Raw genomic sequence first — 230686 nt, 5'->3', positions numbered from 1 at the left:
CTGCTGAAGAAACGGAATTCTTAGTGAACAATATGCAGGTCAACTGGTTTGGTGATGTCAAAAATTATCCTGAATTATCAGAAAAACTGAATCGCAAGATCATGGGCGTACGTTCAAAGGTCCAACGAATGCGAAATGATGGGGACTTACCGCCAATAAAGACAGATGAAGAATTCTTAGAATGGATAAAAGAGAATGCTTTGTTTGCTGAAACCAACCAGATTCTAAACGTTAAAGAGTTAATTCGAAAAACGAGTTTAAGCGAATCATGTCTTGAACTCAAATTCACCGAGTGGAGGAAAGCCGGAATCCTCCCTAAAACAGATCGATCTTGTCAATTCGATTTACACGGAAGATGGTATTCAGAAGCAGAAGACAACAAAATTATTAATCTGAAAAAGCGTGATTTTTCAAATGAAGAAATAGGTCATCTGTTGGGGCGAACTAGTAAATCAATTAAGAGCCGAACTGATTACTTAAAAAAAGATGGAAAAATAGAATCTGTCTATTATTGGGAAGGCTGGGAAATAGAAGCAATTCTTGAAAATGTGACTTTTGATAAATATGGATTTGTAAATAATTATCAAAAGTTAATCCATTTGCTACAAGGTAGAAGAAATTACCAAGCTATTCATTTAAAGATCGTTGAGCTTCGTAAGCAGGATAAGATCACAGTAAAACCAATACCGGGAAAAGTAAGTGTTGCAGCTATAAAAGCACATCGAGAATTCAAAGATATAACTTTTGCTCGATTTAAGAGAAAAAAAGCAAGTCAGATTATTTATACACATTCACAAAAAAAGCCTACCTCGGTAGCCGCCGAAGTAAGCAAATAAAAAACGTTTATCTATTCGAAAGTATAACACGAAAGTGAGGAAAAACAATGAATCCCATTCAGGAGTATTTCTTTAAAAATAATATAGCTATTTGGTCAGTTAAAACTGTAGGCGAAAAGACCTATTACAACACATCAGAAGGCGAGTTTGTTACTCGAAATTATGTTGAGTTAATCAAAGTGGGTGAAGGCAGCACACCTAATCAGAAAGTATTGGGCTGATGTCTGGACCAGAAAAGAAAGTTGAAAACAGAATTAAAAAGTACCTTGATTCGCTAGGTGCCTACTATTTGAAAGTTCATGGGTCCATGTACCAGCCTTCGGGCACTCCGGACATATTGGCATGTGTTAATGGTCGGTTCATTGGAATTGAGGTGAAAAAGGCAAGTGGTGGCGTAGTAAGTGAATTACAAAAGTCAAAGCTAAGAAAAATTGAAGCTGCAGGCGGAATTGCACTTGTAGCGAGAAGTGTTGAGGAGGTAAAAAATGAACTCGAACGGCAAAATATCTTCTCATGAGGCATGGAAAGACATTCATGGTTTTGAAGGTATCTATCAGGTTAGTAATTTTGGAAAAGTAAAATCTTTGAAACGAGCAACTAAAAATCAACATGGTAAGCAAGAAATAATTTTAAAGCAACGAACTCATCGAGATGGATATTTAAGAGTGAATTTGAAGAAAGAAGGAAAGATGAAAGTTCAGACAGTCCATCGATTAGTTGCGTCAGCCTTTTTAGATAATGAAAATAATCTAGCTGCTGTAAATCACATTGATGGTGATAAAACTAATAACAAATTGGCCAATTTGGAGTGGTGCTCGATTAGAGAGAATACAAAACATGCCTACAACAAAGGGTTGGCAAACGCAGCGAAGGGGCAAAGTAGTTCAAGGTCAAAATTAAGAGAACGGGATGTTGAAAAGATATATTTTTTATATTTCCAAAAACAAATAAGGCCAGTTGAAATCGCTAAGAAATTTGAAGTTAGTAGACGATGTATAGAAAAAATCGTGAATTTTGAGACATGGACTGATTTTGCTAAGAAATGTGGTGTTCTAGTTGTTTAACATGTTTCCGCAATGCTCAAACAGAGAAATGTTATATGACTTTCAAAAGAAGTTAGTAGATTATGCAGACCCAAGTTTTATGTATGCAGCTGATACTGGAACCGGAAAAACGATCATGGCCATTCATCACTATTTAAAATATGGGAACGGCGAACCGATTTTGATTGTAGCTCCGCCACAGAAGATTAAAGAAGGCGGATGGCGTAGAGATATTCAAGCGGTCTGTGATTTCTACAAAATTGAAATCTCGTTTACCGAAATGAGTTATGGCAAGTTGGCCAACATGTACAAGCTTTACAAAGGATGGTTCACGATCTTTGATGAAGCCCATTATGTTAAAAATCCAACTAGTCAACGCGGTAAGGCCGCATTGAAACTTTCGAAGGTATCCAGTCATTTTGTCCTGTTGACTGCAACGCCAGCAAGTAATGGCTGGGAAGACACGTACAACTACTTCATCATGTTTGGTTACTTCAAATCTAAAAAGGAAATGAACGATCGATATGCCAAATGGGGAACGATTTATTTGGGCAATCGACGTATTCCTAAAATTGAGGGATGGATCAATGAGGATCAGTTACATGACAAATACAATTCTTTCACAGTGTCTATATCGAAGGACGAAGCACTAGATTTACCGCCGCTGGTAATCGAGGATATTCACTTTAAGAAAAGTAAAGACTATGCAACAGTTTCGAGACATCGCGTGCTTGATGATGAAGACTTCGACACACCATCTAAGTTGGCTCATGGGTTGCGCTATCACACGAATCAAAAAGACAAGTTGGATTATACTGAAATGATTTGCGAAGGTACAAAGAATAATGTGGTTATTTTCTACTACTATCAAAAAGAAGTGGATGCTTTAAAAGCGAAACTTAAGAATAAGAAAATTTTTGAAGTGAGCGGAAAGCACTCTAATTTGCCGCAGAAAGAGACTTGGAAAGATTTGGATAATAGTGTGACCTTCGTCCAATACATGGCTGGTAGTGCAGGAATTGAGTTGCAGTACGCAAATACAGTGATTTTCTACACGCCGACTTATTCTTATCAAGATTATAGTCAGGCGTTGGGTCGTGCCTATCGGAATGGTCAAGAAAAGAAAGTAACAGTTTATCGCTTCATTACTAAGCAAACGATTGAAGAAGCTGTTTATGAAGCATTGGAAAACAAGCAAGATTTTTCGGAAGAACTTTATATGAATACACGAATGGAGGGTGGTCAATAAAATGTTCGGACTACAAAAACAAGACCCAAACGTTACTGAAAATCGAGATCAATATGTGGGTGGATCTGATGTGCCAGTCATTTTAGGACTATCTAAATACAAAACTCAATATGAACTGGCCAGAGAAAAGGCCGGGATCGTTAGGTCGGAACAAATCAGTAATCCGTATATTCAGTTTGGGAACCGTATGGAGCCAGTGATTCGGGAATATATCAATACAATGAATAGTTTGAAATTCACACCAGCGACATTTCTTGATCCAGATGATTTCATTCGATCCAACGTTGATGGTTACGATGTCGAAAATAAGATTGTACTGGAAATAAAAACGCATGGAGCAAATCCAACAGAGAAGGTTTATGAGGCACAGATGCAGCTTTATTTCTATCAGACCGGATGTAACTACGGATGGCTTGCAATGTATAAACGTCCAAAAGATTTTGACCTAGAATTTGATGTTGCGAATTTGCAAGTAAAAGAGATCGAACGTGATGAAACAGCAATTGAAAAAATTCTTGACGCCATAGAAACGTTTTGGATCCGTGTGGAATATCTGAAAGAGAAACCAGATATGACTGAAAATGAATACTATTCAATTGGAAACGACGTTGATAAATTGGTCGCCCGTGTTGAACGGTTCGAACTCCAGATGATCGAGTTTCAAGAAAAAGCTGCACTATTGAAAGAGCAGCAAAAAGAATTCCGCGAACAGCTTTATCAGAAGATGGAAGAGAATGATATTAAAAAAATTGATACTGGTGATTTGGTAATCACTCGTGTTCTTCCAACAACTAAGAAAACAGTTGATTCTAAAACTTTGAAGGTAGAAGAACCAGATATTTATAAGAAATATTTGAAGGAATCGAAAGTAAAAGGATCCATCCGTATCAAAGCGAAAGGTAAGTGATAGACGGGTATCAAGGAGGAAATTTTATGAATAAAACATTAGCAGTCTATTTTGAAAATGGAAGAACGGCTTATTTTGAGAAAGTCGAGAATTTCAAGTATGACAATGTACATGATATCACGATTGAGTTTGATTATTTTGGCATTAAATCGCAAGTCAAACGTCATGCAGTATTTAATTTTGATGCTATCGCAGGCTATGCTTTGCAGGAGGACGGCGAATGAAAGATTTAATAACGTTCCTACTAGCGATTATGATTTTCGGTCCAAGTATCAACGTGACCGATAAAGATGGTCAATTAAGATTCACTTATACAGGAGTCATAGGTGAAATCTTTCGATATATCTACTGGATTATTGAGAAGTTTACAAAAAAGGTTAGTAGTTAGTTCCGCTAACCACGCCTATAACAGTGAAAAAATAAATTAAAAATAAGAGGAGAATTCAATTATGAAACAAAGTACAGGAATTAAAGCAGCAGTTGCAGTAGTAGCGATTTTAGTAATCGGGGTAGTTGGAGCATTTAAGTTTTTAGAAAAAATCGATAATGGATATGTCGGTGTTCGCTATTCAATGAATGGCGGTATTAAGGATGAGGCGTTGACTCAAGGAGTGAAATTTGTCGGCATTGATAAAGTGATTCAATATCCGATTCGTCTGCAAACTATACAAGCCAAAAATGTTTCTGTTTCTACCAGCGACGGCAAGAAAACAACGATCAATATCAAATATGATTATAAAGTTGATCCAACCAAAGCCGCGAAAATGTACAAGGAGTTTGGGAATATTACCAGCGAAGACATTGAGTCAGGATGGTTAAAATCTAAACTTCAAAAAGTAGCTCGTGAAGTTTATGCAAAATACAGTTTGCTTGATGTTCTGTCTGGCGACTCTTCAAAAGTTGAAGCAGCGGTATTAGAAAGCTTTTCTAAATCAGTTGAATCAAAAGGATTTTTAGTGGAGGACGTGACTCTGGGTGTTCCTGATGTCGATGCTGAAACACAAAAATCCATTGATGCGATCATTCGTGCTGGGCAAGAAAACGAGAAAGCAAAGCTGGATGCTGAGACTGCTAAAACACAAGCGGACAGCGAAGCTTATAAGAAAACAAAAGCTGCAGAAGCCGAAGCAGATTCAAATAAAAAAGTTGCTGACTCAGTGACTGATGAATTGATCCGATACACAGAAGCACAAGCTCGTGAGAAACATGGATGGGTAACTGTGAATGGGGCCAATACTGTTGTAACTGATCAAGGTAAATAGTATGTCGTATTTCTTAATAAAGATTTTCATTGCTCTTGGATTGATAAGTTTGGCGGGAATAGTTCTCGCCATCTTAAAGTCTAATAATTCAGAAGAAGACAAGGAAGACAAGGACGATGATGACTGGAAACAGTTTTAATTTTCTAACTTAACTATTAAATAAAAAAGGAGAAATGAAAATGATTAGACAATTGCAAACAACAACTAAGTTTTACGCTCATACCCGTGATGAAGCAGAAGAAGAAATTACCAAGATGATTAATGAATCTGAGGGTACGGTTGTTAAGCAAAACATTGTTTCTAAAAATCACAAGGACTTTGGTGATTATTATGAAGCACAAGTAACAGAAGAATTTGCTAGATCAAAAGAAATTGTAGAAGCTGGATTTTTAGCATAGGAGGGAAAGAAACATGTCAATTTTACCACCAAACAAACCACAGACACCTAAAGACACACCGCGGAACTTTTTCATTTGGGGTCCGACTATGGGCGGAAAGTCGTTCTTGGCCTCGCAGTTTCCTAATCCATTAGTTTTCAATACTGATGGCAACGCCGAAGCGAATACCGTTCCATCAGTTCAATTGCGAAATGTCAAGGATCAGAACGGCAAGATTAAGCGTTCAGTTATTGACCAATTGGATAAGCTGATCACTGCTTTACAAACCGAAAAACACACCTATGAAACAGTGGTGTTGGATGTAATCGATGATATCGTGGTCATGATCGAACAATACATTTGTGATCGAGAAGACGTGGAAACATTAGGTGATATTCCTTACGGAAAAGGTTATGCAGCTTTCACTAATATTTTTCAGTCATTAGTTATTGAGTTGAAATCATTACCTATGAATGTGATTTACATTTCAAGAAACTCAACAAAAATGGAAGGTCAAACGGAAATCGATATTCCTTCTTTAAAAGAAAAACATCAAAATATCGTAAACGGAAATTGTGACCTTTCTATTCAATGTAAGAAAGTTGGCAAGAATTATATCCGAGTGGCTAAGGCACGTCGCAAGGACTACATGCGCGACCAAGTGGACGATAAGGCAATCCTTAAATTATTGGATAGTGTGACTGGTGTCTTCGGTAAGTCTCCAAAAACAACTAAAAAGCAGCAAGATGAAATTGTGAAAGAGATCCAAAAGAAAGAGGATATTTTACAAGCGTCAGAAGAAACACCCAGTGATTCGAGTGGCAAAGAAACTGTTGAGTCAAAGCAAACTAAGCCAAAAACAAAAGAGGCAGCTCCAATTAATCAAACGGCATCTAAACCAACAGAAGCTACAAACACAAGTGCCGGAAAAAGAATCAAACCACAAATCTAAGAAAAGAAAAAACATAAGAGAAAGAGGAATGACAAATGGGATTACGTGATTTAGCAAATGAAGTATTGGCAGGTTTTAACCCGAAGACAGACGATCCAAATGCAGGAGGGTTTGACGGATTGCCAGATGGTGAATACGATGTAGCGCTTGAAAAGGTAGAACATAAGATTTTTCAAAGCGGCTGGGAAGCATTGTCCTTCTCAAACGAAGTAACTACTGGCGAAGCATCTGGTAGAAAAGAAATGATTAACCTTGGATTCGATGAAAATGCAGTACCAGCATTTGTTCTACAAAAGAACATTAAGTTAGTCGGAAAATTAGCCAGTGTGGTTGGTCTCCAGTTAACCGAAGAGGATTGGGACGATGAAGAGACACTTGCAGCTGCTTTTCAAGATGCAATTGGCAGTCAATTTGTTCTAACGATCACTTCAACACCGAACAAAAAGGACCCATCGAAACCATACAAAAATTATGATTTCATCCCGTATGATGATCCGGCAGCCACTGCTGATATTCCAGACGACGAATTGCCATACTAAGAAGGTGATGGCCAATGTTCACTTTCTACTGGTTATACCAAAGCTCAGAAGATTGGCTAGCTGTTTTCAAAACAGATGAAAGTTATATGATAGCGAATGATCGAGAGAGACTTAAAACGGCTCTTTCTAGTGTTCGTTGTCTTGTTAGTTACAGTAATTACAAAGCATCTGATAAGTTCCTGGCCAAGATTTTGAGTAATGGAAAAAGCAATTTTCTCCAAGAATATTTATCCATCGATTTAAGTCAAGAAGAAAGACTTTGTGCTATAGAAGAGATTGGTTTTAACCTACGCTTTGATATGAGAGCTTCGACAGCGGAAGACTACTGTAAAAGAAGAATTGACATTTGCGAAAAAGTGTTTGATGAACGCGAGGAATATCTTGAAACTAAATTTGAAATCGTAAAAGAATTCAATCTTCCTAGTCGATCCATCACAAAGACACGTGCGAACCTAGCGGCTGAGATATTGCAAGCTAAGAAGATCCCAAAGCGCCCAAATATTTTGATGTATGAATTTGATAAATATGTGCCGCAAGCGGAGCTACCAAAAAGACTGGTGAATTTTTACCAGTCCATAAAATCAAACTATCAAAACACCTTAGAAGAAAAGTTGAAAGCGGAAAAGTTTAAAATGACTTTGGCAGGATTAACTCATGTTTTTGGATTTGGTGGTGTACATGCTGCAAAACCAAAGTACAAGGGTGAAGGCATTTTTTTACTGATCGATGTGAATCAGTTCTTTCCATCACTTATTATCAATAACAATTTCATAAGCACAGGCGTTAAGAATGTTTCAGCCTTTGCTGACCTTTACCAGAAGAAGGTAGAATCTGGAAAATTATCTTACAAAGTTTTAATCAATGCAGTGAATGGATCCATGAATAATCCGTATTCAAATTTTTATGATCCGAGACAATTCTATTCGGTAACTGTTAGCGGACAGCTAATCATTACACACTTAATCTTGGTATTAGGAAATTTTTATGAAGATTTGATCCAAACAAACACCGACGGGGTTCTAGTTAAGATAGATCCAGTGATGGAAAACACAATTCGTGAACTTTTAGAATTGTGGTGCAAGCAACTTCATTTACAAGTGAGTATAACAAGAATAAAAAAAGTTTGGCAAAAAGATGTTAGTAATTTCGTTTTAGAAAAAGATGATGGTGGATATATCAGAAAAGGCATATTTAAGGAACCAAATTGTTTTTCGAATAGTCTTGAAGTGGTTAGTGCCGGAACATTTGAGGCAGTAGTTAATGGCGTTAAACCACAGAATTTTGTTGTCAATCGATTCAAGGATGGCAGGATAGAAGAATTCTATTACATCAATAAGCTGCAAGGAGATTTTCAATCAATTGAACAAGAAATGACTGATGGTTATCGAAAGCTAAACAATACAGTTTGTGGTGTGGCCACGAATGATAAACGATGTGGTGGTGTTTATCAAGTCAAAAAAGGCTTGCACTCCAAGCTACCAGGATCACCTGATCATTTCTTGGATTATTCGCAAGCCTCAAAAAAGATTATTGATGTGAACTGGTATGTTGGACAAATAGAGAGACTAACCTTCTAAGGAAGCGGTAATTTATCTGGATTTGTTAAAGCCCAAGTAATGGCTTTTCCGACAGAATTTAGTAGAAGTGGATGTTTTTCTAGAAAAGTTTCAAACTTTTCAAAGACTCCAGGTTTGTAAACTTGTGATTCAATAATTTCAATGATTTCATTTGCTTGTGCTTGGTCTTCTTCTGGTAATTCAGAAGCAACTTTTTTCAATTCTGCAAGCTCCTCATGAAAATGATTGGTAATTTGATTATTTGAACCAAACGCGGATCCGTTTATATTCCCATAATTGTGGATATTGACAGTAGTGCCACTTGGTGAACCGAAATTAACTTCTTTTTGGTTGTCATTATCGGGCATTTTTGAACCTCCATGATTTTTAAAAAAATCGTATCCTTCTTTAGTTAGTGATACTGGACTTGATGTTTTTGGGATTGCATAGTACCGTAACTCGTTAACTGCAATAAATGGTTCTAAATCAAAATCTGTGACTAAGTTCATTGACCTAGCCAACTGCATTATTTGAACCTCATCTTTTCCATAATCGTAATCACCAAGTGAATGGCCGCTTAATACAAGGTTAAGAAATACCATAATGCGTTCGTCAATATCGCGATCCAAATGTAAAACCTCCGTTCATAATATTTTATCTAATAATACCACAATTAAAGGCGGTGAAATGATAGTGTGCTAAAGTATATCAAATTAAATCCAGGAGAAAAAAGACCAGATCAAAAAAGTCTAGATGATTTCTATACGGACCTTTCTAAACTGGATAACGCCGCCATTCTGTTAAACAAAGAAACTGTAGTTGTTGATTTTGACGACTTTCCAGAAATCGGGTTTCAATTGTTAGAAAAATATCCAACACTTGCTTTTGAAACCAAACGTGGTCTTCACCTTTATTATAAAAGGCCGGCTCAAATTAATGGCCACAAAGTATTACTTCGGAACTGGACCGGCAAGCTAACGGTGTCAGGAGCTGCAGTTGATTACAAAACCGGGAATAAATCGACCGGAACAATCAAACAAAATGGCAAACTCAGAAAAATGCACGGAACGTTTGAGATGTTCGAGGATCTGCCCACTTTACCATTTGAATTGTTGCCACTTAAAATCAAAAATGTTTTGGCTGGAATGAAAGAAGGTTCGCGAAATAGTTCATTATATTCGCATCTTCTAACCGTACGGGAAATGTACGAACTAGATTATGATACATTGACGCAAATAGCTAAATTTATTAATGAATCGATCTATGCCGAGCCATTACCCGAAAAAGATATTGCATCGCTTGTCAATTCAGTAAGTGAAAAAGAGATCCGTGAAAAGTTGTATCTGGATCCAAAAGACATGATCGTCACTAGTGAAGCGTTAGCCCAGGAGTTGGAAATAAAATTTTTCAATGGATCCATTTTCCACAAGCAAGACAACTATTGGATTAATGATAGAAACAAATTGCTTCGAATCGTGGATGATCGAATAAAGCTTTTGCCGCCAAAGTGGAAGCAACTCCTGGACCTTTTTCCAGTCAAAGGTGAATTGATCGAAGTGAATGATTTTCCTATTCAATTCAGAAACAATTTCATGCTGGATGGTGGCGAAGTGATCCCGATGGCTAGTAAAGAATTTACACCATTCTTTCTTGATGTGGATTATGATCCAGATGCTTATGATAAAACCGTTGATGATTTCCTAAATTTCTTGTGTAGTGATAAAAAGGATTTGAGAGTAATTGTGGAAGAATTGCTTGGCCACATTTTAATGACTGCAGGTTTTCCGCATAAAGTATTTTTCTTGGTTGGATCTAGTGGGGCAAATGGGAAATCGACATTTCTTGAAATGCTCAATGCGTTCATTGGCGATCTTGGTTTAAATCTTGCATTAGAACAATTTAATGACCAAACATCTGTAATGGAATTAGAAGGTAAGCTGGTAAATGTTGGAGACGATATTGATGCTGGTTATATGGAGAAATCCATGAATTTCAAAACATTGGCTTCCGGAAATACCATTATGGTCCGGCCAATTTATTCAAAGCCATATAAACTAAAAAATAAAGCGACTCTTATATTCACTGCCAATGAGATGCCGACGTTTAAAGATAAATCGGGTGGGATCGGTCGTCGAATAGTGGTGATTCCTTGTGATAACAAAGTTAAGAAGGCTGATCCTAAGATTGATGAAAAACTTTCAACGGATGTGGCCAAGTCGTACCTTTTGAACATCGCTTTGAAAGCAATGGAACGAATCAACAGCAACGGCGGCCAACTTTCCTCCTCCGAAACAGTCGCTAAGGTGACAGAAGAATATTTTGTGGAAAGTGATTCGATACTTAGCTTTTTACATCAAAATGGCATCGATGAAAATATGACAACAAAAGGCGTATATGACGATTATCTTAAATGTTGTGATGAACTTGGAGCTAAGCCGTATTCTCAACCTAAATTCACGCAACGTCTAAAATCATTAGGTTATGAGAAAGCAAGACGGATGATGATGGGGAAAAGATACTTCTACTATAAGAAGACAGAAGCGAACGAAGAATAATTGCCACACTTTCATAAATTTGCCACACCTTTGCCACACTTATTTTTAAAAAGTGTGCCACCTCTCAACTATTGGTATAAAGAGGTTTATAGACTATTTACCATACTTACCATACTTTTTTTTATTACTTAAAAGAAAAAAGGGGATAAATAGTAAATATATTATATATATAAAGGGGCCAAAAAAAGTGTGGCAACTATGGCAATGAAGATCAAACCCTTGATAGAGTAAGGGAAATTGGTGGCACACTTTGATTTAGAAGGTATGGCAAAGGTATGGCATTGCCACACTTTTTACAAAATAATCGAAAAGAAGGTGATTCATCATTTATGAATGGGTAAACTCAATAATTTCTATTGATGAAGAATTAATTCAACTGAATTTTTCTCTTAAATTGAATAAACGAGAACTTTCAAGATGGCGTAATTATTCATGGGGTGATGATGGCGACCTTGCAAAGAATCAGAAGTTTTTGACTGCTTTGCAAAAACAAGCACATTTGAAGGAAGTGATTTGTGATTTGAACGAACGAATAAAAAAGCTAGAAGAAGAACGCCAGGAGATCGTTCAAACAATTGATAAATTCACTGGCTTAAATCAAAGAATTCTAAAAATGAAATACGTCGATGGATTAACTTTGGAATCAATTGCAGTTGAGACAGGATACAGCTATTCATACATCAAAAGCAAACATGCTGAATTGATTCGTATGATTAAGTTCACTAAAAAATGAAAGAGATCAATTAGTATCTCTTTCATTTTTAGATATTTATAGTATTGAATTTTTTATTTCTACTAAAAGAGAAGCCATCATTCTATCTGTAATGTGTATTGCGTTTGCAAACACTATTTTGTTTATTTCTGAAATAAATCTTATATACTTTGTTTCATTCTCTTTCATGTCTTTAATGCTATTAGGAATTTCGCTTGGATCCCATCCAATAGTGAAGTGCTTGATAATTTCAGATTTGGAAATTGGTTCAGGAGATGTTGAAAAATTTACTGAATTTCTGTTAATTCTCACCTTATCATGGAGGTTTTTATCTTGCAATATAGTTCTATCTTCAATATGTGATATTTTCGCTAAGATAATCTCTAACATTTGAGATTGTTCAATGTTTTGTTCTCCAATTCCTTTGACCTTAATATGTTGGAAATGTTGTAAAAAGGGTGAGTATTTACTATCATCAATTGATTTTTTGTAAGTCTTGACGACTTTTTCGACAAGCTTTTTCTTAAAAATTTCAATTTCATTGTGTCTAAGATCAGAAGGATAGTTGATATGTTCAATCATTGATATATCAAACATATAGTCAGTTTTATCATCCTTAATAATTACTAATGGTTTATCAAAAGCCAACCTTAACCCTAATTCGAGCATTACATTACCATTTTTTCCACTGATATCGACAACTACAATTTGATCGTCATAAATATTATTTACAATACTTTTGTGAATAATATCTACCTCTCCTTTTGAATCGCTCACTAATCTAGGCTTGAAATTATAATCCTTTATAGATTCTATTGCATCAACTAAAATTGATTTTACATCATTAAATTGATTACTTGTGTAGCCAGGCATCGGTGCAATGGGCATTATTAAACCACAGTTGATTATCTCAATTTCTTTTGATTGCTCTAAAGTATCAGCTTTCTCCTTTTTTGACAATATAATACACCTCGTTTTTTTGTTAATTGTACCACATAAACAGTATAGTACGTACAGTACCATGATAGTACCGACATCTTGTTTTTCATGTGCTATTCTAATATTGTCAAAAAAATATGCAGCAATAAGGCAGGCCATTTAGGTGCTGTCTTTTTTTGTGTGCAAGGAGGTCATTCTATTTGAAAGATTTTCATGAAGCTGTTCTGACGTGTGAAGTTGAACCTGGATTTGGTAATGTGTACAAAAAAGCAATTGAATCAGAAAATAGCCCGAACGGGTTAAGAGATCAATGGAATGGAAACTATGCTGTTGTGCAGGTTATTGGTGATGGAACTCGCTTCCCTTGTGATTCATTAGTAATCACTCTAATTTCTCACACACTTCCGAATCTAAAAGAAGCAGTCAACTGGTATGAGTCAATGGGATGCGAAGTTATTTCTACAAATTACAAAGGAGGGAACCATAATGGCCAAAGCTAAAGAAGAAGTAAAAGAAGAAAAGAAAACAAAGGCTGCGGGTAAGAATGCAGATCTAGTTGTGATCGATGAAGTTGCAGGCATGGACCTAACGGATGGTGAAGATCAGACCGTGGAGACCTACAGCCGAGCAACGCCATTCGGGATTGAGGTATGGGATCCGGAAACTAAGTCCACATCCTTCAAAGCCAATGGCTAAGTATTGCCGGCAAGAAGGCTGCCGCAATCTAATAGAGCGTGGTCAGTATTGTGAAGAACACAAGCGAAAGAAGAAAGTTGCTAAACGTTATTATTCAAAGAACAGATCGTTTTATAAATCTGATGATTGGAAATCGTTGGCTGATTATGTTCGGTTTCGAGATGGTTATAAATGTACTGTTTGTGGCAAACCTGTCTTTGGTCGTGATAGTCAGGTTGATCATAAGTTACCAATCTGGTTAAGACCTGAATTGAGATTGGACGAAGAGAATTGTCGTTTAGTCTGTTCATCTTGTCATCCCAAAGTCGAATATCAACCAAAAGACGAAAAAGAAAAAAGTTTGCGGTGCAGTTATGATCCGGCAAATTATTTTTAAGCCCCCCTCTCCTTTTTATTTTTAAAAATAATTATGGGGATAGGGTAGGGGCACACTTCCAGACACCTCCGGAACATTTTCAAAAAACAGAAAGGGGGATGAACGTGGCTGGTAGGAAATCGAAAAAGCAAAAAATACTTGATGATGCCTTGGTACAAAAGGACTTTGAGAGGGAACGTGTTATTGAAATCTTGAAAAATCTCAATCGTTATACACCAGTGCTTCATCCCTTAATTGAACTCTATCTGGATGCGTGTGAAGTCTATTACATCAAGTATTCCGAATGGAAAGATACTGGTTTTAGATCGACGAAGCAGCACACGAACAAAAACGGATCCAGAAACGAAATGAAGCATCCGTTAGCACAGCAAGTTGAAGTGTGGAGCGAGAAGAAAGCCAAGCTTTTGAATGCATTAGGATTGGATATGAAACATGGCGAGTTGGCCACGGCAGATCCATTAAACGCTGAACATAAACGAGATCAAGAAAAGAAGAATGACGAGCCAGAAGAACAAAGTGGCCGTTTGATTCAATTCAAAAAAATGGCAGGTGGATCTAAATGATTGATATGAATGTCAATTATGCGGATAAATTTGCTAAATCGGTTAGAAGGCATAAAGAGAGATATCCTCACACAATTCATTTGGCGGTGAAACGTTATAACAAATGGAAAAAGCGGAAGGATATCTTTTTTGATTTGGAAAAAGCCAATCTCATGCTGTTGTTTACCGAAACCTTTTACAAGCATTCGACTGGTGAATGGGCTGGACAACCTTTGATTTTAGAAGATTGGCAAAAGTTCTATTTCTCAAACATGTATGGTTGGCAAAAATGGAGTGATCAATGGCAGAGGAATGTTCGCGTGATCAGAAAAACTTATTTGCAGGTTCCAAAGAAAAATGGAAAAAGTTTGATGGAAGGCGCGCCCGTTTTATACGGAATGTACGGAGAAGGTGTTAAAGGCGCACAATTCTATTGTGTAGCTGCAGACTTTGACCAAGCTCAAAATGTAGCGCATCCGCTGGCAACCGTTATCGAAAACGACAAAGAACTGATTAATGGTACTTATGTCTATCGTAAAGAAAAGAAAGTTACGACAATCAACTATGCTTTCTTTGAAAACGATTCTAAATTTAGCAACACTTTCCGTGCACTTTCAAAACGTGAAAAGACAGATGGTAAAAACACTTATATCGTTGTTGCTGATGAAGTTCATGAATGGGCAGACACCGAAAGATACGATAGTTTGAAATCAGGTCAGGCTTCACAACCGGAACCATTCTTAAATATTTGTTCTACTGCAGGTAAAAATAGCGGAGCACTCGGTGTTCAAATTCATACCGACAGCATCGATATCTTAGAAAACGATAATGATGATGATTGGTTAATCATGATCTATGAACCAAACAAAGGATACAACTGGGAGGATCCGGATGTATGGAATATGGTTAATCCGAATCTTGGAATCTCTTTGACGATGGATTTCTTGAAAGGTGAGTACAAAGATGCCAAACGAAACCCATTTCGAAAAGCCGAATTTCTAAGTAAGCATTTGGATGTATTCGTAAATTATGCTGAAACCTATTTCGATAAACAACAAATAGAAAATTGTTTGGTTGATAATTTGGCCGATATCTCTGGACATCAGGCATTCATTGGAATCGATTTGTCACGTACGACAGATTTGACGTGTGTTTCTGTAAATGTACCAACTTATGATGAAGAAGGAAATAATATTCTTTTGGTCAAACAAATGTATTTTATACCTTCACATGGTGTTGAAGAAAAGGAACGGCTGCGTAATGTTCCTTATCAGCATTATGCGGAACTTGGATTTGTCACCTTATGCGATGGCCGTACGATCGACCAGGATGCTGTTTATGAATACGTCATGATGGTGTATGAAGAATATGATTTGGATATTATGCAAATCAATTATGATCCAGCGATGGCTGAAAAGTTAGTTGAACGGTTTGAGTTGAATGGATTTGTTTGCGTGGAAGTTCCACAATATCCAGCTGTCATGAATGAACCATTTGATGATTTTGAATCGTTAGTGGATCAAGGCAGAGTAAAAACAGATAATCCGCTATTTATATTTTGTACCAACAATGCAAAAGTAGTAACCAATATCAACAATCAAAAGGCACCTTCGAAGAGAAAGTCACCGGAACATATAGATGGTTTCGTGGCTTTTTTAATTGGCCATAAAGAAAGTATGACGCTAATGGATGATGTTGGAAGCGAAGAAGATTATTCGGATTATCTTAAAAATCTATACAAGAGAAAATAGAAAGGCGGTGTGTTAATGGGAATTCGTTCATGGTTCCGAAAAATGAAAAAAAGTTCTACTAAAGCGGATCTAGGGAGCGCCATTCTATCTGGACAAGTTGCATTAGCAGATGACAACATCTTGTCTTCAAGCGATATCTATCATTATATGACGGCAATCAGTAACATGTTTGCTTGTGGTAAATGGGAAATCGAAGACGACAATGGAGCAAATATAAAGGATCCTGATGTATTAAAAGTATTGAATCGGCCAAATGGATATTTGACCGGTTTCGAATTTAAACGACTGATGGCGAATGTCTATTTACTGAATGGCGAAACCTTTGTGGTTAAGGACCTTAATCAGCTGCACATAATGAAAGATATTCAGCCAGAAATTACGGAACAAGCAATTAAACGTTTCAGATACAACGGCTACACTCTTTATCAAAATGAAGTGTGCCAGATAAAAAATATTGGAGTTTCCAACAATCAGGGTGTAGGTATTCTTGATTTAGCAAAAAATACACTTGAAGGTGTTATGAATGCTGAAAAGGCATTGACTGACAAATATAAAAAAGGCGGTCTCCTTGCCTATCTGCTGCAATTGGAAACACATTTGTCTCCTAAGAATACGCTGCAGAATACAATGGTGGAATCCATTACTTGTTTGCTAGAAGAAATTCAAGACGAAGGAAAGACTTTGATAATTCCTTTATCTAAAGGTTATTCGATTGAAGGTTTTGAAAGTCCTGTACAAGATGACAAGATCCTTCAATATTTGAATGTTTACAAGCCGGAACTGGCCAAGTTTCTTGGGTTCGATCCTGATGCTTATAATGCACTTTTGAAGAACGACTTGGAAAAGGCAGCAATATATTTGAAGTCTTTTGTAGTGGATCCATTTGTACAAAATGTTTGCGAACATCTGACTTTCCTTTTTTATGGAGCCGATAGCAGCAAACGAATCAATTTGAATATTGATATCAAAAAATACTTAACCATGTCACAAAAGATCACTAATGTTTCTAGTTTGATCCGAACAATGGCATATACTCCTGATGATGGTCGAGTAGATATGGGATTAGAAAGATTAAATACCGAAGAATCAACGAAGCTTTATGCTTCAAAAGACTTGGTAGGACTAGATGAGTTAGCTGACTTGAATCAATCGAAAATGAAAGAAGGTGATTCAACTGGTTAAATTGGAAAGACGAAGTTTTAATATTCAAAATATGCAGACGCGAACCTTAAATGATGGCAGTGAAGCAACTGTGATCGAAGGTTATGCGTCTGTTTTTAATTCACGAACTAACATTGATGGTTGGTATGAAGAAGAAATCGCACCAGGTGCATTCAACGAATCGTTATCACAGAACAAAGATGTACGATGTCTATTCAATCATGACTGGAATTATGTGCTGGGTCGCACGAGCGCAAATACATTGTTTCTTGAAGAAGATTCAAAAGGTTTGCGATTTGAAGTTACCTTGCCAAATACCACTTTTGCGAATGATCTGAAAGAGTCGATGTCACGTGGTGACATTAATCAATGTAGTTTTGGTTTTTGGGTAACCGGCCAGGAAGAAGATTTTACTGGTGATATTCCATTGATCAGGATTACGAATGTTGAGTTGTGGGAAGTAAGCATTGTGCCGCTTCCGGCCTATGATGACACCGAAGCAGCTCTTAGAAGTAAGTTCCAGGAACAGAATATCGAAACATTGAAATTACGAAAAAAAATATTGGATAAGATTGGAGAATACACACATGAATAAAAAGTACTTATTGAAACGTCAAAAGGATTTGAAAGCTCGCTTGAAGGATTTAGAAGCACGTGCGAAAGAAGAAAATGTTACTCGTGATGCTCTTTCAGACATCGAAGAACAGGTTGAAGAGGTAACTGCTGAACTCGAAGAAATCGACGAAGCTATTGCAGAATTGCCAGAAGAAGATGTGACTGAACTGGAAGATGTTGTTGAAGATTTGGGTGCTGCTACAGATGATGTTGTTGAAGATGTAGAACCTGAACCATCTGATGAAGGCGGCGATGGTGCTGACGAAAAAGAACGTAGTCGTGTATTAGGAATTATCGGCCGCGGATTATCTAGTAGAGGGGAAGAAGCAGTGAAGAAATTAACGAAACGTAGTGCATTCTTACGATACTTAGCTGGTCGAATTGATGGGCCACAAGCACGATCTTTCGGTGTTGCATTTAACAATGGGAAAGTATTGGTACCGGAAGAACTAAATAAGGAAATTATTTCTTACCTGCAAGAAGAAAATCCGTTACGTCGTTTGGCTACCGTGCATCCTACAAAAGGTACGCAAGGATTCCCTGTACAAGTTAAGAAGGCGGAAGCTAACGAAGTTACAACTGAACGTGATGAGAATAATTTGATTCCGTTCACTGATATTGAATTCGATGATGTTTATTTAGACCCTATCGAGTTTGATGCAATTATTAAAGTTACAAAGAAATTGACTCACATGTCAGATTTTGATATTGAGGCAATTGTGATCGAAGAGTTGAAAAAAGCATACTTACGCAAAGAAACATTCTGGTACTTCTCAAATCCTACAAATAGTGGATGTCTAGCGAAGAAAGCAGTGGCGTTTACGTCTACAGCTACAAATCCATACTTGAAATTAGTTCAGTTGAAAAATAACCTGCCAACTGCTATGCGTTCAGGCGCACGTTGGATGATCAACCGTGCAGCACAAACAGAATTAGAATCAATGCTGGATACAACTGGAAATCCTATTTTGAAGGATTCTGGTAACGATGATTTTGACTTTAAACTATTCACTTATCCGGTAGAAGTAACTGACTATGCAGACAAGTATGATGAAACTGGAAAAAAATTTGATCCATCAGTACCAATGATCTATTTTGGTAACTTCTCATATTTCCATATTCAAGACGTAATTGGTTCTATGGAAATTGAGAAATTGACAGAATTATTCTCACGAGAAAACAAAATTGGATTCAAAATCTATCACATCAATGATGGCCAGTTGATCTATGGACCATTTGAAACACCTGTTTATAGTCTTGATATTAAAGCACAGTAGGTGATCTCATGGAAGTAACTGAGGATGAATTCAAAAAACATCTACAATTTGAAGAAGGTATGGATGATACTTTGCTTCCCTTTTACCTGGATATGGGAAAAAAATATGCCAAAAGAGCCACTGATGATGAAAATTCGCCAGTGGCTTATTATCTTGGTGGTATTTTTTGGCTCTATAAAATTCCTGAACAAGAAATGGAATCCGCTTTTAATGCTTTGACTCCATTGATTTTACAAGAAGGACTGGTGATTGACGATGCCGAAACTGATGCAAAACAGGATGAAGTGGAAGGCTGATCTTTTAGATATTGAAAACGGCGTAGATGAAGATGATCGGCCAAAAGTTGTTTATTTAAAAAAAAGAGAAATCTTTTACGAAGAGCTGGGTGTGACAGCACAAGAAAAGTATCTATCAAAACAAGCAAAAACCGATGTTGTCAGACGGATTAAAGTTCGGTGGGATAAATCTATCACTGAGAAGTTAAACGCCGTGAGAATTGATTCTGTGACGTATAACATCACTCGAATTTACACAAATATGGATAAACGGGAAATGGAGTTGAGTTTAGCTTATGTCGATTAATTTAGAAAAGCTTCGAGAGTTGCTGAAGGCAACAAAGTATCCTGTGTTTCGAGATAAAGCACCGAAATATCAAGAATATCCATACATTGTCTACTCGTTTATCTCTGAGGATATGAAAATGGCAAGCGGTCGAGTATTTAAATATATGCCGCTTTATCAAGTCTCTTTGTTTACAACAGGGACCGAAAAAGAATTTCGGCCTATTATGAAAGTTTTAGATGTAAAACAGGTGACAACTAGCGGTGTAATGTCAATTGTCGGAGACGAAAATGACGATACAGTAACTAATTTCTTTATTCAAGTGAGGACGATTGAAGATGGCTAGTAGTAACAATGGATTTCAAGATATGGCTGATTATCTAGGGACGCTTGCAAAAGTAGATGTCAAAAAGATATCTATTGAGTCTCTAGAAAAAGCTGCCAATTTCTATATGAAACAGTTGATTCCTAATGTGCCGAAGTCTTTGATGAAAAAAAAGCATATGGCGGATCAGATTAAAGTATCTATTGAAGAAGATCGTGTCACCGTTTCTTTTGAAGGAACAGCTTTTTATTGGCGTTTTGCTGAAAACGGGACAACAAGTCAACGTGCGCAACATTTTGCAAGCGGCACATACGAACAAAACAAAAACGAAATTGAAAATATTATGACGCAAAAAATAATTGAATTATGGGAAGGATGATTTCCTTGGGAAAACAAGATGTTTATTATTTTGAAGGATTAGACGACATTTTAATCGCAATGATGAAAACTCCGGATATGGTTGGAACTGCACCGACTTATGCAGAAATCGTACGTTTGCCGATCGCCACAAAACTAGCTGTAAAAGGTAATGGATCGGCTTTGGAGAAATGGGCTTCTAGTAAGATGTTTCGTCGGGTAAGTCGAGAAACTAAACATGAACTAGGACTGGATCATGTTGGTATTCCGATCGAGGTTATGGACGAACTGAAAGGATTAATAGCAGAAAGCGGTGTGACATTCGCAACAAACAAGGCGCGTGAATATCCTTACTTTGCGTTTGGTTTTATTGGGAACATTGAAAATGGTGGAAAAAAAGCAGTGTGGTATCCAAACACTCAACTCTCCAATGTAATTGATGAAGAATATGCTACTGCCGAAGACGAGACAAAAATTGATGATGTGACTGCCAATTTGGTTGCCACAGGATTGAAATACAATAATGTCATGTATGCCAGTTTTGATTCAAATCGGGATGGCGCTTCGTTAGGTTTGTTTGAAAAATTTATTAAGCAACCGATTTATGGTGAAGATCAGTGGAAAACGTTAGCTGCAGTAACACCTCCCGTTGAAGGCGGTGACCAGTAATGGCAAGACTAGCCGATTATGGAATTCATGTTGAAGATTTAACTAATTCACGCGAGATCATGATCCAAGGGCATAAGTTCCCCGTAGTTTTTACGATGGAAACGATGGAATATATCGCAGACATTTATGGTGGTGATTATTCTGTTTTCGAAAAAGATATGAATGATATGATCAAGCGAAGCGGTGGTCGCATTGCAGCGAACAGTTTAAAAGCTACTGATCTAAAAATCATGCGTGCATTAATCTATGGCATGCTGCGAACAGGCGGTTTGGAAGAATCGCCAGAAGTTATCTTCCAATTTCTCGGCATGAATGGTGACGTACTGACTGCCTATGCTGCATGCATGGAAATCTTTTCTGATCAAACATTTCAGGTGGAAGACATAAAAAAATCGAAGAAGCCACAAGACTTTCAAAAAGCGCAACCAAAAAGAAACAAAAACAAAAAGAATCAGAAGAGATAGGAACCCCTTGGAGCTTCTATCTTTATGTAGCCCTTACTCTATTGAATTGGAGTGAGGGTTTCTTTTTGAAGTCTACACCTAACTTGTGGCTTAAATCTTATATTCATTGGCTAAAAAACAATACCGACTTTGATCCACCCGAATCAATCACGATGGATAAAAGTCCTTGGTGGTAGGAAAGGAGCGCTAAGATGAGCAAAAAAGAATCAGATGTAATTTTGAACTTTGAAACCAACGGTGAAGTTTCCTATGCCAAAACGGTCAAAGAAATCAATAAAGAAATGAACTTAGCAGCTACCGAGTACAAAAACCAGGTATCTGCAATGGATAAAGACGCAACACAAACTGAAAAACTAGCTGCAGCGAAACGAAAACTTGAAAAACAAGTCCAACTTGCAAGTCAAAGAACTGAGCAATTAAGAGAGGCTTATCAGAAATCAGTAGATGAAACAGGAAAATACTCTGCTGAATCTGAGAAGCTGTACAAAAAATTGCTTGAATCTCAAACTGGAGAAAATAAATTAAAAGATGCTCTTGATGACACAAATGAAGCGCTAAAAAAACAGGGCGACGTTTCAATTGATACAGCAAATAAACTACAAAAAATTGAAGAAGCCGGCGATAAAATCAAAGGTGTTGGCGAAAAAATGACAGTAGGTGTTACGGCACCGATCGTTGCGGCCGGAGCTGCGTCACTTGCTACATTCGGCGAAGTGGATGAAGCGTTAGATACTATTATCACTAAGACCGGCGCAACTGGTAAAACAGCAGATTCATTAGGTGAATCGTTTAAGAAAGTAGGGGCTAATACTCATTTACCCTTGCAAACGGTTGGCGAAGCGATCGGTGAGGTAAACACTCAGTTTGGATTCATGGATAAAAAGTTGGAAGATTCAACAAATTATCTTCTCAAATATGCTGAAATTAATGACACTGATGTATCACAATCGGCCGTCATGGCTCGCCAGGCAATTGAGGCATATGGGCTTGAATATGACGACCTAAATTCTGTATTGGATGTCACAACTAGAACGTCTCAAAATACTGGTCAATCCGTCGATGATTTAATGCAAAAAGCAATTGACGGTGCACCACAGATCAAGCAATTAGGTCTAAGTTTTAACGAAGGCGTCACTCTAATGGGGCAATTCGAACAAGCCGGAGTCGATTCTGGTGCAGCGTTAAGCAGTCTATCGAAAGCTACTGTTGCTTATGCAAAAGATGGAAAAACACTTTCTCAAGGAATGGGTGAGCTTCAAGACAAAATCAAAAATGCGAGCTCTGAGACAGATGCAATCAATGCAGCTTCAGAAGTATTTGGCACCAAGGGTGGTCCACGAATGGCTGATGCTATTCGTCGAGGGACTTTGAACTTGGAAGAATTGGCAAAAACAGCAAGTGAAAGTGGAGGAGCGGTTGGTGATACTTATGAAGCAACTTTAGATCCAATTGATAAAGCAAACATGGCAATGAATAACGCTAAATTGGCAATGGCAGATGTAGGTGAAAGTATTCAAATAGCGTTATTACCGTTCTTTGAAATGGCAATTGATGCCCTTCAAAGATTCAAATCTTGGTTTGATTCACTAGATGAAGGCCAAAAAAACATGATTATAACTATTGCACTAGTTGCTGCTGCCATTGGCCCGTTCTTAGTTGTACTTGGTACGTTAATGGGATCAGTCACCAAAGTCGCCAGCGGCATTCGAACACTGCAGTCGGTTTTTTCAGCAATGAGAATAGCATTTGCAACAAACCCGTTCTTGCTAGTAATAGCAGGTATTGTTTTGCTAATCGGTGGATTGATTTTGGCTTACAACAAAGTCAAATGGTTCCATGATGGCGTGAATGCCTTTTTCCGTGGGGTACGAGATGTTGGCGTTCAGGCGCTTAGGTTTATAGGTGGATATGTCGGAAATGTATTTGGGGGTATTATCGCGAATTTCAACAACTTTAAGAATGCCGGAATGCGTATTCTCAACGGAATAGTCGACTTTATTACAGGAGTCTTCACTGGAAACTGGTCACGAGCATGGCAAGGCGTGACAAATATATTTGGCGGTATCTTTGAAGGTATTGCTGCAATGGCCAAAGCACCTATTAACGCAATGATCGGTTTGATAAATGGTTTTCTAGGTGGGCTGAATCGGATCAAGATTCCTAAGTGGGTGCCTAAAGTTGGCGGCCGTGGTTTCAACATTTCACAGATTCCCTACCTTGCTAAAGGCGGCCATTTAATTAATGGTCAAGCAGTTGTCGGAGAAGCTGGCCCTGAACTAATGACTGTTAAAAACGGTAAAACGACTGTTACACCATTGTCAGATTCGGAAAAGAAAAACACACCTAGTCCAAGAGAAGTAAGAGTTGAGCAGCATGTTCATATTGATAAGGTTGACGCAAACAACCCTTCGGAGCTTAATCGGATGAACCGAAAATTAGAACAAGCCAGCCGGCAGGCAATCTATGATCTTGGAGGTGTTCCAGGTTAATGAGTTTATACGAATTTACTAAGTCAGACGAACCAAACTTCATATGGAACAGCTATAATGCAGCTCGCGATATGGGCTGTATTATCGAATCTGAGATACAAGAAGTATCCCCGAACATGAGATATGAAGTTTCAGAGATTGTTGGGAGATCCGGAGAACTCAATGAAACTTTCGGAGATTATGAAGCATATGATTTACCAATTAAAGATATTACAATTCCATACGATAAATTACATGATGTGAAAAAGTGGTTACGTGGCAGTGGCCGCTTAATCACCCACAACGATTTAGACAAGTACCGCGAGTGTATTTGCATGATGGGTAAGCCAATTGATTTTCAAAATGAGTGGGGCTTTTTTTACACCTTCGACATTGTGTTTAGGTGCCAACCGTTCAGACGAAAAGTAAATGAGACGCCGATTCCTATTGTTTCAGGATCGAATTTCTTTCATGATCCTGGTCAGGAGAAGAGCAAGCCTTATCTTGAAATCACGAGCAAAGGTGGAACGATTGAACTGCAAATTGCAGATAAGAAACTGACAGTTTTAAATACTCTGGCAGGTTTAGTAACGGTAGACAATGAAAAAGGTAAGGTCATGCAGGCCGGGGCGCCCCTTTTTACCAAAGGTGATTGGCTCGAAAACGATTCAGAGCAATCGAGCATTAGTATTAAAGGAAATTTTTCAGATGCAAAATTATTTGTTAGGAGTGTGTGGCTGTGATCGGTACAGAATTTATTTATGGTTACACCTCTATTCCTGATGATTTGTCTATCAATGGTGTAGCACTAACTGATTGGGATGATTTACCAGAAGTAAATAGAGCAATAAATGGGGCTTACACTTTTTACGGGAATTATCGTCGTAAAGGACAATTTAGAAGTTATTTAAAAAAAGGAAACTTTGTCAAAGCCGTAGTTGAAGATGGGTCTTGGCAGTACTTTGAAATATCGAAAGTTAAAAAAAACCTGACTAGCGTTTCGGTTACTGGTCGGCATGTTAGCTATATGGCTAATAGAAACTTTATTGATTTGTCGTTTACTGCTTCCGGAAACGGGCAGCAGATTATGAGTAGTCTGCAAAATAATCTAGCTTTTAAACAAAAATTTATGTACACCTCTAATGTAGGAACCACGCACCAGTTTACAGCTAAGCAAGTGAAACCTATAGAAGCGTTGATTGGATCAAACAATGGAAATCAAAACTTAGTTGGTGTAACTGGTGCAGAACTTGATATGGACAATTTCAATTTGAAACTTGTCAAAAGAATCGGTGCGGACAATGGTTTTCGTATAGATCTTGGTGTGAACCTAGAAGCTATCGATTCGGAAGTAGATGAAGAATCCGTAGTGAATTCTCTTTATTTAGTCGGAGGTGTTCCTGATAACGACTACGATGCTGATAAGGAACCAATAACGTTCAAGTACTTAGAAATCGCAGGGGTAAATGATAGCAATCGAAGAATTGCCAAGCGTGAAAATTCTGAGTGTAAGACAATCAATGACTTAAAAGCTTGGGGAAATACATTATTTACAAATGATCGTATCCAGGATCCAAAAGCTACACACGAAATTTCAATGGTAGCTTTGGAACATACGATTGAATACGGTGATTTGTATGAAGGCTTAGCCACACTACATTTTGGCGATACTGCACACGTAAAAGTGATTGATCGTGATGAAGAGATAGAAGAACGAATGATTGAATACACCTGGTTCCCTACTTTGAGAAAATTCAAAAATATCGTTCTTGGTAATGATCTTTCGCTATATACATCACGAGTCGAGACTCAAGCTCAAGAGATAAAGAAAAAAATTGATAATAGGACTGAAACATTAGTAACGAACGTTCTAAACGCAACGGCATGGATCACTGGTAATTCCGGTGGACATGTCGTTTTTCGTCCAGAAAAAGCGCCAGAAGAAATCCTAATTATGGACACAGCAAAGGTATCTACAGCAAAAAAAGTTTGGCGCTGGAATCTAAGAGGACTAGCCTATTCTTCCAATGGCGTTAATGGCCCATTCGAGGTTGCTATTACCAGCAAAGGAGAGATTGTAGCTAACTTCATCAAGGTGGGGATTATCCAGGCAGATGTTCTAGAAAACTCAATTAATGACTTAGGCGACATCTTGAAAATTGTCAAAGGAACTTTGCAAATTTGGAACAATAAAAAGAAAATTATGGAACTGACAAAAAAAGGACTGCAGTTTTGGAGTGGCGATAAAGAAATCGGAACGATTGGTACGACTGATTCAACGGGAGATCCATTCCCAGATGCAACAACACCAACTCCGATTCCTGACAATGCCTTAGTCATTCGAACTGAAGGAGATGGGAAATATATTCTCATTTCACCAAATAAGGGCAAAGGTTTTGCCATGCTGTCAAATGGAACAACTATCCATTTTGGAGATATGAACATCCAAGGTAAAGTACAAATTTACAAAGATGTTGATATTAAAGGAAAGCTGACTCTAAGTGGTCGTGAAGTCTTCCCAGGACAAGGCGGAGGTTCTAGCGGATCGCCTGGCGGTCAAGGAAATGGTTGGAATGGTCAATACCCTCCAGAAGTGCAAACAAGTGCTGAGAAGTTTGCGTGGCAAGCTTGGGTGACGTTACTAAGTCTAGGATATTCCCCTGCAGCAGCAGCCGGTATTCTAGGGAATATTAACGGTGAAGCAGGACCTAGCATGAATCCTGACATTGATCAAATTGGTGGCCCAGCATATGGAGCAATTCAGTTTGATGGCTCGGCATATCCTATTGCTGGTGTGCCGGCGACTTCTAACGGACGTAACTATGTTCAAAGTTTATTCAGGGTTTCTGGAATTGCTGGAAACTATCGTGAAATGGCACCTCAAATGAGATTAGTTGATTGGGCCAACTCAAATGGTCAATGGATTGGTGCGGTAGCTCCAACTACTGTTGCAGGCTTTAAAGCCATAACTGATCCGAGTCAAGCGGCTTTTGTGTTTGAAAAGAATTTCGAGCGACCAAGAGATTCACATCCCGACAGACAAGGATATGCGGTCTATTGGTATAACAAGTTCAAAGATTTGAAAATACCGCAAGCAAATAGCGATATTGTATCGATCGCGAAAAGCTTATTAGGCTACTTCACCTATCAATTGTCTCACGGGGAAAGTCTTATTGGTTCAGTTGCTAATCCAGACCGAAACGGTGTTACCGACTGTTCTGGGTTCGTTTGGTTAGTTCTGGCTATGGCTGGATATCGAGTACCAGCAAACATGCAATGGTTTACAGGTAGTATGGCTAGTGATGCAAGAAGTACTCATAGCTGGTTTCAAGAGATTTCGCCAGAACAGACACGAGCCGGAGATGTAGTTATCTATAACGTCGGTGGAGGTGCCGGTTCAAGCGGGCACACTGCTATTTTATTAGAGCAATATCATGGTAATGATACGCAAATCATTCAAATGGGAGGAGATAGTCGTTTTAGCGGCGTAAATACCTCAACGATTGGTTACTCATTTGGATCTCTTCTAGGCGGAGATAGATGTCTAGCCAGAGCAGTGAAATAGGAGGAAAGTAATGGCTATTTATGATAAAGGGTTAAATCATTTGAAAAGCAAGATTAATTCATCAATCGGTAACTATCAATGCTACGCAGTAGCTGCTGAGTTTAGCGGAATTATGTGTGGACCTGATTTAGGTGCTGGAACTTATTATGATCAACTCGATCCCGTAAACGACGAATTGATCTATTCAGCATCAGATATCGGTATTGCTTACAAGTGGCACGAGTTTGGTTGGTCAGTAATTATGAATCCAAAGTATGAGGATTTAAAAGTTGGCTCGATTCTTTGTTTTGAAAGAGGCGTTCAGATTAGTGATAGTTTTACCACACACGAGGAATACGGGCATTGTGCTGTAATCTGGGGATTAGAAAACGAAATGATTCAAACATACGAACAAAAAGGGGAACTAGGTGAGTTTGTAGCTGAATATGATCGTGAATATATGGGACGCGAAACAATCGCCTCTGTGATTATTCCTCCGGATTTTAGCGGAGAGCCAACAGATTTTATTCATGGTCAAGCGCCTGTAGAAGAGGAAGTGACAGATTAATGGCTAAATGGAATGTCGTTTTAAGCACAACTGAACCATATAACTATATTGGAATGGCCAACGTTAGGCAAGGTAATAAAAACTCAGAAGTGATGGAAGCCACCATCACTCAGAATGGATTGCCAGTCGATTTATCACAGTGCAAGGGTTATTTAGAGGCGATTCTTACCAATGGTGCAGCAATTCAACGTGCAGCGAAAATTATTGATGCAAAAGCCGGGAAAATTCAATATACATTTGATGAATACTCTTTACAGGCTATTCACGAACAAACGGCTAATTTCATATTTTATAAAGGGGAAGATTTGATCGCAACTACACAAGATTTCTCCTATTTTGTTGTTCGTGCGGTTAGTAAAACTCCTGGTGAAATGGGTTCTTATTGGCAGACGGTTGAGGACCTAATCGCAGACATGGTGGCCTTTTTGAATGCAAACAAAGGTGATTTTACTGACTGGATGAATGCTCGTAAAAAAGAATTCGAAGAATGGCGAAAGCATCAACAAGATACTTTTGAGGCTTGGCGTGAAGGTCAAGAATCAGATTATTTGACGTGGTTCGAATCAATAAAAGATATTCTTAGATCCATCGATCCTGGCGGTGTGATGTTAGCTGAACTTATGGATGCACGTGTCGATTTGCAAGGAGTTCGTCATGAGTCCATCAAAGATAGATTGATTGCAGATTTAGAATATATTTATCAAAAGATTAAGTATCAACTAGATTTGATTGTATATAAACATATTGCAGTCGGGAATAAGGTCACGATTGAACATGATTCTGAATATCAACCCGAAGTAAAAGTAACCTATTATCAGGATGCGCTAGGTACCGAATTAGGTGGTTTGGATTCTTCCGGTAACTTAGGTGGAGGAACGATCTATAATGTTCCCTCTCAACTTAGCTTTGATCGAAAGAAAACTCATGTAGAAATGCCGCTTTATTATGCTCTAAATGGATCATTCATTATTTATGATAAGCATACATTGCTGATCGTTGAAGGAAATAAAACACTTCATTTTACTATGCCAGAAGCAAATATAACTAAGGCCTATATTAATGATGACAAAACATCTTTAGATAAAGTAGCTGATAAATTAGAGCTGCTTATTAACGATGATTACACAGTAGAATTAAAGAAAAAATGAGGAGGTACTTAACAAATGGCATTAAAACAAATTTATCGCGGAATGCAAAATGGCGCTGAAGCTATTCAAGAAAATTTTTCATCATTGGAAAAAATGGTTTCGAATGGAAAAGTCATTTTTGATGGTCAACAGTATTTTACAGATAATCATAGTCACTCATACTCTCAAACAGATCTGACAACGGGTATAGCACTTATTTTTGAGCGTTATAACCCAGAAGGTGGAGTTCGGTTGGGTTATGGACAAACAACAGTCTATTATCCTAAAGCGGTGTTAGAGACAATTTATACAATTTCTCAAGATGCTCCTTTAGTAAACACCTCAAAAACATTCACAATCAATAAAACAACGATCGTCGGACATGCTGAAAACGAGAAAAACGATCGTCGAAATATGTGCTTGCGTCGTATCGTAGTAATGTAATTGGAGGAGAAAACATGAAAGCATTTGTAGAAATTAATAACGATTATGTGGATTCTTGGTCAAATGTGGAGAATGACTCGTACACCGAGATAGACACGGAAGAACAATTATTTGGTTTAATTGGTTGTGTGAAGATAGAAAACGACAAGGCGGTGCTTGATGATGAAAAATACAAGCAACAGATTGAGGAACTGAATGGACCTACGGAATTGGAAAAATTGAAATCAGAAAACGAAGAGCTTCGTCAGCGTGTAGATATGTCTGATGAAGCTCTTTTAGAATTAGCGGATATGGTTTTATCTGCTACCGCTGCAATGAAAGGAGGAGAGTGATATGTATTCAGCATTAGCTATGCTTTACGCAACTCACGTAATTGATGGAAAGCGCAAAATTGAAACAGTACCTGCATCAATTTTAGATCAAGTGACTGAAATCGTGAATGATGCAAAAAAGCAAGAAGAAACAAAATAACTAGATATGTAGTAGTTGGAGCGATCGGCTTTTTAGCCGGTCGTTTTCTATTTTGATTGGAAGGTGGAAAGGCATGTGCATTTTTTCGACGAGTTACTAGAACTCAATGGGCTTTTGATGTCTTTGGGAATTGGAGGAATCGTAGGCGTCTTAGGTTGGGTAGGAAAACAGATACTGAAGAATAAAAATATAGCAGAGCAAAATAAACAACTAACGGAACAGCGGTTTAAAATGCTCGAAGCTGCAAATATTGCTATCTTGCACAATGAGATTTACAAGCAATGTTCTTATTTTATCGAACAAGGAGAGGTTGAAGTCGATGATCTCGACAACCTTGAATACTTATGGCGTGGCTATCACGGATTAGGTGGAAACGGCACAGGCGAGCTTCTATACAACCGTGTGAGAGAGCTTCCTTTGAAGGGAGGTGAATCGCATGCAAAATAAAACGTTTGAGACGCTTAAATGGATCGCTTTGATTGTCATACCCGCATTGGCCACTTTTGTTGGCTTAGTAGGAAAGGCAGTCAACTGGGAATATACCGATGTTGTAGTAATTATCATTACTGGATTAGGCGCTTTTCTGGGAACAGTTTTAGGGGTGTCAAACCGGACATACAAGATGTTTCCCAATGATGAAGAAGAATAGTAGGAGGACTAGAATGAAAAAGAAATTCTTGATGGGAGCTGTTGTAGCTCTTTTTTTATTGCCAATTTTCCCAATGAATGTGGATGCGGCTAAAGGAGATCAAGGGGTCGACTGGGCAGTTTACCAAGGCGCACAAGGTCAATTTGGCTACGCACATGATAAATTCAGTATTAGCCAGATCGGTGGATACAACGCTGGTGGACTCTACAATCAGTGGACGTATGAGAGCCAAGTGAATTCAGCTTTAGCTCAAGGAAAACGTGCGCATACGTATATTTGGTACGATACGTGGGGGAGCATGAGTATTGCAAAAACTACGATGGATTACTTCTTGCCAAAGGTGAAGACACCACGAGGATCAATTGTTGCGTTAGACTTTGAACACGGAGCTAGTGGGAACAAGCAGGCGAATACGGATACTATTTTATACGGTATGCGAAGAATTCGAGATGCTGGGTATACGCCAATGTATTACTCGTACAAACCGTTTACCCTTCAAAATGTTTATTACCAACAGATCCTAGCAGAATTCCCAGATTCACTTTGGATGGCTGCGTATCCGAATTACAACGTTACTCCTTATCCAGTGTGGTTTGTATTTCCTAGTATGGATGGTGTGGGCATCTATCAATTCACATCCACATATGTTGGCGGTGGATTAGATGGTAATATTGACTTAACAGGAATCACGGACAATGGATATACAACGCTTCCTGATCCGAATCCAAGTGAAACAACAGATATCTACCGTGCTGGACAAAACTATTCAGTCATGGAAGTCAAAAATGATAAGGGCCACGTGGATGGTTTTGGTGCAATGGCAGGCAAGATTAAGGCGGAAGGATGGAGTACTCGTACTCATAAGTATCAGTATGCCTTCGCTTTAGATCGCACGACAGGTAAAGAACTGAAGCGTATCAAACTAAAAGATCTACCGCGCGCGGATGCAGCGAAGGTATACAACCGTAGTGATACTGCAGGGTTCCAAATCGAGTTCAACCAAAAAGATGTTGCAGGCCACTCGATCATTATCATGATCCGGAGCACCAATGATCCAAAAGGTGACACGAAAGACGGATTTAATGATCTAACCGAAACACGTTGGTATTTAGACGTGTAAGCTCAAACACCCTCTACAGCCTTAGTTGGTTGTGGAGGGTGTTTTTTGCGTTATTTATATATTCTTATGCCCAGGGCATATTATTAAACCTTACCCAAAAACCTTACCCAAAATAAAAAAATGCCACATCAAGCGTCTTTTTCTAAACTACCGAAGTAGCCAAAAACGCTTATGTGGCGTGGGTTTGGCACCCAATGGGCCGTGAGGGGCTCGAACCCGCGACCCGCTGATTAAGAGTCAGCTGCTCTACCAACTGAGCTAACGGCCCAAACAAAGTACTTTCATATGTTAGCACTGAGAAAATAAAAAAGCAAGAATAAACTTAAAAAAAATTCACCAAAAGCGCTTCAATTATCTAGTTTTTGAAACTATGTTGTATAATTACCATAATTTTGATAAACTACCCTTAAAGGGAGTGTGTTCAATGGAAGATACAAAGCTCAGAACCTGGGCAGAAGGCTTAAAAGATTTACGACTGCCTCGCTGGGAAGAGTTACCCGAACTAGAGCTATACATGGATCAAGTAATCACCCTTGTTGACCGTTATTTATCCCCTTTGATAGAAGATGACAAGCATCAGCTTCTATCCAGTGCTATGGTCAATAATTATGTTAAACATAAATTAGTTCCACCACCTGTGAAGAAGAGATATAACCGTAATCATTTGGCCTATTTGATTGCTATTACGCTGCTGAAGCAAGTTTTTGCGATTCCTGATATCAATGAATTGATTCGGATGCAATTGGCGATCAATGAACCAAAGGACGCGTACAATAGTTTTTGTACCGTGCAAGAAGAAGCACTGCTGCAACTGGCAAAAATAGTTTTAGGTGAAGAAATCGAATTTAACAGCTACAAAAAAGATTTCTACTATTTAGCAATGGAAAGTGCGATAGCTTCTTTTACACAAAAAATGTTAACTGAAAAAATCATTCAATTGGAGAAAGAGAAAGAAGGCGAAACGGATGAGTGAAAAAATCGCAATCCTAGTTGATTCTGGGACAGACGTCCCAAAGGAAGTAGTGAACAGCGGCCCTTTTTTTATGGTGCCATTGCGTATTATTTTTAGTGATAAAGAATATAGAGATGGGAACGATATTAGCTCCGATACTATTTTTCCTTTAATCAAGAAAGAGTTGCCAAGCACTTCTTTACCAGATGGCGAATTGATCCATCAGGTTTTTGATGAGATCAAAGAACAAGGCTATACACATGTGATTATTGTGACGATTTCAAGCGGGTTAAGCGGGACTTACAATGCGCTGCGCGTACTCGGCGAGCATTACGAAGGGTTAACTTTCCAATCGATTGATACGAAAAATGTGGGGATCGGAGCAGGGATTCTAGCTATTTACGCCGGCGACTTGGTGAAACAAGGCAAATCCTTCTCAGAAGTGATTGAAGAAGTAGAAAGCAAAATCCCCTACACAAAAATCTTCTTCAATGTAGACACGTTGGAGTATTTACAAAAGGGCGGACGTATTGGTTTGGTCTCTTCTTTATTGGGGAGTGCCTTGAAGTTAAAACCGATCATCTCTTGTAATTCTGAAGGCATCTACTATACAGTTGCCAAAGTTCGTGGACTAAACAAGAGTATCGATAAGACTTTACAGCTAGTAAAGGACCATGTTGGCAATCACAAGCGCTTTAATTTGGCTGTAACACACGCCGACGCATTGGAAACTGCGGAAAAAATCCGATTACGGCTACAAGAGATGTTTCCGACTGCTGAAAATATCTATTTTGGAAAAGTTTCTCCTGCATTATCCGTTCATACTGGACCAGGTTCCTTAGGCGTGGTTTGTCAAGTATTGGATTAGTGACAAAGTCACTTTACTGCTTTCGCTTATTTCATTAAAAGCAATAAAAAAATATTTAAAACAGAAGAAATCAAATTACCGAGAAGGAGATGAGCAAATGCTTGTCTCTTTTTTATTATTCAATTAAATTCTTCTATTTTTTCTTAAGTAATCGTTGTAAAAAATCGTCATCTGTTTGAAAAGATGAAACAGTATTGAAATTATTGTATAATGGTAGGGCGTACATACAATCTTATAAAGGTATGAGGTGACTCTTAGTGAAAAAAATTCTAGTAGTTGACGATGAAAAGCCGATTTCGGACATCGTAAAATTCAATTTAACCAAAGAAGGCTATGAAGTCTTCACTGCATATGATGGTGAAGAAGCCTTAGAAAAAGTCGAAGAGGTCAATCCAGATTTGATTTTATTAGATTTAATGTTGCCAAAAAAAGACGGTTTAGAAGTGGCTCGTGAAGTACGCAAGACCCATGAAATGCCGATCATTATGGTTACGGCGAAGGATTCTGAGATCGATAAAGTATTGGGCTTAGAATTAGGAGCGGACGATTATGTGACTAAACCATTTTCTAATCGTGAATTAGTTGCCCGCGTAAAGGCAAATTTACGTCGAGGTGGACAAGCGCCCAAAGAAGAAGAAAATACGACACAAAGTGATTTAACGATCGGAGATTTGACGATTCATCCAGATGCTTACATGGTAACCAAGCACGGAGATACGATCGAACTAACGCATCGTGAGTTTGAATTGCTACACTATTTGGCAAAACATATCGGACAAGTGATGACGCGAGAGCATTTACTGCAAACCGTTTGGGGATACGATTATTTTGGCGATGTGCGAACAGTGGATGTGACTGTCCGTCGTTTACGTGAAAAGATCGAGGATAACCCCAGTCATCCTACCTATTTAGTAACAAGACGTGGCGTAGGGTATTACCTACGTAACCCTGAACAGGAGTAAGTATGGAAAAGAGAATCCGTTTTTACCGATCGGTCAATTTCAAGATTGCGTTTTCGTTTATCTTGATTTTACTGATTTCGATCGAGATCATCGGTGCTTACTTTATTCGGGGACTTGAAAAATCAACAATCGATAGTTTTACCAAGGATATGAATCAGCGGGTCTCTTTGCTAAGTACGACCCTCGGAGCCACCATGTCAGAAGATGCCGGCAATGAGGCAGATCAGCTTCAGCGAATCCTTGAAAATAATGGAACGGCTGACAATATCACTGAGATGTGGGTGGTAGACGATAAAGGGATCGTCATCGCTACAAATGACGTGGGTCAGAAAGATTCGATCATCGGAAAGAAAAATGAATACAGCGACATCGATGATTTTTCAATGAAGCAATATGTAACACTAGATGATAATAATAGACGGGTATATATCAATGTCCAACCCATTCAGTCCCCGACCGGCGATTCGGCTGTGATCGGGGCTCTTTATGTTAAAAGTGACATTGAGCAAAAATATACCGAAATCAGCAACACAGCTTTGATTTTCTTTACTGCCTCCTTGATCGCGGGATTGATCTCGATCATTGTCGCGTTATTGGTGGCACGATCGATCACAAAGCCTATTAAAGAAATGCAAAAGCAAGCAGTTCGTATTGCGCAAGGAGACTATTCTGAGAAGGTCGATGTTCAAGGGCATGACGAGTTGAGTCAACTTGCAGAAACATTCAATAAATTATCTGACCGTATTGAAGATGCTCAGGATACGATGGAAGCTGAAAGAAATCGTTTGGACAGCGTGTTGACGCACATGACTGACGGGGTTATAGCAACAGACCGCCGAGGAAAAGTCATCACGATCAATGAAATGGCCTTGTCTTTGCTTAATACAACGAATGAACAGGCGATTGGTCAGTCGATTTTGACTCTGCTTGATTTAGAGGAAGAGTACACGCTGCGTAAATTGCTGGAAACGCCAGAAGAGATTTTAATCAATCGTTCAAAATCTGATTCAGAAGAAGATCGTATGACGCTACGATCAGATTTTGCTATGATTCGTCGTGAATCTGGCTTTATCAGTGGATTAGTAGTTGTTATCCATGACGTAACAGAACAAGAAAAGACGGCTGAAGAGCGTCGTCAGTTTGTTTCCAATGTGTCACACGAGTTGCGTACGCCGTTGACAAGTGTCCGCAGCTATTTAGAAGCGTTAGAAGAAGGTGCTTGGGAAGACAAAGCAGTAGCTCCAGACTTTATTCACGTGACTTTGGGCGAGACCGATCGAATGATTCGAATGATCAATGATTTATTGAATCTTTCTCGAATGGATTCAGGTGCGCAGCAAATGGACCTTGAACTTGTCAATTTCAATGAACTAGTGGACTATATTTTGGATCGCTTTGACATGATGGTGAACAGCCAAGAAAAAACGTATCGGATCATTCGTGAGTTTACCGAACGTGATTTATGGGTAGAAATCGATACGGATAAAATCATGCAGGTGATTGATAATATCATGAACAATGCCATCAAGTATTCACCTGACGGCGGAAAGATCGAAGTTCACTTGATGGAGACTCATAACAATGTTGTCTTAAGTATCTCTGATGAAGGACTAGGAATTCCTAAGAAGGATCTGGAAAAAGTCTTCGAACGCTTTTATCGCGTCGATAAGGCTCGTGCCCGTCAACAAGGCGGAACAGGACTTGGGCTAGCCATTTCTAAAGAAGTCATGAAGGCGCATCAAGGACAAATCTGGGTTGAGAGTGTCGAAGGAAAAGGCTCGACCTTCTATATTTCTTTACCATATGAACCCTATGAGGAGGATATTTGGGAATGAAATTATCAGAAAAAATCATTCGTGTCGCACTTATGGCTCTGATTTTTCTGAGCCTCATCTTAACCTATGCCATTTGGCTTAGTCCTACCTCAAAGATATCCGATGTCACTACAAGCAAGCAGGCAGTGAAGAGCGATCAGAACTACACAAAGGCAACAGACGCTTTTCTGCCGATTCGCGGGACATGGAATTTGTCGAATGGGAAGTTTCAAACAAGCAGCGAAAATCTGCTGGCTACCACACAGGCGCGCTTAACAGAAAGTACCTATGGTCAGTTGCAAGAAATAGCCCATGGAGAAGACATTGAAAGTTACTACAATTTATCCAACGGGATTGAAATGAATTATGAAGGCGAGTTTTCTTTGGCTGAATATATCAAGGTTTTTGATATGCCGGTCAATTTGAATTCAATGAAAGATTCGGATAAAATCATGTTTTCAAAGATTCAGATTGATTTTTCCAAAAAGAAGATTCGCTTTCTGAACTATAATAAGGACATCGTGTATGAAGCGACGATTTCCGCGGATTTTTCTGGTTTGGAGACCATTTACGAAAAAAATCAAGGACGCTATTTGCCAATGGCTGAGGGAAATCCTTTGGTTCCTCGTCTGTCACGCACAAAAGATCGTGTTCGGCTTAAAAAATACAGTTATATTTTAACGACCCAATCGTATTCACTTTTTCGAAATGCATTTTTCCAAAACCCCGATCAAGCAAAAGGGGAGGAAGAAGAAAGCGGCTCTCGTTCATTTGTCAGCGGCCATGAAGAGCTTATAATGGATGAACAGAAGCGTTTGGTGACCTTTAATGGTGAGCTGCCTTCCGATTTAGCGAAGGAAAGTATGTACAGCCAAAGTTTTAATTACGTAAGCCGGTTGGGAACTTCTGTTGGAAATCTACGGTATTTTGATCATCATGACGGACAAATCAATTATCGAATATTTGTCGAAGGGTACCCGATCTTCAGTCAATCTTCTAAAGGAAAGATGACTGTCAAAATTCAGCACGCGCCTAATACACCCACACCGCAAGTCAAAATCGAGACGAGTATGGACACGGTCCAAGTACCGATACCTTCTGATGAAGAAGTTGAGCTGCCAAGCACGCTGGAGGTAGAAAACAGTCTAGCTGCGGCAGGAATCGAACTTGATAAGATCCAAAGTTTTATCATTGGCTATACTTGGCAGGATATTGATGGTGTAAATAAATTAGTTGCCTTAACGCCAGAATGGTTTGTTAAATATGAGGACACTTGGTACTCCGCTAACCAGCTGATGCAAGGAAATCTAGAAACGGAGGCGAGCTAATTGGATTTTAGAAAAATCGAATGGATCTTTTTTCTCGTCTTCATCGGTCTGAATATATTTCTCTTCAGTATTTATTGGAATAATCAGCACGAACAAAGTTTAGTGACTAATTCAAATCAGCGGGAAGATATTGTGCAGCGCCTAGAAAATGATGATATAAAAATCAAAGATGAAGTTACTGACGACCACCAAGAGGGGTATTATTTGAGTGCTGAGCAGGATACGTTCGATTCACTAGTAAACGAAGGAACGAACGCACCAATCAATGGGAATTGGACCATTTCTACCCGAGTACTGACAAGTATCCCAAATGGAGAAATAAAATTTGATCTAAAAAAGGCGACGAGTAGTTTTAATCGTTTGATGAAGGAGTCCACTTTTATCACGAATGGCACAGAATATACGTACCTTCCTGATGTTTCTAAGAAAGATGAGGATTTAGGAAAAGTCGTCGGAGCGCAAACCTATGAAGGGATTCCTTTTATTGATGAAACGTCCCGCGTGACGTTAGACATCATGAAGGAGGATGACCAGGAGCGGGTCTCTAAATATACTCAAACCCGGTTGAAGGACATTGAGCCTTTGCGAGAAAAAATGTCGCTTTATTCCGAAAAAGAAATCTTGAACACGCTATATATCAACAATAATATTCCGAGCAAATCGACGATTACCAACATTTATTTAGGCTATTTCCGCACACTTGAAGTACGTGAGAAAAATGTGTATGTGCCTGTTTGGTTCGTCAAGATACGGACGTCAGATAAGACGACGCAGATTGAAAAAGTCAACGCCCTGAATAATCAGGTGATCACGAATAATTTAGTTCCAAAGGTGGAAAATCCATAAAAAGGGTTGTATACTGAGGACAGTTTTAAAAGAGAGGACCAATTGCTCATGTTAGAAATGAATAACGCCTTCAATATCAGCATTTTAGCTAGCGGAAGTACAGGAAATTCTTTGTACTTAGAAAGTCCGCAAAAAAGAATTTTGGTCGATGCTGGGTTGAGCGGGAAAAAAATCACTTCGTTATTAGCAGAGGTCGATCGAAAACCTGAAGATTTAGATGCGATCTTAGTGACTCATGAACACCGAGATCATATCCATGGTGTCGGAGTTCTTGCAAGAAAATATAAATTACCTGTTTATGCGAATGAGAAAACGTGGGAAGCGATGTCTCCGCTGATCGGAAAGGTTGATGTTGAACAACAGCATATCTTCGAGATGGGGAAGGTGCTGACTTTCGGTGATTTGGATATCGAAAGTTTCGGTGTTTCTCATGATGCGGCAGCACCTCAATTTTATCGCTTCTATAAAGATGGTCATTCATTTGTCATGTTGACAGATACAGGTTATGCTAGTGAACATGTCCGAGGGACGATTCGCGATGCAGACGCATACTTGGTCGAAAGCAATCATGATTTAGAGATGTTGCGTATGGGTGCCTATCCATGGAGTTTAAAACAACGAATCCTTGGCGATCGCGGCCACCTGTCTAATGATGATGGCGCGCTAGTGATGACCGATATTCTTGGTGATCGTACAAAACGCATCTATTTAGGACATTTAAGTAGAGAGAACAATATGAAGGAACTCGCTCATATGACGATGGAAGAGACCTTGACGCGGTATGATCTAGGTGTAAACCATCAGTTCCAAATCTTTGATACTGATCCAGATAGCGCGACAGAATTATTCGCAATCTAAAAAAATGGCAAGCTTGCTTTTTGCAGGCTTGCCATTTTTTGATCAGCTATATACGCTAAAATGTTGGTTCAAGTGTCTTGGTTCGATCACTTCATCGATCAGGGCAATTGCATAATCTGCCATGCTGATCTCACTCTTACCTTGTGAGTTCTTTTTTAGATGATCATCACTGATCTGATACTTTCCAGTCCGTAAACCATCAGGTACAAAATTTGCAGCCGGGCTTATATAGGTCCAGCTTAGCTGTTGGGTTGCTTTTAATTCTAGAAATGCTTGGTACATATTATAAGCAGTGGGATAATACACTGCCTTTGGATCAGAGACATCGATCATGCGTTGTGTTTCATCAATAAATAAGGAAGAGGTTCCCCCTACAACGATCAAGCGTGTATCCGTTCCACGTAAAAGATCACTGAGATGTTTTAAAGATGTTTGATGCATCTCCTCTTGTCCGATCGGCGGGCGAAATGCGTCAATGACTACATCAAAAAATTCGACATCCTTTTTTGTAAGCTCGAAAAGGTCCTTGACCAAAATGGGCACATGTACCTTCAGATTTTCAGGATGACGGACAATGGCTGTAACAGCGAGCCCACGATCAAGCGCTTCTTCTAAAATCATAGAGCCGGCGTGTCCTGTTGCACCAATAATCGCTACCTTCATTAAAAAACCTCCTTAGAGTGATTGTACATTCAGTCTAAGGAGGTTTTTATAAAAAGGCAAAAGATTCGTTTCAGATTTAATTAGCGTGTAGGGCAAGCTGGGTCAAAATAACGAGCAGATTCATCCCAACATGGGTAATCATAGAAGTCCAAATGCGTCCGCTATAGCGATACATTCCACAGAAAAGGAACCCTAAACCTGCATATAGCAGATAATGCCCATCGTTGTGAGCAAAGGCAAAAAGGACAGAGCTGAGAAGTGCCGGCAGGAAAAAGCCGAATCTCTTTTCTAGCGAACCAAAAATTGCACGACGAAAAACAAATTCTTCCATGATTGGGCCGGCGATAGTTGTCGCCAGGATAAAAATCATATTGTTCATGATCAGTTGAACGATATTTTGTGTATTCTGTGAAGCAATCGATTGTCCCAAGAAGCGCTGCTCAATTTGTAAAATGACCATTTGCAAGAGCAGGGAAGCAGGGACACCCAAAATACCAATTAAAATGGAGATCAGTACACTTTTTCGCGTACCTTCTAATCCGAAGATGTTTGATTTAAAACGATAAACAACCATCAAAGCTGCGCCAAGAAAATAAGCGAGCGTTGTTAACTGAATGAGTTGTGAAGAATTTGCTTGGAGTACGCGTTGGAAAATCAAAGGTGAAAACAGCACCAATCCATAAGTAAAAATCGTAATGAAACTATATTTTTTTTCGTTCATTGAACTTCCTTTCTAACCATTTATTGTTCCCAAGTATACCATAGTTCTCAAAAAACTTAGTGCAGGAAAAATCAAAAAAAGAAACGAAGGACTTGCAAAAAGAAACAAAAATGGTATGATAAGAATTGTGAGTTAGCACTCTTATCTATCGAGTGCTAACGACTTGAAAATTCATTACTAGTTGGAGGGATTTATCGTGTTAAAACCATTAGGTGATCGTGTCATTCTTGAAGTTACTCAAGAAGAAGAAAAAACAGTTGGAGGCCTAGTCTTAGCTTCTGCAGCAAAAGAAAAACCACAAACTGCTAAAGTCGTAGCTGTCGGTGAAGGCAATGTGCTGGAAAACGGTCAAAAGAGTCCAATGCCAGTAGCTGTTGGTGATATGGTAATGTTTGAAAAATATGCAGGTACAGAAGTAAAATATGACGGCAGTGAATTCTTGATTATCGCTGCAAAAGATATTATGGCAATCGTTGAATAAAAAATAATGAGGTGAAAGAATCATGGCAAAAGATATTAAATTTTCTGAAGATGCACGTGCAGCAATGCTTCGCGGAGTAGACAAATTAGCAGATACAGTAAAAGTAACATTAGGACCAAAAGGACGTAATGTCGTTTTAGAGAAATCTTACGGTTCTCCTTTGATTACAAATGATGGTGTGACTATCGCAAAAGACATCGAATTAGAAGATCATTTTGAAAACATGGGCGCAAAGCTTGTTTCTGAAGTCGCATCTAAAACAAACGACATCGCTGGTGACGGAACTACAACAGCAACAGTCCTTACACAAGCAATCGTTCGTGAAGGATTGAAGAACGTTACTGCAGGCGCAAATCCAATGGGCATTCGTCGCGGAATCGAATTAGCAACAAAAACAGCAGTTGAAGAATTGCACAGTATTTCTAAAGTCGTTGATTCAAAAGATGCAATTGCACAAGTTGCTGCTGTTTCTTCAGGCAGCGAAGAAGTCGGTAAACTAATTGCTGAGGCAATGGAAAAAGTTGGTAACGACGGCGTTATTACGATCGAAGAATCTAAAGGGATCGATACTGAGTTAGATGTCGTTGAAGGAATGCAATTTGATCGCGGCTACTTATCTCAATATATGGTAACAGACAACGATAAAATGGAAGCTTCTTTAGAAAATCCATACATCTTAATTACAGACAAGAAGATCTCTAACATCCAAGACATCTTGCCATTGTTAGAACAAGTCTTGCAACAATCTCGTTCATTATTGATTATTGCTGATGATGTAGACGGAGAAGCATTACCAACATTAGTCTTGAACAAGATTCGTGGAACATTCAATGTTGTAGCAGTAAAAGCTCCTGGTTTTGGCGATCGTCGTAAAGCAATGCTTGAAGATATCGCGATCTTAACGGGCGCTACAGTGATCACAGAAGATCTTGGTCTGGACTTGAAAGAAGCAACGATCGAAAACTTAGGGACTGCTGGTAAAGTCGTTGTCGACAAAGACAATACAACGATCGTTGAAGGTTCAGGCGACAAAGCAGCGTTAACAGATCGTGTTGAAATGATCAAACGCCAAATCGGCGAAACAACGTCTGACTTCGATCGTGAAAAATTGCAAGAACGCTTGGCTAAACTTGCTGGCGGAGTGGCCGTGGTTAAAGTTGGTGCGGCGACTGAAACAGAATTAAAAGAATTGAAATTACGTATCGAAGACGCGCTGAACTCTACTCGTGCGGCTGTTGAAGAAGGAATCGTTTCTGGTGGGGGTACAGCATTAGTGAACGTCATCAAGAAAGTTTCTGATTTAGATGCTGAGGGCGATGTAGCTACAGGGATCAAGATCGTCGTTCGTGCATTGGAAGAGCCTGTTCGTCAAATCGCTGAAAATGCTGGATTCGAAGGCTCAGTCGTTATTGATAAATTAAAAAATGCGGATCAAGGTACAGGATTCAACGCAGCATCTGGTGACTATGTAAATATGATCGATGCTGGTATCGTTGACCCAACAAAAGTAACGCGTTCAGCATTACAAAATGCGGCCTCTGTTTCTGCATTGTTATTAACAACAGAAGCAGTTGTTGCTGATAAACCTGTTGAAGGTGGAGCAGGCGCTGCACCAGCAATGGACCCATCAATGATGGGCGGCATGATGTAAAAACACTGAAAGAGCCCTTTATTATAAGGGTTCTTTCTTCTTTTTGTATTAGATTCTATACTAAAGGGGCAAGGAAGGGGCAGGAATATCAAAGGCTGTTTAGTTTGTCTATGACTTGCTGCTTTGACTTTTTGGTTACGTGATTGTAAATTGACAGTGTCGTATTCGCATCAGAATGCCCTACCCGCTCCATGATCGCTTTCAAAGGAACGCCTAGCTCGGATAGCAGCGAAACGTGGCTATGCCTAAAAATATGCGAGGATAAACTCTTCTCTAACTCTAATTCTTCTTCTACTTTATGAAGTACAGCGTTGAATGCATGCAGAGTCAGAGGAGTATCGTTCGAAGAGACAAAAATGTAGTCCTCGGCTTCATTCCCTCTACCAGAAAGGATGTTGTCGGCGATGAGTTCATCGATTAATTCCTTGGCACGATCAGACAATTGAACCTCGCGACGTGAATAAGAATTTTTAGGTGTCGTCTTCACAGCATCGTCCATTTTGACAAAGGAATAATCTAATGTGCCGTTAATGGATATTGTTCCATCTTTATAGTCCTTCATTTGTAACGCTATTAATTCCCCGTACCTCAAGCCAGTTAAGTACAAAAATTCTGCAATAATACCGTGGAGCTTTCTGCGTGGATTTGAGTAAAGCTGTTTTAGTATTTTGTCGATTTCTTCTTTCTCCAGATATTTCTTATCCATAGCGAGTTTTCTCTTATCTTCTTCGACTTTTTTTGGTTGAATTTTAACAGACAAGGCGGGATTTCGTGTAATGTAATTTTTTTCCACCGCATAATTAAGCATGACAGATAGTGTTGTCTTTGTTTGCTTTGTATAGTTTAACGACAATTCACCAAACGTATACATATCCTCGATAATTTTATAAATAAGGGATTCGTCAATGTTCCGGACGATCGTGTCGTCGCTGATATGTTTCGAAACGTGTTTCATCATTAGTGGAACCTTCAGATAGCTGGTCCGCTTTACGTGTTGCTTATAGTATTTAAACCATTCTGCATAAAGCTTTCCAAAAGAAATGTCGGATTTATCGTAATCCTCAAGGGCAGTTTGAATTTTCTTATCTATAATTTTCTGAGCTTTCTTCCAAGCTTGCGGCGATTCACTAGTAAGAGTGGTGGACTTCTTACGAGTCTTTTCGGTATAGGGATCAGTGTAGCGCTCAATATATTTGAATCGGCCGTCTTTGGTTTGTTCAACCCACATTGTTATTTCCTCCTATCATTTGGTATAATAGGTACAACTAAATAAGCCTATACCCATAGGTAACTTATTTCAACACGATCTAACTCTTGGCGGGGTGGGATCGTGTTTTTTATATATTCGGAAAATCATCATCTTCAGAATTGTCTATTTGGTCATCAGAAAAACCTAATTCTTCAACAATCTCTCCCCAAAAACTACTGTCCTTTAACTTGTCAACATATGCGGATTGAATTTTGATTAAAGTTTCAGTTTCTTTGTTTGCAGCTCGTTGATCAATTTGCTGTTGAACCTTATATCTAAGGATTTGACGTGTTTTGGGATCTTCGGCTCGGAATTTCAATACATAATTTAATGCTAATCGAAAAGGTAATCTCAAAGCATGCTCAATATAATTAAGTAATCTATTATGCATAGCCGGCTCACTCATACCAGTGTTTCGGCACAAGTCCTTAAATGTATATTTTTTAACTAACATGTATTCAAGACGCTCTCCTGGGCAAAAAAGAATAGAACCGATAATATTCGCTTCGTTCTCAAAAGGAATTAGTTCCTCAGAGTATTGACCATCAATCTGATCATTTGTTAGCGAAACGAATGCTTGTTTCTTGTCTTTATCTCTTATATGAAAATAAAAGTGACATAGTTCATGCAAAATTGTAAACACGATTCTAGGATAAACACGATCCTGATTAATTAAGATAAGAGTACGGTTGCCTTCAGGAATAGTGACACCAGAGATTCGATCTACAATTTCTGAATCTAAAAAGCAAAAGTCAGAGCCTTGAATCGTATCTTTGTATTTAATCCAAGAACTGTCAGGCTGAGTCTTGGGCCATCCTTCGTCTCCATACAATTCTGTTGGATCAGCTTCAAAAAATGCAAAGTATACATTAAAATTGATTCGGAAATAATTGATTATGTCATCATACCGAAGCTTATCAATGGACTTATTAAACTGAATCGATATAGCAAAGAGTAATTCTTCTGCTTTTTTTAGATATTCATTATATTCGTCAGAAAAAACATGTTGATATTCGAATTTGGTCATAGGCTGTCACCACACTATTCCTTCCATTTAGAATCATCATTCAGCAATCCGCGAGCAACTTTCATCATTCCTTTTAGGGAGTTGTTAAATTTTTTCTTTTCCTCATCAGTTAAGTCTTCACTCTCAAGACGGAAAGCGGCTAGTAGATCATTCTCTTCCTCATTTAAAAGAGTTTCTTTAGTATTTGGATTGTCAGTTTTTCCGAGAAGAAAATCCGTTGTTGTATTTAATTTTTCTGCTACTTTAATGAGATATTCCATTTTAGGTGATTGAGTTTTCCATTTATAGATAGTGCTTTCTCCGAAATTTAATTCCCTAGCTAATTGTTTTAGGCTTTTTCCTTGCTGTTTGGCTAAGAGTTGGATTCTATTAAACGTTGTCATAAAGGCATTCTCCTAGTTTTTTACAAAAAAAGTCTACAAAAAGGCAATTAAACCATTGAAATAATTACCCAATCGGGTTATACTCTTCTTGTAAGTTAATTTTATAGATTGCAAACCAAAAATCACATTGTATTGCATTTTGTTTGGCGACTCTTTGCAGAAATTAAGTGTGATGTTGTGGCTTATTTTCTATACCCTTATAGTATCCGAATGGGTCAATAAAGTCAATGGATATTTATACTTTCTGTGTAATCAACTTACAATTTAAGTAAGAAAGGAGGGGACACCATGCCTGACACAGCAGTAAGTCGTCAAAAGATTCGAGACTATTTTGAACAAAAAGGTATTTCGTTAATCAGTGTAGCGACATATTTCAATCTTCCGAGACAAGATTTAAACGATTACTTATCCGGTAAGAATCAAAGTAGAAAAGCCCACGAAACACTTTTGGCTATTATCGACTTTTACAAAATTAGATAGGAGGAAACCGAATGAATCAACTTGAACAAACAATTAACAGTGTGGAAGTAGCAGGGATGGTCAAGCGTGATCACAAAGAGGTGCTACGTGATATTCGAAATATCATCAATCAATTAGGAGAGAGCAAAATTGCGCTGTCCAATTATTTCATTGAATCAACGTATTTCAATTCTCAAAATAAGGAATTACCTTGCTTTGATTGCACAAAAAAAGGATGCGAGTTATACAGCACACGAATGACTGGAGCAAAAGGAACACAATTCGCGGTCGCTTATATTGAACGTTTTAATCAAATGGAGAGTCACCTCAAGCAGCAATTAGATACGTCTAATCTTAGTCCGGAACTTCAATTCATGAATAGTGTAGTCAATCAGTTAGCTTCACAGGAACTGGCTACTAAGCAGTTAGAAACGAAAATCGACAGCGTGTCAGAGATAGTATCGTTGAACACACGTGATTGGCGAAAAAATGCCAATTCGTTAGTGAATCAGGTTGTACGTGTCCAAGGTGGTGGGGAAGCTCATAGAACTGTTCGTAACGAAATTTACAAAGAAGTAGAACGTCGAGCAGGAGCGAACCTTTCTCAGCGTGTAACCAATAAGCGTCGTCGCATGGCTGATGAAGGTGTGTGCAAATCCAAACGTGACAAGTTGAATCAAGTTGATGCAATTGCAGATGATAAGAAATTGGTCGAAATTTACTTATCCGTAGTGAAGGATTTTGCGATCAAACATAAAGTATGGAACGACAATTTTTAGGAGGTGGAAGTCATGAAGAAGCCTACTTTAAAACAGTTGATTGAATCGGCTGAAAAGGTTGCAGATCCTGATGATTGGTATCGACAGGGCTTAATTTTAAAAATGTTCCACGGAATGTCTAAAACAACATTAATCGACTACTGCAAAGAAATGGAAGATATCGAAGAATTCAAAGAAGGGATTCTTAAACCCGGTCATTCTACGACTTTCATTCATGTCCATACATTCATCTGGTTTCTACGATGGAAAGATGAGAACAAATATAGGACTAAAAAAGTATCACCAAAAGAAGTTTTAAAGGAGAGATCGGCATGAAAAAAATCTATTGGATACGACGTTTAACTCTTCTTATGGCCATGATTGGAGTTGGTGCCGCAACTACTGGATTCATACCGGTATGGATCAAAATATTACTCATTGCTGGTGTGGGAGGGAATCTCCTGTTGACTGAGGAATTTGAGTTTGATCTGCGAAGCAGAGCTAACGGGAGGTGATTTCTGTGAAAAACTGGACTACTAAAGAGATTCAATATTTAAAGAAGAACGCTTTGCTTGCGGAGACTAATGTTGTGTTGAATGTCGAACAGTTAGCGAAAAAGCTAGGGCGATCAGCAAAGTCAGTAGATGTAAAAATATATAAATTACGTAGAGATGGGCAGTTTCCGCCAACTGACTTTAGTAAATCGTTTGATCCTAGAGGTCGAAGATTTACTGAAAATGACGATAAAAGAATTATTGCGATGTACAAAAAAGGTGCGACTTATAAAGAGATAGGAGATAGCCTTGATCGTTCGGGACAATCTATAGCAGGTCGAATTGCACGAATGAAAAAAATTGGAAAGCTGAGACAGACAGCCGTTCAGAGAAATTGGACTCAAAAAGAAGTAGATATTTTATTGGTAAATATTAATTTTGATGAAAATGGATTTTGCTGTAATCATGCAGAACTCGGCCGACTATGTAATCGAACATTTGAACAAATCGTTGGAAAAATTAATCGTTTAAGGAAAGAGGGGGTATTAGAAAAGCCGAAAAAGGGAACAACTAGTATAAAGGCGAAAGAATCAATGAATCGATTTAACGATGCTCGTTTTGCACATATTCCTAAGAAGAAGGAGGAATCAACCATGAAAGAATTGATACAACCGTCATTCACCGTTGAATCACGTGAAGTTACGTTGATACTGACGACAACAATTATTAATGGCCACCGATCAGAGCAGTATTTCTCAAAAGATGGCCAATTGATCGCACAAAAAAAGCCTACCTCGGTCGCACCCGAAGTAAGCAAATAAAAACGTTTATCTAAGGAGAGTGTAAAGCATATGGCAATGAAAATCAACAAGCTTGAGATTGAAAACGTCAAGCGGGTGAAAGCCGTCAAGATTGAACCTACGCCCAACGGGCTAACAATTGTAGGTGGAAACAATAATCAAGGGAAAACTAGCGTACTTGATGCGATTGCTTGGACGTTAGGTGGGAACAAGTTCAAGCCTAGTCAAGCTCATCGTGAAGGTTCGATGACACCCCCACATCTTAGTATAACTATGAATAATGGATTGATTGTTGAACGCAAAGGGAAGAATTCAGATCTGAAAATCACTGATCCCAGCGGACAAAAAGGAGGACAGAGTTTATTAAATAGTTTCGTCGAAGAGTTAGCAATTAACTTACCGAAATTTATGGATTCGACTTCTAAAGAAAAAGCGCAGACTTTGTTACAAATTATTGGGGTTGGTGGTCAACTATTTGAATTAGAGCGTGCTGAAACAGAAGAATACAACAAGCGTCACACAATTGGTCAGATCAAAGATCAAAAAGAAAAGTTCGCAAAAGAAATGCAGTATTATCCTGATGCACCAAAAGAACTAGTTTCCATCACAGAGTTAGTGGCACAACAACAGGAAATATTAGCACGCAATGGTGAAAATCAGCGTAAACGGCAGCAAGTCAATGAAATTAGCCAACGTTTTGAAATGGAACACCAACAGATCGAAAATATGCGTCAGCAGTTATTAGAACTAGAAACAAAACATAATCAGACATCGTTAGACCTAGAAACGGCTCAGAAATCAGCTAAAGACTTACAAGATGAATCAACCACTGAACTTGAAAGTAATATTGCTGAAATCGATGAAATCAATCGCCGTGTTCGTGTGAATCTTGATAAGGATAAGGCCGAAGAAGATGCTGCAGAGTACCGCAATCAATATGATCAATTAACCGCAACCATTGACGAAATCCGTAACCAAAAAGCGGAGCTACTAGATAAAGCAGAGTTACCGTTGCCGGGATTATCTGTGAAAGATGGCGAATTGATCTATAACGGCCAACAGTGGGACAACATGAGCGGCTCTGATCAGTTAAAAGTATCGACGGCAATTGTTCGTAAATTGAAACCAGACTGCGGATTTATTCTATTGGATAAATTGGAACAGATGGACATGAACTCATTGGAAGAATTCGGTACCTGGTTAGAGCAAGAGAACTTGCAAGGCATCGCTACTCGAGTATCTACGGGGGATGAATGCGAAATCGTCATCGAAGATGGTTATGCGATCAAAAATGAAACAATCGAACCAATAAATGAAGTACCGAATAATTCAACATGGAAAGGAGCAGCGTTTTAATGGAAATTATAACTGGGAAAGTACCCAAAGCACAAAAGGTAGTCTTGTATGGTGTAGAGGGAATTGGTAAATCAACTTTTGCTAGTCAGTTTGCACATCCCTTGTTTATTGATACGGAGGATTCTACGTTACACATGGATGTTAAACGATTTCCTAGACCAACTAGTTGGGAAATGTTAATGCAACAAGTCGATTTTGTGAAGCAAAATAAGCCTTGTCAGACATTAGTCATCGACACAATGGATTGGGCCGAAGATTTATGCAAACGTCACTTAATGGCTACAAATGGTTGGAATGCCATTGATTCAGAAGGTTATGGGAAAAAGTTCGTAGCATTAGCGGAACAAATGGGAACCTTACTAAATAGGCTCAGTGAAGTTATTGATTTAGGTATCAATGTAGTTGTTACTGCTCATGCAATGCTGCGTAAAAAAGAAGAACCCGATGAAATGGGAGCATTCGATCGATATGAATTAAAACTCGAAAAGAAAGCAGCTCCTTTAGTCAAAGAGTGGGCGGATATGGTTCTCTTTGCTAACTACAAAACAACTGTGATTACCGATAGTAAAACAAATAGCAAGAAAGCTACTGGCGGTCAACGGATGATGTATACGACCCATCGACCAGCTTGGGACGCAAAAAATCGAATCGGTTTAGCGGATGAATTACCGTTCGATTACGCACAGATTGCTCAAGCCTTTAATGAAGTAAGCACACCTCAATCGACGCAAACTATTGAACCGAAGCAACCTGTTGAACCTACACAAAATCAAACTGTTCAACCGGAAACTAATTTTGCACCAGAACGTAACGAAGAAATTCCGGCGATTGTTCCGCGTGCGGTAGCTGATCTAATGATGACAGATCAAATCAGCGTTGATGAAATCATGCAAGTTATCTACCAAGGCGGTTTCATGCCCGCAGATACACCACTTGAGAACATTCCACAGGATTTATGGGGCTACTTATCTTCAAATTGGGATAAGGCAATGAACCTTTTAAATACACAAATAAGAAAGTTTTAGGAGGATATTTTAAATGAACAACGAAGAAAACGAATTTATTGGATGGGGCGACAGTTTTAATGCCGAAGAGAGTACATTCACACTATTTCCCGATGGAGAATATCCATTTACGGTAACTGGATTTGAACGGAAAATCTATGATGGAAATTCTACTAAGATTCAAAATGGCACACCTTACGCCGAGATTGAAATGGAGTTCACTGGTGCAGAAGGGACGACGAAAGTTTTTGATCGTTTGTACATGGTAAAAAAATGGCAGTGGAAACTTACTCAATTCTTTACTGGTATTGGTCAAGCTCCGGTCATCGGTCAACCGTTCGCACCTAATTGGGGGAATGTGGTTGGTAGTCGAGGTAATGCGAAATTGAAAGTTAATAAATACACCAAAAAAGATGGGTCTCCGGGCGAAAACAATCAAATTGATGAATATTTAGCGCCAGCAGCAAATAACGGTGTCGTAGCACAACAAACGCAGCAACAAGGCGGATTTCAACCAGGAGCATTTTAGGAGGAATTTATAAATGGAAAAACCGATTGATCTTCAATTATCAGAGTTAGCGAATGGCGCCGTCCAAGAAAAATTGGACGGCGAGCTACAAAAAGTATTTGCCAATATTCATGATCCAAATACTGCAGCCACTGCTAAGCGAGGCGTAACTATCAAACTTGAATTTAAGCCGGATGAAACCCGAAAAGTTATCTCTTTATCTAGTGACTTTACAACGAAATTAGCACCGGTTGAAGGAGTAGCCACTACCGTATTAACCGGTAAAGACCTAACAACAGGCAAAGTTGAAGCGCATGAATTGAAATCTGAAGTACCAGGGCAAACATATATTGATACTGACACAGGTCAACCAAAAACAGATGTTGGACAACCAATCGATGTCATCGAAAAAGAAGAAGCGAAGAACCAACAAATTATCGACCTACAAAAGAAAAGAGGATAATTAAATGGACTTAACTAAAGATGCAATCAAATTTATGACTGAAATGGAAACAAAACCACACGAACGACTAGTGGAAATGGAAGATGATCGCCTATTTGCAGTAAACACTGCGGGGAATGTAGAGGAAATTTATCCGAAAGTTTTTAATGCAGAAGAACCATTGATGTTGAATACACTATCAGGTTTTGTCAAATATGTTCAATCTAATCTGGATCGTCAGGATGAATCTCTAATCATTCATGTGAAAAATGAATCTGCTGTTTATTTAAAGGGTTTGATTGCAGGAGATGGCAGTCGTGAAAAATTGGCAGTAGCACAAGCAATCATTCCCAAATTCGATTTTAACTATTTCATGGATACAGAGGAGTTCAACATTGCTTTGCAATCAAAATTTGTCCTTAACAGCGATCGTCAGATTTTACTTCAAGTTATTGGGAATATTTCAGAGGAAAATGTTAAGAAAACTGGAGACGACGGTGTGAGTCAAGCAGTCACTATCAATCAGGGGGTTGCATCAAAAGCGGATGTGAAAGTGCCAAATCCAGTGATACTTGCCCCATACCGTACCTTCTTAGAAGTTGAACAACCAGAAAGTCAATTCATCTTCCGTATGAAAGATGGACCACGCGGTGCGATCTTTGAAGCAGATGGTGGGGCTTGGAGAAATCAAGCGATTGTGAACATTCGGGAATATTTAAAAGAACAACTTAGTGAAGAAGTTGAATCAAAGCGAGTCACTATTTTAGCGTAAGGGAGAATCATTATGATTGAACAAGAGCATAAAGAAACCTCTGCCAAAGCTAATTATTTAAAACTAGCAGCTCTAATAGAGGTCAAAAATCTATTTAAAGGTAGCTTTCCCATAACGACAAAAGATATTGATGAGGCAATACACTTTTTTGAAGAAAAAATACTAGAATCAAAAAAAAGTATCTAAAAATTTCTCAAGAAAGTAACCAATAAGAAAAGTAATAAAATACGTTATTGGCTTAAACCAAATGTACTCATTTAATGCAGCTAGCCGGCCTCTTATAGTTAAACCATATCTTTTATGCTTTGGTGTTTTAACAATAAGAGTGTCGTCTATAGCCAGGTTTAAAAAATTTGAAAAAACATCAACTTTTCTTAAACATGAGATTTGTATTTCTTTATATCTACCTTTGTGAAGAAGATCAGTTTCATCAAGTTCATCTGGTTCATCGATAAATCCTGGGAAAAGATCTTTTGGAGCGATGTAGTTCATTTCCATTAAGTTTTCTAAACGTGGATGGGCAGCGTAACCTTTGTCATATAGCTCTATAAATAAATGTGACAAATTAATCTTTCTTGAGTCATCAATTATAACAGGGGTTCCCTGTAAAACTTCATATCGATGTTCTAAGCCTTTAAAACCAAAATTATCAGAGCTCATATTCCAATGAATCCAATTATAAGTTTTGTGAGATTCAACATATTTGAAAAAATCATCTAACATTTTTCGTTCAATAGTTTCTATCTGAGAAGGAATTTCTTTGGTAGAAATCCCCATTGTTTGAGCCGTTTTGTTTAATGAGAATGACTGGGTTTGACCATCTCTAAATTGTCTTACTGCGACAGCGGATATTGTTTGACCTAGTTTAAAGTTCTCACAAGCGTAATGAATAATGATGTAGTTGTCTCTATTAGTATCAATTTTTTTTAAGAGTGCAACTGCCTCTTTCCGTAACTCATATTGTCCCATCTTTTTCATCCTTAACAGTAGTTTTTTTAATTATAACAATAAAGAAAGGAAAAAACTATGCAACTTAGACCTTATCAGCAAGAAGCACGAGAAGCCATCCAGCAGGAGTGGAAAAATGAGAAGAAACGAACCCTTTTAGTTCTCCCCACCGGATGCGGAAAGACAATCGTATTCAGTAAGGTCATCGAGGATCGAGTGAAAAAGGGCGAGCGCGTGCTCGTCCTCGCTCATCGCGGTGAATTACTGGACCAAGCTTCTGACAAGCTACAAAAGTCCACAGGACTTAAAACTGCAACCGAAAAAGCAGACCAAACTAGTATCGGAAGTTTTTTCAGAGTAGTCGTCGGATCTGTTCAAACATTAATGCGAGAAAAACGCTTATCACAATTTCCACCTAATTTTTTTGACACAATTGTAGTTGATGAAGCTCACCACTGTATTAGTGATGGCTACCAACGAGTTCTGCAGCACTTTGAAGACGCCAATGTATTAGGTGTTACTGCAACGCCTGACCGTGGAGATATGCGAAATTTGGGCTCCTACTTCGAAAGCTTAGCCTATGAATATTCATTACCACAGGCAATCAAAGAAGGTTACCTATCACCGATTAAGGCTCTGACTTTACCATTGAAATTAGACTTGTCTGCAGTTAAGCAACAAGCAGGCGACTTCTCTACCAAGGATTTAGGAACTGCACTTGATCCGTACCTCTACCAGATTGCAGACGAGATGGCTAAACATTGTAAGGATCGTAAATCCGTCATTTTTCTTCCATTAGTAAAGACTTCTAAGAAGTTCCGTGATATTTTAAACGATCGTGGATTTAGAGCTGCAGAAGTTAATGGAGAGTCTAAAGATCGTGCTGAAATTTTGGAGGACTTTGACAATGATAAATACAATGTCCTTTGTAATTCGATGCTGTTAACCGAGGGCTGGGATTGTCCGTCAGTCGATTGTATTGTAGTTCTTCGACCAACAAAAGTCCGATCACTTTATAGCCAAATGGTAGGACGAGGAACGCGCCTGTATGAAGGAAAAGAGGAGCTTCTTTTATTAGACTTCTTATGGCATACAGAACGACACGAGCTTTGTCATCCAGCACATCTAATTGCCAACACTGATGAAGTCGCTAAGAAAATGACTGAGAATATCGAAGAATCTAGCGAAACAGGTTTTGCTATCGATCTTGAGGAGGCAGAGGTGCAAGCAGAAAAAGACGTTGTTTCCGAACGTGAAGAAGCGTTGGCGAAGCAGTTAGCAGAAATGCGAAAGCGAAAACGCAAGCTTGTTGATCCGCTTCAATTTGAAATGTCAATCCAGGCAGAAGATTTATCAAGTTATGTTCCATCATTTGGATGGGAAATGGCCCCGCCGTCTGACAAACAAATCAAGACGTTAGAAAAATTGGGAATTCTCCCTGATCAAATTGATAACGCTGGTAAAGCAACAAAAATGCTTGAACGTTTAGAGAAACGACGCGTAGAGGGATTAGCTACACCTAAACAAATCAGACAACTTGAACAACGTGGATTTCTCAATGTAGGAACGTGGAGCTTTGAATCGGCCAGTAAGATGATCGGGCGGATTGCAGCAAATGGTTGGAGACTACCTCAAGGAATCACTCCAAGTACCTATACAGAGGAGTAGCCTATGCCCAAATAAAAGATCAGACAAATCGCAGAAAAGTATGGATATTATCGACTTAAAAACTATCGCCAATGGGATGAAATTCATTTTTCTGCAGAGGTTAACGGAATTGTGATCGTTGTAAATATTTCATCAGGAGAATTGTTTGAAAAAAATCCATTTACTAAAAAGTTGGTGAAGAAATGAGAGCATGTGACAGGAAAAATATTGATCGTAAAGTAAAACTATTTATTCGAGCAATGCCAAAGAATTATGAGAAATCAGTACCTAAAGATGTTGTTATTAGTGAAATTTTAGGTGCTAACGCTTGGTTTGTACAAATGCCAGCAACGATGGAACAAATCCGTGAAGAAGTAGAGAATTGTTTTGATTCTCACATGAAAAGCTCCTAAATCTGGGGCTATCACGGAGGAATACTAAAACGATTTTTGTCTTGTGGCATCAATAGCAGTGATCAGAAAAATAATCGTCAATATAATCCTTTATTTTTTTAAACTCTTTTTTCATAAGCAAGTTAGCTGGAACCTCGATTATTCGAAGATTATTTTCATTATGGAAAGTAGGGAATGATTTTGGAACGACTAGATAATCAACTGTATATTCATCTCTAGTATAGTTAGTTGAAACATCATAATACTTTGAAAAATAATCCTTAAAATCATTGTTATAACTTCGAGCTTGTCCGGCAAACATTGAAGTAAAGTTTAATCCGGAGCAAAAGTTTAATACAAAGCATATTTTTTTCATTATTAATCCTCCCTTTAATGCTAATAATAAATCTAATAAATTGCTTTGTAAATGTAAAGATTGGTTAATGGAGGAATTTGGATATCTTCAGTAGTCGGAAATTTTAAATGCTATTCTGTACCCTTTAACGAGCTGACCTTTAGGCATTTTTGACAATACTTGAATTTAAGTCCTTTGCCCTTGTGCAAGTTCTTTACTACTTTAAGAGCATTTTTTTTATTCCGATATCTACCTATTTTTTCCCTGCATTTAGGGGAGGGGAGATTCGGGCAAGTTTGTTCATGAATAATAAGATATCCTCTATGGTTTCTTCTTTTACTATGAAAGTAATAAGGCATGAATTGATTACTCCTAACTAAGGATTCAATTTTCTAAATAATGTATTAAATTTTTGGACAATAAAGAAAACCTATCACTTTGAAAAAAAAGAGGATGAAAAAGAAATTAGAAAGAGAAAAAAGTCAAATAATGACCACAATCACGTAGGAAAGGAATGAACATAATGGAAGAATACAATGTATTAATTGAAACCCAAGAAGAGCAACTATTTCTCTTCCCGATCAAAGCAGAAAGCTACAAACATGCAAATGCTCTTGTTATGAGAGAAAGTGCTCGTCACGATTTTCTAGAAGGAGTAGAGATTTCAATAGTTGGAGTATTTAGAAAAGGAAGTCCGGTGAATTTACTTGAAGATACCTACGGAGATTAAAGTCGGCGGAATATTGTACCACGTCCAATTAGTGGACCATATACCAAATGAAGGTGAAGGTTTCCGTTGGGGAGAATGTGATTACCAAGAAGCAAAAATTCGATTATGGAAAGAGTTGTCAGATCAAAAAAAGCATCAAACTTTCGTTCACGAGCTGACCCACGCAATTTTCCATGAAGCTGGTATTGATGATCAGGATGAGGAACAAATAAACAGAGTTGCGATAGTGTTGCATGAAGTTTTTCTTGATAACACTTTTCAATAATTAGGAGGACGGCGAATGAGTCTGATTGAAGAACTAAAAAACACAAACGATAAATCTTTTGAATTGTGGTTTGAGCGTTGGTACGAAAAGAATGATTTCCCCACCGTGTTTAAAAAATCGGCACAGCAGGGCTATTCGGGTTATATCATCGAGTTAAGACGGACCACGCCTTTACCAGAAAGTGATGAATATCTTAATCGCCGTTTGAGAGATCCGCGAACTGTAATTAAACTAAAAGAAAAACTACCGGGGATTAGCGTTGCGTTCATCAAAGAGCGAAAAACGGGATTAATGGGGCTGAAATATACTACAGAAAAATTGGAATTTAGCTGGAAGTAAGTTCCGCAATCCACGCCAGCTGCATAGAAAAAGACTGCTGAAGTATGGTCCGGCAGTCATTAAGTTAGATTGATCAGAAAATTATTTATCTAACCTGAGTGTATTATACAACGTTACACTAAACAAAAAAAGACCGCTATTTAGTAGCGGTCAATGAGCTGGGATTTCAAATTGAAATTGTAGTTGTAAAAGGGTTTCAGCTCATCTTTTATATTTTAACATAAAAAAACCGTCAAGATAAATTGACGGTTAGTGAACTGAACGTTTTCGAAGCTGTTTTATGCGGATTAATTCAATTCACAATTAATTATATAATAATTATTATGTTATAGGAAATGATAAAACTTTAAAAAGGAGATTAAATTTAATGGGAACAAAGAAAAATAACACTATTTTTTATAAGAATTAGAAAACTATTAAATTCATCATAACTATCTACGAAAACCCAGAGTTGTTGGAGGTGAAAGGATGAAACTATTTATTTGGCATGGAGATGGTGTTTTAGAAGACTGGTCCAGCGGTCAAATCACATGTATAGCAAAAGATTTAGCAACTGCTTTACAAGTAATTGATGAAGAGATGGGCTACGAAAGCGAATCGTTTCCTAGAAAAGACCCAAATGAAGTAATAGACCTAGGCATTGAAAAAACTCGACAAAGAGCGTGGGTAACGTGGGGCGGTAATTAATTCCGCTAACGTCGCCTATCACGTAGAAAAAGGCAACCAGTGGTCGGTTGCCAGTGAGCTGGGTATTAAAAGATAGCATTCAAAAGGAGTACCAGCTCATATATATTATACATCAAATAAGAAATGGAAGTGAAACATATGATACCGGATAAAAATGAGGTTTTATAAGTGAACGAGAACGATTTACATGACATTTTAGAAAAAATAAGTGAAAAAGATCAAGCTAGATCAGGAATGTTCGAGTTTGGAAAAAATCTTGGTAGTTTTAGAAAGGCTCTTTTAGAAGACGGATTTGCAGAGTCTGAAGCTTTAGTATTATCGGCATTATTTATGATAAGTACTCTGAACAACAGCAAATAATGGACTACATAAACAATGACGAAAAAAGAATAGTAGGAAGGTATAAATTAAGTGGAAAGCAAATTAAATTTAACGGAATTACTTCAATATGTTGATCCATCAATGCTTTCTTATCAAGAATGGGTCAACGTTGGAATGGCACTCAAACATGAAGGCTATACAGCAGCGGACTGGGACCAATGGAGTCAGAATGATTCCAGGTATCGATCGGGAGAAACGTTTAAAAAGTGGAGTTCCTTTGAAGGTGCGAGTCAACCTGTGACCGGGGCGACGATTACCCAATTAGCAAAAGAAAACGGATGGCAGCCAATCCATAATGAAGACGACGATATGATTTTAGGATGGAATGATAGTTTTACCGCTACAGCAGTAGATAAGAGCTATCGCTTAGTAAATACCGATTGGGTACTTGGTCAAGAAGTTCATGAGCCCAAATCGTGGAATCCATCCAAGGAAATTATTAATTATCTAGAAGCTGTTTTTAATCCCGGGGATATCATTGGTTATGTGAATGACGGTTTTCCAGTGAAACGGACAGACGGAACAGAAAAATGGCTGCCCAAATCATCAGGGGTGTATACGAAAACTGCAGGCGAATTGATCGATAGTTTACGACGTTGCAAAGAGGATATCGGAGCAGTTCTAGGAGATCCGAATACGAATAGCGGCGCGTGGATTCGTATCAACCCGCTAGATGGAGAAGGCGTAAAAAATACTAATGTTACTGATTTTCGTTACTCATTGGTTGAGTCGGATAGCATGTCGATTGACCAACAAAATGAAATCCTTCGAGAGTTAGAATTACCAATCGTTGCTTTGACATACAGTGGAGAGAAAAGCCTTCATGCGATCGTCAAGATAGATGCGGTAAATTATCCGCAATATCAAGAGCGAGTTGATTACTTATATAAGATCGTCGAAAGTAACGGGTTGAAAGTTGATAAACAAAACAAAAACCCTTCTAGGCTTAGTCGTTTACCCGGATTTATTCGTGGCGAAAAGAAGCAATTTCTTGTGGCTACGAATATTGGTAAAGGTTCATGGGAAGAATGGCAAGAGTACATTGAAGATATGAATGACAACTTGCCTGATCCTGAAAGTCTAGGGGATTTATTCGATAAAGCAATTGAATTAGCGCCTGAACTTATCAAAGGAATGTTACGGCAAGGGCACAAGATGTTGATTGCCGGACCAAGTAAAGCCGGAAAGTCTTTCGCGTTGATTCAATTGGCAATAGCTATAGCTGAGGGACGCAAGTGGTTTAACTTTGATTGTATTCAAGGGAAAGTATTGTATGTCAATCTCGAATTAGATGAAAACTCAGCTAAAAAACGTTTTTTTGATATCTACAACAAACAAGGATTAGGCCACGCAAATGTATCGAATATTGACATTTGGAACTTGCGAGGTAAAACGAGTCCAATGGATAAGTTAGCGCCTAAGTTGATTAGACGAGCGCAGAAAGAGAACTATATTGCAGTGATTATCGACCCTATTTACAAAGTATTGACCGGAGACGAAAACAGCGCTCACGAGATGGCCAACTTTACAAATCAGTTTGACAAGATCGCTACCGAATTAGGTTGCGCAGTCATCTATTGTCATCATCACAGCAAGGGTTCTCAAGGTGGAAAAAACTCAATAGACCGATCATCAGGATCTGGAGTATTTGCACGGGACCCTGACGCGATTCTTGATTTAATTGAATTGCCTGTAACTGAAGATCGTTACATGCAATTGGAAAACGAAGCAATTTGTCAGACTTTCAACGAAGCAATTAAGACCTATAATCCAACTTATGATGATGTGGGGTTGGATGATCAGTTTAGCAAGAAACAAATGCAACATCATTTAATGTCAGCCATTCGATCACAGGATATTTTGAAGCAGATAGAAATTGAACGTCAAGATGCAGTTCGTGCTGCACGTCAAGCAACCGCATGGCGTATTGAAGGAACCTTGCGAGAATTTCCGAAGTTCGATCCAGTGAATGCTTGGTTTAGATATCCTGTTCACGTGTTGGACGAAACGCTGCAGGACATCAAGCTTGAAGAAGATCCCAAGGAGAATTGGAAAAAGGGCGTTCAGAAATCGAATGAGTCACGATCAGAAAAGGCAGCAAAAGAATTGGAAGAAGCCTTCAACATTTTAAGTGAAGACGGAAGCCCAATTGAAGTAAATCAAGTTGCTGACTATTTAGAACTATCGAAAAAATCAATTTATGGAAGAGTAAAAAAACACGAGGGATTCAGTGTTGATGGCGGTTTAGTTGTTAAAAATAAAGAATAAACCATTACTAGCTTTTTAGATGGTAAAAGAGTGTAAAAAAACTTCGTCTTCGTAACTGCCTATCAGCTAGTAACTAGCCCGTGATAGCTAAGAAAGCTTATTCTGTCGCTGTCTCACTGTCCCATTACTCTCTCCCTCTGGGAGTAGAGAGTAATGGAGACTGAGAGAGACAAAAATGGAATGTGAAAGAAAAAATAAAAATAGATCTATACCAATATAAAATAACATAAAATGAGGTTTTTGAATGGATAAAAAAGAATATGGATGGGCGACCTTGGCGGCAATAGGTATTTCAGTTGGTTCGATCGTGTTGGCGTTTGTAGCAATGCTTTATGGTGGATTCGTCACTATGAAATTGTGGAATGGGATTATTTCACCAACGTTTAGTCTGATTCAATTGAATTTTTTTCAAGCGTGGGGATTAGATGTTTTTGTAAGCTACATTGTTTCAGGAACGAAAAAATCTGATGATGAAGATTCTTTTATTTATATCTTCTTCAAAGCAATTGCAGCTACTACAGCATTTTGGATTATTGGAGTCATTATTATGAATTTTATTTAGGAGGTGTTTGAATGGATGAAGTTCTAGAAACTTATCGCAAGTTAGGGTCGAAGAAACGAGTCTTTGCTGAGATTCTAATTTACACTTTTATAGCCTTTCATACTCAAAATAAATCAGGGATTGAAATCGCTAAAAGCAGTAGAAAAACAATTAATGGGAAGCGAACAGTCAAATACGAGATCGAGGTGGCTTACGATGATTGAATTCTTTATGCCAATAATCCCACCAGAGACCACAGCGCAACAAAAGAAGGTTCATGTTGTGAATGGTAAGCCATATTTTTATGAGCCGGATGATTTGAAAAAAGCTCGTGTAAAGTTAATGAGCCATCTATCGGAACACACACCGAAAAGCAAAATCATGCGGCCGGTTCGGATGATGGTGAAGTGGTGCTTCCCGATTGTAGGTAGTCATGAGGATGGCGAGTACAAATATACGAAACCAGACTTAGACAATAGCAACAAACTTTTGCAAGACTGCATGACTAAATTAGGATTCTGGAAAGATGATTCTTATGTAGTTAGCTTAATCATCGAAAAATTTTGGGCGGCGACTCCTGGCATTTATATAAGGATTGAGGAGATCGAATGAATTGGGGAAATTTCTTTCAAGATATTCAAAAATGGATGCAGTCATCCAATGAATTCATGAAGCAACATCCAATCACATCAGATGAATATTGGCAATGGCTAGTTGAATCAATGGGAATGCTAGGTAACAAATACAATAATCATCCAGTTGCTATTAGGTTTTTATCTGTATTAATAGAAATTCAGGATGACAATTTTAAAATCGCTATGGGGAGGAACTGAGTTTGGCTGAAAAACTGACTAAAGATACACTAGCTGCAATCACTCAAGAGGTTGTAAAAATTGAAGCTATGAAGGGAAAAGAAAGAAAGCGAGAACGAAGAAGTTGGAAACTAAGGAACACAACTCTTTTATTAAAAAAGTATCAAATGCTTCGTGAACATTGCGAAGGTGTAATACCGAAATTGACAGAATATGAAAATAGTATATTTGATCCAGAAGAGTTAAATCTCGAATCTTTGATGAAGTATAAGGCTCGGACCAAGGAGATGTTAGACTACTTTGATCTAATGTTCTCTTCTTATTGCCAATACTGTCATAATCAAGGTCCGATGGCTGAAAGAAGGTTTAATATTATTCGTCAATTATATGTTTTCGAAAATTCGAATGAAAATAAGTCAAAGAATGATCTAGCTGCTTTTTACAATATTGATTCTAGAACAGTTGACCGAGACATTAAGAAGGCCAGTGAGGAATTATCAATTTTCCTTTTTGGTATTGATAGTTTGGATGATTTGTCCCATGTCCTTTTCTTGTCTTGAGTACGTCTTACCTTAAATGTTAATATGATAGCGTGAAATAAATGTGATTAGGAAGGCACCCTTTGTGGGTGTCTTTTTTTCGTGTAAAAAGAAGGAAGGTGAATATCATGACGGACAAACAACGAATTTTTGCAGATGAATATTTAAAAGATTTGAACGGCACGCGAGCTTATAAGGTGGCCTATCCCAACGTTAAAAAGGATTCCTCAGCAGCGACTGCCGCAGGAAGATTGTTGAGAAATGTTGAGATTAAATCCTATATAGATGAACAGCTCGAACAAATGCATAACGAACGAACGGCCGACGCAAAAGAGATTCTAGAATATTTAACAGCAGTTATGCGCGGTAAGGAAACAGAGACAGTTGCAACAGCGAAAGGACTCTATGATGGAGTTGAAGTTAGTGCTAAAGACCGATTGAAGGCAGCTGAACTTCTTGGAAAGCGTCATGCGCTGTTTACCGACAAACAACAAATAGAAGTTACTGAAATGCCAGTGTTTGTAGATGATATTGGTGATGATGATGGTTAAGAAGAAGCTATCAGAATTGCTGCCGAAAAAGTTTCATTCGGTATGGAAAGCCACTCTAAACTCAGATATTCTTAACATTATTTGCAAGGGTGGACGTGGTTCTGGTAAATCATCAGATATCGCTCATATTATTACTCAATTGCTCATGAGATACGCAGTAAATGCGGTCGGTATTCGTTATGTTGATAACACACTAGAACAGTCAATATACGAACAAATGAAATGGGCGATTAAACAACAAGGTGTAACGCATCTTTTTAAATTTAATAAGTCACCTTTAAGGATTACGTACATGCCTCGTGGAAATTATATGATTTTTAGAGGCGCTCAAAATCCTGAAAGAATCAAATCATTAAAAGACAGTCAATTCCCATTTACAATCGGATGGATAGAGGAGCTGGGAGAATTTAAAACTGAAGATGAAGTAACGACTATCACTAACTCACTGCTACGTGGTGAATTAGAAGATGGTCTTTTTTATAAATTCTTTTTCAGTTACAACCCACCGAAACGTCGACAATCCTGGGTAAACAAAAAATATGAGTCTAGTTTTCAGCCTGAAAATACATTCGTTCATCACACTACTTATGAAGATAATCCCTTTATTTCGAAAGAATTTTTGGAAGAGGTTGAAGCAGCAAGGCAAAGAAATCCTTTACGAGCTAGATGGGAATATGACGGCGAGGCTATCGGATCTGGTGTTGTTCCCTTTGACAATCTTCAAATTGAGCAAGGAAGCATTACAGATGAGATGGTCGCTAACTTTGACAATATCAGAAACGGGTTAGACTTCGGCTATGCCACTGACCCGTTAGCATTTGTACGCTGGCACTATGACAAAAAGAAAAATGGCATTTACGCAATTGACGAAATTTACGGCCAGAAAATAAGCAATCGAGATTTCGCTGGTAAAGCCAAGTCAAAAGGCTATCAATCAGACAGGATAAATGCTGATTCGGCTGAGCCTAAGTCAATCGCAGAATTGAGAAACGAGCATTTTATGACGAATGTTTACGGAGTCAAGAAAGGTCCGGATTCTGTAGAGTACGGCGAACAATGGCTAGATGATTTGGACTTTATCTGCATTGATCCTTTACGAACACCAAGCATTGCCAAAGAATTCGAAAATATTGATTATCAAACTGATCGTGATGGCAATCCAAAGCCAAGACTTGAAGATAAAGACAATCATACGATTGATGCCACTCGATATGCTTTTAACGATGATATGTACGTAAAACAGGATATGAAGCAAAAAATGGACGCAGCCAAATTCTTTTTTGGCTAGAAAGGAAGGTACAGATTGGATAAAGTAGTTACTTTTTTACGTGATCATCGGTATCACAAAAATGCGAATGCAGTATTTAGAATGTCCCAAGAAGACTTCGATAATGTCGAGTTCGAAAGCGAAAAATGGATTTATAAATTAGAAAAGTTTATCAATCGGCATCGAGTAGAACAATTGCCTCGATTGCAAGAATTGAAACGGTACTACCTAGCAGATAATAATATCAAGTACCGTCCTGCTAAAACAGATGAATTTGCTGCAGACAATCGAATTGCGAGTGATTTCTCAAGATACATTACCATTTTTGAACAAGGGTATATGTTAGGACAACCCGTTCAGTACAAAAACGAAAACGACGAGTTGCAGCAACAGATTGACGAGCTTAACAAGCGAAACAATGAGGCCTATCACAATGTATTGATCAAAACAGATTTGTCCATTTATGGACGAGCTTACGAACTGACAACTGTTGGATTAGATAATGACCAGGCATTTGTAAAAGTCGTGAAGTTAGATCCTGAGAAGACGTTTGTTGTTTACGATGATACAACTGACAGTAATTCTCTTTTCGGTGTCTATTATTATTCAATCGACTATGGCGACGGGGAAAGAAAAGATTTCGTAAATGTTTACACCAGTGACATGGTTTACATCTATTTGAATGATAATCAAGAAGAACGTGGGCTTCATTTAGATGACTTTGACGATTATGCTTTTGATGGCGTTCCAGTAAACGAGTTTGCAAATAACGAGGATCGGACAGGAGCCTATGAACCCGTGCTTGATTCGATTGATGCATATGATCTATCACAATCAGAATTAGCTAACTTTCAACAAGACAGCATGGATGCCATTTTGATGATCACTGGTAATCCCTATACAGGTACTGCGAAAAACGACATAGACGAGGATGGAAAGGTTGTTCCAAATTCGCGCTTAGCCGTTTCTTTGGCGTTTAAACGAGCAAGAATCATGATAATGGATGATAACCCTAATCCTAATGGTTCAACACCAGATGCGAAGTACTTAATTAAAGAGTACGATGCAGCAGGGTCGGAAACATATAAGCAACGATTAGTAAATGACATCTTGCGGTTTACATTTACGCCAGACACTTTAGACGCTAATTTCAGTGGAACTCAATCTGGTGAAGCAATGAAGTACAAACTCATGGCTTCAGACAATCGTCGAGTCATGCAACAGCGTCTATTTGAAAAAGGGTTAATGCGACGACTACGCTTAGCCATCAACATTTGGCGGATTAAAGGGAATGAATCGACGGCCTACGAAGATATCAACGACACAAACATCATCTTTACAGCGAATGTTCCTAAATCGGACACCGAGATTGTTTCTTTAGCCAGTCAATTATATGGAACGGTATCTGACGAAACGTTATTCGAGATTCTAAATACTGTGACGGGGATTGACCCAGAAGTTGAGTTGGAACGAATTAAGAAAGAGTCTAGCAAAAAACCAGATCCAAGGCGACCTAAAAATAATAAGGAGGAATTGGAAGATGAAAGAAATGATGAAGAAAATGATAGAAATGTTGATGAAGATTGATGATTTGGAATCTGATGAACAATTTGAAGCAATCGAAGAATTTTCTATTCAAACAATGGAACTTACAGCTAAAGTGAATTGGAAGTATTTTACTTTTCTAAAAGAAGCGGGTTTCACTGAAGAACAAGCAATGCAAATGGTTTTAGCAGGACAAAACAATGGTTAACTCCCAAGATTACTGGAAAAAGCGTATGGATGAAATCTTTGCCTATGTCGACCAAACAGATGTTGATTTCTTTGACGAGTTGCAGAACATTTACACAGAAGGGCGTCAGAGCGTCCAGAAAGAGATTTACGCTTTTTATGCTCAATATGCCAAGGAGAATAAAATCTCTCTGCAGGAAGCGAAGAAACGACTCATGCGAGAAGATCTGTCGGATTATCGGACGAATGCTGAGAAGTACTTTAAACAAGCTGAGAAAGATCCTGAACTGTTGAAACGACTGAATGAACAATATGCTGCAGGAAAGGTCACACGATTAGAAGCGTTGCAGCTTGACTTAGCTTATCAGTTGGGGAAAATGTCTAATAAGTTGCATAAATCGTTTGAGTCTTATCTAAAAGAAGTTGGCAAATATGCGTATCGCAAAGTGAATTTTGGAAAGTCGGCTAGTACGTTGAATGGCCCTGCTTTGAAACAATTGATCGAAACTCCTTTCAACGGCAAAAATTATTCCCAAAGTATATGGGGAAATGTTGATGATCTGGCTGCTGATTTAAAAAGTATTCTTACAAAAGGATTTGTTCGAGGGATGGGTCCAGCAGATATGGCTCGTGAACTACGTAAAAAGTACAATGTGGCCAGAAGCAGAGCGGAGGCGGTCGTTCGAACGGATGGAACAAATATCATCAATAATGCCACAGTCAAAAGGTATGAAGAAGCTGGGTTAATTGAATACGAATATCTGGCTCACATTGACAATCGAACTACAGAGCTATGCAAAGGTCTGAATGGTGAGATATTCAAGATTAAAGATTATCAACCAGGAACCAATGCGCCACCGATGCATGTCAATTGTAGAAGCACCATCGTTCCGACAGACAAAGAATTAGGACTATAAAGGAGTGAAAAAAATGGATAAATCTTTAATTATTTGGTTGAACGAAGGTCAAACATTAAAGTTTGAAAAAGTAAAAGATCTCGAAAATACAGATGAAGAATTAAAATTTAATTACTTCGGTGTATCAACCGGAGTCGAAAGAAATGCAGTTTTTAATCAAATCAATATTTCGGGATTTGCTTTAGAAGCATAGCTTTTGCTAGGCTTTTTTATTTTGTCCAAGCGTGAAGACATTAAAAGCATCGGAAGTGTAAGCATTGATCCACGTTAAAAGCTATGGAAGGAGTAACAACTATGTTTAAAAAACAATTATTGCCAATGCATCTACAATTTTTCGCTGAACCTGGTGACGATGATACTCCACCGGCCGAGGAGCAAACACCTGAATTTGATGCGGAAAGTTTAACAGATGAACAGTTGGCAGCCATTAAAGAAAAATTTGGTTTCAAAGATGATCACGATGTTGATTCTATCGTCAAAAGTAAAAAGTCCCGCTGGCAAAAAGAATTGGAAGAAGAAAAGAACGAAGCGGCCCGTTTGGCCAAACTTTCAGAAAAAGATCGTCAGGAAGCACTAATTCAAAAACAAAAAGATGACTTTGAGAGAGAAAAAGCTGAGTTCCGTAAAGAACAGTTATTTGTCGAGAAGGGCAAACAACTCACGGCTAATGGTATGCCTGCTGAGTTTGCAAATCGTGTTACTGGTGAAACTGCTGAGGAAATCTTAGACGACGTGAAAGCATTACGTGAAGAATGGGATAAAGCAGTCGAAGTTAAAGTGAATGAGCGGCTTGCTTCAAAATCGAAAACACGTGTTGGAACTGGTACAGGTCAAATGACCAAAGCCGAGATCATGGCAATCAAGGACTCAAAAGAGCGGCAACAAATGATTGCACAAAATAGAGGATTATTTTAGGAGGAAGACACATGAAAAATATGTCTAAAACGAACAAAGATAAATTAATGAAAATGAACTTACAAATGTTCGCAGCAGAAGACGGACTAACAACAATGGACGATTTAGGAGAAATTAAGTCAATTGATTTTGTTAATTTGTTCGAAAAAGGAATCAAAGAGCTGCTTACGTTGCTAGGTGTCACTCGTAAATTAGAGTTGTCTCAGGATATGAAGATTCAAATGTATGAATGGGCGGCAGCTTTAAAAGATGGTGATGTGGCAGAAGGAGAGGATATTCCGTTATCAAAAGTGACTCGTAAAAAAGGGAAATCCTTCCAAGTTGCTTGGAAGAAATGGCGTCGTGCTGTTTCAGCGGAAGCAATCGCTCGTCATGGTGCATCAGTTGCCATCGATCAATCTGACCAACGTTTGATTCGCCAAATGCAGGGGAAAATCAAAAATGATTTTGTTACTTTCTTAGGAACAGCCCCTACAAAGATTTCAGAAGCAGGTATTCAAAAAGCGTTAGCAAAATCTTGGGGTAAGTTAAATACCTTCGAAGAATTTGACGGTGCTGAATTTGTATCATTCGTGAATCCGATGGATGTTGCGACTTATCTGGGTGATACGAAAGTATTGGCAGATGCCTCGAACGTTTTTGGTATGACCTTACTTAAAAACTTCTTGGGAGCAAACAACGTCATTGTATTGAATGCTATTCCAGAAGGGAAAATCTATTCAACAGCAGTAGATAACATTGTGCTTGCTTTCTTGAATATGAATACTTCTGATGTAGGTGGTATTTTTGCAGACTTTATGGATGAAACAGGCTTCATTTCAGCAACTCGTGGTCGCACATTACGAAATGCTACTTATGAATCGTTGTTCTTAAATGCGATGGCATTATTCCCTGAAATTCCAGCAGGCGTTGTGGAAGCAACGATCACGGTTCCTGAAGAAAAGCCAGCAGGAGAATAAGAAAGGGTGAAGCTTAATGATTGAAAAAATTAAGCTGCTATTAGGGATTTCTGATGAATTGCAAGATGAACTATTGGAATTATTGATTGAAGACAGCGAGGAGCGTATTCTGGCTACCTTAAATCAGTATGCATCGAGAAATGGCACAGATGAAATTGAAACTGTTCCCGAAAAGTTTAACTACATCAAACGAGATGTGACTATTAAACGTTTCAACAAATTGAACAGCGAAGGTGCTAGTGCTGATAGCGAAGAGGGACGTTCGTACACATGGGAGAAATCTTATCTGGATGAATACCTCTCTTTGTTTGATGAGCACACTAAACCAACAAAAATAGCTCGTAAAGGGATCGTGAGGTGGATTTAGTGATCTATAACCATCGTTGCAAGATTACTTTCTCCAAAAAGGTTCCAGGCTATCTTGGTGAGGAAGAAGTGAAAACTGAAACTAAAGTATTGCCCTGTGGAAAAAGTTTACTTTCGGAATCCGAGCAACTTTCTTTCTTTGGAAAATACACCAAGACAGCCTTTAAGCTTCATTTACAAGGGATGTGGGAAGGTATCAGTGAAATTGAATACGAGGGCGTTAGACGCAATCTGTTCGATCTGAAGCATCACCGTAACTCGACAGTAGTGATTGTCTCATGAGTAAAACAGTAAAGATTGTTGGACTGGAAAAATTCACTCGTAGCGTCCTTCAACAAAAAGGAAAGATGGAACAAGCCACCCATCAAGAAGTTGTACGATCAGGGATGCGTGTTGAGAAACGCGCTAAACAACTCGCACCATTCGATACAGGTTGGTTAAGCAACACGATTTATTCTTTTGAGTCTGGAAGACTTCGCACGAATGTGGTTTCCCCTGCTGAGTATTCTATTTATGTAGAAGAAGGCACACGTTATATGGCGGCACAACCATTCCTATTCCCTGCAGTAAAAGAGGAGTTTCCAAGATTTATGAAGAACATGAGAAAAATAGCAAGAGGGTGATTCAATGGAACACGCTCCGAATACACGGTTTTTAAAAGGGATTTCTGAAGGCTTAGGTCAAACAGGAATCCCTATTTATTTTAAGCTCCCTGGCAAAGAGGTCATGGAGCCTTTTTACGTGATAGGAACTCATCTTGATGATGACAGTCCCAGTGCAAAGTTTGGTCCGGCGGTGGTGGATACAGATTTACAAATAGATCTTTTTTACCCAACAAATAGCCGCACCGATTTAGAAGATGCCCTTCATCAAACAAAGGCAGCTCTCGGTGTGCGAAATAGGTTGTCGTCTGATGTGCGAATCGATAACACGATTGGCAGAGAAGTCTATCACGTCATTTTAAAAATTTCAGATTTTATAATTTAGGAGGAATAAAACATGGTAGAGGTAAATAACGGTGTTACAAAATTTCAAGGAACGCCCATTAAAGGGAATCGCGTATGGTACTTCATTCAAGCAGTGACGGCTGCAATTGGCTCTCCTGCATTGTTACCCGCTTTTCAAACAGATGGAACCACGACGATTGGTGGAGACAATATTGACGAACAAACAAAGATGGGACGTATCATTCTTAAATCAACGGATGAACATAGTATTGAATTAACCCAATACTTCGCTCCGGATGATGAATCCATTCAAATTATTGAAGATGCCAAGAAAAATGGTCATTCGGTAAAGGTTTGGCGAGTGGTCGTTTCCGATGCATTAGGTAAAGAAGAGAGTACGGGGATCAAAGCCTATCCTGCGAAATTCGGCTACGGTATTCCAGATGAATTGGAATACGACGAGGGAGACGATCTAGTAGAAATCAGCTACACATTGAATATTGTGGGGAAATTGCAAGATGGGACATTCCCTCTTTCTGATGAAGATGTAGCTATGATCGAAAGCTTGTACAAATTCCAACGTCCTGGAGAAACAACGGGCGATTACGACGACATCAAAACCAAAACACCCTAATGATCCCCAGAACGAAACTGGGGACAACGAACAAGAGTCAACCAACGATCAGCAAGACAACAAAGAAAAGGAAGAAGAGGGAGTCTAATCTCCCTCTATTTTTGCATAAAACAGGAGGAAATAAATATGGTATTTACAGTTGAATTGAAGGGAAAACCTTTAGAAATTAAATTTGGGTACGGCATGTTCTTCAAAGCAAATAAAAAACTAGCTAGCAAAGATAAAAATGGAAACTCTCAAAATGATGGTGCTGGGGTTCTCTTTGCTCAAGTTCTTGAAGAGGACGATGACGCACTGGTTAATATCATCAAACTTGCGGCTAAAGGCGATCCATCAGAAAACGACGTATTAACTGCCATTGGTGAATATGTTGAAAAGTTTGATGATGAAGAAGAAGGATATGGCAAGATCTTTTCTGATCTGAAAGCGGAAATGTTAGATTCAGGTTTTTTCGTGAAGAAACTGAAAAAATATATTGGCAATCTAGAGAAGGCGAGCGAAGCAATGAAGGGAATGCATCCGACCAAGGACATCGAAAATCCAGAAATGCAAGCCAAGGGTATACAGGAATTGGCGGATCGGATGAAGAAAGAACTCTCATTACCGACTGTGCCCGACAAGGATTAACTGATATTGATTTGATCATGAACTGTTACTTATGGGAACTGGAATCGATATTAGAAGGATTGGCGCTAAGAGATATCGATAATCAAGAACAACGATCAATCTTTGCATTTAACCTCAGATATGTTCTAAATGCCAAGAAACCAAAATTATCAAAAGTGTTCGATAAGAAAAAGGCAGAGAAAAAAATCAGAGACCTATTTTCTCGGACGAATCAAACGACCGAAAAACAACAATTGGCCAAACAAGTAAAAACAGTGACTGATTATTTCAAAAAAAAGAACTGGAGGTGATGGAATGGCTTTTGATGGATCAATTAATGCAATTATCGGCGCAGACATTTCTCAATATGCCGATGCTATGAACAAAGTTGTTAATGTGACTAATAGTGGTATGGCCGCAGCGGCAGCAGCCGCACAGAATCATAGCAACTCAATGGTTCAAAAAGTAGGGCAAATCATGAGCAAATTGAGTGCGAATATGCCCACGAACTTAGCGGGCATTGCACCAGCGATGACGGCAGTTTTTAGTAAAGCAGGCGGTCAGATTCAGCGGGTAATTGCATCTATTGGCGAAAAGATTCCTCAGCCGTTTCAATCGGCGTTTAATCAAGTAGCCAGCATTGTTCAGTCAGGATACTCGAAAATAAGTAACGGATTTTCTAGTGTTCTGAATTCTGTTGCTAAATCTGCCAATGGACTTGGTGCTTCTGTTAGTAGCGGATTCGAAAAGATTGCGTCTGTGGCTAACTATACGGCCACGAAAGTTCCGGCGCCATTTAAGCAAGCATTTCAAACAATTGGCTACACAGCAAATACACTGGGAAGTTTAACAAATACGGGTTTCTTAGGAATTGCTAGTGTTGCGCAGAACGCAAGCAACAAGATTCCGCCAACCTTTAGCAAGGCATTCTCCGCAGTAGTATCTGGTGCCAACAATATGGCCAATAAGATCACTGCGCCAATGAATAAAGTCGTCACTACAACAGGTAATTTAGCCACACAGGTAGGGTCGAAACTTACGAATGCTTTTAGTACTGCTGGTTCGAAAGCGGCCAATGCTTTGAATAGCATCGGCTCCAATACAGATAAAGCTTCCTCAAAAACTGCAAGCCTAGTCAAACAAATTGTAGGTGTAGGTGTTGCGTTTGCGGCTTTAAATAAGATCAAAAGTGGCATTACGGATACTGTTTCGAAAGCTGCAGAGTTTGAGCAAAAAATGAGTAACATCAAAGCAGTAACCGGTGAGAGCTCGGAGACGATGAAGAAATTCAACGATGCAGCAATCAAAGCCGGGGCAGAAACTGCTTATTCAGCTAGTGAAGCGGCCGATGCCATTGGAGAGCTTTCTAAAGCCGGAGTCTCTACTAAAGATATCTTAAATGGTGGTTTAACAGGCGCTCTAAACTTAGCAACCGCAGGAGAACTAGATTTAAAGAGCGCAGCAGAAATAGCATCGACGGCACTGAATGCATTTAAAAACGACAATCTCACTGTTGTAGATGCTGCAAATCAATTAGCCGGTGCAGCAAATGCATCAGCGACAGACGTTGGAGAATTGAAATTCGGCTTGTCCATGGTTTCAGCGGTCGCTTCTGGTGTTGGATTAAGTTTTAATGATACAACAGATGCTCTTGCAGTATTCGCTCAAAACGGGTTAAAAGGATCAGATGCAGGGACTTCATTGAAGACAATGCTTCAAAATTTACAACCACAAACGGATAAAGCACAGGCAAAGATGCAAGAATTAGGCTTGATGACCGAAGAAGGAGCGAATCAGTTCTTTGATGCCAATGGGAAGATTAAATCTTTCGCAGATATCTCGCAATTATTGAAAGACAAGTTATCCGGTCTGACCCAACAACAGCAACAACAAGCGCTAAAAACGATGTTTGGTACGGATGCAGTACGTGCAGCTACTATCGCGATGAATGAAGGCGCTGATGGAGCAAATTCTATGCAAGAAGCCATCAGCAAAGTGACAGCAGCCGAAGTTGCAAAAGAAAAGCTAAACAATCTAAAAGGTGCCATTGAAGGGTTGAGCGGATCGTTCGAGACACTTCAAATTAAAGTGGGAACAGCCGTTTTACCAATACTCACAACATTAGTACAAGCGGTCGATAAATTTGTGGATAAACTCGGACAATCTCAAGGTCTTGATAATTTCTTGGGAATTATTGAAAAAGTAAACATTGTGCTTAGTCAATTCATCAATAAAAGTGATCTGTCAGGGCAACAAGCAGTTGAGTTTACCAATGCATTTAGAGATTTAAGTACAATTGTCAAACAGTTTTTGCCATTGGCCTCAGTGTTAGGTGGAGCGCTAGTGCTAGATGGAGTACTGCCTGGCATTCAGAAATTAAGTAAAGGATTTACTGGTTTAGGGACTAACTACAAAGAGCAAGCAAAACTGATTAAGGATGAAACCAAAGATATAGCCAATAAAGTTGAATTAGAGACACAGAGAAATGGTGCTGCTGCTGGAAATGCTCTAAAACAAAGTTTAGAAGAAACTAAAACAAAGTTCTCTGGCTTTAGCTCAATTATGGACAAGTCTAAGAATTCTATTCTTGGACTGCAGGGAGGAATCTCATCACTAGCAGGTAAGATTCCTTACATTGGGTCTAGCCTAGAGAGTGCAAGCTCGGTAGGTATGAATGCTTTAAATGGAATGACTGTTGCAATGGGCACAATTATGAAAGTAGCTTTAGCTGCAGTTGGTCCAGCGGCCATCTTAGGTCTTGTCGTTGCCGGGTTAGGATTAGTCAACAATCAGTTTGGAACACAGATTGATCAAATGCTGGCTACCGTTACCACAAAAGGCCCAGAAATTATTACTAGTCTAGTGACGGGTATTACCTCTCAATTGCCGCAATTAATTGCTAGTGGTACTGAATTGATTTCAAAATTGGCGAATACAATTGCTACAATGCTTCCACTCATTGTGCAAGCTGGTGTGGATGTTATCGGATCACTAGTGGGTGGTGTCGAACAGAACTTGCCATCGTTGATTAGTTCAGCGTTGACCATTATTACAACTATTTTGACCTCATTGGCTAGTGCATTACCGCAGCTACTGGCAATGGGTATGAATTTATTGTTAAGTCTTGTAAATGGGATTATAAAAAACATTCCGCAAATAGTTAGTTCAGTTCAGACTATTTTGCAGACGTTTGTGCAGAATGTCGTGACAAACTTACCTCAAATTATTCAAACAGGTATTCAGATTTTACTTGGTTTAATTGATGGATTGACTCAAATGCTTCCACAATTATTACCAGTTGCATTAAACGCAATCTTGCAATTGATTCAAGGGTTAATGAGTAATATCCCTCAATTGATGCAAGGGGCCGTTCAGATTGTCAATGGATTGTGTAATTTCATTGTGCAAAACTTGCCTATGATCCTGCAAGCAGCTATTCAAATTATCATGGCTATCGTGAATGGGCTGGTCCAAAATTTACCATCCATTATTTCTGCAGGTATTCAGATCATCATTTCGCTAATCACTACGATTATTCAAATGTTGCCTGATATCGCAATGGCTGGACTGCAAATTATCGTATCACTGGCTTCCGCAATTCTGGAAGCTATTCCTAACGTTCTCCAGGGCGCTTGGGATGGCATAAAAAACGGGTTCTCGAACTTGTGGAATACTCCTACTGGCAAATCTGGAGAAACCAGCACCAAGCTTACAACAGATGCTACAACAACTGCTAATGGTATGGGGTCGGCTTACAGTCAGGCGAACATGAACGTTACTGGTTCTATGAATCAGATGAATACGAATGTTAGTAACTTGAGTACCATGAGTTCAAATAATGCGATTAATGCGGCGGCCAATGCAAATGTTCAGTCTACCTCGCAATATCAAGGTATGCAAAGTAATGTTTCTGCAAGTACAAGCAATCTAGCCAATGTTGTTGGTCAAAATACCCAATCGGCCTCAACATCCGCTACCAATAATGCCAGTCAAGCAAATGCGAATGTTTCTAGAGATTTCCAAAGCATGTACGGAAGTGTGAATCAGACAACGGCGAGTGTATCATCTGCAGTAAGCCAAAATATGAACCAAGCTTCTGCTAGTGCTTCAGACGCTTCAGCAACGATGTACAAAAACGTAACAAACAATGCTAAAAACATCAACACAGGATCAACTCAAGAAATATCAACGATGACTCGGAATGTAAATCAATCGATGAACAACATGAGTCAGACGGTTTCGTCAGCAATGAGCAACGTTTCCAAATCAGTGAACAGCGGATTTTCTAGTATATCTAGTGCTAATACGCAATCTATTAGAAACATGGTTCAAACGATGTCTTCGGGCATGAATCAGATGAGTAGTGCATTTTCTAGTGGAATGAGCAATATGGTATCCACTGCTTCTGATGTTTCTAATCGCATTTCCTCGGCCTTTAACTACTTGAGTAGTTCTTTATACTCTGTTGGCTATAACGCAGGAATTGGATTGAACAATGGTTTAGTAAGTGCTTCGAATGCGATTTACAGTACAGCGAATGCCATTGCTAGTAATGTCGCTAACCAGATGAGGGCTGCACTGGATATCCATTCACCTTCGCGTGTTATGGCTAAGATCGGTGGTTTTATCGGTTCGGGATTAGTCAATGGGATGCAAGCGATGTTGCCGAAAATTGACGAGCAGGCGTTTGCTTATGCAAATGCTATTTCAGATCAAGAGTATTCTGCACGCTCTGTTGTTACGGCGGATACGAGAAGCGTGACAAGTAAAATCAATTCTTCGATGGGTGAATTAAGTGACGACGTGCAAAACAGTCAGCTTAAAGAGCCCGTTTTTGAAGTTCATAATGAACTGGTTGGTGACAAGATTTACACGATAGTGAAGCAAAAGGACGCACGAAATTCAAATCGAATCAATTTGATTAATAAGAGCTGATAGGAGGAACATAGATGGATTTATACATTGAAAAAGATGACTTAAAGACAAGAATGTCCTCCTTGGGCGTCCTTGTTCAGGACATTAAGGTCTCGAATGCCGTTGTTGAATCAAATCGTAAGAGAATCAACGGTAAAAACGGCAATTTGTTCATGGGGGCAACACTTACTGAAAAGAAGATATCTGTCGTAGGTAAGTTCTATGTGCCCGATGAATTACAAGATGAATTAATGAAAGATAAGCTTAACGGTATTTTTGCCGATACCGAACCTTATTTTATTACTCGAATGTACAACACTGGAGCTCTTTATGATTTCGAACGGCCTGGACAAAAAAGTGGATTTGATTTATTTAAGTCAGAAAGTCAACGAAAGTACCATTACCGTTACAACGTATTACTAGATGGTGAAATAGACTATTCCTTTATGGGTTACAGTAGCCGCGGTTTACTCTACGAGGTTAGTTTTACTTTTGTTACAGCAGATATTCCTTTTGGCGTGACAATCCCTAAGACGCTTGAGCTACCTGCTAAAAGTGGTTTTATTGAATACAAAGGAACTGCGCCATGTAGCCAATTGGAGTGGCCTTGGTCTGTCGAACTCACGGCAAAAGCAAGTTCTGGTAATACGTTTACCTTTACGATAGGTGGAAAAGTATTTCGTTACACAGGGAGTAAAACAATTGTAAGTGGAGATGTCTTTCGTTTGGAGGGGTCCGCGTTTACATTAAATAGTTTGAATATTAATGATAAAACCAATTTGGAGTATTTCGTATTGGAGCCGAATCAAGAAGGTTTTCTTCCTTATAACACTTCAATGAGTAATGCTTCGATACAACTTTTAAATAAAGTTGATTTTTATAGATAGATTTGGAGGTGATAATTAATGGCAGTCTTTAAAAATGTTAGGAAAGAAGCCTTTGTTGCTCTCGCTGAGGTCTCTTATAGCCATAAAGTAAATGGAGAAAAATCAATTAAAGGGACGATTTATACTGGAGATGAAGTTATTAGTGGGATTGATCGTGGCTGGTCGCTCGAATTTAAAGGGGAAGTTTTTTACATTACGTATGCTTTACCCGTTGATAACGGTGAATCCGTCACAGTGGAGTTTGATGCGATCCATGAGTTTTTCTATAAAATGGGAAAATCGTCTGTTTATGAATTGTTAAATGGGTCGAATACGGCGAAGACATATTTAGATTTAATCTTCAGTAATAGCGGCTATAACTATTCTTTAAGCGCCTCGTTACCTGCTTTTGAAAAACAGAACTTTGGCATGAAGAATCGGCTTGCTTTATTTAACGACTTTATTAATAGCACCTCGACTGAATTCAAAGTAGTGGGAAAAACGGTAACAATTGTAGAAAAATTGGGTAGTGATCTTTCAACGATTGTCCGTAAAGGATTCAATATGCAGGAACTGGGATTGGAACAAAATATCGGGGACTTCGTCACTTACGCGAAAGGTTTCGGTGCATTTGTCGATCCTGATGATGAGTCAAAAGGAAGGTTGGAAGCGACGTATAAGAGTCCGTTAGCGGATATTTATGGAATACTTGAATCTGATCCAGTTGTCGATGAACGGTACACGAAAACAGAAAGCATGTTAGTCAGACTGAAAGAACTAGTGGAATCTTCCTACAGTATCTCTGTTTCTTTGACTGTAGAGGATTTACAAAAAGCCGGGTACAACTATGCTTTCCCTAATCCAGGAGACTATATTTCTGCAATTAACGAAGAACTTCACTTCCAACAAAAAATACGCATCGTAGGGATCGAAGAGTCGTTCGATGTACTTGGCGAATCATTAGAAAAAAGCGTGGTTTGTAATTCACTAAATTTGGTTGATCAAAAGAATCAGGCAGATGCAAGTAATTCCCAAAACTGGTCTGACATTATGAATGGTGTAAAGCCTATTCCCAATGAATGGTTAACAGATGCCATACGAAATGCGACAAACGCCTTATTGGAAGCCCAAACAGAGGTGCGCTTTACGAATAACGGTATCCTAGCTGTGGAAAAAGAAGACAGCAACAGGCTCGTTCTCATGAACTCTGCAGGTATTGGCGTATCAACTGATGGGGGTAAAACTTTCGAAAATGCGCTCACAGCTCAAGGTGTTAATGCTAGTGTTGTAAATACAGGTATCTTGCGAGCGATTAAGATTCAAGGCAAGAACATAATGATCGATCTTACAAGTGGCGAAGTAAGTTTTAAACAAGGTGAAATTATAGGGAAAGACCTAAAAATAGACATTACTAACGGAGAAATGAAAACAGTACAGAAAGCCAATCAAGGCACAACAACTGTTGACTATTCAAACGCTCAAATTAGATTTAGAGACAATAGAAGTAATAAAGAAGCTGCTATTACAGGTTGGGGCGTTGGCCAAGAGAATTCTGCGGAATATATTCCTGCGCTTCAACTCGGGGCACACAAAACACTTCGCTTATTTCTTTATTATGATCCTTCAAAAGAAGCGAGACTGACAGATAGGGGATGGTTTGTTTCCTCTACAACAGCCCTTTATGATTTGAGTGATAGTTTTTCAATTAATGCTCCAAGATTTAGTGTAACAGGAACAAAAAATGCGATTCATCCGACTCGAGAGGGTGTTCGAGCAACACCAGCGTACGAAACAACGGAAAGTTATTTAGGGGATATTGGCAGAAGTGTGACAAACACTGATTGTGAAGTTTGGGTATCAATCGATCCAATTTTTAGTGATACCGTCAATTTAGACATCCCTTATGAAGTTTTTTTACAGGTTTATGATAATGCGCGAGTGTGGGTATCTGATTTTCGATCAGATGCCTTTTTAGTTTGTTCCGATCAACCAAGGGTCCGATTCGCCTACGAATTGAAAGCAAAACGAATGGGGTACGAAAATGAACGGTTGGTTTTATTTGAAGAAATAGATAATAAAGAAACTGAGCAAATTTGGGGACCGCAAGAATTTAAAGAAAAAGTGAAAGAGGTGAGTAATTGAATATGTTGACTCTTGATATTAATAAAGAAATGACTGGTGGTCACATTGTTCATGGTCGGGTGGGAGACAATAATAGTCCCACTGAAAAAGTAAGTGTCATAGGTAGTGATGGAGCCCCTTTGAATTTAACCGATGTTTCAATCTCTTTTATGGGAAACACAAAGGATAATCAGACCATAATCAGTGACTCAGCTGGCGTAAAAATTCTTGATTCTACAAAAGGATTATTCCAATATACCTTTCCAAGTGCTGCTTTTAGTATTGCGGGTCCTTATGAACGAGCCTACTTTTTATTTACCGGTAAGGACGGCAAAATTTTCTCTAGTGGGAATTTCGAAATATTGGTATTCGATAATGCAGATATAACCGCTGAAGAGGCGGAAACGGTGATTAACGAATACAATAAGTTGGTTGCAGAACTTCAAGTGTTACAAAAGAAAAACATGGATGAATTGAAAAAACAACAATCTGATTATATTCGTTCGACAGACGCCTCTTTTAGTGCTATTCAAAATAATATCACAAACATACAAAATCAAATGACTGATTTTGTTTCTGTAATTGATACAACGGCTTCAAATTTCCTTGGTGTAGTGAATCAATATGTCGCAGAGGGAAGGAATACTATTTCTAATAGTGTTACACAAGCGATTGATATGGTTCAAAAAGCATTAGACGAATTTAAAAAAGCCAATTTTTATACCACGACACAAGCGGACGATCGCTTTGCGAAGAAAAGTGAGGTGTCGTTAGCGTATACCTTAAAGGATCAACTACAATCGATTGACGACGCCAATAAGATATGGGAAATCGGTTTTTATCCATTTCAAAATATTTTTCCGCCAGCAAATATGCCAAATGTGAGTGGTTTATCTGGGAGTGGTACAGGGTATTTATTAGTAAGTAATCGAAGAGACTCTGATTTCATTGTAGAAACATCACAAATGGCGATGTATCCAGATTTAGGTAGGATTTATACGCGCTACCAGGATGGCTATGTGACGAAATCAACGCAAAATCCTACTTTGAAATTCTTTGATTGGCATTTAATAGCTGGTGGTTCGCCAGCATCAGCAGAAGAAATATTAATTGGGGATCGTGACGATGTAATGATAACACCCAAAGGATTGAAGCAGGCCACAGCTGGCAGCATCGTATTCGAAGAACATTTTGGAATGGGTACCGCATTAGCGAGTATTAGTACAGATGGTCTAGTACTTCCAATTGGTGCTAGTGTAGGCGGCTCATCAAATTATGTGAATAATAGACCGTATACAATCAACTCTGATACTACATTGACAATTACAAAAAAATGTAGGTTGAAAGTGTCAGGAAACGTCCGTTTCGTTCCAGAAGCTACTAATAGTCCTTCTGACTATATTTACACTCATCTTGCCGTTAATAATGTATATATGGACTTTGCTTCACAGGGGTCTACTCGCCTATCGGACGGTACTCTAAAACTATCGTGGGCTTATACAGGTACAGGTATTGTCGATGTAAATGAAGGGGACAAATTATGGATACGGTCTTCTCTTAGAGGCGGCAAACAAGTATATAATTTGGCGCTAATGAATTTGACCATTGAAGAAATTCGTTCAAGTGACAATGAGCCTATTTATCCAATGGCAAAACTGTCTGACAATCCCGTAGCACGCCAGACAGAATTAGTTCAAGTTGGTGACTGGGTAGACTTAATTCTTGCATCAACGGCTGAAGTTGCGGATAATGCTAAACCTCAGTATAGGGTGATTGTTTATCCTAATGGTGGTAAAACACGTAAGAAGGTAGAATTTAGGGGTGCTGTTCGTGCTAGTGCTACGCACAATTTGACGTCTAGTTCCAGTAGTTTAGTAGTGGCTACGTTAGGAACTACAATCAGCGCACCACAAACAACAATTGTGACCGGTGCGACGAACCATTTATCATTTATGGGTAGAGTCGCTACTACAAACGCTGGATGGTTAGGTGTAGGCAATCAATCGGGAACAACCTTAGAATATATTTATTTAAACCAACTCACATACTGGTTAGATTAGATTTCACTATGTATTGGTTAAATAGCAAAAAGAGTATTTCAGCACACTTTCGAGTGTGCTTTTTATTTTGATTGGAAGGGGGAGTCAGGTGGATGGAACTAGAAGCACAAGTCAAACAGCATGAAGACAAACTGAATAAACATGACGAAGATATTAAACGATTGAACGAGCGATCCTTAGCAATGCAAAAAACAATGGATGAAAGTTTGATTCGAGTGGATGAATCAAATAAATACTTGCGTGAACAAAACACGGAACAGATGAAACAAAATAATGAAATTTTAAACGCAATACTGACACGGAACACGGATGCTGAGAAGCGTTCGGATGAATTAAAGAGACTGAATACGGAAAATCTTTGGAAAATGATTCTAGGTATTGGCGGGTCTGCAGCGGTTATTTTTGCGTTTATTATGGAGCTACTTAAATTTTTAGGAGGAAGATAAAAATGGATCTATCTTTTATTACAGAAAACTTTGTACCAGTAATTGTTGTCGCGTGTTTGATTGTAGGCTACGTAATTAAAGCGACACCACTATTTAATAAATTGGCTAATTTATATATCCCACTGATTGTGGCAGTGTTAGGAGCTGCATTGGGCGCAGTAATGAATGGCGTCAGTGTGGAATCCATTGTCTATGGTGCAGTGAGCGGGTTAGCCTCTACAGGGTTACATCAAGTCTTTACAAAACTATTGAATTTAGGAGGGAATGACTAATGTTTGAAGAAGGAAAGTTTGTCACAGCAATTGGCAGTTTTATTGTGAAAGAAGTTGGTGACGAATTCGTTGAATTAGATTCTTTCGGAAAAGGTGGCGTAGAAGTCACAGATACCTATATAGAAAATGGATTTTCTGAAATCACTTCGGAAGGGATCGAAAGAGAATTTGATGGATTTACTGTTGGAGATTTTTTCAAGTTAAACGGGAAGTATAAGGTTCTCCGTTCGAATGACATTTTTACGAAGGTTCAAGCAGGAGAATACATGTTATCTCTCCCTAATCATAAATTGATGGAGGTGGCTTAACATGCAATTAATGTCAGGTATTGCAGGCGGCCGTGGAAGAAATCCCTATGGAGTGGTTATCCACAATGATGCAGCTTCGGAAGGCGCTACTACTACTTTTTATAGAAATTGGTTACCAAGTCATAATGCAGAGCTGGGTTTCGCCCATTGGTATGTGTGTAGTGACGGTATCTTACAAGTTGAGAATGAAGCAAATATGGCATGGCATACAGCGAATGCAAATGGGAATGCGAATTATATAGGGATTGAAGCTTGTCAATCTATGGGAAATCTAGACACGTTCAGAAATAATGAAGATCGTTCAGTAAAACTAGCTGCTGAAATTTTAAAACGCTATGGACTACAACCGAATAGAAATACGGTAATCTTGCACAAACAATTCTCAGCCACCGCCTGTCCGCATAGATCGGTATCGGTGCATGGAGATTGGACGATCATGCAAGATTATTTTATTGCTCAAATTCAAAAATACATGAATGGTTCTACACCGAATCCTTCACCTAAACCTCAACCTTCTGAAAATAAAAACGGCATTGCGATTGATAACGTCTCTAAAGATCAGGCGGTAAAAATGGTTCAGCGTATTCAAACGAAATACGCCTGGACGTTGCTTCGTGACCAAGTGAAACGTGTGTTGCAGCCGAACAAAGTCTATACGCTGGTTATCACTTGCGATTCAAAATGGAAGTATGAGAATGCGGTCAATCGTTTGAAGCAAGAGCTTAAAACATACTATCCAGGCTACATGCAGCAAAACATTGCGATCGTTGATGGAGACAAACCTATAATCAAGATCGAGGCACGGAATTTGAATGATGAGCAAAGCAAGAAGATGGAAGGCCACATGCGCGACTTCTTGAAAGACATCTTACTAGATGGTCAAACATACGCAGAAGCGAATTCTTATGGAACCTATGACGTTCGCGTTAAAGGGGAAGGGTTTAACAATACAGATGCGCCTATTGTATTGAAGGAAATTCAAGAAATGGGTAAAACGAAGGATGTTGGAATTAATCCAACGCATATTAAAGGATTTAAGTATTAAAAAACAATTGTAATTTAATGGTCAAAGAGTTATAGTATAAGTCGTAAGTTACCATACTTACTTCTTCTTTCATAAGAAAGTTTTTCTTGATCAGCAGCCAGCCTTTGTTCAGGTTGGTTGTTTTTGTGGTGGTATAAACACTTTTATTAATAAGAATCCGCTTGAAAAAAATCGAATATCAAGGCATAATATGGCTAAGGTTTTCGTTAAACCTTACTTCTTTCATAACTAAGTTTCATCTTGATCGGCAACCAGTCGTGTGCGGACTGGTTGTTTCTTTGTGTAGTGTATCACTTTTCAATGAGTGTATCATTTGCAAAGAAAACGATTTATGGGTAAGTTTATTGTCATGGGAAGTCACTCGCCCATAAAAAAGAGCGTCAGATACAGTCGTTTGGGGAAGCGGACTGTATCCGGCGTTCTATTTCTGTATTATAACACGTTTAAAAAATAATAATACTCATTTAAAATTACCCTTAGTTCAATTGGTAGAATACTCCGGTTCATATCGGAAGACGCGGGTTCAAGGCCTGCGGGGTACATAATTGCGAGTATATAATTGCTAAAATACTTTTCAATAATGACTAATAAAATAAATAGTTAGCTAATGCTGCCAAACTATGTTATGCTTCTCAAGTAATCGATTTTGAAATGTGATGTGGACTGTATATATTTAACCGTATTGAAATCCTTTTACTATCAACAATTAATTGCGAAAAAGAACGTACTTGATACGTAACAGGAGGAAATATACATGAATAACGGTACAGTAAAATGGTTTAACGCAGACAAAGGTTTTGGATTTATTACTGGTGAAGATGGCAACGATGTATTTGCACATTTTTCAGCTATCCAAAGCGACGGCTTCAAAACTTTAGAAGAAGGTCAAGCAGTGACTTTCGACGTAGAAGAAGGCCAACGTGGACCTCAAGCTACAAACATTCAAAAAGCTTAATAAAAATTAGTTGAATTATCGGCCGTCTCCTCCTAGGGGCGGCTTTTTTGTACCCTTAGCTCAGTTGGTTAGAGCAGACGGCTCATAACCGTCCGGTCGTAGGTTCGAGCCCTACAGGGTACATTAAAAAACACCCTCTACAGCCTTAGTTGGTTGTGGAGGGTGCTTTTTAATGTCTTATTTTATTGAAGATTTAAAGAGATGTCGTAACTTTTTGTATAATCATCAACATTTTCAACTTTTGTGTCCGTTGCTTTCCATAAGACTCGAAGATCTTTAATTGAAGAAGCATCAATCTGATTTGATAAGGAATATGAAATTACTCCAGTTTTTGTAACTCCGGGCGAAATTGTTCCACCTAAATCATTGTTACTATCTGATAAATTAACTTTTCCTTGCTGATCACCGATGACTATGTTTCCTTGATTTGGATAGACCATAATATCTCTATCAGAGTTATTTGTAATGGTGAAATTAACCCCAACTGCCAAAGCTGTTGTTGAGCCATCTAAATTTTGTTCAGGGTCATGAGGCTCTACAATCTTTACTTTATCTATTTTGGTAGTAAGGCCGTGCCAATCTTCACTCCAGTTTGTAGAATAAAGTTTTTCAAATTTGAATGAAGAACTTTCTTGTTTAGAATTTGTATCACTGACTAAAGATGTTTCTGATGTTTCAGACTTTTTAGATGAACTGTCTGTTCCTTTCGATGTACTATTTGTGTCACCGCATCCAGACAAAACTAAAACTACCACCAAACTAAAAAACAAACCTAAAATCTTTTTCAAAATCATTCTCCTTCTTTCATTTTAATAATGGATAAATTTATTCTACCATTGAAAATAAGAAATTAAACAGTCAATGTCTAAAAATTCATCATTATCTTCGTCTTGCTAATAACTCCAAACTTCTTCACCACAAACTGTTTTCTATAGTATATAATCACCAGCAACAGTTTTTTGGTAGCACGGATCATTAGAAAAGATTATATTCCTAGACGATTGGTAAATTCATCTTTGTCTAGAATACGCAGCTCCTGGACGACTAATTGATTTGTCTTGTTGAAATGACCTTTCACTGCTACTGTATATTTGTCATCCGGCAGCATCATTATTTGTCTACTCAATATTTCTTTCGTGATTATACAATTGATTAGGGTTTCCTCTGTTGCTAATGTGAATCTCACTAGCAGTGGCTTTTCTTCAATCAATTTAATTTTTGTTAGCATTCCAGTAAATGTATCCTTATAATCACCTCGAATTTAGTATAGCATAGGCAGAATATTAAGACTAAAAAGGGGCAAAAAAGGGGCAAAAAAGTCTAACTAGTCCGTTCTAGCTCGAATTTTTATCGTGAATAAATTGTTATTAAACATTGGTTTAAAGCGTTTTTTGACTAGTTTGAACAAGTGATAAAACGTTCAGTTTGATGGGCGGCATGATGTAAGAAATGCTAAGATAGAAAGCACTCTCAAAGCCATCGGGAATTTTCCCGGTGGCTTCTTTTTGCGTATTCATAAACGAGAATGGGTGTCAAAAAATCAGTAATCCACAAGGAAAGAACTCTGAAATTGCTTCCGGTGGGTGACTCCTTCTGTCATTAAAAAAGAAGGTACTAATCGGAATAGAAATACATAAACAAAATCTATTGATTATATGTAAATAAACTATTGGAATTTATTGATTAAATTTCTTACAATGAGCGTAAGAAGGAAGTGTACTTCCTTGTTCACAAATTATCAAAAGAATGTTTCAACGTAAATGGAGCAGCAGGCTAATGTATAGAAGAAATGAAAAAAATAATTTGGCACGCGTATGACAATTCATGTGAAGTTTGTTACATATCAAAAGAATTTGATGAATAAAGCGTTTATTTTGAAAGGAGAACCATATGTTAAGAAATTTATTTGATGAGATTCCGTTAGCATCCGGGACAAGTTTTAAGAATCGTTTGTTTATGTCGCCAATGACAACACAATCCGCTTTTTATGACGGAGAAATCACACAGCAAATTATTGATTATTATGCATTTCGTTCAGGCGATGCGGCTGCAATCATCGTTGAAAGTTGCTTTATTGAAGATAAAGGCCGAGGATTTCCTGGAGCTTTGGGTGTAGATACAGATAAAAAAGTTGCTGGTTTGACTGAATTGGCACAAGCGATCAAGTCAAAAGGTTCAAAATCGATCATGCAAATTTATCATGCAGGTAGAATGGCGTGGCCTGAAATCAACGGCGGTGCAGTACCGATTTCAGCAAGTCCAGTGGCAGCATTGAGACCTAACGCACCTGTCCCTCGTGAAATGACAGAAGAACAGATTTTAGAAATGATTGCATTTTTCGGCGACGCGACTCGTCGTGCGATTGAAGCAGGCTTTGACGGTGTGGAAATCCACGGTGCGAACACGTTTCTTTTGCAACAGTTTTTCTCTCCGCATTCAAATCGTCGTGAGGACCAATGGGGCGGCAGCCGTGAGAAGCGGGCGAAATTTCCATTAGAAGTGATGAAAGAAGTTCAACGCGTTGCAAAAGAACAAGGCGCGGAAAACTTTATCGTCGGCTATCGTTTTTCTCCTGAAGAATTGGAAGAGCCAGGAATTCATTTTGACGATACGATGTATTTATTGAATACGCTTGCGGAATTACAGCCGGATTATTTCCACTTTTCAATGGGGGCTTATACCCGTCCATCGATTGTTGATTCTGATGATCCAGAACCATTGATCACAAAATACTTAGCACAACGTTCTCCTGTATTGGCTCAAATCCCAATCATGGGTGTAGGATCGATCTTGCAACGTGCAGATGCTGAAGATGCCATGAAACTTGGCTATGATTTGCTGGCAGTTGGTAAAGGATTCTTGATCGAACCAAACTGGGTAAACATGATCAAGGAAGGGCAAGAAGTGATTGATTACGCACATGTGAGTGCGCAACGCAAATTGTTGATCCCAACACCATTGTGGGACTTCATGTCATATATGGTCATTGACCCAGAAGAAGAAAAACGCAAACATGAACGATTGAAAGAACTGCAAAAGGTGAAACTGACATTCAAGCCAGGGACCTATACAGTGGAAGCAAAGGGTCATAACAGCGAGCTTGCAATGAATGTGACATTCTCTGAAGAACGAATCGAAAAAATCGAAGCGGATCAAAGCAATGAGTCAGAAGGATTATCGGATCAAGTATTCATTCGTTTGCCGCAACAAATCATTGATGGTCAAACCCTGAATGTAGACGTGATCTCAGGGGCTTCTGCTTCTAGCCAAGGGCTGATTGACGGAGTTGCTGAAGCTGTCGAGATGGCAGGAGCCAGCTCTGAAGTATTAAAGGCACGTCCAAAACCAACCATTAAATGGTCTAAAGAAGTTGTTGAAGAAGAAGCAGATGTCGTGATCGTTGGGTCAGGAGCTGCAGGGATCTCGGCAGCATTGCGAGCAGATCAAATGGGTCTTAAAACGATTGTAGTAGAAAAATTGAGTTTCGTAGGCGGCGCGATTTCAATCAGCGGCGGAAATCAAGTTGTTATGGGCTCTAAATTACAAGCAGCGGCAGGGGTCAGCGATGACACGGCTGAATGTATGGTGGAAGATTTCCTTGCAAACGGCAGCGGACTGAACGTACCAGAATTATTGACGACATTGGCTGAAAATGTTGGAGAGACGACAGACTGGGTCCATGAATACATGGGCGTTGAATACGATATGAAGAACGGTCTGCATACGCTCGCAGAATATCGGAAAAATCGTGAGTTGGCTTACGAAGATGGCGGTCATGGCTTTGCAGCAAGTGCAAGAAAAGCGTTGGAAAGAAGCAACGTGACGATCTATCTTCAAACAAAGGCTGAAAGCTTATTGACAGATGGAAATGGCAAAGTTACAGGTTTGACAGCGGTAGAGGATACGGGGAAACGCCATAATATTCATGCGCAAGCAGTGATCTTAACAACTGGCGGTTACGGAAACAATCCAAATCTGTTGAGTCAAGAGTTAAACAATATTTTGTTCTACGGAACGAAATCATCTACGGGTGACGGCATTCTGATGACAACGACTCCAGAGCTAAATGCAGCAACACGTTTAATGGAATATGGGAAAATTTATCCGAATGGTGTAGAGGTTTCTCAAGGCTATGCTAAATCAACGATTGGCGGAAATATCGAAGTCTTGAAGCGTAATGGCCTACTAGTAAATACTTCAGGAAAACGTGTGATCAATGAGCGGGCTAGTAATAAAGAAATTTTGAAAGTACTTCTACAGCAAGATCCGCAAATGCTGTTCTTACTGATGGATGCCAAGCACTTTGAAATCTTTACAGAAGCTGTTGAAGAAGGCGGCATTACACGAGAAGATTTGGCACGCTGGATCGAAAACGAAGCAGAAACACCGCAAATTTTCCAAGCAGCTACCTTAGAAGAATTGGCTGAAAAGGCAAATATGTCTCGTGAAAGTTTGGTCGATACTGTTGCCCGCTATAACGGATGGGTAGAGAAGCAAAAAGACGAAGACTTTGACCGTCAGCTAGAGTTCCTGCAAGAAAAAGTTGGTGAAGGTCCTTATTACATGATCGAGCAAAAACCACGTTTTGCTACAACAATGGGTGGTTTGGTGGCAAACAGCGACCTGCAAGTCATGAATCGCAACGATCAAGCGATCGAAGGATTGTATGCGGCTGGAGAAGTAGTCGGTGGTGTAATGGGAAGCGACTCTCCATCAGGTGCGAACAACGCTTGGGCGTTAACTTCAGGAAAATTAGCGGCAGAAACTGTCCAAAAAACAGTTCAAGTAGAATCAATCGTACAATAAAAGTGATCCTGAGGCAGATGCCTCGGGATTTTTTTCTTTTCTAAAAAAATTTTTTTGATTGATTAAAAAACATTTGCTCCATATGTTAAAATAATGAATGAAGAAAAAGAAAACAGTCCATTCGACTAAATGATATAGAAAAGGGGCTTACTGAATGAAATTAATTGAGACACCTTTGAATAGCAATGTTAATTTAGAAACACTCTATCCAAATTTAACGGGTTACCTGTTTGAGCAGCGTCCGGCTATCAAGTTGCTTAAATTGTACGCCTACGACCGAACAAAAATTATCTATGCGGATCGCTTTGATACGATCGATTTATTATTGATCAATCGTCAGCGGAAAATCAGTCATCAAGAAGTCGATACGATCATCCATCGCTTATTGAAAGTTGATCGGAAAGATGTGACTGTCGATGTCGGGTATAAAAAACAAATGATGCAGGCTGGAATCCGACCTAAAGAAGGATACAAAGATATTATTGCTGTGGAATATAAAGTCTCAAAAGAAAAATAATCGTACCACGGGGAAGAGTGTAAAACTTTTCCCCGTGTTCCTTTATAGGCATCGAAATTCAGTTCAATTGTAAGGAGGCTAGAATGCCGCCCCCAGAACTCTTGTGATATAATGAGTGAAATAGTTTAAATTACTAAAAACAAATGAGGAGCATGACTATGAAAAAGTTGTACGAAGATGACAGTTTGACACTTCATACGGACCTTTATCAAATCAATATGATGAAAACTTATTGGGAGACGGGTCGAGCGGATCTTCACGCCGTATTTGAGTGTTATTTCCGTAATATGCCTTTTGATAATGGCTATGTCATCTTTGCTGGTCTAGAACGACTTGTAAAATATTTGGAAGATTTGACGTTTAGTGAAAGTGACTTGGCATATTTAAGTGAAGTGGAACATTACCCGGCAGATTTTATCGATTATTTGCGAGATTTCAAATTTGCTTGTACCGTTCGTTCAGCGGTAGAAGGTGAATTGGTCTTTAATAATGAACCGATCATCCAGGTGGAAGGACCACTGCTGCAATGCCAATTGGTCGAAACGACATTGTTGAATATCGTAAACTTTCAAACCTTGATTGCAACCAAAGCGGCGCGCATTAAATCCGTTATTGGAGATGATCCTTTATTAGAATTTGGGACACGTCGTGCACAGGAATTAGATGCTGCTATATGGGGAACACGAGCGGCTTATATTGGTGGTGCTGATGCAACAAGCAATGTGCGTGCTGGAAAAATTTTTGGTATTCCAGATAGCGGCACGCATGCGCATTCATTGATCCAGTCTTACGGCAACGATTACGAAGGATTTAAAGCTTACGCAGAAACACATCGGGATTGTGTCTTTTTAGTTGATACGTACGATACGATCCGATCAGGCGTGCCAAGTGCCATCCGAGTTGCACGAGAAATGGGCGATAAGATCAACTTTTTAGGTGTACGTATCGATAGCGGTGACATGGCCTATATTTCGAAACGTGTCCGCCAACAATTAGATGAAGCAGGATTTCCAGATGCGAAAATCTATGCATCGAATGATTTAGATGAAAGCACCATTCTCAACTTAAAAATGCAGCATGCGAAGATCGATGTATGGGGTGTCGGAACGAAGCTGATCACAGCTTACGATCAACCGGCTCTTGGTGCTGTCTTCAAATTAGTCTCGATTGAGAACAAAGAGGGAGAGATGATGGACACCATCAAACTTTCCAGCAATGCAGAAAAAGTCACGACGCCAGGGAAAAAGCAAGTGTGGCGGATCACGCGTAAATCTGATGGCAAATCAGAAGGGGATTATGTGACTTTGTGGGATGAAGACCCGAGAGAAGAAAAGGAAATCTACATGTTCCATCCCGTCTATCCTTATATCAATAAAACAGTTAAAAACTTTGAAGCGCGTCCAGTCTTAAAAGACATTTTCGTAAAAGGAACGCGCGTCTATGAACTGCCTGATTTAGAAATTGTGAAGCAAACGGCTAAAGATAGTTTGGATTCCTTATGGGAAGAGTATAAACGTGACCTTAATCCACAAAAATATCCAGTCGATCTTTCAACTGAGTGCTGGAACCATAAAAACAAAATTATGGACCAAGTGCGTAAATCTATGGTAAAAACGGAAGAAGAAGATTAAAGGAGTGGAGTCGTCATGACGTTGCAAGAAGAGATCATTAAGGAATTAGGAACAAAACCATCGATTGATCCTCAAGAAGAAATTCGGAGAAGTATTGAATTTTTAAAAGCGTATTTGAAAAAGCACCCATTTTTGAAATCTTTTGTATTGGGAATCAGCGGTGGTCAAGATTCTTCATTGGCAGGTCGTTTGGCACAACTTGCAATGGAAGAAATGCGTGAAGAAACTGGGGATCAGGCCTACAAATTCTTTGCTGTTCGCTTGCCTTATGGCGCGCAAGCAGACGAAGCAGATGCAAAGAGAGCCTTGGTGTTTATAAAACCAGATGTAAGCTTAAGCGTGAATATCAAAGGAGCGGTAGATGCTGAAGTGGCGGCTTTAGAAGAAGCAGGAGTCGCTATCAGTGACTTCAATAAAGGAAACATCAAAGCACGTCAACGAATGATTACTCAGTATGCGATCGCAGGAGACAATCAAGGTGCCGTAATCGGAACAGATCATGCAGCGGAAAATATCACAGGTTTCTTCACGAAATTTGGCGATGGCGGTGCAGACATCTTGCCGTTGTTCCGTTTGAACAAGCGCCAAGGAAAAATGCTGCTGAAGGAATTGGGCGCAGATGAATCCTTGTATTTGAAGGTTCCAACAGCCGATCTAGAAGATGGCAAACCATTGATTGCGGATGAAGTCGCACTTGGGGTCACTTATGATGACATTGACGACTATTTGGAAGGTCGAGAAATTGAAGCGAGTGCCCAAGCAACGATCGAAAATTGGTGGAACAAAACGCAGCATAAACGTCATTTACCAATTACGGTCTTTGATGATTTCTGGAAATAATCGAAGGAATGATGCAGCCTAGTGGAGAACGTTCTTCACTAGGCTTTTTTTGTTCCCCTCATTAAAAAATTGTTCTATGAATTTAGTTTAAGGAAGTTGTCGGCATTCTTTACTTTGTTCCGTTTTCTCGCTAAACTATTTAAGGTATTGGTCGATTTTTATGAATCGCCGCTAATTGTTTTTTGAGAAGAAAAGGGTGCCGCAGAATGGCAGGCATTCTAACTAATTAGATAAAACAAGGGATGAGATCTCGGAGAACTTTTAAGGAGTAGAGAGAACATCTTTACGAATGTATGAATGGGAGAGAGATATGCAAAAACTTCGAAAGCTTCCTTGGCGTCCAATTCTAGTCGGAATCGGTATCGTCGGGTTAATTATTGTTTCCAATCTTTTTTTTCAATTGACGCAAAATGATTTTTCTTTTGACTTGGCATTTAAATTCGCTTTTTCTTGGCACACGGAGAAATTCTTTTTAGGATGTTTTGTGCTGCTGGTTTTTTATGGCTGGATCAGTAGTTTGCTAGGTTCATTAAAAATGGGGAGTCTTTTTTATGCTCTGACCGTGATCGGTGTGGGAAGCGCCAATTTTTTAAAAATGAAGTATCGGATGGAACCAATCTATCCCGATGATCTGAAAATGATTACTGAATTTGGAATGATTCGCGACATCGTTGGAATACCGGTGTTTATTCTCTTTTTACTACTTCTGGTGATTGGGTTGCTGTTAATCGTCTTTAGTGTAAAGAAGAGTTTGAAACTAAAGAAAAAGCAGCAATGGATTCGCTTGAGCATTTTTGTTTTGACGAGTGGTCTTTTGATTTATGCAGGCGGCTTTAATCAGCAGGGAAATGTCTTGCGAGAAGCCTATAATAAGACGGCGTTGTGGATTCCATACAGTCAGAAAATGAATTATTACAACACAGGATTTATGGGCGGTTTTCTATACAATTTGCCTGTCGATGCGATGGAGGAGCCCGCAAACTATTCTGCTGCTGCAGTCAAAAAAATCACGGAAGAGTATCAGCCGAAAAAGGAGAACGCATCCGAAGAAAAGCCGAATATCGTGTATGTGATGAGTGAAAGCTTCTCCGATCCAAGCCGATTGAAAGGGTTAGAGATCTATGGCGGTGATCCATTGCAGGCGTATCGTGAGGTGGCAGACACGACCTACAGCGGACAAATGCTCTCGCAAAATTACGGCGGCGGTACTGCGAATATCGAATTTGAAGCATTGACTGGATTTTCAATGGAGCTCTTCAATGCACAGATGACGACACCTTATACGATGCTGGTACCAGAATTCAAGTCATTTCCTTCATTAGTAGGGACATTAAAAGAGCGAGGTTATGAAACAACCGCGATCCATCCGTACAATACATCCATGTACAAAAGAAAAGACGTTTATAAAACATTCGGCTTCGATCAATTTCTCGACGAAAGCACGATGACGCATAAAGACAAAATCGAAAACAATCCCTATATTTCCGATAAGGCAGCGTATCAGGAAGTCTTCGATCAATTAGAAAAAAAGAATCAACCGCAATTCTTACACTTGGTGACGATGCAGACGCATATGCCGTATGAAAATAAATACGACGAACTGCCTTATCTTGTCAAAGGAGAAGACAGTATGGCTGTAAGAAGTTATTTGCAAGATGTCGCATACAGCAGTGAAGCATTGAATGATTTTCTGACTAAGCTGGACAAATTGCCTGAACGGACATTGGTCGTCTTCTGGGGCGATCATTTGCCAGGGATTTATTCGGAGGAGATTCAAGAGAAGAATCAAGGACACCCATTACATGAGACTGAATTTCTCATGTACGACAACCGGCATCAGTTGAACAACGAGCGGGTGACAACAAGTCCATTTTATTTTGCGGCAGATCTTTTTCAACAAGGGCGACTGCAAATGACTGGCTTTCAGCAGTTATTAGTAGAACTGCAAAACGAGCTGCCAGCATTTGAAAAAGGAATGTACTATCAAAGTGGGCAGTGGTTTAAAGAAGCTCGATTGAACAAGAAGCAAGAAAAATTATATCAGGATTATCAAATGATCCAATATGACATCACATCCGGAAATCAATACAGCTTAAAAGAAGCATTCTTTGAATAAACCAAAGGGAGTAAACCATGGGATTTAAAAAGAAAGACAATCAGAGTTATTACAATCCGGTTCGCCGTGCGATCTTAACGCATGGAATGATCGAACCAGGAGATCGAGTGGCGATCGGTATGAGTGGCGGAAAAGATAGCACGACGTTGCTTTATTTGTTGGATCGGATTCGTCGACAAAGAAGGTTGGGGTTTGATTTTGAGCTGGTACCGATCGCGCTTGATATGGGATTTGAAGGGTGTGACATTACGCCGATGCAGGCTTTCGTTGAACAGTTGGGGTATCCATTAGAAATTGTTCCGACAAACATTGCCAAAGTTGTTTTTGATATTCGGGAAGAAAAATCCCCCTGCTCCTTATGCGCAAAACTACGCCGAGGAATCTTATACAATCGAGCCCATGAATTGGGGTGTCAAAAAGTCGCGTTGGGGCATCATGTAGATGACGCGATCGAGACTTACTACATGAACTTTTTGTTTCACGGAAGGATGAATAGTTTTGAGCCAAAAAGCTATCTATCGAAAACAAACGTAACGTTAATCCGTCCGATGATCTATTTGGAAGAAAAACAAATCATCCGCCTTGTGAAACGCGAAGAGCTGCCGGTTGTTTTTAATCCTTGTCCTGTGGATAAAAAAACAAAACGGGAAGAGATAAAGAACTTAGTGACCAACATGGCGAATCACTACCCAGATATTCGAGAAAAGTTTATAATGGGCATGGAACAAGGAACAGCTGAAGATTTTTGGAATAAAAGTCTCTAGTGGAAGCTCTTACAATCGATTATTTTAAAAGTAGTGATTGTATTCCCGCCTTTTCTCATGCTATAATTCGTTTTGTATTCATGAGGGAGTAACTGGCAGCGCAAGCTGTGGCAACGCCACCAGCAAGAAAAAGATATTTTTCTGGTGTTGTCTTAAATAGTGAGACTTATGTATGTGTCTTTCGCATACACAAGTCTATTTTTTTTACTTCCAAAAGGAACACTAATTTAAGGAGGAAAAAAATGTCCGAGGAGAAAAAACAACAACTGATAAATCCTTTTTATTCAGAAGAAAAAGAACAGGTTTTAGCAGAAGTTCAAACGACTGAAGAAGGGCTGACAACTGCGGAAGCAGAAAAACGCCTAAATGAGTATGGTTTGAATGAATTAGAAGAGGGCGAAAAGAAAAGTATGCTTGCTCGCTTCTTAGAACAATTTAAAGATTTGATGATTATCGTCCTATTGTTTGCGGCAGTCATCTCTGCGGTCGTTTCTCATGAAGTAGTGGATTCGATCATTATTTTAGCCGTTGTGATCATCAATGCGGTGATGGGTGTTGTACAAGAATCGAAGGCTGAACAAGCCATTGAGGCCTTGCGTGAAATGTCTACACCAAATGCCAATGTTTTACGTGATGGTCATATCCTTTCTGTGAAATCTACCGATCTTGTTCCCGGCGATATCGTAATGCTGGAGGCCGGTGATGTGGTCCCTGCGGACTTACGTTTGATCGAAGTCGCTTCATTAAAGATTGAAGAAGCTGCTTTAACAGGAGAGTCTGTTCCGGTAGAAAAAGAGTTGATCGTTATTGATGCAGGCGAAGTGGGCATCGGTGATCGTGTGAATATGGCGTATTCAAATAGTAACGTCACCTATGGCCGCGGAAAAGGTGTGGTCGTGAATACTGGAATGAATACCGAAGTTGGTAAGATTGCTGGAATGTTAGCACAAGCAGATGAAACAGAGACACCATTGAAAAACAACTTGAACCAATTGGGTAAATTCTTGACACTTGCTATTATTATTATTGCTGTCGTGATGTTTTTCGTAGGAACTGTCTTTAACGATACCTCGTGGGTCGATATGCTCTTGACCTCGATCTCATTAGCAGTTGCGGCTATTCCTGAAGGCTTGCCAGCGATCGTTACGATCATTCTTGCTTTAGGGACCCAAGTGATGGCTAAACGAAATTCTGTGATTCGTAAATTGCCTGCAGTGGAAACTTTAGGTTCAACAGATATTATTGCTTCTGATAAAACAGGGACTTTGACGTTAAATCAGATGACGGTTGAAAAGCTTTACGTCGACAACCATCAATACGATGCGAATGGCGAAGTACCTAGCGATAGTATGGCGATGAAAGTCATGAACTATGCGAACGATACAAAAATCGCGCAAGACGGCAGTTTGATCGGCGATCCAACAGAAACAGCGCTTGTGCAATTTGGATTGAATAATCATTTTGATGTACGTGAAAAAGTTGCTGCAGAACCTCGCGTGGGTGAGCTGCCTTTCGACTCAGATCGTAAGCTGATGAGCACGCTGCATGAAGAGCAAGATGGAAAAATCTTAGTAGCTGTCAAAGGCGCTCCAGATGTCTTGCTTGATCGGACGACACATATCTTGTTGAATGATCAAGTGGTTCCTATGACAGAGAAAGAAAAACAAGATATTTTAGCGAATAACAAAGACATGGCGCAGCAAGCGCTGCGTGTATTGGGCATGGCTTACAAATATGTAGACCACGTTCCAGCAGAATTAGAAACGGAAGTCGTTGAAAACGAATTGGTCTTTGCTGGATTAGTCGGCATGATCGATCCAGAACGTGCCGAAGCGGCCGAAGCAGTACGTGTGGCTAAAGAAGCGGGCGTTCGTCCAATTATGATCACTGGTGACCACAAAGATACCGCAGAAGCGATTGCTGCTCGTTTGGGGATCATCGAAAAGGGCGACGATGCGTCTGTTTTAACCGGTGCGCAATTAAATGAACTTTCAGATGAAGAGTTTGCTCAGAAGGTAGAGCATTATTCAGTCTATGCCCGTGTGTCTCCAGAGCATAAAGTTCGGATCGTCAAAGCGTGGCAAAAAGAAGGAAAAGTAGTTGCCATGACAGGGGACGGCGTCAATGATGCACCTGCCTTGAAGCAAGCGGATATCGGTATTGGTATGGGGATCACAGGGACAGAGGTTTCCAAAGGAGCTTCTGATATGGTTCTTGCGGATGACAACTTCGCGACGATCGTCGTTGCTGTGGAAGAAGGACGTAAAGTCTTCTCCAATATCCAAAAAGCGGTTCAATATTTATTGGCTGCGAACTTAGGAGAAGTATTGACGTTATTCATCGCTACTTTGCTTGCTTGGGATACCTTGCTGCCAATCCACTTATTATGGATCAACTTAGTAACAGATACTTTTCCTGCGATCGCTTTAGGAATGGAGCCTGCGGAAAAAGACTTGATGCAGCATAAACCACGGGGACGCAGTTCAAATCTGTTTTCTGGCGGCGTCTTCTCAAGTATTATTTATCAAGGGATCTTAGAAGCGAGTACCGTATTGTTTGTTTATTGGTCAGCGATTCAATGGCCGGTTCATTCAAATTATGGAGAGATTCATTCGGACGCCTTGACGATGGCTTTTGCAACGTTAGGCTTAATGCAGCTATTCCACGCATTCAACGTGAAATCTGTGCATCAATCCTTGTTCAAAGTTGGTGCCTTCCGCAACAAGAGCTTTAACTGGGCGATCTTATTATCCTTTGTGTTAATGATGGTCATCATCGTTGTGCCAGGACTGAACGATGTCTTCCGGGTAGCACATCTTGACTTGTATCAATGGGGGATCGTGATCGGTGCTTCCTTTGCGATTATTCCAATTGTTGAGATCGTGAAATTCTTCCAACGTAAAACGTTAAAAGAAAAATAAACCAAAAAACTTCGCATGGCGATCCTTATCCGATCTCCTGCGAAGTTTTTTTATTTAATCAGTGCATACATGTGCATGTCTTTTACTTCACCGTTTTTCACCGCATTTTTCCGCAAGGTTCCTTCGAATTGAAACCCGCATTTTTCCAGCAATCGACAAGAGGCTTTGTTGGTGGAAAAGGGTTCTGCAAAAATCCTCAGAATATCGGTTTCTTTGAAAATATACGCCGTAACAGCTGTCACGGCTCGCGTAGCAAAGCCCTTGCCCCAATCATTTTCGGAAAGATAATACCCAATTTCAGCCGTACGCCGATGGATATTTTCCGAGCGAAAAACACCGATACTGCCAATCACTCTATCCCCATCAACAATGGCGAAAGCAAATGTGCTCGACGAATCAGCACGCAACATAGATTCAATGAATGCTTGGGCATCTTTTTTAGTGTATGGAAAAGGCAGACCGTCTCGCAAGTTGTCATGAATGTTTTTATTAGACAAAACTTTTGCCAGCTCTTCGGCATCGTCTCTATGCCATTTTCGGATGATCGTATCCATAGAAAATCCTCCATTCGAAACAATTTCTTTAACCATAGCATCTCTTCCCATAGAAATGAAGCGGCTTTTAAGTTTTTCTGAACAGCTTTGCATAATGGCGAAAAATCGGTAAAATGAAGGTATCCAGAAAAGAAAGTGGGAATAAAGGAATGCGACCGAATACAGGATACTATGCAAGAGAGATCAATGAGATCGTTCAAAATACTGAAAAGATGGGTGAACGGTTACACCCAAGCTATGAAGAAATCCGTACTGCTTTAGATGAAAAGACGATCACTGAATTTGATCAAGAACACCTGTCAGAGATCCACGAGCTGTTCAAAGAGGGGACACAGTTCTACGAATTAAATTTAGAAAAAATCAGCATGTTGAAACCACCCGCAAAGGTGATCGGCAATCATAAGAAATTTGAACGCGCATTTATTCAATATGTCGAAGGCTGCCAAGAAATGACAGACAGCTTATTGCCGGAAGTAAATGAGGAAGCCTTCAATGCAGCAGAAAAAAAACAAGATGAAGCAACGGATAAAATTTATAAAACAATCCAAAAAATTACGAACCTGTTATTGAAATAGCGAACAATCCAAAAAATAAGAGAACAAAAGTTTTCTAATTTTATTATAACGTTATTTTAAATACAGATGGGTAAGATTCGGGTATTATTAATTCATAACCAATAACAACCTTTTCTTTTTCATTACATTTAGGTAATACTCCTTTAGCACCGATTTGCCGATCGGTGCTTTTTTTTGTCCTTTTTTAGTGTTGGTCGATCCAAATTTTTTATAATAAAAACCGACTGACGTTTAAGTGCACACTTAAGGTCAGCCGGATTGTTTAATTTTCGATATTTCTTACATAGTTCTCGAAATAATCATTCAGATTGTTTTTAATTTTTTGATAGTCTTCTTCACTGTAGTCCTTCTCATCAAGACGCCCTTTAAAATTTGGCAAGTCCAAATCCTTTTTAAGCCGCTCAATGACTTCTTCTTTATTCATCAGCAATTCCCTCCACACTAACTGACACTGTCTATGAAATCAAAACACGTGAAACTCGTTTGAACTGAGCTAGGCTTCGAAATAGACACAAACCGCTTCTGGCGCATAGACGTCTTTTTGGATCATTGTCAATAGGCCGCTTTCGGCATCCCGACGATAAAGCGTCAGGTTGTCGCTGTTTTGATTCGCTGCAACGACATACGCGTTGTCAGGACTTAACGCGAAATCTCGTGGGAAATCGCCTTCTGTTGAGATGCTTTGTACGTTTTCGATATGTTGCCCATTTTCAGTGATCGCGAAAACGGCAATTGAATTATGTCCGCGATTCGATGCGTACAAATAGCGCCCATCGTTAGAGATGCGAATCGCAGCACCGCCGTTTTCACCGTCAAAGTCTGCGGGCAAAGTGGAAACTTTTTGTTTTTGAGTGAAGCTGCCATCTGTCTGATCGTAGCTGAGGACGCTAACGGAACTGTCCAATTCACCAAATAAGTAGGCAGTTGTTTCATTCGGATGAAAAACTAAGTGACGAGGCCCCGTCCCAGGTTCAGCGACATAGACCGCGACTTCTTCAACGGCACCGTTGTCAGCAACATCATAGGTGTAGACACGGTCAGTACCAAGGTCACATACGACTAAGCGTTGATCTGGCGCTAGGTCGGTATAATGAGTATGTGCATGGTCTTGATTTTTGTGAGGCCCTGTTGGTTCTTTATGTGCAAGGGATGCAGCCGCTTCAAGGGAGCCGTCTGATTGGATCTTGTACGTGTTCAGTTCCCCTTTATGATAATTTGCTCCGTAAACCAATTGACGTGCTTCATCAACAGCCACATAACATGGCGGAGCGCCTTCTTCTGTCACCGCATTCAAAAAATTGATTTGAGGGTCGTAGCTAGACACTCCGCCTTTTTCCTCACGGCTCGTAACGGCGTAAAGAACTTCTTCTTTACTTTTAGTAAGGTATGTTGGGCTTATTTCCGCTGTTACTAATTCTAGATTAGTTAACGTTTCAGTGTCGGTATTCAGATCGATTTGATAGATTCCTTGACTGATGCGTCGGGTGTAAGTGCCTAAAAGTATTTTTTGGATCATGAAAAAACCTCCTTCAGTGTACATCCATTTTAGCAAGTTTATTGTCACTTGGATAGCGCTAACTTTATGATATAATTGAAAAATAAACAAGAAAAGAGCGTGACGTATGACAGTAACTGAAATCACTCAAATTGGAAAAAATGCAGTTAATGATGAAAATATCTTGATTCTTTTCGGACAGACGATTACACCAGATTTAATGGATGTTTCGATCGTTCAGAAGAAAATCAATGAGACACCCATTGATTTGAAAAAAGGCGGACAGCTTATTTTTGGCGAGCAAAGCTACAAAATAAATGGTGTTGGACCGTTAGCCAATGAAAATCTTAATGAGATCGGACATGCGACTGTCTTTTTTCAAGAAGAGGTTGGCATGATCCCAAATGGGATTTATGTTTCCCCAGAAAAACTTCCAGATTTGGAAGTAGGGATGAAAATTACATTTCAATAGGAGCGTGAGTGCGTGGATAAAAAGAAATTGACGCAAAAAACGTCTTGGTTTTGGAAATGGTTTTTGAACAGCCAAGTCGTAGTGGCATTGATCATCGTATTGTTGCTGCTGTTGATCACGTTGGTTTTTACGAAAGTATCGTATATTTTTGAGCCTGTCGGACAGTTTTTTGCCATCGTGGGTCTACCTATCGTGATCGCCGGAATTCTCTACTATTTGATGAATCCAGTAGTCAACTTTCTAGAGAAAAAGGGTGTTAAGCGAAGTATTGCGATTATTTTACTCTTTGTAGTTGTTGTGGCATTGATCATCTGGGGAATCGTTGTGATCATTCCGCAAATTCGTGAGCAGCTTAGTTCGATGTTGAAAAGCTTGCCGGGGTATTTCGATACGATCAGTGATAAGGCAAGTGAGATTTTTAAAGATCCATCCTTTGAACCCTTTCAACAGCATATCGACAATAGTTTGCAAAAATTACTAGAATCGTTAACAGAAACAGCACAAAATATTTCTCGTGTGACGTTGCAGGGATTGGGAAGCGTCGTTTCAACCTTAGCGACTGTCGTGATCGCTTTGATCACAGCACCGATCATCTTGTTTTTCCTATTAAAAGACGGTGACCAGTTAGTACCGTATGTCCTTAAATTGTTGCCGACTAAAATGCGCAAACCGTCATTACGCGTGATGACTGAAATGAATTCACAACTGGCTTCATATATTCGCGGACAGTTGACTGTCGCTTTTGCGGTGGCAGTGATGTTTATTATCGGCTTCTCGCTAGTGGGGATGAACTACGCGATCACCTTAGGAATTCTAGCAGGTGTGTTGAATTTGATCCCCTATTTAGGATCGTTCTTAGCCATGGTCCCGGTAGTTTTCATTGCCTTAGTAACCGGCCCGATCATGCTGGTAAAAGTCATTATTGTCTTTACGATCGAACAGACGATCGAAGGACGGATCGTGTCACCATTGGTGCTGGGGAATCAATTAGAGATTCATCCTGTTACGATCATGTTCGTATTGCTGACAGCCGGAAAGATTTTCGGTATTGCGGGCGTCATTCTAGGGATTCCTTTTTACGCCGTCGCAAAAGTTATTGCGATCCATGTATTTGAATGGTACAAAGGTGTCTCAAACCTTTATGAAGAAGACGATACAACAAAAACACCTGTCGATGACTGATCGACAGGTGTTTTTACGTAAAGTATCAATTAAAACTGCGCAGCCAATGATTTGGCTTTTTCTTTTGCCGCATTCATGATCTCAGGTGCTTTTGATGGATCATAATCCGCACCTTCAATGTAAATGGAATCAAAATCAGTGATACCAATAAAATTCATCATTCCCTTAACGTATTGCGCTGAGAAATCTTGACCATTATATGTACCGCCACTTGATTGTATATGAACAGCTTTCTTATCAGTTATCAAACCGGTAGGACCTTCTGCAGTATACTTAAAGGTTTTACCTGCCACGTTGATCGTATCAAACCATGCTTTTAATCGTGTAGGAATGTTTAAATTCCACAAAGCGTTGGCGATAACGATTTTTTCACTAGCTAAAAATTGATCAGTAAATTCATTAAAGACACGAACTTTTTCTTGTTGAACATTACTTAATTCTGTAAAATCAGTTCCCTTTTGAAGCGATTTCCAAGCGGATAATAAGTCGCCGTCAATTTCTGGAATATCTGTATAATACAAATCTAACATGGTGAAAACATCTTCTGGATGACTAGCTTGATGTGCCTCGATGAAAGTTTCCAAAACACTTACAGTTTGAGAGTCTTCTGCGGACAACGGGTGAGCATTCACTACTAAAACATTTGCCAAAACTAACACTCCTTAAATTTAATTACAAACGAATCGTACACAATATATCGACAACAGACAATTTTTCTGCTCGAAACGTTCAATAAAGATTTATTTAGCTTGCTACATAACGACGATAGGCAGATGTTCCGCCGATCACGTTTGCGACTTGGAATCCTTTGTTTCGTAAAAATTGCGCCATCGTTTTTGAACGGCCTCCGAATTCGGTAAAGAGGTAATACGTTTTACCTTTATCAAGCTGGCTTAAACGATTGGGCAACTGAGTCAATGGAATACGAGTGACCTTTGAATTTTCAAGTAAATCAAAGGAATCTACAAAATCAGGATCTCTCAAATCTAAAACATCTAAGGGTTCCTTTTCAGCAAGGGCCATAAATTCTTTTGTTGTTACTGAGTTATACATCTTTCTTCGACAACCTTTTCTTTCTTAATATTGATTCCAACTTTAATCTATTTGTTGTCTGATTACAAGTGTTATTGCGGAGTTTTTACTCCTTTTTCAGGAAAAATGAAGAAATCAATCAAAATATTTTCATATCCAGAAATTGTTGATAAAAATTTGGGATTTATTCAAAAAAAAGAGGGATTTGAAAAGAATTGGACATTTTTGGTCAAATAACAAAAGAGTCGTCGATTCAAAACAGATATCGCTTGCGTGAATCAGAGTGCATCGTTAAAATAGGAATGACGGAGGGAAGAAAACAATGGGAAATTTTCAATTAGGGAAACTTAATTTAAAAACGATCGCTATTCGTGTACGAGATCGTGATGCCATGATCCATTTTTATCGAGATATTATTGGACTGCATCTATTGCGTGAAGAAAACGAATTGGCGATTCTTGGATACAAAGATCCAGCAAGTGAACTGTTATGGTTAGAAGAGAGTCCTCGGGCAAATGAACACCGTGGGGAAATTAAAAAAATGCAGCGCGTGTCACTCGTGGTACCAAATATCGAAGAATTGGCGAACGTCTACTATCGAGCAGAAAAAGAGGAATATCCGATTAAATCTGCTTTACAGGCGGATGAAGAAAAAGGGCTGCTGTTTGAAGACCCTGAAGGAAATGAAATTGAGATTTTCTATGCGCCAAGTAAGGAACGTTCGACATCAGAGCCCGTTCAACTAGATTTTGAAAAGCTGCTGAAAAAGGCAACGAAGCGTGAAAAAATTCATGAGGCGTATTTTGACAAAATCCATTTGAATGTCAGCGACCTGAACAAGCAGCAAGCTTTTTTAAAAAATATTCTAGGTCTGACTGTATACGATGAGAGCGAAGAAGAATTGCTGTTGAATCGTGGGGAATTTAACGTGGGACTGACAAATGCGACAGGCGGTACGATCGATCTGCCGACGGATAAAGTCCTTGGCCTTGATTTTCTGCAATTCAAAGTTTCAAAAGAGAACTTATTAGAACTTATCCATCATTTAACGGAAGAACAATTAGAATTTTTCATCGACAAAAAAGAGTCCTTGATCACGATCTATGATGCAGCCGGCATCGAGTGGTGGTTCGTATTAAAATAGATATACATAACCGCGAGTAATCGCGGTTTTTTTGTTGTCTTCGATCTCACTCAAACCAGGAATAGTCATTTCTTTTAATTCAACGTAGGGGTGCTGAATGTAGAAACACATTCAAAAGTGCGTGTGTTTTGTTTTATGCTATACTTTTTAGAGAATATTTAAAAGGAGGGTTGCCAATGTATCCTGAGACACGTCATTTAATAGAAGAAAAAAGGCAAGCGGGTGTTTTTCCTGGAGCTGTTTTTCAGTTTATCGAAAACGAGCTTGAGGAGTGTCACACACTCGGATTTGCACAGATTGAACCAACGGTGATTCCAATGCAGGAAGAGTTCCATTTTGATGTGGCTTCGCTGACAAAAGTCGTTTGTACGACCACGGTCATGCTTAGGCTGAAAGAAGCAGGCAAAATTTCTTGGGATCAGCCCCTTCATGAGCTGCTGTCAGAGTTTCAAAATGAGACGATCACATTGAGACACTTGCTCACCCATACATCAGACATCCAAACGTACATTCCAAACCGGGATCAGTTAACCGCTGAGGAACTGCGTGCGGCCTATCTGACGTTGCAGCCGGGAGACAATCTTGGAAAATCCGTGAAGTATACCGATGCAGGAACGATTTTGCTGGGGTTCTTGATCGAAGCCCTCTATCAAAAAAATGCGATCGAAGTGTTCAAGGAAGAAGTTCTACGCCCTTTGAATATGTCGGACAGCTTGTTTTTACCACAGCCGCCGTACAATACGATTGTCCCTACACAAAAATTGTCAGACGGGCGTATTTTGAAAGGATCGACTCACGACCCAAAGGCACGTGTTTTGGCAGAACATGCTGGAAACGCAGGGCTATTTACAAATCTGAAAGATTTAAGCAAATTTGCAAAAATGTATTTGAATCTTGGGCGTGTTAGCGATATGATTTATTTGCATGACAAGACAATCCAAGAACTGCTTCATGATCAGACGCCAACAGGAAACGGGGGGCGTTCCATCGGGTGGGACTTGAAACAGGGTTCGTTGGATCAGACGCCCTTGCTTTTTCATACCGGCTATACCGGAACCTTTCTATTATTGGACGTCACAAAACGATCCGCGTTTCTCTTTCTGTCAAATCGTGTTCATACAGAAGATCATCGCGCCAGCTATGTTGCCCATCGTGATGAGATAATCACCTGTTATTTAAATGAACGAACAAGAGTGTATCAAAAATAAAGCTATAAAAAGGAGCAACTATCATGGAACCACTATTTTTAAAACCAGTTTTTCAAGAAAAAATTTGGGGAGGGGACCAATTACATACGGTCTTTGGGTTTGATATCCCTAACGACAAAATCGGGGAAGACTGGGCGATCAGCGGACATCCGCACGGCGTTAGTGTCGTAGAAAATGGCCCCTATAAAGGATGGAAGGTCAGTGACCTTTGGAGCGAACACCGCGAATTGTTTGGCAACGCAGAAGGCGATGTCTTTCCGCTACTTACAAAAATTTTAGATGCTGAAGATGACTTATCTGTTCAAGTGCATCCTGATGATAGCTACGGGTTGAAGCACGAGGGTGAATTAGGAAAAACAGAATGCTGGTACATTATCAATGCGAAACCAGGTTCAGAAATCGTTTATGGTCATAATGCGAAAACCCGTGAAGAACTAGCGGAAATGATCAAAGAAGAACGTTGGGACGATCTTTTGCGCCGCGTACCAGTGAAACAAGGGGATTTCTTCTACGTACCAAGTGGAACGATCCACGCAATCGGAAAAGGCATCATGATTTTAGAAACACAGCAAAGTTCGGATACAACTTACCGTGTCTATGATTATGATCGTAAGGATGATCAAGGAAATACCCGTGAATTGCACATCCAGCAATCCATCGACGTAACGACAGTCCCTGCAATCAGTCCAGAATTGGAAATCACTGAAAGCAAAAAGGGACGCTCTTCTGTCATCACGTATTTAAAAACAGAGTTCTTCAATGTCTATGAATGGGATGTTGTTGGTGAGCTGTCACTTAAAAAAGAAGGCGACTACACGTTGGTCACAGTTATTGAAGGATATGGCAATCTGATCGCAGAGGGTCAAAGCTACGAAATGAAGCCTGGCACAAGCTGCATTTTACCAGCACAAATGACTGAGTGGAAAGTAGAAGGCGAAATGAAGATCATCGCATCTACGCCTGGAACAAAATAAATAAATCTGCAAAAAAAGACCATCCGCTTCATGAGCGGGTGGTCTTCTTTGACGTTATGGCAATTCCGGCAGTTCTACCTCTTCGCCATATTTATTTTTAAGCGCGGTATGAAGCAGACGCACCGCCAATGTTTTATTTCGAGCTAAGATGGGGCCATGGAAGTAAGAGCCATAAACATTTTTATAGATGACGCCTTCTCCTTGGTCTTCGCCGTTGTTGCCGTTGCCTTTAACAATCGTACCAAGAGGGCGTTCTCCTTCGCCTAAAAATGTTCGGCCATTGTGGTTTTCAAAGCCATAGTAGGTTTCCCCAAATTCTTCATTATGGATCTCAATGTCCCCGATGAAGCGATGATTATCTTGGCTTAGCGTGTAATGGTCCAACGCACCGATACCATCGATTTTTTCACCATTTGCACCGATATAGTAATGGCCTAACAATTGGTAGCCGCCACAAATAGATAGAATGACACCATCGTTTTCGATATATTTAGTCAAGTCTTCCTTTTTATCTTGGATATCTTTTGAGACGATCACTTGCTCATAATCCTGTCCGCCGCCAATAAAAACGAAATCGTATTTATCGGGATCAAACGCTTGGTAAATACTGACGATCTCTGAATGGATCTCAATACCCATCTGTTTAGCATAGTAGTTCAGCGTCAAGAGATTGCCGTTATCCCCATAAGTGTTTAACAAATTTCCGTATAAATGTGCTAAGTTCAATTCGTAGTTAGCCACGATCCATACCTCCATCAATGTAGCCTCTTTGAGCTAATTCTTTCCGTAACTGTAAAACGGCTGTGTAAGTCGCAAGGATATACACATGCTCCGTCGGCAATAGTTTGATCTTTTCAATGACATCCGTCAAGCTATCTGTCTCGGTTAGCTTCTCATCAGAAATCCCTGCAACACGTAAGCGCAGCGCCATATCTTCGTGACGGTCGCCGCCAGCGATGACTGCCGGAATGTCCATTTCAGCAAAAGCCTCGTGGTTGCCGTCCCAGATCCAACTAATGTCGATACCATCTGCATAGTTTGCATTCAATAATGAAACTAGGGAGAAGGGGTAGGGTGCTAGTCCGATCATGTCGATGACTTGGTTCAAGCCGACCGGATTCTTCACTAAGACCAAGGTGCATTTTTTTCCCTCGATCTCAAATTCTTCTTGCCGTCCGAAGACCTTTTCATCATAGCCTAAGCCGCGTTTGATTTTCTCTTTGGAGACGCCATAATATTCTGCTACAGCGGTCGCTGCGAGAGCATTGTACACATTGTACATGCCACCAACTTCAATCTTGTACTCCTGACCGTCGATCACAAACTCTGACGATTGGTTGTCCATTGCCTTCATCTTAGTTAATTTGTAATCCAATGCTGGACGGTGGAAGCCGCAGTTTGGACAGTAGTATTTTCCAAGGTTGGCATAAGTGATCATTTTATATTTCAAGATGTGCTGACATTTTGGACAAAGGAGTCCGTCCGTATTGTAGTGAGCTTCCTGATCTTCATCGGGTAAGTGATCGAAGCCGTAATATTTTCTTGGATTCACCGTTTCCAATGAATTGAAGATAGGCGAATCCCCATTGCATAAAATAGGTGCACTCGGTGATTTTGCAGCACCGTCTACAATAAGTTTATAGGTAGTATAAATTTCGCCGTAGCGGTCCATTTGATCGCGGAAGATATTTGTAAATAAGAATAGTTCAGGTTTGATGTATTCCGTAACCTTGCTCAAGCTGGCTTCATCAATTTCTAGAACGGCGATTTTCTTGTCGCCTTTTTTTCCTTTGGCATTTAAAAAGGTCGATACAATTCCTTGAACCATGTTGGCCCCCGTTGGATTCGTCAGCACATAATCAAACTCTTGCTTCAGAATGTTAACGGTCAATGCCGTCGTCAACGTTTTCCCATTCGTTCCAGTGACTACGACCACCTTGTAATCCTTCACCAATGTATCTAAAATTTTTGGATCCATCTTTAAAGCCAATTGACCAGGATAACTTGATCCACCTTTAAAGAACGTTTTTAATACCCATTGGGCGGTCTTGCCGGCTGAAATCGCCAGATGACTTCGTAACCCCATTACACATCCTCCATGTCTGTAACAAATTTAATTCATCTTATCATATTTGAAAAAAAAGTTTAAACAGCTTTCCTTTTTCTTAATTTTTACCTATCAACTATTCATTATAAGCAACTGACGACCGCTTGTCTTTTATAAAAAGGAATCAAGCAGGCAGGACGGCTACTCATAAAAAAAGGCAGGAACGATTTTTGTTCCTAGCCAATAATAATCTTTTCTTCTGGAAATTCATAGCCTAAGTCTTGCGTTTCTTTTGGTACAAAAAGCATCAAGGTATAAAGCATACCTACACGACCGATGAACATCAAAATAGCGATCATGATTTTTCCGGTGCTTGAGAGGTCGTCGGTGATGCCTAAGGACAAACCAGTTGTTCCAAAAGCAGAAGTCACTTCCACAATGATCGAGATCAGCGAGTGATCCTCTGTCGCAGTCAAAAATAAAATACTGAATAAGCACATGCCCGCTGAAAGCATAAAGACAACGACCGATTTTCGGACGTCTTCTTGCGCGATTTTACGACCAAAAATATTGATGTCGTTCTCGTTTTTTAAGAAGGAATAGAGATACAATCCAATGATCGCGATCGTCGTCGTCCGTATCCCGCCCCCAACAGAACTGGGCGAACAGCCGATAAACATCAAAAGTGAGAAGATGATCAGCGTAGTATTTTGAAAAATCGTGAGATCATGAATCTGCAAACCCGCATTTCGTGTAGTCATTGAATAAAAGGACGAATTTAGCCATTGATCGAATAGGTTCATACTTGCAAAACTGTGGTCCTTTTCTAATAACCAAATCGCGATCGTCCCGCCAATAAATAGGACAAAAAAAGCTAATAAGGCGATTTTTGAGAAAAGGCTGAAGCGAAACGGCAGTCGAGATTTGGATTTTTTATGATAAATCCAGCCATGAAAATCCATCAGTACAGGAAACCCGATGCCTCCGATAAAAATCAACACCATGATAGTCACGATGAAAAAGACATCGTGTGAAAAAGGAATGATCGAATCTCCAGTGACATCAAAACCAGAGTTGGTTACTGCTGAGATGGCCTGATAGAAACCGAAAAAGATAGCCTTGGAGAACGTACGATAGTACCCCGCCAAGTAAAAATAAATGGAAAAAATTGTTCCAAAAAGAACTTCGATCACGAGCAGCATCGTAAACGTGACACGGATCAAATTTACGATCCCACTGAGGCGGGGTTGATTCATGTCGGTCATAATCAATTGGCGCTGCTTCAAGGTGATGCGTCGTTTAGAAACGATAAAAAAGAAGGTCGTGATCATCATGATCCCTAAACCACCGATATGAAAAAGCACCTCCAACATCAGCACGCCGTTGTCGTTGAATACGGAATTTATATTGAATGTCGTTAGACCAGTTACCGAAATCGTTGAGATCGCCATGAAGACCATGTCGAGAAACGGCACATGCGAGCCAGGTTCACGAAAAATCGGCAAATAAAATAAGACCAAAGAAAGAATCGTCATAGCTAAATAATAGAAGACGATGATTTGGATGGAAGAAAACCGATTATTGATTTTTTGCCAGTTTTTTTTGAGAAAATTTACGCGTCGATCGAAACTCATAACTACTCCTTCACTCGTCTAGTTTAAATTTTTAATCGTAGAGATAGTATAGCATGCTTCCAATAAAAAAACTCCCGCCGATTCGGCAGGAGTAAGGAAGCGTATTAAGCATCTTGAGCAGTTGCGGCAATGTCGATTTCTCGAATAGTAACTTCTTGCGGCATGTCGTAAATAAATTTGACGCTTTCGGCCACATGGACAGGATTCAAAGTAATACCGCCCATGCTGTCTTTCCACGCTTCATAGTCTGTCAATGCACCTTGATCCGTTACGTGTGTTAATAATTCCGTTTCAGCAGCACCAGGGGCAACTAAAGACACGCGGACATTTGAACCAGAAAGTTCTTCACGGATTGTTTCACTCAGTCCATGAACACCAAATTTAGATGCTACATATGCGGCGTGGTTGGTAAATGTTTTCTTGCCAGCAAGGGAAGACATGTTGATGACGGTCCCGTGTTTACGTTCCTTCATTCCTGGAAGAACGATCTGCATGCCATTCAATACCCCCATAACATTCGTATTCATCATCGTTTGCCATTCAGCTGGGTCTTGGGTCAAGACATTGCCTAGCAGCATGACTCCGGCATTGTTGACTAATAAGTCTGTTGGACCGTAAACTTCTTCGGCTTTTTTGATACTGGCAGCAAAGGCTTTGTAGTCTGTCACGTCGACCTTTTCGATCATGACATTCTCAAAGTTTAATGGCAATGCCTCGATTTTTTCTACGCGACGTCCTAACAAAAGCAACGGGTGACCTGCTTGATTAAAAAGTTTAGCGATTTCTGCACCAAAGCCTGAGCTTGCTCCTGTAATTACGATTAATGGTTTTTCCATTTAAATTGCCTTCTTTCAAATTTATGATACACTTACTCTACTACCTGGAGTTAACTCCAAGTCAAGAAGGAAGTATGAAAAAATGAAAAAATTTTTGATCGGTGACATTACGCAGATGTATGGCATCTCCCAAGATACATTGAGATATTATGACAAGGCGGGCTTGCTGCCTTTTGTGAAGAAGAATCAAGCTGGTCGAAGAGAATTTACAGAAGATGATCTCGGCTACATCGAGGTGATTGATTGTCTGAAACGTTCCGGCATCCCTGTCAAAGAAATTGCAAAATTTATGGACTGGTGCGTCGAAGGGGATCCAACATTGCCTCAACGCTATACTTTCATGATCGAGCAGGAGGAAGCTCTGGAGAAAAAAATCTCTGATTTGCAGGCACAACTTGATTTTCTACGCTGGAAAAAATGGTATTACCAGACAGCGAATGAAGCAGGAACAGAAAAAATCTTCTTTAAAGAAGGCACGCGTCAAGTCGATGATAAGTGGCATCAAAAATATTTGGAATCATCAAAAAAACCTGAATCTGTTTGAGATTCAGGTTTTCTCATTATTAGGTTAAATCAATACACCGATTGCCAAGAAGGCGAGGATCAACAAAATAATGATAACAAGTAATTTGGTGACAAATTTGATCCATTTATCAAATCCAACATTTACTACAGAGAGGGAAACCAAGATTAATCCAGTCGGTGCAATTAATCCAATCAGGCCTTGCCCCCAGTTGTAGGCATTGACGATCAATGCACGATCGATCCCTACGACATCCGCCAAAGGGGCCATGATCGGCATGGACAATACTGCTAAGCCGGAAGAGGATTGAATGAAAAATCCTAAGATGACATAAACAAAGAACATAAACCAAATGAAAATAACGTTGTTCATACCGCTGATAGCATTGCTAAAGAAGTTCATAATAGTGTCGCTGATAAAACTGTTTTCCATAACGATCCCAACAGATCTTGCCAACCCGACAATCAATGCAACGCCCAGAAGATCCGCAGCGCCGCTGACAAAGCTGTTGACAAACTTTTTCTCTCCTAAGCCGGAAACAAAAGCTAAGATATAGGTTACCGCCAAGAAGACGACCGCAATCTCCGTAAAGTACCAGCCCAATTGTTGAACGCCGTAGATCATAACAACGAATCCTAAAGCAAAAACAATCAAAGAGAACTTTTGACGTTTCGTAAAGTCTGTATTTTTGTCTCGTTCTTGATTGCCTAAGAAGCGTGCGCGATCACTTTCTGCTTGGTCAGCCACAAGAGAAGCGGCAGGATTCAACCGAACTTTTTCAGCATAGCGAATCGTGTAAAGAATCGAGATCCCGACCGCCGTGACCCACATCAAGAGCCGTAACGGCATTCCATCAGTAAAGCTTATCCCGGCTGCGTTGGATGCAATAACGGTTGAAAAAGGATTGATCGTGGAGCTCATCGTTCCGATAGCGGTCCCCAGATAAATTGAGGCGACTGCTGTCAATGTATCGTAACCAGCTAGTAAGAAAATCGGAATCAAAATAGGGTAAAAGGCGATGGTTTCTTCAGCCAATCCAAAGGTTGTACCACCAATCGCGATCAAGGTCGTCACGATGACGATCAGCCACTTTTGTTTGCCTTTTAGTTTTTCTGATAAGCGCATCATTCCCGCATCCATCGCACCAGTCGCGTTTACGATGCCGATAACGCCACCTAAGATCAAAATAAAGATCATGATGTCGACACTTTCAGTGATTCCTTGAATCTGAGCTCTCAAAAATTGTGTGATCGTACCTGTTACGCCACGTGCAGGTTTTTTGATTTGCTCATAAGAATTAGGAATCGCGGCAGGACGATAAATGGTACCATCGCGAAACTTGCTAACATTGATTCGGATGTCGTATTTGTCGAGTGTCTTTTGCGTCGCCGGTTCCATGGTTGTCTTGTCGTGTGCGTCTGTGATGGCAAATTGGTCTTTTCCACTGTCATAACTTAACGTACTGTACTTGCCTGAAGGGATAAAAAAGGTTAATGCTTGGACCATGATTAATACAATGATAATGACTGTGTAGGCAGAAGGGAAACTACGTCGCTTCTTTTCACCTGTTTGTTCCATGAGAAAGCCCCCTAAATAAAATATAAAAAATAAATACCAATAAAAGTATAGCATTCACTTCCTATATCACTAAAAGATAAGCTATGTCCAAAGGAAAAATAATCAAGGAGGGTGTTGTTTCTGAACGGATTTGAAAATTATTACTGTAAATAATCCGCCTTTTCCGCTATAATACGATAGGAACAAAAGGGAAAGGTGACAAAGAAATGGCCCAGCTTTTTTTTAAATACGGTGCGATGAACAGCGGAAAGACAATCGAGATTTTGAAAGTCGCCCATAATTATGAAGAACAAAATAAACCGGTGGTGTTAATGACTAGCGGTCTAGACACACGAGAAGGTGTTGGAAACATCTCCAGTCGGATCGGGTTGAGCCGTCCTGCGGTACCGATTTTTTCTGAGACCAATATTTTTGATTTTATCAAAAGTCTGGATTACAAACCTTATTGTATACTGATTGATGAATCACAATTTCTATCAAAAGAACATGTCGTACAATTGGCACAAGTCGTCGATGAATTAGACATTCCAGTGATGGCGTTCGGATTGAAAAATGATTTCCGAAATGAAATGTTTGAAGGGTCAAAGTATCTACTGCTTTACGCGGATAAATTAGAGGAATTGAAGACGATTTGTTGGTTCTGTCATAAAAAAGCGACGATGAACCTGCATTATATCGATGGACGCCCTGTCTATGAAGGGGATCAAGTCCAGATTGGCGGCAATGAAGCGTACTATCCCGTTTGCCGTAAACATTATTTACATCCAGAAATTGAACATTCTGCTGAGTAACTTTTGAGTCACTTTGTCGAATACTAACGATAAAATAAATCTATTTATTAAGAAACAGGAGGAATTTAATCCATGTACGATCAACTGCAAGCCATTGAGGATCGTTATGAAGAGCTTGGCGAATTACTGAGTGACCCGGAAGTTATCAGTGATACCCAGCGTTTCATGCAACTGTCAAAAGAAGAAGCCAACACTCGCGATACAGTCGCGACGTACCGCCGTTACAAAAAAGTAGTGGAAGGTATCAGTGATGCGGAAGAATTATTAGGCGAAAATTTAGATGCAGAAATGGCTGAGATGGCCAAAGAAGAATTGTCTGATCTAAAGAATGAAAAAGAAGAATTAGAGGATGAAATCAAGATCCTTCTTTTACCAAAAGACCCGAACGACGATAAAAATATTATTATGGAGATTCGTGGAGCTGCTGGTGGTGACGAAGCGGCGTTGTTTGCGGGGGATCTATTTAATATGTATCAAAAATATGCCGAAAGCCAAGGCTGGAAGACGGAAGTCATGGAAGCTAACGTTACAGGGATCGGCGGATACAAAGAAGTGATCATGATGATCACTGGAGACAGCGTCTTCTCAAAATTAAAATACGAAAGCGGCGCACATCGTGTACAACGTGTACCTTCTACAGAGTCGCAAGGACGTATTCACACGTCGACGGCTACAGTGGTAGTCATGCCTGAAGCAGAAGAAGTAGAGATCGACATTGCGGATAAAGATATCCGAACAGATATCTATCATGCATCTGGTGCCGGTGGACAGCACGTCAATAAAACAGCTTCTGCTGTTCGTTTGACACACATTCCTACTGGGATCGTTGTTGCGATGCAGGATGAGCGCTCGCAAATCAAGAACCGTGAAAAAGCTATGAAAATCTTGCGCGCACGGGTCTATGACAAGATTTCTCAAGAAGCACAAAGCGAATATGATGCGAGCCGTAAATCTGCGGTTGGTACCGGTGATCGTTCAGAACGTATTCGTACGTACAACTTCCCGCAAAATCGCGTAACCGATCATCGTATCGGCTTAACGATCCAAAAACTGGACCAAATCTTAGCTGGTAAAATGGATGAGATCATTGATGCTTTGATCATGTACGATCAAACCCAGAAACTGGAAGAGATGCAAAATGGTTAAAACGTATGTAGAAGTCCTGTCGGGGGCTTCTTCTTTTTTAGAAGCAGCGGGAAAAGAAGGGTACGCGATCGAATACCTCTTTCTTGCACGCAAAAATTGGGATAAGACACAGTGGCTGCTGCACATGCGAGAAGAAATTTCAGCAGAGGAAGAGTTGCTGATTGAAAAGGACATGGCGGACCTAATGAAGAATATCCCACCGCAATATCTACTGGGGTATGAATACTTCTTCGAGCATCGCTTTAAAGTAACAAAAGACACGTTGATCCCGCGTCCTGAAACGGAAGAACTGGTTGCTTTGTGCTTGTCTATGAATGATCAACAGGGAAAAAAGGTGGTTGATATCGGTACAGGCACCGGTGCCATTGCAGTCAGTTTGAAATTGAATCGTCCGAAATGGCAAGTAACAGCGGTCGATATTTCAAAAGAAGCCTTGACAGTCGCTGAGGAAAATGCGGAAAGCCTTCAAACAGAGATCGTCTTCAAACAAAGCGATGTTTTATCAGCTATTACTGAGAAGCAAGATATCATCATCAGTAATCCTCCATATATCAGTGAAGAGGAATGGGATCTGATGGATGAAAGTGTCCGTACGTACGAACCTAAAACGGCCCTCTTTGCGGAAAATAAAGGGTTGGCGATCTATCAAAAAATTGCTTTAGAGAGTCGCTCACTTTTGACCCCTGAAGGCATGATTTTCTTAGAAATCGGCTTTCAGCAAGGCCATGCTGTACAAGATATTTTTCAACAAGCATTCCCTGATAAAGCCGTGACGATTCATCAAGACATGTCCAAAAATGATCGAATGATCGTTGTCAGTTAAAAAAATTATTTTTAGCGAGGAAATTAATAAAAGAACACTGTTCTACCAATAATTAATAGTAGTAAAAGTTATCAACATGGTTATACACACTTGACAATTCGGTTTTCCACAAGTCGGGGATAAATCGGACGAAAAAGTTTTTAAAATAGGAAATTCAAAAAAAGGAGCTGTGGAGAAGCTGTGGAAACAAAAATTTTTCAATTAGATCAAATAAGCGAAGCGGCAGAATTATTACGTCAAGGAGAATTGGTGGCCTTTCCAACGGAAACGGTCTATGGACTAGGAGCTAACGCGCTTTTGCAAGAGTCTGTGAAACAGGTTTTCGCCGTCAAAGGACGACCGAGTGATAACCCGCTGATCGTTCATGTTGCGGACTTTTCTATGACAAAAGAATTTGTGGAAAGCTATCACCCTCTTACTGAAAAAATCATAAAAAATTTTTGGCCAGGCCCATTAACAGTGATCTTTTCTATTAAAAAGGAGCGATTAAGTCCCGTTGTAACGGGTGGCTTATCCACAGCAGCTTTTAGAATGCCAGATAATAAAAAAACATTATCTTTAATTGAAAAAACAGGTGCCCCTTTAGTTGGACCTAGTGCGAATACTTCCGGTAAGCCAAGCCCAACAACAGCTATGCACGTGTACCATGATCTGAAGGGGAAAATTGCTGGGATCTTAGACGATGGCGCAACACAGATTGGTGTAGAGTCGACAGTTTTAGATTTGAGTGGCGAGGTCCCAACGATTTTACGTCCAGGGGCTGTAACGAAAGAAACGCTTGAAGAAGTTCTAGAAATTGAGGTGCCGTTGGATAAGCATTTAGTCAAAGAGAGCGAAACACCAAAAGCACCTGGAATGAAATACAAACACTATTCACCGGATACACAAGTCTTGATGATCCAACCCGGAGACTGGGAAAAAGCTCTTTATTGGGCGGATAAGCAGGGGAAAAAGGTCGGGCTGCTTGCAACACCGAAAATCGCCGACAGCTATTTATCAGCGGATCGGTTCGTCTACACGGACAATACGATCGAAGCTGCAACACGCGGATTGTTTAGCGGGCTGCGTGCACTGGATGAGGGAAAAAAAGCGGATGTTATATTTGCAGAGGTCTTTCCTGAGGACCATCTAGGTCTGGCGTACATGAATCGATTGAAGAAAGCAGCGGCACAAAATTATTTTATAGAAAAGTAGACAAAAGATTCGATTATCCGCTGAATCTTTCGTATACTTAAAGCAGAAAATTGAAAGGTGGCGTTGGGATGGACTATAAAACACTAGATCCCGAACTATGGGGAGCAATTGAACAAGAAGCGGAGCGTCAAGAACAAAATATCGAGCTGATCGCTTCAGAAAATATCGTGTCAGAAGCAGTACGTTTGGCACAAGGAAGCGTCTTAACGAACAAATATGCGGAAGGGTATCCTGGACGTCGGTATTATGGCGGCTGTGAATTCGTTGATATCGTTGAAAATCTAGCGATCGATCGTGCGAAAGAATTATTCGATGCGAAATTCGCAAACGTGCAGGCACACTCTGGCTCACAAGCCAATCAAGCGGCATATTTCTCGTTGATCCAGCCTGGCGATACCGTTTTAGGGATGGATCTTTCAGCTGGAGGACATTTGACTCATGGTTCTCCTGTGAATGTCAGCGGAAAGTTGTATCATTTTGTCAGCTATGGCGTAGATCCTCATACAGAGACGATCGACTATGAAGTCGTTCGTATTTTAGCGCGGAAACATCAGCCTAAATTAATTGTAGCAGGCGCCAGCGCATACAGTCGGACGATTGACTTTGCCCGCTTCCGTGAAATCGCGGATGAAGTCGGTGCAAAATTAATGGTGGACATGGCACATATTGCGGGTCTAGTAGCAACAGGTCTACATCCTAATCCTGTCCCTTATGCAGATGTAGTTACATCAACAACACATAAAACATTACGTGGTCCTCGTGGTGGACTGATCCTGACCAACGACGCGGACTTAGCGAAGAAAATCAATAGTGCGGTTTTCCCAGGCTTGCAAGGCGGACCATTGGAACACGTGATTGCGGCAAAAGCTGTAGCCTTCAAGGAAGCTTTAGCACCTGAGTTTAAAGGATACAGTGAACAAGTCTTGCAGAATGCACAAGCGATGGTCAAAGTGTTCAATCAAGCTACAGAAACACGGGTCATTTCTGGAGCCAGCGACAATCATCTATTGTTGATCGAAGTGACTGGCTTCGATATTACTGGACGTGAAGCGGAAGAGTTATTGGACACTGTGCATATCACTGTAAATAAAAACTCGATTCCATTTGAATCAAAGAGCTTTAAAGAAACGAGTGGGATTCGCATTGGAACACCCGCGATCACAAGTCGTGGATTCAAAGAGGACGACGCGAAGAAAGTGGCTGAGTTGATCGTAGAAACATTGCGCTCAAAAGGCGATGAAGAAAAATTGGCCGAGTTTCGCAAAGAAGTATTAGAATTAACAGATTCTCATCCAATTCAAGCAGATTAAGACTAGTTTTCTGATGGCAGTTATCTTATAATAGGAGAAATGCAGAATATAAAGGAGCAATTTATTATGGGAAAATTTCAAGTAATTGATCATCCACTGATCCAACACAAATTAACGATCATTCGTGATAAAAATTGTGGAACAAAAGTTTTCCGTGAAGTGGTCAATGAAATCGCAATGTTGATGGCTTATGAAGTCTCTCGCGACATGCCTTTAGAAGATATTGAAATTGAGACACCAATCACGTTATCTACACAAAAAACCTTGTCTGGTAAGAAAGTGGCAATCGTGCCGATCTTACGTGCAGGTATCGGCATGGTAGATGGTATTTTAGAATTGATCCCAGCTGCAAAAGTTGGACATATCGGCATGTTCCGTGACGAAGAAACATTAGAACCACACGAATATTTCTTCAAAATGCCTGAAGACATCGACAGCCGTCAATTATTCATCGTTGACCCAATGCTGGCTACAGGCGGCTCTGCGATCATGTCTATCGATTCATTGAAAAAACGCGGCGCTTCAAATATGAAATTTGTTTGTTTAGTAGCTGCTCCAGAGGGTGTTAAAGCGTTACAAGAAGCACATCCAGATGTTGACATCTATACAGCCGCATTAGACGAACAGTTGAACGAACAAGGCTACATCGTTCCAGGTCTAGGCGATGCTGGCGACCGGTTATTCGGTACAAAATAATAAAAAAAGAAGCGAACCGCTCGAGCGGTTCGCTTTTTGCTTGAAAAACCTAAATTTTTTCCATTTGTTTATAATTGACAACGACGACACCATTCGATTGATTGATTAGTTCCTCATTGCCTTTTTTCTCATCAATCTCAACGACTGCTGCGTTTTTCAATTGTTTAGTGACGATCCCAGTCTGAGACCGACCGCGAATAGTGAACAGGACGTGTGTCTTTACAGGGAATTTTTTCCCCTCTTCGGAAGGATCAACGTGTGCCTCTATTTTGCCAAATGTAGCCATCTGATTCGAACGCCTCCTTTTTCATACTAGGGTGTTCATTGGATCGAACATCCTGTAATGAGCATCTTGAATGATTGTCTAGCGTTCCCGCAGTGTCTAGTTTGATGTTTGATCATCACTGGGGAGTAGAACGACCATCCGTTGTAACACACTTAATTTTAGCATATTTTCAACTTTTTTTCATGTAATCGCTTTTTGAGAAGAATCTTACTTTACTTTTTGGCAGAAGTTTCTTATAATTTCTCTTGTACGAATCGCCAGCTTAGCTCAGTTGGTAGAGCAACGCACTCGTAACGCGTAGGTCGTAGGTTCGAATCCTATAGCTGGCACTACGATGAAAGCCGTCATATCAAGGACTATCCTTCGATGATGACGGCTTTTTCCTATAGTGTGAATGTACTTGTAAGTAAAATATTATTTGAATAAGCATCTATAGAATAGATAGTCCTACTGTTGAGGGAGAAGAATGAAAAAAATCTATGTGTTCCATCTAAGTATTGCCGTGTATATTTTGTTCATGCACTTTACACAAGAAACATTTTCTTTTATGGGCTTGAATGTTTTTCTCGCATGGCTGCCGATCCTTTTTGCGCAGTTCTTTTTAACAATGAAAAACAAGTGGCGCAGTCTTTTTTTACCCTTATGGTTATTGTTTTTTCCGAATGTTCCTTACTTACTGACGGATTTGTTTCACTTTGCCGGACTGGGCATCTATCAGTCGGGTGGACACTTTTTAAATGATACTAGTGGTTGGTGGGCGTATCTTTTATTATTGCTGCCTGCGTTAGTGATGGTTTTTACTGGTATGGCTCAGGTGTTCCACTTATTTGCTGCATTGAAGCTGCAAATGAAACAAAAAATAGGTTGTCTGGTTCTGCTGTCCTTTTTATCTAGTATCGCGGTATATATTGGGCGTTTTGAGCGTGTGCACTCGATCGAATTAGTCATGCATCCAATCACTGTTTTGAAATTATTGGTTGGAAATTGGGATTCTGGAAAATGCCAATTTGTCTTGATGTTCAGTATTTTACAGTTGGGTGTGTGGGGATTGATCTATTTTCTCCAGAGGGACGCACAAGAAGAATAAAGATTTTACAAAGTCAGCGATGCCCGCTTTTCTTTGGGAAGAGAAGCGTCTATAATAAAGCGAGTATACTGGTGGAAAAGAGATGAACGATGGATAGATTAAGAAAGAATAATGATGACAGTCGGATTGATTACGGCGTCATTTTGCCTGTTTTTATATTATGTTTGATCGGGTTGCTTTCCTTATATGTAGCTTTGACTCATGATCCGAGAAATCCAAATGTTTTTCGCGGGCTTGCCATGCAATCTATTTGGTACGTGGTAGGGGCTCTAGCAATTGTTATTATTATACATTTTGATGCAAAGCTTTTATGGCGCTTGACGCCCTTTTTATATGTGATTGGATTGGCGGTCATGTTGGCACTGTTGAGATTTTATGATCCGACACTTGCGGCTTCGACAGGTTCAAAAAACTGGTTCAAGTTTGGTACGTTGACGTTTCAGCCTTCCGAATTAATGAAGATCGCATATATATTGATGCTGGCACTGATTATTACGAAACACAATGTATCGAACAAAATACATACTTTAAAAACAGATGCATTGTTGATCGTTAAAATGATTTTGGTGACGATCCCAGTCTTTGGCTTAGTATTGGCACAAAAGGATTTCGGTACGATGCTGGTCTTCCTTGCCATTTTTTCAGGTATGTTTTTAATGTCTGGTATCTCATGGTTGATTTTAGTGCCGACGCTTATTTTAGCCGTCGTTTTAGGCGGGACGTTGATCTTTTTTGTTACGACGGATTCAGGTCGTGAATTACTGACTCGTATTGGCTTTAAAAATTACCAATTTGCTCGGATCGATTCTTGGTTGGACCCTTTTCATGATCCGCAAGGAAAAAGTTTCCAACTGGCTCATGCATTAATGGCCATCGGTTCTGGTGGGATTTTCGGAACGGGGTACAATGTCAGCAACGTGTATGTGCCTGTGCGTGAATCTGATATGATCTTCACAGTGATCGGAGAGAATTTTGGTTTCATTGGCGGGGCTTTTGTGATTTTAGTGTATTTTGTTTTGATTTATCGTATGATTCGACTATGCTTTGACATGAATAATGAATTCTACGCGTATATTGCGTCAGGAATCGTTATGATGATGCTCTTCCATGTCTTTGAAAATATTGGTGCGAACATTGGTTTGCTGCCATTGACGGGTATCCCGCTTCCTTTTATCAGCCAAGGGGGATCATCTATCTTAGGGAATATGATCGGTATTGGGCTGATTTTATCGATGCGTTATCAAAGCGCGAACAAGCAACCTATGAGGAGGACACGCCGTGCTTAAATTTTATTGGTATCCAAAATGTTCTACCTGTCGTAAAGCGAAAGCTTGGCTAGATCAAGCCGGCGTCGCTTACGAAACGATCGATCTGGTGCAAGACACACCCTCAGCTGCCAGCTTTGAGAAATGGCTGTCCAGCAGCGAATTGCCTATCCGCAGATTCTTTAATACCAGCGGCATGAAATACCGTGAATTGGGGTTAAAGGATAAGATGGATGAGCTGTCGGTGGAAGAAGCCAGTGAATTACTAGCAAGTGACGGGATGCTGGTGAAGCGCCCATTACTGATCAACAAGGATCAATTTTTGTTGAATGGATTTAAAGAAGCAACTTACGAAAGGACGTTCTAAATAAATGACTTACTTGAAAAAAAATGATGGTTTATGGATCTTGCACAACGACAAAGATTATTGCATGGGTCTAACAGCTGAAATGGCAGAGACATTAGGTGACGTGACATTCATTTCACTGCCGAAAATCGGACAAGCTGTCAAAGCTGGTGAACCGTTAGTTGAGATTGAAGCAGAAAAGGCAGTACAAGAATTCAAAAGCCCATTGACGGGTGTAGTGTCTTCTATCAGTGAAAAAGTGAGCGCTGATCCTGCAGCTTTAAATGGCAAAGAAGAACTGGATGCTTGGATTCTTTCCTTACGGGAAGTTGAAGTCAGCGAGTTTGAAAACTTATAAAGAAATTTTTCATTTGATGTTTGACAGGATAAAATCTGCCTGATATAATCCTTTCATACACATGAGAAAGCGATGAAAAGAAAAGTACATCTGATTAAAGTACAAAGAGAGCTCCGGTATGCTGAAAAGGGGTTGCAGTAATGAGATGGAAAATGGTCTTTGAGCAGGATGGACGAAGCGTGTGCCAAGTCTATCACGGGAGTGCCCGTTACAGCACCTCAGTATACGCGTATAGCAAGTACTGGTAGAGGTTGTGATCGTAAGGTCAGAACAAATATTAGGTGGTAACACGGAAGTCAAAGCTTTCGTCCTAAGTGTACATTTGTACATTTTTAGGGCGGAAGCTTTTTTGTCTGTTCTGCTTTTCGCAGTTTGCTCAGTATGACGTGAAAAAAATTTTATTAACGACATTATGAGCAAGCTGTTTAGCAGAAAGATATGCGTACGAAAATAAGGCTTTTTCGAACTTTGAAAAAGCTACCGCTACTATGAGTTAGCTGCGAGTTCCACTTTTCGCAGTCTACATTGTTAGCCTCAACGTTATAAAAAATTGAGGCGATCAAAAGTGTCGAGCGCTTTAGTGGAATCGTATGCGTAGCGAGAATCAGATTCATTTTTCGTGGTTTTCGAAAAATGATTACTATTCATCCGAGATAGCTGTCAGTCCAACTTTTCGCAGTAACTCAAAATTGGACTAACAAAATGAAATCTTGAAGCTTTATAAGGATAAGCGTGCTTTAGTTGGATGATATGCGTAACGAGAATAGAATTATTTTTCCCGCATTTGGAAAAATGAATTCATTACAACGAGGTAGCTGTCAAACTGCTTCATCAAAATTGACGCAGATTAGTCCAATGACAAGCGAAATGAAAAATAGTTACATATCTGAACTAGCTGTAAGCTAATCAGTTATCGAGAAAGGAAGTAAGAATCATGGCGTTGATTGAGTTAAATCAAGTAGGAAAAAGTTTTGCCGGTAAAAAAGGACCGATCCACGCAGTCGATGGGATCAATTTAGCGATCGAAGAAAAGGATGTCTATGGTATTGTCGGTTATTCAGGTGCTGGAAAGAGCACATTGGTTCGATTATTAAATGGATTGGAAGCACCAACGGCGGGACAAGTTTTAGTCAATGGTGAGGATGTCGCAGCATTGCAGGGTTCAGCATTACGAACCTTTCGGAAAAAGGTTGGAATGATCTTTCAGCATTTCAATTTATTGTGGTCGCGGACAGTGATCGAAAATATCCAATTGCCGCTAGAATTGGCGGGTGTTTCAAAAGAGCAGCGTCGTAAAAAGGCGGAAGAGTTACTTAGCCTGGTCGGACTCGACGGCAGAGGAGATGCGTATCCCTCTCAATTATCCGGCGGACAAAAGCAGCGGGTCGGTATCGCCAGAGCCTTAGCAAATGATCCAGATATCCTGCTTTGTGACGAAGCAACCAGCGCACTAGACCCTCAGACGACAGAAGAGGTTCTAGAGCTATTAGCCAATATCAATAAGAAACTAGGGCTGACGATCGTGTTGATCACGCATGAAATGAACGTGATCCGTAAAATCTGCAACAAAGTAGCGGTGATGGAATTAGGAAAAATCGTAGAGGAAGGCTCGGTTCGCGAAGTTTTCCGCCACCCGCAACAGGACGTAACGAAAATTTTCGTTCAGCAGGATCTTGAGCCAAAAGCAGATCCATCGGAGTTATTAAAAGAATTTATCAAGGAAAATCCAACGGGTACTTTGGCAACATTGCATTTCTTAGAAAACAATGCCAATGAGCCTGTGGTGTCTCAAGCCATTCGTAAATTTCCAATTAACATCAGTATAGTTTATGGAAATATCGAACGTGCAACAGGAAGTTCTTTTGGAACACTGACGGTTCAATTTGCGGGTGACGCAGACAGTATCACAGAAGCTATCGCCTTTATTGAAAGTCAGCAAGTTGGAGTGGAGGTGCTGCATCGTGGATAAAAGTTTTTCAGAAACGTATTTAAATTTCCAACAGGTTTCTTGGGATACCTTAAAGGAAGCGATCAATGACACCTTGTTCATGACAGTTATATCCATGCTGATCGTATTTGTTCTAGGTCTGTTATTGGGCTTGCTGCTTTATTCCTTAGGGAGAAAGCGTTCTGCGGCTCGCAGTATTTTATATAGTTTGGTCTCGATTCTCAGCAATATTTTCCGGTCAACGCCTTTCATGATTTTGATGGTATTGATCATTCCATTTACGAAAGCGTTAGTGGGCACGATGCTGGGGGCAAAAGCAGCAATTCCGGCACTTGTATTATCCGCAGCACCGTTTTATGCGCGATTGGTCGAAATTGCGTTTCGTGAGGTTGATTCTGGTGTCTTAGAAGCAGCCGATGCAATGGGAGCCAGCTATTTTCAAACGATCTACAAAGTGCTGATCCCTGAAAGCTTGCCTGCATTGATCTCAGGTCTGACAGTGACATCTGTATCGATGATTGGTTTTACAGCGATGGCTGGGGCCATTGGTGCAGGAGGATTAGGTGCGCTGGCATGGCAAGAAGGGTATCAACGAGGCAATTACACCGTGACACTGGTAGCGACAGTGATCATTTTGATCATCGTCTTTATCGTTCAAGGAATCGGTGATTTCTTAACTAAACGGACGGACAAACGTTAACACCGAATAGCTATTATTCTTAAAAATAAAAACAATACTACTTAGGAGGAACTACCAATGAAAAAGAAAATTTTAGGTTTTGCAGCAGTAGGGTTATTAACGATCGGATTAGCAGCTTGTGGAAATAACAACTCTGCTTCTTCTGACAGCAGCAGTAAAGAAAAAAGCGATACATTAGTTGTAGGGGCATCTCCTACACCGCACGCAGAAATTTTAGAACACGTAAAACCATTGCTTGAAAAAGAGGGCATCAAATTAGAAGTCAAAAAATTTGATGATTATGTACTGCCAAATAAAGCATTAGCAGATAAAGACATTGACGCGAACTACTTCCAACATAAGCCATTCTTTGAAAAGGCTGTGAAGGAAAATGATTACAAATTTACCGATGCCGGTGCGATCCACATCGAACCAATGGGCTTGTACTCTAAGAAAATCAAAGATATCAAGGATCTAAAAGAAGGTGCAACGGTGATCACGTCAAGCTCTGAATCAGACTGGGGCCGGATCATTACGATCTTGCAGGATGCTGGTTTAGTGAAAGTGAAGGACGGCGTTGATTTAGAAACAGCAACGTTTGATGATATTGCTGAAAATCCTAAAAAATTGAAATTCGATCATTCAATTGATCCAGCTTTGTTGGCGACGACCTACAGCAATGACGAAGGCGACCTAGTAGCGATCAATGCGAACTTTGCCTACGGTGCGGGCTTGAATCCAGTCAAGGATGCCGTATTGCTTGAAAAAGATACGTCACCTTATGCGAATATCTTAGCAGTGCGCACAGAAGATAAGGACGACCCTCGTATTCAAAAATTAGTCAAAGTCTTACATGAGAAAGACGTGCAAGATTGGATCTTAGAAAAATGGGACGGTTCTGTAAAACCCGTCGATAAATAAGTTTAACGCTCCTTCTTCAAGGACCACGCCGGGCAATCGGGCGTGGTCTTTTTTGTTTGTCTCGAGACAGAGAATACTAGAGGTGAGACGGGCGCGGCGGTCAGAAAAAAGTCTGTTTTACAGACTGTGAGCTGTTACACTGAATATAAGAAGATACAGAGAGGACGTGGAGAAAATGAATGCAGCAGGAAGCTGTTTGTGTGGTGAGGTAAACATCGTTATTCCTGAAATAGCAGAAGAAATCACGGTTTGTCATTGTCATATGTGTCAAAAATTTTTTGGAGGCCCGTTTTTGTCGTTGTCGGGAATCTTGCCTGAAGCCTTTGTGATGCGGGGTGAGACAAAGATCCGTCGTTTTATGTCTTCAGAGTGGGCGGAGCGAGGCTCATGCAAGGTATGCGGCAGCAGCTTGTTCTACCACAGTTTGGCGGATGATACGTATTATTTTCCAACAGGGCTGTTCGATGCATTGGATCACGCCATGCTGAAGGAAGAAATCTTTTACGATCAGAAGCCGGCGTTCTTCCATTATCAAGAGTCGACAGAAAAATTAACAGAAGCAGCCTTTATGGAACGACTTTTTGATGATTTAGAGTAGAAGGAGTCCACGAAGCAATTTTATAATTATTCTAAATAAAGGGTCGTTTTTAGGAAGAAACTTGGTGAATCGGTTTGTATTCCATTCTCATTTAGATTAAAATATGTGAGAACGAGAAAAAAAATTTGGAGGTACTTTCATGTCAGTTTTAGAAATCAAAGACTTGCACGTTGCCATTGAGGATAAAGAAATCTTAAAAGGTGTAAACCTTGTAATGAAAACAGGGGAGATCCACGCGATCATGGGTCCGAATGGGACAGGGAAATCCACGCTGTCAGCAGCGATCATGGGAAACCCAAACTATGAAGTGACGAAGGGCGAGGTCCTTTTCGATGGCAAAAATATCTTGGACTTGGAAGTCGATGAGCGTGCGCGCTTAGGATTGTTCTTAGCGATGCAATACCCAAGTGAAATTCCAGGGATCAGTAATGCCGAATTCATGCGGGCAGCGATGAATGCTCGTCGTGAAGAAGAGGACAAAATCTCTGTGATGCAGTTCTTGAAAAAATTGGATAAAAAAATGGAATTGTTGAACATGCCAGAAGAAATGGCGGAACGCTATTTGAATGAAGGCTTCTCTGGTGGAGAAAAGAAACGCAACGAAATTTTACAATTATTAATGATCGAACCAACCTTTGCGATTCTAGATGAAATCGACTCAGGGTTAGATATCGATGCCTTGAAAGTGGTTGCTAAAGGGATCAATGAAATGCGCGGAGATACCTTTGGTGCTTTGATCATTACCCATTACCAACGTCTATTGAATTACATCGTACCAGATGTGGTGCATATCATGATGGATGGTCGAGTAGTCTTGACCGGAGATGCAGACTTAGCGAAACGCTTGGAAGCTGAAGGCTACGCAGGGATCTCTGCTGAATTAGGTATTGATTACAAAGAAGAAGTTTAGGAGGGCAAGATAGATGAAAAAATGGACAGAATATCTTGAGGCCGTCAAAGCTTTCTCAGCCGAATGGGCCGAACCTCAATGGATGACTGATTTGCGGGTCAATGCGTTAAACAAGATCGACGAATTGCCTTTGCCTGTCATTGAAAAGGTAAAATTCGCTCGTTGGAACCTATACAATGTAAAGCCTGAACATCAAGAAGCAACGGGAACGATCCCAAGCTTTGATCAAATGAAAGACAATCCGATGATCGTACAAGCAGGTGAAACCACTGTCTTCGAACAGATTTCACCAAAATTGGCGGATCAAGGTGTGATCTTCACGGATTTAGTGACTGCGATGCAGGAGCATCCTGAGCTAGTCCAAGAATATTATATGCAAAAGGCTGTACCAGTAGAAGAAAATTCACTGACGGCTCTCCATGCAGCCTTCATGAACAACGGTGTCTTCTTATATGTGCCGAAAAATGTCGTGATCGAAGAACCGATCGAAAGTTTATTCTTGCACAACGGAGACGACGATGCTCACTTCTTCAAGCATGTCTTGATCGTGGCTGGAGACAACAGTGAATTCTCTTATTTAGAACGCTTTGAATCTCAAGGCGATGCAGCGAAGAAGCTTTCAGGAAATGTAGTCGTCGAAGTCATCACCAAACCAGGCGCGCGAGTGAAATTCTCAGCAGTGGATTCGATGGGGGCAAATATCGCGACTTACATGAACCGACGCGGCTATCTGATGCGTGATTCGATGATCGACTGGGCAATCGGTATCATGAATGACGGCAATGTGATCGCAGACTTTGACTCAGATTTAGTGGGAGAAGGCTCTCATGCGGAAGTGAAGATCGTTGCGATCAGCGATGGTAAGCAAATCCAAGGAATCGACACGCGTGTAACGAATAAAGCCCCTCATACGATCGGGCACATTTTGCAGCACGGCGTTATCTTAGAAAAATCAACCTTGACCTTTAATGGGATCGGGCATATCTTAAAAGGCGCAAAAGGCGCGGATGCCCAACAAGAAAGTCGTGTATTGATGCTTTCTGAAAAATCACGGGGCGACGCCAACCCTATTTTATTGATCGACGAAAATGAAGTCACTGCCGGACACGCGGCCAGTGTTGGTCGTGTCGACCCAGATGAACTCTTCTATTTAATGAGTCGTGGGCTTGAAAAAGCGGCGGCGGAACGTTTGGTTATCCGTGGATTCTTAGGACCTGTAATCACTGCTATTCCTGTCAAAGCCACTCAAGAGCAATTGATCGCGACGATCGAAGGGAAGTTGAGCAAATAATGAGGGAGTTTTCTACTATTAGAAAAGATTTTCCAATTCTTTTCCAAGAAGTAAATGATGAACCACTTGTTTATTTAGACAACGCGGCCACTACACAAAAGCCGACACAAGTCTTGGATGTGTTACGTCATTATTATGAACATGATAATGCCAATGTTCACCGCGGCGTGCATACGCTAGCCGAGCGGGCGACAAAAGATTATGAAGACAGTCGTGAAAAAGTCCGCGCCTTCATCAATGCCAAGGAAACAGCGGAAGTGCTGTTCACGCGGGGAACGACAACTGGCTTGAACTGGTTGGCCCGCAGCTATGGCGATGCTTTCATTGAAGAAGGCGATGAGATCGTGATTTCTTACATGGAGCATCACTCCAATATCATTCCGTGGCAGCAATTAGCTGAACGCAAGGGAGCGACGTTGCGGTATGTGCCATTAACAACGGAAGGCTTTCTTGATAGCGCTGCTGTAAAAGAGATCATCAACGAAAAAACGGCGATCGTCTCCTTGGCTTACGTGTCAAATGTTCTTGGTGTGATCAATCCAATCAAAGAAATGACGGAGCTGGCTCATGCAAACAACGCGGTAATGATCGTGGATGGTGCACAAGCAGCACCGCATATGACCGTGGATGTCCAAGAGCTGGATGCAGATTTCTTCGCCTTTAGCGGGCATAAGATGTGCGGACCAACCGGAATCGGTGTATTATATGGCAAACGCCAGTGGTTAGAGCAAATGGAACCTGTGGAATTTGGCGGCGAGATGATCGATTTCGTGAACCTTTACGAAAGCACATGGAAGGAATTGCCATGGAAATTTGAAGCAGGGACACCTAATATCGCCGGAGCGATCGCTTTAGGTGCGGCAATCGATTATCTGAACGAGATCGGAATGGAGAATATCCATCACTATGAGCAAGAATTGGTTGCCTACGTGTTGCCGAAGCTCCAGGCAATCGGCGGTGTAACGGTCTATGGACCGCAAGATCCAGAACAGCATACCGGCGTGATCGCTTTTAATCTGGAAGGAATTCATCCTCATGATGTAGCGACCGCTTTAGATATGGAAGGTGTCGCGGTACGTGCTGGACACCACTGTGCACAACCTTTAATGAACTATTTGAATCTGCCAGCTACGGCGCGGGCCAGCTTCTATTTTTACAATACGAAAGAAGATGCGGACCGTTTGATCGAAGCAATTCAGGCGACGAAGGAGTTTTTCAAAGATGGCGCTCTCTAAATTAGACAATTTATATCGTCAGGTGATCTTGGACCATTCCTCGCATCCCCATCACCGTGGAAAGTTGAGTGATTCGACGCGAACGATCGAGATGAACAATCCCACCTGCGGCGATGTGATCGAACTTGAATTGATCGTGAAAGACGACGTGATTACCGACATCGCATTTTCCGGCAGCGGCTGTTCGATCTCTACAGCCAGTGCTTCCATGATGACCGATGTTGTGATCGGCAAGCCCGTCTCAGAAGCAGAACATTTGGCCGTGATCTTTGCCCAAATGGTCCAAGGCAATGAGATTCCAGAAAAAGACGAAGAAGAGTTGGGCGATGCAGCGATGCTCAGCGGGGTCGCAAAATTCCCCGCCCGTATCAAATGCTCGACGCTAGCCTGGAAAGCACTAGGCAAGGCGCTGACCAGCGAACAAGGCAAAGCCCGAGAAGGACAATTTCATAAAGATTAGTAAGAATAGAAATACATTAAAACGATTAAGGATTTCAGTTCCTCTTTTCGCAGTCTATTTTGTAGAATGACTACATTTAAGGTACGTCTAAAACAAGAAAGAAGCTGTATAGAGGAATGACATACGGCATGAGAAACAAACTTATTTTTCTGTAGGAAAAATAAATACATTAAAACGAATAAGGAGCGGGAATACATGAGTGTACCTGAAATGCAAGAGGAATATCAATTTGGCTTCCACGATGACATCGAGCCCGTTTTTACAACAGGTGAAGGTCTCTCCGAAGAAGTCATTCGCGAAATCTCCCGCGCAAAAGGAGAACCAGAATGGATGTTGGATTTCCGTTTGAAATCGCTAGAAACATTCAGAAAATTAGAGATGCCCAATTATGGACCTGATCTGTCCGACTTGGATTACGATAAAATCAATTACTTCATCCGTTCAAGCGACAAACCAGCGCGCGATTGGGACGATGTGCCAGAAGAAATCAAAACCACGTTTGAACGTTTAGGGATTCCTGAAGCGGAACGTGCCTACTTGGCTGGTGCCTCTGCCCAATACGAATCAGAAGTGGTATATCACAACATGAAAGACGAGTTCACCAAATTAGGGATCGTCTTCACCGATACCGATTCAGCCTTGAAGGAGTATCCTGAATTATTCAAGGAATATTTTGGGACATTGGTTCCTCCATCAGACAACAAACTGGCGGCGTTAAACTCAGCGGCTTGGTCTGGCGGTACGTTTATCTATGTACCAAAAGGTGTGAAGACGGATATTCCGATCCAATCGTACTTCCGAATCAACTCCGCGAATACCGGACAGTTTGAACGGACCTTGATCATCGTAGACGAAGGCGCAAGCATCAACTATGTTGAAGGCTGTACAGCGCCAACCTACTCTTCTGACAGCCTGCATGCCGCAGTCGTCGAAGTGTTCGTTAAAAAAGATGGCTATTGCCGTTACACGACGATCCAAAACTGGTCGAACAACGTCTACAGCTTGGAAACTAAGCGTGGACAAGCCCAAGAAAATGCGACCATGGAATGGGTCGACGGCAACTTAGGCTCAAAAGTAACCATGAAATACCCAAGTGTGTATATGGAAGGCAATGGCGCTCGCGGAACGATGCTGTCGATCGCCGTAGCCGGAAAAAATATCGTGCTGGATAATGGTGCCCGTATGATCCATAACGCACCAAACACGTCAAGTACGATCGTTTCAAAATCCATCGCGAAAGATGGTGGCGCAGTAGACTATCGCGGAACCGTCCGCTTTGGTCGGAACAGTGCCGGCTCATTCAGCCACATCGAATGCGATACGATCATCATGGACGACCGCTCAAGCTCAGATACGATCCCGTACAATGAAATCTTGAATGGAAATGTTTCTTTGGAACACGAAGCGAAGGTTTCAAAAATCTCCGAAGAACAATTGTACTATCTGATGAGTCGCGGAATCTCTGAACAAGAAGCGACTGAAATGATCGTTATGGGATTTGTGGAACCATTTACGAAGGAATTACCAATGGAATACGCTGTAGAGTTGAACCGTCTGATTCAGTATGAGATGGAAGGCAGTGTGGGTTAGAAATTTTATAAGTTCCCGAAACGTTGATGTGTTAACGTTTTGGGGCTTTTTTTATATTAAAAACTCGAATAGTAAAATACGTTTTTATAATTAATTAAATATGTTATTATTTAAGAACATGGTTATGTGAAATATTCTCTTAATCAGTATTTACGTGTGAACTATGGGGGAAATAGTATGTATAAATATGTCATGAATTGATAGTACAAAAATCGGAGTTTTTTAAGTATTAAAAAATGAAATGCATTGGGGACGTGTATAGAAAAATGGTGAATGAAAGAAAAGAGTTTACTAGGTTTAATAAGATACTTAAAGATATAAGAGAAAATAATGAGAAGGAGCAAAATAAGCAAGATAAAAGAATTGAAGAGATGGAAAAAAAAGTTGAAGAGATGAAAAAATCCGAAAATAATTTTTTTCTAAAGTGGCTGTTACCGATACTTTCAGTAGTCATTACAGGGGCCATTGGTTGTATAACATTAAATATATTAAATAGCAATCAACCATTAGTGTTTGAATCTACAATTAATCCAAATGGTAATTTAAATATTTTTGAAGATTCTGATGATAAACAATTGTCCGTAGAAATCCCATTGAAAATTGATTTAAAGAAGAAGTCAGGAGAAACTAAAACTAGGTTATTAGTGATGAATGAGGATATTAATCATCAAGAGGATTTATCTTTCTTGGCTTTCAAAAAGGATGGAAGTGACGAGTTTGAGTATAAAAGGCGAGGAATAAAAAAGGATTTAGAGAGAACACCAATTGATTTCTTCATTGTTTATATTGATTATAATGACAATATAGACTATGAATATCATTTGCTTTGTCCTGAATATCGTTTTGAAGACCTTTATACGAGTAAAGGGAATACAATAAAAATGAAAAGTAAATTCTATAAATTTACAAAATATGAAATGATATCAGACTTTAAGTATAAAGAGAGTGTGCAAGATTATAAAGAGGGCCATAAAAATACTAAATTGATATTCAGTAAACATAAAGATGTAAAAACGAAGATTGAAATTATGGTAGACAAAATTAAAAAAGATGCTCTACTAAAAGAATAGGTGGACGTATAGAATTAAGATAATTTGTTTTTATTTTTTGAGAGTATAGATGTTAAGGTTTTCACTATAATAAGGTTAATAAAGTTGGAGGGGTTGAATGAGCTATTTTTCAAGTAACTATATTTTGATGAAATATCCTTTAAGTTTATACAGTTGTGAAGGGCAGGGATTAAGAAACGCTCAAATAGGAGCTGTTCATGCTTTGGGAGCATATTTTACTACAAAAAAGGAGCCTGTTCTATTATCAATGCCAACTGGTACAGGAAAAACAGCAGTTATAATGATGTCTCCATATCTTCTTGGGGTTAGTAAAGTATTGGTGATAACACCTACAGTTTTAGTTCGTTCTCAAATTGCACAAAATTTTTCGGTTTTAAAGGATTTGAAGAAAATTGGAGTCTTTGAGCAAGAGGTAGAGCCTCCCGAAACTTACGAATTAAAGCATAAGTATACAGATGATCTAAAAGAGAATATAGAAAAAGCTGATGTTGTAGTATCAACACCTGGTTGTGCTTTGCCTTTATCTGAAAATCAAGAGATCAATAAAACTTTTGATTTAGTTATTATCGATGAAGCTCACCACGAACCTGCTAAAACTTGGAGAGAAGTGTTAGCAAATATCTCTGATGCTAAACATGTGCTATTTACCGCAACACCTTTCAGAAGAGATAAAAAGGAAATAAAAGCAAATCATATATACAACTATCCTTTATCTCAAGCATATAAAGATGGAGTATTTGGCTCAATTAATTTTATTCCAGTTGAAATAAAAGCAAATGAAGATAAAGATATTACATTAGCTAAAAAAGGTGAGGAAATCTTTTTTAGAGACAAAGCTAGTGGTTTAGAGCATGCAATGATGGTTAGATGCAAATCAAAAAAAGAGGCTATTCGTTTATTTAAGTTGTATGAAGATAATACTGTATTGAATTTAAAGATTGTTAATAGCTCCAAAAGCCGTCAAGAAGTTTTAAAAATTATTGATCAGCTTGAGAATCAAGAAATCAATGGCGTTATTTGTGTAGACATGATGGCTGAAGGATTTGATTTTCCTAATTTAAAGATCGCAGTTATACATGATCCTCATAAATCCTTAGCCACCACATTGCAATTTATAGGGAGGTTTGCTCGTACCAATCAAGAAAAGTTAATTGGTGAAGCGAGTTTTATAGCCGTAAATGATGAACAATTTGCTTTAGAGAATAAAAGGCTATTTTCAACGGACTCTATTTGGCAAGAAATAATAATAGATTTAAGTGAGGAAAGAATTAATCAAGATATAGAAAGTCAAGAATACTTTAAGAGCTATGATAATCAACTAATATCAACAAATAATCAAGAGTTCTCACTTCACAGTTTGTATACTAACTTTCGTGCCAGAATATATTACGCAAAATCTTTTAATCTTAATGCCGAATTTCCAGACTTGCGAATGAAAATAGAAAATATTAATGTTAGTGAAGATGATCAAACTGTTGTAGTGGTTGCTTCGAATAAACAATTACCAAGGTGGAGTACAGCGGATGGAATCTATTTCAATTTAGAATACAACACTGTTCTTATCCATTATCAGAAAAAGAATAAACTATTATTTATAAATTCCCATTTAAAATCAGAAAGTATATATGATGCAATTGCTATAGCATATTGTGGGGAAGAAAATTATGAAAAAATTACTTTGAGTAATATTCACAAAGTGTTAAGTGGTGTGAAAAATCATGAAATCTTTAATTCAGGATTAGCTAATCGTTTATCTGAGGGAGAAACATATAAAATTAGTGCAGGTTCTGACGTCAGTAAAGCTATCGATGTTGATAGTGGAAAAATGTATTCTCCAGGCCATGTATTTTGTAAAGCTGAAGAAGCAGATGCTCAAATAACAATAGGTTATAGTAGTGGATCAAAAATTTGGAGTAGTAGATATGGTAGCATTCAGGAGATGGTTAAATGGTTCAATTTGAACGGTGACAAAATTTCAAATAAACATGCTAAGGTTAAGACAAATACTAATTACGATAATCTTCCTATGCCAACAGAAATGACAGTTTTTCCGAAAGATATTTTTATGTGGGACTTTAACGTTCATAGCTATAGAAAACCACACAATTTATTGATATCTGAAGAAGATATATCTACTTCTACAATTTTGGATGTTGATATTTCTATTGAATCAGTAGAACCAGTAGAAATTTGGTTGAAAGTTAGTTTAAACGGAAGAAGCTATAATATAGTAAGAAATATTAATGGTAAGTATAAATGTTTTGTGGAAGAGGAGTTTTTTATAATGGTAGGAAGAGAAGCAATGCCATTATCTATATACTTCAATCAATTTCCATTGTCATTTTATACAAGTTCGTTATCTTTAATTTCAGGGAAAGAAATCAGTATATATGACTATAATTTGCCTGCGTTTGATAAGAATAAGATTGTTTCTATCGATTGGAAAAAATATAATACAGATATCACTATGGAATTTAAGACTAATAAATATAAAGGAAACAAAAATTCTATCCAAGATGCAATAGGAGAAAAGCTCGATGAGAACGAAGCCTATGATTATGTAATTTTTGATCATGGTTCTGGAGAAATTGCTGACTATATCTCAATAGAAGTTTTGGAAAAAGAAATTATTGTTTCCCTATATCATGCAAAATCTAAAAGTTCAGTAAATTTTAATTCATCTGTTGGAGATGTATATGAGGTTTTAGGTCAATCAATAAAATCTTTAATTTGGTTAAAAAGTAAGTCCATATTATTGGCTAAGCTCAAGGATAGACAGAGAAGTGGACATAGTGTATTCATTAAGGGAGAAATAAAACATTTGGAAAAAACTTTGAAAGATAATAAACCGATGCGTGGAAAAATTATTGCTTGTCAACCAGGTTTAACAGGTCATAAAAAATTACCAGATAAAATCGGGGAAGTATTAAGTGCTACAAATATGAAAATAAAAAACTCAGCTACAGCTAAAGATTTTTATGTTTGGGGGAGCTAATAGATTACTCGATAATCTTTAGGTGAAGTTAGAGGAATCATTTTTTCTTCTGAATTTTAGTTTAGCATTTAAAGAAGCTAACCTTTAAAAGAAATTCAAATAGTACGGTTTTCTTTTTAACAGATTTTTCGCTTAGGTAAGGAAAGTATTCTAAAGGTTTAACTTTATTGAATTTAGTTTTACTGGGAAAAATTAGAAACATGATATAATGTAGCCTTTTAAAAGGATTTGATGAGACAAATCTGATTACAAGTACTCGGTAAAAAATACGAATAGAATCGGGCGTGAGAAGATTCGTAATGCTACCTTGAGCTATTCAACTTTAGATGTTGCGGAACCGTCTGATGATACGATGAAATTAGTGGAGAAGTATGTGGCAGGAAACATGAAAATTGCGGATACCTTAGAAACAGTTATTGAAAAATATCGTGCAGTGGGTCTAAAAAATGCTTGATCCTTATTTGATTCCAGATACTGATGTTTTGCAAAATAAACTAGGCATAACGGATAAGAATCTTCTTGAAAAACTGAGGCGAATATAACGTATTTAAAATTGTTAGGTATTAATGCTTGGTTTGAAAATAAGCCGCTCAACTACTAAATGTTGCTTGAAGTTCATAAATACATTTTTGGTGGTCTATACGAGTGGACAGGTCTGATCAGAAAAATTGATATCTAAAAAGAAGAAGCTGCTCTGCAAATAATTTTTAGGTACGAAAACCATAAAGTCAGTTGAAATATATTGATATTGTATTTCTGTAAAACTACTAACTAATATTGGTATTACTACGAACATTCATATATTTGTTATCTCATGCGCGGAACCAGATCCTAAGATTTCCTATCCAAAGTACGCCACGCAATCTAAATAGCAAAATAACTGCTATTTTATTGAAAATGATTGATAATTGGTGAAATCGATTTTTTATCACACTTGAACCCTTATTTTTTAACGATGCAAATCTATAAATCCAATGGAAAGGTCTGTGGAATGATAACTGTTTATTTGCTAGAAACCTTGATTTATGAGGTTTCTATTTTTTGTACAAAACAAGTCCCGTCATAAAATAACGAGATAATCTTTCCTCAATCCTCCCAACAACCTCATGTAACTTAACATCATCCACCTACCCACCATCAACCACCGGCTCAACGACCACTTCTTCAATCCTGCGATTCCTCATCTTCGAAATAGTCATCTTCAAACCATCTAACTGGATCGTTTCACCCTACATGGGGATTCGTTCGATTGAAGCTAAAATATAACCTGCAACGGAGATAGAGTTCGTGGTATTAGTAATATTGAAAAGCTCTTTTAAACAATCGAAGTCTGAACGTCCGTTTACCAGGAAGCTGCCATCTGCCAATTTGTAATAATCCAATTTCTTACTATCATATTCATCCCAGATTTCTCCGACCAATTCTTCAATGATATTTTCTAGTGTAACGAGACCCGCAGTCCCACCGTGTTCATCGATGATGATGGCTATATGGATTTGCTCGGCTTGAAATTTTTTCATCAGTTCTGAAACTTTCATACTTTTCGGGATAAAGCTGATTGGTTTGATAATCTCTTCTAATTTCTTTTCACCTTTTAGTACATGGTAATAAAAGTCCTTTTGATACACCACGCCGGTTATTTCATCAATGTTGTCCTGACAATAGGGCAGACGAGATAAGCCGGAGGATTCAAAGAGTTCCGCTATTTCTTCTGTACTCTTTTTACTGTTAATGGAAGTAATATCCGTACGTGTTAAAAATTTTTCTGTACATCCAAATCGTAAAATGCGACCACACTTTTGATCAGAAGTTCGTCATCCTCATCAATCGAACCCTCTTGAGCTGCTTTTTCCATAAGAATCATCCATTCATCTTCGGTGATGGAAGGTGTCGTTTCTTTGTTTATAAAAGTTTCATCAGTCTAATTTTTAAAACAGAGAAAAAGAGAGTCCACGAATAAAAATCGTCAATAAGGCCTTCAGTGGATGGACAAGCGCTAATGCAGACAGTCGTTCAAATCATTACCAGTCTGATAAGTGAGCGATATAGTTTCCTATAAGGAGTTCTTAGGTATACCAATTTATACAGTTCTCTTTGAATCCGTTTTCCAGCTCCCCTCATTTAGTGCTATCATGAAATGAGAACCACAGATATTTCCCCTTAAAAGTAATTCTTACTCCAAGACATCTGTCTGCAACTGAACTCCATTAAATGTTTCTTTATTGAACAAATTCAACTGCCTATTTTCGTGTGATGCTTTTTTGCTTTGGAAAAAGGAGGTAGAACGATGTTCCAAGATTACAAAGTTGTGATTACTGGTGCGACTTCTGGTATTGGTATGGCGACGACTCGGCTATTTATCAAGGAGGGCGCGACGGTGATTGGGATCGGACGGAATTTTAGCCGGACGAAGGATTTGGGTGATCGGTTTATTCCTTGTACGTGTGATGTACGGGATGCCGATGCGATCATGAAGGCGTGTGAATTCATCGGAGAAACGTTTGACAATGAGCTGGATGTGTTTGCCAACAATGCGGGGTTTGGTGAGAATACCACGATTCGCGATGTAACGGTCGATCAGTTTGATCGCTGTTTCAGTCTTTTGTTGCGGGCACCGATGTTGTTTGCCAAAGAATTGTATCCTCTGTTATTGAATGCGCCGAAGAACAACGCGAGTATCATCAACACCGCTTCTGCTGCCAGCCGGACAGTCAGCTCTGAAAATCCATTGTATAATTTAGCGAAAAACGCCGTGGTGCTGTATACCAAACAGCAAGCTATGGGGTTTATTGGTGTGCGCTGCAATAGTGTGTCGCCAGGCTTTATCCAAACGCCGATTTTTCAGCGTGAGGGTGTCAATATGGAGGAAAACGACGTGTTGGCAATGTACGATCAGATGGCGAAGGTCACTTGCGGGCGAACGGGAAAACCGGAAGAAGTGGCGGACTTGATCGCGTTTCTAGCCTCGACGGATGCACAGTACATCAATGGCGCCGATGTCTTGATCGACGGCGGCCTGATGACGGTCAGTAATTGATAAGGAGGATTCAACATGTTAAAAGAATACATCGTAATGATTACTGGCGCGACTTCTGGCATCGGCTTGGCGACAACGAAGGAGTTTCTGGATCAGGGGGCGACGGTGATCGGGATCGGACGGAATTTTAGCCGAACGAAGGATTTGGGCGAGCATTTTCTGCCGTTTAAGTGCGACGTGACGGATGAAGAGCAGATCAAGGCGGCGGTGGCTTTTGCGAAGGAAAAATTTGGCAGGATGGATAGTTTGATTTGTAATGCGGGGTCAGCGATCGTAGGCACGGTGGAGGAAGTGGATTCTGGAGAGTTTGAGCGGGCTTTTCAATTGTATGTGCTGCATGCGGCGATGTTTACCAAGTATTGTGTGCCGCTTTTACGTAAATCGGAAAATCCCAGTATCACCCACACGGCATCGGTGGCGTCTTTTATGATTGGGGATTCGGTTCCGTACAATGTGTTGAAGGCGGCCTTATTGAATTACACGCGGCAAAGTGCAGCGGCGCTATTAAACAATAATCCAGCGGATATGTTCGGGCGGTCAAAGGCAGTAACAGCGATTGATGAAGGTGACAATACTTTCATTCGGGTAAATGCCGTTTGTCCTGGATTGATCCGCACGAATTTGATGCCGGATCAAGCGTGGGAAATGCTGGGGACAGAAGCGGCATTGAAGGCGATCCCGAGTCGACGGATCGGAGAGGACTGGGAGCCGGCGAAATTGTTTGCCTTTTTGGCATCAGCGAAAGCCAGCTTCATCACGGGCGCGACGATCACGATCGATGGCGGCTGGTACATGACCCATGCGCGGGTTTAAATGATTGAAGGAGGAATCGAAATGAAGGAAAAGTATGCACCATTATTTGAACCGATTGAATTGAAACATGGCGGGCGTTTGGAAAATCGTTTCGCAATGTGCCCGATGGTGGTTTTTGGCGCTGATCCGGCAACGGGGAGGCCGACGGAAGAGGATGTGAAATACTTTGAACGCCGGAGCAATTTTGCCTCACTGCTAGTGACTGGAGCAATCACGGTTCAGGAAAATATCCAAGGTCATCCGAAGCAACTGTCCATTTTTAATGACGAGGCGATCGACGCTTACAGCAAATTGGCGGCAGCGATGAAAAGCAACGGCAGTAAGGCGATCGGTCAGATCCAGCATCCGGGACGCGAGGGTGTCTATGGCTGTAATGTGACGGGCAAAGCCTATGCGCCAAGCGCGATCGACTTTCCATTTTTAAAGTATAAAGTTACCGAATTGACCGAGGATGAAGTCTGGCAAGTGGTGAAGGATTTTGGATTGGCGACGCAGCGGTTGTTAAAGGCCGGCTTTGATGGGGTAGAGATTCATGGCGCGAACCACTATTTGATCCAGCAATTCTTCTCTTGTTACTCGAATCAGCGAGAAGATTATTGGGGCGGCTCTTTTGAGAAACGGATGAATTTTGCGATCGAAGTGACGAAGGAAGTCTTGAAGGTCGCGCGCGCTGAAAATCCAGAGGCGATCGTGGGCTACCGGATCTCACCAGAGGAAATCCACGGAGAGATGGTCGGATATGACTTAGAGGATTCATTGAAATTGATCGATAAATTATTAGAACAAGACCTTGATTTTCTGGATCTGTCCTCTGCGGCAGGCGGGAATTTTGGCAAGGATGCCTACAAGGCAATGCCGCAAAGGGGGGATTTCACTGATCCAGTCAGCTTAGTGATCAGGAAGGCTGTTGCTGGCAGAGTCCCCGTCGTGATCTCTGGAACGATCCGTTCAGCGGATGAAGCGCTGGATGCTTTGAACTACGGGGATATTGCTTCGATGGGTGTTGGTGCATTGGCTGACCCAGACTTCAAGGAGAAGGTTTTAGCGGATAGGGAAGACACCATCCACATGAATGTCAAAGGTCATACAGAGGATCTGGAATTACCGATTGGGTTGATCGAGGTTTATACAGCAGGGATCGGCTTGCCTCAAGTGGAAGGGTTGATTGAGAAATAGCTTTGGAACACCGTTGTTTGGCTTAGTTAGCAACGGTGTTTTATTTTTATTTATTCATTTTCCAAAGAAAATGTTAACTAATTTTTTATTCAAAATGTTTATGAAGTCTTTATTAAATAATCAATGAATGATATAATAAAAAAAGTTATTAAAATGCTGTAATATTTTTTAAGTTACAAAAAAGTCATTTAATTAATTAAATATGTAGAAAATAGTTTTTACCGAAAGAGATCGGTAAATAGGGAGGCGGATAAACTTAATTTTAGGGGTTTGGGAGAAAAAATATAAGGAGAAGCATTCAACCTGAATGTGTGGTGAAAAATGATTACAGAAAAACAAAAAGTAGCGATCGTTTCTTTATCTGTTTTGTTGGTTGGGGAGATTCTTGCGGTGATCAGTATTGGGCTGATCTATTTTAACAGGGAATTTTTCGGGGAACACATCAATATTATTCGAACGTTTATCAATGCGTCGACAGCTTTCTTTGGCTGCTTCTTTTCATTTATAGCAGCACTGCTGATGTTTGAATTTTTGAAGCATCGTGAGAAACAAAAGGAAGCAGCGAAGACGATGCGTTTGTTTACTAAATTAAAAAAGGAATACGAAATCAATTATTCGGTCTTGCTTGAACTGGGGGAAGAAATCGCCAGCGGGTCTTCTGAATTAGCGAAATTGCTGCGAGAAAACCAGCAGGTGCGGGATCTCTTCGTGTTAGCCGTTTATCGGTTGGACTTTGTCATGTATGACACGTATTACCATGAGGTGGATTGGCACTTGATTCGTGAAATGGATAGTCACAGTGAGAGTTATCTTGAGCTGTTTGAGAAGAGCCATCAGATCGAGTACCTGTGCCAAGCGATCGTAGAGAACAAGATTCATACGGAGGAGAGTCTGAAGCATCTGTTGATGTTGCTGACTCAAAAAATCAGTCTTCTGCAGCAGCGTCAAACGGCGCTTGAGCTGAAACAAAAACCTGCTGAAATGGACAGCCAAAGCGACTATGTGGCTGAACCGGCCGGCGTGGAAATGGTCCAAGAATAAGTCTAAAACCAGAAACCTGTTTCTCAAGGTTTCTCAAGGTTACTGGTTTTTTTGTTTTTTAGTGGAGCGGAGATTGACCGGATAGGACGCGCGGCTTACCGGAAAGGAAATAGGGGTATGTTTGCTCGCGTAAATGGCTTACTATAAAGGAACAGAGGGAGGAAGGGTATGGACAAAGGGGTAAAGATTCAACTAGAAATCGGGCGTGAATGGGTGCAGCCTGAAGTTCAGATTCGAGCGGCAGAGGAGCAGATCGGCGCGCGGATCGCCCGTTGCTTTGATACGTATCAAGAGGAGCAATTGGTGATCAAGGTGAAGGACGCGTCTGTTTTCGTAACAAAAGCAGACATTGTTTATATCGAGATATTCAATAAGATCGTCACCTTGTATACGGAAAATGAGGTTTACTCGTTTCGTCGCTCATTGGCAGCGTTAAAGGAAGAATTGCCAAGCGGGCAGTTTTTACAAGTATCAAAATCGGCGCTGGTCAACACCAAGGCGATTCAAAAGCTCGAGGTCGCTTTCTCGGGGAACTTGTATGCGTATCTAAAGAATGGACAAAAAATCACGGTCTCCCGGAGATTTGTCGAGCAATTGAAGCAGCATCTAGGGATGAACGAAAGGAGGCGCTTTTTATGAAAGAACTGTTGAAGGTATTGGGGCGTTCGATTGGGATCGGGAGCACGATCTGCATGGTATTCGCTGTACTTTTTTCTACGAATGAAGTGAGGCGGACCGTGGCGAGTTTTCTTATATTGTCTGTGGTCATCGGTTTACTGGGGCTGGTCTATCAGATGAAGAAAGGGTCGCTGCTGCTGCACACGCTGATCCACATCGGCGGAAGTTTTCTTGCCTTTTTGATCGTGGCTAGGATCAATCACTGGTTTCCCTTCAAATGGCAGATCATTTTCTCGGCTTCACTGTCCTTTTTCGTTATTTTCTTTGGTATCTGGATGTTTTATTACCTAAAATACAAACAAGAAATCGAGAAAATCAACCAGAAACTATAGAAGAAAAAACAACACGAATAAAAATAACTCATTTGGTTATAAAAACCAACTATTTATAAAAAAATAAAAAAAGGGAACCGTCAACACGTCTGTAATCCAGTATACTATCGGTGAGGGATACTAGTTTTTATATAAATTGGTGATAAAACGTGTCGTGAGAGCCACCTGTAGGAAGTTGGTCATTTGTGGAGAGAATTGTCAGAGACTCTTTCAGCAGATGCACAGGTTGAAGGATTTTTAGACAGTTGACAACGTGTTGCAAAGGATTTTTTTAAAACGCTATAAAGAGAACAGCTAGGATCTTCCTCGACAAGATTTCTAGCTGTTTTTTGTTGGAAACAGTCAGAAAAAGAAAACCCACTAATGATACTAAAAATTGAAGGAACTTTGACGGAACAAGGGGAAGCGGCTATGATAGTTGAAAGGGTGTTAAAAAATAAAGGGGAAACTATGTGGGAACATAGGAAATGGGGGTAGCTATGGAAACAAAGAGTAGGCGCACGAAGGGAAAGAAGTACGAGACCTTTGACGCGATCTGTCAGGAGATGCAGGAAAAGAACTACCATAAACAAGACAAGACGTTTTCAGCTAAGGAAGGGAGCACATTGATGATGCTGCTTCCGGTGCCGTTCATCGTGCTTGTTGTGGTTGGTTATTTTTGGCGCTGGGGAGCGGAGGCATCACCGTTATGGGAAATCAACTTTTCCTTATTCATTCTATGCTTTTTCATTTCGATACCTGTTCATGAGCTGATTCATGGATTGGCTTGGGCAAATTACGCGAAAAAGAAAATGAAAAGCATTACTTTTGGGTTTAACGTCAAGGAATTAATGCCCTATTGCCATTGCAAAGAGGCGTTAGAAATGAAAGCGTATAAGATCGGTGTCTTGGCACCGGTGGTCGTGCTTGGAGGCGGGACATTTTTACTTTCGCTGATTTTTCCAAACACGGAACTGATCCTGCTTTCTGCCTTCAATATCTTCATGGCGGCGGGGGATCTGATGATCTTCTGGCTGGCACGCAAGATCCATGAAGGAGTCGTGATCGATCACCCCGAACTACCAGGATTTGTGGTATTCACAAAGTAAATCAAAAAGACAGGATTCCTTTTTTCGAGGAATCCTGTTTTTTATCTTTTCAAATACATTCCTAAACTTTCTGGTGCAGTCTCAACGAAGCCAAACTGTTTGTAAAGGTCATCTGCTGGGCGATCCGCGATCAGATTGATATACGCCTGCGGATCGATCTCATTATGGATATGCGTCATCAACAGCTTCATGATCTCCTTTGCCAGCCCTTGTCCCTGTTCTTTCGGAAGCACGGCGATATCGACGATTTGATAGGTCGTCCCGCCGTCACCGATGATTCGCCCCATTCCCACCAGTTTTTGGTCAGCGCTTCTGCGAATGATGACGGAGTAGATGCTGTTGCTCAACCCGATCTTACTCGCTTCTTTTCCTCTGGCAGACAGGCCGCAAGTTTGGCGCAGCGCCAAGTATTCTTCGACTTCTGGAACATCGATTCGGATGGTATAGTTCTCCATTTTAACCCCTCCTTAAGACAATATATAGGCTCATTCTACGCTAGTTTTGCCTAGAAACAAAAAATAAACTATGCAAAATACGAATATTTTTTGAGTTTAAACGTGAAAATTAAATTTGTTTTTTTAACAGCCCAGTCACAGCACGGCATTCCGCTTGTGAAAACGTGATTTGGCAAATTTGCGGATTGACAAGAGCAAATTATCGGTATTATAGTCATGGCGTGATCACCACTCCGTTAAAAAAGAAAGGGAATTGTACTATGCCAGAAAACCAACTTACACCACAGCAATTATTTTCATTATCCAGAAAAACATTGGAAAAGCGCACCGCCGATTTTTATCAAGAAAGCCATGATGAGAAAGCAACGATCAAACTATTGATAGCGCTTCAAGTCCTTGACGAATTGGGAGAATCCGATTTTGCCTTCTTTCTGAAGGATTTGGTTCGCCATCTTTTTATGAGAACCAAAACGACACGTGCCTTGCGCCGTTACGCGGTCTATTTCAAAGACTATTTCGAAAAAGAGGAATGGCGGTTATTATCACTGCGGCTGCTAGCGATCAAGACGGTTCTCACTGAGAAGCTCCAAGGCTTGTATACTCAATTTGTCAAAGAACCATTAGCCGGATTCGCCGGCTCTTGAGGCCAGACTATAAAAAAGAAAAGGAGGAAGGTACATGATAAGATTAGCAGCGACATTTGAGAACAGCGAAGGAAAACATCATCGTTTAAGTGTGAAGGACCCAGATATGAGCAAATCAGCCGATGAGATCAAGGCCTCTTTGGAAAAATTTGCGGCGCTGGATCTATTCGAGAAAGACGGCGTCGGCTTGTTTAAAAAAGTGGTCGGGGCCAAATTTGTTGAGCGAATCGTTACACCGATTTTTGATAGAACGCATGAAGAAACAGAGGAATTGACGGAGACTGCTCTAGATCAAAGAATAGCTCCGGTGAAACGATCAATCCAGGATATTCGTGACCCGAAGGAATTGATCTTAGAACAACGAATGGTCAAGCCAGGGATTTTGCAGCAGCTCTTCGCGTTTCCAGCGGGAATTGCTCCTGCAGAAGTTTCGGAAGCAGAAGCCATGTCCTTAGTATTAAGGATGCTGCCGCAGGGAGGCGAGCTAGAGGATATCAGCGTCATTGAAGGGACAGATCCGTTGAGGTTCCGACTGCTCATCAAGCTGAAAGAGGAAGGAAAACCGCTGGGGAAGGAAAGTCCGCCAGATAGACTGCGAAAAAGCCGACACTTGGACCGAGAGAAAAAATAAACAGAAGCAAATCATGAGATTTCCTTCTGTATGGGCGATCAGGAGTCTTTTTTGTAGCTGCTCAAGCGGCCATTGTCGTCCCAAGCGCCGTATCGTTTATTTGCTTTGGTGCTGGTCAGCAATTTCTCCAGCCGCCGTTCAAACAGTTCGTTGTCAGCGGGGTAGCGCTGTATATTGTCGATCTTGATTCGTTGATAGAGTTCTGGGAAGCGTGCAAAATGCTGCTGAATCTCTGAATCTGCTTCAAGGGCCCGAAGTATCCGCGGATCAATCACGAAACGTTCCGGAGAAAGATCAGGCAAGCGCATTTCACCGAGTTCGGTCATTTGATCTAAATAAATCAAACGACGGGCACGTTCCTTGTTCAGCTCCGTCCATTGACTCTTTTTGGATCTAGGCGACAGCCGTTGTGCGACTTCCGTTTTAGAAAGCTTTTTCTTTGTGCTGTCGATCCAGCCGAAACAAATAGCTTCTTCTACGACATCTAAGTAGGTCAGGTTTGCCTGCGCTCGATCGATCACGACCCAACATTCTTTTTCAGAAGCAGCATGGTCTGCTAACCAATCTCTCAGGTCCTGTCGACGCTGAGGTTTATATAAATGATTCATTTCCAAGGATTTCACCTAATTTCTGTCAGCTTTTAATTCAGAGAGCGAATCCGCTCGCCTGCCGCGGGGATTTGCTGGTGGACGCTCTCCCAGGAGGTACCGTTGAATTTTTCATAACGCTCGAATACCAAGGGCAGCCCATTTGCAGTCTTGATGCTCTCAGAATCCATCAACTGGAAATGCAGATGTGGCTCCGTGGAATTTCCTGAATGTCCGACGTTGCCGAGAAGCGCACCTCGCTGAATCGTCTGTCCTTCCTTAACCGCGATCGAATCCTTTTCCAGATGGCAAAAGGCCGCATAAATCCCTGCGGTTTGTTTGAGGACGACATAATTTCCTGCGATTCGTTCAAAGCTGTCACGCGCTGGATTGAAGAAGAGAGAATGACGGATCGCCGTGGTTTGATCATGGAGCCACGAGGCTTTTTCACCATCCAGAGTATTATTCTTCACGGTGACGACTTCGCCGGCAAACGGCGCGTAGACCGGCTGACCAAAACAATAATACTGATCCAGCGGAATACCGCCAAAAAGATAGTTCGCTGAATTTGCAGTATTCGAAGCCTCTTTCTGATCCTTTTGAATGAAATCAAACGCATAACGCAAGCCAAATCGGTCTGTCCCGTGACTCGGAACACGATCCGCCGAGCTTGTTTCCGTATACCATTCTCCCTGTAGAGGAAATTCAATAGTGACTGCTTTCTCCATCACGGAACCTTCTTTCTGTGGCGGCTTATTTTTGCTTGCAAGTGACGAGGGGACTATCCAGAAAAGTAGGACACAACCAGGTGAAATAAGGATTCTTTTCATCAGGCATCCCTCCATTATTCCTCATAAAAAACGCTTCGAAGATCTTCCAGATACTGAGTCAGTTTATCGGTGATCGCTTGATAATCGAGCTGATCGTAATCAGTCTTCTTTATTTCCTCCACTATCTCATTTGTAAATCCAATATTTCCCCAAAGTATCAATTGCTTACAACGGGAAACATCAAGTCCGGTCCGAAAGTTCGTTTCATCGATAGCATCAAATACATCCTCTGCACAATAGGAAGGCTGTTGTTTAGCCTTGTGTGCTACTTTTTGATTGATCGCTGCTGACTTCGTTTCGACTTGTAAATTGGTAAAATCAAAAATCCATGGATGCTTTTTCATCAAGTCAATCTGCAACGTATAAGATTGCAGCAGGCGCTTAAAGATATCCGTTTCCTGCCAATCCAGCTTATCCCAATAGTCATCAGTCATTTTCTTTTGGCAATAATCCAGCAAGAGTAGAAACAATTCCTCTTTGCTTTTTACATAGTGAAACATCAACGCCTTCGAAATTCCAGCAGCCTTAGCAATTCGATTGGTCGAAGCCTCGTCATAGCCTCGCTGTGAAAATTCCCTCAACGCCGCATTCAAAATACGTTGAATCTTTGGTTCATCCGTATTGAGTTCAGTCAAAGTGATCACTCCCTTACCTGTTAGGTCAATCAGAGTGTAACAATATTTACCTGATAGGTCAAACTGGTCGGCGGACAATATGCTATTAATTTCTAAATGATCGATGTTTCTTTTAACACCATACAAAATAAAAAGCCTCTAAACTTTTCTAGAGACTTTTTCGTAGAGGTATTTGGTTAACACCGTGTCACGTCCTATGTATTCTTCACTCATCCGCTAATCCGACCAGTTTCAGGGGACGGGTTGCTGGTGATCGCAGCTACGAAAATTCCTTCAAATGCAAATTCCGCAAAGACGTTTCAATCCGATGATTCCTTAATCGAATCGGCAACTTTGATCGATCCGTTTCATCTTCTGATTGCTTTCTATCAATCGAGGCAAGCTAAAGACTCTTCTTAATTTCTTCAATCCACTTTTCAATCGCCTCAGCTAAAAGATATTGCTGCTGCATAACGGCTTTCCCGGCGTCATGGATATCAGCAGAATCGTTACTATCAGCGAGGTCATCTTTCAACCGCCGCTTCATCTTTTTAACATTGGCTTCGATGATACTGATGCAGGCTTTTTGATCTGCTGAAGACAAACTGTCCAGATTAAGGATAACGGCATTGAAGTCTAGAAAAATAGTGATGGGTCGGGCAGCGATTCCAAGCATTAATTTCTCAAATTCAGTCTTGCCTTTTTGAGTCAGTGAATAGACGGCTTTCTCCGGCATTTTTCCATTCTTCTTCAAGGTACTTTTGACGTACCCTTGCTTTTCCAATTGCAGCATCTTTTTATAGATCGTCGGGGTGCTGACTTTTACCCATTGAGAAATATTCCGATAGTCAATAAGTTTTTGGATATCATAGGCGCTCAAAGAGTCTTTTTTTAGAATACCCAAAACAATCAGATCAATCGTCCGCATCACAAAACCCTCTTTCTATGCTGTTTGTTTATAGTATATGTACAAGCATTATTGAGTAGACTACTATAAGTTATAGTATTTTGTTTTGTTGGGTAAGTCAAGCATCTTTGATAGTCTTGGATGCTCTTTTTAGTTGAAAGGGTGTGAGAATGGCGGCAATAAAAATGGAACCCCTCAGCAAGTGTAGAGAGGTTCCTTTTAAGTAGCCAGCTATTTCCCATCTATTTTTTTCTTTAAGCGTCTGTTTCTGCTATACATGAAGATCACGACAGCGATCAGTATGAGGATCACGGCGATACCGACCCAGATCCAGGGAGGGGTCGTTTTTTCTTCGATCGAGACATCGCTGTCGTTGTAGTGTTTCGCCTCTTCACGATCAATCGTAAATGTCGGGCTGGCGCGCCATTTCTGATCACCAGCAGTGACAGTCGTTTTGACCGTGTAGGTACCAGGTGTGAATTCTGTATTGTCCATTAAAATTAAGAATGGGAAGCGGCTGCTTGGTGCGATCGAAAGCTGTTCCTTCTTTGCTTTTGTGATCGCTGTGCCATCTTTTTCTACTTCATAATCGATGGCGACATTTTTGACGTAGGTTGCTTTTTCATTGTTGATCGAGACCATCACGGCGTTGCGGTTATTTGCTTGAGTTGCTTCCGCTTTGGTGATGTTCAACTCTGGTTTTACTTCGCTGGTCTTGTTTTGTAGCAAGACAGCGATCTCTCGTGAAAACACATTTTTGATATTCCCGTCGACTTTTTTATCAGAAAGCTGTTCTAAATACAGTCCGCCGGCTAAGACACCGTCGAATTCTTGTTTTGGCATGTGGACATCTAAATAAATATCCTTGGATTGATTTCCAGCTAAATCAATTTCTTGGTCGCTAAGCTTAACGTGGTCGGTGATAGAGGGACCAAAAGCACTCTCATCTTTATTCATCCCCGAGTATTCAACGACCCCCAAACTGTTAGTGACCGCACGATTGAAGGCAGCCTTGAGCTTGATGGGCTCCGCCGTTCGATTGGTCAGCGTGACCGTCAAGCGTTCTTCTTCATTTGGCTGGTAATGTAAATCATAATAAAGCTGATTTTTGTCTAGTTGATGCTCCGAAGGGTGGATCACCGCATCGAAGCTGTCCAATGACTCTCCATGAGCGACAATTGGTAAAAATGAAAAGGCCAGGATGAGGAACACGCCCCGTATAGCTCTGTGTAATTGCTTCTTCAGCATTTTCTCTCTCCTTTACTTCAATTGTATTTTCCGCGTAATGGAAGAGTCTCTCTCAATAATCTTTCCCCTTTTTTTAAATCAAAGAACGAGGTCTCGTATCTGACAGTTGATCGCCACTTTCTCAGTAAGTGCAGCTGCAAACGGGACATCCTTCTATTTTTTAGCTTGGTGTAGCTGAGAATGTCCAGACTACGGTTGTTTGGTATTGTGCTGCGGTTTTAGCAGTATTCGCTGGCACACCGAGTGTAAATTTCGTGATCGGCAGCGCCGTTTCACCAGCGCCTTGATTGGTTTGAGCGGTGATGACAGAACCTGTCTGCCCTACGAGGAGGTTATAGGTGCTGTCATTAGCGATCCCTTCTCCTGTTGGCAACGAATTTACGTTATTGGTCAGCTCTCCGACGGTAAAGGAAAGAGAAGCCCCGGTGAGTTCTTTTTCACCAGCCTTGAAGGCTTCTGGCTGTGCGACTTTTATCGCCCATCCTGAGCTGGATGCCTCTCCACGATTGTCGCTGACGGCGACTTTTCCTGTCGTTATAGGTGACGTTTGGACACCATCTGAGGTGGCTGTCCACGTTTCTGCTGTTTTCGTCTGAATCGGATGTGAACCAAAGTTGAGGCTCGTTGGCAATGAAGCACTTGGATCGTCCGGATCTTGCGGGTCAAAGTTGATATTGCCGGATGTGTAATCCACCGTTCCTGTCGTATCTACTGCATGTGCGCCAGTGGAGAATGCGAATAAGCCGCCGACAAAAAGACCGGCGATGACGAATGCCGCTTGTTTTTTCATTTCATTTTCCTCCTATTTTTAACGAGTCGCCATCCCAAAAAAGCAATGACGAGTATCAATAGTCCAATGATACTTAAAAAATTATTCCGTTGATCATTTGTCTGTAGAAAACGTGTTATTCCAGAACGTGTGACGTTGTTTTTTTGACTGGGTGCGGTCGGCCTGTCTGTCTGGTTCCCATGACTCGTCGTAGAATGGTGGGAATCAGCAGTGGTACTAGACGATGGTTCTGATGTTGAATTAGCCGAACTATTGCTGATTGTGGTACTGCTCTCGTAATAGTATTGGACCTTCCCGTTGGTGACAGTTGCTTCGGCTTCGGTCTGTCGAGAAAGAACAACGAAGAGTGACAAGAAGGCGATGATGACGAGTATCCGTTTCTTCAATTTGCTCCTCCTTTCTCAGTCCAAATGAAAAAATGACCCCTCATTTTCTGCGCAGAAAAGAGTATGAACCTTATGAAGCGATTATAGCGCCTACATCAAAAAAAAGACCACTATAGTACTCACACAATCTTCACAATTAAGCAAAATATTTTTCTTATTTTTAATTTTTTTGTTTTAATAAATGGAGAGAGAGTTGAAAAGAAAGGGTTTACACAACAAAAACAGCTATGGGTATGTGAAAATAGCGTAGTTTTTGAAGCGTAAATATCGTAAAACCGATTATTTACTTGAAAAAGAAAATTTTGACAGATATAACAGATGTAATAAAAAAGGGGGAATCAACATGAGGCAGAAATGTGCGCGTTTCTTCTATCAACTGTGCCTCGTAGGAAGCGCCATTTTTCTATTTTTGGCGAGTTCCAATCTGATAGTCAGCGCAGTATCCGTCGATTTATTTGCAACGACACAGGTGAAGAACTCTAGTGGAACGACCGCCGCCGCACCGTATCTGAATGTCAGTCAAAAACCCATCACCTTTACGATCGACGGGACAACGACTGGCGTAGGACTGATCAAAACGGGTAAGAAGTATGCACTCATCTCTGTGCCGTCGCCGTTGTCAGGAAAAGTGACGCCCAATGGGTCTTCAATGGTCACCACGACTGTAACGATTCCGTTGGCGGATTTGCCGGTGGGCAGTCTTTTGGGGTTGTTGTCGACACTGGTTTCTACTATTAATGGCTTATTGTTTTTGAACCCGTCCTTACAGGCACCCTTGAACAGCCTGAACCAAGCGATCAATAACCTGAAAAATGAAAACTATGGAAACCAAAATCTGCCGATCACGACGGAGCAATTATCTGCCACTTTGCTTGGTGTCAATATCAATCAAGGACTGCTGCCGATACTAACAGGTACGTTGTCGAATCGGTTGGTCGACTTGAAGAACGTGCTCAATACGCTGCCGCTAGGACTGATAGGGGCGATCCTCACCTCTGTGTTATCCAGCGTTGACGGCTTGATCACTGCATTAGCCAATCCGAACTCAACCATCAGCACCAATCTTGCTTCTGCATCGATCCTAGGGTCAACAACGGTTTCGATCCCAACTTTTGTAACAAGTCCGACAGGGATGACACAAGATTACGCGGCTATCGTTCGCGGAGGAATCGTACAAACAGATGATCTGACGATTCAATTGCTGAGCAATTTCGGCGGGAGCACGAACCTTTATTTTAGTGCAGGCTCGGTAGTCATGAAGAGTGAAGGACTTCCGACCAACTTGAACTTCGGCAGTCACCCCATCCAAACAAAAGTAGATGAAACGTGGAATGCCCACGTTGACGGCAGCAACGCCAATCCGCTTCAAACTGGAAAGATTCGAATAGAGGATACTCGGACCATCGCCAAATCTTGGCAATTAAAAGTCTCACAAGCCACGAACTGGTCGAGCGGACAAAAGAATCTAGCGAATGCGCGTATGAATATGATGGTGGGGGCATGGAACACCAATTTCCAAAATTACACAGGCGTCTCTAATCAAACGATCCAGCTCGCACCGGGAAATCAGATCACGCTCATGACACTTGGCAGTACGACCGCCCCGGGCTATGTAGAACTGCCGTTGAACCAGTTCCAATTGTTTGTACCGAAAAATACACCAAAGCAAACGGGAAGTTATCAAACGACACTCAGATGGACGATATCTGCCACCCCTTAAAAAATCCGACACAAGCGCCTAGATTTCTAGGTGCTTTTTTTGTGGGGAAATCATCCCAAATAAGGAGAATTTTTCCAGACTATGTGAAAAATAATTACATTTGTTTTTCGCTATGTTATCATAAATACAAGGATATTCTTACAAAATAATCGATAAAGTTTGTGAATTGTCTTTTTGAAACAAAAAATCGTGCATAGTATCAAAAAAGAGTATACGCGAATTTCTCTTAGAAAATAATTCATTTTATCCGATTTTAAGGAGTATTTTGGGTGAAAATTAGTAGAATCGGACTTGAAAAGGCAGCGTTCTAAAATGATACTTAACATAGAACACGAATAGATACAGGGGAGGTTTGTCTATGGAAGCATTAACGAAAGCAATCGCAACATTCAAGGGGGGCGTGAAGGTCCCGCATAATAAACATACAGCTGAATTTGAAAGCGTTTTTATGGAGCCGCCGAAACTCGTTACTTTGCCGATGCAGCAGCACATCGGAGGCCGCTGTACCCCGCTGGTAAAAAAGGGCGACAGCGTCACTGTGGGGGAGAAGATCGCGGATTCTGAGGCCTTTGTCTCCGCACCGATCCATGCATCCGTTTCAGGAAAAGTGAAAGGGATCAAGCCCGTTCTGATGGCAAACGGACAGATGTGCGATGCGATCCATATTGCCAGCGATGGCTTGCCGGTAGTCTTTCCAGACCCTCAGCCAGTCGCGATCGATTCAAAGGCAGCGTTATTGAAGGCTGCGCGAGACAGCGGAGTCGTCGGTATCGGCGGGGCAGGATTTCCCTTGCACGTCAAATTGGCTGTGAAAGACGACACGCTCATCGACACTTTGGTCATCAATGGCGCGGAATGCGAACCCTTCATTACCTCCGATTATCGGGAAAGTCTCGAGTACCCGGAGCGGATCATCGCAGGGATGCAGATGGTCATGAAGCATTTGAAGATCACCCGCGGAGTCGTCGGCATTGAAAGCAACAAACCAAAGGGCTTAAAAAGGCTGCGGGATCATTTGAATGAACTGGCGGATCGAGACCCGGCGATCACGGTAATGGAGATTCCGTCATTGTACCCTCAAGGAGCTGAAAAAATGCTCGTTTACGCGACAACAGGACGGAAAATCCCGCCTGGGAAATTGCCTTCAGAGGTCGGGTGCCTGATCCTGAATATCTCGACCATTTCCTTATTGCAGCGATACGTCGAGACCGGCATGCCCTTGACCCATAAGCGAATCACGGTGGATGGAAATGTTCCAGAGCCTAAAAATATCGTTGTTCCTGTGGGGACACCCATGGGCGAGGTAATCGCCTGCTGCGGAGGGCTGATCGATGAGCCCAACAAAGTGATTTTAGGCGGTCCCATGATGGGGGTAGCTCAGTTTTCAGTAGAGCTGCCCATCACCAAGCAAACCAATGCCATCACCATTTTGTCTCAAGCGGAACGTTTACCAGAGGAATCTCCCTGTATACGCTGCGGACGCTGTGTAGAAGCGTGTCCGATGTCTTTATTACCTGTACAAATCGAACGCTGCACACGAAACAAGGATGTCTCCGGTTTGAAAAAGCTGAAGGTCTCCGCTTGTATGGAATGTGGCTGCTGCGCATTTGTTTGTCCTGCTGGGCGACGGCTCGTACAGACGATGAAGCAGGGGAAACAGTTGGAAAGGGAGGCAGCTAAATGACTAAATTACCAGTTTCAATCTCACCCCATCTTCACTGCGGGCGCAATACCCGTTCGATCATGCTGGATGTGATCATTGCATTGCTCCCAGCGGTCATTGCGGCAACGGTTATTTTTGGATTTCGTGCGCTTCTCTTGGTCGTCGTAACGGTGGCCGCCTGTGTCACCAGTGAATACCTCACACGAAAAATTTTAAAAAAAACTAGATACCCTCTCCAATTTGACTGCTGTTGTGACAGGCATCTTGTTAGCATTGAATCTCCCAGTGACATTGCCGTTCTGGATGGCTGTTCTAGGTGGTGTGATTGCGATCGTGATCGTGAAGGAATTTTTCGGCGGCGTTGGACAAAATTTTGTCAATCCGGCGATCACTGCTCGGATCGTTTTGATGATGTCCTTTGCGCCTCAAATGAGTACGTGGCAGCCGCCATTAAACTATTATATGTTCCGACCAGACGTGATCTCGTCAGCCACCTACTTTTCAGCCGCTCAAACAGGGCAAGAGCTGCCATCACTACTTAATATGTTTTTAGGTATTCGCTCAGGAAGTCTGGGGGAAACCTGCGCAGCCGCTTTATTGCTAGGCGGCGGGTATTTAGTCGTTCGGAAAGTGATCTCACCGCTTATTCCACTTTGCTTTATTGGGACTGTCGGTATTTTAGCTACGTTATTAGGCGGTCAGCCCCTCTATCAATTGATGTCAGGCGGATTGTTATTAGGCGCGATTTTCATGGCGACGGACTACACGACCTCGCCAATAACTAAAAAAGGAAAGGTCATTTTTGGGATCGGCTGCGGGATTGTTACGGTGCTGATCCGCTTTTACGCGGCATTGCCAGAAGGTGTTTCCTATGCCATTTTATTAATGAATATCTTGGTTCCCCACATTGAGAATTTGACGATTCCGAAGGTTTTCGGGGAGGAGGCAAAGGTGAAATGAAGCAATCAAAAGCCAAAGTCATTTTTAGTGACGCCTTGTGCTTGTTCATCATTTGTTTAGTGATCACGTTTGCAGTTGCCGGGACACGGGCGGTGTTCAAAGAGCGGATCGCCAAGCAAGAATGGGCGCAGACCCAACAGGTGATGAGCCAGTTGATCGATGCCGAGAGCTTTAAAGAAATCAGCGTACCAAAGGACAATCAGGGCTATAAAGCTTTAGATACAGCAGGAGCGACGGTCGGCTATCTTTTTGTGACAAAAGCCTATGGCTATGGCAGCGATGTGCGTGTCATGAGTGCTGTCAAAGAAGGGAAAGTCACGGCTGTCGACGTTCTGGATGCATCGAATGAAACACCCGGTCTGGGGCAAAACGTTACAAGAAAAGATTTTATTGATCAATTTGACGGCATGGATGACTCGCTTGAAGTAGTAAAGACGGACCCGTCAAATAAAAACCAAGTCGAAGCGGTAACTGGAGCCACGAAATCCTCAAACGCCGTAGCTGCATCCGTAAAAGAAGCACTTGCATTGTTTGAGCAAGTAGCCCAGTCAGAGAAATAGGGGGAGAAGGAATGGAAAAAGAAAAGGCATCCGCCATTTTTAACAAAGGATTGATCAGCGAAAATCCCGTTCTGCGGCTGACTTTAGGAACGTGTCCTACATTAGCGATCACCACCTCTGCCATCAACGGTCTGGGAATGGGAGTGGCAGCGACGGTCGTGCTTTTAGGCTCGAACGTCATGATCTCACTGTTGCGGAAGGTGATCCCTGATCGTGTCAGGATTCCAGCATTTATAACCATTATCGCAGGATTTGTCACCGTGGTTCAATTGATCGTAAAAGCATTGGCCCCTGCACTGGATGCGACATTGGGGATCTATCTGCCCTTGATCGTTGTGAACTGTATCATTCTAGGACGTGCAGAAGCCTATGCCAAAGACCACGCTGTTCTTCATTCCGCTTTAGATGGGTTGGGGATGGGCGTCGGCTTCACCATGACCCTTCTTTGTATGGGGGGGATACGTGAATTGCTGGGCAGTGGAACCATTTTAGGTTTTCCGATCACAGCAGGTGTCGTACCGCCTATGACGATCATGCTGCTGCCGCCAGGCGGGTTCTTTGTTTTTGGCATGCTGGTCATGGCAGCCAATAAACTAAGCGACCGAAAAGCAAGAGAACTTGATTGTAACGCTTGTCCGATCGCGGAGGCGTGCACCGTCGTGTGTGAAGAAAAGGCGGGTGATGAGTGATGCAGGCGTTTGTGACGATTTTAGTTGCAGGCATTTTGACGGATAATTTTGTGTTGTCTCAGTTTTTAGGCATTTGTCCATTTCTCGGCGTGTCCAAAAAGTTGGATACCGCCGTTGGTATGTCGCTGGCGGTGACCTTCGTCATGGTATTGGCGACACTAGTGACCTATCCGATTTACGATGCGTTACTCGTGCCCTTAGGATTGGATTATCTACAAACGATCGTCTTCATTTTGACGATCGCTGCACTGGTTCAGTTAGTGGAGGTCGTGATGAAGCGCTATATGACCCCGTTATACAATGCACTGGGCATCTATTTGCCGCTGATCACAACGAATTGTGCAGTGCTGGGAGTCACGATCTTGAATTTTTCAAAAAACTACACATTTATGCAATCCATGGTCAATTCCTTTGCGGCAGGCATCGGATTTTTGTTAGCGATGGTGATTTTCGCTGGCGTACGCGGCCGTCTCGAAGGCAATGATATTCCAGAAGCCTTGCGAGGATTGCCGATAACATTGGTGGCAGCCGCGATCGTCGCGTTGTCATTTCTAGGATTTGCCGGCTTGGCAGAAGGATTGTTCAAATAGGGGGTGAAAAAATGACAGAAATCATGATACCCATCGGCATTGTCAGCAGTATGGGGTTGATCGCAGGGGTCATTCTTTCGCTTGCGACGATCATCTTTCATAAACCAGCGGATGAAAAGGAAGAGGCTTTACGTGAAGCTTTGCCGGGGATCAACTGCGGCGCTTGCGGTTTTTCTGGCTGTGACGGCTATGCTAAGGCGATGGCTCAAGGCGAAGCCGGGGCGACTAACTGTACACCGGGAGGAACGGTGACTCGTCAGGCGCTGTCGGAGATTCTAGGTGTGGAGGTAAGGGATATAGAGAAAATCGCTGCCTTTGTACGCTGCAATGGGACTTGCGAATATACCAATAACAAAATGGATTACACAGGTACGCCGACCTGTAGTGGAGCCAATCAGATTTTTGGCGGTCCGCAGGCGTGTCGCTTTGGTTGTATGGGGTTTGGGGATTGCGAAGCAGTGTGTGAATATGATGCCCTTCATGTCGAGGATGGGGTCGCCAAGATCGACGCTGAAAAATGTGTCGGCTGTCTAAAATGTATTCAGGCCTGCCCTAAAAACCTTATCGCGATGCTGCCAGCGGAGAATACCGCGATCGTCGCCTGTTCCAACCAAGACAAAGGAGGCGGAGTACGGAAAATCTGCGACGTGGGCTGCATCACCTGCAACCGCTGTGTGAAAGCCTGCCCGCAAAAGACAATCAAGATGGAAAACAACGTGGCAGTGATTGATCCAGAGGACTGTATCAATTGCGGCGACTGTATCGAGGTATGCCCTCAAACCTGCATTTTAAAAATGCCCAGCAAAGAAAAAGTACCAAGTTGAGAAAAAGCCAGAGGAACCTTCAATTCATTGCTGGAGCTAAAATAAAAAAAGAAACGGACAGGTGTTCAAATGAAGCTATTAATCACTAATAATTATGAAACATTAAGTCAAGTGACCGCAGACATTGTGTTATTGAAATGGGCAGAAAATCGCCGGGTAAACCTCGCACTGACTGCGGGCTCTTCCCCGAAGCGTGCGTATGAGATTTTAGCAGAGCGTTTAACGCAAGTGACGTTTGATAAGAGCTTGGCCCATTTTTATAATTTTGACGAGGTTTCGTTAAAAGGGCAGGAAGACGGGTTAACGATGCAAGCTTTGAAAGAAGAACTTTTCCATCCGTTAGGGATCGAAGAAGAAAATATCGAAGTGCTCCATGCGGGCAATTATCAGGGGTACGATCATCAGATTGCTGAAGACGGCGGCTTGGATCTTGTTTTGATGGGGATCGGCGGCAACGGACATTTCTGTGGAAATCTTCCCCAATTCACAGCCTTCGATTACGGTGTTTATCGCGTACCGATTGATCCAGACGATGAATTGTACACATTCATTGATGACGCCACGCCATTCGAGCCGGGGGAAGAAATGATAACCTTTGGACCACAGACGGTTTTAGCAGCCAAAGAGCTGGTGCTGATTGCCAATGGTGAAAAGAAGGCGGAAATCATTAAGCAGGCTTTGGAAGGACCGATCACCGAAGACGTGCCGGCTTCTGTTTTACGCCTGCATCCCAACTTGACCATCATTTTGGATGAAGAGGCCGCAAGTAAATTAAAATAAAAAAAAGAGCGAATCCGCTCTTTTTTTTATGCATTTTCTTCTAATTCTTCCTCTTCAACTGTTTCAAAGTACTGAGAATGAACAAAGACGAGGACGATTCCGATAAAGACCATCGCACTAGCAAAGTAGAAGGTATAATTTCCGCCGAATTTCGCACCGATCAAACCAGCGACAAAAGGTGCCAGCGATCCACCGAAGAAGCGGACGAAACTATACGTGGAAGAAGCAATATTGCGTTTGATACCTGGGATCTCCATTGCGATCGTCGTCATCAAGGTATTGATGATTCCTTGGAAGAAACCAGCGACGATCAATGCCGTGGCTACTAATGAAGGGGTATCCGCATTGATTCCCATTAACAATAAACAAATGACAAAACCGATAAAACCGATCATCAAGGTGTAAAAAGTTCCGATCATTTTTTCAAAGCGCGTAGCTAAGAAAATCGAGGAGATCGCCAGCAAAATACCCCAGCCAAAGAACGTCATGCCGACTTCCATCTCAGAAAAGTTAGGCATTAAAAACGGCGCATACGCCAATAACGTGAAGAACCCGAAGTTGTAAAGCAAGGCGATCAAGCCAACAGAACGCAGTTTGTGGTTTTTCAACGCCTTGACCCCAGCGAAAAAGGCTATTTTTTCTTTATCGCCCTTTGGTTCTTTGAAAAGAATCAAGATGGATAAGAAAGAGATCATCATCAATACAGACACGCCCGCAAAAGGTAAACGCCATGAAATGGACCCCAGTGAACCACCAACTAATGGCCCGATCGACATCCCTAAGCCCATCGCAGCTTCATACAGCATGATGGATTTTTCCGTTTGCCCCACTAAGACACTAACGATCGCAGAGAGGGCCGTTGAAATAAATAGCGCATTTCCTAATCCCCAGCCCGCCCGGAAGTAGATCAAGGCATCGATCGTGTTGGATAATCCCGCAAAAAGTGCAAATAAAATAATAATAAATAGTCCAAGCATCAAGGTCTTCTTTGTGCCGATCCGACTCGAAACAAAACCCGTAAACAGCATGACGATCCCTGTTACCATCATATAGCTTGTAAACAATAGGGTAGTTTGTGCAGGGGTTGCTTGTAAAGATTTGGCGATCGAGTTCAAAATCGGATCGACCAATCCGATCCCCATGAAGGCGATCATGCAGGCAAAAGCAACCACGTATGCAGCTCTGCCATTTTCCTTTTCTGTTACTAAATTCTCGTTGTTTTCATTTAAATTTTCCATTAAGTCACCACTTTCCATTCCATAGTGTAATCACAAATGTATTTTATGTCAATATTTACATAAATAAATTTACATATAAATTTTGACCAAAAAAAGCAGATCTTCAAAAGATCTGCTTTTCCATCTATTTCGCAAAATAGGCTTCGATTTTCTCCTCTGCCCAGTCACACCATGCAAGTTCTTCTTTACTCAATCGGATTTTCCGTTCTAAAATCAATTCTCGACCAAAGTTTTTCCGTCGCTCTTCCTCATCTAGATCATCCAAGCTAGCCAAGACTTTAGAGTAATCATTCACTTGTTCATGAAAATATTGTTTTCTTTCCATGATCAAAAATTTAGACGTGTCCCGATCCAAAGCTGAGATAGTAAAAACTTTTGCCAAAAATTCATCTTTTTGCGAAGGCGCGTGACTCTTGGTAAAGACCCACTCTTTGACTAATTCTTTTCCGGCAGGGGTAATGTCGTAAATTTTCCGTTTCCCGTCTGGAATGTCGATGATCTCAATCAACTCTTGCTTACGCAGCTCCTTCAAAGTTGGATAAATTTGACTGTGGTGCGCTTCCCAAAAGAGATTTAAGAAGCGTTTCAATTCATACCCTGTCAGAGGCGAGCGAATCAGCATCGCCAAAACAACATAACTGATCGTATTCATTGTGTGATCCCTTCTTTTAAGGATAAGTGCTGCAATTTTTCTTCGTGTCTATTGTATCACTGATTGAAAAATATGACTAAAATAGATAGGCAATTTTCAGTCTTTCGGCGGATGCACTCTCAGCCGCTTTTTTATACACTTAGAACAGAGAGGAAGATCGTCATGAAAGTGTTATTTGTATTTGAGGACCACGAATATTCAAGCTTCTTCGTGTATGATTTGACGAGCGGTGTGAATAGTCTATTGCGTGTTTCACCAGAAATTCGTATTCAAAAGCTGACACTAGGTGAGTTATACACGCAGGTGCCCATCGAGAAATTCATGTCCTATTTTTCAATTGCTTTTTCTATAGAAGTAAAGAAATATTTGATTTTGAAAAAAGAAAACAGCCTATTAGGGGTGAAAGAAGCCGGTCTGGAAGAAGATGGCAGAATGCCTGTTACCATCTATAAAACATTCGTCGCACAAAAAAATGGGCAGCGTTTTACAAAAGGCGAGCATCGTTTGTCATTAGAAGAAATCGATGCCTACATCAGCTATCAAATTGATCAGGACGGACGCATAGACGTATTTGAACGACAAGAAGACATCATTCGCTTGATGAAACGAAAAACGGTTCGTCCGCGTTTGTCATCCATTACGACTAATTACGGAACAGTCAAGGAATACTCCGGCAGCAACCTTAATCTGAAGGACATGCTGAAGCTGGGGACAGGCTATTTAGCAAAAGGCAGTGCTCGGATGAACAAGATCAACGTACCAGAAGCAGGAAGTTTCTCCTTGCTTGGGGCATTTCCTTATCAACTTGGGGCGATCGACTGGGAAAAGAACAGTATAAAACTGCGTTCAGACCTGGCTCGCTAAAAAGTTATTCACAGGGAGGTCAGAAAAAGGGGGTTTGCGGCGCTGTTTAGCCGCTTACAATGCCATAAACGTTGTTAAATCAACACTTTTTCGAGTTTCACAACTGAGAAACTTTTTGGAAAAACCGTTTTATTGCTATTGACATTCGTTAGAAGTATTTGGCTATAAAAGGAAAAAGAATGTAAGAAAGACGAAAAAAATGGAGGGATCATTATGATTTGGACATTAATTGTTGGCGCAGTCATTGGCGCGATCGGCGGCAGCCTTTCTGGACGTGGGAAACAGATGGGGTGCTTATTCAATATTATTGCAGGGTTGGCAGGATCATACATCGGTCAAGCGATCTTTGGTCATTGGGGGCCGCATTTAGCAGGGATGGCCTTAGTCCCATCGAGTCCCATCGATACTAGGCGCAGTTGTAGTAGTAGCGGTCGTCTCGTTCTTTACAGGACGTCGGTGACGAAGGCTAGAAGTCGATTTTTCGGCTTCTTTTTTTGTCCTTTTTTGAAAACGTTCATCTTTTGAGCGGTCGTCCTTGTTAGATTTCTCTTTCTAATCGTGTTCGTTCTGTTTTTTTGGCACTCTTTGTTATAATAGAAAATGGGTGATTAGAATGATAAAACGAATTGAGAAATTACGTGAATTGATGAAAAATGACGGAATCGATGCCTATTTAGTAACAAGTCCAGCCAATCTTCGCTATCTGACGAATTTTACCGGAACGGCTGGTTTGGCTTTTATTACATTAAAGGAAGCCTTTTTCATTACGGATTTTCGTTACACAGAGCAAGCAAGTGAACAAGTTCAAGGAATGACGATCCTTCAGCATCAAGGCGATATCGTAGGTGAAGTTATCAAGCTGATGGAACGTGAAGGAATCCGTGTTCTTGGTTTTGAGGATGCATTTGTGACCTACGCGGAATATTCTGTTTTTGAAGAGGTGATTGATGCGGAACTGGCGCCTGCCAGCGGTCTGACCGAACGACTCCGAGAGCAAAAAGATGAGGGAGAAATCGCAATCATCGAAAAGGCCTGCGCGATTGCGGACGAAGGTTTTGATCATGTTTTGAAAATGATCCGTCCAGGAATGACCGAGATTGAGTTGGCCAATCAATTGGACTTTTTCATGCGATCACTCGGCGCCAGCGGAACTTCTTTTGAAACGATCGTGGCTAGCGGCTTACGATCCGCTTTGCCCCATGGAGTGGCCAGCGAGAAAGTAATCGAACAAGGGGACATGATCACTCTTGATTTTGGCTGTGTCTATCAGGGGTATGTTTCAGATATTACTCGGACCTTTGCGATTGGTGATCCAGGCCAATCTCTGAAAGATATCTATCAAATCGTCTTAAATGCGCAACTAAAGGTCATTGAAGCGGCCCAGCCTGGCGTCACTGGTGCTCAGTTAGATGCTGTAGCTAGAACGTTCATTAGCGAAGCTGGATATGGTGACGCATTTGGACATTCTACAGGTCATGGCATAGGCATGGAGATCCATGAGGGGCCAACTGTTAGTCGCTCAAATGAAGAAGCTTTGGCTGTCGGGAACGTTATTACGGATGAACCAGGCATTTACATACCTGGGCTTGGTGGGGTGCGTATCGAAGACGACTTAGTGATCGTAGCTGATGGAAATCGCCTATTGACACATTCACCAAAAGAACTTATCATTCTATAACATTTTTACTAAATAAATTAGAGCGGGATCACCATAGAGGAGTCCTTTTCTTCTTTAAACAAGACGTTTTATTAAAAAGAATCAGTGGTCATAGAGTAGTGGTAGCGTTAGTAAACAAGAAATGATAAACTAGAACCAAATCTGTAAAGATGGGGTACTATGCAGGGAATCAATTTCTTTGACAGCTTAATAAAACAGAGATTGATTGCTTTTCATTGAATTAGGAGGAAGTATCATGATTTCAGTAAACGATTTTAAAACTGGCTTGACTATCGAGGTGGACGGCGGCATTTGGCGTGTAGTCGATTTCCAACATGTGAAGCCGGGTAAAGGTGCGGCCTTCGTTCGTTCAAAATTAAAAAATCTTCGCACGGGAGCTGTTCAAGAAAAAACATTCCGCGCGGGTGAAAAAGTAGCGAAAGCACAAATCGATAATAAAAAAATGCAGTATCTCTATGATGATGGAGACAACTACGTATACATGGATATGCAGAGCTATGAACAAATTGAAATGCCTAAGCAGCAAGTGGCAGAAGAGATGCTTTATGTATTAGAGAACACAGAACTAACAGTCATTATGTATGGCAATGAAGTTTTAGGTGTTGATTTACCAAATACAGTAGTATTGCAAGTTGCAGAAACAGAACCAAATATCAAAGGAGACACTTCTTCCGGTGGATCAAAACCAGCTATCATGGAAACCGGTCTGACTGTCAACGTTCCGTTTTTCGTAAACCAAGGAGACAAATTGATCGTCAACACGCAAGACGGCAGTTACGTTTCTCGTGCATAGAAAGCAGTTCTGTTCAATAGAAAATAGATAGTGATACGTATCAAACTTATTTTTCTGAAAGGAAAAGTAAGTACATTCGCAGGAGTAAGGATGTCAGTTCTACTTTTCGCAGAATAAACAAAAGAAAAGTAAAGAGATATCCAAAAAATTTAAAGAATTGATAAGTATAGTAGAATGATATACGGCACGACAAACAGATTTATTTTTCTGAAAAGAAAAATAAGTACATTCGCAGGAGTAAGGATGTCAGTTCTACTTTTCGCAGAATAAACAAAAGATAAATAAATAGGTATCCAAAGAAATTTAAAGAATTGATAAGTATAGTAGAATGATATACGGCACGACAAACAGATTTATTTTTCTGAAAGGAAAAATAATTACATTCGCAGGAGTAAGGATGTCAGTTCTACTTTTTGCAGAATAAACAAAAGAAAAGTAAATAGGTATCCAAAGAAATTTAAAGAATCGATAAGTATAGTAGAATGATATACGGCACGACAAACAGACTTATTTTTCTGAAAAGAAAAATAATTACATTCGCAGGAGTAAGGAGAGAGTAAGATGGCAGATGAAAAGAATTTAGTTTTAGGCGCGAGCCCTGAGCTTGGCGAAATTATTATTGCACCAGAAGTAATCGAAGTAATTATTGGGATCGCGGCTTCAAAAGTCGACGGTGTCTACGGTATGCGCGGCTCTTTAGCAAGCAATGTGAATGAATTGCTTGGAAAAGCGGCTCACGGAAAAGGTGTCTACCTTAAAAATGATGAAGATGGATTGAAAGTTGATATCTATTCTTACTTTGATTATGGGACTTCCGTTCCGAAAGTAGCTATGGCAATGCAAGAACGTGTGAAACAACAAGTCTTGTTCATGACAGATGTGGCATTGAGTGAAGTGAACATCCATGTCGTCGGAGTTGTCGCTGAAAAACTTGAACAACCAACGTTAGAAGAATTATTCAATGATGAAGAGGAAAATAATGAGTAAAGAATTGTCACGTCATGAAATTCGGGAGAAGGCCTTACAAGCGTTATTCCCATTGGATTTCAATCAAGAATTAACAAAAAAAGATGCCATTGATCATGCTTTGAGTATTGACCAACAAGAATTTGTCAGTGAAGACGAAGAAGAATTCGTGCCGGTCTATCTGGATGAGCTAGTTGGCGGAGTTGTTGAACACCAAGCAGAGCTAGATACCATTATCCAAAAGCATCTACGTTCCAATTGGTCGATTCAACGAATTGCGAAGATGGATTTGATCATTCTGCGAATCGGGATCTACGAGATGTTGTACAACACTCAAGTGCCCAATCGTGTCGTCTTAAACGAAGCGATCGAGTTAGCCAAAACTTTCAGTGATGATCAATCTAGAAAGTTCGTTAATGGAATCTTATCTAATGTAATGAAAGAGATCGATGAAGCTGGGGCAAATAGCTAATTTAGCTATTTTTCCCAGCTTCATTTAAACTATAGAAAGAAGCGGGGAATGAACGTGGCACAACTTATTAATGGGAAAGAATTAGCAGAAAAATTGCAACAAGAAACAGCTGAACAAGTAAAAACATTCGCATCAAAAGGAATCCATCCAGGATTAGTCGTGTTATTAATCGGAGAAAACCCCGCAAGTCAAATTTACGTTCGAAACAAGGAACGTGCAGCAAAAAAAATAGGAATCCATTCCGAAGTAAAACGCTACCCTGAGACGATTACTGAAGCAGAACTGATCAAAGAAATCGAAGGGTTCAATCAAGCAAAGGAATTCCATGGAATTTTAGTACAATTACCCTTGCCAGAGCATATCAATGAAGAAAAAGTATTGCTTGCCATCGATCCATTAAAGGACGTGGATGGCTTCCACCCAATGAATATGGGGCGGTTATTTGCGGGCATTCCTCATACGATTCCATGTACACCGTATGGCATCATGAAAATGTTTGAGGCGTATGACATTCCATTAGCCGGTAAGCAAGCTGTCGTGATTGGTCGAAGCAATATTGTAGGAAAACCGATGGCGATTTTACTGTTAGGGGCAGACGCAACCGTTACATTGACCCATTCAAAAACAGAAGACCTGGCTAAAGTAGCTAGCAAGGCAGATATCTTGGTTGTTGCGATTGGCAGAGGACATTTTGTAACGAAAGAGTTCATTAAACCAGGTGCTGTCGTGATCGATGTTGGAATGAATCGTAACGAAGATGGAAAACTGATCGGTGACGTGAAATTTGATGAAGTTGAACCAATCGCTAGTTATATTACACCGGTCCCAGGAGGCGTGGGTCCGATGACGATCACCATGCTGATGCAGCAAACAGTCGAGTGCTGCGAGCGACAAGTAGCGGATCATAAATAGCAAAGAGGTGTTTAAATGGCACAAGAGTACTTAACGGTCAGTGCATTAAACAAATATATCAAACGAAAATTCGACGTAGACCCCTATTTAGAGCGGGTCTATTTGACCGGAGAAATTTCTAACTTCCGTATGCGTGCAAATAGTCATCAATATTTCAGCTTAAAAGATGAACGTTCTAAAATTAGTGCGATCATGTTTAAAGGTGCCTTTCAAAAGTTGAAATTCTCTCCCAAAGAGGGAATGAAGGTTATGGTAGTCGGGCGTGTGGCATTGTATGAGGCTAGCGGCAATTATCAAATCTACATTGATCACATGGAACCTGATGGCGTCGGAGCATTGTATCAGGCGTTAGCTGAACTGCGAGAAAAATTAGACAAAGAAGGCTTGTTTTCTCAACCGAAGAAACCATTGCCACGCTACCCAAAACGGATTGCGGTGATCACGAGCCCAAGCGGCGCGGTGATTCGAGATATCATTACAACTGTGAAGCGTCGCTATCCGATCGCTCAGTTGGTCTTATTTCCGACGTTGGTCCAAGGAGACAAAGCAGCAGCGGATATCGTAAAAAATATCAAAAAAGCAGAATCAATGGATTTCGATACGATGATCATTGGTCGAGGCGGGGGCTCTATCGAAGACTTATGGCCCTTTAATGAAGAGAGCGTCGCACGAGCGATCGCGGCTTCTCCGATCCCGATCATCTCTTCGGTGGGCCACGAGACAGATACAACAATTGCAGATCTTGTGGCAGATGTACGTGCTGCAACACCAACGGCAGCAGCGGAATTGGCGGTGCCGGTATTATCTGAGGAAATTTTACGAATCAAAGAAAAACAGGCACGATTGGAGCAAGCATTTCTACACCAACTGCAACGAAAAAAAGAACGCTTCGATCGGCTACAGCAATCGTATATTTTTAAACAGCCCAATCGCTTATATGAGGCGCAAAGTATTCAATTGGATCGCTTAACACAGCAGCTCCAGCAAAATATGACAGTCTTAGTAAATCAGCGAGAACGAGAACTGATGCAATACAGCAATCGTTTGGCACAAGCAAATCCTATTAATCGTGTCCATCAAACACAGCAACAGATGATTTATTTGCAAGAGCGACTGCAGCAGCAAATGCAAGGCTATCTGGAAAGCAAGCAACGGCGTGTTCAGCAGGCCATCACGTCTCTTGATTTACTAAGCCCATTAAAAACCATGGGACGCGGGTTTACCTACACTACGCAGGAAGAGCATGTGATCCGATCGGTGAAAGCATTAAAAGAAAAAGAGATGACGGTCCACTTTGTTGACGGCACGGTAAAAGCATCTATTCTAGAAATTGAGGAAGGAAGAGACTGATGGAAAAAAATACAACCTTTGAAGAATCAATCACGCAATTGGAAACTATCGTGACCCAATTAGAACGTGGAGACGTGCCACTAGAAGAAGCACTCGAAGCCTTCCAAAAAGGCATGGTTTTAAGCAAGCAATGCCAAGACACATTGACGAAAGCAGAAAAAACATTGACTAAGATGATGAGTGATGAGGAAGAAGTCCCATTTACAGGTGAGGAGGAAGCTTAAATGTTGCAGCAGCTTTCTACCGAAGAATTACCTAAAGTCGAAAAAGAAATCCTTGATTTTATCAATACTTGCACGACGCATGAAGAGTTAAAGCAAAGCATGTGCTATTCAGTAGAAGCAGGCGGCAAACGTATTCGGCCGTTGATCATTTTAGCCACGGTTCAAGCATTTCGAAAGGAATTAACGCTCCCCGTGTATCAAACTGCTGGTGCACTTGAAATGATCCACACGTACTCCTTGATCCACGACGATTTGCCAGCGATGGATAATGATGACTTGCGTCGTGGAAAACCGACCAATCACAAAGTTTTCGGAGAAGCGTTGGCTATTTTAGCCGGGGATGCATTGTTGACCGGTGCTTTTCAATTAGTTAGCGAAACAACATTGAATCCCTCTGAGAGCGTTCTATTGATTCAGCTTTTAGCGAAAGCAGCTGGCAGCAGCGGGATGGTAGCAGGACAAGCTGGCGATATGGCAGCGGAAAAACACCATGTGCCCCTCGATAAATTAAAAGCGATTCATCGTGGAAAAACCGGTGCATTATTGACCTTTGCCTTTGTTGCGGGAGGAATCTTGGCGGATCAGACCGAATATGTCATTGATCTGCTTGAAAAACTCGGTGAACATATAGGCTTGGCTTTTCAGATCCGCGACGACCTTCTAGATGTGGTTGGGACGACCGAGATGCTAGGCAAGCAAATTGGACAAGATGAAAAATCAGACAAAAGTACTTACCCAGCATTGTTGGGACTCTCTGGAGCAAAGCAAGCTCTAATCGATGAACTGGCGCAAGCAGAGGCGACGGTCCAGCAGTTGACAGAAGCAACCGATTTTCAACCGAAATTGTTTGAAGAACTGCTTACGCTTTTTGCGTTGGAAAATGACTAAGCCGAAGAAAAACGAAATCTATTTATGAAGTAGGGGACAAAATGAAAAAAGAACGTGTCGATGTTTTAGCTTTCAATCAAGGACTTTTTGAAACCAGAGAAAAAGCAAAACGCGGTGTAATGGCTGGGCTTGTTTACGATCAAAAAAACGAACGATTAGACAAACCTGGCGAGAAAATATCGATTGAGACTATCTTGCAAGTAAAAGGTCAAAGTCTTGCGTATGTTTCTCGTGGAGGACTAAAATTAGAAAAAGCATTGAAAACTTTCGATGTGGATATCCATCAAAAAATCCTACTAGATATTGGTTCTTCGACTGGCGGGTTCACCGATGTAGCATTGCAAAACGGTGCTACGTTGAGCTATGCATTAGATGTCGGCTACAATCAGTTAGCATGGAAGCTGCGCCAAGACGAACGTGTCGTAGTGATGGAACGCACCAATTTCCGTTATTCAAAACGGGAAGATTTTGATCAAGGACAACCAAATTTTGCAACGATCGACGTGTCGTTCATCTCATTAAAATTGATTTTGCCTCCGTTACATGAAATCTTGACAGATGATGGCGATGTCGTCGCATTGATCAAGCCGCAGTTTGAAGCTGGAAAAGAATATGTAGGTAAAAAGGGCATCATCAAAGACCCGAAGACGCATCTAATGGTTTTAGAAGACATTACGTCCTTTGCGGCAGCTCATGGATTTGATGTGCAGGAACTAACATACTCTCCTATTACTGGTGGTGAGGGAAATATCGAATTTTTAGTTCATCTGAAAAAGGTCCCTGTTCCCGGAACCCTAAATGCAGCAATCGATTTGGCGAACGTCGTTTCAGAAGCGCATCAAAAGCTAGATAAGTAGTCAGGAGGAAACGGAATGCGGAAACAAGAGCGGCATCGGATTATCACACAATTGTTGAACGAGTACGATGTAAAAAAACAAGAAGATTTTGTAGAAATTCTTTCTCAACAAGGCGTGACAGTCACACAAGCAACGATTTCACGAGACATCAAAGAAATGAAGCTGATCAAAGTTCCGGCTCAAAATGGCGGCTATCGCTATAGCGTACCGCGAAAAGAACAAGAAGACGTGAATGGGAAATTAGCAGATCTTCTAAAAGAAGCAGTCGTTTTCGTTGATCAAATGGAAAAATTTATCACAGTAAAAACATTGCCTGGGAATGCTTCGGCCTGTGCAAATTTATTAGAGAAACAATTCACGAAAATCTTATTTACGACTTTGAATGATGATGACAGTATCTTGATGATCGCTAGAACAGAAGAAGATGCCAAGCACATTCAGCAAGATATTGCTCAGAAAAGTCAAAATAAGTAGCATGTCTCATTAAAAGGAGAATCTGAAGAATGTTACAAGAATTGACAATCAAAAATTTTGCCATCATTTCTTCGTTGCACTTGGGTTTTACCGATGGCATGACAGCTTTGACTGGTGAAACGGGTGCCGGAAAATCAATTATTATTGATGCCGTCAGCTTATTAGCGGGTGCCCGTTCATCCATCGAATACATTCGACAAGGCAGCGAGAAATGTTTGATTGAAGGCCTCTTCGATTTACCGAAGCAGAATGAATTTCAGCTTCTCATGGAGGAGCTAGGTATTGAGGTTGACGAAGCAGGGCTCATCGTTCAAAGAGATTTGAATGTCTCTGGGAAAAGCATTTCACGAGTCAATGGCAGGATCGTAACGCTAGCTAACTTACGACGAATTGGACAGTTTTTAGTTGATATTCAGGGGCAAAATGATCATCAGGAGCTTATGCATCCTGAATCCCATTTACGATTGCTGGATAGTTTTGGTGATGCTGCTTTTCAGCAAATTAAACTGACGTATCAAACGGCGTATCGAAGCTATATTACTTTGGTGAACCAAGTCAAAAAGTTTAAGCAAAACGAACAATCCTTTGTCCAACGAATCGATATGTTGACGTTTCAACAAGAAGAGATCGGAAATGCAGAATTGACAGTTGGGGAAGAGGAGAAGATGCTCGAAGAACGTGAGAAGCTGACGAACTACCAACGAATCGTCGACAGTCTTTCGAACAGCTATCAAGCGATGACGAACGAGGAAACGAGTTCTCTTGATGCGATTGGGTCAGCGAGTCAAGAACTGCAAACAATTGCTTCTCTAGATAAAGAGTACGAAAATATCTCAGACAATGTTCATAGCGCATACTATTTGCTGCAAGACGCTGTTAGTGAGATAGGGCGTCAGTTGGATCTTTTGGAGTTAGACGAAGAGCGACTGGATTTAGTCAATGAGCGTTTAGAATTGATCCATCAATTAAAAAGAAAATATGGCGATTCGATCGAGCATATTTTGAAATACTATGATCAAATCAGTCAAGAATTACTAGACTCTGATTTTTCCGGAGACAAGCTTGAAAAGCTTGAGAAGGAGCTAATCGACAAAGAGGAGCAGCTTCACGAATTAGCGAAGACGCTGCAAACTGCTCGAAAAAATATGGCGGAGAAGTTAGAAGCAGAAATTCAACGAGAGTTGAAAGATCTTTATATGGAAAACGCCCGATTTAAAGTAGTATTTAAGGAAATTCTTTTTGTATCAGATGGTATAGATGAAGTAGAATTCTATATTACGACCAATCCTGGGGAACCCCTGAAGCCTTTAGTTAAGGTAGCATCCGGCGGAGAGATTTCTCGGATCATGTTGGCATTAAAAACTATTTTTTCAAAAACGCAAGAGCTGACGAGTATCGTCTTTGATGAAGTTGACACAGGAGTGAGTGGTCGTGTCGCACAAGCAATTGCAGATAAAATTTATCAAATCGGAAAGAATTCTCAGGCGCTCTGCATCACGCACCTTCCTCAAGTAGCTGCAAAAGCAGATCATCAACTATTTATTCGCAAAGAAATCGTTGGCGGTCGGACAGTGACGAAGGTGGAAGAAATGAAGGAAGCAGATCGGACAGAAGAGATCGCGCGAATGCTTGCTGGAACCGAAATTACCGATCTAACGGTGAAGCATGCCAAAGAATTATTGCAATTAGCAAAAAAATAGCCGGAGCAGCTGCTCCGGCTATTTGCTTACATAATACTAAGTAGACTACTCAAAACTAATGAACCAATTGTTAAAATTAACATGGTCCAAATAACAACCTTGGTAACTTTAGAAAATGTACTAGTGGATTTTTTGTTATTCATGATGTCACCATCCTCAAAAAAATTTCAAATTCATCATACTCTATTTCGTAAAACTCCGCAATCAACTGGAAAAAACTTTTAAAAAATACTAAGAAATCTTTTCGCGACGATATTGCGAATTCAATTGTTAAAACTCTCTAAATCCTTTATATTTTAAATGAATTGAAACACGAATGTAACGATAATGCAGTATAGTGAGGGTAGTAGTTTGAAGAGGAAGGACTGTATTTGTTGGCATCATTTTCACCAATATTATTGTTATGGTACATTTTTCCAATAATCGTCTTTTTAGGGTCTGATTATATCGTAACAACTTTTAAATTAAAACAACGCTTCAATTTGAAAACGCCAGATATTACTGTGCCATTTTTAATTGTTGGAATGCACGAAATTTCAAAAAGTATTAGTTCGTTTTCGATTTTACCATATTTTTTATTAACCATCCTATTATTAGGGATAAGTGTTGTGGTCTTTCAAGCCTATCGCTATCGCGAAATCATGTATGGTCGCTTCTTTAAGATGTTTTGGCGCTTGACGTTCTTATTGTCCGTGCTGGTCTATTTTATACTGATTATCGCTAGTATTATTAATGCCTTATAAACACTAAAAACTTTAAAAAAACTCTAGATTACCCGCCTTTTGCCTGACAAGACAACATGGTTAGAGAAGGTCAAGAAAGTGTTATTTTTGTTTTTTACAAAATGTGGTAGATTGTGGGGGATTGTGGTAGACTAATCTCATGCGGTGGTAAAAAGGGGTGGAGTCTAGATGTTCATGGGTGAATTTCAGCACAATATTGATGCGAAAGGTCGATTGATCGTTCCATCAAAATTACGTGAACAGTTAGGCGAAAAATTCGTTGTTACCCGAGGCATGGACGGTTGTCTGTTTGGGTACCCATTAGACGAATGGAGCCAACTAGAAACAAAGTTGAATGAGATGCCGCTTTCTAAGAAGGATGCGCGCGCGTTCGTACGTTTTTTCTATTCAGCCGCCACTGAGTGTGAGATTGATAAGCAAGGTCGAATTAACATCCCAGCATCTTTACGCAGTCACGCTTCAATTGAAAAAGAGTGTGTGATTATTGGGGTCGCTAATCGAATCGAGATTTGGGATCAAACACGTTGGAATGACTTTACAAAAGAAACAGAAGCTAGTTTTGATGACATTGCAGAAACAATGGTCGATTTTGGATTTTAGAGAAGAGGATTATGAATGACAGACTTTCAACATACAACCGTTTTGCTTCATGAAACAGTTGATGGTCTAGCAATCAAACCAGACGGTATTTATGTTGATTGTACATTAGGCGGAGCTGGACATAGTGAATATTTACTGAGTCAGCTAAACGCGGACGGGCACCTTTATGCTTTTGATCAAGATCAAAAAGCAATTGATAACGCAAAAATTCGCTTAGCTGAGTATGTACAAAAAAATCAAGTGACCTTTGTTAAAGCTAATTTTAGAGAACTTACGGCTGAATTAAATCACTTAGGTGTGACGGAAGTCGATGGGATTTTATATGATCTAGGTGTCTCCTCTCCACAACTGGACGAAGCAGAGCGTGGCTTTAGTTATCATCAAGATGCACCGCTGGATATGCGCATGGATCAAGATGCACCTTTGAGTGCGTACCAAGTTGTAAATGATTATTCTTATCATGAATTAGTGAAAATATTTTTCCGTTATGGAGAAGAAAAATTTTCTAAGCAAATCGCTCGTGTGATTGAACGCAAGCGAGAAGAACAACCAATCGAAACGACTGGACAGTTAGTAGATATTATTAAAGAAGTGATACCTGCACCTGCGAGACGTAAAGGCGGACATCCCGCTAAACGCGTTTTCCAAGCAATACGTATTGCAGTAAATGATGAGTTAGGTGCGATCGAGAGTTCTTTAGAGCAGGCGGTTGACTTGTTAGCGATTGAAGGAAGAGTCAGCGTGATTACCTTCCATTCATTAGAAGATCGGATCGTCAAAACGATGTTTAAAGAATTCAGTACACCAAAAGACATGCCTCCGGGCTTGCCGATGGTACCGGAAGAATTTCAACCGGTATTAAAACTGGTCAATCGTAAACCAATAGTTGCCTCAGAAGAGGAATTAAATGAAAATAACCGCGCGAGAAGTGCTAAATTGCGAATCGCTGAGAAAGTGAAGAAAGGATAAGGACGATGGCTGAATTAAAAGATAAACAACAGTTTCAATTTGATTCTCAGCAAGAAGAGATTCACCAAACGCCAGATTCTTTTCAAGTCTTCGTTTCTCCTGGAGATCGCTTAAAGAAAATCACACGAGTTGAAAAAATTGCTGTGTTAGCCTTCTTAGTGATGCTGATTGGACTATCTATCGTGATGGTTAATTATCGTAACGAAATCAGTAAAACTCAAAATGAAATTACAAGTATTCAAACGAACATTGACGCAAATGAAAAAACAGCGACCCAACTACAACAAGAAAAGAGCGAATTGTCTCGTTCCGATCGGCTTAAAGAAGTTGCTGAGAAAGCTGGTCTTTCGATCAATGACGCGAATTTAAGGAAAGTGAAGTAAATGAGCTTTAAAAGGCTACGAAGAAAAATCCGAAAAAAGAATTTAACTCCGATGAACAATCGCAAAAAAGTAGGCGTTATTTTGTTTGCTACGAGTATTGGATTGTTCTTTTTGTTTGCCGTTCGCATGATTTATGTTGTAGCGGGCGGACACGTTGCGGGAACCTCCTTGAAGGCTAAAACAGAGGAATTGTACCACGGCGGCGAGGTTGTTAAGGCGAAGCGCGGGACGATCTATGATCGCAATGGAGAAGTCATCGCAGAAGATGCAACCTCTTACTCGATCTATGCGATTCTTTCAGAAAGTTATGTATCAGGGAAAGATAAACTATACGCGCAAGAAAAAAACTTTGACGAGTTAGCTTCTATTTTACATAAGTATTTAGGGATCAAAGAAAAGTCAGCGCTAAAAACCCTGGAAAGCGGTATAAACAGTGATGGTACAAGTAAGTACTATCAGGTTGAATTTGGAAGCAAAGGGAAAAATATCTCTGAAGAAACCAAACAAAATATTGAGGATGCAATGAAAACTGCGAAAGTTAAAGGCCTGTACTTTAACGAACACACCGATCGGATGTATCCAAATGGAAATTTCGCGTCTCATTTCATCGGCTATGCACAACCAGATAAAAAAGAAGCATTGGTCGGAATGATGGGGATTGAAGCGGCCTATGATGATGTCTTAAAAGGGAAAGATGGAAAAGTCGTTTACCAGAAAGACGAAAATCAGCGCCCTATTCCAGGTAGTGTTGCCGAAGAAAAAAAGGCAGTCAACGGCGAAGACATTTACACAACCTTAGATGCAGGTCTTCAAAGTTATTTGGAAACATTATTAGACAAAGTCAATGCAGAAGCAAGACCTTCAGAAATGACCGCAACATTAATGCAAGCCAAAACAGGAGATATTCTTGCGATGTCTCAACGTCCGACCTTTAATCCTGAAACGAAAGAAGGATTAGGAGAAGAAGATGCGTGGCGGAATTTCTTGATAGAAGATAGTTATGAACCTGGTTCGACGATGAAGGTCTTTACTACTGCTGCTGCAGTGAATGAAGGCATCTTTAATGAAAACGAAAGTTATATGTCTGGCAAGATTCAAGTAGCAGACGCTACCATTAATGACTGGGATCTGGGTAAAAAAGGAATTTTGACCATGCGTCAAGCGCTGTCTTGGTCTAGTAATGTCGGGATGGTCAAATTAGAGGAACGATTAGGCGATAAGTGGCCTGAATACGTCAAGCGTTTTGGCTTCGGTCAAAGTACCTACTCTGGTTTACCAGGTGAAACGAAAGGCACGCTGCCAACAAGCAATATTGTTGACCAAGCGATGAGCGCATATGGGCAAGCAATTGGTGTAACAAACTTCCAAATGATGCGCGGGTTCACCGCAGTAGCAAATGATGGAAAAATGTTACAGCCTCATTATATTGAAAAAGTTTCTAACCCTAATACTGGAAAAGAAATTATCACGAAGCCAGAAGTAGTAGGTGAGCCAATTACACCCGAAACTGCGAAAAAGGTCCGTGAATATATGCGAGATACTGTTGAAAGTGAAAACTATGGTTCTGCGTACGATCAATATAAAGTGCCAGGATACAATATTTCAGCAAAGACAGGAACAGCACAGATTGCAGAAAACGGTCGGTATTTGACTGGTGAAACAAACTATATCTATTCAATTGCTTTGATGCTTCCTTCCGAGGACCCAGAGTATATCTTGTACTTAACGATGAAACAGCCGCAAGAGAACAAAGCAGGGATTTTGGGTGATATCGCGAATCCATTACTGAGTCGTGCAATGGATTTCCAAAATAGCGATTCAGATTCTTCGAACGAAGAAAGCAATACAAAAGTCACTGTAGAAGATTATCGCAATCTTTCAACTGCTAAAGCAGCGGCTGATGCTAATAAACGCGGAGTGACTGCGGTAGTTATTGGAGACGGCGACAAGGTCGTTCAACAATCTGCGAAGCCAGGAGAAAAAGTCATGGCAAATGAACATTTGATTTTGTTGACAGATGGGAAGAAAGAAATGCCCGATGTTCGCGGCTGGTCAAAAGCAGATATCTTAAAATTGACCAATCTATTAGATATTGATGTTAGCTTTAAAGGGGACGGTTATTGTACGAAACAAAGTATTGCTCCTTATACAGAAGTATCTAAAAAGAAATTGAAAATCACGTTAGGTTAGGACTGGAGAGAAAAAAATGCAACCGGCACAACTATTTATTGCTTTTGCCAGTAGTTTCGCAATTACTGTTGCAGGCATGCCTTTTATTATTGGTTACTTTAGAATGAAGAAACAAGGACAAGAAATTCGGGATGAAGGTCCGAAATGGCATAATTCAAAAGCGGGAACTCCCACAATGGGTGGGTTAGGATTTTTAGCTGCCGCAGTGATCACTGCGATTTGGTTTAGCCTTTGGGCTCATCAAATGACGACATCGCTACTAATTTTGGTCTTTGTTTTACTATTGTATGGAATCATCGGATTTTTAGATGATTTCATCAAATTGTCGAAGAAACAAAATGAAGGACTGACTTCTGGGCAAAAATTTATTGCACAAGTTATCGTAGCTATTGTCTTTTACATTGTTTATCGAATGGAAGGCTACCCGAATACCTTGAACTTCTTTGGTATTGATTTACCATTAAATATTATTTACGGCTTGTTTGTGATTATATGGCTGGTTGGCTTTTCTAATGCAGTAAACTTAACTGACGGAATTGATGGATTGGTTTCTGGTCTAGGAACGATCTCCTTTGCAACATATGGAATCATCGCATGGCATCAGCAACAGTACGAGGTATTGATTGTCTGTCTTGCAGTCATGGGCGGATTAGTCGGATTTTTCCCATACAATAAGAAACCGGCGAAAATTTTCATGGGTGATGTTGGTTCACTCGCTTTGGGTGGATTGTTGGCAGCTGTGTCGATCATTTTACATCAAGAGTGGACATTGCTACTGGTTGGATTGGTTTACATTTTTGAAACAGCAAGCGTGATTATTCAAGTCACTTCCTTTAAAATGACAGGGAAGCGTGTTTTTAAAATGTCCCCATTGCATCACCATTTTGAAATGTCTGGTTGGTCAGAATGGAAAGTGGATACGGTGTTTTGGGCAATTGGACTTATTGCATCCATTGTTGTTTTATTGATCGTACTGTAGGAGATGACTAGAAAATGAAACAAATCAAACAATATGAGAACGAAAAAGTATTAGTATTAGGATTAGCAAAAAGTGGATTTAGTGCGGCCAAGTTATTAAATGACTTGGGCGCACTTGTTACGGTCAACGATGGAAAGCCGTTTGAAGAAAATCCAGAAGCCCAAGGGTTATTGGAGCAAGGCGTACGAGTGATCACTGGACATCATCCGATCGAATTGTTGGATGAAGATTTCTCTTTGATGGTTAAAAATCCTGGAATTCCGTACGATAATCCTTTAGTAGCAAAAGCAGAAGAACTGCATATCCCAATCTTGACCGAAGTGGAGTTGGCTTATCAAGTCGCAGAATGCCCAATCGTTGGAATCACTGGAACGAATGGCAAGACGACGACAACCACCATGATCGGTCTATTGTTGAATCAAGAAAGAGCGGCAGGAAAAGCTCACTTAGCTGGGAATATTGGTTTTCCGGGTAGTGAAGTTGCGGCAAAGGCAAGTGCAGATGATGACATCGTTATGGAGCTATCGAGCTTTCAACTAATGGGGATCAAAGAATTTAAGCCGCAAATTGCTGTGATTACAAATATCTATGAAGCGCATTTGGATTATCACAAGACTCGAGAAAACTACGTGGCGGCAAAATGGGCGATTCAAGAAAATATGACGGCGACAGATTACTTAGTGCTCAATTGGAATTCAGAGGAATTACAGGAAATGAGCAGAGGAACTAAAGCAACTGTTGTTCCTTTCTCAACTAAAGAGGTATTACGAAATGGTTCTTATCTATTAAAGGGTGCATTATATTACCAAGACGAAAAAATCATGGATGCTTCCGAACTAGGAGTACCCGGCGCACATAATATTGAAAATGCTCTAGCCGCAATTGTTGTAGCAAAATTAAAAGGCGTTTCCAATAAAAGCATTCGGACAGCATTGAGTAATTTCCATGGCGTACCGCATCGAACACAGTATGTAGATACAATCAATGGACGGAAATTTTACAATGATTCAAAAGCCACGAACAGTTTAGCTACAGAAATGGCATTAAGCGGTTTCGATAATGATCGCCTGATTTTATTAGCGGGTGGTTTGGATCGCGGAAATGGATTTGATGAACTAATACCTTCACTCGAAGGAATCAAAGCAATGATTCTTTTTGGTGAAACAAAAGATAAATTAGCTGATGCTGCGAAACAAGCAGGAGTTGAAACAATCATTAAAACATCAAATGTTGAGACTGCCGTACCATTGGCGTATGAGCAAAGCAAAGAGGGCGACAGTGTTTTACTTTCTCCCGCTAATGCAAGTTGGGATCAATACCCCAACTTTGAAATTCGTGGAGACAAATTTATGCAAGCTGTGAAACAGTTAGAAAAGTAGGGAAAATGAAATGAGAATACTTGTGACAGGCGGCGGCACGGGCGGACACATCTATCCAGCCTTAGCATTTATCCGTTACGTACAAAAAATCCAACCGGATTCTGAATTTTTATATGTGGGAACACATCGAGGGTTGGAAAATAAAATCGTGCCTGAGACAGGCATCTCTTTTAAAACAATCAAAATTCAAGGATTCAAACGAAAACTTTCGTTAGATAATGTAAAGACCGTACAGTTGTTTCTTGAGAGTATTAAGCGTTCGAAAGAAATCTTACGTGAGTTCAAGCCAGATGTTGTCATCGGAACGGGGGGCTATGTCTCTGGATCCGTGGTCTATGCAGCTGCACGAATGAAAATTCCAACGATTGTTCACGAACAAAATAGCGTTCCAGGGATCACAAACAAATTTTTGAGTCGCTTTGCTGACCGAATTGGGATTTGTTTTCCTGATGCAGCGCAATATTTTCCAGAAAATAAAACAGTATTAGTAGGGAATCCGAGAGCTCAAGAAGTTGTTACTAGCGGAAAATCGGAGGTTTTAGAACAGTACGGATTACTTCCCGATATCCCTACAGTTTTAATTTTCGGTGGAAGCCAGGGCGCATTAAAAATAAATCAGGCAGTTATTCAAGCACTGCCTAAATTTTCTCAAAAAGAATACCAAGTACTTTACGCTTCAGGGGATCGTTATTATAACGAAATTTCTAAAAAAATCGATGTAGACAAAATCAGTCACAACCTTTCGCTGCAACCATATATAAAAAATATGACAGACGTTATGGCGAATGTTGATCTGTTGATCGGTCGGGCTGGAGCAACATCAATTGCAGAATTTACGGCCTTGGGATTGCCAGCAATTTTAATTCCGAGTCCTTATGTGACAAACGATCATCAAACAAAAAATGCACAAAGCTTAGTAAATGCTGGGGCTGTCAAGATGATTACTGATGCAGAGTTAACAGGTGAAAATCTAGTAGAAGCTGTAGATGAAATCATGGCGGACTCTGAAAAAAGAGAAAATATGGCGAAAGCCTCTCGACAAGAAGGGATACCCGATGCAGCTGAGCGCCTTTGGGCATTGGTAAACGAGATCGTCAAATAGTTTTTGGAGGTGAGGAACATTAGCCGCGAAGAGTTTCCAGAGGAAAACAAAGAGCAAGAGGAAAAACCAAAACCTAAAAAAGAAAATTTAACACCTTGGCAATTAGCAAATATGGAATATTTGAAGCAGAAAGCACTAGAAAATGGCGGACCGGAAGTACCACCCAGTATTTCTGAGCACTCGGAGACATCAAGCACTGATGAACCCGCCGATGAAGAAGACGAAGTACCAGTAGAGCAGGAAACAATCGATGCTGAATTTGAGATAGAAGAGAACACGGAAGAAGAAGAAGAGACTTCGAAAGGACCGAAAAATGGATCTTTCTTAGAGCGGCTGCCAAACATCAAGCACGAGCGAAATCGTCGTTTGGTTCGCAGGTCTTCAATTTTGATCGGACTATTTTCAATACCGGCACTATTATTATTATATTATATTTCGCCCTTGGGTAAGCTAGGCGGAGTGAGTGTCCAAGGTAATGAGAGAATTTCAGCAGAGGTAATAAAAAAAGAACTCAATTTTACTGTAGGCGATAATCTTTGGAGTCAGTTTTTTGACCGTCAAGATAATATCAAGAAGTTAAAGAAGCAAGAATTGCAAATTGAAAATGCGGAAGTCCATATTGATGGCTTTAATCATTTCGAAGTGCAAGTAAAAGAATTTCCGGAAGTCGCTTATTTGGAAAGTAATGGGAAATATTCACCTGTTATTTCTAATGGGAAAATCATACCAGTTGAAGTTGAAAAAAGTAATGGCGATTTACCGATCCTGGAAAGCTTTACTGGATCAAAACGCATTTTAAATGTACTGGATGGCTATAAAAAATTAACAGAAGAAGTCAAACAGGGAATTTCTCAGATCAAATACGCTCCGACAAGCGAGAATAAAGAATTGCTGGAAATTTTCATGAATGATGGAAATAAAGTTTTGGTAAGTATTAGTGAATTAGGCACTAAAATGAATTATTATCCTCAGGTCGCCAAAGAAATGAATGACAAACAAATCAAAGGTGTCGTAGATATGGAAGCAGGGATTTACAGCTATCCTTACGCTGAGAATTCAGCTACTGAAGATTCAGCGCAGGACTCAACAGAACAAACCGAAACACCCGCTGGGAATGATTAAATTTATTACAAGAAAATGTTGAATCTTCTTTTTCATTCTAGGCAAAATGTGGTAAAATTGAAGGCAGTGAATTACTTGCAAATAATTATATTTCATGCTTAACAGTAACTTAAAATATTAAATCTGAATAAAGCATTTATTTGAAAATAGGAGGGAATCCCATTCATGGCAAAAGCAGGAATGTATGTAGGCCTTGATATCGGGACAACATCGATAAAAGTTGTTGTTGCCGAGTACATCGATAGCCAAATGAATATCATTGGTGTTGGAAACGCAAAATCAGAAGGAATCAACCGTGGGATTATCGTAGATATTGATAAAACAGTACAAGCGATTCAACGAGCAGTAAAACAGGCCGAGGAAAAAGCCGGGATTCAGATCAAAAGTGTCAGCGTAGGATTACCTGCCAACTTATTAGAAGTTGAGACTTGTCAGGGAATGATCGCTGTTAATAATGAATCGAAAGAAATTATGGATGAAGACGTTCGTAATGTCGCTTCAGCAGCAATGGTTCGTTCAGTTCCTCCTGAAAGACAAATCGTTGCATTATTACCTCAAGAGTTTACTGTTGATGGCTTTGAAGGCATCAAGGATCCACGAGGGATGATCGGTGTTCGACTTGAAATGTTCGGACTGGTCTTTACAGGACCTAAGACGATTATCCACAACATTACAAAATGTGTAGAAAAAGCAGGATTGACTGTTGCTGAAACAGTGATTACTTCTTTAGCATTGACAGAGTCTACTTTATCAGATGGTGAGAAAGATTTTGGTACGATTGTTATCGACATGGGCGGCGGTCAAACAACAACGGCAGTTATGCACGATAAGCAATTAAAATTCACTCACGTGGATCAAGAAGGCGGAGAGTTTGTTACAAAAGATATTTCCATCGTCTTAAATACGTCATTCAACAATGCAGAGGCATTGAAAATCAATTATGGAGATGCCTATCCAAGTCGTACGTCTGCTGACGAAGATTTCCCAGTAGATGTTATTGGGAAAACAGATCCTGTGAAAGTGGACGAACGCTATCTAGCTGAGATTATCGAAGCACGGCTGGAACAAATTTTCCGTAAAGCCAAAGAAGCATTGGATGAAATCGAAGCGTTAGATTTACCTGGCGGTGTTGTGTTGACAGGTGGAGCGGCTAGCTTACCAGGCGTGGTCGACTTAGCAGAAGATATTTTTGGGACAACAGTGAAGCTGCACGTACCAAATCAAATGGGATTGAGAAATCCGGTCTTTACAAATGTCATCAGTATCGTCAATTATTCAGCTGAACTAAGTGATGTGTATCATTTAGCAAAATCTGCTGTTACAGGTGAAAAAGTGTCCTTATCTACTTCACCTCAAACAAATGCTGTTTCAACAGCTCCTGTATATGATGATTACGAAGCAGCAAATGACTATGAAGAAGAAACAAAGCCAAAAAATGAAGAAAAAGTAACTGGGAAGATCAAAGATTTCTTTTCAAATATTTTTGATTAATTTTATAAGAGGATGCTTCTTCTTTACGCTTTAGCGTAATATTAGTAGAATGATAGACGGATGAAAATGAAGGCTTACTTTTTTCCTGAAAAAGTAATTACATTAGTATGAAGTAGGAGGAATAGAAAACATGGAATTCTCAATAGATAACAATATTAACGAAGGTGCAGTTATTAAAGTTATCGGTGTTGGCGGAGGCGGCGGAAACGCCATTAACCGTATGATCGAAGAAAACGTCAAAGGCGTTGAATTCATCGCATCAAACACTGATGTACAAGCCCTTAAAAATTCAAAAGCAGAAACAGTGATTCAATTAGGCCCTAAATATACTCGTGGGTTAGGTGCTGGATCGCAACCTGAAGTTGGCCAAAAGTCAGCAGAAGAAAGCGAACAAGCAATTAGTGATGCACTTGAAGGTGCAGATATGGTCTTTATCACTGCCGGAATGGGCGGCGGTACTGGTACTGGAGCTGCTCCGATCGTTGCGAAAATCGCAAAAGATCTTGGTGCTTTGACAGTCGGTGTCGTAACGCGTCCATTTAGCTTTGAAGGACCAAAACGTGGACGTTTCGCGGCAGAAGGTATTTCATTACTGAAGGAAAATGTAGATACCTTATTAATTATCTCAAACAACCGTTTGCTTGAAGTTGTTGACAAGAAGACGCCAATGCTTGAAGCATTCCGCGAAGCGGATAATGTGCTACGCCAAGGGGTTCAAGGTATTTCTGACTTGATTACAGCTCCTGGATATGTAAACTTGGACTTTGCCGATGTGAAAACTGTGATGGCAAATCAAGGAACTGCATTGATGGGTATCGGTGTTGCCAGCGGTGAAGATCGCGTAGTCGAAGCAACGAAGAAGGCAATCTCTTCTCCATTATTAGAAACTTCAATCGATGGTGCGGAACAAGTATTATTGAACATTACAGGCGGTTTAGACATGACATTATTCGAAGCACAAGATGCTTCTGACATTGTTGCAAATGCAGCAACCGGTGATGTAAACATTATTTTAGGTACATCGATCAGCGAAGAATTAGGCGATGAAATTCGCGTTACAGTAATTGCGACAGGAATTGATCCAACAAAAAAGGAGCGTAAGGCTACTCGTAACACACAACGTGCTAGCCAAATCCAATCAGTTCCTCAAAAACAAAATTTAGATATTGAACCTTCAAGAAACAATGAAGGTCAGTCGGCTTTCGGAGAATGGGACATTCGCAAAGAAGAAAACATCCGCCCAAAAGTTGAAGAAACACAATTTGAGAATATCGAAAAGAAAGAATTTGAAACGTTCAACCGTGAAGAAGTTAAACCTGAAAAAGACGAAGAACTAGACACACCACCATTCTTTCGCCGTAGAAAATAAGAGGGGGAGAGCACATGATCGCTGAAAACTTGCATAGAATCGAGCAAGAGATTCAGGAGTCGTGTGCTCTTGTTTCACGTAACTTGCAGGATATTACGATGGTTGCGGTGACCAAGAGTGTCGACTCCATAGCAGCAAAAGAACTCGTTGAATTGGGCGTGACAGATTTAGCTGAAAATAGAGTAGACAAATTACTTGAAAAAAAGCAAAGTTTTTCACACGATCAACAGATAAAATGGCATCTTATTGGTAATTTACAGCGTCGCAAGGTAAAATTGATTATAAATGAAATTGATTACTTTCATGCGTTGGATAGTTTACGCTTGGCACAAGAAATTCAAAAGCGTGCAGAGCATCCGATTCATTGTTTTATTGAGGTGAATGTTTCTGGAGAAGAATCGAAGCACGGGCTCAAACCTGAAGAGCTTCATTCTTTTGTTGAAGAATTGGAAAAATTAGACAAGGTCTATGTAGTCGGATTAATGACCATGGCTCCTTATGACGCAAGTCAACAGGAGGTCCGCACTATTTTTTCTACCTTGAAACAGCTTCAAGTGAGTGTGAAAGAAAAAAACTTGCAGTACGCACCATGTACAGAATTGAGCATGGGAATGAGCCAAGACTTCAAAACGGCAATTGAAGAAGGTGCCACTTTTGTTCGAATCGGAACGGCACTATTTAGGAAAGGTTAGGTAAAGTTAATGGGAATTAGTCTAGCAAAGATCACTGATTTTTTTGGTTTAGCGGATGATGATATGTACGAAGAAGCAGCACCTGCACCAAAGAAGCAGGTTAGCCGCCCACAACAACAAAGCGCGCCTAAAAAAGAACGCGTCAGAGCGCCACGTTCTACATATCAAAAGCAAGAGATTGAACGTCCAAAAGAAAGAGTTCAAACGAAGGCTCAGCCAGTTGCTGAACCTCAGACAAATCGTAGAGCTGAAGCTGTAATGAAAAAAGCTGAAAGCGCACCAAAGAAAAACGAAAAAGTCGTATCGATGCCAAACAATAACAGTCGGGCACAACGACTTGCACCAAAAATTGAACAAAAAAGTAAAAATCGTATTTCAGTAGTTGAACCAAGAGCCTATAACGAGGCGATGACTATTGCGAAGCGAGTTGGGCAAGGTGAAGTTGTCTTGATTAACTTCCAGTCCTTAGATGAAATGAAGGCACGTCGCGTCGTTGATTTTCTGACGGGTGCTGTTTTCATGATTGATGGTGATATCAAACGTGTCGGCAATGAAATGTTTTTATGTACACCGACTAGCGTTGAAATTACCAATACTGCTTTGAGTTCAATGGTTGATGATGACATTTATGGTTTAGAAATGTAAAGGAGCCGCTTATTTGGAATTGATTATTACACTTTTTAATATTTTAACTCGACTAGTTTATCTTTATACGACAATCTTGATTGTCTACGCATTGATGTCATGGTTCCCTGGAGCCTATCAATCTAGATTTGGACAACTTTTGAGTCGAATTTGTGAGCCGTTTCTTGATTTGTTTCGCCGATTGCCATTGCAATTTGGTGGAATCGATTTTTCAGTGATGGCAGCGATTTTTGCATTAAATTTTGCGATGAGGATTTTACAAAGAATTCTGATTAATCTGATGTTCTAAGGGGGTGGCGAAATGAATGCGAATGTCTATCAACACTTTAGACCTGAAGAGCATCCATTTGTTGAAAGTGTTGGCGATTGGTTAGAACAAGTCGAAAGCCAATATGCGCCTTACTTAACGAATTTTTTAGACCCTCGACAAGTATATATCTTAGAAACCTTGATTCGCGAAAACAGTGAATTGAAATTTTCTTTTTATGGCGGTTATGAAGATGCTGAGCGTTGTCGCTGCATGATTTATCCTGAGTATTATGAACCGCAGATCGATGATTTTGAACTTGTAATGATCGAGATCAATTATCCTAAGAAGTTTACAGAGCTTTCTCATGGGAAGATTTTAGGAACATTGATGAATGCAGGGATCAAGCGGGATTATTTTGGCGATATTATTTCTGATGGTGATCGCTGGCAAATCTTTTTAGCGAAGGACTCAGCGAGCTATATCGTTAGTCAGGTAACGAAGATCGGTCGTGTATCTGTTCATTTAGAGGAACGACCTTATACGGAGATTATCATACCGAAAGACAGTTGGGCTGAAGAAACGACGACAGCGACTTCGATGCGTTTAGATGCAATTATTTCTACTGTTTACAATATTTCTCGTCAACGGTCGAAGCAATTGGTTGAAGCCGGAAAAGTAAAAGTAAACTGGTCAGTCAATGAACGTCCAGATTATTTACTTGATTTACTAGATGTCGTTTCGGTTCGTGGATTTGGCCGGATTCAGATCCAAGGATTAGAAGGAAAAACAAAGAAAGAAAAATTCCGTTTGCGCTTAGGCGTTTTACGAAAATAAATTTATGAGGTGAACAATAATATGGCATTAACTCCATTAGATATTCAAAACAAAAGTTTCTCCACCAAAATGCGTGGGTATAATCAAGATGAAGTCGATGATTTCTTAGATATGATCGTTCGCGATTATGAAGACAGCATCGCAAAAAATCGTGAATTAGAAAAAGCACTAAAACATTCTGAAGAAAAATTAGAATACTTCAATGAATTGAAGGAAGCGTTGAACCAATCAATCGTTGTGGCACAAGATACAGCGGACAAAGTAAAATCTTCTGCAAGCAAAGAATCTGAAGTCATTGTAACTTCTGCGCAAAACCGTGCGGATGAATTAATCTCAAATGCAATGCAAAAAGCCAACTTGTTAACGACAACGGCTGAAGATAAAGCAAAAGAAATCTTAACGGACGCAACCTCTAAAGCGCGTCAATTGGCTGCTGAAACAAATGATTTGAAGAAGAAGACGCGTGTCTTCCATCAACAATTGTTGTTATTATTGGAAACACAAATTGATCAAGCGCGCAGCGGGGACTGGGAAGAAGTATTGAAGCCAATGTCTTCTTATGTCGGTGACGGTCATGAAGTTTTGAGAGAAGTTTTGGCGAATGAACTTGACAGTGATACGATTGATGCAGTAGACTCAAATGAACCAATAATTACCGATGTTCCTCAGGACGAGGACATGGGATTAACGATTGATATTCCTGAATTAATTAAATCAGACGAAGAATAAACAATCTAGAACAGAAAAGCTGATTAGATTCTTTTAGCGAGCCGATGATAGTGAAAGTTCGGCAGACCCTCTAATTGGAAAGATCCTCTAGAGCATTTGATTGTGAAGCTTAGTAGCAGTCGACGCGTCATTGCGTTACCGATGATCAGAGGAAACTTCTAGGTTTCAAATTTGGGTGGTACCACGACAAGCTCGTCCCTTTGCGGATGCGCTTGTTTTTTTGTGTTTTACAGCTTCGAAACTTAGGAGGCTGTATTGTAAGAACTGAGTAAACTGCTTTTTAGGCAGAAACACTATATTTTTAAGGAGACGATGGATTGTGAAGACAAAAGAAACTCTTCAACTTGGAAAAACCGGTTTTCCTATGCGGGGGAACTTGCCAAACCGTGAAGGTCAATGGGAAAAAGAATGGGAAGAAAATGGCATTTATGAAAAACGACAAAAATTGAATGAAGGCAAACCAACATTTGTTTTGCATGATGGTCCTCCCTATGCAAACGGGAATATTCATATTGGTCACGCGTTAAATAAAATCAGTAAGGACATTATTGTGCGCTCAAAATCAATGTCAGGATTTCGTGCACCGTATGTTCCCGGCTGGGATACTCATGGCCTGCCGATTGAACAAGTTCTTGCGAATAAAGGAATTAAACGTAAAGAAATGTCCATGGCCGAATACCGTAAAAAATGTGAAGAGTATGCGTTGTCTCAAGTGGACAAACAGCGCGAGGATTTCAAACGTTTAGGAATTGCTGGTGAATGGGACCATCCTTACGTTACCTTGACACCTGATTATGAAGCTGCAGAAATTCGTGTGTTTGGTAAGATGGCTGAAAAAGGCTACATTTATAAAGGCTTGAAGCCTATTTACTGGTCACCATCAAGTGAATCCTCTTTGGCTGAGGCAGAGGTTGAATATAAGGACGTGAAATCTCCTTCAATTTTTGTGGCCTTCAAAGTGAAAGATGGCAAAGGAATCTTAGATGCAGATACGTCCTTCATTATCTGGACAACTACACCTTGGACCTTGCCGGCAAACCAAGGGATCTCTGTAAATCCTGCCTACACATATGTTGTTGTAGAAGAAGCAGGGAAAAAGTATGTCGTTGCGAAGGACTTATTGAGTAAAGTTGCTGAGGAATTGGATTGGCTTGATCCGAAGGTTGTCAAAGAAGTTGCTGGGAAAGACCTAGAATATATGACTGCACAGCACCCATTTTATGACAGAGAATCATTGGTTATTTTAGGGGACCATGTCACCTTGGATGCTGGTACTGGTCTGGTTCATACGTCTCCTGGTCACGGGGAAGATGACTACTTTGCTTGGAAAAAATATCGGAATGACATTATTTCTCCAGTGGATAATCGCGGAGTGATGACGGCGGATGCACCTGGTTTTGAAGGTGTTTTCTACGACAAAGTGAACCCGATGGTCACAGAATTATTAGAAAAAAATGGGGCATTGTTGAAGTTAGAATTCTTTACCCACAGCTATCCTCATGACTGGCGGACTAAGAAGCCAATTATTTACCGTGCAACACCACAATGGTTCGCTTCAATTGATAAATTCCGTCAAGATATTTTAGATGAAATTGAGAAAGTGGACTGGATCATTCCTTGGGGCAAAACGCGTTTGTACAACATGATCCGTGACCGCGGCGATTGGGTGATTTCTCGTCAACGGGCGTGGGGCGTTCCATTGCCAATTTTCTATGGAGAAGATGGGGAAGCGATCATTACACCTGAAACGACGGAACATGTGGCGCAGTTGTTTGCGGAGTTTGGCTCTAATGTTTGGTTTGAACGGGAAGCAAAAGATTTATTGCCAGAAGGATTTACCCACCCAAGTTCGCCTAATGGTCTCTTTACGAAAGAAACAGACATCATGGATGTATGGTTTGATTCGGGTTCTTCACATGAGGCCGTTTTACGCCAACGGGACAACTTAACATTCCCTGCGGATATGTACTTGGAAGGATCAGATCAATACCGTGGCTGGTTTAACTCAAGTATCACGACAAGTGTAGCAATCAATGGTGTTGCTCCTTATAAATCAGTTCTTTCTCAAGGGTTTACGTTGGACGGTGAAGGCCGTAAGATGAGTAAATCATTGGGCAACACCATCGTTCCGGACAAAGTCATCAAGCAGATGGGTGCCGATATCTTACGCCTTTGGGTGAGCAGTGTCGATTATGAAGCCGATGTGCGTGTGTCTATGGATATTTTGAACCAAGTGTCAGAAGTGTATCGTAAGATTCGTAACACGATGCGTTTCTTGTTGGCGAATACCACAGACTTTGAGCCTTCAGAACACACCGTTGCTTATGATGAATTGCGTTCCGTGGATAAATACATGCTAGTTCGCTTGAATGATGTGATCAAAACGATTCGTGAAGAAGGGTATGAAAAATATGATTTCACGCAAATCTATAAAACAGTTGTGAACTTCTTGACTGTTGATTTGTCTTCCTTCTATTTAGACTTCGCGAAAGATGTTGTATACATCCAAGCAGAAAACAGCTACGAACGTCGTTGTATGCAGACTGTTTTCTATCAAGCAGCCGTTGCATTGACCAAATTATTGACACCGATCATTCCTTATACAACAGAAGAAATCTGGACGTACTTGAAGGAAGAAGAAGCGTTTGTTCAATTAGCAGAATTGCCTAGCTATGAAGAATATCCTAACCAAGGCGAATTATTGGATACGTGGAAAGCCTTCATGGACTTCCGTGACAAAGTCTTAAAAGCCTTAGAAGAAGCACGAAATGAAAAAGTGATCGGTAAATCGTTAGAAGCGAAAGTAACGATCTATCCAAATGAACAAGTGGCTGCTATGCTGACCGCGTTAGACGCAGACCTTGCTCAACTCTTGATCGTATCACCTGATTCATTCAGTATCTCGAAAGAAGAAGCACCTGAAAATGCTGCGGCGTTTGATGATGTCGCTATCTTGATTGAAAAAGCAGACGGTGAAGTTTGCGATCGCTGCCGCCAAGTTCGTACGACGGTCGGAGAAGATGAAAAGCTGCCAACCTTATGTGCTTCATGTGCGCATATTGTAGAAGAAAACTATCCAGAAGCAGTAGCGGAAGGATTGGAATAGAACGTCTTATAATAGAAGAAACCCGTGTCGAATGGTCGGCGCGGGTTTCTTTTTTTGATTTTTAATGTGCAAGCCATAATGGAACATAAAAAAAAGCTGGGAAGCGTGTCCCAGCTTTTGGTTGTTAATCCAATTTTCCGCGTTCACGGTACCATTGATCAGGCTGCCAAGCCCATTCATGACCGTTCTTGGCTAGAAGATCGAAGGCGCATTGTGGTCCCATGGTTCCAGAAGCGTAGTTCGGGAAGCCTGGAGTGGTTTGATCCCAAGTATTGCGGATACGATCCACGATCTCCCAAGAGTTTGCTACTTCGTCCCAATGAGAGAAGTTTGTACCATCGCCATTTAAAGCATCTAATAATAGTTTTTCATAGGCTTCAGGACTGTTTTCTGTTACTTCAGCGCTTTGACGGAAATCTAATTTTACTGGTTCGGTCGTGAAACCTTGGCCGATTCGTTTTCCGTTTAAAGTAAGCGAGAAGCCTTCTGTAGGTTGAATATAAATGGTTAAGATATTTTGCGGCAATTCTTCTTCACTAGAAACATCTTCTTGTTCAGAGCTAAAGACATTAACAGGAACTTGTTTGAAGACGATATTGATACGTGTCCCTTTTTCAGTCATTCGTTTCCCAGTCCGAATATAGAACGGGACACCTGACCAACGGAAATTATCGATCATAAATTTACCTGCAACAAATGTTTCCATCAAAGAATCTTCAGCGACATTTGGCTCATCGTGGTAAGCAACGAAGTCTTTGCCATCTAACGTCCCTGCGTCATATTGTCCACGAACAAAGTTTTGCAGTACTTCTTCGGGATTGTACCGACGAATGGCTTGTAAAACTTTTACTTTTTCCTCACGGATGGACTTGTTCGAGAAAGAAGTAGGAACTTCCATCGCCAACAGCGCAACAACCTGCAAGATATGATTTTGCACCATATCCTTTAACGCGCCGCTGTGTTCATAGTAACCACCGCGATCTTCTACACCTAGTGCTTCAGAAAAAGTAATTTGAACGTTTTCGATGTAACGGTTGTTCCAAAGGGATTCAAAGATGTTATTTGCAAACCGGATCACGGAAATATTTTGAATCATTTCTTTTCCTAAATAGTGATCGATACGAAAAATGTCTTGCTCTGGGAAAACGTCACGAATCTCATTATTCAGTTCATTCGCAGAATCATAATCAAATCCGAAAGGTTTTTCGATCACTAAACGGTTATAGCCTGTAGTAGTCAAAATTTCTTGAGATTTCAAATGACTCACGATGGTTCCAAAAAATTGAGGTGCCATGGCTAAGTAATATATGCGATTGCCTTGCAAGTCATACTTTTCATCCAATTCATCAGCCAAGTCTTTTAGCTGGTCATAATGTTCAGTGTCATTGACATTGTGTGACAAGTAGTAAAAGTGGTTAGAAAATTCTTGTGCTTCTTCCTCTGTTGGGGCGAGGTCCTGGATCGTCTCACGAACGATCTCACGATAATGATCGTCGCTCCACGGCCGTCTAGCCGTACCGATCACAGCAAAGTGTTTTGTCAGATTGCCTTTTTTATATAGACGAAACAACGACGGATATAATTTCCGTTTTGCTAAATCGCCTGTGCCACCAAAGATGGTGAATAGTGCTGCCTGTTCCATAAGTTTCACTCCTAGCTAATCATAATGAGTTCTTTTCAATCAAAAACGCGTATCTAACATCCCGAAGGATCGTTAATTACAAGGCGTCTACAAAAATCGTTGATGCAGCTTTGTAACTAATTGAAACCTCTTTTTGGTCGTTTTGTAAAGTAATCGGCCCTTCATAGGCAGCAATTTTTGTGATTTCGTATTCTTCATGGATGGCGATGCCAAGATCCATCAAATAGTCGAGCAAGTCTTTTTCGTCTAAAACACGAGCGATCCGAATGGTTGTTCCTTCAGGGTAGCTTGCTAAGGTTTGACGGTCTTTTTCATGAACGGTCTGATCTTGTTGCGGAATCATTCCGCCATGGGGACAAAAAGTTGGATGGTCTAAATAATGATCCAATTTTTGTTCTAATTGTGAGGATGTCACATGCTCTAATACTTCTGCTTCATCATGGACTTCATTCCATGAATAACCTAAATGATCGACTAAGAAGACTTCCCATAAACGATGTTTGCGGACAAGCGTACTCGCCTTTTCCAAACCGAGCGGCGTTAATTGAACGCCTTGATAAGGGGAGTGCTCAACGAGTCCTTCTTTTACTAGTTTATTGATCATCTCGCTGACAGAAGCGCCAGAAATGGACAAACCAGCGACAATTTTTTTATTGCTGACTTTTTCTTTGTCGCCACCTAATTCTAATATTAATTTTAAGTAATCTTCGCGATTTGGTGTCATTGGTGTTCATCCTTTCATAACGAAGCATATCAGATTAAGTTTACCAAATAAATCTTCTTTTTTCCATTTGATTGGACTTTTCTTTTCGGCTTGTTCAGCTAGTGATAACAAAAGTAATTAAAAAAAATTTCTAAGAACACTTGCCTATTTTTTTAAAAAAAGGTAGTATATTAAAAATAAATGAGAATTGTCAAACTATTTAAAGGATTGATGTTGAATGACAAAGCAACAAATGACAGAGGCCCGGACCATGTATGATCCCTCTTTTGAGAAGGATGCATGTGGTATGGGCTTTATTGCTCAAATGAATGGAACAGCTTCGCATCAATTGGTGAAGCATGCATTAACGATGTTGGAACGAATGAATCACCGAGGCGGAACCGGGGCAGAACCTGAAACAGGCGATGGCGCTGGAATCTTGGCGACAATTCCCGACAACTTTTTTCAAAGAGAAGCAAAAGCGGCAGGTGTTGCTTTGCCGGATCGTGGACATTACGCAGTAGGAATGTTCTTTTTGCCAGCGGATGAGAAGCACAAGAGCGGACTGCAACAGGCGCTCGTAAAGGAAATTGAAGCGGCGGGTTATTTGGTCCTTTGGCAGCGGGATGTGCCGTTCCAGTATGAAAACTGTGGACCAGGTGCTCAAAAAGTCATGCCTAGCTTTGTGCAACTGTTCATAAAGCGGCCGCTAGAGGTTGAAACAGCGCGTGAATTTGAAGACCGCCTGTATCGTTTACGTCGCAAATTGGAGAAGACATACCATGCTGGGGAAATGGCGATATGCAGTTTATCCAGCCGAACAATTGTTTACAAGGGCATGCTGCATGCATATCAAGTTGGTATTTTTTATGATGATTTGCAGGATGAAGCCTTTGCCGCAAGTATCGCGGTGGTGCATTCGCGCTTTTCGACCAATACTTTTCCTAGCTGGGACCGCGCGCAGCCTTTTCGATTCTTAGCGCATAATGGGGAGATCAATACCTTAAGAGGATCTGAAAATTGGATGAAGAGTCATGGCATCGAAGTATACAACGAAGAAGATTCCGACTCCGCCAAGCTAGAAAATTGTATGGAATATTTGTACCGAAACGGTCGTGATATTCCTCACGCATTAATGATGATGGTACCAGAAGCCTGGTCAGAAGAAGCGGGCTTGGGCGAAGAGCAGACTGCTTTTCAAGAATACAATGCCAGCTTTATGGCTCCGTGGGATGGTCCTGCGGCGCTGTGCTTTACAGATGGTGAAATGGTCGGCGCTACGTTAGATCGAAACGGGCTGCGTCCTTCTCGATATTCGATCACGAAGGATGGTTTTGTTCAAGTGGCCTCTGAGTCTGGCGTCGTTGATTTTGCGCCTTCGAATGTGATTGAAAAGGGTGTTTTAGGACCGGCGAATATGATTTTGGTTGATACGGTCAACGGAAAGTTTTACCGCAATCAGGAAATCAAAGAAAAATATGCGAAGGCACATGCGTACAAAGAGTGGTTGACTGAAAATCGGATTGAGCTGTCGCAGCTTGCGGAGACGGAACGTAAAGACGCCTCGCTGACTGAAAAAGACCTTCAACGTATGTGGAAATTGAACGGCTATACCGATGAGATCATTCGAGATGAATTGTTGCCGATGGCGGAAAAAGGCGAGGAACCGGTCCTCTCAATGGGCTATGATTCTCCTTTAGCTGTCTTGAGTGACAAGCCGCAATCGCTATTCACGTATTTCAAACAGCAATTTGCCCAGGTCACGAATCCCCCGATCGATGCGATCCGAGAGCAACTTGTGATTGGAACAGAGATGTTCTTGGGAAGAGATGGGGACATTCGTGTGGATGATGCCCATAATTGTCAAAAATTGAAGATTAATAGCCCGGTTCTCAGTACGAGTGATTTTCTGAAAATCGCACAATTAAATACAAAGGAACAAAAGGCAGTAACACTCTCGACGCTTTATCCAATCGACGGACAAAACGCGTTGGAAGACGGGCTGGAATATATGTTCAAGGAGGCCGAGTCTGCTATTGATGCTGGCGGGACGATCCTTATATTGAGTGATCGAGGCTCAGAAAAAGCAAAAATGGCGATGCCGATTTTGTTGGCAGTGTCTGGGCTCCACAATTACTTGGTGCGAAAAGGAAAGGCCTCATTAGCAAGCTTAGTCGTTGATTCTGCTGAGGTCTGTGAAGTTCATCATTTTGCGACTTTGATTGGCTATGGTGCCAGTGGCATACACCCTTATGGAGCCTATGCGACATTGAAGAATTTCGAGATTGAAAATGGTCTGGAAAATTACCGCAAGGCGGCTGAAAAAGGAATCGTGAAGGTGATGTCGCGGATGGGGATCTCAACGATCGCCGGTTATCACGGTGCACAACTCTTTGAAGTAGTGGGGATTAGCGAACCGGTTACTAACAGGTATTTCACTGGAACGGCTAGCCGTATCGGGGGTCTGTCTCTGCATCAAATCGAAGAAGAATATTTACAGCGGCATCGGTTAGCTTATGGACCGAAACAAAATGACCTGTTAGCCTCTGGGGGAAGCTTCCAGTATAAAGCAGATGGGGAACATCATTTGTTCAACCCGAAGACTATTTACAATTTCCAGCAGGCAGTTCGTGCGGGCGATTATCAATTGTTTAAACATTACGTTAGCCAAATGAATCAAGAGGCATTGGATGAACCGACCAATTTACGGGCGTTATGGGAGTTCAAGAAAGAACGACCATCAGTAAAACTCTCTGAGGTCGAGCCTGCGAGTAAGATCGTTAAACGCTTCAAAGTCGGGGCGATGTCTTATGGTTCTTTGAGTGAAGAGGCCCACCAGTGCATTGCAGAGGCGATGAACCGGATCGGTGCCAAATCAAATAGCGGTGAGGGCGGAGAAAATCGCAACCGATTCAAGCCTAAAGCAGACGGCAAGAACTTCAATAGCAAAATCAAGCAAGTGGCTTCTGGACGTTTCGGTGTAAATGCGGAATATTTAATGAGTGCCGAAGAATTACAAATCAAAATGGCGCAGGGTGCTAAACCGGGTGAAGGTGGGCAATTGCCAGGAAACAAGGTCTTTCCTTGGGTCGCTGAGATTCGTGGCTCCACACCTGGGGTCCGCTTGATTTCACCACCGCCGCATCATGATATTTATTCGATTGAGGATTTGGCGCAGTTGATCTACGACTTAAAAGCGATCAATCCCTATGCGAAAATCAATGTGAAGTTGGTGTCAAGTACGGGTGTTGGAACGATCGCGACAGGCGTTGTGAAAGCTGGAGCTGACGTGGTCGTTATCTCGGGATACGATGGCGGAACTGGCGCGTCTCCACGAAATTCAATTCGGGATGCTGGATTGCCGTGGGAGATGGGTGTGGCCGAAGCGCATCAAACACTGGCGATGAATAACTTGCGTCAACGGATGACGTTAGAAACAGATGGGAAATTAATGACGGGCCGTGACGTGGCGATGGCGATTTTACTGGGTGCGGAGGAATATAGTTTTGCTTCCCTTGCTTTAGTAGCGATCGGTTGTGTCATGATGCGTGTATGTAGTTTGAACACTTGTCCGGTAGGCGTAGCCACGCAAAATCCAGCTTTACGAAAATTTTTCGTGGGCAAACCGGAGCATCTGATTCATATGATGTATTTTATAGCAGAAGATTTGCGGGAAATCATGGCTGATTTAGGCTTTAGAAGCATTGATGAAATGATCGGCCATACAGAAGTGCTGGAACCGCGCTTTATTGCAAAAGGCAAAGCAAAATCTTTGGATTTCTCACGTATTTTATCTACCAGTATTGGGATCGAACGGAAAACAGAAGATCCATTTAAGGAAAAGAGAGAATGGCCTGAGTTGGATCACTTCGCTGAAGGTGCCATCAAAAATGGAGAACAAGTCAGCATCAGCCATCCAATCAACAATGTGAATCGGACTGTCGGCGCACGAATGGGCGGCTGGATCGCAGAGCGCTTTGGAAACTATGAATTGACGCCAGGTCAGATCAAGTACACCTACACGGGAATCGCCGGACAAAGTTTTGGTTCCTTTATTACTCAAGGGATGGAATTGAAGCTGATTGGTGAAGGCAATGACTATGTGGCTAAAGGATTGAGTGGCGGTCGAGTGATTATTGTACCGCCAAAGGATGCTGCATACGATGTGGAACAATCGCCAATCGTCGGAAACGTGGTATGCTTCGGTGCGAATCGAGGAGAAGGCTATTTTCGTGGTAAAGCCGGCGAACGTTTTTGTGTTCGAAACAGCGGCGCAAATGTCGTCGTTGAAGGCGTCGGGGATCATGGGTGTGAATACATGACTGGCGGTGTAGCTGTTATCTTAGGTGAAACAGGGCGGAATTTTGCTGCGGGAATGTCTGGCGGGGTGGCCTATGTTTATGATCCGAAGGGCACATTTGCTGATAAGTGCAACTTAGAGATGGTCGATCTTTTCAAGTTGGGCGAAACAGGAGACGATGCTGTCTTGAAGGAAATGATCGAGAAGCATCTTACGTATACAGATTCATTAAAAGCGGCTGAATTGTTAAATAATTGGGCGTCGGCTCAACAACATTTTGTCAAAGTTTATCCAAGAGAATACCACGAAATGGTTCGTGTGACCGAAGAATTGGCAAAGACTGGTCTATCAGGCGAAGCGCTGATCGAGAAGGCCTTTGTCGAAGTCATCGGAGAGCAAACGGTACCGGCTGGAAAGGGGCGTGGCTAACATGGCAGATCCATTTGGCTTTTTAAAATATCCACGGAAGGACAATCCTTATCGGCCAGTTGAAGAGCGGGTTCAAGATTGGGAAGAATTGCAAACACCGCTCTCTACAGAAGAACGACAAGAGCAAGCGGCGCGCTGTATGAACTGCGGGATTCCTTTTTGCCATACAGGTATTTTCTATGGCGGCAAGCGCGCAGTCTCAGGCTGTCCCAATGACAATCTGATCCCTGAGTGGAACGATTTTGTGTTTCGTGGTGATTTCAAGAGTGCCTTTGATCGGTTAGCGAAAACCAATCCACTTCCAGAAATGACTGGACGGGTATGTCCTGCGCCTTGTGAAAAGTCTTGTACAGAGGGATTGAACGGTTCGGGTGTTGCGATCCATGATAATGAACGCTTTATCATTGACCATGCCTTTGAACAGGATTGGGTAAAAAACGACGGGCTTCCCATCGAACGGACCGATTTTAAAGTCGCAGTCATCGGTTCTGGACCAGCGGGCCTTTCTGCTGCATGGCGGTTAAATCAACTGGGGCACCAAGTAACGGTGTACGAACGCAGCGATCGTGCGGGCGGCTTGTTAATGTACGGGATTCCAAATATGAAGCTGGATAAGGAAATCGTTCAGCGACGTATTGATGTGATGGAAGAAGTAGGGATCTCATTTGTATTAAATACCGAAGTGGGAACGGATATTTCCGCAGAGGATTTGCAGGAGAGGTATGATCGTGTCATTATCGCCAGCGGGGCAAGTGTTCCTCGCGATTTGAAAATTAAGGGACGCGAGCTACATGGCATCCGATTCGCGGTGGATTATCTGACGGATTGTACAAAAGATGTGTTGCAGCATGGTAAAAAAGTGGTCGATCAAAAATTAGCTGGAAAGCATGTGATCGTCGTCGGTGGTGGCGATACAGGGAACGACTGTATCGGCTCAGCTATACGCCAAGGTGCGGCTTCAGTCAAGCAATTGGAGATTACGCCGCAATTGCCGGCAGCTCGTACTGTGAACAATCCGTGGCCGGAGTATTCAATGATCACTCGTGAAGGCTATGGGCAGGAAGAAGGTGCCGTGAACAATGCAGAATTAACTGCATATACGACGTCAACAACCAGCTTCATCGGCGCTGAGAGAGGGCAAGTGATTGCCATCGAGACGACTCAAGTAGACAATCAATTCCAACCTATTCCAGGAACTGAAAAAACATTGAAGGCAGATTTAGTATTACTGGCAATGGGATTCACTGGGGCAGAGAAAAATCTATTGGATGCTTTTGATGTTGAGGAAATCTATGAGGACTATGCAACGAACAATGAAAAAGTATACGTAGCTGGTGATGCCCGGCGTGGACCAAGCTTGGTTATCTGGGGAATTCGTGAAGGACGGAAAGCCGCAGAGCAGGTCGATCAAATGCTGCGGTCGTTGATTCAACAATAAAAAAATCAGATTGCCATCAAGAAATTTGACTGGCGATCTGATTTTTTTGTGAATCAAAGGGAAATCCTGTTCTAAAAAAATGAAGGCCCCTTCACGATTCAAATTGACAGTGAAGGGGCCTTTATTTTTTTCAAGTTTAAAGAATAATACGAAAAAACAGTACAAGTGCATAGCTATTGGTTTTTTACAGGAACGATTGGAAAGGAGACATCGTCCAGTTCATCATAGAGGGTGTCAGGCATCCCGTTTTTAGTTTTGATCAATAAGTGATAGCCATACTGATCTTGGATAGCTAATTTTTGTTCACTTAATTCAATCAACTGGTAGATGATGGCGGTACCATCTAAAATAATCGATAAATCAGGGTAAATCGTAATCGTGTGGTGTTTGTGCTCTTTTGGATGAGTGAACTCCCAAGAACCAACGTACACACTATTCAAATCTTTCGTTTCCCGTTTGCGCACGAATTTAGAGCTCACTGCTGCTACACCGAGTGAGGTCGCACTAAGGAAGACGGGCCATTTCAATCTCATCAAAAAGCTCCTTTCACAAGTTTACGAAGTTAAATTAAAAAATAAAAAGTGTATTTCGGCAAATCACATTTTAAGCTGCTTCTTTTTGAAGGCTGTAAACACTGCAAAAGTGAAGAATAAACTTAAAGTGAACGCCATTCACACATGCTTTGTTATACTATATAATAAAGTCTGTCATCTTTCCATCCGGCTTAAGGACTATTTAACTTTTTTGAGAAGGATTTTGATAAAAATGAAGTATTCTGCGATTCACTTAGCAACTTTTATTGAAAGAAGCAACCGATTCATTGCTCGCTGTCGTTTGGTGGAGACAGGAGAAGAAATAATTACCCATGTGAAAAATACAGGTCGCAGCAAAGAGCTGCTGCTGGCGGATACGTTAGTGGCTGTGAATCATCAACCCTCAGAAAAACGAAAAACAGCGTATGATTTAATTGCTGTAAAAAAAGGAGAAATGTGGGTCAATATTGATTCACAAATCCCGAATGCATTAGCTGCTGAAGGAATCCTCACCGGAAAAATCAATCTGCCGGGCTTAAAGGGAGCCATTACGTTGTTAAAGCGAGAGTATACCTTTGAACATTCGAAATTCGATATTTACTTTGAAACGGATATGTATGAAAAAGGATTCGTGGAAGTAAAGGGAATGACTTTGGAAAACCACGGGATAGGTGCGTTTCCAGATGCTCCCACCCTTAGAGGGTTAAAGCATGTGGAAGAGCTGCGCGTGGCTCAGAAAATGGCGTATCAATGTTATGTATTGTTTGTCGTACAATTTCCCACGATTGAAACGGCTACGATCCATCGTGAGATGCAAACGGCGCTCTATCTTGCTGTTGAAAAGGCCCAGGCAGACGGCGTGCAGATTTTAGCGTATAATTGTGAGGTAGATCAGGCGCATATTTCAATCAAAGAGTCTGTTCCTTTTGTGTTGGATCAACCATTTATTGATCCTAATTTATGAAGTGTACCATAGAGAACTTGATACAATAAGCGGGCTTTTTTAATACACACCCTGAAATGAAAGAGGAGGAAGATTCATGATTAATTTAGGCATTATTGGAACAAATTGGATCACTGATCAATTTGTACAAGGGGCACTTGAGACGGGGGATTATCAATTAACCGCTGTTTATTCGCGAAAATTAGAGACCGCTCAAAAATTTGGTGAAAAATATGGCGACGTTGAATATGCGACGGACCTTAAAACATTTTTCGGAATTGCCCATATGTCGACGGTGTACATTGCTTCACCAAACAGTTTGCATTTCGAACAAGCCAAACAGGCTATCTTGGCAGGAAAAAATGTAATTGTTGAAAAGCCAGCGTTTTCTACACCTGATGAAATGGATGAGATTATCGAGCTGGCGAATCAAAAGAGTGTTTTTTTCTTTGAAGCTGCTCGTAATATTCATGAAAAAGCGTTTAAAACGGTCTCTGATTTTCTCCCATTAAAAGACCATGTCATCGGAGCGGATTTTAGTTTCATGAAATACTCCTCGCGATACGACCAGGTATTGGATGGAGAGGAACCAAATATTTTTTCACCCCATTTTTCAGGGGGAGCCTTGGCCGATCTAGGTGTCTATCCAATTTACGCAGCGTTGGCCTGGTTTGGTATGCCGCAGGACAGCTTTTACTTTGGTCAAAAAATTTCTACTGGAGTAGATGGAATGGGCACAGGTATCTTACGCTATGACCATTTTGATGTCACGATTCGAACGGGTAAAATCGGAGACAGCTTCCAACAATCTGAGATTTATTTAACGAATGGGACATTGGTTTTAAATGCTGTCAATTCGATTGATGAAGCGGTCTTTCATGATCGTGGGCATCAGCGAAGAGAAAAATTAACGGTCCATCAACTGGAAAATCCAATGGTGGAAGAAGCGAAAGAATTTGCCCAAGTAATCATGAACCCGACGGATCGTAAGCTAGGGACCGATTATGAAGCGTGGGTGGAATTGTCTCGTAATGTGAACCAAGTGATTTATGATATGCGAAAAAGTGCGGGCATCGTATTTGATGCCGACGAGAAATAGAGGAAAATATGGATAAACAGGAATTTGTACCATTTTTACAAAAAAATTGGGAGGATGCTGGATTTGAAAAGCCAGCATTGATCCAATCAAGCGTGTTTACACCTATAACAGAAGGTAAAAATCTAGTTGGAATCGCTCCGACTGGCAGCGGGAAAACTCTCGCATATTTATTGCCATTACTGAATAAAATGACGCCGGGAAAGGCCAGTCAGGTCCTAATCTTGACCTCTTCACAAGAGTTAGCGATGCAAGTTGTGGAAGTTGCTCGCAAATGGCTGTCAGGCTCAGGCATGAAGGTCCAGCCGTTGATTGGTGGAGCCAATGTTAAGCGGCAGCAAGAGGCACTGAAGAAAAAACCGGAGCTCCTAATAGGTACACCGGGGCGTGTCATGGAGTTGATCACAGCAAAAAAAATCAAAACACCGAATATCCAAACGCTGGTATTCGACGAGGTCGATCAATTGGTTCAGGGGCAGAGCCTTCAATTGATTCAAAAAATTCTAAAAGCCAGTGACAACGGCGCACAGCATTTATATTTTTCTGCGACGGCGGATACTGTATTAGAGGAATTGAATACCTTTGAATCCGAGCTGCTTGTAGTAGATGTTTCAGAAGAAGATGACAGCCAGGGAGAAGTCTCACACTTTTACCTAGAAACCAGCGATCGAAAAAAAGTTGAACAACTGCGCCGCTTACTGAATCTGCCTACTTTTTGGGGAATGATTTTTTTCAATCAATTAGGAGATATGGGAAGTGCGGAAGAAAAATTACTTTTCCATCAATTGCCCGTAGCCAGCTTAGCATCAGATCAATCAAAATTATCCCGTAAAGGTGCGATCGAGCAATTCAAGAAACACCAAGCGCTAGGGCTTTTGACGACAGATTTGGCTAGCCGAGGATTAGATATTGAATCGCTGCCGTTTGTGATTAACGCAGATGTTCCGTTAAGCGAAGAAAGCTATTTGCATCGTGCAGGACGTGTTGGACGAATGGGAAAAACAGGAGTCGTTATTTCACTTGTCACCCCTCAGGAGAAAGCGGATTTAACTAAAATAGGGAAAAAATTAGCACTGAATCTGGCACCTATTTACCTATTTGGCGGCGAGCTGCTCACAGAAGAACCTGTAAAACAAAGCGATCCTAAAAAGAAAAAAAATAAGAAGAGCAAGGGAAAAAGACGAAAATAAGTCTTTTTTCTTTGCTCTTTTTTGCATTGCCAGATAATCAAGCGGATCAATGGGCTTGTGTAGGAGTAAAAACATCATTTTTTGTGAATTTGTAAGCGTAAGTAGATTAAATTTAAGTTAGTCATCTTGCTAAAATAAGTTAAAATCGCTACAATAGTGGAGGTATGTTCTCGTAGCTCAGTAGGATAGAGCGATCGCCTCCTAAGCGATAGGTCGCTGGTTCGATCCCAGTCGAGAACGTCAAAAAAACCACTTAGAAAACATTCTAAGTGGTTTTTTCTATTTAGGACGCCCAATCGCCATTTCTGAAAATAGGGACTTTTGTGCCATCTTTACGAATGCCATCGATCATCATTTGCGCAGATCCGACCATAAAGTCCACATGCGTTTGGCTACTATTTAATCCAGCAGCAGCTAATTCTGCCTTGGTCATTTCTGTTCCGCCTTCGACGCTGAAAGGATACGCAGCACCAAGAGCTAAATGATTTGATGCGTTCTCATCAAAAAGAGTATTGAAGAACGTGATCCCCGATTGTGAAATCGGCGATGGATCTGGAACTAAAGCGACTTCACCCAGATGTTTTGCGCCTTCGTCAATCGCCAATAGTGAGGCCAAGACATCTGAGCCTTCTTTCGCAGAGAATTCCACAACTTTTCCATCTTTAAATGTAAAGCGCATGTCTGTTAATGTTGTCCCTGCATAACTCAACGGTTTTGTGCTGGTAATGTAGCCATCGACACGGTTTCTGTCTGGTGCAGTGAATACCTCTTCTGTAGGCATGTTCGCCATGAACTCATTTCCGTCCGCAGCAAAACTACCAGCACCTTCCCAAACGTGATTATCTGGAAGGCCAATGACGATATCTGTCCCAGGTGCTGTATAGTGAAGGGCGGAGAATTGTTCCTTATTCAAACGCTCCGCTTGTTCACGCATTGTTGCATCGTGTGCTTGCCAAGCCTTCACGGGATCATCCGTGTAGATGCGCGTAGTTTTAAAAATCTCATCCCAAAGTCTATCCACTTGCTCTTCGCTTGAAGAAAGATCTGGGAAAACTTTTTGTGCCCAAGCAGGGCTTGAAGCAGCCACCACTGTCCAGCGTAATTTATTGGATTGTGTTGCTTCCATAACCGCTTGAAGAGCCTTTCCACGGGCTGCCTGAAAACTGGCGACACGGGAAGTATCCACCCCTGACAAAGCATCTGGATTTTGAGAAACAATGCTGATGCGTGTAACTCGTTTTTCAGCAAAAGCGTTGGCTTCATCCACTTTATAGGAAGGAACTTCATTCAAGCGATCCTCCGCTGCGTAGGTCAAAAAATCCCGTTGGATCTGATCGTCATTCCACTGTACGATAACTTCCGCGGCCCCTAATTGATAAGCTTCTTTTGTCACAAGACGTGCTAAAGCTGCTTGTTCCACGCTAGCATAAACGATAACTGTGTCTTCTTTTTGGATATTTACACCGACTTTCGCAATCAAGTGGGCGTATTTTTCTAAAAGTGTTTCAAAATTAGGTAAAACCATTTGTATCCCTCCATTTCATTGATTCTATCTTAGCATTACTTTGATGCGGGTTCCCGTTTCTAGACTTGAAACATCAAAATAGTTTCCACCATCAATTCAATGCGGAACGAAAAGTCAGAAAGCGGACTGAAAAAACTGCCTAAATACAAAGCCGAATGCCGATTTACGTTTGATTCTGAAAGTAAATCGACTTTCGGCTTTCCATTATTTATTCTGCTTTATTTGTAACGATTAAGAAGCAGCGGCGACAATTTTTTTCGCAAAGGCTTCTAAGTTCTCGATATCTTCTTCCTCAGCGGCCATCTCTACCTTCACACTATCAGCACCACGAGCAGCTCCGGTTTTTACGAAAGCCGCATCGAAATCATCCACAGATTTACAGTATTGATCATAAAAAGTATCTCCAGATCCGCATACACCGAAGATTTTTCCGCTTAGATCCAATTCTTGAAGATCTTCATAAAAATCTACGATCTCATCTGGAAGATCGCCTTCACCATAGGTATAGGTAGCTACGACACAGATATCCGCATCTTCAAAATCTTCCGCTTCTACTTGTGTACATTCATCAATTTCTACATCAAGATCTAAATTTTCGAAGGCTTCTGCCACGATATCGGCGATTTCTTCGGTATTTCCAGTCATACTGGCGTAAACAATTTTTGCTAATGTCAAAAGAATTCCTCCTTATTTGTTTGAATGCCATATATTGCTCAACCTTTAAAGGTCACTTTTCTCCATGACGGATCGCGAAAAGCTGAAAGGACATTCTTAGCTTCAAGCTAAATTCATGGTCATTATATCAAAATAGAAATCAAAAAGGAATCACTGGTCTCTAACCATTTGTTCGCTTTATAGGGTTATGTTAAAATAGACAAGATGAAAAAGGAGATTTGTCCAGCTTTTCACGAGTTCTATTTTTTATTTTTTGAGAAGTGCAGTAGAATTTCGACAGTATAGTTAGTACTGTTTAGCTGTTCCATAGAGTTATTTTCACCACTAACTAGCGAAAAGTTAACTGGAAAATCAGATTTTTATTCTTAATAAAAAAGAGATTTTGACTATTCATAAGGAGACGAGAACATGATTACATTAAAATCACCCCGAGAAATAGAAATGATGAACGAGTCAGGCGAACTTTTGGCTGATGTCCATCGCCATCTACGGGATTTTATAAAACCTGGTGTTACAAGTATGGAAATTGAAAAGTTTGTTAGAGACTTCATCGAGAGTCATGGCGGAATCGCCGCTCAAATCGGCTTTGAAGGCTATGAATATGCGACCTGTTGCAGTATCAATGACGAAATTTGTCACGGCTTTCCAAGAAAGAAACCACTAAAGAATGGTGACTTGATCAAAGTGGATATGTGCGTGGAATACAAGGGCGCAATGTCCGATTCGTGCTGGTCTTACGCAGTAGGAGAAGCCTCACCTGAGATCGAACGTTTAATGGAAGTGACTAAAAAAGCACTGTATTTGGGAATTGAGCAAGCACAAGTCGGCAATCGAATCGGTGACATAGGTCATGCGATCCAAACATATGCTGAAGGAGAAGGATTCTCTGTTGTGCGCGATTTTGTCGGACATGGCATTGGACCAACGATCCACGAAGAACCAGCGATCCCTCATTATGGTATAGCGGGGAAAGGTTTGCGCTTGCGCGAAGGCATGGTGATCACCATCGAACCAATGATCAACACCGGTGTATGGCAAATGAAAATGGACCCAAATGGCTGGACTGCGTATACGCGTGATGGCGGTTGGAGTGCCCAATATGAGCACACTTTAGCAATTACAAAAGAAGGACCAAAAATTTTAACTTCACAAGGTGAAGAAGGAACTTATTAGAACGATGGAGATTTTATGGGACCAATAGATAAAATTAAAGAAAACAAAAAATTAATGGATTTTATCCAATCGATCCAAAAACACTTAGCAGAGACAGAAATAGGCGACCGCTCCGTAGTAGTTGCCTATTATTTGTTGCTGTCTTTTTTTCCAATATTAATCATCGTCGGCAATCTGCTGCCGTACTTTAATATTACTCCCGAAACGGTGCTGCCTTATTTGAGTGAGGCGATTCCTCCAAATGTTTATAGCTTTTTGAAGCCGGCAATCATTGGATTATTGGAAAATACTTCAGGCGGTATGTTGTCTATCTCTGTTTTGGCCGCGTTATGGTCCTCCAGCCGAGGGATCAATGCCTTGCAGACCGCATTGAATCGAGCCTACGGAGTTGAAGACCGGGGGAATTTTGTGATCAGTCGGATCGTCTCGGTCGGGATCGTTGGTATTTTGATGATGGCGATTATAGCAGTCGCGTTGTTTTTCAGTGCAGGTCAAGTTATTTTAGATGCGTTGCAGCAATTATTGCGTTTTTCACCAGATATTATTGAAACATTCTTAGCTCTGCGCTGGCCGGTCACACTCATTGGCTTATTAGTTATTTTGGGCGGGTTATATATTGTTATTCCTAATGCTCATGTGCGAATCAAGTATGCATTGCCCGGCACGATATTTGCAACAGTGGGTTGGATCGTATTGGCGCAAGGATTTAGTATCTATGCTCAGACTTTTGCCCAACGAGTCTCTGGGTATCAGATTATCGGAAGTTTCATCGTTCTGATGTTCTGGTTGAATTTTGCCGCGACCATTATTATTTTGGGCGGCGTACTGAATGTCACGATTGAAGAATATCATACCGGGCAAGAAGTCACGGAAGGGTCTAACCGCGTGAATAAATGGTTCAATCAATTAAAAGATCGTTTTATTAAAAAGAAGAAATAAGTTCAAGAATTTTTGTAAGATTTCAGCAGAACCTTGTAAAGAGGGTTGAATTCTATATAATAATTTTTAGTTAAAGGGCAGGTGGCAATATGTTAGTATCATTCGGGCTGATCATCAAATACTTTCTTACTTTTTTGATGGCATTGATCTTGACCCCGATATTTAAAATAATTTCGGTCCAGACCGGATTGGTAGACAATCCGAATGCACGCCGAATGAACCAAGTGCCTATGCCAAGTGCAGGCGGGTTGCCAATATTTATTACATTCGCTATTTCATCCTTGGTTTTGTTTCGTGATGCCATTCCTTTTGAGTACATCAGCAAAATTTTGCTGGGTGGGCTGATCATCATCATTACAGGATTGTTGGACGACAAGTTTGAATTGACGCCTAGACAAAAGAGTGTCGGTATCTTGCTGGCAGCTTTGGTTATTTATTATTTTGCAGACATTCGGTTCAACTTCTTTACCGCGCCGTTTCTTGGACGGATCAATCTTGAGTGGCTGAGTTTACCTGCTACATTGTTTTGGATTTTTGGGATCACGAACGCGATGAACCTTATTGACGGATTAGACGGTCTGGCTTCAGGGGTATCAATTATCAGTTTGACCACGATCGGTGTGATTGGGTACTTCTTTCTCCACTCATCGACAGTCTATATTTCATTAGCTATTTTTTGTTTAGTTGCTAGCATCATGGGGTTCTTCCCATATAATTTTCATCCTGCAAAAATCTATCTAGGGGATACTGGAGCGCTATTTTTAGGATTTATGATGTCTGTTCTGACGTTGCAAGGGCTAAAAAATGTTACATTCATTTCTTTGATCACACCTTTGATCATCTTGGGAGTCCCTGTAACAGATACTTTTTTTGCAATGGTTCGTCGGAAGGCAAAAAACATGCCGATTTCTGTTGCGGATAAGCAGCATCTGCATCACCGATTATTAAATTTAGGTTTTACACATCGCGGAGCGGTCTTAACAATCTATGCAATCGCCGTATTGTTTTCATTTTCCGCACTGTTGCTAAATTATACGAGTCGAGTAGGAACGATTGTTTTGATCATAGCGATGGTTTTTGCCCTGACCTTCTTATTAGAATTGATCGGATTAATTAGTGAAAAATATAGTTTTATTACAAAAAGCTTTCGTTTCTTCGGGAATAGAGAATATCGAACGCAAGTATTGCATAAATATTTTAAGAAATGAGTGTTGTCGTCCATTATGAATAGATACGAACCGAATGTGACTGTCAGCATCGTGACACATAATAGCGATAAAATTTTTTTGAGCTTGGATTCCTTGATCGAACAATTGAAGGATGAGCAGCAGATTCAATTGAAAATTTTTGACAATGCATCAGAACCAGCGTACCAAGAACGACTAAAAAAATATCTCGTCCATCCTTTTGTATCCATTGAGTTTCATAACGAAAATAAGGGTTTCGGCTTTGGGCATAACACCAATCTCTTAGAAACAACCGGCTACGGCATTATTTTTAATCCTGATATTATTCTTTCCGACAATCATCTGAGAGAGATGGTCAATCATTTAGCAGCCCAGCCAGGTTGCGGTCTGCTAGCACCAAAAATTTTAAATGAGGATGGAACAATGCAGTATTTGATTCGCAATCATTTAGATGTTTTTGATTACATGCTGCGTTTTATCCCGTTTAGATTCATAAAAAAAATCTTCACAAAACGTCTAGAGAAATTTGAGTGCCGGGATCTTCCTGAGGATCGCGATAGTATTGTCCGTATGATTTCCGGTAGTTTTATGGTTGTGGATTTAGCAAAATTTCAAGAGATACAAGGGTTTGACGAACGGTATTTTATGTATTTTGAAGACAACGATCTTTGTCGTAAAATGGAGCAAGCAGGCTATAAAGCTATTTACAGTCCGCAATTTTCAGTGGTTCATCTGTATGAACGCGGAGCAGTGAAGAACAGAAAGTTATTTTTCATTTTTTTACAGTCCATGCGAAAATATTTTCAAAAGTGGGGCTGGCAATTTTTTTAATTTTGGAGGTAAGGGATGCAAAAGCAGTCCAAGACGCGAATTTCTGTTTGTATGGCAACCTACAACGGACGTCACTTTATTGAAGAACAATTGAACAGCATATTCCCACAACTTTCAGAACAGGACGAGTTGATTATTTCCGACGACCATTCCACCGATGGTACGTGGGAATTTTTATTAGATTTAGCAGAAAGGGATTCCCGTGTCCAGTTATTCCAGAATGAGGGAAAAGGATTGATCGCGAATTTTTCAAACGCCATCCAAAGAAGCAACAACGCGATCATTTTTCTTAGCGATCAAGACGATGTTTGGCATCCAGATAAGGTGGGAAAAATGCTGCCGCATTTTGAGAATCCCAAGATAACTGCGGTCGTTTCTGATTTGATTATCGTTGACAATGATTTCGAGGTCTTAGTTCCGTCTTATCAAGCGATGCGTCATACACACGCCGGGTTTTGGCATAACCTGGTGAAAAGCAGTTATATTGGTGCAGGAATGGCTTTTCGATCTGAACTGAAATCAATTATTTTACCGATTCCGCCAGATGTTCCTATGCATGATATGTGGATTGGTTTATTAGCCGATTATTATCATGGGGTTCAGTTTATTCCAGATGAATTGGTTTATTATCGTCGTCATGGCTTGAATGCATCTGAGATCAAGACGACTGCTTCACGAGTGCAGCAGTTTAAATGGCGATGGAATGCACTGCAATTAGTTAGAAAAAGGATAAAGGAAATTAAAAAAAATCAGCAAAACGATTTTTCTAATACCTGACATCGGGTATAATGTGTTCGTATGTATAAAAAAGGAGCGTAACTATGAAGGGAATAATCCTAGCAGGGGGAAGCGGTACTCGCTTGTATCCTCTAACCAAAGCAACGTCGAAACAATTGATGCCGGTTTATGATAAACCGATGATCTACTATCCAATGTCTACCTTGATGTTGGCAGGGATCAATGAGATCTTGATTATCTCAACTCCACAAGACACACCGCGTTTTGAAAATCTTTTTGGAGACGGTCATGAGTTGGGAATCCACATTGAATACGCAGTACAAGATAGCCCAGATGGATTGGCTCAAGCGTTCATCATTGGCGAAGAGTTTATTGGTGACGATAGCGTCTGCTTAGTTCTAGGCGACAATATTTATTATGGCGACGGCTTGTCACGGATGCTGCAGCGTGCCGCGAAAAAAACAGAAGGTGCTACTGTGTTTGGGTATCATGTAAATGATCCCGAGCGTTTTGGTGTTGTAGAATTTGACGACGACATGCAGGCAGTTTCTATCGAAGAAAAACCTGAAAAACCAAAATCTCATTATGCAGTGACGGGCTTATACTTTTATGATAATGAGGTTGTGGAGATTGCCAAAAATATCCAACCCTCTGAACGTGGGGAATTAGAAATCACGGATGTCAATAAAGAGTACCTGAAGCGCAATAAATTGTCTGTTGAAGTAATGAGCCGAGGATTTGCTTGGTTAGATACTGGCACACATGAGTCATTATTAGAAGCATCAACATTTATCTCAACGATCGAAAAACGTCAAAATTTAAAAGTCGCTTGTTTAGAGGAAATCTCATATCGAATGGGTTACATCACAAAAGAACAATTGGTCGAATTGGCACAACCATTGAAGAAAAATCAATATGGGCAATATCTATTACGTTTAGCAGAAGAGGATTAAACATGGGAAAAATTAAAGTAACCGAAACAAACTTAACAGATGTAAAAATTATCGAGCCAGCAGTATTTGGCGATCATCGCGGATTTTTTACAGAGAGTTATTCTGTAGAGGATTTTAAAGCAGCAGGGATCGATTTCGATTTTATTCAAGACAACCATTCCTTGTCGACACAACCAGGTGTACTTCGCGGCTTGCATTTTCAAAAAGGCGCATCGGCACAAACCAAGTTGATTCGTGTCGTAACAGGTGCAGTTCTTGATGTGATCGTGGATATTCGTAAAGGCAGTCCAACCTATGGAAAATGGGAAGGTTATATTCTTTCAGAACACAATCATCGTCAATTGTTGGTTCCTCGTGGGTTTGCTCACGGCTTTGTGACGTTGACTCCAAATGTCAACTTTATGTACAAATGTGACAACTACTACGATGCAGAAGCAGATGGCGGCATCTCATTTGCAGATCCAGATTTAGCGATTGAATGGCCAATTGCCATTGAAAAAGCAATCACCTCGGAAAAAGATGCGAAACAACCGACATTGAAAGAGTTTGAAGCAGAAAATCCTTTCGTATATGGTGAAATTTAAGGAGTAAATATAGATGAAAAATATTATCGTAACAGGCGGAGCGGGCTTTATCGGCTCTAACTTCGTTCATTATGTTGTAAACAATCATCCTGAAGTCCATGTCACAGTGTTAGATAAATTAACTTACGCTGGAAACAAGGAAAACCTTGCTGGACTTCCCGAAGATCGCGTGGAGTTAGTTGTCGGAGATATTGCCGATGCAGAATTAGTCGATCGTTTAGTGCAGAAGGCTGATGCAGTCGTTCATTACGCGGCAGAATCTCACAATGACAATTCATTGAAAGACCCATTTCCATTTGTACAAACAAATATCATTGGAACCTACACTTTAATCGAAGCTTGCCGTAAACAGAATGTGCGTTACCATCATGTTTCAACAGATGAAGTGTATGGAGACCTTCCATTACGAGAGGATCTGCCAGGGCATGGAGAAGGCGAAGGAGAAAAATTCACTTCAGAAACTCCTTACAACCCATCAAGCCCTTATTCATCAACTAAAGCAGGCTCTGATTTGTTAGTTAAGGCATGGGTTCGTTCATTCGGCTTACAGGCGACAATTTCGAATTGCTCAAACAATTATGGTCCTTACCAACATATTGAGAAATTTATCCCACGTCAAATCACCAATATTTTAAGCGGTACTCGTCCAAAATTATATGGCGATGGTAAGAATGTACGCGATTGGATCCATACAAATGATCATTCTTCTGCGGTATGGTTGATTTTAACAAAAGGTAAAATCGGCGAAACCTACTTGATTGGCGCTGATGGTGAAGAAGACAATAAAACGGTCATGGAAATCATTTTGGAAGAAATGGGTCAATCAAAAGACGCTTACGATCACGTAAAAGACCGTGCGGGTCATGATTTACGTTATGCGATCGACTCCACAAAATTACGTGAAGAATTAGGGTGGACACCAGAATTCACTAATTTTCGTGCAGGCATGAAGGATACCATCAAATGGTATACCGAGCATGAAAACTGGTGGCGGGCTGAAAAAGAAGCGGTCGAAAACAACTACGCAAAGAACGGCCAATAATACAAACTGAATGAGGCAGGTTATACCTGCCTTTTTTCGAGTTTTTCTTCTCCTTTTAGACGGAGCAGAAAAACTGTATTTGAAGAGAAGACACACCTAGTAATAAAATGATTGTCAGTTTTATTGGAATGAATCAAAGAGGCTTACAAGATATAGATAGGAGTAGATAGAGATGATCTTAATTACAGGCGGACATGGACAATTAGGAACTGAATTACGTCACTTGCTAGACGAGAAGAAAATCGAATATGTGTCTACGGATGCAGATCAATTAGATATTACAGATAAAGAAGGCACGTATAAATTTATCACTGAAATGAAACCGGAACTGATTTATCATTGTGCTGCCTATACTGCGGTAGATAAGGCAGAGGACGAAGGCAAAGAATTAGATGAATTGATCAATGTGGATGGTACACGCAATGTAGCGGAGGCTGCAAAGGCAGCAGGAGCGACGCTGATCTATATCAGTACAGATTACGTCTTTGATGGAACAAAGAAAGACGGTATGTACCAAGTAGAGGATGCTACAAATCCATTGAGTGAGTATGGTCGTACGAAACTTTTAGGGGAACAAGCCGTTCAAGAAATAATGGAGGATTATTACATCATCCGCACTTCTTGGGTTTTCGGTATTTATGGTCATAACTTTATCTATACAATGCAAAACTTGGCTAAAACTCATGATCGTTTAACTGTTGTAAACGACCAATTTGGACGGCCAACATGGACACGTACTTTGGCCGAATTTATGACATTTGTAATTGAAACAAACGCGCCATTTGGAGTGTATCATTTATCAAATGAAAACAGCTGTTCTTGGTATGAATTTGCCAAAGAAATTTTAAAGGATACCAAGGTCGAGGTTGCTCCAGTAACTTCTGAAGAGTATCCGCAAAAGGCGACACGTCCACAATACTCAATCATGGACTTAAGCAAAGCAAAAGCACTAGGATTTGAGATTCCAACTTGGCAAGAAGCACTTGCAAGTTTCCTTGAATTAGAAGCTAAACAATAAAGAGTCGGAGGTAAGAAAGATGTTTGAAATCGTGGTCGTTCTTTATCATATGACTGCTTCAGAATCATCAACGATCGAAAGCTTGAATACTCTTCTTACCTCTGAAGCTTTTTCTGAGATTCGCAGTATTTTGATTTTTGATAATAGTGAACAAGCTGCTGAACCGCAGGGATTAGATGCGCGATTCACGTATCATCATAGCCAAACAAATGTTGGCTTGGCACAAGCATATAACACTGCGCTGAATCAGATGAGTGAAGCGGCGGTATGGTTGATTACGCTGGATCAAGACACGACGATTTCCTATGAGTATTTAGAAGCGTTAATAAAAAAAGCTACACAATTACCAGAATCAGTCGTAGCCATTGCTCCGATCATCAATGATCAGAAACAGCAAATTTCACCTATCCGCAGCGACACCTTGCGTCCTTTACATAAAGAACTGCCTCAAGGAAATCAGATGTATTCTAAAGACATAATGGTTATCAATTCAGGAACCGCAGTACGTGCACAATTTTTACGTGAAATTGGCGGCTACAACTTGTCCTTTCCCCTTGATTATTTAGATCATTGGTTGAGCTGGCGTATTTTTTTCGAAAAAAAACAAATGTACATCTTATCAAATGAATTGCAACATCAATTATCTGTCTTAGATTATGCTAAGCGAATGAATTTTTTTCGCTATCAGGCTATTTTATCCGCTGAAAAATGCTATTATTCTTTATATGATAAACAACTGTATTCTCAATATCGCAGACAATTGTTTCTGCGAGGATGCAAACAGCTCTTGAACGGAAAATTCAATTATGGAAAAATGACACTTAAATTTTTATTCTCGGGAGGAAACAATGGAATCAAGAGCACAAAAGCGAACTAAGGAGACCCCCTATAAGAAAATCAATCCGTTTGAATGGGTCATTGATCAGATTATTCGCTTTCGATATATCATTGGCGTTCTTTTTTTAATTTTGATTGTGGCGCTGAACTTAAATGGAAGTTCGATTGGCTCTTGGGATAGAATCGTTTCAGAGCGTAGCGACAATAAGCAATCAGACGTTATTTTTGGACAGAATCGAGAGGTTCGCTCGGATGAGTGGATGGTCCAGACCCCATTTTATTTTTCTCAAGCAGAAAGCGACTATCCAGTAGTTAATAAGCAATATGGCAAAGAAGGTCAAAATATGATCATTGCCTATAATTCACCTGTAAAGGACCTGACAGTGATTGGAAAACCTTTCAACTGGGGATTTTTCTTCTTAGGGAAGGAGAGGGGACTTTCTTTCTATTGGGGCTTTAAAATTATCGCAATGATTTTACTGAGTTTTGAACTCGTCATGATTTTAACAAAACGTAATAAATATTTGTCTTTGCTTGGCTCGTTTTGGATCACGTTTTCGCCCTCGATCCAATGGTGGTTTATGCAGCACGTGGGGGATTTGATGTTCTTTACGTTAGCCATTATGGTTGCGAGTTATTATTACATCGCGAAGCATGAAAATCGGCTGCTGCGACTATTTATGATGGCGTTGATCGTCATTAACGGGATTGGATTTGTTTTAGTGCTGTATCCGGCACACCAAGTACCCTTAGCTTACCTGATTCTATTTTGGCTATTTGGTACATTGATCCATTTCCGAAAAGAACTGGTGTTAGACGTTTGGGATCTGCCAATTATTATTGGAGGGCTTGGAATCATTGGTGTTGTTCTTTTCCATTTTTATAGTACCTCTAAAGAGGCAATCGACGCGACCCTCAACACGATCTATCCAGGACATCGAGAAGCGGGTGGCGGAGGAAGACCGCAATCAGACTACTTCTTGTTCCTAACCAATTGGAAGATTCCATTTGAAGATTTCAATTTTCATGGAACCAACAATGGAGAGGTAGCTTCGTATTTCAACTTCTTGCCGTTAACGGTTCTCTTGTCACCCTTCATTTTCTTTTCTAAGCATGGTAAAGATGAGAAATACATGGGTGTGATTTTAGGATTGTTCTGTTGTTTTATGTTTGGTTGGACCTATTTCGGATATAGCCATGGGATAGCTAAAGTATTGATGCTGACATATGTAACAAGTACTCGAGGGCTGGTTACATTAGGCTTTGGAGCAGTCTTATTGTCATTATGGATGATCAATTTCTTCTGGGAATACGTCCGCATAACTTGGTGGGTAAAATTGATTTTTCTAGCTCTTATTATGATAAAATCGACGCATGCTGTCGTGTCTTCAATTATGGGGCTGTATTTTAACAACTTTGAGATTTTTATGACATTAGTGATATTTGCGCTGATCCTTTTCTGTCTACTGTTTAAGTTAAAAAAAGTGTTCATACTTGCGATGACTATTTTGATTCTAGTATCAGGTTTTTCAGTTAATCCCGTTGTTCATGGCACTGGAGCAATTGATAAGAAAACATTGGCGGAAGAAATAGTTAAAATCAAAAAGGAAGATCCAGAGGCGTTATGGTTATCAGAAGCAGACCTTTACAACTTTACTCCAGCTCTTGGTGTTAAGACGATCAACTCTGTCCGCTTCTATCCAGACATGGCGTTATGGCATAAGATTGATCCGAAACACAAACAAGAAAAAATCTATAATCGTTATGCGCATGTACGTGCGTTTGTGGACAAAGGAGAAACAAGTTTCCGCTTGGATCGCCCAGACAACTTCACGGTTACACTTAACTTTACAGACTGTAAGAAGCTTGGTTTTAAGTATGTGATTAGTAAACGACCTTTGGAGGATTATAACGCGTTGAATTATGCGCAATTTGACCGGATATATGGTCCTGATAAAGATAAATGGTCGATATATGAATTGAGTTTTACTTCAGACGAAGATCAAATGCAGCCTGAAGATGCTGTTGATCCAATCGGGGGAACGGAAGATTATCAAGAGATTCCACAACCTGCACCAAATTATGATGAGTATATTAATTAAAGGAAGTTCGGAGGAATAAAATGGGACGAGTAAAGGACAGCACGGCTGATCTATTGAATTTGATCAGTGCGTCTATTCTAATTGGAATGACATTGTTGTGCTTTTTCCTTTGGACCAAAGGAATTGGCACACCTGGGATGTTCTATATATATGCACATATGAGCCGCTACATGCCGATTGGCGCTACTATCGTTTTAGTGTTGAACTGCTATCGGATGAAATGGGATGACTTTGCCTGGGTGGGAATCGCTCTGGTTTCGATTGTTTTCTTCCATCAATTTGATTCTTTGAGACAGGCTGATATTTTTTTAGATGTTACAATTGCCTTGATCATCTTTATAGTCTTAGATTTCAAATTGGTCGAATTCACAAAGGGGATACGAGTAGTATTCGCAGGATTGATGTTGCTGGTTTTACTGATCACGGCATTTCGCATATTTACCGAAATCCCAACTCCGCCTTCAGGTATCAGTATCTGGGATAAAAGCAACAAGTTGCAGGAAATCTGGATCAATACCAACACTATCGGGAGTAGTGTCATGTGCTCAAGCTTTTTAGCTGCGACATTATTGCAGTCTCTGGATTTGACGTGGGCTAAATTGCTGAAATTTGCTGTATATGCGATCGCTCTTGCCTGTACGTGGGTCGTTCAATCGCAGGCAGCGTTCATTGCTGTCGCATTTTTTGTTCTTTTTGACCTGTGGCCTAATTTTTTGAAAGAAAAAGTCAAATGGGCCTACGGAATTGTTTATAGTGTGTTTTTGATAGGAATATTTCCTTTGTCCCTCTTTTTAGCAAACTCAAGTAATATCGATTTGTTTACGGGGCGTGAAGATATTTGGAAACATTTTTACGATACCTTGTTTAAAGTTAGAAAGCAGTTTTGGGTGGGAATGCCGGCGTTCACGTTTAAACGTGGGCAACAAGTTTTAGGGAATCACAATAGCTACAATTCTACGTTAGGGGCATTTGGTTTGATTGGCCTTGTTCTAATCAGCCTCTTTATCCTTTATAATGTATGGTTGCTTATTCTTAGAGAGGATACGCAAACGATCCAATTCAGTTTTATTATCGCCTTTTTCGGAGTTTTATTGCAATCAACTATGGAAGATACGTTGATGGCTCCTTATTGGATACCGATTACTTTCTGTTTATTAGGACTTGCTTGGCAGCGTAATCCAGAACCTGACGAGTATTACGATTATTCGACAAATGTGTTTGATCCGATAGAAGAGGAGTATGACATAGAACCTACACGAAGAAGTCGTAGAAGATAGTGATTAAAAAGTTTAGGTGCGGTTTTAAGCATCTAAACTTTTTTTGTGTGATTTTAGCAGTTGATTTCTCTATTTTGGCCGTTCAGTTTGAAAAATAGTATGAGAAACAGAACCAATCTTTGTTTTCTTTGAGAGTAAAAAAAAGCATCTGAGCAATTTAAATTAGAAAGATAAGAATAGACACTCTTGATAATACAATAGTGGCAAGAGCGTGGAGCATCAGAAAACAGGTTTTCACAGACAAAACTTAATAAAAATTTTAGCTCGTTGAAACAGCGATCTATTTGACCTAAGGCCGTGGGAGGAAATGCATAGTTCGAGGGTGTAAATGAGTTACCTGTACTAACCAACGGGTAAAGGATAGAATAGGGTCTTGAAGGTCCAAGTGAATTCGGGAAGCATATTCTTATTAACCTTGCTTTTACATATATCTTTCTGTAGAATAATAACGTTAATCAACCCTAGAAATAATAAATAATGCGCTAGATGAGAGGGAAAAAAATGTTCAAAGACTTACTTAGTTTTTTTAAAGAAATTATCCAAAATCGCACCCTATTAAAACAGTTTTCTGTCAACGACTTCAAGGCCCGTTACGCGGGATCTGCCTTGGGGATTTTTTGGGCCTTCGCAAATCCATTAGTGATGGTAGTGACTTACTGGTTTGTGTTCGGTGTTGGGTTCAAAGCAGCAATGACCGATGGAAAATACCCATTTATTGTCTTCCTGTTAACAGGTTTAGTTCCATGGATGTATTTTTCAGAAGTATTAGGCTCAGCGACAAACGTTTTCCGTGAATATAGTTATTTAGTTAAAAAAGTTGTTTTCAACATTCGAATTTTGCCGTCTGTTAAATTATTTTCTGCCATGTACATGCATGTATTCTTTATTATTATTGCATTGATCGTAGGGATCTTTAACCATGTAGTACCAGGTCTGCATATTTTACAGATGTTTTATTATCTTTTCGCGATGATGATGTTTTTGACGGGACTGACTTGGATCACGTCTTCGATCCAACCGTTCTTCCCAGATATCAATCAATTTATTGGTGTGATTATGCAAGCGTTGATGTGGGGAACCCCGGTTCTATGGAGTATTAACCAATTTGCGGCACATCCAACAATCCAGTTTATTTTGAAATTCAATCCGATGTTCTATGTCGTCCAAGGTTATCGAGACGCGTTCTTTGGCGAGCAATGGTTTTGGGAAAAACCATTATTGACGATCTATTTTTGGGCTGTGACATTGATTTTATTAGTCGTAGGCAGCATCGTCTTCAAACGCTTGAAACCACATTTTTCTGATGTGTTATAAGGAGATAAAGTTAAATGACTGAAACAGTAATTGAAATTAACCACTTAACAAAGAAATACGATATGTATAAGAAACCTTCTGATCGTTTGAAGGAAGCCTTAAGTCCAACAAGAAAAGTGTACCACGATGTTTTTTACGCGTTGAATGACGTTAACGTTGAAGTGAAAAAAGGTGAAATGATTGGTTTCATTGGTGAAAATGGGTCGGGAAAATCGACTATTTTAAAAATCATCACCGGCGTATTGACTCCTTCTGAAGGAGAAGTGAAAATTGAAGGAAACATCGCGGCACTTTTGGAGCTGGGTTCAGGATTTAATCCAGAATACAGCGGGTACGACAATATTTTCCTAAACGGGATGGTATTAGGGTACTCTCGTGAAGAAATGGCTGAGAAGGTCGATGATATCATCAATTTTGCGGATATTGGCGACCACTTGTATCAGCCAGTTAAAACATATTCCAGCGGGATGTTTGTCCGTTTGGCTTTTGCGGTAGCTATCAATGTTGACCCGGACATTCTGATCGTCGATGAAGCGTTGGCCGTAGGGGACTTAGAGTTCCAATTAAAGTGTATGGAAAAATTTACTGAGCTGCGCAATGCGGGGAAAACGATTCTTTTCGTTTCCCACGATGTTAATGCGGTGCGTCGTTTTTGTGACCGGGTTTACTGGTTGAAAAATGGGGTAGTAGAAGCAGAAGGCGAAACGATGGAGATCACGGAAGATTACGAAAACTTCCTGAAGAAGAAATCATTAAAAACCGTCGATCGCGACAATTCAACATCAGAAGAATTTTCTGCTTACGATATTGTGGAAGTAAAATCCGCTGAATTATTGGACGGAGATCTGCAACCGTTAGAGATCATCGAACAAGATAGCAAGGTCGTAGTGAAGGTGACCTATAATGTCAAAGACGACTCTATTAAAAAACCAGTTCTAGGTGTCGCGATTCGTACAGTAGATAATAACTATGTTTGTGGCTTGAATACACTGTTAGATGAAGAATCGATTCCTTGGAAAAAGGGAGAGAATGTCTTTTATCTTGAATATGAAAAAATGGCACTTTTAGGCGGCGAATACTATTTTGACGTGGCCCTTTTTGAAGAAAATGCAACGGTGCCGCTAGTTTACAAAACGAGATATATGACTATGTTTATCTCTGGTAAATATGTCGGTGAAGGCATCGTCGTTTTGGATCATAAGTGGAAGGACACGATTAAATAATGAAGTATGATTTTGATTTGTCTTTGGAAGAACACACAAGTGTCGGGAAAATTATCAGTCAGATTACAGAAGGTTCGACTGTCTTGGAATTTGGTCCTGGCAATGGTCGGATGACTCAGTATCTGATCAATGAAAAAAAATGTGAAGTATCGATCGTTGAATTCGATCCGGTCTTATTTAAGCACGTCATGGGCTTCGCCCAGGACGGCTTTTTAGGAAATATTGAAGAATACAAATGGAACGATCATTTTGCGACTAAAACCTTCGATTTCATTATTTTTGCGGACGTGTTAGAGCATTTGACCGATTCAGAGAAAGCACTACAAGAGGCCAGCAAATTTTTGGCGCCTAACGGAGAAATTTTGTTGACGTTCCCGAACTTGGCTCATAATTCTGTTTTGATTGACTTGTTCAATAATAAATTGGATTGGAAGCAATACGGTCTTTTGGATCGCACACATAATAGCTTCTACACACAACAGGGCTTTGAAGAACTGTTTGAGCGAATCGGATTAGCCGTTCGGCGAGAAGACTTTACCTACGCTCAAGTTGGACAAAATGAATTGTCAGCTAGCTATGAAGAACTGCCTGAAATGGTACGCTATGATTTTAAAAATCGTCCTTTTGGGGAAGTTTATCAATACTTTTATGCTTTGCGCAAAGAACCTGTTGAACAGGCAGAACGTGTGGTACCTATGAACTCCAATTACAACAAGCAAGTACAATTGGCTTATTTAATAGAGGACACATTTGAGATCGAACCGTATATTTTTAATAATCAAACCAATGAAAATAAAACAACGGTTCATCAAGCACCGTCTAACGCAGAAAAACTGCGAGTAGTTATCGGTAAAGTGCCTGCAACGATCGAATTATCTATCGTAGTTGAGAACAAACTATTACCGATCGAAGAAACAAATGCTTCTTGGTATCAAGAGGACCTGTTTTTATTCCCTAATATTAAAGAAGAACCGTATGTCATTATCGACGGTACGTTGGTTGCAGGCAAGGAATTTACGGTCTCTGTCAATGTTTTGAATGAAGAAGAATTTATTTCCTCTGAAGTGAAAGTCATGCAGGATGTCGCGAACGAAAAAGAGAAGAATCGTCTTCTTTCACTGAAATTGCACTATTTCGATAAGTACGATTATCAATTGAAGACCATTCCATTTGAGGAAGCAACACCTGAAATGAACGGAATCAAACTAACAATTGAGTCGATTGAAAACAACGAGGCTGAAAATGAAGCTATCATCAAAGGCTGGGGATTTTCAGAAACACATCATTTGCCACTGGACTATCTACTGGCAGACTCGATGAACGCTGTACAAGTGAATGCTATTTATCGTCCTGATGTGAATGAAGTTTTCGGGATTGATTCGACTGAAAAATTTGGATTTATTTTAACAGTTAAAAATAGGCAGGTAGTGGATGACATTAAACTACTAGTAATTGATGATCACGATCAGATCTATCCGATTGTCGCGAAAAATGCAAAACCGAAAAATCCGCCGGTAACAAAAAAAATCCGTCATTTATTGGGATCAATCAAACGAAATGGCTTTGCTGGTGCAGTGAAAAACTATCAACGCTCGAAGCTGTTAAGCGCCAACTACGAAGAATGGATGACGAAGGTCGAAGCACCCACACGAGAGCAATTGATCGAAGCATCTAAAGAATTGCCTTTTCAACCGAAAATTTCTCTTGTCGTGCCGGTTTACAATGTAGATGAAAAATGGCTGCGCGCGTGTGTAAAATCATTAACGGATCAAGTGTACCAAAACTGGGAGCTTTGTTTGGCAGATGATGCGTCTCCTAAAGCGCATATCAAACCACTGCTGCAGGAATTGGCTGCTGCGGATGAACGTGTAAAAATTGTTTTACGCGAAAAAAATGGTCATATCTCTGAAGCAACAAATTCTGCGATTGCTATTGCAACTGGAGAATATATCGGCTTTTTAGACAACGACGATATTTTGGCAGATACAGCATTATTGGCAGTTATCAACGCACTGAATGAAAATCAGAACCGTGAATTTATCTATACAGATGAAGATAAGCTTTCGATGAGTGGCAAACGATTCGATCCATTCTTCAAACCTAATTGGAATGAAACGTTGCTCTTAGGACACAATTACATCACCCATTTTGTTGTTGTGAAGCGTTCGGTCATTGATGCCGTGGGTGGATTGAGAACGGAATTTAACGGAAGCCAAGACTATGATTTTGTTTTACGTGCTACCGAAGCCGCAAAGGAAATTTACCATATTCCAAATATTCTGTACCATTGGCGAACGATCGAGACTTCTGTAGCGATGGATCCTCAAAGCAAAGAATATGCTTATGTGGCTGGCCAAAATGCTTTGCAGGCAGCGCTGGAGCGTCGAAAGCTTAAGGGTGTCGTAACAATGACAAAAAATTACGGTGCGTATAAAATTGACTTCAGCTATGAAAAAGAGCCAAAGGTTTCAATCATTTTAAGCGGCAATGCCAACGAAAAACAACTGGCGGCACTTTTAGCCACTGACTGGACGGATATTGAAATTTTAATGTCACACTCGCCCATTGCTGACGAGCGCATTCGCGTGATTGAAGGAAAAAATGAAAATGAGCTCGCTAAGGAAGCGACAGGAGAGTATCTCGTTTTCTTAGCAGAAGAATTGGTTCCAACCAAAAATACCTGGCTGAAAGAAGCGATGAACTTTGTCCGTCTTCCAGATGTCCATGCGGTAACGGGTAAAGTGATCAGTAAAGATGACGCAATCTTGAATTGCGGGGTACTGCTTGATCCAGAAAATGAGCGGGTCGTATACGAACAGCAAGGCCTATCGAACAAGACTATCGGAACCTATTTCCGTCCCACATTGCCACGTGAAATTTATACGGCAACAGAAGACGTGATGATCCTTACAAAAGCGGATTTCTTAGCTTTAGGAGGCTTCGATTTGTCTTTACCGACGCAAGTTAAGGGAATTGACTTCTCAATTCGATTGTCAAAAGAACACAAACGATTGATTTTCGATCCTTACTTCGAAGTTCGCTATCCTGGTGAAAATCATTTTAGTGTAAAAAGTGATGCCTACGCAACGTTAGCGAAAAAGTATTCTCAAGAATTGAACGATCCATTGATCAATCCAAATCAATTCAGCATAGGAGGGTAATCCAATGGCAAAAAATGAACAAGTTTGCATTGATCAATGCAGGTATCATCCAAAAACAAAACAAATGGAAATAAAAGGATGGGCGCTCGATCTGGATTCAAAAGCAGTACCAACGATCGAAATCCATTCTGAGAACGTAATCACTGATAAAATCGAATGGTATCCTCGTTCGGATGTAGCAGCCGCTCATAAAACGAGTGCCAGTCTTGCTGTGGGGTTTAATATAACGATTGAAGCAGCCGATCCATCTGTGCCTCTTACCCTTGATTTTGTTTTTGGGGACCACATTCAAAGCAAGACTTTTACACCGAATGAAGAAATCATGAAAGAGCCAAAACAACCGTCGCAGATTCATGCAATTTATGGAAAAGCACGTAGAGGTCTGGGCTATCTGAAGCGTAATGGGATCAAGGGGACGCTGAGACGCATCAAGCTAGAACAATCAAAGCAATCTGATGAAACCTATCAAACATGGATCGCTGAAAATGAAAATTGGAACCTTGAATCGATTAAGTCAGAAATTGCAGCCTTTAATTACCAACCCGTGATTTCGATTTTGATGCCGGTATATAATGTAGAAGAAAAATGGCTGGCAAAATGTATCGAATCCGTTCAAAATCAGTTTTATCCAAACTGGGAATTGTGTATGGCGGATGATCATTCTACCGATGCGTCAGTTAGACCGCTATTAGAAAAATACGCCGCTCTAGATTCACGAATCAAGATCGTGTTCCGTTCTGAGAATGGACACATCTCGAAAGCAACTAACTCTGCGTTAGAGATTGCTACAGGTGAATTCGTCGCATTATTGGATAATGATGATGAATTAGCACCGATCGCGCTGTATGAAGTCGCAAAACGTTTGAATCAAAATTCTGATTTGGATTTGATCTATAGCGATGAAGACAAGATCGATATGGATGGCAAACGTTTTGATCCAGCATTCAAGCCTGATTGGTCACCGGATTTATTGTTAGGGACCAATTATATTTCTCACCTGGGTGTCTATCGTCGCTCAATCATGGAGAAAATCGGCGGCTTCCGAGTCGGCTATGAAGGATCGCAAGACTACGATCTCGTCTTACGCTTTACTGAGCAAATTATTCCAGAGCGAATCGCTCATATCCCGCAAGTGTTGTATTATTGGCGTATCTTACCAAGTTCAACTGCGGCGGATCAATCAACAAAGAGTTACGCGTTCGATGCTGGCTTAAAAGCTGTTCAAGATGCAATACAACGCCGCGGAATTCAAGCGACCGTGAATCATGCAGCTGGAAACGGACTTTACGATGTCGATTATAAAGTGTTGTCCGAGGATTTGGTGAGTATAATTATTCCTACGAGAAACGGTTATGACGATGTAAAACGCTGTATCGATTCAATCATTGAAAAAACAACGTATCCAAATTACGAAATCGTCATGGCCGATAACGGTAGCGATCAGCCTGAGATGCAGGACCTTTATGCAAACTACCAGAAACAATTAGGCGATCGCTTTGTAGTAGAATCAATCGATATTCCTTTCAACTACTCTCGCATCAACAACTTAGCCGCGAAAGTCGCAAAAGGAAAATATCTGCTATTCTTGAATAACGATACCGAAGTCATCACACCAGAATGGATGACCAAGATGGTCTCCTTTGCACAGTTTGATCGTATCGGATGTGTCGGTGCCAAATTATACTACCCTAATAATACGATCCAACATGCTGGAGTCATTCTAGGCATGGGTGGTGCCGCTGGTCATGGGCATCATACCTTCCCACGCGGAGATTTTGGTTATTTCGGGAAATTAGAGATCAATGTCGATTACTTAGCAGTTACCGCTGCATGCCTAATGATACGTGCAAAAGACTTTGCTGAGTTGAATGGTTTTGATGAAGAGCTGACAGTTGCCTTTAACGACGTTGATTTATGTTTGCGAGAATACGAAAAAGGACACAATAACGTATGGCTGCATGGCGCTGAATTGTATCACTTCGAATCCCAATCTCGCGGCTACGAAAATACGCCAGAAAAACAAGCTCGATTCGAAAAAGAGACCAAGTACATGGAAGATACGTGGACCAAGTATATCGAAAACGATCCTTATTATAATCCAAACTTGACGAGAGTCGGAGGAGACTTCTCGGTGAGGGTAGGGAAGTGAGTAACCTTTAATAAGGGAAATACTAAGTTTCGAAATAAATTAATTTACTATACTTAAAATACTTTATGCTAAAATTAGTAGTATAAAGTTTTTTTTGTTAAGAGGGGGTAAAAAGTGGAAACTAAAAAAAAAAATAAATACAGTGTTTTAACAATTGTCTTTGCGACTTTATTTATGATTATGAATCATGTGCTGACTTCGATTACAGTAATTCCTGAATATGCACAAAACCCTAAAAGGTTTTATATCTATAATATTTTATTGGGACTTACTGCAATCGGAGGGAATCTTTTAGCGTTGTATCTGGGCTATCATTCAGAGAAATTAAAAGGTAAGAAACCATTGCAAACATTACCTGGTTTCTATTTGATTTATGTTGTCCTTACATTTACGATTAACATCGTTTGTAAATCGTTCAACTTAAGTGATTATTGGAAAATTTTCTTTCCTATTAGTCAAAACATGTTTGGATTTGCTGTGTCTTTTATGCTTGTTTTTCTACTCAGCCCCATTGCCGTGACTAATTTAAATAGATTTTCTAGTTCTCAAATAAAGAATATGTTTATCCTCTTTTCAATTCTTTTTGTTATTTGTCCAACGTTGTTTGGAAAAGATATATTTGGTTTTTCAGAAGGAAAAGGCGTTTTGTGGATTGCTTACCTATTTTTGGTTGGGTATGTGATCCAACGTTACGAAATTGTAGGTAAGTATCCAAATACTTTCTTAAAAATGATCAGTAGCGGACTTTTCATAGTTTTCTTATTATTTTTAATGACTAAAGTCTCCTTTCTTGTTCATCATGACGTAAGCACTGCAAATAGGTTTAGTGTACCTTGGTCATTATTCTCAATGTATTTTTCTATAAATTGTTTTATTTTTTTTCAAACGTTGGATAAAAAAATTGGCTTAATCAAACTTGAATTTAGAAGTATATCTAATTATGTGGTAATTTCACAGATACTAATCATATGGCCGTCAATAACCAATTCTATCTCTGGTAAATATAAAGAAGCATTTCCAGAGTCAGCGTTAGATTGGATTACGAGGATCATACTTATAGTTTCCATCTACTTATTTCTTTCTATATTAATTTTATTACTCACACTCTTGATTTCTAGATTGTCACTTTTAAAAAAAATGGAAAGCTATACAGTTATTTACAATGGATATCAATTGGTTGAGTGTTTAACTCAAATTATGTATTGGATATATGAACGACGAAAAATAATTTATACAGGATTATTCTTTTATTTTTTTACTGCTATGCAGATGGTATTATTTTCAGAAGAAAAATCAATACTGTTGATGCTCAAAGAATTACTATCTATTTTTGTACTACGTCAACCACAACTAGTTTTAAATCTAATTATCGTCATGCTCTTATTTCTACTAATTTTTCTAATAACCAAACGCTTTTGGTATGCATTTAGCATTATTTTGACAATGGAGCTTCTTATAACCATCTCAAATATATTAAAAATCGAGTTTAGAAGAGAGCCAATTCTACCGTCTGATTTAGTATTTCTTTCTAATTTTGATGAGATACTGAGTATGGTGAGTCCAATAATTCTTATAGTTACTTTAATAACTTTATCCATATTAGCAACTTCGACGTTGTTAATACAACGCCGTGCAGGTAAAACATACAATCTCAAAATTGATAATAAAAAAAGGTTTATTGGTATTTTTGTGATTAGCACTGCCTTATTTGGATTATTATGGGTGAATCAGCCTAATTCACCTGCTAATGTTTTTTTTCGTTTATTTAGAATTAACCGCATGTATTACAATCAAAAATGGGGTGCCTCGGTAAACGGACCAATCATTCAGTTTGTAAATAACATTGTTGGAAAGTCAATGATTGAACCAGCAAGTTATTCAGAAGATAATATAGAAAAGATTATAAACAAATATAATATTAGGGCACAGAAAATTAATGAAAGCAGAGAAGAATGGGCAAAAAATCAAACTGTAATTTTTGTATTAAGTGAGAGCTTTAGTGATCCTTCAAGGTTACCAAACATTACTTTGAAAAATGATCCTGTACCATTCATTAGAGAGCTTTCTGATCGAACAACTTCGGGCTTAATGTTGTCATCGGCGTACGGTGGGGGTACTGCAAACGTAGAATGGCAAGCGCTTACGGGACTAGACTTAAGTAATTTAGAAGCAACTTTGCCAAGTCCCTATACCCAATTAGTAATTAAACAAGATATAGCACCAACTATTGTGAATCTTTTTGATAGCGCAGTAGCAATACACCCATATTTAGGTTCGTTCTATAATCGTATTGACGTTTTCGAAAAATTTGGATTTAATAGTTTCCATTACCTTGAAAGCACTGATGGATTGAAATATACTGAAAAAATTGGGAAAAATCCCTATGTATCAGATGAATCAGCTTATAAAGAAACTTTAGATGTAATTAACGGTAGTGAAAATGAAACTCAATTCATCCAACTAACTACAATGCAAAATCACACACTCTATAATGACTATTACAACGAAAATAATTTTGATTTTAGTGGAGCGGCTGTACCAGAGGCTAATAAATCTAGTATGAGGACATATCTTAAAGGATTGAATTATTCAGATATTGCTTTAAAGAATTTTATTACAGAGCTTGACAAAATTGAGAAACCTATCACTTTAGTATGGTACGGGGATCATTTTCCTGGTATCTATGATTCAAAAGAAATTAAAAAGAACCCATTAATTTACAGAGAAACGGATTATTTCGCTTACAATAATTCATTTATTCAAAATCAGCAGTATAATGATACTTACAAGCTGGTTTCTCCATATGCATTTCCTGCTATAGCTCTTGAACAAGCAAATCTAAAAGTAACTCCCTTCTATGCGCTGTTAACTGAAGTTATTAAAACTCTTCCTGCTACAACGAATGATCCGGGTTCAAGTGAGAAGGGCAAAGATAACAAAAAGAAAATATTTGTTAACAATAAAAATATGATATCTAATGGTACCAATCTTTCGCAAGACCAAAAAGAGTTATTAAATGATTACTTGTTAATTCAATATGATTTAGTTGCTGGAAATCAGTACTCTGCAAAGTGGACTTCTCAAAAGAGCAATTGATCTATAAAATGTAAAAGTCACCTTAATTATTGCAAAAAATCGTTTAACTTGAAGAACTGAAATTCAACTAGTTCTTTAATATGAAATTTTTCTTATGTATTTAAATGCTTATATTGGTTTGATTGCAAATGATTCTGTGCATTGTCAAAATTAACATATAAGGAGAAGGCAAATATCTACAACTCTGACAGCTTAGTGAAATGAGCGATCTGACTGATACATAATGTTGAGAATATTTAAAATATATTCTAGAATAAATTCAAGGAATAGTCACTCAGTTATTTACTTTAAAATATTGCGTGTTACCTGTTAAATTTTCTTGCAGAAGTTAAGTACCAATAGTTTGCTTTAGATATGCAACACGAGTTGTGTGTTGCATATTTTTAGGTTGAAGATAGATACTAATATTAACTTCTACTTTTTGCTACAATATAGGTATAAGGAAAAGGGGGACTGAAATGGATTTCATTTTTTTGATTATTGTTTTTTTTATCATATCAACGATCGTGAAAAATTCAGATTACCAAAATCATAATTTATCAGTTGAAACTACAACTAATCTGCAAATAATTGCTGTTTTTTTTGTGATTCTACATCATTTATCTCAAATTCTTAAAGATTATCCTGACTCTTTTTTGTCTTCTAGGTTGATAATTGCTGGTAGGTTAGCTGTGGGCTTATTCTTTTTTGTCTCAGGTTACGGAATGATAAAGCAATTTAGAAAGAAAGGAAAAACTTATTTAGACAGTTTTTTTAAAAAAAAGAGCATTAGTATATTCATGCCATTTTTACTAGCGATGATTGTTTACTTTATCTATCGAAACTTGATTGGAAAATTAAACGTCCTCACAGCAATGTATTCCCTAATAAATGGAAATCCATTTGTTGGAAATGGATGGTTTACTATAATGATCCTATACTTGTACTTAGCCTTTTTTATTAGTGCCTATTTAGGAAAGAAAAACTATTTACTATTATTTTCGATTCTTATTTTTAATGTTGTAATAGTGGTTTTGATAGCTAGTTTCCTGAATTACGGAGAATGGTGGACAAATGCTGTTTTTTGTTTTCCTTTAGGAGTAATTTGGGGATCAAAAGAAGATGAAATAACCAATATTTGTTTTAAAAATTACAAGATGTCCCTTGGGATTTTAGCAGTATTATTCAGCATGTTTTTGTATATGGATGAAATTTTTTATCATCCAATTATTCGAGCGCTTTCAGTTTTACTTTTTTCCGCATTAGTAATCCTTTTTAGCTATCGAATAACATTTAAGAGTACAATCTATAATCTGTTAAAACCATTCTCTTTTGAATTATATTTGTATCAAGGTTTATTCATTCAATTATTCAGAAGTGACAAAATTTTTATTGGGAATCGCCTGCTTTATGCATTTTCAATTATTGTATCAACTACGATTCTTGCTTTATTAATGCATCGATTTGCTTCATTGATAAAAAACATTACAATCACTAAATAGTATTTATCGATTTCAACTAACAAGATAAAGATGCTGGTTTCTTAACAGCAGAAATGATGCTCATCATATTAAATTCTTTTTGGTGAAAATTCTGTTGATAGTTTTAAAAATATTATAGTTTTTAAATGATGAAGAGAACTAGATTTTGATGAATCAAATATCGGCAAAAGCGATCAAATAAGAGAATTTGATCGCTTTTATTGTTTTTATCTTTTTTATTACATTTTTACGAATACTACTCTTTTTATAGCCTGTATGGTAAGATGTGTAATG

Annotated in this window: 241 protein-coding genes, 5 tRNA genes, 2 pseudogenes and 1 other annotated feature (1 of these 249 only partly in view); of the genes and pseudogenes, 207 read left to right on the top strand and 41 right to left on the bottom strand. The window is 40.3% G+C overall.

The annotated features are described in order from the left end of the window. From I592_RS11560 to I592_RS11510, 13 genes are all read left to right on the top strand, one after another. Positions 1–836 carry the 3' portion of a hypothetical protein gene (locus I592_RS11560; RefSeq protein ID WP_010780026.1) on the top strand. Its footprint begins 19 nt before the window's first position, so the window shows 836 of its 855 coding nt (coding positions 20–855); the start codon falls outside the window, past its left edge; its stop codon occupies positions 834–836. Positions 837–883: 47 nt separating this feature from the next. Further along, positions 884–1057, top strand: a complete 174-nt coding sequence (locus tag I592_RS21420; RefSeq protein WP_010780027.1) for a hypothetical protein — start codon at positions 884–886, stop codon at positions 1055–1057. After that, positions 1057–1353: a VRR-NUC domain-containing protein gene (locus I592_RS11555; RefSeq protein ID WP_010780028.1), complete on the top strand. Its 297-nt coding sequence runs from the start codon at positions 1057–1059 to the stop codon at positions 1351–1353. The genes I592_RS21420 and I592_RS11555 overlap by 1 nt, the downstream gene beginning before the upstream one ends. Continuing rightward, positions 1322–1900 (top strand): NUMOD4 domain-containing protein, encoded by a 579-nt coding sequence (locus I592_RS11550; protein WP_010780029.1) that lies wholly within the window; start codon positions 1322–1324, stop codon positions 1898–1900. The genes I592_RS11555 and I592_RS11550 overlap by 32 nt, the downstream gene beginning before the upstream one ends. A 28-nt stretch (positions 1901–1928) precedes the next feature. Continuing rightward, on the top strand, positions 1929–3128 hold the full coding sequence (locus I592_RS11545; RefSeq protein WP_010780030.1) for a helicase-related protein: 1200 nt from the start codon (positions 1929–1931) through the stop codon (positions 3126–3128). Between the two features lies 1 nt (position 3129). After that, positions 3130–4035: a lambda-exonuclease family protein gene (locus tag I592_RS11540; RefSeq protein ID WP_010780031.1), complete on the top strand. Its 906-nt coding sequence runs from the start codon at positions 3130–3132 to the stop codon at positions 4033–4035. A 26-nt stretch (positions 4036–4061) separates the two neighbouring features. After that, positions 4062–4259: a hypothetical protein gene (locus tag I592_RS11535; protein WP_010780032.1), complete on the top strand. Its 198-nt coding sequence runs from the start codon at positions 4062–4064 to the stop codon at positions 4257–4259. Beyond that, complete coding sequence (locus tag I592_RS21415; protein ID WP_010780033.1) at positions 4256–4423, top strand: hypothetical protein; 168 nt, start codon at positions 4256–4258, stop codon at positions 4421–4423. The genes I592_RS11535 and I592_RS21415 overlap by 4 nt, the downstream gene beginning before the upstream one ends. A 61-nt stretch (positions 4424–4484) precedes the next feature. Next, on the top strand, positions 4485–5297 hold the full coding sequence (locus I592_RS11530) for a prohibitin family protein (RefSeq protein WP_010780034.1): 813 nt from the start codon (positions 4485–4487) through the stop codon (positions 5295–5297). A 179-nt stretch (positions 5298–5476) separates the two neighbouring features. Next, positions 5477–5695 (top strand): hypothetical protein, encoded by a 219-nt coding sequence (locus I592_RS11525; protein ID WP_010780035.1) that lies wholly within the window; start codon positions 5477–5479, stop codon positions 5693–5695. A gap of 13 nt (positions 5696–5708) precedes the next feature. Then, positions 5709–6626, top strand: coding sequence for an AAA family ATPase (locus I592_RS11520; RefSeq protein ID WP_010780036.1), 918 nt, complete (start codon positions 5709–5711; stop codon positions 6624–6626). Positions 6627–6661: 35 nt separating this feature from the next. Continuing rightward, the gene (locus I592_RS11515) at positions 6662–7165 is read left to right on the top strand and encodes a hypothetical protein (protein WP_010780037.1); all 504 of its coding nucleotides are present in this window, start codon (positions 6662–6664) and stop codon (positions 7163–7165) included. A gap of 14 nt (positions 7166–7179) precedes the next feature. Next, positions 7180–8742 carry a hypothetical protein gene (locus tag I592_RS11510; protein ID WP_010780038.1) on the top strand — a complete coding sequence of 521 codons (1563 nt, stop codon included), beginning with the start codon at positions 7180–7182 and terminating at the stop codon, positions 8740–8742. Here I592_RS11510 and I592_RS20730 read toward each other — a convergent pair. Beyond that, positions 8739–9350, bottom strand: coding sequence for a hypothetical protein (locus tag I592_RS20730; RefSeq protein ID WP_010780039.1), 612 nt, complete (start codon positions 9348–9350; stop codon positions 8739–8741). The two genes, I592_RS11510 and I592_RS20730, sit on opposite strands and share 4 nt — an antisense overlap. Before the next feature lie 66 nt (positions 9351–9416). Here I592_RS20730 and I592_RS11500 point away from each other — a divergent pair, with 66 nt between their 5' ends. Both I592_RS11500 and I592_RS11495 read left to right on the top strand, forming a co-directional pair. Continuing rightward, entirely contained in the window at positions 9417–11276 is a 1860-nt protein-coding gene (locus I592_RS11500; protein WP_010780040.1) for a phage/plasmid primase, P4 family, read from the top strand. Between the two features lie 394 nt (positions 11277–11670). Next, a complete protein-coding gene (locus I592_RS11495) occupies positions 11671–12009 on the top strand; it encodes a sigma-70 RNA polymerase sigma factor region 4 domain-containing protein (protein ID WP_010780041.1) in 339 nt (112 codons plus the stop codon). A gap of 36 nt (positions 12010–12045) precedes the next feature. Here I592_RS11495 and I592_RS11490 read toward each other — a convergent pair whose 3' ends face one another. Further along, positions 12046–12948 (bottom strand): hypothetical protein, encoded by a 903-nt coding sequence (locus tag I592_RS11490; RefSeq protein WP_010780042.1) that lies wholly within the window; start codon positions 12946–12948, stop codon positions 12046–12048. A gap of 179 nt (positions 12949–13127) precedes the next feature. Between I592_RS11490 and I592_RS11485 the strand changes: the two genes are divergently transcribed. The 25 genes from I592_RS11485 (at position 13128) to I592_RS11370 (ending at position 32112) form a co-directional block, all read left to right on the top strand. Then, a complete protein-coding gene (locus tag I592_RS11485; protein ID WP_010780043.1) occupies positions 13128–13427 on the top strand; it encodes a hypothetical protein in 300 nt (99 codons plus the stop codon). Further along, positions 13414–13623, top strand: a complete 210-nt coding sequence (locus I592_RS11480) for a hypothetical protein (RefSeq protein ID WP_010780044.1) — start codon at positions 13414–13416, stop codon at positions 13621–13623. The genes I592_RS11485 and I592_RS11480 overlap by 14 nt, the downstream gene beginning before the upstream one ends. Beyond that, positions 13616–13999 carry an HNH endonuclease gene (locus I592_RS21015; RefSeq protein ID WP_044926245.1) on the top strand — a complete coding sequence of 128 codons (384 nt, stop codon included), beginning with the start codon at positions 13616–13618 and terminating at the stop codon, positions 13997–13999. The genes I592_RS11480 and I592_RS21015 overlap by 8 nt, the downstream gene beginning before the upstream one ends. 104 nt (positions 14000–14103) lie before the next feature. Continuing rightward, positions 14104–14562 carry a P27 family phage terminase small subunit gene (locus tag I592_RS11470; protein ID WP_010780045.1) on the top strand — a complete coding sequence of 153 codons (459 nt, stop codon included), beginning with the start codon at positions 14104–14106 and terminating at the stop codon, positions 14560–14562. Then, positions 14559–16292: a terminase large subunit gene (locus I592_RS11465; protein ID WP_010780046.1), complete on the top strand. Its 1734-nt coding sequence runs from the start codon at positions 14559–14561 to the stop codon at positions 16290–16292. Before I592_RS11470 ends, I592_RS11465 begins: the two co-directional genes overlap by 4 nt. Positions 16293–16307: 15 nt before the next feature. Continuing rightward, positions 16308–17474, top strand: coding sequence for a phage portal protein (locus I592_RS11460; protein WP_010780047.1), 1167 nt, complete (start codon positions 16308–16310; stop codon positions 17472–17474). Beyond that, positions 17458–18048, top strand: coding sequence for an HK97 family phage prohead protease (locus I592_RS11455; protein WP_081633617.1), 591 nt, complete (start codon positions 17458–17460; stop codon positions 18046–18048). The genes I592_RS11460 and I592_RS11455 overlap by 17 nt, the downstream gene beginning before the upstream one ends. Further along, complete coding sequence (locus I592_RS11450) at positions 18041–19345, top strand: phage major capsid protein (protein WP_010780049.1); 1305 nt, start codon at positions 18041–18043, stop codon at positions 19343–19345. The genes I592_RS11455 and I592_RS11450 overlap by 8 nt, the downstream gene beginning before the upstream one ends. 8 nt (positions 19346–19353) lie before the next feature. Further along, complete coding sequence (locus I592_RS11445; RefSeq protein ID WP_010780050.1) at positions 19354–19641, top strand: hypothetical protein; 288 nt, start codon at positions 19354–19356, stop codon at positions 19639–19641. Continuing rightward, positions 19601–19927 carry a phage head closure protein gene (locus I592_RS11440; RefSeq protein WP_044926240.1) on the top strand — a complete coding sequence of 109 codons (327 nt, stop codon included), beginning with the start codon at positions 19601–19603 and terminating at the stop codon, positions 19925–19927. Before I592_RS11445 ends, I592_RS11440 begins: the two co-directional genes overlap by 41 nt. After that, complete coding sequence (locus I592_RS11435; protein WP_010780052.1) at positions 19917–20252, top strand: hypothetical protein; 336 nt, start codon at positions 19917–19919, stop codon at positions 20250–20252. The genes I592_RS11440 and I592_RS11435 overlap by 11 nt, the downstream gene beginning before the upstream one ends. Then, on the top strand, positions 20245–20610 hold the full coding sequence (locus tag I592_RS11430) for an HK97-gp10 family putative phage morphogenesis protein (protein WP_010780053.1): 366 nt from the start codon (positions 20245–20247) through the stop codon (positions 20608–20610). The genes I592_RS11435 and I592_RS11430 overlap by 8 nt, the downstream gene beginning before the upstream one ends. A 5-nt stretch (positions 20611–20615) precedes the next feature. Beyond that, positions 20616–21257: a major tail protein gene (locus I592_RS11425; protein WP_044926555.1), complete on the top strand. Its 642-nt coding sequence runs from the start codon at positions 20616–20618 to the stop codon at positions 21255–21257. Next, positions 21257–21721, top strand: a complete 465-nt coding sequence (locus tag I592_RS11420) for a hypothetical protein (RefSeq protein WP_010780055.1) — start codon at positions 21257–21259, stop codon at positions 21719–21721. Before I592_RS11425 ends, I592_RS11420 begins: the two co-directional genes overlap by 1 nt. Before the next feature lie 191 nt (positions 21722–21912). After that, a complete protein-coding gene (locus I592_RS11415) occupies positions 21913–24210 on the top strand; it encodes a phage tail tape measure protein (protein WP_010780056.1) in 2298 nt (765 codons plus the stop codon). Continuing rightward, positions 24210–24932 (top strand): hypothetical protein, encoded by a 723-nt coding sequence (locus I592_RS11410; RefSeq protein ID WP_010780057.1) that lies wholly within the window; start codon positions 24210–24212, stop codon positions 24930–24932. The genes I592_RS11415 and I592_RS11410 overlap by 1 nt, the downstream gene beginning before the upstream one ends. Next, positions 24932–27754 (top strand): phage tail tip lysozyme, encoded by a 2823-nt coding sequence (locus I592_RS11405; protein WP_099046859.1) that lies wholly within the window; start codon positions 24932–24934, stop codon positions 27752–27754. Before I592_RS11410 ends, I592_RS11405 begins: the two co-directional genes overlap by 1 nt. 10 nt (positions 27755–27764) lie before the next feature. Then, positions 27765–28301: a hypothetical protein gene (locus I592_RS11400; RefSeq protein ID WP_016250194.1), complete on the top strand. Its 537-nt coding sequence runs from the start codon at positions 27765–27767 to the stop codon at positions 28299–28301. Further along, positions 28301–29449, top strand: a complete 1149-nt coding sequence (locus I592_RS22275) for a BppU family phage baseplate upper protein (RefSeq protein ID WP_016250193.1) — start codon at positions 28301–28303, stop codon at positions 29447–29449. The genes I592_RS11400 and I592_RS22275 overlap by 1 nt, the downstream gene beginning before the upstream one ends. A 15-nt stretch (positions 29450–29464) precedes the next feature. Continuing rightward, a complete protein-coding gene (locus I592_RS11390; RefSeq protein ID WP_010780060.1) occupies positions 29465–29872 on the top strand; it encodes a hypothetical protein in 408 nt (135 codons plus the stop codon). A 14-nt stretch (positions 29873–29886) separates the two neighbouring features. Continuing rightward, complete coding sequence (locus I592_RS11385) at positions 29887–30204, top strand: hypothetical protein (protein ID WP_010780061.1); 318 nt, start codon at positions 29887–29889, stop codon at positions 30202–30204. A gap of 1 nt (position 30205) precedes the next feature. Further along, entirely contained in the window at positions 30206–30343 is a 138-nt protein-coding gene (locus I592_RS21640; protein ID WP_010779972.1) for a CD1375 family protein, read from the top strand. Between the two features lie 75 nt (positions 30344–30418). After that, positions 30419–30790: a hypothetical protein gene (locus I592_RS11380; protein ID WP_010780062.1), complete on the top strand. Its 372-nt coding sequence runs from the start codon at positions 30419–30421 to the stop codon at positions 30788–30790. Next, positions 30780–30992 (top strand): phage holin, encoded by a 213-nt coding sequence (locus I592_RS11375; RefSeq protein ID WP_010780063.1) that lies wholly within the window; start codon positions 30780–30782, stop codon positions 30990–30992. Before I592_RS11380 ends, I592_RS11375 begins: the two co-directional genes overlap by 11 nt. Positions 30993–31005: 13 nt before the next feature. Then, on the top strand, positions 31006–32112 hold the full coding sequence (locus I592_RS11370) for a GH25 family lysozyme (protein WP_010780064.1): 1107 nt from the start codon (positions 31006–31008) through the stop codon (positions 32110–32112). Between the two features lie 195 nt (positions 32113–32307). On the opposite strand, the gene I592_RS11365 is transcribed toward I592_RS11370, so the two are convergent. Next, positions 32308–32380 (bottom strand) — tRNA-Lys (locus tag I592_RS11365). A 156-nt stretch (positions 32381–32536) separates the two neighbouring features. On the opposite strand from I592_RS11365, the gene I592_RS11360 reads away from it, so the two are divergent. The 7 genes from I592_RS11360 (at position 32537) to I592_RS11330 (ending at position 39740) form a co-directional block, all read left to right on the top strand. Next, positions 32537–33085 (top strand): DUF1836 domain-containing protein, encoded by a 549-nt coding sequence (locus I592_RS11360; protein WP_010780065.1) that lies wholly within the window; start codon positions 32537–32539, stop codon positions 33083–33085. After that, the gene (locus tag I592_RS11355; RefSeq protein ID WP_010780066.1) at positions 33078–33932 is read left to right on the top strand and encodes a DegV family protein; all 855 of its coding nucleotides are present in this window, start codon (positions 33078–33080) and stop codon (positions 33930–33932) included. The genes I592_RS11360 and I592_RS11355 overlap by 8 nt, the downstream gene beginning before the upstream one ends. A gap of 257 nt (positions 33933–34189) precedes the next feature. Further along, positions 34190–34894 carry a response regulator YycF gene (gene yycF / locus I592_RS11350; protein WP_010780067.1) on the top strand — a complete coding sequence of 235 codons (705 nt, stop codon included), beginning with the start codon at positions 34190–34192 and terminating at the stop codon, positions 34892–34894. A 2-nt stretch (positions 34895–34896) separates the two neighbouring features. Continuing rightward, entirely contained in the window at positions 34897–36729 is a 1833-nt protein-coding gene (walK, locus tag I592_RS11345) for a cell wall metabolism sensor histidine kinase WalK (protein ID WP_010780068.1), read from the top strand. After that, positions 36726–38036 (top strand): YycH family regulatory protein, encoded by a 1311-nt coding sequence (locus I592_RS11340; protein ID WP_010780069.1) that lies wholly within the window; start codon positions 36726–36728, stop codon positions 38034–38036. The genes walK and I592_RS11340 overlap by 4 nt, the downstream gene beginning before the upstream one ends. Beyond that, positions 38037–38882 (top strand): two-component system regulatory protein YycI, encoded by an 846-nt coding sequence (locus tag I592_RS11335; RefSeq protein WP_010780070.1) that lies wholly within the window; start codon positions 38037–38039, stop codon positions 38880–38882. It begins immediately after the preceding gene. Positions 38883–38930: 48 nt separating this feature from the next. After that, positions 38931–39740, top strand: a complete 810-nt coding sequence (locus tag I592_RS11330) for an MBL fold metallo-hydrolase (protein WP_010780071.1) — start codon at positions 38931–38933, stop codon at positions 39738–39740. Between the two features lie 42 nt (positions 39741–39782). Here the strand turns inward: I592_RS11330 and I592_RS11325 are convergent, their stop codons facing one another. Next, complete coding sequence (locus I592_RS11325; RefSeq protein ID WP_010780072.1) at positions 39783–40403, bottom strand: NAD(P)-dependent oxidoreductase; 621 nt, start codon at positions 40401–40403, stop codon at positions 39783–39785. Between the two features lie 76 nt (positions 40404–40479). After that, complete coding sequence (locus I592_RS11320) at positions 40480–41124, bottom strand: CPBP family intramembrane glutamic endopeptidase (RefSeq protein ID WP_010780073.1); 645 nt, start codon at positions 41122–41124, stop codon at positions 40480–40482. Between the two features lie 196 nt (positions 41125–41320). Between I592_RS11320 and groES the strand changes: the two genes are divergently transcribed. Further along, a complete protein-coding gene (gene groES / locus I592_RS11315; protein WP_010780074.1) occupies positions 41321–41605 on the top strand; it encodes a co-chaperone GroES in 285 nt (94 codons plus the stop codon). A 22-nt stretch (positions 41606–41627) separates the two neighbouring features. Further along, positions 41628–43256, top strand: a complete 1629-nt coding sequence (gene groL, locus I592_RS11310) for a chaperonin GroEL (RefSeq protein ID WP_010780075.1) — start codon at positions 41628–41630, stop codon at positions 43254–43256. A gap of 88 nt (positions 43257–43344) precedes the next feature. Here the strand turns inward: groL and I592_RS11305 are convergent, their stop codons facing one another. The 3 genes from I592_RS11305 to I592_RS11295 form a co-directional block, all read right to left on the bottom strand. After that, complete coding sequence (locus tag I592_RS11305; RefSeq protein WP_010780076.1) at positions 43345–44484, bottom strand: tyrosine-type recombinase/integrase; 1140 nt, start codon at positions 44482–44484, stop codon at positions 43345–43347. 109 nt (positions 44485–44593) lie between these two features. After that, a complete protein-coding gene (locus I592_RS11300) occupies positions 44594–45532 on the bottom strand; it encodes an ImmA/IrrE family metallo-endopeptidase (RefSeq protein ID WP_010780077.1) in 939 nt (312 codons plus the stop codon). Between the two features lie 14 nt (positions 45533–45546). Beyond that, the gene (locus I592_RS11295) at positions 45547–45915 is read right to left on the bottom strand and encodes a helix-turn-helix domain-containing protein (protein ID WP_010780078.1); all 369 of its coding nucleotides are present in this window, start codon (positions 45913–45915) and stop codon (positions 45547–45549) included. A gap of 288 nt (positions 45916–46203) precedes the next feature. On the opposite strand from I592_RS11295, the gene I592_RS11290 reads away from it, so the two are divergent. The 11 genes from I592_RS11290 to I592_RS21410 are packed head-to-tail and all read left to right on the top strand — an operon-like array spanning position 46204 to position 52694. Further along, positions 46204–46395, top strand: a complete 192-nt coding sequence (locus I592_RS11290; protein WP_010780079.1) for a hypothetical protein — start codon at positions 46204–46206, stop codon at positions 46393–46395. A gap of 11 nt (positions 46396–46406) precedes the next feature. Continuing rightward, positions 46407–47153, top strand: a complete 747-nt coding sequence (locus I592_RS11285; RefSeq protein WP_010780080.1) for a Rha family transcriptional regulator — start codon at positions 46407–46409, stop codon at positions 47151–47153. Between the two features lie 12 nt (positions 47154–47165). After that, positions 47166–47468, top strand: coding sequence for a hypothetical protein (locus I592_RS11280; protein WP_010780081.1), 303 nt, complete (start codon positions 47166–47168; stop codon positions 47466–47468). Next, positions 47465–47647 (top strand): hypothetical protein, encoded by a 183-nt coding sequence (locus I592_RS11275; RefSeq protein ID WP_010780082.1) that lies wholly within the window; start codon positions 47465–47467, stop codon positions 47645–47647. The genes I592_RS11280 and I592_RS11275 overlap by 4 nt, the downstream gene beginning before the upstream one ends. A gap of 5 nt (positions 47648–47652) precedes the next feature. Further along, entirely contained in the window at positions 47653–48447 is a 795-nt protein-coding gene (locus tag I592_RS11270) for a hypothetical protein (protein ID WP_010780083.1), read from the top strand. A gap of 30 nt (positions 48448–48477) precedes the next feature. Beyond that, on the top strand, positions 48478–49782 hold the full coding sequence (locus I592_RS11265; RefSeq protein ID WP_010780084.1) for an AAA family ATPase: 1305 nt from the start codon (positions 48478–48480) through the stop codon (positions 49780–49782). Continuing rightward, on the top strand, positions 49782–50807 hold the full coding sequence (locus I592_RS11260) for an ATP-binding protein (protein WP_010780085.1): 1026 nt from the start codon (positions 49782–49784) through the stop codon (positions 50805–50807). Before I592_RS11265 ends, I592_RS11260 begins: the two co-directional genes overlap by 1 nt. A 13-nt stretch (positions 50808–50820) precedes the next feature. Beyond that, a complete protein-coding gene (locus I592_RS11255) occupies positions 50821–51315 on the top strand; it encodes a hypothetical protein (RefSeq protein ID WP_010780086.1) in 495 nt (164 codons plus the stop codon). Positions 51316–51328: 13 nt separating this feature from the next. Next, complete coding sequence (locus I592_RS11250; RefSeq protein ID WP_010780087.1) at positions 51329–51757, top strand: hypothetical protein; 429 nt, start codon at positions 51329–51331, stop codon at positions 51755–51757. A 4-nt stretch (positions 51758–51761) separates the two neighbouring features. Continuing rightward, positions 51762–52508, top strand: a complete 747-nt coding sequence (locus I592_RS11245; protein WP_010780088.1) for a hypothetical protein — start codon at positions 51762–51764, stop codon at positions 52506–52508. A gap of 12 nt (positions 52509–52520) precedes the next feature. Then, a complete protein-coding gene (locus I592_RS21410; protein ID WP_010780089.1) occupies positions 52521–52694 on the top strand; it encodes a hypothetical protein in 174 nt (57 codons plus the stop codon). On the opposite strand, the gene I592_RS11240 is transcribed toward I592_RS21410, so the two are convergent. Continuing rightward, on the bottom strand, positions 52677–53486 hold the full coding sequence (locus I592_RS11240) for a hypothetical protein (protein ID WP_244265171.1): 810 nt from the start codon (positions 53484–53486) through the stop codon (positions 52677–52679). The genes I592_RS21410 and I592_RS11240 overlap by 18 nt on opposite strands. 48 nt (positions 53487–53534) lie before the next feature. On the opposite strand from I592_RS11240, the gene I592_RS11235 reads away from it, so the two are divergent. Both I592_RS11235 and I592_RS11230 read left to right on the top strand, forming a co-directional pair. Next, entirely contained in the window at positions 53535–55124 is a 1590-nt protein-coding gene (locus tag I592_RS11235; protein ID WP_010780091.1) for a DEAD/DEAH box helicase, read from the top strand. A 182-nt stretch (positions 55125–55306) separates the two neighbouring features. Continuing rightward, positions 55307–55516, top strand: a complete 210-nt coding sequence (locus I592_RS11230) for a hypothetical protein (protein ID WP_010780092.1) — start codon at positions 55307–55309, stop codon at positions 55514–55516. A gap of 49 nt (positions 55517–55565) precedes the next feature. Here the strand turns inward: I592_RS11230 and I592_RS11225 are convergent, their stop codons facing one another. Next, the gene (locus tag I592_RS11225; protein ID WP_010780093.1) at positions 55566–55871 is read right to left on the bottom strand and encodes a hypothetical protein; all 306 of its coding nucleotides are present in this window, start codon (positions 55869–55871) and stop codon (positions 55566–55568) included. Positions 55872–56373: 502 nt separating this feature from the next. On the opposite strand from I592_RS11225, the gene I592_RS11215 reads away from it, so the two are divergent. The 37 genes from I592_RS11215 (at position 56374) to I592_RS11030 (ending at position 84415) form a co-directional block, all read left to right on the top strand. Next, positions 56374–56580 carry a hypothetical protein gene (locus I592_RS11215; protein ID WP_044926237.1) on the top strand — a complete coding sequence of 69 codons (207 nt, stop codon included), beginning with the start codon at positions 56374–56376 and terminating at the stop codon, positions 56578–56580. Continuing rightward, positions 56558–56845, top strand: a complete 288-nt coding sequence (locus I592_RS11210) for a hypothetical protein (RefSeq protein WP_044926235.1) — start codon at positions 56558–56560, stop codon at positions 56843–56845. Before I592_RS11215 ends, I592_RS11210 begins: the two co-directional genes overlap by 23 nt. A 15-nt stretch (positions 56846–56860) precedes the next feature. Further along, a complete protein-coding gene (locus tag I592_RS21635) occupies positions 56861–57184 on the top strand; it encodes a hypothetical protein (RefSeq protein ID WP_010780096.1) in 324 nt (107 codons plus the stop codon). A gap of 468 nt (positions 57185–57652) precedes the next feature. Then, positions 57653–57871, top strand: a complete 219-nt coding sequence (locus I592_RS11200) for a hypothetical protein (protein WP_010780097.1) — start codon at positions 57653–57655, stop codon at positions 57869–57871. Positions 57872–58039: 168 nt separating this feature from the next. Next, positions 58040–58231, top strand: coding sequence for a hypothetical protein (locus tag I592_RS11195; protein ID WP_010780098.1), 192 nt, complete (start codon positions 58040–58042; stop codon positions 58229–58231). Positions 58232–58282: 51 nt separating this feature from the next. Then, positions 58283–60520 (top strand): AAA family ATPase, encoded by a 2238-nt coding sequence (locus I592_RS11190; RefSeq protein ID WP_010780099.1) that lies wholly within the window; start codon positions 58283–58285, stop codon positions 60518–60520. 244 nt (positions 60521–60764) lie between these two features. Then, on the top strand, positions 60765–61082 hold the full coding sequence (locus I592_RS11185; RefSeq protein ID WP_010780100.1) for a hypothetical protein: 318 nt from the start codon (positions 60765–60767) through the stop codon (positions 61080–61082). An 11-nt stretch (positions 61083–61093) separates the two neighbouring features. After that, entirely contained in the window at positions 61094–61285 is a 192-nt protein-coding gene (locus tag I592_RS11180) for a hypothetical protein (RefSeq protein ID WP_010780101.1), read from the top strand. Continuing rightward, positions 61278–61673, top strand: a complete 396-nt coding sequence (locus tag I592_RS11175; RefSeq protein ID WP_010780102.1) for a RusA family crossover junction endodeoxyribonuclease — start codon at positions 61278–61280, stop codon at positions 61671–61673. Before I592_RS11180 ends, I592_RS11175 begins: the two co-directional genes overlap by 8 nt. After that, positions 61670–61894 carry a hypothetical protein gene (locus I592_RS11170; protein WP_010780103.1) on the top strand — a complete coding sequence of 75 codons (225 nt, stop codon included), beginning with the start codon at positions 61670–61672 and terminating at the stop codon, positions 61892–61894. Before I592_RS11175 ends, I592_RS11170 begins: the two co-directional genes overlap by 4 nt. Before the next feature lie 2 nt (positions 61895–61896). Continuing rightward, positions 61897–62433, top strand: a complete 537-nt coding sequence (locus I592_RS11165; RefSeq protein ID WP_010780104.1) for a hypothetical protein — start codon at positions 61897–61899, stop codon at positions 62431–62433. 107 nt (positions 62434–62540) lie between these two features. Then, positions 62541–62963, top strand: a complete 423-nt coding sequence (locus tag I592_RS11160; protein WP_010780105.1) for a terminase small subunit — start codon at positions 62541–62543, stop codon at positions 62961–62963. Further along, positions 62950–64251, top strand: coding sequence for a PBSX family phage terminase large subunit (locus I592_RS11155; protein ID WP_174293641.1), 1302 nt, complete (start codon positions 62950–62952; stop codon positions 64249–64251). The genes I592_RS11160 and I592_RS11155 overlap by 14 nt, the downstream gene beginning before the upstream one ends. A gap of 15 nt (positions 64252–64266) precedes the next feature. Continuing rightward, a complete protein-coding gene (locus I592_RS11150) occupies positions 64267–65817 on the top strand; it encodes a phage portal protein (protein WP_010780107.1) in 1551 nt (516 codons plus the stop codon). Beyond that, positions 65771–65983, top strand: a complete 213-nt coding sequence (locus I592_RS11145; protein ID WP_010780108.1) for a hypothetical protein — start codon at positions 65771–65773, stop codon at positions 65981–65983. The genes I592_RS11150 and I592_RS11145 overlap by 47 nt, the downstream gene beginning before the upstream one ends. After that, complete coding sequence (locus tag I592_RS11140; RefSeq protein ID WP_010780109.1) at positions 65976–66878, top strand: minor capsid protein; 903 nt, start codon at positions 65976–65978, stop codon at positions 66876–66878. The genes I592_RS11145 and I592_RS11140 overlap by 8 nt, the downstream gene beginning before the upstream one ends. Positions 66879–66891: 13 nt before the next feature. Beyond that, the gene (locus I592_RS11135; RefSeq protein WP_010780110.1) at positions 66892–67071 is read left to right on the top strand and encodes a hypothetical protein; all 180 of its coding nucleotides are present in this window, start codon (positions 66892–66894) and stop codon (positions 67069–67071) included. Between the two features lie 101 nt (positions 67072–67172). Next, on the top strand, positions 67173–67793 hold the full coding sequence (locus I592_RS11130) for a DUF4355 domain-containing protein (RefSeq protein ID WP_010780111.1): 621 nt from the start codon (positions 67173–67175) through the stop codon (positions 67791–67793). 11 nt (positions 67794–67804) lie between these two features. Beyond that, positions 67805–68752 carry a hypothetical protein gene (locus tag I592_RS11125; RefSeq protein ID WP_010780112.1) on the top strand — a complete coding sequence of 316 codons (948 nt, stop codon included), beginning with the start codon at positions 67805–67807 and terminating at the stop codon, positions 68750–68752. 16 nt (positions 68753–68768) lie between these two features. Beyond that, on the top strand, positions 68769–69119 hold the full coding sequence (locus I592_RS11120) for a phage head-tail connector protein (RefSeq protein ID WP_010780113.1): 351 nt from the start codon (positions 68769–68771) through the stop codon (positions 69117–69119). Continuing rightward, a complete protein-coding gene (locus tag I592_RS11115; RefSeq protein ID WP_244265170.1) occupies positions 69110–69400 on the top strand; it encodes an esterase FrsA in 291 nt (96 codons plus the stop codon). Before I592_RS11120 ends, I592_RS11115 begins: the two co-directional genes overlap by 10 nt. After that, the gene (locus tag I592_RS11110; RefSeq protein ID WP_010780115.1) at positions 69397–69741 is read left to right on the top strand and encodes an HK97-gp10 family putative phage morphogenesis protein; all 345 of its coding nucleotides are present in this window, start codon (positions 69397–69399) and stop codon (positions 69739–69741) included. The genes I592_RS11115 and I592_RS11110 overlap by 4 nt, the downstream gene beginning before the upstream one ends. Positions 69742–69745: 4 nt before the next feature. Then, positions 69746–70105, top strand: coding sequence for a hypothetical protein (locus tag I592_RS11105; protein ID WP_010780116.1), 360 nt, complete (start codon positions 69746–69748; stop codon positions 70103–70105). A gap of 12 nt (positions 70106–70117) precedes the next feature. Beyond that, complete coding sequence (locus I592_RS11100; protein WP_010780117.1) at positions 70118–70699, top strand: phage major tail protein, TP901-1 family; 582 nt, start codon at positions 70118–70120, stop codon at positions 70697–70699. A 126-nt stretch (positions 70700–70825) separates the two neighbouring features. Next, positions 70826–71326 carry a tail assembly chaperone gene (locus tag I592_RS11095; RefSeq protein WP_010780118.1) on the top strand — a complete coding sequence of 167 codons (501 nt, stop codon included), beginning with the start codon at positions 70826–70828 and terminating at the stop codon, positions 71324–71326. Positions 71327–71343: 17 nt separating this feature from the next. Next, positions 71344–71616 carry a hypothetical protein gene (locus tag I592_RS11090; RefSeq protein ID WP_044926232.1) on the top strand — a complete coding sequence of 91 codons (273 nt, stop codon included), beginning with the start codon at positions 71344–71346 and terminating at the stop codon, positions 71614–71616. 85 nt (positions 71617–71701) lie between these two features. Next, positions 71702–76240, top strand: a complete 4539-nt coding sequence (locus I592_RS11085; protein ID WP_244265169.1) for a phage tail tape measure protein — start codon at positions 71702–71704, stop codon at positions 76238–76240. A 14-nt stretch (positions 76241–76254) separates the two neighbouring features. After that, positions 76255–77106 (top strand): phage tail domain-containing protein, encoded by an 852-nt coding sequence (locus tag I592_RS11080; protein ID WP_010780120.1) that lies wholly within the window; start codon positions 76255–76257, stop codon positions 77104–77106. An 18-nt stretch (positions 77107–77124) separates the two neighbouring features. Then, positions 77125–79227: a phage tail protein gene (locus tag I592_RS11075; RefSeq protein WP_010780121.1), complete on the top strand. Its 2103-nt coding sequence runs from the start codon at positions 77125–77127 to the stop codon at positions 79225–79227. A 2-nt stretch (positions 79228–79229) separates the two neighbouring features. Continuing rightward, positions 79230–81266, top strand: coding sequence for a BppU family phage baseplate upper protein (locus I592_RS11070; protein WP_010780122.1), 2037 nt, complete (start codon positions 79230–79232; stop codon positions 81264–81266). Between the two features lie 92 nt (positions 81267–81358). Beyond that, complete coding sequence (locus I592_RS11065; protein WP_010780123.1) at positions 81359–81712, top strand: hypothetical protein; 354 nt, start codon at positions 81359–81361, stop codon at positions 81710–81712. Positions 81713–81714: 2 nt separating this feature from the next. Next, positions 81715–81984 carry a phage holin family protein gene (locus tag I592_RS11060; RefSeq protein ID WP_010738970.1) on the top strand — a complete coding sequence of 90 codons (270 nt, stop codon included), beginning with the start codon at positions 81715–81717 and terminating at the stop codon, positions 81982–81984. Further along, positions 81984–82292 (top strand): hypothetical protein, encoded by a 309-nt coding sequence (locus tag I592_RS11055; RefSeq protein WP_010780124.1) that lies wholly within the window; start codon positions 81984–81986, stop codon positions 82290–82292. Before I592_RS11060 ends, I592_RS11055 begins: the two co-directional genes overlap by 1 nt. Before the next feature lies 1 nt (position 82293). Beyond that, entirely contained in the window at positions 82294–83337 is a 1044-nt protein-coding gene (locus tag I592_RS21010; RefSeq protein WP_010780125.1) for a peptidoglycan recognition protein family protein, read from the top strand. A 471-nt stretch (positions 83338–83808) separates the two neighbouring features. Further along, positions 83809–83879: transfer RNA gene (locus tag I592_RS11040), tRNA-Met, on the top strand. Between the two features lie 212 nt (positions 83880–84091). After that, positions 84092–84292, top strand: coding sequence for a cold-shock protein (locus I592_RS11035; protein WP_010780126.1), 201 nt, complete (start codon positions 84092–84094; stop codon positions 84290–84292). Positions 84293–84341: 49 nt separating this feature from the next. Then, a tRNA-Ile gene (locus I592_RS11030) sits at positions 84342–84415 on the top strand. Positions 84416–84474: 59 nt separating this feature from the next. Here I592_RS11030 and I592_RS20725 read toward each other — a convergent pair. From I592_RS20725 to I592_RS21630, 3 genes are all read right to left on the bottom strand, one after another. Beyond that, positions 84475–85080 carry a DUF4352 domain-containing protein gene (locus tag I592_RS20725; RefSeq protein WP_010780127.1) on the bottom strand — a complete coding sequence of 202 codons (606 nt, stop codon included), beginning with the start codon at positions 85078–85080 and terminating at the stop codon, positions 84475–84477. Positions 85081–85277: 197 nt separating this feature from the next. Continuing rightward, positions 85278–85520, bottom strand: a complete 243-nt coding sequence (locus tag I592_RS11020; protein WP_010780128.1) for a hypothetical protein — start codon at positions 85518–85520, stop codon at positions 85278–85280. A 151-nt stretch (positions 85521–85671) separates the two neighbouring features. Next, positions 85672–85809: a hypothetical protein gene (locus tag I592_RS21630; RefSeq protein WP_155857544.1), complete on the bottom strand. Its 138-nt coding sequence runs from the start codon at positions 85807–85809 to the stop codon at positions 85672–85674. A 373-nt stretch (positions 85810–86182) separates the two neighbouring features. Between I592_RS21630 and I592_RS11015 the strand changes: the two genes are divergently transcribed. The 7 genes from I592_RS11015 to I592_RS10985 all read left to right on the top strand — a co-directional run bounded on the left by I592_RS11015 (position 86183) and on the right by I592_RS10985 (position 97887). After that, on the top strand, positions 86183–89098 hold the full coding sequence (locus I592_RS11015; protein WP_010780129.1) for an NADH-dependent flavin oxidoreductase: 2916 nt from the start codon (positions 86183–86185) through the stop codon (positions 89096–89098). A gap of 154 nt (positions 89099–89252) precedes the next feature. Next, positions 89253–89615, top strand: a complete 363-nt coding sequence (locus I592_RS11010) for a DUF1827 family protein (RefSeq protein ID WP_010780130.1) — start codon at positions 89253–89255, stop codon at positions 89613–89615. 158 nt (positions 89616–89773) lie between these two features. Then, positions 89774–91246: a nicotinate phosphoribosyltransferase gene (locus tag I592_RS11005; RefSeq protein ID WP_010780131.1), complete on the top strand. Its 1473-nt coding sequence runs from the start codon at positions 89774–89776 to the stop codon at positions 91244–91246. A gap of 15 nt (positions 91247–91261) precedes the next feature. Further along, on the top strand, positions 91262–92086 hold the full coding sequence (gene nadE / locus I592_RS11000) for an ammonia-dependent NAD(+) synthetase (RefSeq protein ID WP_010780132.1): 825 nt from the start codon (positions 91262–91264) through the stop codon (positions 92084–92086). A gap of 310 nt (positions 92087–92396) precedes the next feature. Further along, positions 92397–94202, top strand: a complete 1806-nt coding sequence (locus tag I592_RS10995) for an LTA synthase family protein (protein ID WP_010780133.1) — start codon at positions 92397–92399, stop codon at positions 94200–94202. A 17-nt stretch (positions 94203–94219) separates the two neighbouring features. Continuing rightward, positions 94220–94966 carry a tRNA 2-thiocytidine(32) synthetase TtcA gene (locus I592_RS10990; RefSeq protein ID WP_010780134.1) on the top strand — a complete coding sequence of 249 codons (747 nt, stop codon included), beginning with the start codon at positions 94220–94222 and terminating at the stop codon, positions 94964–94966. Positions 94967–95208: 242 nt separating this feature from the next. Beyond that, positions 95209–97887, top strand: coding sequence for a cation-translocating P-type ATPase (locus I592_RS10985; protein WP_010780135.1), 2679 nt, complete (start codon positions 95209–95211; stop codon positions 97885–97887). A 50-nt stretch (positions 97888–97937) separates the two neighbouring features. On the opposite strand, the gene I592_RS10980 is transcribed toward I592_RS10985, so the two are convergent. Then, positions 97938–98441, bottom strand: coding sequence for a GNAT family N-acetyltransferase (locus I592_RS10980; RefSeq protein WP_010780136.1), 504 nt, complete (start codon positions 98439–98441; stop codon positions 97938–97940). Positions 98442–98590: 149 nt separating this feature from the next. Here I592_RS10980 and I592_RS10975 point away from each other — a divergent pair, with 149 nt between their 5' ends. Then, positions 98591–99016 (top strand): hypothetical protein, encoded by a 426-nt coding sequence (locus tag I592_RS10975; protein ID WP_010780137.1) that lies wholly within the window; start codon positions 98591–98593, stop codon positions 99014–99016. A gap of 262 nt (positions 99017–99278) precedes the next feature. Here the strand turns inward: I592_RS10975 and I592_RS21625 are convergent, their stop codons facing one another. Beyond that, a complete protein-coding gene (locus I592_RS21625) occupies positions 99279–99440 on the bottom strand; it encodes a hypothetical protein (RefSeq protein WP_010780138.1) in 162 nt (53 codons plus the stop codon). Between the two features lie 69 nt (positions 99441–99509). Continuing rightward, positions 99510–100532, bottom strand: a complete 1023-nt coding sequence (locus I592_RS10970; protein WP_010780139.1) for a lactonase family protein — start codon at positions 100530–100532, stop codon at positions 99510–99512. 106 nt (positions 100533–100638) lie between these two features. On the opposite strand from I592_RS10970, the gene I592_RS10965 reads away from it, so the two are divergent. Both I592_RS10965 and I592_RS10960 read left to right on the top strand, forming a co-directional pair. Beyond that, positions 100639–100983 carry a PTS glucitol/sorbitol transporter subunit IIA gene (locus I592_RS10965; protein ID WP_010780140.1) on the top strand — a complete coding sequence of 115 codons (345 nt, stop codon included), beginning with the start codon at positions 100639–100641 and terminating at the stop codon, positions 100981–100983. Between the two features lie 12 nt (positions 100984–100995). Next, on the top strand, positions 100996–102165 hold the full coding sequence (locus I592_RS10960; RefSeq protein WP_010780141.1) for an AI-2E family transporter: 1170 nt from the start codon (positions 100996–100998) through the stop codon (positions 102163–102165). Positions 102166–102194: 29 nt separating this feature from the next. Here the strand turns inward: I592_RS10960 and I592_RS10955 are convergent, their stop codons facing one another. Both I592_RS10955 and I592_RS10950 read right to left on the bottom strand, forming a co-directional pair. Next, complete coding sequence (locus I592_RS10955; protein WP_010780142.1) at positions 102195–102815, bottom strand: NAD(P)H-dependent oxidoreductase; 621 nt, start codon at positions 102813–102815, stop codon at positions 102195–102197. 94 nt (positions 102816–102909) lie between these two features. Continuing rightward, positions 102910–103218: a rhodanese-like domain-containing protein gene (locus I592_RS10950; protein WP_010780143.1), complete on the bottom strand. Its 309-nt coding sequence runs from the start codon at positions 103216–103218 to the stop codon at positions 102910–102912. A 301-nt stretch (positions 103219–103519) separates the two neighbouring features. On the opposite strand from I592_RS10950, the gene I592_RS10945 reads away from it, so the two are divergent. The 3 genes from I592_RS10945 to manA all read left to right on the top strand — a co-directional run bounded on the left by I592_RS10945 (position 103520) and on the right by manA (position 106523). Further along, positions 103520–104341 carry a VOC family protein gene (locus tag I592_RS10945; protein WP_010780144.1) on the top strand — a complete coding sequence of 274 codons (822 nt, stop codon included), beginning with the start codon at positions 103520–103522 and terminating at the stop codon, positions 104339–104341. A 176-nt stretch (positions 104342–104517) separates the two neighbouring features. Next, positions 104518–105549, top strand: coding sequence for a serine hydrolase domain-containing protein (locus I592_RS10940; RefSeq protein ID WP_010780145.1), 1032 nt, complete (start codon positions 104518–104520; stop codon positions 105547–105549). Between the two features lie 23 nt (positions 105550–105572). After that, positions 105573–106523, top strand: a complete 951-nt coding sequence (gene manA / locus I592_RS10935) for a mannose-6-phosphate isomerase, class I (protein WP_010780146.1) — start codon at positions 105573–105575, stop codon at positions 106521–106523. Positions 106524–106577: 54 nt separating this feature from the next. Here the strand turns inward: manA and I592_RS10930 are convergent, their stop codons facing one another. From I592_RS10930 to I592_RS10915, 4 genes are all read right to left on the bottom strand, one after another. Then, positions 106578–107264, bottom strand: a complete 687-nt coding sequence (locus tag I592_RS10930; RefSeq protein WP_044926545.1) for a type 1 glutamine amidotransferase — start codon at positions 107262–107264, stop codon at positions 106578–106580. Next, complete coding sequence (locus I592_RS10925) at positions 107257–108609, bottom strand: Mur ligase family protein (protein WP_010780148.1); 1353 nt, start codon at positions 108607–108609, stop codon at positions 107257–107259. The genes I592_RS10930 and I592_RS10925 overlap by 8 nt, the downstream gene beginning before the upstream one ends. A 197-nt stretch (positions 108610–108806) precedes the next feature. Next, complete coding sequence (locus tag I592_RS10920) at positions 108807–110204, bottom strand: TrkH family potassium uptake protein (protein WP_010780149.1); 1398 nt, start codon at positions 110202–110204, stop codon at positions 108807–108809. Between the two features lie 104 nt (positions 110205–110308). Continuing rightward, on the bottom strand, positions 110309–111040 hold the full coding sequence (locus I592_RS10915; RefSeq protein ID WP_010780150.1) for an SDR family oxidoreductase: 732 nt from the start codon (positions 111038–111040) through the stop codon (positions 110309–110311). An 82-nt stretch (positions 111041–111122) separates the two neighbouring features. On the opposite strand from I592_RS10915, the gene I592_RS10910 reads away from it, so the two are divergent. Beyond that, positions 111123–111584 carry a MerR family transcriptional regulator gene (locus tag I592_RS10910; protein ID WP_010780151.1) on the top strand — a complete coding sequence of 154 codons (462 nt, stop codon included), beginning with the start codon at positions 111123–111125 and terminating at the stop codon, positions 111582–111584. 24 nt (positions 111585–111608) lie between these two features. Here I592_RS10910 and I592_RS10905 read toward each other — a convergent pair whose 3' ends face one another. Beyond that, positions 111609–113141 carry a YfcC family protein gene (locus I592_RS10905; RefSeq protein ID WP_010780152.1) on the bottom strand — a complete coding sequence of 511 codons (1533 nt, stop codon included), beginning with the start codon at positions 113139–113141 and terminating at the stop codon, positions 111609–111611. 206 nt (positions 113142–113347) lie between these two features. On the opposite strand from I592_RS10905, the gene I592_RS10900 reads away from it, so the two are divergent. The 6 genes from I592_RS10900 (at position 113348) to upp (ending at position 119101) form a co-directional block, all read left to right on the top strand. Then, positions 113348–113932 (top strand): thymidine kinase, encoded by a 585-nt coding sequence (locus I592_RS10900; protein ID WP_010780153.1) that lies wholly within the window; start codon positions 113348–113350, stop codon positions 113930–113932. Between the two features lie 72 nt (positions 113933–114004). Further along, complete coding sequence (prfA, locus tag I592_RS10895; RefSeq protein ID WP_010780154.1) at positions 114005–115078, top strand: peptide chain release factor 1; 1074 nt, start codon at positions 114005–114007, stop codon at positions 115076–115078. Next, entirely contained in the window at positions 115071–115901 is an 831-nt protein-coding gene (gene prmC / locus I592_RS10890; protein ID WP_010780155.1) for a peptide chain release factor N(5)-glutamine methyltransferase, read from the top strand. Before prfA ends, prmC begins: the two co-directional genes overlap by 8 nt. Positions 115902–116081: 180 nt before the next feature. Further along, entirely contained in the window at positions 116082–117095 is a 1014-nt protein-coding gene (locus I592_RS10885) for an L-threonylcarbamoyladenylate synthase (protein WP_010780156.1), read from the top strand. A 68-nt stretch (positions 117096–117163) separates the two neighbouring features. Further along, on the top strand, positions 117164–118405 hold the full coding sequence (gene glyA / locus I592_RS10880; RefSeq protein ID WP_010780157.1) for a serine hydroxymethyltransferase: 1242 nt from the start codon (positions 117164–117166) through the stop codon (positions 118403–118405). A gap of 66 nt (positions 118406–118471) precedes the next feature. Then, positions 118472–119101: a uracil phosphoribosyltransferase gene (gene upp / locus I592_RS10875; RefSeq protein ID WP_010780158.1), complete on the top strand. Its 630-nt coding sequence runs from the start codon at positions 118472–118474 to the stop codon at positions 119099–119101. 49 nt (positions 119102–119150) lie between these two features. On the opposite strand, the gene I592_RS10870 is transcribed toward upp, so the two are convergent. Next, on the bottom strand, positions 119151–119387 hold the full coding sequence (locus I592_RS10870; protein WP_010780159.1) for a hypothetical protein: 237 nt from the start codon (positions 119385–119387) through the stop codon (positions 119151–119153). Between the two features lie 256 nt (positions 119388–119643). Between I592_RS10870 and I592_RS10865 the strand changes: the two genes are divergently transcribed. The 17 genes from I592_RS10865 (at position 119644) to I592_RS21405 (ending at position 136594) form a co-directional block, all read left to right on the top strand. Continuing rightward, positions 119644–119716 (top strand) — tRNA-Thr (locus tag I592_RS10865). Positions 119717–119853: 137 nt separating this feature from the next. Further along, positions 119854–120474 (top strand): DUF1361 domain-containing protein, encoded by a 621-nt coding sequence (locus I592_RS10860; RefSeq protein ID WP_010780160.1) that lies wholly within the window; start codon positions 119854–119856, stop codon positions 120472–120474. An 89-nt stretch (positions 120475–120563) separates the two neighbouring features. Continuing rightward, positions 120564–121760: an FtsW/RodA/SpoVE family cell cycle protein gene (locus tag I592_RS10855; protein WP_010780161.1), complete on the top strand. Its 1197-nt coding sequence runs from the start codon at positions 120564–120566 to the stop codon at positions 121758–121760. Further along, complete coding sequence (locus I592_RS10850) at positions 121753–122106, top strand: arsenate reductase family protein (protein ID WP_010780162.1); 354 nt, start codon at positions 121753–121755, stop codon at positions 122104–122106. Before I592_RS10855 ends, I592_RS10850 begins: the two co-directional genes overlap by 8 nt. A 4-nt stretch (positions 122107–122110) precedes the next feature. After that, entirely contained in the window at positions 122111–122443 is a 333-nt protein-coding gene (locus I592_RS10845) for a glycine cleavage system H family protein (protein WP_010780163.1), read from the top strand. A gap of 63 nt (positions 122444–122506) precedes the next feature. Then, positions 122507–122759 (top strand) — a binding site (T-box leader). A 618-nt stretch (positions 122760–123377) separates the two neighbouring features. Then, complete coding sequence (locus I592_RS10840) at positions 123378–124412, top strand: methionine ABC transporter ATP-binding protein (protein ID WP_010780164.1); 1035 nt, start codon at positions 123378–123380, stop codon at positions 124410–124412. Then, the gene (locus I592_RS10835; RefSeq protein WP_010780165.1) at positions 124405–125091 is read left to right on the top strand and encodes a methionine ABC transporter permease; all 687 of its coding nucleotides are present in this window, start codon (positions 124405–124407) and stop codon (positions 125089–125091) included. The genes I592_RS10840 and I592_RS10835 overlap by 8 nt, the downstream gene beginning before the upstream one ends. 57 nt (positions 125092–125148) lie before the next feature. Then, positions 125149–125991 (top strand): MetQ/NlpA family ABC transporter substrate-binding protein, encoded by an 843-nt coding sequence (locus I592_RS10830; protein ID WP_010780166.1) that lies wholly within the window; start codon positions 125149–125151, stop codon positions 125989–125991. 175 nt (positions 125992–126166) lie between these two features. Further along, entirely contained in the window at positions 126167–126589 is a 423-nt protein-coding gene (locus I592_RS10825) for a GFA family protein (protein ID WP_010780167.1), read from the top strand. A gap of 139 nt (positions 126590–126728) precedes the next feature. Beyond that, complete coding sequence (gene sufC, locus I592_RS10820) at positions 126729–127499, top strand: Fe-S cluster assembly ATPase SufC (protein ID WP_010780168.1); 771 nt, start codon at positions 126729–126731, stop codon at positions 127497–127499. Positions 127500–127512: 13 nt separating this feature from the next. Next, entirely contained in the window at positions 127513–128790 is a 1278-nt protein-coding gene (gene sufD / locus I592_RS10815; RefSeq protein ID WP_010780169.1) for a Fe-S cluster assembly protein SufD, read from the top strand. Beyond that, positions 128790–130025 carry a cysteine desulfurase gene (locus I592_RS10810; RefSeq protein WP_010780170.1) on the top strand — a complete coding sequence of 412 codons (1236 nt, stop codon included), beginning with the start codon at positions 128790–128792 and terminating at the stop codon, positions 130023–130025. The genes sufD and I592_RS10810 overlap by 1 nt, the downstream gene beginning before the upstream one ends. Next, positions 130012–130485: a Fe-S cluster assembly sulfur transfer protein SufU gene (gene sufU / locus I592_RS10805; protein ID WP_010780171.1), complete on the top strand. Its 474-nt coding sequence runs from the start codon at positions 130012–130014 to the stop codon at positions 130483–130485. The genes I592_RS10810 and sufU overlap by 14 nt, the downstream gene beginning before the upstream one ends. A gap of 195 nt (positions 130486–130680) precedes the next feature. Beyond that, positions 130681–132075, top strand: coding sequence for a Fe-S cluster assembly protein SufB (gene sufB / locus I592_RS10800; protein ID WP_010780172.1), 1395 nt, complete (start codon positions 130681–130683; stop codon positions 132073–132075). A 254-nt stretch (positions 132076–132329) separates the two neighbouring features. Further along, a complete protein-coding gene (locus tag I592_RS10795; RefSeq protein ID WP_139243506.1) occupies positions 132330–133145 on the top strand; it encodes a hypothetical protein in 816 nt (271 codons plus the stop codon). A 97-nt stretch (positions 133146–133242) separates the two neighbouring features. Continuing rightward, positions 133243–136140: a DEAD/DEAH box helicase gene (locus tag I592_RS10790; RefSeq protein ID WP_010780174.1), complete on the top strand. Its 2898-nt coding sequence runs from the start codon at positions 133243–133245 to the stop codon at positions 136138–136140. A gap of 307 nt (positions 136141–136447) precedes the next feature. Further along, entirely contained in the window at positions 136448–136594 is a 147-nt protein-coding gene (locus I592_RS21405; RefSeq protein ID WP_157777022.1) for a hypothetical protein, read from the top strand. 775 nt (positions 136595–137369) lie between these two features. Here I592_RS21405 and I592_RS21990 read toward each other — a convergent pair. Next, entirely contained in the window at positions 137370–137882 is a 513-nt protein-coding gene (locus I592_RS21990) for a CBS domain-containing protein (protein WP_425268434.1), read from the bottom strand. Positions 137883–138427: 545 nt separating this feature from the next. Between I592_RS21990 and I592_RS10780 the strand changes: the two genes are divergently transcribed. From I592_RS10780 to I592_RS10750, 7 genes are all read left to right on the top strand, one after another. Then, entirely contained in the window at positions 138428–139177 is a 750-nt protein-coding gene (locus I592_RS10780; protein WP_010780176.1) for an SDR family NAD(P)-dependent oxidoreductase, read from the top strand. Positions 139178–139192: 15 nt separating this feature from the next. Continuing rightward, on the top strand, positions 139193–139990 hold the full coding sequence (locus tag I592_RS10775) for an SDR family NAD(P)-dependent oxidoreductase (RefSeq protein ID WP_010780177.1): 798 nt from the start codon (positions 139193–139195) through the stop codon (positions 139988–139990). A gap of 21 nt (positions 139991–140011) precedes the next feature. Beyond that, a complete protein-coding gene (locus tag I592_RS10770) occupies positions 140012–141166 on the top strand; it encodes an oxidoreductase (protein ID WP_010780178.1) in 1155 nt (384 codons plus the stop codon). A gap of 321 nt (positions 141167–141487) precedes the next feature. Further along, entirely contained in the window at positions 141488–142207 is a 720-nt protein-coding gene (locus I592_RS10765; protein ID WP_010780179.1) for an MreC domain-containing protein, read from the top strand. Positions 142208–142375: 168 nt separating this feature from the next. After that, positions 142376–142846: a LytTR family DNA-binding domain-containing protein gene (locus tag I592_RS10760; RefSeq protein WP_010780180.1), complete on the top strand. Its 471-nt coding sequence runs from the start codon at positions 142376–142378 to the stop codon at positions 142844–142846. Continuing rightward, positions 142843–143217 (top strand): DUF3021 domain-containing protein, encoded by a 375-nt coding sequence (locus I592_RS10755; protein WP_010780181.1) that lies wholly within the window; start codon positions 142843–142845, stop codon positions 143215–143217. The genes I592_RS10760 and I592_RS10755 overlap by 4 nt, the downstream gene beginning before the upstream one ends. 479 nt (positions 143218–143696) lie before the next feature. Next, entirely contained in the window at positions 143697–144305 is a 609-nt protein-coding gene (locus tag I592_RS10750) for a DUF3267 domain-containing protein (protein ID WP_010780182.1), read from the top strand. A gap of 41 nt (positions 144306–144346) precedes the next feature. Here the strand turns inward: I592_RS10750 and I592_RS10745 are convergent, their stop codons facing one another. Further along, positions 144347–144760 (bottom strand): GNAT family N-acetyltransferase, encoded by a 414-nt coding sequence (locus tag I592_RS10745; RefSeq protein ID WP_010780183.1) that lies wholly within the window; start codon positions 144758–144760, stop codon positions 144347–144349. A 260-nt stretch (positions 144761–145020) separates the two neighbouring features. Between I592_RS10745 and I592_RS10740 the strand changes: the two genes are divergently transcribed. Together I592_RS10740 and I592_RS10735 are read left to right on the top strand one after the other, a co-directional pair. Beyond that, a complete protein-coding gene (locus tag I592_RS10740; RefSeq protein ID WP_010780184.1) occupies positions 145021–145404 on the top strand; it encodes a hypothetical protein in 384 nt (127 codons plus the stop codon). Between the two features lie 34 nt (positions 145405–145438). After that, positions 145439–146035 (top strand): DUF2922 domain-containing protein, encoded by a 597-nt coding sequence (locus I592_RS10735; protein WP_010780185.1) that lies wholly within the window; start codon positions 145439–145441, stop codon positions 146033–146035. A gap of 38 nt (positions 146036–146073) precedes the next feature. Here I592_RS10735 and I592_RS10730 read toward each other — a convergent pair whose 3' ends face one another. The 7 genes from I592_RS10730 to I592_RS10700 all read right to left on the bottom strand — a co-directional run bounded on the left by I592_RS10730 (position 146074) and on the right by I592_RS10700 (position 151397). Next, complete coding sequence (locus I592_RS10730; RefSeq protein WP_010780186.1) at positions 146074–146643, bottom strand: YdeI/OmpD-associated family protein; 570 nt, start codon at positions 146641–146643, stop codon at positions 146074–146076. Positions 146644–146675: 32 nt separating this feature from the next. Then, positions 146676–147452: a M23 family metallopeptidase gene (locus tag I592_RS10725; RefSeq protein WP_010780187.1), complete on the bottom strand. Its 777-nt coding sequence runs from the start codon at positions 147450–147452 to the stop codon at positions 146676–146678. A 14-nt stretch (positions 147453–147466) separates the two neighbouring features. Continuing rightward, positions 147467–148096 (bottom strand): TetR/AcrR family transcriptional regulator, encoded by a 630-nt coding sequence (locus tag I592_RS10720; protein ID WP_244265189.1) that lies wholly within the window; start codon positions 148094–148096, stop codon positions 147467–147469. Between the two features lie 373 nt (positions 148097–148469). Beyond that, entirely contained in the window at positions 148470–148994 is a 525-nt protein-coding gene (locus tag I592_RS10715) for a PadR family transcriptional regulator (RefSeq protein WP_010780189.1), read from the bottom strand. 210 nt (positions 148995–149204) lie between these two features. Beyond that, on the bottom strand, positions 149205–150221 hold the full coding sequence (locus I592_RS10710; RefSeq protein WP_010780190.1) for a WxLIP family cell surface protein: 1017 nt from the start codon (positions 150219–150221) through the stop codon (positions 149205–149207). A 160-nt stretch (positions 150222–150381) separates the two neighbouring features. Continuing rightward, entirely contained in the window at positions 150382–151011 is a 630-nt protein-coding gene (locus I592_RS10705) for a WxL domain-containing protein (protein WP_010780191.1), read from the bottom strand. Then, positions 151008–151397, bottom strand: coding sequence for an LPXTG cell wall anchor domain-containing protein (locus tag I592_RS10700; protein ID WP_010780192.1), 390 nt, complete (start codon positions 151395–151397; stop codon positions 151008–151010). The genes I592_RS10705 and I592_RS10700 overlap by 4 nt, the downstream gene beginning before the upstream one ends. Before the next feature lie 343 nt (positions 151398–151740). Between I592_RS10700 and I592_RS10695 the strand changes: the two genes are divergently transcribed. The 8 genes and pseudogenes from I592_RS10695 to I592_RS10660 all read left to right on the top strand — a co-directional run bounded on the left by I592_RS10695 (position 151741) and on the right by I592_RS10660 (position 159183). Continuing rightward, positions 151741–153117, top strand: coding sequence for an adhesive domain-containing protein (locus I592_RS10695; RefSeq protein WP_010780193.1), 1377 nt, complete (start codon positions 151741–151743; stop codon positions 153115–153117). A gap of 358 nt (positions 153118–153475) precedes the next feature. Beyond that, positions 153476–154801, top strand: coding sequence for an electron transport complex subunit RsxC (gene rsxC, locus I592_RS10690; RefSeq protein WP_010780194.1), 1326 nt, complete (start codon positions 153476–153478; stop codon positions 154799–154801). Continuing rightward, positions 154798–155740, top strand: a pseudogene (locus I592_RS10685) (RnfABCDGE type electron transport complex subunit D). Before rsxC ends, I592_RS10685 begins: the two are co-directional and overlap by 4 nt. Beyond that, positions 155737–156300, top strand: coding sequence for an RnfABCDGE type electron transport complex subunit G (locus I592_RS10680; RefSeq protein ID WP_010780196.1), 564 nt, complete (start codon positions 155737–155739; stop codon positions 156298–156300). The pseudogene I592_RS10685 and the gene I592_RS10680 overlap by 4 nt, the downstream one beginning before the upstream one ends. A gap of 11 nt (positions 156301–156311) precedes the next feature. After that, a complete protein-coding gene (gene rsxE, locus I592_RS10675; RefSeq protein WP_010780197.1) occupies positions 156312–156989 on the top strand; it encodes an electron transport complex subunit RsxE in 678 nt (225 codons plus the stop codon). After that, positions 156989–157579: an electron transport complex protein RnfA gene (locus tag I592_RS10670; protein ID WP_010780198.1), complete on the top strand. Its 591-nt coding sequence runs from the start codon at positions 156989–156991 to the stop codon at positions 157577–157579. The genes rsxE and I592_RS10670 overlap by 1 nt, the downstream gene beginning before the upstream one ends. A gap of 11 nt (positions 157580–157590) precedes the next feature. Then, complete coding sequence (locus I592_RS10665; protein ID WP_010780199.1) at positions 157591–158403, top strand: RnfABCDGE type electron transport complex subunit B; 813 nt, start codon at positions 157591–157593, stop codon at positions 158401–158403. Positions 158404–158472: 69 nt separating this feature from the next. Continuing rightward, positions 158473–159183: a glucosamine-6-phosphate deaminase gene (locus I592_RS10660; RefSeq protein ID WP_010780200.1), complete on the top strand. Its 711-nt coding sequence runs from the start codon at positions 158473–158475 to the stop codon at positions 159181–159183. 26 nt (positions 159184–159209) lie between these two features. On the opposite strand, the gene I592_RS10655 is transcribed toward I592_RS10660, so the two are convergent. After that, positions 159210–160439, bottom strand: a complete 1230-nt coding sequence (locus tag I592_RS10655; RefSeq protein ID WP_010780201.1) for an MFS transporter — start codon at positions 160437–160439, stop codon at positions 159210–159212. 106 nt (positions 160440–160545) lie between these two features. Then, positions 160546–161073 (bottom strand): PadR family transcriptional regulator, encoded by a 528-nt coding sequence (locus I592_RS10650; protein WP_010780202.1) that lies wholly within the window; start codon positions 161071–161073, stop codon positions 160546–160548. Positions 161074–161235: 162 nt separating this feature from the next. Between I592_RS10650 and I592_RS10645 the strand changes: the two genes are divergently transcribed. From I592_RS10645 to recN, 13 genes and pseudogenes are all read left to right on the top strand, one after another. After that, positions 161236–161937 (top strand): hypothetical protein, encoded by a 702-nt coding sequence (locus I592_RS10645; RefSeq protein ID WP_010780203.1) that lies wholly within the window; start codon positions 161236–161238, stop codon positions 161935–161937. A 213-nt stretch (positions 161938–162150) separates the two neighbouring features. Continuing rightward, positions 162151–162397: pseudogene (locus I592_RS10640) on the top strand (GlsB/YeaQ/YmgE family stress response membrane protein). Between the two features lie 153 nt (positions 162398–162550). Next, entirely contained in the window at positions 162551–163615 is a 1065-nt protein-coding gene (locus I592_RS10635) for a M24 family metallopeptidase (RefSeq protein WP_010780205.1), read from the top strand. Positions 163616–163850: 235 nt separating this feature from the next. Further along, positions 163851–164408, top strand: a complete 558-nt coding sequence (gene efp / locus I592_RS10630; RefSeq protein WP_010780206.1) for an elongation factor P — start codon at positions 163851–163853, stop codon at positions 164406–164408. Between the two features lie 561 nt (positions 164409–164969). Further along, positions 164970–165395 (top strand): Asp23/Gls24 family envelope stress response protein, encoded by a 426-nt coding sequence (locus tag I592_RS10625; RefSeq protein ID WP_010780207.1) that lies wholly within the window; start codon positions 164970–164972, stop codon positions 165393–165395. After that, the gene (gene nusB / locus I592_RS10620; protein ID WP_010780208.1) at positions 165388–165846 is read left to right on the top strand and encodes a transcription antitermination factor NusB; all 459 of its coding nucleotides are present in this window, start codon (positions 165388–165390) and stop codon (positions 165844–165846) included. The genes I592_RS10625 and nusB overlap by 8 nt, the downstream gene beginning before the upstream one ends. Before the next feature lie 54 nt (positions 165847–165900). Next, positions 165901–166758 carry a bifunctional methylenetetrahydrofolate dehydrogenase/methenyltetrahydrofolate cyclohydrolase gene (locus tag I592_RS10615; protein WP_044926539.1) on the top strand — a complete coding sequence of 286 codons (858 nt, stop codon included), beginning with the start codon at positions 165901–165903 and terminating at the stop codon, positions 166756–166758. 15 nt (positions 166759–166773) lie between these two features. Continuing rightward, complete coding sequence (xseA, locus tag I592_RS10610) at positions 166774–168108, top strand: exodeoxyribonuclease VII large subunit (protein WP_010780210.1); 1335 nt, start codon at positions 166774–166776, stop codon at positions 168106–168108. Beyond that, a complete protein-coding gene (locus tag I592_RS10605) occupies positions 168108–168332 on the top strand; it encodes an exodeoxyribonuclease VII small subunit (protein ID WP_010780211.1) in 225 nt (74 codons plus the stop codon). The genes xseA and I592_RS10605 overlap by 1 nt, the downstream gene beginning before the upstream one ends. Further along, a complete protein-coding gene (locus I592_RS10600) occupies positions 168333–169220 on the top strand; it encodes a polyprenyl synthetase family protein (RefSeq protein ID WP_010780212.1) in 888 nt (295 codons plus the stop codon). Between the two features lie 41 nt (positions 169221–169261). Continuing rightward, positions 169262–170077, top strand: coding sequence for a TlyA family RNA methyltransferase (locus I592_RS10595; RefSeq protein ID WP_010780213.1), 816 nt, complete (start codon positions 169262–169264; stop codon positions 170075–170077). A 15-nt stretch (positions 170078–170092) separates the two neighbouring features. Further along, positions 170093–170551, top strand: coding sequence for an arginine repressor (locus tag I592_RS10590; protein ID WP_010780214.1), 459 nt, complete (start codon positions 170093–170095; stop codon positions 170549–170551). Positions 170552–170580: 29 nt separating this feature from the next. After that, the gene (gene recN, locus I592_RS10585) at positions 170581–172251 is read left to right on the top strand and encodes a DNA repair protein RecN (protein ID WP_010780215.1); all 1671 of its coding nucleotides are present in this window, start codon (positions 170581–170583) and stop codon (positions 172249–172251) included. 26 nt (positions 172252–172277) lie between these two features. Here the strand turns inward: recN and I592_RS21005 are convergent, their stop codons facing one another. Then, positions 172278–172394: a DUF4044 domain-containing protein gene (locus I592_RS21005; protein ID WP_010745911.1), complete on the bottom strand. Its 117-nt coding sequence runs from the start codon at positions 172392–172394 to the stop codon at positions 172278–172280. 228 nt (positions 172395–172622) lie between these two features. On the opposite strand from I592_RS21005, the gene I592_RS10580 reads away from it, so the two are divergent. From I592_RS10580 to ileS, 17 genes are all read left to right on the top strand, one after another. Then, positions 172623–172994 carry a DUF3397 domain-containing protein gene (locus I592_RS10580; RefSeq protein ID WP_010780216.1) on the top strand — a complete coding sequence of 124 codons (372 nt, stop codon included), beginning with the start codon at positions 172623–172625 and terminating at the stop codon, positions 172992–172994. Between the two features lie 168 nt (positions 172995–173162). Then, entirely contained in the window at positions 173163–173594 is a 432-nt protein-coding gene (gene mraZ / locus I592_RS10575) for a division/cell wall cluster transcriptional repressor MraZ (protein ID WP_010780217.1), read from the top strand. A gap of 15 nt (positions 173595–173609) precedes the next feature. After that, the gene (rsmH, locus tag I592_RS10570; protein ID WP_010780218.1) at positions 173610–174563 is read left to right on the top strand and encodes a 16S rRNA (cytosine(1402)-N(4))-methyltransferase RsmH; all 954 of its coding nucleotides are present in this window, start codon (positions 173610–173612) and stop codon (positions 174561–174563) included. 5 nt (positions 174564–174568) lie between these two features. After that, on the top strand, positions 174569–174946 hold the full coding sequence (gene ftsL / locus I592_RS10565; RefSeq protein WP_010780219.1) for a cell division protein FtsL: 378 nt from the start codon (positions 174569–174571) through the stop codon (positions 174944–174946). After that, positions 174947–177136 (top strand): penicillin-binding transpeptidase domain-containing protein, encoded by a 2190-nt coding sequence (locus I592_RS10560; RefSeq protein ID WP_010780220.1) that lies wholly within the window; start codon positions 174947–174949, stop codon positions 177134–177136. It abuts the gene before it with no gap. A gap of 16 nt (positions 177137–177152) precedes the next feature. Next, positions 177153–178115 carry a phospho-N-acetylmuramoyl-pentapeptide-transferase gene (gene mraY, locus I592_RS10555; protein ID WP_010780221.1) on the top strand — a complete coding sequence of 321 codons (963 nt, stop codon included), beginning with the start codon at positions 177153–177155 and terminating at the stop codon, positions 178113–178115. A 14-nt stretch (positions 178116–178129) separates the two neighbouring features. Further along, positions 178130–179494 carry a UDP-N-acetylmuramoyl-L-alanine--D-glutamate ligase gene (gene murD, locus I592_RS10550; RefSeq protein WP_010780222.1) on the top strand — a complete coding sequence of 455 codons (1365 nt, stop codon included), beginning with the start codon at positions 178130–178132 and terminating at the stop codon, positions 179492–179494. A gap of 10 nt (positions 179495–179504) precedes the next feature. Next, positions 179505–180596, top strand: coding sequence for an undecaprenyldiphospho-muramoylpentapeptide beta-N-acetylglucosaminyltransferase (gene murG / locus I592_RS10545; protein WP_010780223.1), 1092 nt, complete (start codon positions 179505–179507; stop codon positions 180594–180596). 3 nt (positions 180597–180599) lie between these two features. After that, the gene (locus I592_RS10540) at positions 180600–181718 is read left to right on the top strand and encodes a cell division protein FtsQ/DivIB (RefSeq protein WP_010780224.1); all 1119 of its coding nucleotides are present in this window, start codon (positions 180600–180602) and stop codon (positions 181716–181718) included. 165 nt (positions 181719–181883) lie between these two features. Continuing rightward, entirely contained in the window at positions 181884–183209 is a 1326-nt protein-coding gene (gene ftsA, locus I592_RS10535; RefSeq protein WP_010780225.1) for a cell division protein FtsA, read from the top strand. Between the two features lie 130 nt (positions 183210–183339). Further along, complete coding sequence (ftsZ, locus tag I592_RS10530; RefSeq protein WP_010780226.1) at positions 183340–184578, top strand: cell division protein FtsZ; 1239 nt, start codon at positions 183340–183342, stop codon at positions 184576–184578. Between the two features lie 14 nt (positions 184579–184592). Further along, positions 184593–185270: a YggS family pyridoxal phosphate-dependent enzyme gene (locus I592_RS10525; RefSeq protein ID WP_010780227.1), complete on the top strand. Its 678-nt coding sequence runs from the start codon at positions 184593–184595 to the stop codon at positions 185268–185270. A 9-nt stretch (positions 185271–185279) separates the two neighbouring features. After that, positions 185280–185915: a cell division protein SepF gene (locus tag I592_RS10520; RefSeq protein ID WP_010780228.1), complete on the top strand. Its 636-nt coding sequence runs from the start codon at positions 185280–185282 to the stop codon at positions 185913–185915. Positions 185916–185928: 13 nt separating this feature from the next. After that, positions 185929–186204: a YggT family protein gene (locus I592_RS10515; RefSeq protein ID WP_010780229.1), complete on the top strand. Its 276-nt coding sequence runs from the start codon at positions 185929–185931 to the stop codon at positions 186202–186204. Positions 186205–186216: 12 nt separating this feature from the next. Continuing rightward, entirely contained in the window at positions 186217–186999 is a 783-nt protein-coding gene (locus tag I592_RS10510) for a YlmH family RNA-binding protein (RefSeq protein ID WP_010780230.1), read from the top strand. Between the two features lie 21 nt (positions 187000–187020). Then, positions 187021–187728 carry a DivIVA domain-containing protein gene (locus I592_RS10505; RefSeq protein ID WP_010780231.1) on the top strand — a complete coding sequence of 236 codons (708 nt, stop codon included), beginning with the start codon at positions 187021–187023 and terminating at the stop codon, positions 187726–187728. 319 nt (positions 187729–188047) lie between these two features. Then, positions 188048–190834, top strand: a complete 2787-nt coding sequence (ileS, locus tag I592_RS10500) for an isoleucine--tRNA ligase (RefSeq protein WP_010780232.1) — start codon at positions 188048–188050, stop codon at positions 190832–190834. Positions 190835–190958: 124 nt separating this feature from the next. Here the strand turns inward: ileS and zwf are convergent, their stop codons facing one another. Next, positions 190959–192476 (bottom strand): glucose-6-phosphate dehydrogenase, encoded by a 1518-nt coding sequence (gene zwf / locus I592_RS10495; RefSeq protein WP_010780233.1) that lies wholly within the window; start codon positions 192474–192476, stop codon positions 190959–190961. Between the two features lie 76 nt (positions 192477–192552). After that, complete coding sequence (gene efaR, locus I592_RS10490; protein ID WP_010780234.1) at positions 192553–193200, bottom strand: transcriptional regulator EfaR; 648 nt, start codon at positions 193198–193200, stop codon at positions 192553–192555. 217 nt (positions 193201–193417) lie between these two features. On the opposite strand from efaR, the gene gltB reads away from it, so the two are divergent. Next, positions 193418–197908 carry a glutamate synthase large subunit gene (gene gltB / locus I592_RS10485; protein ID WP_010780235.1) on the top strand — a complete coding sequence of 1497 codons (4491 nt, stop codon included), beginning with the start codon at positions 193418–193420 and terminating at the stop codon, positions 197906–197908. 1 nt (position 197909) lies between these two features. Beyond that, entirely contained in the window at positions 197910–199346 is a 1437-nt protein-coding gene (locus tag I592_RS10480; RefSeq protein WP_010780236.1) for a glutamate synthase subunit beta, read from the top strand. Between the two features lie 173 nt (positions 199347–199519). Here the strand turns inward: I592_RS10480 and I592_RS10475 are convergent, their stop codons facing one another. Further along, positions 199520–199879, bottom strand: a complete 360-nt coding sequence (locus tag I592_RS10475) for a DUF4828 domain-containing protein (RefSeq protein ID WP_010780237.1) — start codon at positions 199877–199879, stop codon at positions 199520–199522. A 232-nt stretch (positions 199880–200111) separates the two neighbouring features. Between I592_RS10475 and sfsA the strand changes: the two genes are divergently transcribed. From sfsA to I592_RS10455, 4 genes are all read left to right on the top strand, one after another. Next, the gene (sfsA, locus tag I592_RS10470; protein WP_010780238.1) at positions 200112–200843 is read left to right on the top strand and encodes a DNA/RNA nuclease SfsA; all 732 of its coding nucleotides are present in this window, start codon (positions 200112–200114) and stop codon (positions 200841–200843) included. 76 nt (positions 200844–200919) lie between these two features. Continuing rightward, complete coding sequence (locus I592_RS10465; protein ID WP_010780239.1) at positions 200920–201921, top strand: Gfo/Idh/MocA family protein; 1002 nt, start codon at positions 200920–200922, stop codon at positions 201919–201921. Between the two features lie 8 nt (positions 201922–201929). Continuing rightward, positions 201930–203108, top strand: coding sequence for a DEAD/DEAH box helicase (locus tag I592_RS10460; protein WP_010780240.1), 1179 nt, complete (start codon positions 201930–201932; stop codon positions 203106–203108). Between the two features lie 166 nt (positions 203109–203274). Next, positions 203275–203348, top strand: a tRNA-Arg gene (locus I592_RS10455). Between the two features lie 43 nt (positions 203349–203391). On the opposite strand, the gene I592_RS10450 is transcribed toward I592_RS10455, so the two are convergent. Continuing rightward, positions 203392–204633 carry an aminopeptidase gene (locus I592_RS10450; protein ID WP_010780241.1) on the bottom strand — a complete coding sequence of 414 codons (1242 nt, stop codon included), beginning with the start codon at positions 204631–204633 and terminating at the stop codon, positions 203392–203394. Positions 204634–204864: 231 nt separating this feature from the next. After that, positions 204865–205308: a flavodoxin gene (locus tag I592_RS10445; protein WP_010780242.1), complete on the bottom strand. Its 444-nt coding sequence runs from the start codon at positions 205306–205308 to the stop codon at positions 204865–204867. A gap of 408 nt (positions 205309–205716) precedes the next feature. Here I592_RS10445 and map point away from each other — a divergent pair, with 408 nt between their 5' ends. From map to I592_RS10355, 18 genes are all read left to right on the top strand, one after another. Next, the gene (gene map / locus I592_RS10440; protein WP_010780243.1) at positions 205717–206481 is read left to right on the top strand and encodes a type I methionyl aminopeptidase; all 765 of its coding nucleotides are present in this window, start codon (positions 205717–205719) and stop codon (positions 206479–206481) included. 15 nt (positions 206482–206496) lie between these two features. Beyond that, entirely contained in the window at positions 206497–207420 is a 924-nt protein-coding gene (locus I592_RS10435; RefSeq protein ID WP_010780244.1) for a YihY/virulence factor BrkB family protein, read from the top strand. Between the two features lie 89 nt (positions 207421–207509). Continuing rightward, positions 207510–208628 (top strand): MraY family glycosyltransferase, encoded by a 1119-nt coding sequence (locus tag I592_RS10430; protein WP_010780245.1) that lies wholly within the window; start codon positions 207510–207512, stop codon positions 208626–208628. A gap of 15 nt (positions 208629–208643) precedes the next feature. Further along, the gene (locus I592_RS10425) at positions 208644–209438 is read left to right on the top strand and encodes a glycosyltransferase family protein (protein ID WP_010780246.1); all 795 of its coding nucleotides are present in this window, start codon (positions 208644–208646) and stop codon (positions 209436–209438) included. Between the two features lie 15 nt (positions 209439–209453). After that, positions 209454–210215: a glycosyltransferase gene (locus I592_RS10420; RefSeq protein ID WP_010780247.1), complete on the top strand. Its 762-nt coding sequence runs from the start codon at positions 209454–209456 to the stop codon at positions 210213–210215. A gap of 44 nt (positions 210216–210259) precedes the next feature. Further along, positions 210260–211129 carry a glucose-1-phosphate thymidylyltransferase RfbA gene (gene rfbA / locus I592_RS10415; protein WP_010780248.1) on the top strand — a complete coding sequence of 290 codons (870 nt, stop codon included), beginning with the start codon at positions 210260–210262 and terminating at the stop codon, positions 211127–211129. A 2-nt stretch (positions 211130–211131) separates the two neighbouring features. Then, positions 211132–211713: a dTDP-4-dehydrorhamnose 3,5-epimerase gene (gene rfbC, locus I592_RS10410; RefSeq protein ID WP_010780249.1), complete on the top strand. Its 582-nt coding sequence runs from the start codon at positions 211132–211134 to the stop codon at positions 211711–211713. Between the two features lie 13 nt (positions 211714–211726). Then, positions 211727–212755, top strand: coding sequence for a dTDP-glucose 4,6-dehydratase (gene rfbB, locus I592_RS10405; protein WP_010780250.1), 1029 nt, complete (start codon positions 211727–211729; stop codon positions 212753–212755). 172 nt (positions 212756–212927) lie between these two features. Further along, the gene (rfbD, locus tag I592_RS10400; protein ID WP_010780251.1) at positions 212928–213773 is read left to right on the top strand and encodes a dTDP-4-dehydrorhamnose reductase; all 846 of its coding nucleotides are present in this window, start codon (positions 212928–212930) and stop codon (positions 213771–213773) included. 19 nt (positions 213774–213792) lie between these two features. Continuing rightward, complete coding sequence (locus tag I592_RS10395; protein WP_010780252.1) at positions 213793–214650, top strand: glycosyltransferase; 858 nt, start codon at positions 213793–213795, stop codon at positions 214648–214650. After that, on the top strand, positions 214622–216712 hold the full coding sequence (locus tag I592_RS10390) for a DUF7657 domain-containing protein (RefSeq protein WP_010780253.1): 2091 nt from the start codon (positions 214622–214624) through the stop codon (positions 216710–216712). Before I592_RS10395 ends, I592_RS10390 begins: the two co-directional genes overlap by 29 nt. A gap of 20 nt (positions 216713–216732) precedes the next feature. Next, positions 216733–217989, top strand: a complete 1257-nt coding sequence (locus tag I592_RS10385) for an EpaQ family protein (RefSeq protein ID WP_010780254.1) — start codon at positions 216733–216735, stop codon at positions 217987–217989. A 501-nt stretch (positions 217990–218490) separates the two neighbouring features. Further along, positions 218491–219303: an ABC transporter permease gene (locus tag I592_RS10380; protein ID WP_010780255.1), complete on the top strand. Its 813-nt coding sequence runs from the start codon at positions 218491–218493 to the stop codon at positions 219301–219303. A 14-nt stretch (positions 219304–219317) separates the two neighbouring features. After that, positions 219318–220526 carry an ABC transporter ATP-binding protein gene (locus tag I592_RS10375; RefSeq protein ID WP_010780256.1) on the top strand — a complete coding sequence of 403 codons (1209 nt, stop codon included), beginning with the start codon at positions 219318–219320 and terminating at the stop codon, positions 220524–220526. Then, a complete protein-coding gene (locus tag I592_RS10370) occupies positions 220526–223687 on the top strand; it encodes a glycosyltransferase (RefSeq protein WP_010780257.1) in 3162 nt (1053 codons plus the stop codon). The genes I592_RS10375 and I592_RS10370 overlap by 1 nt, the downstream gene beginning before the upstream one ends. A 4-nt stretch (positions 223688–223691) precedes the next feature. After that, positions 223692–225836 carry a glycosyltransferase family 2 protein gene (locus I592_RS10365; RefSeq protein ID WP_010780258.1) on the top strand — a complete coding sequence of 715 codons (2145 nt, stop codon included), beginning with the start codon at positions 223692–223694 and terminating at the stop codon, positions 225834–225836. A 174-nt stretch (positions 225837–226010) separates the two neighbouring features. Beyond that, on the top strand, positions 226011–228932 hold the full coding sequence (locus tag I592_RS10360) for an LTA synthase family protein (protein WP_167540789.1): 2922 nt from the start codon (positions 226011–226013) through the stop codon (positions 228930–228932). Between the two features lie 506 nt (positions 228933–229438). After that, positions 229439–230413 (top strand): acyltransferase family protein, encoded by a 975-nt coding sequence (locus tag I592_RS10355; RefSeq protein WP_244265166.1) that lies wholly within the window; start codon positions 229439–229441, stop codon positions 230411–230413. Positions 230414–230686 lie beyond the last annotated feature (273 nt).

The organism is Enterococcus gilvus ATCC BAA-350 (assembly GCF_000407545.1).
GTDB classification, from domain to species: domain Bacteria; phylum Bacillota; class Bacilli; order Lactobacillales; family Enterococcaceae; genus Enterococcus_A; species Enterococcus_A gilvus.
This window is presented reverse-complemented; position numbering and strand designations above follow the sequence as displayed.

What these genes read in the sequence shown, in the direction of transcription:
- I592_RS21420 (WP_010780027.1), top strand. Translation starts at nt 884, where the DNA reads ATGAATCCCATTCAGGAGTATTTCTTTAAAAATAATATAGCTATTTGG.
- I592_RS11555 (WP_010780028.1), top strand. Translation starts at nt 1,057, where the DNA reads ATGTCTGGACCAGAAAAGAAAGTTGAAAACAGAATTAAAAAGTACCTT.
- I592_RS11550 (WP_010780029.1), top strand. Translation starts at nt 1,322, where the DNA reads ATGAACTCGAACGGCAAAATATCTTCTCATGAGGCATGGAAAGACATT.
- I592_RS11545 (WP_010780030.1), top strand. Translation starts at nt 1,929, where the DNA reads ATGTTATATGACTTTCAAAAGAAGTTAGTAGATTATGCAGACCCAAGT.
- I592_RS11540 (WP_010780031.1), top strand. Translation starts at nt 3,130, where the DNA reads ATGTTCGGACTACAAAAACAAGACCCAAACGTTACTGAAAATCGAGAT.
- I592_RS11535 (WP_010780032.1), top strand. Translation starts at nt 4,062, where the DNA reads ATGAATAAAACATTAGCAGTCTATTTTGAAAATGGAAGAACGGCTTAT.
- I592_RS21415 (WP_010780033.1), top strand. Translation starts at nt 4,256, where the DNA reads ATGAAAGATTTAATAACGTTCCTACTAGCGATTATGATTTTCGGTCCA.
- I592_RS11530 (WP_010780034.1), top strand. Translation starts at nt 4,485, where the DNA reads ATGAAACAAAGTACAGGAATTAAAGCAGCAGTTGCAGTAGTAGCGATT.
- I592_RS11525 (WP_010780035.1), top strand. Translation starts at nt 5,477, where the DNA reads ATGATTAGACAATTGCAAACAACAACTAAGTTTTACGCTCATACCCGT.
- I592_RS11520 (WP_010780036.1), top strand. Translation starts at nt 5,709, where the DNA reads ATGTCAATTTTACCACCAAACAAACCACAGACACCTAAAGACACACCG.
- I592_RS11515 (WP_010780037.1), top strand. Translation starts at nt 6,662, where the DNA reads ATGGGATTACGTGATTTAGCAAATGAAGTATTGGCAGGTTTTAACCCG.
- I592_RS11510 (WP_010780038.1), top strand. Translation starts at nt 7,180, where the DNA reads ATGTTCACTTTCTACTGGTTATACCAAAGCTCAGAAGATTGGCTAGCT.
- I592_RS11480 (WP_010780044.1), top strand. Translation starts at nt 13,414, where the DNA reads ATGGCCAAAGCTAAAGAAGAAGTAAAAGAAGAAAAGAAAACAAAGGCT.
- I592_RS21015 (WP_044926245.1), top strand. Translation starts at nt 13,616, where the DNA reads ATGGCTAAGTATTGCCGGCAAGAAGGCTGCCGCAATCTAATAGAGCGT.
- I592_RS11465 (WP_010780046.1), top strand. Translation starts at nt 14,559, where the DNA reads ATGATTGATATGAATGTCAATTATGCGGATAAATTTGCTAAATCGGTT.
- I592_RS11460 (WP_010780047.1), top strand. Translation starts at nt 16,308, where the DNA reads ATGGGAATTCGTTCATGGTTCCGAAAAATGAAAAAAAGTTCTACTAAA.
- I592_RS11450 (WP_010780049.1), top strand. Translation starts at nt 18,041, where the DNA reads ATGAATAAAAAGTACTTATTGAAACGTCAAAAGGATTTGAAAGCTCGC.
- I592_RS11445 (WP_010780050.1), top strand. Translation starts at nt 19,354, where the DNA reads ATGGAAGTAACTGAGGATGAATTCAAAAAACATCTACAATTTGAAGAA.
- I592_RS11440 (WP_044926240.1), top strand. Translation starts at nt 19,601, where the DNA reads ATGCCGAAACTGATGCAAAACAGGATGAAGTGGAAGGCTGATCTTTTA.
- I592_RS11435 (WP_010780052.1), top strand. Translation starts at nt 19,917, where the DNA reads ATGTCGATTAATTTAGAAAAGCTTCGAGAGTTGCTGAAGGCAACAAAG.
- I592_RS11430 (WP_010780053.1), top strand. Translation starts at nt 20,245, where the DNA reads ATGGCTAGTAGTAACAATGGATTTCAAGATATGGCTGATTATCTAGGG.
- I592_RS11420 (WP_010780055.1), top strand. Translation starts at nt 21,257, where the DNA reads ATGGCAAGACTAGCCGATTATGGAATTCATGTTGAAGATTTAACTAAT.
- I592_RS11415 (WP_010780056.1), top strand. Translation starts at nt 21,913, where the DNA reads ATGAGCAAAAAAGAATCAGATGTAATTTTGAACTTTGAAACCAACGGT.
- I592_RS11410 (WP_010780057.1), top strand. Translation starts at nt 24,210, where the DNA reads ATGAGTTTATACGAATTTACTAAGTCAGACGAACCAAACTTCATATGG.
- I592_RS11400 (WP_016250194.1), top strand. Translation starts at nt 27,765, where the DNA reads ATGGCTATTTATGATAAAGGGTTAAATCATTTGAAAAGCAAGATTAAT.
- I592_RS22275 (WP_016250193.1), top strand. Translation starts at nt 28,301, where the DNA reads ATGGCTAAATGGAATGTCGTTTTAAGCACAACTGAACCATATAACTAT.
- I592_RS11390 (WP_010780060.1), top strand. Translation starts at nt 29,465, where the DNA reads ATGGCATTAAAACAAATTTATCGCGGAATGCAAAATGGCGCTGAAGCT.
- I592_RS11385 (WP_010780061.1), top strand. Translation starts at nt 29,887, where the DNA reads ATGAAAGCATTTGTAGAAATTAATAACGATTATGTGGATTCTTGGTCA.
- I592_RS21640 (WP_010779972.1), top strand. Translation starts at nt 30,206, where the DNA reads ATGTATTCAGCATTAGCTATGCTTTACGCAACTCACGTAATTGATGGA.
- I592_RS11375 (WP_010780063.1), top strand. Translation starts at nt 30,780, where the DNA reads ATGCAAAATAAAACGTTTGAGACGCTTAAATGGATCGCTTTGATTGTC.
- I592_RS11370 (WP_010780064.1), top strand. Translation starts at nt 31,006, where the DNA reads ATGAAAAAGAAATTCTTGATGGGAGCTGTTGTAGCTCTTTTTTTATTG.
- I592_RS11360 (WP_010780065.1), top strand. Translation starts at nt 32,537, where the DNA reads ATGGAAGATACAAAGCTCAGAACCTGGGCAGAAGGCTTAAAAGATTTA.
- I592_RS11355 (WP_010780066.1), top strand. Translation starts at nt 33,078, where the DNA reads ATGAGTGAAAAAATCGCAATCCTAGTTGATTCTGGGACAGACGTCCCA.
- walK (WP_010780068.1), top strand. Translation starts at nt 34,897, where the DNA reads ATGGAAAAGAGAATCCGTTTTTACCGATCGGTCAATTTCAAGATTGCG.
- I592_RS11340 (WP_010780069.1), top strand. Translation starts at nt 36,726, where the DNA reads ATGAAATTATCAGAAAAAATCATTCGTGTCGCACTTATGGCTCTGATT.
- I592_RS11330 (WP_010780071.1), top strand. Translation starts at nt 38,931, where the DNA reads ATGTTAGAAATGAATAACGCCTTCAATATCAGCATTTTAGCTAGCGGA.
- I592_RS11325 (WP_010780072.1), bottom strand. Translation starts at nt 40,403, where the DNA reads ATGAAGGTAGCGATTATTGGTGCAACAGGACACGCCGGCTCTATGATT.
- I592_RS11320 (WP_010780073.1), bottom strand. Translation starts at nt 41,124, where the DNA reads ATGAACGAAAAAAAATATAGTTTCATTACGATTTTTACTTATGGATTG.
- groL (WP_010780075.1), top strand. Translation starts at nt 41,628, where the DNA reads ATGGCAAAAGATATTAAATTTTCTGAAGATGCACGTGCAGCAATGCTT.
- I592_RS11305 (WP_010780076.1), bottom strand. Translation starts at nt 44,484, where the DNA reads ATGTGGGTTGAACAAACCAAAGACGGCCGATTCAAATATATTGAGCGC.
- I592_RS11300 (WP_010780077.1), bottom strand. Translation starts at nt 45,532, where the DNA reads ATGACCAAATTCGAATATCAACATGTTTTTTCTGACGAATATAATGAA.
- I592_RS11295 (WP_010780078.1), bottom strand. Translation starts at nt 45,915, where the DNA reads ATGACAACGTTTAATAGAATCCAACTCTTAGCCAAACAGCAAGGAAAA.
- I592_RS11290 (WP_010780079.1), top strand. Translation starts at nt 46,204, where the DNA reads ATGCCTGACACAGCAGTAAGTCGTCAAAAGATTCGAGACTATTTTGAA.
- I592_RS11285 (WP_010780080.1), top strand. Translation starts at nt 46,407, where the DNA reads ATGAATCAACTTGAACAAACAATTAACAGTGTGGAAGTAGCAGGGATG.
- I592_RS11280 (WP_010780081.1), top strand. Translation starts at nt 47,166, where the DNA reads ATGAAGAAGCCTACTTTAAAACAGTTGATTGAATCGGCTGAAAAGGTT.
- I592_RS11275 (WP_010780082.1), top strand. Translation starts at nt 47,465, where the DNA reads ATGAAAAAAATCTATTGGATACGACGTTTAACTCTTCTTATGGCCATG.
- I592_RS11265 (WP_010780084.1), top strand. Translation starts at nt 48,478, where the DNA reads ATGGCAATGAAAATCAACAAGCTTGAGATTGAAAACGTCAAGCGGGTG.
- I592_RS11260 (WP_010780085.1), top strand. Translation starts at nt 49,782, where the DNA reads ATGGAAATTATAACTGGGAAAGTACCCAAAGCACAAAAGGTAGTCTTG.
- I592_RS11255 (WP_010780086.1), top strand. Translation starts at nt 50,821, where the DNA reads ATGAACAACGAAGAAAACGAATTTATTGGATGGGGCGACAGTTTTAAT.
- I592_RS11250 (WP_010780087.1), top strand. Translation starts at nt 51,329, where the DNA reads ATGGAAAAACCGATTGATCTTCAATTATCAGAGTTAGCGAATGGCGCC.
- I592_RS11245 (WP_010780088.1), top strand. Translation starts at nt 51,762, where the DNA reads ATGGACTTAACTAAAGATGCAATCAAATTTATGACTGAAATGGAAACA.
- I592_RS21410 (WP_010780089.1), top strand. Translation starts at nt 52,521, where the DNA reads ATGATTGAACAAGAGCATAAAGAAACCTCTGCCAAAGCTAATTATTTA.
- I592_RS11240 (WP_244265171.1), bottom strand. Translation starts at nt 53,486, where the DNA reads ATGAAAAAGATGGGACAATATGAGTTACGGAAAGAGGCAGTTGCACTC.
- I592_RS11235 (WP_010780091.1), top strand. Translation starts at nt 53,535, where the DNA reads ATGCAACTTAGACCTTATCAGCAAGAAGCACGAGAAGCCATCCAGCAG.
- I592_RS11230 (WP_010780092.1), top strand. Translation starts at nt 55,307, where the DNA reads ATGAGAGCATGTGACAGGAAAAATATTGATCGTAAAGTAAAACTATTT.
- I592_RS11225 (WP_010780093.1), bottom strand. Translation starts at nt 55,871, where the DNA reads ATGAAAAAAATATGCTTTGTATTAAACTTTTGCTCCGGATTAAACTTT.
- I592_RS11215 (WP_044926237.1), top strand. Translation starts at nt 56,374, where the DNA reads ATGGAAGAATACAATGTATTAATTGAAACCCAAGAAGAGCAACTATTT.
- I592_RS21635 (WP_010780096.1), top strand. Translation starts at nt 56,861, where the DNA reads ATGAGTCTGATTGAAGAACTAAAAAACACAAACGATAAATCTTTTGAA.
- I592_RS11200 (WP_010780097.1), top strand. Translation starts at nt 57,653, where the DNA reads ATGAAACTATTTATTTGGCATGGAGATGGTGTTTTAGAAGACTGGTCC.
- I592_RS11185 (WP_010780100.1), top strand. Translation starts at nt 60,765, where the DNA reads ATGGATAAAAAAGAATATGGATGGGCGACCTTGGCGGCAATAGGTATT.
- I592_RS11180 (WP_010780101.1), top strand. Translation starts at nt 61,094, where the DNA reads ATGGATGAAGTTCTAGAAACTTATCGCAAGTTAGGGTCGAAGAAACGA.
- I592_RS11175 (WP_010780102.1), top strand. Translation starts at nt 61,278, where the DNA reads ATGATTGAATTCTTTATGCCAATAATCCCACCAGAGACCACAGCGCAA.
- I592_RS11170 (WP_010780103.1), top strand. Translation starts at nt 61,670, where the DNA reads ATGAATTGGGGAAATTTCTTTCAAGATATTCAAAAATGGATGCAGTCA.
- I592_RS11160 (WP_010780105.1), top strand. Translation starts at nt 62,541, where the DNA reads ATGACGGACAAACAACGAATTTTTGCAGATGAATATTTAAAAGATTTG.
- I592_RS11155 (WP_174293641.1), top strand. Translation starts at nt 62,950, where the DNA reads ATGATGATGGTTAAGAAGAAGCTATCAGAATTGCTGCCGAAAAAGTTT.
- I592_RS11145 (WP_010780108.1), top strand. Translation starts at nt 65,771, where the DNA reads ATGAAAGAAATGATGAAGAAAATGATAGAAATGTTGATGAAGATTGAT.
- I592_RS11140 (WP_010780109.1), top strand. Translation starts at nt 65,976, where the DNA reads ATGGTTAACTCCCAAGATTACTGGAAAAAGCGTATGGATGAAATCTTT.
- I592_RS11135 (WP_010780110.1), top strand. Translation starts at nt 66,892, where the DNA reads ATGGATAAATCTTTAATTATTTGGTTGAACGAAGGTCAAACATTAAAG.
- I592_RS11130 (WP_010780111.1), top strand. Translation starts at nt 67,173, where the DNA reads ATGTTTAAAAAACAATTATTGCCAATGCATCTACAATTTTTCGCTGAA.
- I592_RS11125 (WP_010780112.1), top strand. Translation starts at nt 67,805, where the DNA reads ATGAAAAATATGTCTAAAACGAACAAAGATAAATTAATGAAAATGAAC.
- I592_RS11120 (WP_010780113.1), top strand. Translation starts at nt 68,769, where the DNA reads ATGATTGAAAAAATTAAGCTGCTATTAGGGATTTCTGATGAATTGCAA.
- I592_RS11110 (WP_010780115.1), top strand. Translation starts at nt 69,397, where the DNA reads ATGAGTAAAACAGTAAAGATTGTTGGACTGGAAAAATTCACTCGTAGC.
- I592_RS11105 (WP_010780116.1), top strand. Translation starts at nt 69,746, where the DNA reads ATGGAACACGCTCCGAATACACGGTTTTTAAAAGGGATTTCTGAAGGC.
- I592_RS11100 (WP_010780117.1), top strand. Translation starts at nt 70,118, where the DNA reads ATGGTAGAGGTAAATAACGGTGTTACAAAATTTCAAGGAACGCCCATT.
- I592_RS11095 (WP_010780118.1), top strand. Translation starts at nt 70,826, where the DNA reads ATGGTATTTACAGTTGAATTGAAGGGAAAACCTTTAGAAATTAAATTT.
- I592_RS11090 (WP_044926232.1), top strand. Translation starts at nt 71,344, where the DNA reads ATGAACTGTTACTTATGGGAACTGGAATCGATATTAGAAGGATTGGCG.
- I592_RS11080 (WP_010780120.1), top strand. Translation starts at nt 76,255, where the DNA reads ATGGATTTATACATTGAAAAAGATGACTTAAAGACAAGAATGTCCTCC.
- I592_RS11075 (WP_010780121.1), top strand. Translation starts at nt 77,125, where the DNA reads ATGGCAGTCTTTAAAAATGTTAGGAAAGAAGCCTTTGTTGCTCTCGCT.
- I592_RS11070 (WP_010780122.1), top strand. Translation starts at nt 79,230, where the DNA reads ATGTTGACTCTTGATATTAATAAAGAAATGACTGGTGGTCACATTGTT.
- I592_RS11065 (WP_010780123.1), top strand. Translation starts at nt 81,359, where the DNA reads ATGGAACTAGAAGCACAAGTCAAACAGCATGAAGACAAACTGAATAAA.
- I592_RS11060 (WP_010738970.1), top strand. Translation starts at nt 81,715, where the DNA reads ATGGATCTATCTTTTATTACAGAAAACTTTGTACCAGTAATTGTTGTC.
- I592_RS11055 (WP_010780124.1), top strand. Translation starts at nt 81,984, where the DNA reads ATGTTTGAAGAAGGAAAGTTTGTCACAGCAATTGGCAGTTTTATTGTG.
- I592_RS21010 (WP_010780125.1), top strand. Translation starts at nt 82,294, where the DNA reads ATGCAATTAATGTCAGGTATTGCAGGCGGCCGTGGAAGAAATCCCTAT.
- I592_RS11035 (WP_010780126.1), top strand. Translation starts at nt 84,092, where the DNA reads ATGAATAACGGTACAGTAAAATGGTTTAACGCAGACAAAGGTTTTGGA.
- I592_RS11020 (WP_010780128.1), bottom strand. Translation starts at nt 85,520, where the DNA reads ATGCTAACAAAAATTAAATTGATTGAAGAAAAGCCACTGCTAGTGAGA.
- I592_RS21630 (WP_155857544.1), bottom strand. Translation starts at nt 85,809, where the DNA reads ATGAATACGCAAAAAGAAGCCACCGGGAAAATTCCCGATGGCTTTGAG.
- I592_RS11015 (WP_010780129.1), top strand. Translation starts at nt 86,183, where the DNA reads ATGTTAAGAAATTTATTTGATGAGATTCCGTTAGCATCCGGGACAAGT.
- I592_RS11010 (WP_010780130.1), top strand. Translation starts at nt 89,253, where the DNA reads ATGAAATTAATTGAGACACCTTTGAATAGCAATGTTAATTTAGAAACA.
- I592_RS11005 (WP_010780131.1), top strand. Translation starts at nt 89,774, where the DNA reads ATGAAAAAGTTGTACGAAGATGACAGTTTGACACTTCATACGGACCTT.
- nadE (WP_010780132.1), top strand. Translation starts at nt 91,262, where the DNA reads ATGACGTTGCAAGAAGAGATCATTAAGGAATTAGGAACAAAACCATCG.
- I592_RS10995 (WP_010780133.1), top strand. Translation starts at nt 92,397, where the DNA reads ATGCAAAAACTTCGAAAGCTTCCTTGGCGTCCAATTCTAGTCGGAATC.
- I592_RS10990 (WP_010780134.1), top strand. Translation starts at nt 94,220, where the DNA reads ATGGGATTTAAAAAGAAAGACAATCAGAGTTATTACAATCCGGTTCGC.
- I592_RS10985 (WP_010780135.1), top strand. Translation starts at nt 95,209, where the DNA reads ATGTCCGAGGAGAAAAAACAACAACTGATAAATCCTTTTTATTCAGAA.
- I592_RS10980 (WP_010780136.1), bottom strand. Translation starts at nt 98,441, where the DNA reads ATGGATACGATCATCCGAAAATGGCATAGAGACGATGCCGAAGAGCTG.
- I592_RS10975 (WP_010780137.1), top strand. Translation starts at nt 98,591, where the DNA reads ATGCGACCGAATACAGGATACTATGCAAGAGAGATCAATGAGATCGTT.
- I592_RS21625 (WP_010780138.1), bottom strand. Translation starts at nt 99,440, where the DNA reads ATGAATAAAGAAGAAGTCATTGAGCGGCTTAAAAAGGATTTGGACTTG.
- I592_RS10970 (WP_010780139.1), bottom strand. Translation starts at nt 100,532, where the DNA reads ATGATCCAAAAAATACTTTTAGGCACTTACACCCGACGCATCAGTCAA.
- I592_RS10965 (WP_010780140.1), top strand. Translation starts at nt 100,639, where the DNA reads ATGACAGTAACTGAAATCACTCAAATTGGAAAAAATGCAGTTAATGAT.
- I592_RS10950 (WP_010780143.1), bottom strand. Translation starts at nt 103,218, where the DNA reads ATGTATAACTCAGTAACAACAAAAGAATTTATGGCCCTTGCTGAAAAG.
- I592_RS10945 (WP_010780144.1), top strand. Translation starts at nt 103,520, where the DNA reads ATGGGAAATTTTCAATTAGGGAAACTTAATTTAAAAACGATCGCTATT.
- I592_RS10940 (WP_010780145.1), top strand. Translation starts at nt 104,518, where the DNA reads ATGTATCCTGAGACACGTCATTTAATAGAAGAAAAAAGGCAAGCGGGT.
- manA (WP_010780146.1), top strand. Translation starts at nt 105,573, where the DNA reads ATGGAACCACTATTTTTAAAACCAGTTTTTCAAGAAAAAATTTGGGGA.
- I592_RS10925 (WP_010780148.1), bottom strand. Translation starts at nt 108,609, where the DNA reads ATGGGGTTACGAAGTCATCTGGCGATTTCAGCCGGCAAGACCGCCCAA.
- I592_RS10920 (WP_010780149.1), bottom strand. Translation starts at nt 110,204, where the DNA reads ATGAGTTTCGATCGACGCGTAAATTTTCTCAAAAAAAACTGGCAAAAA.
- I592_RS10915 (WP_010780150.1), bottom strand. Translation starts at nt 111,040, where the DNA reads ATGGAAAAACCATTAATCGTAATTACAGGAGCAAGCTCAGGCTTTGGT.
- I592_RS10910 (WP_010780151.1), top strand. Translation starts at nt 111,123, where the DNA reads ATGAAAAAATTTTTGATCGGTGACATTACGCAGATGTATGGCATCTCC.
- I592_RS10905 (WP_010780152.1), bottom strand. Translation starts at nt 113,141, where the DNA reads ATGGAACAAACAGGTGAAAAGAAGCGACGTAGTTTCCCTTCTGCCTAC.
- I592_RS10900 (WP_010780153.1), top strand. Translation starts at nt 113,348, where the DNA reads ATGGCCCAGCTTTTTTTTAAATACGGTGCGATGAACAGCGGAAAGACA.
- prfA (WP_010780154.1), top strand. Translation starts at nt 114,005, where the DNA reads ATGTACGATCAACTGCAAGCCATTGAGGATCGTTATGAAGAGCTTGGC.
- prmC (WP_010780155.1), top strand. Translation starts at nt 115,071, where the DNA reads ATGGTTAAAACGTATGTAGAAGTCCTGTCGGGGGCTTCTTCTTTTTTA.
- glyA (WP_010780157.1), top strand. Translation starts at nt 117,164, where the DNA reads ATGGACTATAAAACACTAGATCCCGAACTATGGGGAGCAATTGAACAA.
- upp (WP_010780158.1), top strand. Translation starts at nt 118,472, where the DNA reads ATGGGAAAATTTCAAGTAATTGATCATCCACTGATCCAACACAAATTA.
- I592_RS10870 (WP_010780159.1), bottom strand. Translation starts at nt 119,387, where the DNA reads ATGGCTACATTTGGCAAAATAGAGGCACACGTTGATCCTTCCGAAGAG.
- I592_RS10860 (WP_010780160.1), top strand. Translation starts at nt 119,854, where the DNA reads ATGAAAAAAATCTATGTGTTCCATCTAAGTATTGCCGTGTATATTTTG.
- I592_RS10855 (WP_010780161.1), top strand. Translation starts at nt 120,564, where the DNA reads ATGGATAGATTAAGAAAGAATAATGATGACAGTCGGATTGATTACGGC.
- I592_RS10845 (WP_010780163.1), top strand. Translation starts at nt 122,111, where the DNA reads ATGACTTACTTGAAAAAAAATGATGGTTTATGGATCTTGCACAACGAC.
- I592_RS10840 (WP_010780164.1), top strand. Translation starts at nt 123,378, where the DNA reads ATGGCGTTGATTGAGTTAAATCAAGTAGGAAAAAGTTTTGCCGGTAAA.
- I592_RS10830 (WP_010780166.1), top strand. Translation starts at nt 125,149, where the DNA reads ATGAAAAAGAAAATTTTAGGTTTTGCAGCAGTAGGGTTATTAACGATC.
- I592_RS10825 (WP_010780167.1), top strand. Translation starts at nt 126,167, where the DNA reads ATGAATGCAGCAGGAAGCTGTTTGTGTGGTGAGGTAAACATCGTTATT.
- sufC (WP_010780168.1), top strand. Translation starts at nt 126,729, where the DNA reads ATGTCAGTTTTAGAAATCAAAGACTTGCACGTTGCCATTGAGGATAAA.
- sufD (WP_010780169.1), top strand. Translation starts at nt 127,513, where the DNA reads ATGAAAAAATGGACAGAATATCTTGAGGCCGTCAAAGCTTTCTCAGCC.
- I592_RS10810 (WP_010780170.1), top strand. Translation starts at nt 128,790, where the DNA reads ATGAGGGAGTTTTCTACTATTAGAAAAGATTTTCCAATTCTTTTCCAA.
- sufU (WP_010780171.1), top strand. Translation starts at nt 130,012, where the DNA reads ATGGCGCTCTCTAAATTAGACAATTTATATCGTCAGGTGATCTTGGAC.
- sufB (WP_010780172.1), top strand. Translation starts at nt 130,681, where the DNA reads ATGAGTGTACCTGAAATGCAAGAGGAATATCAATTTGGCTTCCACGAT.
- I592_RS10790 (WP_010780174.1), top strand. Translation starts at nt 133,243, where the DNA reads ATGAGCTATTTTTCAAGTAACTATATTTTGATGAAATATCCTTTAAGT.
- I592_RS10780 (WP_010780176.1), top strand. Translation starts at nt 138,428, where the DNA reads ATGTTCCAAGATTACAAAGTTGTGATTACTGGTGCGACTTCTGGTATT.
- I592_RS10775 (WP_010780177.1), top strand. Translation starts at nt 139,193, where the DNA reads ATGTTAAAAGAATACATCGTAATGATTACTGGCGCGACTTCTGGCATC.
- I592_RS10770 (WP_010780178.1), top strand. Translation starts at nt 140,012, where the DNA reads ATGAAGGAAAAGTATGCACCATTATTTGAACCGATTGAATTGAAACAT.
- I592_RS10765 (WP_010780179.1), top strand. Translation starts at nt 141,488, where the DNA reads ATGATTACAGAAAAACAAAAAGTAGCGATCGTTTCTTTATCTGTTTTG.
- I592_RS10760 (WP_010780180.1), top strand. Translation starts at nt 142,376, where the DNA reads ATGGACAAAGGGGTAAAGATTCAACTAGAAATCGGGCGTGAATGGGTG.
- I592_RS10755 (WP_010780181.1), top strand. Translation starts at nt 142,843, where the DNA reads ATGAAAGAACTGTTGAAGGTATTGGGGCGTTCGATTGGGATCGGGAGC.
- I592_RS10750 (WP_010780182.1), top strand. Translation starts at nt 143,697, where the DNA reads ATGGAAACAAAGAGTAGGCGCACGAAGGGAAAGAAGTACGAGACCTTT.
- I592_RS10745 (WP_010780183.1), bottom strand. Translation starts at nt 144,760, where the DNA reads ATGGAGAACTATACCATCCGAATCGATGTTCCAGAAGTCGAAGAATAC.
- I592_RS10740 (WP_010780184.1), top strand. Translation starts at nt 145,021, where the DNA reads ATGCCAGAAAACCAACTTACACCACAGCAATTATTTTCATTATCCAGA.
- I592_RS10735 (WP_010780185.1), top strand. Translation starts at nt 145,439, where the DNA reads ATGATAAGATTAGCAGCGACATTTGAGAACAGCGAAGGAAAACATCAT.
- I592_RS10730 (WP_010780186.1), bottom strand. Translation starts at nt 146,643, where the DNA reads ATGAATCATTTATATAAACCTCAGCGTCGACAGGACCTGAGAGATTGG.
- I592_RS10725 (WP_010780187.1), bottom strand. Translation starts at nt 147,452, where the DNA reads ATGAAAAGAATCCTTATTTCACCTGGTTGTGTCCTACTTTTCTGGATA.
- I592_RS10715 (WP_010780189.1), bottom strand. Translation starts at nt 148,994, where the DNA reads ATGCGGACGATTGATCTGATTGTTTTGGGTATTCTAAAAAAAGACTCT.
- I592_RS10710 (WP_010780190.1), bottom strand. Translation starts at nt 150,221, where the DNA reads ATGCTGAAGAAGCAATTACACAGAGCTATACGGGGCGTGTTCCTCATC.
- I592_RS10705 (WP_010780191.1), bottom strand. Translation starts at nt 151,011, where the DNA reads ATGAAAAAACAAGCGGCATTCGTCATCGCCGGTCTTTTTGTCGGCGGC.
- I592_RS10695 (WP_010780193.1), top strand. Translation starts at nt 151,741, where the DNA reads ATGAGGCAGAAATGTGCGCGTTTCTTCTATCAACTGTGCCTCGTAGGA.
- rsxC (WP_010780194.1), top strand. Translation starts at nt 153,476, where the DNA reads ATGGAAGCATTAACGAAAGCAATCGCAACATTCAAGGGGGGCGTGAAG.
- I592_RS10680 (WP_010780196.1), top strand. Translation starts at nt 155,737, where the DNA reads ATGAAGCAATCAAAAGCCAAAGTCATTTTTAGTGACGCCTTGTGCTTG.
- rsxE (WP_010780197.1), top strand. Translation starts at nt 156,312, where the DNA reads ATGGAAAAAGAAAAGGCATCCGCCATTTTTAACAAAGGATTGATCAGC.
- I592_RS10670 (WP_010780198.1), top strand. Translation starts at nt 156,989, where the DNA reads ATGCAGGCGTTTGTGACGATTTTAGTTGCAGGCATTTTGACGGATAAT.
- I592_RS10665 (WP_010780199.1), top strand. Translation starts at nt 157,591, where the DNA reads ATGACAGAAATCATGATACCCATCGGCATTGTCAGCAGTATGGGGTTG.
- I592_RS10660 (WP_010780200.1), top strand. Translation starts at nt 158,473, where the DNA reads ATGAAGCTATTAATCACTAATAATTATGAAACATTAAGTCAAGTGACC.
- I592_RS10655 (WP_010780201.1), bottom strand. Translation starts at nt 160,439, where the DNA reads ATGGAAAGTGGTGACTTAATGGAAAATTTAAATGAAAACAACGAGAAT.
- I592_RS10650 (WP_010780202.1), bottom strand. Translation starts at nt 161,073, where the DNA reads ATGAATACGATCAGTTATGTTGTTTTGGCGATGCTGATTCGCTCGCCT.
- I592_RS10645 (WP_010780203.1), top strand. Translation starts at nt 161,236, where the DNA reads ATGAAAGTGTTATTTGTATTTGAGGACCACGAATATTCAAGCTTCTTC.
- I592_RS10635 (WP_010780205.1), top strand. Translation starts at nt 162,551, where the DNA reads ATGATAAAACGAATTGAGAAATTACGTGAATTGATGAAAAATGACGGA.
- efp (WP_010780206.1), top strand. Translation starts at nt 163,851, where the DNA reads ATGATTTCAGTAAACGATTTTAAAACTGGCTTGACTATCGAGGTGGAC.
- I592_RS10625 (WP_010780207.1), top strand. Translation starts at nt 164,970, where the DNA reads ATGGCAGATGAAAAGAATTTAGTTTTAGGCGCGAGCCCTGAGCTTGGC.
- nusB (WP_010780208.1), top strand. Translation starts at nt 165,388, where the DNA reads ATGAGTAAAGAATTGTCACGTCATGAAATTCGGGAGAAGGCCTTACAA.
- xseA (WP_010780210.1), top strand. Translation starts at nt 166,774, where the DNA reads ATGGCACAAGAGTACTTAACGGTCAGTGCATTAAACAAATATATCAAA.
- I592_RS10605 (WP_010780211.1), top strand. Translation starts at nt 168,108, where the DNA reads ATGGAAAAAAATACAACCTTTGAAGAATCAATCACGCAATTGGAAACT.
- I592_RS10600 (WP_010780212.1), top strand. Translation starts at nt 168,333, where the DNA reads ATGTTGCAGCAGCTTTCTACCGAAGAATTACCTAAAGTCGAAAAAGAA.
- I592_RS10595 (WP_010780213.1), top strand. Translation starts at nt 169,262, where the DNA reads ATGAAAAAAGAACGTGTCGATGTTTTAGCTTTCAATCAAGGACTTTTT.
- I592_RS10590 (WP_010780214.1), top strand. Translation starts at nt 170,093, where the DNA reads ATGCGGAAACAAGAGCGGCATCGGATTATCACACAATTGTTGAACGAG.
- recN (WP_010780215.1), top strand. Translation starts at nt 170,581, where the DNA reads ATGTTACAAGAATTGACAATCAAAAATTTTGCCATCATTTCTTCGTTG.
- I592_RS21005 (WP_010745911.1), bottom strand. Translation starts at nt 172,394, where the DNA reads ATGAATAACAAAAAATCCACTAGTACATTTTCTAAAGTTACCAAGGTT.
- mraZ (WP_010780217.1), top strand. Translation starts at nt 173,163, where the DNA reads ATGTTCATGGGTGAATTTCAGCACAATATTGATGCGAAAGGTCGATTG.
- rsmH (WP_010780218.1), top strand. Translation starts at nt 173,610, where the DNA reads ATGACAGACTTTCAACATACAACCGTTTTGCTTCATGAAACAGTTGAT.
- ftsL (WP_010780219.1), top strand. Translation starts at nt 174,569, where the DNA reads ATGGCTGAATTAAAAGATAAACAACAGTTTCAATTTGATTCTCAGCAA.
- I592_RS10560 (WP_010780220.1), top strand. Translation starts at nt 174,947, where the DNA reads ATGAGCTTTAAAAGGCTACGAAGAAAAATCCGAAAAAAGAATTTAACT.
- mraY (WP_010780221.1), top strand. Translation starts at nt 177,153, where the DNA reads ATGCAACCGGCACAACTATTTATTGCTTTTGCCAGTAGTTTCGCAATT.
- murD (WP_010780222.1), top strand. Translation starts at nt 178,130, where the DNA reads ATGAAACAAATCAAACAATATGAGAACGAAAAAGTATTAGTATTAGGA.
- murG (WP_010780223.1), top strand. Translation starts at nt 179,505, where the DNA reads ATGAGAATACTTGTGACAGGCGGCGGCACGGGCGGACACATCTATCCA.
- ftsA (WP_010780225.1), top strand. Translation starts at nt 181,884, where the DNA reads ATGGCAAAAGCAGGAATGTATGTAGGCCTTGATATCGGGACAACATCG.
- ftsZ (WP_010780226.1), top strand. Translation starts at nt 183,340, where the DNA reads ATGGAATTCTCAATAGATAACAATATTAACGAAGGTGCAGTTATTAAA.
- I592_RS10525 (WP_010780227.1), top strand. Translation starts at nt 184,593, where the DNA reads ATGATCGCTGAAAACTTGCATAGAATCGAGCAAGAGATTCAGGAGTCG.
- I592_RS10520 (WP_010780228.1), top strand. Translation starts at nt 185,280, where the DNA reads ATGGGAATTAGTCTAGCAAAGATCACTGATTTTTTTGGTTTAGCGGAT.
- I592_RS10510 (WP_010780230.1), top strand. Translation starts at nt 186,217, where the DNA reads ATGAATGCGAATGTCTATCAACACTTTAGACCTGAAGAGCATCCATTT.
- I592_RS10505 (WP_010780231.1), top strand. Translation starts at nt 187,021, where the DNA reads ATGGCATTAACTCCATTAGATATTCAAAACAAAAGTTTCTCCACCAAA.
- zwf (WP_010780233.1), bottom strand. Translation starts at nt 192,476, where the DNA reads ATGGAACAGGCAGCACTATTCACCATCTTTGGTGGCACAGGCGATTTA.
- efaR (WP_010780234.1), bottom strand. Translation starts at nt 193,200, where the DNA reads ATGACACCAAATCGCGAAGATTACTTAAAATTAATATTAGAATTAGGT.
- gltB (WP_010780235.1), top strand. Translation starts at nt 193,418, where the DNA reads ATGACAAAGCAACAAATGACAGAGGCCCGGACCATGTATGATCCCTCT.
- I592_RS10480 (WP_010780236.1), top strand. Translation starts at nt 197,910, where the DNA reads ATGGCAGATCCATTTGGCTTTTTAAAATATCCACGGAAGGACAATCCT.
- I592_RS10475 (WP_010780237.1), bottom strand. Translation starts at nt 199,879, where the DNA reads ATGAGATTGAAATGGCCCGTCTTCCTTAGTGCGACCTCACTCGGTGTA.
- sfsA (WP_010780238.1), top strand. Translation starts at nt 200,112, where the DNA reads ATGAAGTATTCTGCGATTCACTTAGCAACTTTTATTGAAAGAAGCAAC.
- I592_RS10465 (WP_010780239.1), top strand. Translation starts at nt 200,920, where the DNA reads ATGATTAATTTAGGCATTATTGGAACAAATTGGATCACTGATCAATTT.
- I592_RS10460 (WP_010780240.1), top strand. Translation starts at nt 201,930, where the DNA reads ATGGATAAACAGGAATTTGTACCATTTTTACAAAAAAATTGGGAGGAT.
- I592_RS10450 (WP_010780241.1), bottom strand. Translation starts at nt 204,633, where the DNA reads ATGGTTTTACCTAATTTTGAAACACTTTTAGAAAAATACGCCCACTTG.
- map (WP_010780243.1), top strand. Translation starts at nt 205,717, where the DNA reads ATGATTACATTAAAATCACCCCGAGAAATAGAAATGATGAACGAGTCA.
- I592_RS10435 (WP_010780244.1), top strand. Translation starts at nt 206,497, where the DNA reads ATGGGACCAATAGATAAAATTAAAGAAAACAAAAAATTAATGGATTTT.
- I592_RS10430 (WP_010780245.1), top strand. Translation starts at nt 207,510, where the DNA reads ATGTTAGTATCATTCGGGCTGATCATCAAATACTTTCTTACTTTTTTG.
- I592_RS10425 (WP_010780246.1), top strand. Translation starts at nt 208,644, where the DNA reads ATGAATAGATACGAACCGAATGTGACTGTCAGCATCGTGACACATAAT.
- I592_RS10420 (WP_010780247.1), top strand. Translation starts at nt 209,454, where the DNA reads ATGCAAAAGCAGTCCAAGACGCGAATTTCTGTTTGTATGGCAACCTAC.
- rfbA (WP_010780248.1), top strand. Translation starts at nt 210,260, where the DNA reads ATGAAGGGAATAATCCTAGCAGGGGGAAGCGGTACTCGCTTGTATCCT.
- rfbC (WP_010780249.1), top strand. Translation starts at nt 211,132, where the DNA reads ATGGGAAAAATTAAAGTAACCGAAACAAACTTAACAGATGTAAAAATT.
- rfbB (WP_010780250.1), top strand. Translation starts at nt 211,727, where the DNA reads ATGAAAAATATTATCGTAACAGGCGGAGCGGGCTTTATCGGCTCTAAC.
- rfbD (WP_010780251.1), top strand. Translation starts at nt 212,928, where the DNA reads ATGATCTTAATTACAGGCGGACATGGACAATTAGGAACTGAATTACGT.
- I592_RS10395 (WP_010780252.1), top strand. Translation starts at nt 213,793, where the DNA reads ATGTTTGAAATCGTGGTCGTTCTTTATCATATGACTGCTTCAGAATCA.
- I592_RS10390 (WP_010780253.1), top strand. Translation starts at nt 214,622, where the DNA reads ATGGAATCAAGAGCACAAAAGCGAACTAAGGAGACCCCCTATAAGAAA.
- I592_RS10385 (WP_010780254.1), top strand. Translation starts at nt 216,733, where the DNA reads ATGGGACGAGTAAAGGACAGCACGGCTGATCTATTGAATTTGATCAGT.
- I592_RS10380 (WP_010780255.1), top strand. Translation starts at nt 218,491, where the DNA reads ATGTTCAAAGACTTACTTAGTTTTTTTAAAGAAATTATCCAAAATCGC.
- I592_RS10375 (WP_010780256.1), top strand. Translation starts at nt 219,318, where the DNA reads ATGACTGAAACAGTAATTGAAATTAACCACTTAACAAAGAAATACGAT.
- I592_RS10370 (WP_010780257.1), top strand. Translation starts at nt 220,526, where the DNA reads ATGAAGTATGATTTTGATTTGTCTTTGGAAGAACACACAAGTGTCGGG.
- I592_RS10365 (WP_010780258.1), top strand. Translation starts at nt 223,692, where the DNA reads ATGGCAAAAAATGAACAAGTTTGCATTGATCAATGCAGGTATCATCCA.
- I592_RS10360 (WP_167540789.1), top strand. Translation starts at nt 226,011, where the DNA reads ATGATTATGAATCATGTGCTGACTTCGATTACAGTAATTCCTGAATAT.